The sequence below is a fragment of the Desulfospira joergensenii DSM 10085 genome (genome assembly GCF_000420085.1).
Taxonomy (GTDB): domain Bacteria; phylum Desulfobacterota; class Desulfobacteria; order Desulfobacterales; family Desulfobacteraceae; genus Desulfospira; species Desulfospira joergensenii.
The window spans coordinates 230,686-461,371 of the sequence record NZ_ATUG01000001.1 but is presented as its reverse complement, the minus strand read 5'-3'; the positions used below and the strand labels follow the sequence as shown (position 1 = coordinate 461,371).

Here is a 230,686-nt window from a genome sequence, read left to right as displayed (position 1 = left end):
CACCCCCTTTGTATCTTTGCACAGATGCCGCCGACCGGCCAGGCAGTTCCGGCATTGTCCGCAGATCAGGTGCCCTTCTCCGGAAACCAGATCTCCGGGCTGAAAATCCGTCACCTTCGACCCTATTTTTTCAATGGTTCCCACAAATTCATGGCCAATGTGCATGGGAATCGGAATGGTTTGCCGGGACCATTTATCCCAGTTATAAATATGGACATCGGTGCCGCAGATGGCGGTCTTTGAGATTTTGATCAATACCTCATTGTAACCAATGTCTGGAATGGGAACCTCCTGGAGCCAGAGTCCTTGTTCCGGTTTTGCTTTCACAAGCGCTTTCATTGTTTTCATCATTTTTTGATCCTTTTTGAATAGGCGTTTTATCCCAGAAAAAACGCCGGAAGAAACAGGGAGATCTGGGGAAATACCGTTGTCAGGATCAGGGTGGGGATCCAGGCAAATAAAATATATATCAGGGTTGGCTTCAACATTTCAGGCACCGGTGTTTTCCCGACCCTTGCCCCCAGGTAAAGCAAGGGGGCCGTGGGAGGCGTAATTGTCCCCATGCCCAGGTTGACGCCCTGGATCGCTGCAAAATGAATGGGGGAAATTCCCAATTCCATAACAACGGGAATAAGAATCGGTGTTGATATTAATATACCACTGGCATCATCCATGAGCATGCCGATGATGATCATTAAAATGTTGACCATAAACAACACCACCCACTTGTTGTCGGAGATGCTGTATAGAAAATCCAGAGTGATTTGGGAAAAATCTTCAAAAACAAAGAGACGACTCATGATCATCACCACAAAAAGCATGACCATGAACACCCCGGAGGTGACCGAACTTTCCAGGCTGGCTTCAATAAAGTTGTTTCGATCAATTCCTTTGTAAACAAATCGCCCCAATATCACAGCTACCAGGACAGACATTCCGGCCGCCTCGGTCGGGGTAACAAAACCGCCATATATGCCGCCAAGAACGATGATGGGCATGGTCATGGCGGGACTGGCAAATTTGACTCTTTTGGCAACAAAATCAAGGGTCAGGGGTTTTTCAAGCTCAGGGTCCGTGGCAACTTCTTTGTTTCTCAGCAAAAATAAGCTGACAAGAACCAGCAGGGTCATCAGAATGAAACCCGGAATTACGGTTGCCAGAAAACACGCCAGTACGGATTGCTGGGCAATCCAGGCAAAAAGAATCAGGTCCGCACTGGGAGGAATTAAAAGTCCCAGGGGAGAGGCATTGACGACAAGGGCGTTGGCAATCGCACGGGGATAACGGTCCTTATACATCTTGGGCAATAAAATAGAACCCATGCAGGAAAGGGTCGCAGCTGCCGAGCCTGAGATTGATCCGAATGCTGCCGAACCGACAACCGCGACGATGGCAAGGGATCCATGTACTTTTTTGAACATCATCTCAGCCATTCCGATAAGCGGTTCGGCAATCTTTCCTTTCTGAATTAAGGCACCGGAATAAATGAACAAGGGAACCGCCACAAGCACCATATTGTTCATGCGGTTATATCCTGCCGGCAACAGGGTGGCCATGTTATAATCTCCGACCAGGGCAATAAACAGGGTGGCCGCGCCAAAGGTGAAGACGATGGGTACACCGATCATCAACAAAACAATCAGCACACATACTGTTCCAAGAACAATCATTTTTTCTCCTGAATATTGTGTTGAAATAAAATTTTTAAGAGCAGGACATAGTGGGCCGTGTTATATACTGCCATCAGGATAAAGGACAGACATACGATGGATTCGGGAATCAGGAAAGGAATCCGCCAAACCGGTGTGACAGGCCAGGCTTTGATGCACCACTGGATCATTAAAAATCCCCAGTAAATGAAAACATAGCTCATCACAAGCTCAATGGTCTTCTGGATGAACAATAAGTGCCCCAACCCCCCCCGCTTGGCCATCAGTTTTTCCATAAAATCTGCTGAAATATGGGATTTTTCAAAACTGCCCTGGGCAGCCCCGATAAAATACAGAACACAGGCGGTGATGAGGACAAACTCTTCAAGCCCGAAAAAATCCAATTTGAAGAAATACCGCATGGCAGCGGCAATACAGATGGCAGTTGTGATCAGAAGAGAAGCGGTGACAAGGCAACACACATGAAATTTTTTAAATTTTTGCCAGAGGACAGAGGTGTCTAAAACAGTCTGGTATTTTGCCTGAATCTCTTGGGTGCTTAATTGAGGGGAACTCATTTTTCCTCCATTTAAGAGAATGTGCAGCCTTGGAAAACGTATGTTCTAAGAACTGCACATGGTATTAATCCGTTCATAAATAAAAAACGGTATTATTGGATATCTTTATCCAGGCGGTCCATGATATCTTTCCCCAGGGTCTGGGTGAGTTTGGGCCACACTTTATCATGGACTTCTTTGGCAATGGTTCGGGTTTCATCTTCTGTCAGTCGGATGATTTTTATGCCCTTGTCTTCCATCTGACTGATAAATCCCTCATCATCTTTTCTGGCATTTTCCCGGCTGCTTGCGGCGGCGGTTGTAAATGCAGCGGCAAAGATTTTTTGTTCTTCCGCACTTAAACTGTTCCATTTGTCCATGCCCATGATATAGGCTGTGGAATCAACGGTGGTGTTGTAGGGGATGTAATATTTAAGCAGGTCCTTGAATGCGATATAGTTCCAGGAAGGTGTTCCGGCGATCCATCCGTCGCATACCCCGGACTGCATGGCAGGGTAGAGATCTCCCCAGTTAATGGTAACCGTATTGTAATTGAGGGCTTCTGCTACAATTTTCCAGGTTTCAATGGGGGGAACGCGAATCATGGTATCTTTTGCAACATTGATGTCTTTGGGGCTTTTAGGCTCTTTCACCATTCCCACACCTGCAAATCCCTGGACATCAATACCCAGCAGTTTAATGTTGTGTTTGGCCAGGAGTTCTTCATAGATCTGGTAAAAATTTGACCCCTTGGCATACACGCGATCGATGTCATCGTAGGTGGCTGCAAGACTGGGTATGTATACGATGCCCAATTGTTTGTCCAGCTGGGGCGTGATGGAGATGTCAGCAAGTTCAATGGCGCCCTGGGCGACCTCATTGAGGACCAGGGTATAATCTCCCAACTGACTTGCCGGGTACACCTTTAGTTTGAATTTGTTGTCTGTGTTGCCGTTGATCTCTTTGGCCGCCGCCTTCAAAATCTTTGTGCTGGCATGGTCAACCGGTGCGATCCCCGCAATTCTCCAGCGTTTTGCCGCAATTGCGTTTCCAACTGCCAAGGTTACAATCAGTGCTGATACCATTAGAATTAGAATTCTTTTTTTCATGATTTTCTCCAATTTTTTCTAGGGTTATTGTTAACTGTATTTGTTCAGACAGCTGGAAGCGTTGCGGGATCCAGCCCCCTTTTTTTCATGAACCGATTCATCTCCTGTAAAATACTTTCTTCCATTTGAGGTTTTTCATAGGCTTCCAGCATTTTTCCCCGGGTTTCATCAATGTTGTTTAAGAGTTTTCCTTCCGGTGTCATACCGTTTAACCCGCCCCGAAGGGCCACATCCGGATTCCATGTCAAGGTTCGACATTTTTTCATCGTATCCATGGAGGTCAGGAAAAGTCCGCCCGGACCCACTTCTTTTATCAAATCAAAATTTAATGTTTCGTCGCTGACATCAAGGTCATCCAGATAAAATTGAATCATCTGAATCATTTCTAAATCCATGATGAATTTCTCAAAAGAAATGCCTGCAAAACTGTCTAAAATGCCTGCTCCATGGACAATGAGGCTGACGTTGTTCTGCATTGCTGTGAACATGGCGAGCATGCTCTCATACCCTGACTGTGCAGATAACGCCTTGGCATCATTGGTCGTACCTCCGGCCCGGGAGGGCAGACCATAAAAATTGGCCAGGGCTGCACAGTATTTTGCCTGGAGTGCGTAGGCCGGAGAACCAATGGAAATATTTCCGGTTTTCATATCTGCACCATAACATTGCAGCCCAAAAATGGCCGGGAGTCCTGGATTGAACAGTTGCGTCATCATGACAACCCCAAGCGCTTCTGCCGTGGCCATGGCCAGATTGCCGGCCAGATCGATGGGCCCTGTCGTTCCGGCTGCCACACCGGGAGACACCATGACCGGCTGATTGTAACGGGCCGCGACTTCAATGGAACCCAGTAGCATTTCATCTACCTGGAGGGGGCTGACCGGGCTGACCATGGTGACAACCCTGGGAGATTGCTTTAACTGATCCGTACCTCCCAGCCGTATGGCCGTCAGTCTCATGATATCTTCCACCTGTTCTTTTGTTCCGGGCATTCCCATAATGCATTTGTCAGAGTAGACCAGGGTTGCATAGTGCATGGCCAGATGACTCTTTTCAGCAGCGATATCCGTGGGCTGGGCCAGGATACCGCCATTGATACCCAACAAAGGAGTTTGCTGTACCAGTTTGATAAATTCCAGGTGATCCCGGTATCGGGCATCCCGGACATCTCCCTTTGCATTTATGATTGAAGAACACCCATATCCCGCGGCAATTTTAGATTTGCCTTTGCCAATTTCCATGGTATGGGCTGAATCGACACCCTCTAAGGCAAAAGATTCCGGCGCTTTTTCAAGCAGCTCCCGGACCTGGTCCCCGGAGAAAAAAATCCTTCTGCCCTTGATCCGACCTCCTTTTTCGGCCAGAATTTTTAGGTATCGATCACTTAAAATTCTGATCCCAATCTCATCAAGGATCTTAAGCGCCATCTGGTTCAGTCGTTCAATCTTTTCGTCGGGGGTCTGCCTGTTCATGGGTTTTTCCTGAATTTTACCATCGTAATTTGGGTTCATCACCATCAGCCGATAACCGAGTAGGTACTGTTGGGATTCAATTCCCGGTTTCTGGAAAATGTACTCATATCAAGCGAAATACCTGTTTTCGGAAGCATAAACTGCAGCGGTTGTGCATCGTGATCCAACCCATTTTTTTCACATTCTTCGATGAGCTCACTCATCATCATCCCGGCCACAGGTGCATTTTTGTATTGATTCCCGGAGGATCCCACCGCCATATAGAAACCGGCAAGATCGCTTTTGTCATAGATGGGAAGCCAGTCGCTGGAAACATCGTACAACTCGGCAAACCCCTTGTGCATGTTGGGAATACCCAGGTCAGGCAAGCGTCTTGCCGCCCGGTATACCTGGGCCGTCCACTGGCTGTCGGTGGTGTTTCTATTGAATTGGTCCGGGTCTTCCACCCATTGATGGGTATCGCATTTGGGGTCTTCACTGCCCACAAGGATAGAATTTCCCACCTCCGGACGCATATAGATCCCATTGTCGCCGTCGGAAATCTGAAATCCATTGGTTTCAAAATCAAAACCTGCCGGTGAAGGGACATAGGCAACTTCGTGACGTTCTGCCCGGGTTTTGATTGTGTTGTTTTCTTCAACGCCTGCCATTTGGTTAATGACACTGGAGTGGGGGCCGGCCACATTGATGACAACCTGGGTTTCAATGTGTGTACCATCCTTTAACATAACGCCGGTTACCCGGTTGTTCGCCCGGAGAATCTGTGTCACCTCGGCATTGAACATAAACCGGGCGCCTTTGGCTTCAGCTGCCATCTGAACATTGTGGGTGGACAGCTTTGGGTCGGACATATACCCTGCAGCGGGGCAATACAATGCACCCTCAATGGTCGTATCCCGTTCATCAAAAAAAGCCTCATCCTCTTCCGGTCGCGTTTGGGGCCAGAACTCACGATTGCTCATTATCGGTAAGCGTTCCGAAAGGGTTTTTATATCCCAGTCCTCATAGGGAACCCCTACCGTATCCCAGTGTTCAAGTATCTTTCTCCAGTTTCTGTCCTGTGATTTAATCATAACGGAACCGCACTCATTATACTTCGCCATTCCCCAGGAATCATCTACCTGACAATACTCTTTCCAGTTTTGCCAGATATCAAACCCTTCCCAGGCAAAGGCAACCCCTTCAAGTGTGGAGTAGTGAGCACGGACAATGGCACAGGATCCGGCGGTAGAACCGGCACCGGAATCGCCGTTCTTGTCAATACTCAATGTCTTGTATCCCTTCTTGGACAATTCAAAGGCGATGCAATTGCCAATGATCCCGCATCCGATAATAACCACCTCTATTTTTTTAGACATCTTTTCTTCCTGTAGTTGTTTTTTTAAAAAAATTTATATTAAGCTATTGTAATTTAGGAATAATTTTCCGAATCCATTTTGGGCAGAATGATTGCGCCGGATCCTAAATTCCCTAATAAAGGGTGTTGAAATCGATGACGCAATTTTAACGTTATCCGACAAATTTTCAGTATGTTAGTAATTGAAAAAGCCTCTGTTTAGTTGTATCTTTCAAGCGCCTAAACAAAAAGGAAACAACACCACAGAGGCTTTATGCATACAAAAAATATCAGGCGAATCATCACAAAGCAATTGAAAAAGAGTTTTCCGAACTGGAAAAAGATGACAAGGAAGTCCAAAAAAGAGCTGACAAAGCAAATCATGATGGAAGTTTTGGATAATTATGATTATTCTCAAACCTTGGACATCCCCATCGAAGAACTCATAGGAGTTGAAGATCAGGCCCCCTCAGCAGAGATTCGTAGCCTTCCTGAGATGGCGTCCTACATTGAAAATTTTCATTCCGACAACCTGTTTCATTTTGACACCCTGAAAAAGCCATACCCTGAAATTGTAGACCCGGAATTGCAGTTTGTTGACCAACTTATAGACAACCAGATTATCAACAGCTTGATTGCGCCTGACGGATATTCCGCTGTGCACAGGGATATTCAACCCTACCAGTTATTTCGGATGGAGCTTTTAAAAATAATCAAATACCCTGAAATCAGTTACAGGAAATTTTGCAGCGATGAATATTTTGGCAGGGAACGAAAGCAAAACAGGCGTTTTGTGAGACTGCCTTTAAATACCAAACACCAGGCAGATCATACTGAATTGTGTCACTTCCGGCGTGGCCTGAATTTCAAACAATTGATGAATGTCCTGGTATATTTCCTCCATCATTTTTATAAATCAGGCTGTCTGGAGAGTGCCGTTATCCATGGTGTTGATTCCAGTGAACTGCCGTCTGAAATCAATTACCCCCTTTGCACAATTCAGGTCAAAGGCAAAAAAATACGAATGTATTCCGATCCGGACTGTGATTGTGGAAAACGCCGGAATAAAAGGGATAAATCGTATTACGTCATTGGCTACCGGCTTCACACCCTAACAGCCATCAACCCATCGACAGGCCATAGTTTTCCATTGGTATCCCTAATCGGGGCGGCAAATCATCATGACAGCCTGTTTTTAAAACCGTTGATCAAGCTTGCTCAAACATTGGGTATTGATATCAAATTGATAACCGCCGACCAGGCTTATCACGATAGTGATGGTTCGGTTCTCAACGAAACCGGTGTCTATGTCGTCACCCCTGCATCGGAGAAAGCCAAACTTCCTGACAACGTTTTGGAATCGCCATTAAGGGTTGCCTGTAATGATTCTTGTGAGATTCCAATGCAGTTTTTGGGATCGACACCGGAAGGCCACGAATTTGGATGTGATGCCGTTCCGGGTGAGTGTGCGTTTGAATCAAATTGTTCAAAATCAAGGATCGTTGATTTTGACAGCGGCTATTTTCAACCAATGCCGATTTTTCATAGCGGATCTCAAGACGCAATCGAGATCCGGAAAAACTGTGAAAGGCCCTTTAATCTGATGAAAAAAAGAGAAGGCCTCGAACAAACACGGGTAAGAAGCCAGCATGGTGTGATTGTCCGATCAACTCTGACGACTATCGTAACATTGTTGATTGAAATGGCCGGAACAAGGCATAAACCAATGAAAAAAGAAGATGGGCAAAAGGAGTTGTTTGCTGCCACAGGATGAATTGAACGTTCAATGCGGGATTTTTTCTGAGCCGATTGATCGGTCGCTATTGGTATATCTGAATACAACAAAGGCCGCCGTCTGAAATAGATTTTATGCGGTAAAAAACAAAACCAGATATTGCTACGGTAAAAGCCGGACAATCTGACATTGGAAAAAAGAATTACAAACGCGTGGGGCACCTATAACGAAACAGAAATTTGAACGGTTTCAACACCCTTTAATAATTAAAAATTTTTTGTTTTATGAATTCGAAGTACGTTGTGGTAATTTTATTCTTTTGCCGTCAGCTCTTTAACACCCGCATCCCGTATTTTCCTGATTTTTGTCAGAACTTTTTCCGGCAAAGGCGGTACCTTGTGATTCTCAAGGATATCGGCCAGGCGTTCCTGAATTCTTTGTGCCATATCCTTTTCACCGTTTGCCTTCCAGCGTTCATAGGGTTCCCGGGTCAGCAGTTTTGAACCCCAGACAGCTTCTCGGCAATGGGTCAGGGTGTGTTTGTGGGCCAGAAAATGACCTCCGGGACCGATATCTTCAATCACCTGCCGGGCGATGCTTTCCGGGTCCACCCGGATGCCTTCCATGAATTTTCGGGCCATCCCGATGGCCTCATTCCCCAATATCAGTTGAGCTGTGGAACAGACCATGGCCTGATCAAGGTACCCCACATCATGGATCAGGTTGAGCCCGGCAAGGGCCTGGGTGATGATGGAAAATCCGCTTTCAAGACCTGCCTGGGCATCCAGTACTTTTGAATCGCTGCAGCCTGCATACCCCCAGGTTGGCAAATTAAAGGATTGGGCAACTTCTGCCTGGGCAGATATACCAAGACTCATTTCCGGATATCCGACACCAAAGACACCTGATGCCATATTTAAAATCTGGACATTCCCGCTGAGGCAAACCGGACATCCGGGTTGCCTTAGCTGGGCCAATACCAGGCACATCAATGATTCTGCGGTGATCATCGTAATAACACCCGCCATGGTAATCGGGCCTGTGGCGCCCATCTGGACGGCAGGTCCCGGCACCTGGGGAATAAAATGATCCGCAGCAGCAAATATACGATCAATGGTTTCATCCGGCTGAACAAGGGGACTGATGGGTTCAGGATAGACCGCAAGAAACGGCTTTTGCCTGAGTTTGTCCATTCCACCGGCAATTTCAGCTGCCATTTCAAATACCAGCTGGGTTCCTCTGCCGGAATACCCCAGAAAAACAATTGGTTTTGTCGTATTGGTGACAACCGCTTCAAAATCGTAAAGATCCGACGCAATAGAAGGAACATCCTGGGATGAGCCCATGGGCATGACCCAGTCAATGTTTTCACAGGCATCTGCAACTCGCGCACCGATACCAATATCTTTAACGGTTGTGGGATGAATTTCCCCGGTCAGTGCATCCTTTGTTCTGGGGCTTCCGGTGGAGGTGCCAAAATAACTTTTACGACCTTCTATTTCAAGGGCCCGGTTTCCCAAACGGTCATACAAGGTAAATCCATTTGGTGCCGTGACCAAACATTGTTTAACAATATATTCAGGAACCCTTACATGCTCACCTTCCACAACGGCGCCTGCCTTCTTGAGCATGTCCCTTGCGCCGGCATGCAACACCTTGAAACCGACACTGAACATAATATCAAAGGCAGCGCGTTTTATTTCAAAAATTTGGTCTTCGGTTAAAATTTTTAAATGGGGTCTCGATACTTGTGTCGATCCGGAGTTTATCATGTTGTCTCCTCTTGATAGATCCTGGGATTGTTTTTTACTATGTTCCAAATTGCTAAAAGTCCATCTTTTACAGATACCAGGGGATATTTTATGTGTCAAGTAAAATTATTTATTTTTTATGAATAATCCATATTTTTTGATAAAAAATATGGATTATTCATAAAAATGCATGTTCTTTTTTTAGGAAGATGTGCTTTGGTAGGAATAATACGTTCTAAATTCCATAATTTGAATTTTATAGCTATTAAATTTATGATGTATTTAGAAAAATTACTATATTTTATATAAAAAGGATATATACACATTCCTTAGAACCCTTAGACAAAACTATTTTTCTCATGGTTAAATAAATGGAAGGAAATAAAAATGGCATTAATAGATTACAATTTGGATGATATAGAGATAAATATCATAAAAGCCCTTCAGATTGATGCAAGGAGGCCTTATAAAAGCATTGCAAAAGATCTGGGTGTATCAGAGGGCATTATTGACAATAGGGTGAACCGATTGCTAAAAAAAATATCCTTAACCTGGAAGTCCGCATAAACCCATTTGTTTTCTCAAATAAGGTAAGTGCCTTGCTGGGTATAAATTTGATAACCAGATCCCATACTGAAACGATTGCTGAAATAGAGAAGCTACCCGAGGTAAATTCAGTTTGGGTTACAACAGGCAAATATGATCTCTTTCTGGAGGTATTGGTTGATTCTGTAAATGATCTGAATAATTTTATTTTTGGCGGTGGACTCAGTAAGATTGAAAATATTTCTTTTACCGAAACCCATATCATGCTTCATTCTGATACAAAGTATTTTAAAATTTCTTGAAATAGTTGGATCTGAGCGGTAGAGTGGGGATTTGATGCTGATGCCGAAAAACGGTCAGCAGCATCGGATTGGGTGGAACAGCCTATAAATTTAACTTACAATGGCGCCGGCCCGAACCCCTTTTCAGATAGTTCATGCAATAATCGTCATGGGAGAGCAGCATGTCAGCCGTTCGGATGGTGGCCATGATTTTGGCATCCAGCGGATCGATAATGGCCGAATCCATGCCCGAATCCATCATCAGGGAGTTCTTTTGTTACGGTGGAAAATGAATTAATAAATGTTCAGCAGGGACATGAACCGGATTTCTGTGACAGCAGCGCTTGCATCCATTCTCTTTCGTTCTTAAACTCTGAGCATGGATCGAGTTGGTCCTAAACATAAAATTCTTGTTGAGGAGAATAAGATGTGTGCAAAAAAAAGAACCGCGGCCCTGCTTCAGTCATTGGGATGGTTGCTTCTGGCAATGCTTTTGGCTGGCTGTGCCGGTAAGGCCTTTACTCATAAGGGGCTTTGGTTTGGGAAGGAAGATCGTATCCTTCTCCAGAAGACTGAATCCCAAAAAGGAAACTGGCAGACCCGTGACGTGGACATTGAGTATAGCTTCCAGCGGGATGCACAGGATCTTCAGATTTCCGGTGAAGTGAAATTGGGCGATTATCTGATCAATGGATTCACCACACTGGATAAATTCAGACTCAATCTGTATGCCCTTGATGCCGGTGGATTTGTCCTGGATTCCGGATCAATAGCTTTTTTCGGTCATGGCCTCTATCTTGGCGGTCCGGGAAAGATGACCTTTACCAGGCGTTTGCCAATGCCTGCAGATACGGCGGCCATTACATTCGGCTATACCGGCAGGGTCTCAGATGGCAGCAAAAATTCAGAGGGGAGAATTGATTGGAGTTTCTGGAAGCAGCCAGGCACCCCGCCCCCGGAGTGAAACGATAAAAAAGCCGGAGGATTGGGAATACAATAGCGGTCGGAGAACATTTTTACATGCAGGTTTTCACAAAAAATGAAACCTTTTAAGCCAGGAGGGGAAAAATAAATGGCAAAGAATGAAGGCAATCAAAAAACCAGAGGCCGATGTCTGTGCGGGCAGGTGGAATTTGAAATCCAGGGAGATCTGAGGGATGTTGTCAATTGCCATTGTTCAAAATGCAGAAAATTCCATGGCAATTATGGGGCATACACCAGCGTAAAATTCGAAAACCTGAAATTCATCAAGCAGACGGGGTTGAAGTGGTTTAAATCTACCACTGATGAAACGGACAATGTCCGCAGGGGGTTTTGCTCGGAATGCGGATCATCGCTTTTCTGGCATCCGGAAGACCAACCCAATATTGCAATAGCGGCAGGTTCCCTGGATTCTCCCACAGACCTCAAAACAATCGGCCATATCTGGTGCAGTCAGATAGGGGATTTTTATGCAATCAAGGATGATCTTCCGCAGTTTGGGAAGAGATGGTCTGACTAAATTGAAAACCAGGCAATTGAACCCCCACAAAATCTGCAGCTGGAATTCCCAGGCCGACTGCAGGGACGGTACAGATACAGATGATTTAAATTGCAGGTTCAGCTATAAAAGTCTGTTGCAGTTCTATTTGATTTTTTTCCCTTTTGCCATTCCTGCTGTGATCGGCATCCGCCAAAGCGGATATTCTCCCTATCTTTTCGGCTGGCTGATAATGGCTGTTGTTTTTTTCGGATTTTGGGAAATCTATATCCTTTGCAGCCACTGCCCGTATTACGCATTAAAAGGATTTATCATAAAATGCATTGCCAACTAAGGATGTCCGAAGTTCTGGCAATATCAACCCGGACCGATTACCAGATCCAAAAAGATCCAATTGGTCATGGGGTTGATCATTATGAGCGCATATCTATTTTTTTTTATGATCCTTGGGCGGCAGCCATTGTATGTTCTTTTGTCCCTTGGGGACCTGCTCCTGCTCTTCTTTTTCGGCGTATTGTTCAAATTCAAATGTACAAAGTGTATCAATTTCTCCTGTGTTTTCAATCGAGTGCCGAAAAGAAAGGTAGATGCATACTTAAAAAGAAATCCTGTCATGGCCGATGCATGGGAAAGAGCTGGATGGCAAATAGAGAACGACAAAATTTCATGACAGGCACATCAGAACCGGATGGCCATGCAGCCAGAAACTGCGTTGTCCCCGGCGAGTACAGAGACCATGGTGAAAGGGCAATATCATCGAATGGACTATTTTGAAGCAAGGATGATAAGATGATCGTGCATAAGGTGGTAGTGGGAAAGCCGCCAAAAGATCGGGCGGTGAAAAGAGAACATAAGAAGATCTATGTTGGTTGTGCTGGATCTGATATTCGATACCGGGATATGCTGGTCAATTTCAGGCATAGATGGGAATTTTATACGAATCCCACAATCGATTTTCTCACATTTGATCGGAGCAGGGCAGGGGAGAAAGATCAAAACCAGGCCCTTGAAAAGATCATCCGTGAATCAGATGGTGTGATGTTTATTGTTTCAGCAGATACCGCCAAGGATTCATGGGCCGTCTGGGAGATTGACTGTGCGGTATCCAACGATGTCCCCATTGTCGGCGTGGATATCGGTAAAAATCCTGAAGGCCGTATTCCAGAAAAACTTGTAGGAAAGATGACAAGATACGGATGGGAATGGTTTGCCGATTTTATCAACAGGCTGTAACCCGCGGGAAAGAAGGTAGGCTATGCTTTTTAAGTAGTACCCGGTCAAAGAAGGCGGACCGCGTCTTTGGTCCGTTCTCAGCGGCGGCATTCCCGTAAAACCCGGTACGGACTGAATCTGTTCCGGGTTCAGTATTCATGCAGGATTCCATAGGGCTTGAAATCCGCGGGTTCTTTTTCTATAACCTTTCCTGATGTCGACCCAATTTAGGATCAGACCATGAACGTCCTGCAATCAAAACTTCAGCCGCCCAAACGACCCGATATTTTACATCGCAAACGGCTGACCCGGATATTTGAAAAATTCGAGCACAGGAAATTGTTCACCGTACTGGCAGGGGCCGGTTTCGGAAAGACAACCCTTGTGATCGATGCGCTCTCCCAACTGGACATTATCCCTGCCTGGTATCGCTTGGATCAACAGGATACGGATTTTCATGTCTTTATTTCATACCTTTATTCAATGGTTGAACAGCGGTCCGGTTCAACGGACAAGGCCTCTGAGTCTGTCCGCCTGCCGAATCCGGGGATTAAAAATCGAACCGCGGTCCTCACGGAATGGCTGGCATTTCTTCAGGCCAGGATCAGACAGCCCGCCGCCATAATTCTGGATGATTACCATCTGGTTCAGGAAAATGCAGAGATCAATCAGGCCGTTGATTTTATTCTGCCGCGCCTGCCCGGGCACATCCATCTGGTCATCATCGGCCGGAAAAAACTGCCCCTGGCATTGTCCCGTCTCAGAGCCCAGGATCAGCTCGTTGAGATCAGCGAAGAAGACCTGGCTTTTTCCAATTCTGAAATCAAATCCTTTTTTCTTTGTCATTCAAGGATGAGCCGGAAGGATATTGACGGCATTTATAGCCTCACAAAGGGATGGGCCGCAAGCCTGGTCCTTTTGAGATATACCTTTGGAAAACAGGCTCAAAAAAGTATGTCTGATAGCCTTGATCACATCCGGAAAAAACCGGAATATATATTTTCCTACCTCAAGGAAACTGTTTTTGATACCCAGCCGGATCCTGTCAGACACTTCATGATGAAGGCGGCGCTGTTGCCTGAAATTAATGCCCGGCAGTGTGAACGCATCTTTAAGGTCAACAACGCCCGGCTCCTCCTGGAAAAGATGATTGAAGATCATCTCTTGATTTTCCCTGTGGATGATTCCGGGGAAGTCTTTTATCTTCATCATCTGTTCCGGGATTTTTTACGGGAACAATTGAAAAAAAATTATTCTGTTTCCCAGGTTTGTCATCTTCATTGCCGCATCGGTGAGGCGGCAGAGGACTACGATGTTTTTCAGGCCCTGCATCACTTTGTGGAAGGCCGGGATTTTGAAAGGGCCGTGCAGATTATTCAAACCCATGAAATGAAATTTCTGCTCGGGGGAAAGATCCATTTTCTGGGCCGGCAGATTGAAAAAATTCCCGAACAGATCCTGAAAAATAACCCCCAGCTTCTGCTCTCCCTGTCCAGGCTCCATTCCCATTACGGTGATCCTGAAAAGGCCATTCAACTGATCTCCCGGGCCCTTAAATTGTTTAAACAGCAGGAAGCAAAAGATCAGATGATCTCCTGTATTATTGAACTTGGCTCCCAATACTACTATTCGGGTCATCTGAAAGAGGCCAAGCTGTTGATGGAACAGGTATTGGAGGATATTCCCCCCCAATCCCAGACCTATATCATGGCCATGACCTTTTTGATCTTTTTTTCTTCTGTTCTGGGGGATTTTAAAGGATCGGAAAAACATGACCAAAATGCCCGGAAAGCCATCTCAGATTATCCTGTTTTTGAGAAAAAAATAGCCACGGCCCTGTTCGATACCTCCCTGAGCCATACCCTCTACTTTGCCGGGGAATTTAAGCCGTCCCAGCAGCTCTGCAAGATCCTCTTGAAAACAGTTCTGAAACTGAATATCGAACCCTGTCTGCCGCTGGTCTATTATCAGTTGAGTGCCAACAGCTATTATCTGGGAGAATACCAGAAAGGCTGTGATTATGCGCAAAAAGGTATTGAAGTCTGTGAGAGAATGTCCCTTGCCGACAGCAGAAAAGCCTGGGTTTACCTGGCCTGGGCACAAAACAGCCTGGGGCTGGGAAATTTCCATGATGTTTTCAATAAAATCAATGAATGCACACCCCTGTTTGAACAGCCGGGGAACCGGTGGGGACTAGCCTCCACTTTGGATTGCCTTGCCTCTGCCTATCTTGCACAACAGAAAATTACACCTGCGAAAAAAGCTCTGGAAAAAGGGCTGGACATGATCAAGGGATATGGGTTGAAAGTCACCCGGAGCATTCTTGAAAATTCATTATCAAAAGCTCTACTGGATGAAGGAGAATTTCAGGCCGGACTGGAAAGGCTTCTCGCTGCAAGACCAAATTTAAAAGGGGCGGCATATCATCTGTTTACCAATTACCTGCTCTCCGCCCGCGCCCTTGCCGGCTTGGGCAATCTGGAGGAGGCCTGCAAACAGATGGCCAAGGCCGTTGACCTGTCCAGGATTCATTCCTATGATCCCTTTCTTGTCAAGGAAAAGAACTGGATCATTCCCTTGCTGGAGAAGGGCCCTGATATCTCCGGTCGGTCTGGTTCCGGGGCAGGGGCGCACCTTGAAATGCTATTCGGAAACGAGCTAACCCCGGTCCCTGCCGTCTTGGAAATCTGCCTTTTGGGACCTTTTCAATTGAGTATCAACGGCATGGAGATCCCTTTATCCGACTGGAAAAGCGCCAAAGCTCTGATGATCCTGAAGTTTCTTGCGGCCAACCATGGCCGGGGATATATCCATCGCGAAGAGCTCATCGAATTCCTGTGGCCGGAACAGGATCCGGACAAGACGGCTGCCCGGTTCAATATGGCCATGAGCGCATTAAGAAAAACCCTTGAGCCGGATCTTTCTCCCAAGGCGGCTTCCGCATATATCGACCGGAAAAAAGATACCTACCGGCTCTTTGCCGATAAAAGGGTCAATATCGACAGTGAAGCGTTCTCTTCTCTGCTTTCAAAGGGAATGGCCACGGGAGACCGGGAAGGGAACTCAATTTCATGCTTTCTGGATGCCGTTGATCTGTACCGGGGGGACTTTCTTGAACAAGACCCCTATGAAGAGTGGTGCATGGAAAAGAGGGAGGCCTTTTCAAAGGATTACGAATCTGCCCTCCGGGCGGTCATCCGGATTTTTGAGCGGGAAAAAAATCTGGATCAGGCCGTTTTTTACGCTGAAAAATTGTTTGCAAAAAATCCTTTGGATGAACTGGCCGTTGAAAAACTCATGGTTTTTTATGCCGAAACCGGCCGGTTTTCCAGGGTAAAGCACACCTATGACACCTATGCCAGGGCCGCCCGTCACCTGGATCTTCCGGTGAGTGAAAAATTATCAGCCTGCCGGCGCGATTTAGTCAAAATTTAGTCCCATACCGTATACCCTCTTTTATTTGATGGTTTGGAAATATCATCTACTCATATTGGGGGGCTGACCATGCTTGAACTTGCTTTTAATGGAAACAAAAGATACTGGATCTGGCTGTCCGGACTTCTGGCCGTCATGGCCGTGGGCGGATACTATTACCTGGAACAGCTTAAATACGGACTGATGGTGACCGGGCAGAGCCGGGATGTGTCCTGGGGGTTTTATACGGCCCAGATGACCTATTTTGTCGGCGTGGCCGCCGGCGGTGTCATGCTGGTTCTGCCCTATTATCTGCACAATCACAAGGCCTTTGGAAAGATCACCGTACTGGGTGAATTTTTGGCTGTATCATCCCTGGTGATGTGCCTGTTATATCTTCTGGTCCACCTTGGACAGCCCATGCGGGCGCTGAATGTATTTTTGCATCCCACCCCCTGGTCCATGCTGTTCTGGGACGGAAATGTCTTGTTCGGCTATCTGGTATTGAATATCATTATTGGATGGAATGTCCTGGAGGCGGAGCGAAACGGCTGTCAGGCCCCTTCCTGGGTTAAACCCTTGATCTATATTTCCATTCCAATGGCCTTTTCCATCCACACGGTGACCGCTTTTATCTATTGCGGATTGCCAGGGAGGGGATTCTGGCTCACCGCGGTTCTGGCTCCCAGATTTCTGGCTTCGGCATTTGCGGCAGGTCCGGCCATTTTAATTTTATTGTGCCTGTTCATCGGAGAAACAACCCGGTTTGATCCGGGAATAAAGGCCGTCCAGACCCTTGCCCTGATCGTCGCCTATTCGCTTATTGCCAATCTCTTTTTTCTGATCTGTGAAGTCTTTGTGGTATTTTATTCCGGAATCCCGTCCCATATGGATCATATCAAATACCTCTATGTGGGGCTTCATGGCCACCACGCCCTGGTCCCCTGGATGTGGACCTCTGTGTGTTGCATGGGGCTGGCCGCCATTCTTCTGGTGATTCCTTTCATGAGAAAAAACAATACGATCCTGATTCTCTCCTGCATCCTCGTCGTTGCCGGGACCTGGATCGATAAGGGCCTGGGAATGATTGCCGGCGGATTTATCCCTTCGGCCCTGCATCATGTAACCGAATATATCCCCACGCTCCACGAACTGGCCATATCGGCAGGGGTCACAGCCCTGGGGCTTTTTATCCTGACCCTTCTTTTTAAAATTGCGATCAGCATCAAGGAGTATAATATCACGGGCACCCTTTGACGGGAAAAAGATCAATGAGCGGGAACAGGCAGATGGCGCCGGGTATAATACTCAAGATGATCTTTTTGATTTCTCCGGTTGCAATCATTTTCTGGATAAGGGATTCGACCCTGGAAATGTCGTCCATTAGAGGGGATTTTTTTGAAATGCCGATATAGGCTTTTTTTCATGGCTGAAGCGAAATTGGGCCATCTCTATTTTATCGGCCATCCCCATCTTGTGAATCTTCTCAATGCCGGGGCCTTCCGCATAAATTACGGTATCCAGACGTCCAAGCAACAATTTTTTGAAATTGAAGCTCACATTGGAAACCGGTTCTTTGTTTAATGTATTATCCCCGTCAAACCGGAGAAAATATTTTGATTCCAGGGTGGTTCCGATGGACAAGGGATAGAGATCATCGTATGTCTGGATAAGGGCGGACTTTCCCCCGGGAACAAAAAAGACCGTATCTGACCCAAGCCTGTAGGGTGGTTGGATAAAATAAATATATTCCTCCCGCTCCGGCCGCTTCAGCAGCCCTGTCATAAGGTCGATGGTTCCACTCTTCATCATGTAAAGACGCCTGGCAAAGGGGGCATATAGGAAGACAAGCCTTGTATCCAATTTTTTGGCAATCGCCTGCAAAATTTCTGCACTGAGCCCGTTGTTTTTTTCTTCGGCTACTGAGACACTTAATGCATCAATAGCCATTACAGGGGCAGGGGCATACCACAGAAAGAGACTCCACAGAAAAAAGCATACAAGAGAAAGAGATTTCATTTTTGAGGAATTCGTGTTTTTAAACTACAGATTAATTTGTCATCTGGCTGGCGGCCAGATATTATTTTTACCAGCAAATAAGCTGTGTGTAAAGGCAAATCCCGTTTCCGGCCAGGGCAACCCTTTTCGTGGCGCACACAATAAAACCGAGCCGATACAAAAAGCGCGAGGCGGATTGGCCGGGAACCCCGAAGTCCCGCGGACAGGGGTCTGCTGCCGGTTTAAACAAATCCGAAAACAATAGCGCCGGGCGTTAAAAAATGCGATCATGTGAGCGTAAAAAAAATAACTCAGATTATGGGGGAGGCAGATCCTGTGAATCTAAAGTCAATTATCGTTAACGGCTATGAAATGACCTATTTGGACCAAGGGGAGGGGATCCCTGTAATATGGATCCACGGCTCTCTCGGCGACTGCCGTTCCTGGGAAAATCAAACAGAGTTCTTCAGTAAAAAATACAGAACCCTTGTTTTGAATCTGCGGCCCGGTTCTTCAGAGTTTGGGAACGAAAGTCCGGTTTCCATTGGTCACCATGCCGAGGATTTATCCGGATTTATAAAAACGCTTGATATGGGCCCTGTGCATCTGGTGGGGCATTCCCGCGGGGGAGCGGTTGTTTTGAAAATGATGACGGTTCATCCGGACCTTTTTCATTCGGCTGTCCTTGCGGATCCGGCCCCGTTCGCTCAATTGTTTTCGGATGATTCAGAAGGCATGGAAGAGATAGAAAGACGGAATCGTATCGTTGGAAAAGCACTCGACCTGATTCAGAAAGGGGACCTGGATAAAGGGCTGGAGTTATTTACAGACTCGGTAAGCAGAATGGGTGCCTGGAAAAAATTCTCAGAAGCGGCCCGGCAAATTCGCAGAGAAAACGCCGGATCTTTAAAAAGCCTGATCAGGGACGTACAGGAGCCGCTCAACTGTGAAAACCTGAAAAAAATAAAGAATCCTGTTCTTCTCATCACAGGAGAAAACAGTCCTCGTATTTACGGGAGGATGCATGAAACACTCCGGGGCTGTTTAAGAAATTTCCAATGGGCAGTCATTGGCAATGCCTCCCATGGAATGCACCGGGACAATCCAGAAACGTTCAACGGATTTGTGATTGATTTTCTGAATAAAAACAGTCCCAAACAAGGCCGTTGACCCGGGGCTGCTCAGCTCTTCCGCTTGACTTCAGGTTCATGGAAATTCAAGATCCGGATTAAAAAGAGCTTTTTGATTGAGGGGACCCCCGGTCCCGCTGGGGACCGGGGGATCAGGCCGGTTTTTTAGATGATGTTTTTTTTAATGGCCACGGCCAGGCCGATCATGATGACGGTGAAAAATCCGCCAAGACCGAGTGCCACAAGAATAGCAGGTGATGTTGTCATTGTTCTGCTCCGTATTCGCTCCGTAAATTTCCAGTCCAAGTCCACATGACGCACAAACCGCCATGAAATACAATATTTTGCCATGGGAGTCAAAGGGAAAATTCCCGGACAAAAACAGCAATTTTTTACAATACTTTTTCTGGAAAAAGGGGTAATTTAAAAAACATGAAGGCCAAAGCAAATGTCAGTTATTTTCGGGATCCGGAACTGCCGGGGATTGACCTCTGCCTGGTTCAGAATTCCCATCACAGGTTTCCCGATCATTTCCATGAAAAAATTTACGGTGTCGGTCTCATGCAGTCGGGCGCCAGCTTCTGCTTCCGGGGGGATGCCCCGGACCCGGTTGTGGGGCCCGGCGAAGTGACCCTGCTCAATCCCGGCCAGATCCATTCAGGGGTGCCGGTGGATGAGGGACCGGTAACCTATTTCATGTGCTATATCACCCTGGAAGCCATGAAAAACCTGGCCGGTGAGTCGGATTCAGGCCCGGCTGCCTGGCCGGAATTTACCACCGGGATCGTCCATGAAAAACAGGTTTCCGCCTTATTCCGCCAGGTCTTCAGAACCCTGATGCACAGCAGGGATTGCCTTGAAAAAGAAGCCCTTCTGGTGGCCGCCTTTCATTTCCTCTTCTCCTGCCACGGCAGAGCCGGGCAATCTCAATACAAAAAATTGCTGCGCCATCCGGTATCCCGGGCCCGGGAGATCCTGTCTGCCGAGCTGGACAGGAAACTGACCCTGGAAGAGGTTGCCCAAAGCGTTGATTTGAGCCGGTATCATTTTTTAAGAATTTTCAAGCAGGATACGGGCCTCTCCCCCCATCTCTACAGAATCCAGAAGCGGATTGAAGCGGGCAGGGAACTCCTGCTCAAAGGGACTCCGGCTGCCCAGGCCGCCCTGGAGACCGGGTTTTCCGATCAGAGTCATTTCGCCAATACCTTTCGCAGGTATTTCGGTGCCACCCCCAGGCAGTATCTTTCCCTGGCCGCCTCCTGAAAGTGCAATCTCCTGAAGTTCTGTTTTTTTACTTCTATATCTGTTCTCAAAAATAGGGTTCTTTATTTTTATCTTCTATTTTGACTCTGCACAGGCTTAAGGGAGGAGCGAAGGTTTTCGCGGATTGGATTCCTTCGGGCGGCAGGACGCCGCAGGAGAAGGGATCCCCCCTCGGAGAAAATCATGGATGATTTTCTAGAATGAGCGCAAAATCTTTGCTCCTCCCGGCAGGAATCGGAATTTTATTTTGGGAACAGCTATAAATTGTAAACAAAATCGGGCGCATGGCAATATCCTGCAATACTTCAATCCGGTCCCAATATAGGATGATCTTCAGAACAACGGCAGGCCATGTCCCTGGAGCATGATTGACCCGGGGCAGGGCATTAAGATGGATGAGATTTCAGACCCTCTGGCAGGGCCTGTTCAGGAGAGGATTGTACAATGACAGCTTTGGATCAAGAAAAACAGACCCCGATTTCAATGTCCCTGGACACCCGGCATGACCTATTGCCGATTCTGGCCCTGCTGGCGGCGGTCCTGTTCTGGGGCGGTTCTTTTGTGGCCATGAGGGTAAGCGTCAAGGTCCTCCATCCCCAGGCGGTGATGTTCTGCCGCATGGCCATTGCCTGCCTGGCCATGCTTCCCTTTGCCGGGCGGCTGAAGCCGGACAAGTATCTCAGAGGGGACTTAAAACTTCTTTTGCCCATGGTCCTTCTTCAGCCCTGCCTCTACTTCCTATTTGAGTCCAATGCTCTGAAATTGACCACATCCTCCCAGGCCGGGGTAATCTCTGCATCGGTTCCCCTTCTGGTGGGTATCGGGGCCTGGCTTTTTTTGTCGGAATCCATTTCCCGGCGGACCATTGCAGGGCTGATCATTTCCGTGGCCGGGGTGGCCCTCCTGACCCTTTTAGGGGAGGGAAGTCATCCCGGGGACAACCCCTTCTGGGGAAATATTTTGGAATTTCTGGGCATGGGATGTGCGGCCGGAAGCATGGTGATCGTCAAACAATTGAGCAGCCGGTATAATCCCTGGACCCTCTCGGGCATGCAGTTTTTGGCCGGGGTTCTCTTCTTCTCTCCGGGGATCGGCCATCTCATGGCTTGCCCCCGGGCGGTCTTTACAGGGAACCTTCTGCTCTCCCTCGGGTTTCTGGGATTATTTGCCTCCCTGGGGGCATTCGGCCTTTACAACTGGGCCATGAGCCGGATTCCGGCGGCCCGGGCATCCGTGTTTATCAATCTGGTTCCGGTGGCGGCCGTGATCTTTGGCTGGACAATTCTGGGAGAGACCCTTTCCCTTGGACAGTCCGGGGCGGCCGTCATGGTTGCAGCAGGGGTGATCATCAGCCAGAGGACCCCGAAAACAAAGGCCCGAGATTCCCTGGGCAAGAAGACGGCATAATCCATCCGGGCTAGGACTCAATGAGTGTCATCTGCCGGCAATGGGTCTCTTTTGTGAAGAATAAAAGCAGGACAGACAAAAGGATCCACACGATCATGGGGATGAATCCGGTCTCATAGGCCTCAAGGGAATAACTTCTGACACCCTCTGCCATCTGACCGCTCCACCGGGCATCGAGTATCCGGCCCACCAGGGGCTGGAGCAGGGTCGGTCCCATCATGGATCCCATGTTGGTCAGTCCGGAAATGGTTCCGGACAGGGTCAGGGGAACACTCTCCTTGGCAAAGGCAAAGCTGATAATCATGGATCCTGAACAAAACCCGGTCATTGACAGGATCAGGATCAGCTGAAGCATGGACAGGTCTTCCCGGAACAGGATCAGGGACCATCCAACAGCGGTCAGCACACATCCGGCAATATAGAGGGGTTTTCTTTTTCCCAGGACATCGGACATCCATCCGAAAAAGGGGCTTCCCAGGGCCCATCCGATGAGCAGGACAGAGGTCAGGGAGGCGGCTCTTCCCGGGGTCAGGCCGTGGTGGGAGACCAGGTAGGGGACCCCCCACAGGCCGGAAAAGGTGAGAATATTTCCTACGATGCCTCCGGGGATGATAAAGAGCAGCCAGGTGTTCCTGAACCGGAGTGCTTTGATGAAATTGTTTCGGAAGCTGTCTGAAGGGGAGGATTGGGGGCCGGTCCCCACGGCAATAAAATCCGAATACCCTTTTTCCCGGGGATAGTCCCTGACCACAAACCAGATCAGGGCTCCCAGCAGGATCGTGATGATCCCCGAGGAAACGATGACCGGACGCCAGGAAAAAGTATCCATCAGAAACCTCAGGGGCGGGCCTGCCGTAACCGCACCGATAAGGCCTATGGAAATGGCATTCCCGGCCACAAATCCGTAAAAGTTTTTGGGAAACCATGAAGAGGACAATTTGAGAAGCCCTACAAAGGCAACGGCCACCGAGGCTCCGATGAGAAGGCGGCCAAGTCCTGCGGCAAAAAATCCCGAAGACATGGAGAATAAAAGGGTGCCCATGCCTGCAGCCAGGCATCCGGCAGATAAGAGCTTTCTGGGGCCCAGGGTATCTGCAAGGATCCCCGTGGGGATCTGCATGGACACATAGGAATAAAAATAAAGACCGGACAGATGGCCCAGCCCGGAGGCCGAGATCTGAAAATCGCGCATGAGTTCCTGGGTCATGACGGCCGGGGCCACCCTCTGGAAAAATCCCACCAGGTAGAACATCGCTCCCAGCCCCCAGATCAGCCAGGCCAGGGACATGGGCGGAGTATTGAGTCTGTTGTTTTCAAAGGATTCCAATTCTAGCATTCTCCCAAAATAAGTCAGCAGTTTACCCATTACCTTGGCCCGGCAATTGTTCCCCTCCCATGTTTTCCTTCCAGGCATCTATGTCATACCACCGGGGTTAGATCAAGGAAGAAACGCAGTTTGCGTCGGATTCGCCCGTGGTTTATCCTCCCCCCGGGGGAGGGCGGCAAGGCCCTTCATCTCTTGTCGTTTTGACAATCATGCTTATCTTTGGTTCTATTTAAGGGGAGTGCTCCGGCATCATTTTTCAGACAGAGGCCTATTCAAAAGGAGACCGTTATGGAGAAAGTACTCATCACAGGCGCATCCGGTTTTGTGGGGCAATATCTGTCCAGGATTTTTCTGGACAGGGGATATTCCGTGACTGGCCTGGGAACCTCGAAAACCCATTTTTTATCTGAAGAATCCCCCCAGTTCACCTGGGTCAGTGCAGACACCACCCTGGAAGGAGAATGGCAGGCCCATGCTGCCGGGGCAGACATCATCATCAACCTGGCCGGCAGGAGCATATTCAAGTACTGGACCCCAAAGTACAAGCAGGCCATCCATGACTCCCGGATAAAGACCACCCAAAATATCGTCAGCGCCCTTGAAAAGGGGCAAACCCGGAAACTTCTGACCACGTCGGCCGTGGGAATTTACGGGGACTGCGGGGATGATCTGCTCACCGAAGAGACTGCCCCGGGAACCGGTTTTCTGGCCGATGTCTGCCGGAACTGGGAAGGGGCGGGAATCCAGGCAAGGGAAAAGGGGGTGAAAACCGCGGTCATGAGGTTCGGGGTGGTTCTGGGGAAAAACGGCGGAGCCCTGGCCACCATGCTGCCGGCCTTCAAGTTCTTTGCAGGAGGTCCCCTGGGAGGCGGCCGGCAATGGTTCCCCTGGATTCATATGAAAGATCTTGCCGTGGCCGTGGCCTTTATCATTGAGGAAAAGGAGCTTGAAGGGGTGTTCAACTTTACCGGGCCCAGGCCTGTCCGTCAAAAAGAGTTTGCCCGCTCCCTGGGACGGGTTCTGAACCGGCCGGCATTCATGCCGGCCCCTGCCTTTGTGGTGAAAACCATCATGGGAGAGCTGGGCGCATCCCTCCTCCAGAGTCAGCGGGCCCGGCCCGGGAACCTGGAGGAAGCCGGGTATGAATTTTTGTTTCAGGATGTGGAATCGGCCCTTGCCGATATTTTAGATAAGCGCTTCCGGGAAAATGGTTTGTAAATCTCCATGAATATGGTATAAAATTTGCTGTTTAAATCGAAAAGTGTCTTATGAATCAGCCATGTTGAATGGCATAGGAATGCAGGCGTATTGAAAATAGTGAATACAGATAAAACACCAAGAAAAGGAGAGTAAGCATGGAATTTAAATCTATCGATGAAATATTGGAATTTGCCATTGACAAGGAAAAAGAGGCGGTTGAATTCTACACCTCCCTGGCCAAGGAAGCCACCCGGAACTCCCTTAAGGAGACCTTTCAAAGGTTTGCCCAGGAAGAACAAAAGCATGTGGTTCTTCTTTCCGATATTTCAGGCAATAAAGAAAAGATTGATTCCTATGAGTTTAAACCGGTAACCGATCTAAAGATCAGTGATTACATGGTGGAGACTGAATACAAAGAGGGCATGCCCATGCCTGAAATCCTCAAACTTGCCATGAAAAGGGAGGAAAAGGCGGTAAAGCTCTATTCCTCACTCGAAAACCAGACCGACGTGGAAGAGGCCAAAAAGGTTTTCCGGATTCTGGTCCAGGAAGAGTCCAAGCACAAGCTTGCCCTGGAGTCCATGTACGACGACTACCTGGCCGACCAGGACAACTAGTCTGATCTTTAATCTTCACCCGTCAACGGCGTTGCTGCAGAAATCTGGAACCGCAGAACACTCCGGTTCCAGATTTCTTTTCGCCTGTATGGGCAGATATGTGAGCAAAAACTCCCCTGTGAGCCATCCAAGCGCGGAGTTTCCATTAAAATTTTTCGATGGCCTGATATTCGATTTGCCGTCCCAGGGTTTTCTTTATAGGAATTCCTTTACTAAATTGCCGTATAGGAACGGCCGAATATAAATGAAGATGCGAGGGGCAGATGATGCTCCCGCTGATAGCTGTTCTCGCTTCCTTAAGAGGTATGAAAATGGATCTAAACTGCCTGTTCAGACCCTCCACCATGGCTGTGATCGGCGTGTCCACAACACAGGATGATCATCCTGCCAATGTCATTTACAGCAAAAATCACCTGAGGTATCCGGTGAAGACCTTTCCCGTGAATCCCAGGGGAGGGTTCATCCACCGGGAGCGGCTCTATGAAAGTGTGGAGCAGATCGGGGAAAAAATCGATATGGCCGTGATTGCGGTGCGGGCCGAGTTCGTTCCAAAGGTTGTGGAAGAGTGCATCCAAAGTGGTGTGGGCGGGGCCGTGATCATATCCGGAGGCTTTGCCGAATCCGGAAACCAGGAGATCCAGGACCGGGTGACCCGGATAGCCGGGGAAGCCGGATTCCCCTTTGTGGGGCCCAATTGCCTGGGGGTTTACTCCCCGGACTATGTGGACACCTTTTTCCTCCCCGGCGAAAGGCTGATCCGTCCGGAAAAGGGAAACATCGGATTTATCAGCCAGAGCGGCGGGGTCCTGGTGGATCAGATGGTGAAATTCGCAGGCCAGGGCATCGGGATTTCCCTGGCCGTGAGCATCGGGAACAAGGCCTGCATCCGGGAGAATGAGATGCTCCAATACCTGGATCAGGACCTGGGGACAAAGGTGATTGCCTTTTACATCGAAGGCTTTGGCAGGGGGGAGGGCCGGGAATTCGTCAAAATGGCCGAACAATGCTCCAAGCCGGTGGTGGTTCTCAAGGCCGGCAAAAGCACAAGGGGCATGGCAGCGGCCTCCTCCCATACCGCATCCCTGGCAGGGGATTACCGGGTTTTTTCGGAGATCATGAAGCAGCATTGCGTGGCCGAGGCAGACAACGAATATGAACTGACCTCATTCTGCGAGTCCCTAAGCTGCTATCCCAAGGGAATCAGCGGCAGGGCCGGGATTATCACCCTGAGCGGAGGACACGGTGTGGTGGCGGCCGATGCCTGTGAGCTTCACGGGGTGGATGTTCCTGAAATCAAAGAAGAGACCAAGAAGATCATCCGGGAAGAACTCTCCCCGGAGATCCAGGGAATCGTTTCCCTGGACAATCCCCTGGATCTCACCGGGAGCTGCCGGGACCGTGATATCCTGGTGGCGGCAACACACCTGTCCCGGGACGATAGTGTGGATTGTATCATTGCCCTGCTCCTTCCCTATTCTCCGCTGATATCGGCCGATATCGGCGCCAAACTGAGCCAGGTGGCCAGGAACGAGGGCAAGCCCCTGATCGCCTATGTGCCCAATGAGGATAAGTATAAGATCATCATCGAAGGCTTTGAACTGAACAATATCCCTGTGGCATCTTCCGTGGACGGTGCCGTGTTCATGGCCAAGGCCCTGAAACGGTGCCGGAGGATTTAATCCCCGTTGTGGGAGGGAAAAACCAATGACCATGTTGAAAAAACTGAGCAGACAGATCATCGAGAACTCCCGGGAAACCGGCTGGGTACTGGAGCCCGATGCCAAGGCATTGATGAGGCTTGCGGGGCTGGATATTCCGGATTTCATCCTGACCGATTCCATTGAGGCGGCCGGGCACTTCCTTGACCGGGCCGGCTGTCCGGTGGCGGCCAAGGCGGTTTCCAAAAAGATCCTTCACAAGACAGAACACCGGGCCGTGGTGACCGGGATTGCCTCCAAAGATCACCTGAAAAGGGAAATGGAGAGGCTCCTTGCCCTTGACGGGTGCGAAAAGGTTCTCATCGAGGAAATGGTCATGGGTATTGAATTGATTATCGGGGCAAAAAACGATTTTCAGTTCGGGCCGGTGGTGGTATTCGGCCTGGGCGGAACGGCCGTGGAAGTTTACAGGGACACGGCCGTAAGAATGGCCCCCTTAAAACCCGGAGATGTGGTTTCCATGGTGGAATCCCTAAAGGCCAGGGATCTTGTTCTGGGCCACCGGGGAGGGCAGGGGGTGAATATGGAGGCTCTGACCCGGATGATGGAGGCCTTTTCCTGTCTGATCATTGAGCTTGAACATGAGATTGAATCCGTGGACCTGAACCCGGTGATCTGCACCGGAGAAAAGTGCATCATTGCCGATGCCCGGATCATCTTGAAGTGAGATTTTAGATTTTTAAATTGTGGACTGGAATTTTACGGTATAGGAATTGTGATGAATGAAAAGAAACGATTGAAACTGGTATCCTGGAATGTGAACGGGTTAAGGGCGGTCATGAAAAAGGATTTCATTAAAAGTGTCCGGGCCCTGGATCCGGACATTCTCATGCTCCAGGAGACCAAGCTCCAGGAAGACCAGAGAACCGATGAGATGATCCATCTGGATTCCTACCAGTCCTTTTGGGCCTACTCCACCGTAAAAAAAGGATATTCAGGCGTGGCCTCCTATTCAAAACTCAGACCCGTTCAGGTGAAAACCTGTTTTTCAAGGCCTGAATTTGATCAGGAAGGCCGGATCATACAGATGGATTTTCAGGATTTCATCCTCTTCAATATCTATTTTCCCAATGGCCAGATGAGCGATGAACGGCTCAAGTACAAGCTCGATTTTTACGATTTTTTCCTCGATTATGCGGATCAGCTTCGAAGGGACGGAAAAAGCCTGGTCATCACCGGGGATTTTAATACGGCCCACAATGAGATCGACCTGAAGAATCCCGGGCCCAATTCCAAACGGTCCGGGTTTCTGAGGATAGAGAGGGATATTCTGGACCGGATGATCGATGAAGGCTATGTGGATACCTTCCGCCACCTCCATCCGGAGACCGTTAAATATTCCTGGTGGTCTTACCGGTTCAGTGCAAGGAAGAACAATGCCGGGTGGCGCATTGATTATTTTTTCGTGACCCGGGACATGGTGGATCAGGGCAGGATACGTTCCGCCTTCATCGACAACGATATTTTCGGCTCGGATCACTGCCCCGTGGGGATTGAGATTTCTCTTTGAGATCTAAAAACTTGGACCGGGTATATTGCACAATTAACGGGTTTGGAGTAACATTCAATCATGTTTAATGAAAATCAACTAAACGCAATAGACCAGGCGATTCAAACTCATCTGATCTCCGCAGGGATCGACCATGTCATTTATATGGATATGAGCGGGAATGCCATAGCCAAACATTCCAGCGGGAAGACCCGGCTGGATTCTACGGCTTTTGCGGCCCTTGCCGCGGGAAATTTCGCTGCCGTGGACGCCATGGCCAAGCTTGTGGGGGAGCCTGAATTTTCCCTGTTGTTTCACAAGGGGGAAAACTCGAGCATCCATTTCAGCAAAGTAAATGAGGACACCCTGCTGATCTCCATGTTTGGGAAAGAGACTTCCCTGGGAATGGTGAGACTGAAAGTCGCTGAGGTTATTAAAAAAATAAATCAAGCCCTTGCCAAGGGTTGATCTATTTTCCATATCAGGCCTTGGGAAAAAACGCGGCCAAAGGTCTGATCCTGTCCGTAAAGGGGGACGAAATTGGCGCTCATCAATGTAAAATCCAAAGAAGTTCAAGTTAAAATCGTCTACTATGGTCCGGGAAGGGGGGGCAAAACCACCAACCTGGAATATATCAACAGCAAATACCGCGATCAGATCAAGACAGAGATGGTCAGTCTTAAAACCCATGACGACAGGACCCTTTTTTTTGATTTTCTTCCCTTTGACGTGGGCCGGATCAAGGGCTTTGAGGTCACCATCCAATTGTATACAGTCCCGGGGCAGGTCAAATACAATGCCACGAGAAGGCTGGTCCTGCGGGGGGTGGATGGGATCGTTTTTGTGGCCGATGTCCAGAAAGATCAGAGGAAAAAGAATATCGAATCTTTAAACCAGCTCTATGAGAATTTGGAAACCTACAACCTTGATCTGTTTAAAATGCCCCTGGTCATGCAGTACAACAAGATCGATTTAAGAAAATCAAATATCCCCATCCTCTCTTCACAGATCCTGCAGAAGGATCTGAACGGGCTGTTAAAAGTGCCGGCTTTTGAGGCAAGTGCCTTAACCGGAGGGAATGTCATTCCCACTTTGAAAAAGATCATATCCACTACCCTGGGATCCATTCAGGATCAGATGTTCTAAGGAGGTTGTTTTGGACTCACTTGAGAAACTCAGGCAGATTATCGGTTCAATGGAATCCGGGATTCGGGACGACAAGGTCAATGAATTCCAGAAACAGGTCCGGGATCTGGAAACCCGGGTCATGGAAAATCCTCCGGCGGCCTCCATTTTGAAGATGATGCAGTCCATGGGAAAATATCTGGGATCCAGAATGGATCAGGCCCACCCAGATACCCTGGGGGTGCTGGAAGGTCTGGCCGGGCAATTGGAGAGCCTGGTCCGGAAGCCGGATCTTTCCCCGGACCAGGCCAGGGGGATACAGGAGCAGGCTGTCCGCTCGTTCAGGACTCTCAAAGCGGCCATCGCTTCCCCCCCCCAGGTCACGGAAGAGGAAATAGAGGAACTCAAGGCCGTGATCCTTTCCATTGACTGGGAAATTTCAGACATCACCCTGACAGGCTTTACCCGGGTGATCAACCGGCTGATTGGAAAGTTAAAATCCCAGAAAATCCATTTTTCTTTTTTAAAGATCATGCAGAGCCTGGTGGGGTATGTGGCCAAGAACAAGGCAGATTCCCACAGGGATTCCATTGGCCTGCTCCGCCGGGTTTTTACAGATTATGAACGCATGGTCCAGACACCGTCCATGTCCATGACCGAAAAAAAAGAGATGATAGAGGCCGATATCCGCGCCTTTGGTGATTTTAAGCGGGAAATCAGTCAAACAGGAAGGCCGGCCTCTGAAGAGGAATCTTTTGCCGAGGAACTTGCTCCGGCCCTGTCCCATGTGAAAGTCTCTTCCTCACCCGGGACCCTGGCCCCCCTGAATGAACTTTCAGACCAGGACATCGTTTTTTCAGAAGGGGAGGAGGATATGGAAGATCTGACTCCGGCCCTGTCCCATAAGAAAGAGACGGATCAAGAACCAAGGGATGTCATGGGAGAGCTTTTTACGGCCAAGGAATCCCCTGCGGACGAGCTTCTGGATGCCATCCATCTGGCGGACATTCACGGTCCCGGGCAGGAACACGCCAAAGGGATGTTCGGAACCGGTCCCGGCCGGGAAGAGCAGGAGGGGGTAAAGGTCTTTACGCCCCAGAGGGATGACCGGGAGCCCATATCGGAAATCGATAACCGGCTGGATGAATTCTTCAGCCAGGATGGGGCCCAGGATGTGCCAGAGGATGTGCCAGAGGATGTGCAAATGGTCAGGCCTGGAGAAGATATCCGGGAGCCGGAAAGCGCAGACATGGAACCGGGCCTGTTTCAGGATGAGACCCGGCCCGGACCCGGACCGGAGACAAAAGAGGTTCGGGAACCCGGCCCGGTCCCGGAGGAGGATCCTGAATCCATTGTTCCCTTTAAGCATGAGGATGAAATCTACAGGGAAAACGAGGAAACCGGGGATGTGAAACCAACGGGGTTGGATCGACTCAAGGCCGGCCTCTCCTTTCCGGCCGGGCTGGCCCGGGAGGATTCCCATGAGGCAGTGAAAGAGGATATTTCCCGTCTGGCCGATCTCTGGCAGGGGGATCCGGACAAGTGCGCTCTATTGGAGATCATCAGCGGTCTTGCCCGGCATATCCATGATTCCGGAAAAGAAGATATTCCAGAACCTGAATTGGAACTCCACCCCGTGGAAGAGGAAACAAGGGGCGCTGAACCAGAGGTTCCCAAGCCCAAGGGGTTCTGGGCCAGAATAAAATCAGGGTTCAGCAGATAAAATGATTCTCTTTTGTGAAGATTGCGGAGAAAAAAACCATGTGGACCTTTCCGGCCTGGAGGGAGGAAGGGCCCGGTTTACATGCCGGGAATGCAATTATTTAAATTCCTATCCTCTTCCCTGGCCGGAGCACGCCTTCCTGGAAAAATCCGAAAGCATATGTAAAGAAATGCTTTCTTTTCCTGAAGTTATCGGCCTCTTTTTATACCACAGTCAAAGGGGAATTCTTTTGTCCCGGATGCCGGCCATACTGAAGCAGGCAGATCTCAATACCCTGGGCAGGGAGTTCTCCCGGGCTTATTCCCAAAGCCTTTTGGCCTTTTCCGATGTCCACGGCATGCAGATCCGGATTGCAGAGAAATATTTCATTGTCCACCAGATTAGGGCCGGCTTTTTTCTGGTCATTGTCTCACGGACCCCGTCCCTGTCCCGGGAACTTTGCGGACTCATCCCGGGCCTTGCCGAGTCATCTCCGGTTCCCGGCCCGGATAGGGAAAATTCATGAGCGGGGGACAGGGAATTTCAGCCGTCGCCGAAGTCAGGGGCGTGGATCAATACATCTGGGTGGACCCAGAGGGAAATATCCTGGCCCAGGATACCCGGAATCCCGAACAATTTGCCCGGATGGTCGTTTCCTGTACCCGGCCCCTGTATGAGGTGGGAAAAACCAAGTTCAGGCAAGTTGTCTTTTTACGGGAAAATCAGGAAAATATTTTTATTTTTCCTGTTGGCAATGGGTATCTCGGGGTGATAAAACAAAGAGGTGTTGAGGATGATGAAATGGTACGCGCTCTAGCGGAATTTCTCAACGCAGTTTCGGGTCAAAGAGGTAAATAGGGAGGGACCATGACCGCACAAATGATTATATCTGTTTTCACCCTGGTAATATATCTGATTATTATCTTTGTTTTTAACAAGGCCCGTTCCAAGTATGCCGGGGGAAAAGTAGGAACAGTGGTCAATCTTATCCTGGTCACGGTCTGCCTGTTGTTTATCGCCGATTATGTCGTTATACTGCAGCCCTTCCTGGACAAGGAAATTCTGGATATTGCCCGGGCCCTTTTCCGCACGGCAGCCCTTTCCTTTCTGGCATATGGGGGGGCCAAGGTCGCCGATTCATAACGCCGATTTATAATTGGGCGATCAGGAGAACAGGGAAAATTTCCCCTTCCTGGATTTGTTCTGCCCCTTGCCCCGGTTGAACTGGGAGCGGATCCCTTCAATCAGGATCCTCATATCATTGACGATTCTGTCCTTGTCCTTTGATCCGGCCTGGTATTTCTGGACATACCCCAATACGTTTTCAATCTCTGCAAGAATTTTACCCAGGGGCTGGTTCCCCAGGATCTCTCCCACCCTTTTTAACACCTGTCCGCAGTACTCGATAAATCCGGCAATGATCAGTTCTTTGGGGTGTTTGATCTCGTCCATGGTTTTCAAAGCCGTCTCAACCGCCTGGAAATTGTCGTCTTTGGGCTTATCGATGTTGAAATGCTCAAATATCGTTTTCAGAGGTTCCCCAAGTTCTGATTTGCTTTCCTGGAAAAGGGAAAGGGTCCTCTCCCCCAATTCTTCGGCAATATTTTTCCTGACGGACTGGAGAACGTCGTTGAATACGGTGATGATGCCGGACAGGCTGCTGCCTTCCTCCCCGTTGCCGAGGCTGATCTCATCTTTCTGTTCAATAAGTCCGGAGGAGATCACCGAAAAGAATATCTTATAGACGGCAAATTCGTCATACCCGGATTCCGTGACCACCTGGCGTACCGAGCGGGACCCGTCAATCAGGGAGAGAACCCTCCATTCATTGGCGTTGAGTTTGATCTCATCCTTGCTCTGGACCTTTCCGGACATCCTGAAGACGACTTTGTCGCTGGGAATGACCTTTTTAAAGACCGACAGCTCGTCAATCCTTCTGGAAGCCTCAAGGATCAGCTTCATGGGGTTGAGCTGGGTAACGATCATGTTTTTCAGATTCAGGCGGGCATCCTTGTATTCAAATTTCCCCTTTTCCCAGAAAAGCAGATCGTAGAGGATGGTCTCCACCTGTTTGGTATTGTATTTTTTCAAGGTGTCCAGGGAGATATACCCCTTTTCGACCAGGACTTTTCCAAGGTGAACCTTTTCTCCTTTGGCAAAGGAGAGACACTTCTGGAGCTGCTGGGAAGAGAGAATTCCGTCGGTGCGCAGAAGAAATCCAAGCCTGGCATGCTTCATGGAAGAGGTTGCATATACAATTGTTCCCTGGTCAAAAAAGACCCGGCTCTCTTCATTTTCCCGGGTGACGGCCAGGATACCGGTTTTCTGATCATTGCATAAAAGCTGGAGAATGCTGGCAAGTGTTAACCCTTCAAAATCTCCCTGAAGATTCATGACATCCTTTTCCTTATCATGGTTTCCTGAACCGGATCCATTCGTAAAATCAAAATTCTTAATCTCCCATTATGCCATATTATTTACCCCAATACAATCGGGAAACCGGCAACCTCCACGCCATGATAAGATTCAGATTCCACCGGCCCGGGCTGCAGACAGGCAGGGGGGACTGTGGTTGCCGTCCCGGGCAGCCCGGTCAGAGTCTCTTGGGCAGAACTTTACAGATCCGGTCCGCATGTCTCCGGCCGGATGGCTTGCCGTTCCATTCCGGATAAAGGATTTTTTATAAACAAATCCTTTTCAAACCCGGATCTGTCCATTAGACTGCAAAGAGTAGCGGATGAACCTGAAAAGACTTCATGGGAAAATCAAATCAATGCACACGGTTTTAATCATAGATGATGACGAAGGTGTTGTAAAAACAATATCCGCCATTCTGGGAAGGATGGAGATTCCGGCTGAGGTTTCGTTTACCTTGGAGGATGGGCTTGGGAGACTGGCCCAAGGTGATTTTGATATTGTTTTACTTGACGTAAATCTGCCTGACGGGAACGGGATCGACAGCATTCCCCAAATCATCGACAGGGATTTTCCGCCCCTGGTCATCATCATGACTGCGTACACCGATGCGGACGGGGCCGGTCTGGCCATTGAAAGCGGGGCCTGGGATTATCTTCGAAAACCTTTATCTTTAAAGGATTTGAAACTTCATGTCATCCGGGCCTTGGAATATCAGGAACAAAAAAGGCAAACCATGGATCATGCGGTATTTGAAGTTCCCGATATTATCGGCACCAGCAAAGCCATTCAGCAATGCCTGGCACAATCCGCGCAAATCGTGACCAGTGATGCCAATGTATTGATCACCGGGGAGACCGGCACAGGCAAGGAATTGTTTGCCAAGGCCATCCATGACAGGAGTGCAAGACGAAACGGCCGTTTTATCGTGGTTGACTGCAGTATTTTGTCTGAAAATTTTATTGAAAGCGTTTTGTTCGGTCATGAAAAAGGTGCCTTCACCGGAGCCGACAAAATGAGAAAGGGATTGATCACCCTTGCCAACGGCGGAACTCTGTTTTTGGATGAAGTCGGTGAACTCCCGGAATCCATACAATCTTCTTTTCTGCGTGTTCTTCAGGAAAAAAAATTCCGGCCCGTTGGAAGTGAAGAAGAGGTTGAAAGTGATTTCAGAGTGATCTGTGCCACCAACAAGGATCTTGACCAAATGGTGTCAAAGAATCGATTCCGGAGGGATCTGCTCTATCGGTTAAAGACATTTGTCTTAAACCTGCCGCCGCTCAGGGAGCGGAAACAGGACATCCACCAGATCGCATTGTCCCAGATTCAGACCAGTTGTGATCACCATCATAAACCCGTAAAAGAGATGGCCTCTGATTTTCTCGATGCATTGGAAAAGTACGACTGGCCCGGAAATGTGCGGGAACTCATCAATGCAGTCGAAACCAGTGTAACCTCGGCCCAGCTTGGAGAAAAATTATTTGCAGTTCACCTTCCCCGGCAGATCAGGGCCCAGATCGCAAGGGCATCTGTTGAAAAACAAAATTCAGCCCCGCCGTTGAATGATAAAGATGACAGGGCTGGCCTGCACGCCATGGTATATAGGGACTTCATTGAAAAAACAGAACAAGAATACCTGAAATCATTATTTGCCGATACCGGCGGCGATATTCAAATGATGCTAGAACGTTCCGGCCTGTCCCGGACGGTTTTATACCGGAAACTGAAGAAACATCAGGTCGGCTGACCCCTTTCATTTCTGTTTCATTTTCGGGACAAATCCCGGAGTGGAAACAAGTATCATTTCATTTTAGAGATCCGATAAGATTCCCCCTTTCCTTTTTTTATTCATTTTTTCATTCTAACTGTTTGTTATTAATCACAAAAAAGCAAAGTTACAGCTTTGTGACGACTGTGGTACAGGACTTGTAGTACAAATGGCATGACTCCTTTTAAAGGCGATGCGCAAAGATGATCGATGAAAAAATCCCAATTCTCCTTTTCTCTTCAAGGGTGGACAGCCATTTGAAAAAAATTAAAGACTCCCTTATCCGGCTGACTTCAGGAGCGGAAATAGTTCACTGCAGCACCATCAAGGCTTTTTCCGATGGTATCCTGGGAATGCTTTTCGGCCTGGGGATTATTCTGATCCTGATCCGGGACAACAGAGAATTGGAAAAGATCCTTCAACTGCTTCAAATTCTGAAAGATCACGATATCATATTGATTCTTGATGAAAGTGGCGTGAAGGGCATGCAGAAGAGTCTGGATCTCTACCCCAGATACATCAGTTATATCAAAGATGACTACACAGACGTCTTTCAGGTCATGGAAAAAATGGCAATTAAAATAAAAAGAGGGAAAAAGAATGACGGATGAAATCAATGCAATAGATCAGGCTGTAAAAGCCACAAGGGTTAAAGCCGGCAAGTACCTGACATTCTCACTTGGCCGGGAAGAGTACGGGATCGGTATCCTGAAGGTAAAGGAGATTATCGGGATGATGCCGATTACTGCGGTGCCCAGAACTCCCGCCTTTGTAAAAGGTGTTATCAATCTCCGGGGAAAAGTCATCCCGGTGATCGATCTTAGATCCAAATTTGATATGGAATCCATTCCTTACAACGAGAGGACCTGCATCATCGTTGTTGAAATTGATGTGCAAGCGGCAACCGTTCTTATCGGAATAGTGGTGGACTCTGTTTCCGAGGTTTTAAACATCAAAGAAGATGATATCGAAGAGACCCCCACATTCGGAACCCGGCTGGACACCCACTATATTCTGGGCATGGCCAAGATGGAAGGGGGCGTTAAAATTTTACTCAACATAGACCGGGTGTTATCCGCAAAAGAAATTACAGCAATAGAAAAAGTTTCCTAGAAATATTAAATTTTTAAAGCAAAATAAAGGAGATTTAAAGATGAAAAGTTTGAGTTTGGGGGCTAAGATTGCCATGGGGTTTGCATTATTGATTATCATTGCCGGTGCCCTGGGGCTGATGGCGATCTGGCGGATGGGAGGGGTTGAAACCCAGAGTGCCATGCTTGCCCATGAGTATGTCCCGGAAGTGGATATCGCCAATGAACTCCGCGGTGCGGCCAACCGGGTCATGTATGAGATGAGGGGATACGGGCTTACGGAAGACAAGAAATTTTACGAAAAAGCCCTGGCAGAGGTGAAGGCGGTTGAAACGGCATTGCAGAAAGCCAGGGATCTTGAGGAAAAATCTCCAAACCTGAAAAAATTGAAAGCCAAGATTGGGATCGCTGCCCAGGCGGTTGGAGAATACAAAAACCTGATGCAGGAAACCATTGAAGTAAATGCAAAAATGGACGCCAATAGAAAAACATTGGACAGTTCCGCTGCAAAATATATGAAAAATTCCGCAGAATTTTTGAATGGGCAGAATGAAAAATTGAAAACAGACCTGGAAGAGCGCCAGCAGAAAATCAAGCTGGTATCCAACCTGGTAGAGATGGGTTCCTTTGTAAGGGTTAACAACTTCAAAGCCCAGGCTCTCAATGATCCCCTGCTTTTGGAAAAAGCAATTGAAAGACTCAACGACATTCATGAACCCCTGGAGGGACTCAGAGAGATCTCCCGGGCAAAGGAGGATATCCAGAGAATCAATGCCACACAAAAAGCAGCCAAAGAATACCAGAACGCCATGAAGGCGTTTGCAGTCCAATTTAAAAAAGGCAGTCTGGCCCAATCCGGTCTGCTGAACAAGTATAGAAAACAGATGGATGACAATGCTTCAATTTATGTGGCAAACTGTGACGAATTTTTGGAAGGCCAGCAGGAAAAGCTCACCAAAGATATGCTGGAAAGAAATGAAAAAATCACCCTGGTCAATGATATTATTGACCTTGGGAATGCAACACGGATAGGGGCATTCAAATCACAGGCCCTGAGAAGTCCTGGGGTGATGAACCATGCATTGGAGAATTTCCCGAAAATCGATGAGAAATTTGAAGAATTGAAAAAAATTACTCATCTGGAAGAGGATTTAAAGACCATTGAGGATGTCCATTCCGCCAGCAGCACTTACAAAGAGGCCATGATCGTCTTTCTTGAGAACTGGATGGCAAATGAAGCATTGGGCAAGAAACGTGAGGAAGCCGGGAAAACGGTTATCACCGCCTGCAAAACCACGGCGGATGCCGGTATGGAGGCAACCAACCGGATTGCCAGGGGGGCGGTTGATGCCCTTTCCACTGCGTCAACGATCATGATGATCGGACTGATCGGGGCATTGGCCGTCGGTATCCTGGCTGCCTTTTTCATCACCCGGAGCATTACCAGACCGGTCAACAGAATTATTGCAGGATTAAATGAAGGGGCCGGCCAGGTGGCCTCGGCTTCCGGACAGGTTTCATCTTCCAGCCAGTCCATGGCCGAGGGTGCCTCTGAACAGGCCGCATCCATTGAGGAAACCTCCTCTTCCATGGAAGAGATGTCTTCCATGACCAAAAAGAATGCGGAAAATGCAGGCAATGCCGACGGATTAATGCAGGAGGCCAATCGGGTCGTGAATGAGGCAAACACCTCAATGAGTCATCTGACCCAATCCATGGAAGATATTTCAAAGGCCAGTGAAGAAACATCAAAAATTATAAAAACCATTGATGAAATCGCATTCCAGACCAATCTTCTCGCACTCAACGCAGCCGTAGAAGCGGCCCGGGCCGGAGAAGCCGGCGCCGGATTTGCCGTTGTGGCGGATGAAGTTAGGAACCTTGCCATGAGGGCGGCTGCGGCGGCAAAGGATACGGCCGAACTCATCGAGGGAACCGTTAAAAAAGTGAATGACGGATCCGAGCTTGTCTCTTCTACAAATGAGGCTTTTTCAAAAGTAGCGGAAAGCACATCAAAAGTCGGGGGGCTTGTATCCGAGATTTCCGAAGCGTCAACCGAACAGTCCAATGGGATTGAACAGGTGAATAACGCGATCATAGAGATGGACCGGGTTGTCCAGCAGAATGCGGCCAATGCCGAGGAATCCGCCTCGGCCTCCGAAGAGATGAGCGCCCAGGCGGAACAGCTCAAAGAGTATGTGGACGACCTGGTCAAGCTGGTCACCGGAAGGGAAACCCAAACCGGACGTTTTAAATCCCATGGTCCGGTCAAGACCCTATCTGCAAAACAGAAACCAGGTTCCAAATCAAAGATGCTGGACCATAACCCAAAAGAGGTTCGCCCGGATCAGGTAATTCCCTTTGATGAGGATGAAGATTTCAAAGACTTTTAAGGATTTCAGGACCCAACCCAGGCCCGGGGATGTGAATATTATCCGATATTTACATCCCCGGATCCAAATCCGTTTTATCCGGAGCATAGAAAAATGACGGCAGATAAGGCAGAGAATATAAGGAGTGAATCGAAATTTTACACAAGGGAAGGTCTGTTGGAAATCATAAACGGGCTTCCCCTTGCCATTGCAGTACTGGATAAAAATCAGAGGCTGGTCCTGGTCAATAAAGCTGCCCGCCTTTTTGTGAACAAAGAGGATTCCCGATTGATCGGTGTCGTGGGCGGGGAAGCCCTGGGCTGTATCCATCATAAGAATGCCCCTGAAGGATGCGGGTATGGAAAGGCCTGTCTCAAGTGTAAACTGAGGGCAACCCTGCAAGATACCCTGGAAAAGAGGCAGGGCCATCATATGGTGGAAACCACCATGGTGTTTCAGCCCCATGAACAAAGGCATCTGAGGATTACAACCCAGCCTCTGGTACTCCGTGGAGATGATGTTGTTTTGTTGTCCATTGAAGATGTGACAGGTACCAAAAAACATGAGCAGGCCATACTGGAAAAAGAAAAATTGTCTGCGGTAATCCAGACCGCCGGCGCGGTCTGTCATGAAATGAACCAGCCCTTGATGGTGATACTCGGCTTTTCTGAACTGGTGATGGATGAACTTGCCGAGGGAAATGTCCGGAAATCAAGCATTCTCAAAATAAGGGACCAAGCAGAACGGATGGGGGGAATTACCCGGAAGCTGATGAAGGCTACCCAATATAAAACCAAAGAATACCTTAACTCTGAGATTTTGGATATTGGCGCTGCTTCCGATAAAATTGAACAATTAAATTAAGTTAGAGCCCCCTGGTTATAAACCGTCAATTATCTTATTCAGGATTTGGCTCGGCCGCATCCGGCTTTCTGTTTTTGCGGGATCGGGCTGAAAGTATCCTCCGATATCCACAGGCTCTCCCTGGGCCTCCAACAGCTCTTTGGCAATCCGGGTCTCATTTTCCCTGAGCTGTTGAGCCACCCCGGAAAATTTTCTTTTCATATCCTGGTCATCGGACTGGCCGGCCAGGGCCTCTGCCCAGAACAGGGCGATATAAAAGCTGGCCCCCCGGTTGTCCGGTTCATTGACTTTCCGAGAGGGGGTTTTCCCCTGTTCCAGGTAGTTCCCGATGGCCCGGTCCAGGGCCCGGGCCAGGATCCCGGCTTTTTCGTTTTTATCGGCATTGGCTGCCAGTTCCAGGGAGGGAACCAGGGCGCAGTATTCACCCAGGGAGTCCCATCTTAAGTGACCTTCTTTTAAAAACTGATCCACATGTTTGGGAGCTGAACCGCCGGCACCGGTTTCAAAGAGACCGCCGCCCTTGAGAAGGGGAACAATGGAGAGCATCCTGGAACTGGTTCCCAGCTCCAGGATGGGAAAAAGATCGGTCAGATAGTCCCTGAGCACATTGCCGGTAACGGAAATGGTGTCTTCGCCTCTCCGGACCCGCTCCAGGGTGAATGCCATGGCCTTGTCCGGCGGCAGGAGCCTTATATCCAGCCCTGTCTTGTCATGCTTAGGCAGAAATTCCAGCACCTTTTTCCTGATTTCCCGGTCATGGCCCCGTTCCGGGTCCAGCCAGAACACGGCCGGACTGTCCGTGGCCTTGGCCCTGGCAATCCCCAGTCTTACCCAGTCCTGGAGAGCGATATCCCGGGTCTGGCACATGCGGAAGATATCCCCCTGATCCACCTCCTGGGAAAGCAGGCATCTGCCTTGTTCATCCACGATTTGGATGGTGCCCTTGGCCTCTGCCTCAAAGGTCTTATCGTGGGATCCGTATTCCTCGGCCTTTTTGGCCATGAGCCCAACGTTGGACACGCTGCCCATGGAGGCCGGATCAAACTGGCCGTGGGCCTTGCAGTCTTCAATGACAGCCTGGTACATGGTTGCATAGCTCCGGTCCGGAATCATGGCTACGGTATCCTGGAGCTTTCCGTCCCGGTTCCACATCCGGCCGCCGTCCCGGATGATATTGGGCATGGAGGCATCCACGATGACGTTGTTGGGCAGATGGAGGTTGGTGATTCCCTTGTCTGAATCCACCATGGCAAGGTCCGGCCTCTGCTCATAAACGGCCTGGATCTCCCTTTGGATTTCCTCCCGGGTTTCCCGGGGAAGGGCCTTGAGCTTGTCGAGGATATCGGCCAGCCCGTTGTTGACATTGGCTCCCACCGATTCCAGGGCAGTGGCGTGCTTTTCCAGGACATCCCTGAAAAATACGGAAACGCAGTGGCCGAACATGATGGGGTCGGAAACCTTCATCATGGTGGCCTTTAAGTGAAGGGAAAGCAGTCCCCCCTCTTTTTTGGCATTGTCCATTTCCCGGGCATAAAAATCCCGCAGTGCCTTAATGTTCATGACCGCCGTGTCCACCACCTCTCCCTCTGTAAGGGAAAGATCCTTTTTTAGGAGGGTTGTTTCTCCGTCCAGGGCCTTGAATTCGATCCGGACCGTGCACGGCCGGTCCAGGGTGAGGGAGGTTTCGGTGCCGAAAAAATCCTTTTCCGTCATATGGGCCACCCGTGCCCCGGAGCCTGAGTCCGGCCAGGCTTTCATCATCTTATGGGGATTTTTTCTGGCAAAGGATTTTACGGAAACCGGGGCCCGCCGGTCTGAGTTGCCTTCCCGTAAAACCGGGTTGACCGCAGAGCCCAGGACCTTTGCATACCGGGTCTGAATCTCCTTTTGTTCTGAAGTCTCCGGGGCCGGGGGATAGTCGGGAATCTTGTATCCTTTTTCCTGGAGTTCCTTTATTGCCGCCTGGAGCTGGGGGATGGAGGCGCTGATATTGGGCAGTTTGATGATGTTGGTCCTGTCCAGTTTTACCCGCCGGCCCAGTTCTTCCAGATGATCCGGGACCTGCTGGTCCCGGGTCAGGCAATGGGGAAAAGCGGCAAGGATCCTGCCGGCAAGGGAGATATCAAAGAGATCGATTTCAATGCCGGCCTCCCGTAAAAAAGATCTAACGATGGGGAGAAGGGAATAACCTGCCAGGGCAGGGGCCTCGTCGGTTTTTGTCCAGATGATTTTCTGCATATATAAAGGTCCACTTCTTTAATTGTCAATTATCAATTGTCCTACAGGTCCTTGAACACCAGCTTCCCGCCGATGTGGCCGGCAATGCCGGCGGCGGCCAGCATGACCAGGTTGAGGAGAATAAATACCCATGCCTTGGGAGAATGGATCACTCCAGGATCTATGAGGTACCAGACCAGGCCGATGACCGCCGATGTCGTGGTCAGGACGGCTGCCGTGATTTTGATCTTAAAGATCAGGGTCATGGCTCCGTTGTATTTTTTCTGCCATTCAAATATTCCCGTGGCCAGAACAATGGGAAGGGATAGAACCACAAAGATCAGGTTGATAAAAGCGGCCTTGGACAGCAATTCGTTCCCAAAGATCCAGGCCCCGAACCACAGGAGAAAAACAACCGGCAGAAGTCCGTTGGGAGAGTGCACCGACACCGGGTGGGCATGGTGTTTGACCAGAATGGATTTCACCTTTTCCAGACCGGTTTCCTCGACCACGGGTTCCGGCTCAGGCGGGGGAGCGGTTTTTCCTTTTTCAGCTTGAGCCGGTTCGGCCGGACGGGGTTTTCTCGGTTTCGGCGTTTTTTCCGGGATATCAGCCTCGTCGATTTCCTTGAATTTACTTGCCGGGACACCACAGACCGGGCATTTTTCAGGGGGCTCGTCTCCCCGGTGGATATATCCGCAAACCGTACACTGCCAGATTTTCATAATCGTATTTTTATCCTTAATCTATAGTTTCGGTAAAAGCTCAAAGCCAAAAGTCTAAAGGCAAAAGCGGAAAATAGCAATTCAAAAAGCTTCTGCCCTTTGACTGGCTCATCGATTTTCCATATCCGTCCAGACACACTCATCCGGCCCGCAATACTCCCCCACATAATCGGCTCCCGGGCGGTAAAGGGAGGGCTTTGGCGCGGCCATGGCAAACTGCTCCTCTATGACATGGGCAGCCCAGCCGCTGGTTCTTGAGATGGCGAACAGGGGGGTGAACAGGTCCGTGGCAATGCCCATGGCATGGAAAAGGGATGCGGAATAAAAATCCACGTTGCAGTAAATCTGTCTCTGCTTTTTATCCATGAAAGCCTTCTTGGCTTTCACCTCAAGCTCCCGGGAGAGTTCGTACCACTGGGGCTGGCCGGCAATCTCCCCCATTCTTTTGCTCATGGGGGCAAGCACAATGGCCCTGGGGTCGTCGGTCTGGTAGACGGCATGGCCCAGCCCCATGATCAGTCCGCCGGATTCAAGGGTCTTTTGGATATAGTCGTCAATTTTATCCGGGGAATTGATTTCCTTGAGCATTTTCATGACCCGGACATTGGCACCTCCGTGGAGGGCGCCTGAAAGGGAGCCCAGGGCTGCGGACAGGGCCGCGTACATATGGGCCTTTGTGGAGGCCACCTGCCTTGCCGTAAATGTGGATGCATTGAATGAATGCTCGGCATGGAGAACCAGGCCGGCATCGAAAAACCTTGTTGTTTCCGGGTCAGGCTTTTCCCCCTTGAGCATGTATAGAAAATTAGCGGCATGACTCAGGTCATTGTCCGGATAGACCACATCCTTGTTGTTTCTGATCCTGTCCCAGGCCGCAACAATGGTGGCAATGCCGGCAATGAGATTTTCAGCGCTGTGCAGGGCGTTTTCAAGGTTGGGTTCCAGGTCCAGGGTCTTGTCATTGCTTCCCAGCAGAGGGACGGCGGCCTGGAGCACATCCATGGGATTCATGTCATGGGGAAGAATTTTTAAAAAGGAGTAGAGGCTTTCAGGAACTTCTCTTTTCTGCTTCAGGCTTTGCTGAAACTCTTCAAGTTCCTCTTTTTGGGGAAGTCTCTCGTAGAGCAGGAGAAAGCAGACCTCTTCAAAGGTGGCGTTTTTTGCCAGATCTTCCACCAGGAACCCCCGGTAGATCAGTTTCCCCTGTTTTCCCTGGACATCGCAGATCTTGGAACTGGCAATATCCACGCCTCTCAGTCCTGTATTTTTAAGGGGTAAACACTCATCCATAGTCACCTCCTGGATTTAAAAGTTGACGATTATCAATGAACGAAAAGAGTCATTTATATATTGCCGGGAAGACCCCGTTAAAATATCTTTTCAGGGGGCCTGCGCTCGGGCACGTACTCCGATTGAATCTTGTTGTCGTTCAGGGCCTGGGATATGTAAAGCCCGCAGAAGCAGGCCCCGAATTCTTCCAGGTCCGGGGCCCTGTAATCACAGGGACAGATAATGTCCTTATCTCTGTCTTTGTCCCCGCAGGCCAGGCGGCACGGGCAGGCCATGTATCCGTATCGCTCTTTGTTTAAAACCAGGGACTCCAGCAGCTCAAACACAAGGTCCCTGTCCTTGTTGAAATAGATCTGTTTGGCTTCATTGGTCTTTTTCAGCATCTCGTACAATTTGTTGATATCCATTATTTTATACCCAGGGCCTCCTTGATTTCTTTTTCCTTAAATCCGACAATTACCTTCTCGTTTATTTTAATGGTGGGGAAGGAACACCTGGGATTCAACTCTTTGATATCCTCCAGAATGGCTTTGCGTTCCTCTCCTTCCAGGTCGTCTACTTCGATGTACTCATATTCGACTTCGCATTCGGACAGGAGCTTCTTGGTTGATTTACAATGGCTGCAAGTGCTTAGGGCATATAGTATGTTTTGGTCCTTTGCCATGTCTTCTCCTCACTTTAAAGGATTGGGTGGATGTTTCATTTTCAAAGACACCGGATTTTGAAGATTCGGCTATTTTGATACTGCACATTCTATGCCAGATTTTAGAGGCAAAGTAAACCCCGGTTTGGAGACAGATCGGCGGATAATCGGCTTGGAAAGGGTGAAGGGGATTTGGTCTGGAATTTGCAAAGAGATTTATGATAGTCTGTGATAGATTTGGGACAGAGTCATGATAGATTTGGGACAGAGTCATGATAGAGTTAAAGCAAGTTTGGAGAGGATTCCTCAACGGTTTAAAATTTATATGGACAAACAAGGAAAATTTAGCGATTATCTGTTCTGGAAGGTTAAGGAAAAAGGCCTTCATCCATGAAAGATACCAAATCGTTCTTTAAAAAACCATAAAGGCATTTCCAGGGCTTTTATTCAGAACAAAAAACCAGATGCCTCGGTTCATACATCATAAAGCTGAAACGATTCTGTTACAGGAGACAAAAATGTACCAGGATTTGATCGGCCCGAAACATAAAAAGGAGTGGGTAAATGAGTGAGTGGGTTTGTTCCGTCTGCCATGAAATTTCTTCTGGGCAGGAGCCGCCGGAGTTTTGCAGCAGATGTGATTCTGACCAGAGAATGATCATCCCCAAGGAGGATGTCCCCCAGACCCTTGAGCAGGTCAGGGACCGGGCCCGGAAAAAGTTAAAGGGGATCTGTGCGGCATATCCCTCCTGTGACGGGAGTTATGAAAAAATCTGCCAGCGGGAAGCCTATGGAAAACCCATCGGCCTCGGCGGGGCAGGCCAGGGACGCTCCTTCAGGGCAAACTCCAAGGCCCTTGAGGACCTGGAGCTGAATATGTCCGTGGTAGGAGACCATTTTGAACCGGACATGTCCTGCTCATTCCTCGGCATGGATCTGGATTTCCCGGTCCTGGCCGCATCCACGGCAGGACCGGGAAAATACAACGACGCCATGGATGAGACCAGCTTTTGCATCTCCGTACTCAAAGGAGCCCAGGAGGCCGGAACCATCGGGCTTCGAGGGGATACCTGGTTCTATACCGAGGAGAAGCATCCTTCCCTGGATTCCATGGAGGCCTGCAAGGGATTTGGGATTCCCATTTTCAAGCCCAGGTCCCAGGATGTTCTCAAGCGGCTCATTGAAAGGGCGGAAAAATTGAACTGCAGGGCCGTGGGCGTTGATCTGGACGGCAGCGGCTCCACTATCATGGCCCGCCACGGCCAGCCCGTGTTCAAAAAAAGCGTCAAAGATATCCGGGAGCTTACCGAGTTTTCATCCCTTCCCTTTATCGCCAAGGGCATCATGCTGCCGGATGAGGCCCAGAAGTGCGCCGATGCAGGGGCTGCGGCCATCGGGGTATCCAATCACGGGGGCCGGGTGCTTGATTCGACTCCGGGTACGGCCGTTATGCTGCCCCTGATCCGGAAAAAACTGGGAGACTCAATGCCCATTACCGTGGACGGCGGGGTCAGAACCGGGTATGATGTACTCAAAATGCTGGCCCTGGGTGCAGACGCCGTACTCCTGGGAAGGGATATTATCCGGGCTGCCGCCGGCGCCGGCACCCTGGGAGTGGCCCTCCATCTTGAACATATTAAAAACACCCTGAAAAAGGCCATGTTTATGACCGGAACCCGGAATATCGGGACGGCAGATTCAAGAGTTCTTTTTAATCATAAAGCTTAGCTTAGCTTCCCGGGGGGCACATTTACCCGGGAATGATAGAGGAGGCAACATGGGAAAGGTTTTAATCGTCTACGCAACAAGATCTGAAGAGACCACCGGCATCGCCAATTTGATCGCTGAGGGCGTCCGGATTGCCGGACATGAGGCGGATGTGAAAAAGTCGGTGGAGATCAGGGATGAAGAGGATTTAAAGGGGTATGACGGCTACATGTTCGGGTCGGCCACCTATCACGGGGAGATGATCACCGGCATGAAGCAGCTTCTCTTTATCGCGGAGCGGGCCGATCTGGAAGGAAAACCCGGAGGCGCCTTCGGGGCCTACGGCTGGAGCGGGGAGGCCGCCGGAAGGATTTTCGACACCATGGAGCATATCTACAACATGAAGATGGTCTCCTCAGGCCCCCTGATGCTGAAGGCAAGCTGGGTCCAGGGAGGACTCCAGGCGGCCCAGCAGTACGGAAAAGACCTGGCCGCCATGCTCTAGCGGGTTGACAACGGAGGAGGACCCCGGGGCTGTTTCTCAAAATTTATACAACAAAATCTATACAATACAACGGGAAGTGTTGACAGGACTGAATGGAAAAAATCAGAATAACCAAAGGCTTTAAAAATAAGATTCCCGGGAGACCGGACCTGAGTGTCATCACCCGTCAGGATTCCGATACCCTTGCTTTGACGGCTGTGGATATCCCCCATATCCGGCCCAAACTCCTGGTAAAAGAGGGAGAAGAGGTAAAGACCGGAACCCCCCTGTTCCATGACAAGCGGGACCGGTCCATTCAATACGTGTCTCCGGGAACAGGGCGGGTGGAGAAGATCCTGTTCGGAGAGAGAAGACGGCTCCTGGAGGTGGTGATCCGTCGGGACCGGGAAGACGAGTTCGTTGAATTTGAGCCCGTGGGCCAGGCAGAGCTGAAAGATCTTTCAAAAGAGGCCCTTGTGGACCGGCTCAAACAGGGCGGGGTCTGGCAGGGAATGAGACAGCTCCCCTTCCGGGATACGGCCGATGCTTCCCAGGATCCTCCCATGATCATCGTATGCCTTGAGGGCAACGACATCTTTTCCCCCCATCCGGGCCTGGTCCTTGGGCAGAATGTCCGGGATTTTTTGTTCGGGCTTGAGCTGCTGGCCCTGTTTTCCGGGCGAATTCTGGTGGGAGCAAGAGCAGGCCGCATGGATATTCCGGAGCCGGTAAAAAACCGGATCACCCATGTCCTGCCCGATGTCTACCCGGCCTGGGATCCGGCGGTAATCCTTTTTCAGATCAAGACGGAACCGGCCCACAACAGCGCCTGGTATATCCGGGCGGACCATCTGGTCATGATGGCCCGGTTTCTTTCCTCGGGCAAATATCCCGTGGACAAGATGGTCACCGTGACCCATTCCCGGGATTCAAGACCCCATATTCTGACCCGGCAGGGGGCCCCGGTCCGCCTGATCGCAGGGACTGCAGGGGAAAAAAGTCTCATGACCACGGGCCGGTTCAACGGCAGGGTAATGTCCATGGACCATCATCTGGGCTTTTTTGATGACACGATAAACATCATCGACGCCAATGAACAGGAGGAGATGTTCGGTTTTATCCGCCCGGGCCTGAACAAGCCCACGGTATCCAGAACATTTTTGTCCAGCCTGGTGAACTGGCCCAGGGATATGGACTGTACCCTCCACGGCGAGGAACGGGCCTGCATCTCCTGTTCCTATTGCGAGAAGATCTGCCCCAGCGATCTCATGCCCAATTTCATTGTCAAGGCCCTGCTGGCCGATGATATCGAAGAGGCCCTGTCCCTGGGACTTCTGGACTGTTGCCGATGTGGACTCTGTTCCTATGCCTGTCCGTCCAAAATTGAGCTTGCCGACATCCTTTCCAGGGGAATGGATGCCTATTATAAGGATAAATCATGAACCCCATCAGAAAACTTCTTGACCGGATTGAGCCGGATTTTACCGGGAGCGGAAAGTATAAGAAACTGGAGCCCCTGTACGACGCCACCAAGACCTTTTTCTTCCTGCCTTCTCCCATCACCCGGGTCATGCCCTTTATCCGGGACTCCCTGGACCTGAAACGGTACATGAGTTTTGTGATCCTATCCCTTATGCCGGTGCTCTTTTTCGGAATCTGGAACACCGGATACCAGGCCGGAATCGCCCGGGGGGAGTATTGGGGAATGGGGACCTGCTTTTTCAGGGGCTCCCTTTATGTGGTGCCCATCATCCTGGTTTCCTACGGAGTGGGATTTTTCTGGGAGATCCTGTTTGCGGCCCTGCGCCGCCACAAGATCAGTGAAGGCTTCCTGGTGACCGGACTGCTCTTTCCCCTGACCCTTCCTCCCACCATCCCTTTGTGGCAGGCAGCCCTGGGGATTTCCTTTGGTGTGGTCCTGGGCAAGGAGGTGTTCGGAGGCACGGGCCGGAACATCCTCAACCCGGCCCTGACCGCCCGGGCTTTTGTCTTTTTTTCCTATCCCGTATCCATGTCCGGAGAGGTCTGGCGGGCGGGAGGCCGGATGGTGGACGGGATCTCCGGGGCAACGGCCCTGGCCGTAACCGGCGGTTCCGGGGAAAGCATATCCACGGCCCTTGTCCAGAAGGGGTTCAGTCTGTCCAGTCTGTTTTTCGGACAGGTGCCCGGGTCCATCGGAGAGACCTCTGCCCTGTGCTGCCTTATCGGTGCCCTGTTTCTGATCATCACCCGCATTGCCAATTACAGGATTATCCTGGGCGGGATCGCCGGCCTGGTCGTAACCTCCATCCTCATCTACCTGATTCCCGGCGGTTCCGATACCTGGGCCAATGCAGGGCCTTTGTACCATCTCTTTGCCGGGGGGTTTTTGTTCGGTATCGTGTTCATGGCCACGGACCCGGTGTCTGCCGCGGGAACCGATCCGGCCCGGTGGATATACGGGTTTTTGATCGGGTTTCTCACCGTGATCATCCGGGTGGCCAACCCGGCTTTTGCCGAAGGGGCCATGCTGTCCATCCTGTTCATGAACGTGTTTGCCCCGCTTTTGGACTACCTGGTCATCAGGTATAGAACATCAAAGAGGATTCCCAATGTCTGACCCAAACTCTGCATCCGGTGAAAACAAGAAAAACACCACTTTCAGGGTTATCCGGTTTGCCTTTTTTCTTTCCCTGGTCTGCAGCCTGCTCATCACTGCTGCGGCCTCCGGGTTGAAACGGTTCCAGGAAGAGAACATGATCCTGGACAAAAAGGTCAATATTCTCAAGGCGGCCAATATCCTGGAAGATAAGAAACCGCCCAAAGAAGAGATCAACCGGCTCTACAAGACCCGCATCCGGGAAGTCCTGGTGGATGATTCCGGCCGGATCCTTGACACTGTGTCCTTGGAGGAGGATCCCCAGGGTCTGCACGTCTATCTCTATTTGACCGGGGATAGCATTGACGGGTATATCATTCCCATCAACACCCGAGGCCTTTGGGGAAAAATCCAAGGGTATCTGGCCTTTGAGAACGACGGCGAGACCGTGTCCGGCTTTTCCGTGTTCAGCCATTCCGAGACTCCGGGTCTGGGCGGGGAGATCGAAAGCCGCTGGTTCAGCGACAATTTCAAGGGCAAGAAGATTTTGAACTCGGAAAATAAATTCGTTTCCGTAGGCATTGCCAAGGGAGAGGCAAAGAACCTTCCCCCGGATCTTCAGGAGCACTATGTGGACGGGATCAGCGGGGCCACCCTGACCGGGAAATTTCTGTCCCAGGGCATCCGATCCACCCTGGAACGATACGAGGCCCTGTCCGTTACCTTCCGGCAGAAGAAAATGAAAGCCATTAAGAAAAAAATAAGCAGGAATGGAGAATAGAGAATTGAGACTTTTAGATATCTCCCACTATAAAGAGATCATGGTAAAGGGAACCTGGACCGAGAATCCCGTGGCCTACCAGGTACTGGGGATATGTTCGGCCCTGGCCGTTACGGTAAAGATGTCCACGGCCATTGTCATGGCCCTTGCCCTGACCCTGGTCACGGCATTTTCTTCCATGATCATCTCTTCCATGAGAAAAATGATCCCCTCCAATATCCGGATCATCGCAGAGCTGGCCGTTATCGCCTCCCTGGTCATCGTCACCGATGAAATCCTCCAGGCCTTTCTCTATGACATATCCAAACAGCTTTCCATTTTTGTGGGACTGATCATCACCAACTGTATTGTCCTGGGACGGGCAGAGGCCTATGCTCTGGCCAACAATCCCCTGGATTCATTTGTGGACGGCCTGGCCAACGGCGCCGGATACGGCATGGTCCTGATCTGTGTGGCCTTTGTCCGGGAGCTTTTGGGGGCAGGTAAATTTTTCGGATTTTCCATCATCCCCCAGTTTGTCTACGACCTGGGATATCAGAACATGGGACTCATGGTGCTGGCGCCGGGGGCCTTTTTCATCATCGGACTCCTGGTCTGGCTCAAGAACAGCCTTCCGGGCATATCCCACACGGAAAAGTAAGGAGTATCCATGGGCGATCTATTCAGTCTGTTTATCAACTCCGTGTTCATCGGCAATATCCTGCTGGCCTATTTTTTGGGGATGTGTTCTTTTATCGCCGTATCCAAGAATGTGGAAACGGCCATAGGGCTCGGATCTGCCGTGATCTTCGTGCTCACCGTCACCAGTCCCGTGAACTGGATCATCTTTCACGGTTTCCTGGCCCCGGGAGCTTTGTCCTGGGCCGGGTTTCCGGATCTGGATTTAAGTTTTTTAAAGTACATCACCTTTATTGCGGTGATCGCCGCCATGGTCCAGGCTGTGGAGATGATCATCGACCGGTATTCCCCGGCGCTCTACGCCAACCTTGGCGTGTTTCTTCCCCTGATCGCCGTGAACTGCGCCATCCTGGGAACCTCTTTGTTCATGGTGGAGCGCAACTATACTTTTATCGAGTCCATTGTTTTCGGAGCCGGGTCCGGGACCGGCTGGATGCTGGCCATCGTGTCCATGGCCGCCATCCGGCTCAAGGCCAGGTATGCGGATGTGCCCAAGGGTCTCCAGGGATTCGGCATCACCATGATCATCGCCGGCCTCATGGCCATGACCTTTATGATGTTTTCAGGAATCACGCTGTAAAGGAGGGGTTTTGATTTATCTGATCAGCATACTGGTGTTTTCCGGGGTGATCGGTATCCTGGTGACCGTACTTCTCTTTGTGGAATCCAGGGTCACCGGTGAAGGCGAACATGTGGTCACCATCAACGGGAAGGAAGAAGAGGCCCTGAAGGTCCAGGGAACCCCCACACTTTTGTCCGCCCTTGCCAGGGAGGAGATCTTTCTGCCCTCGGCCTGCGGCGGATCCGGGTCCTGTGGCATGTGCAAGTGCGAGGTCAAGGAAGGGGGCGGAGCACTTCTGCCCACGGAGATTGCCCATATTTCCCGCCAGGAAAAGCTGGCCGGCCAGCGCCTCTCCTGCCAGCTCAAGGTCAAGCAGGACATGTCCATCCAGATCCCCGAATCTATCTTTGGAATCCAGAAGGTGGAGGCCGAGGTTGTCTCCAATCAGAACGTGGCCACCTTTATCAAGGAGCTGGTGGTCCGGCCGGATACCCCCATGGATTTTGAAGCCGGGGCCTATATGCAGATCGATGTACCGGAATATGATATCCGGTTCAAGGATTTCAATATTGAATCCAAATATGTGAGCGACTGGAAAAAATACAATCTCCTGGAACTGGCGGCCAAGGGCATCAAGCAGGGATTCAGGGCCTATTCCCTGGCCAATCCCCCCTATGAAAGGGAGATCCTGGCATTCAATGTAAGGATTGCCACGCCCCCGCCGGGCACCGAGGGCATTCCCCCGGGATTCGGGTCTTCCTACGTCTTCGGCCTCAAGCCCGGGGACCGGGTCATGGTGAGCGGTCCCTACGGCGATTTCATGGCCAGGGACACGGACAATGAGATGTGTTTCATCGGAGGAGGGGCCGGCATGGCGCCCTTGCGCAGCCATATCCTCCATCAGCTCAACGGGGTGCATACCTCCCGGAAAATCAGTTTCTGGTACGGGGCCCGGTCCAAGAAGGAGATGTTCTACGATGAGGATTTCAAGGCCCTGGAAGAAAAATACGAGAATTTTACCTATCATGTGGCCCTGTCCTCCCCGGATGAGGAAGACCATTGGACCGGCCTGACCGGATTCATTCACAATCACCTCTGCGATTCCTATCTCTGCACCCATGAAGACCCCACTGAAATTGAGTTTTATCTGTGCGGCCCGCCGCCCATGATTAACGCTATCATCGAAGCCCTGTACGACTATGGGGTGGAGGATGATATGATTTTTTACGACAAATTTTAATCAATTGTTTGAACGGCGACTCCCCCGTCTGCGGCGTTGCCGCACAAATTGAGACCCCCATGTGTCCTAAATAGACTTTGGTTTCAACTTTGCTTGCACCTCACATATGGGCGCCTTGGTTCAAAAATGGGAGTGAGGATTAAAGTTTTCAATTCAGAAAAAATTTTAAAGAGAGGGTAACCGAATGGACTCAGCCAGCTCTAAACAAGGGGTAATCTTTTCAACCGATGTCAGGGATTTCGGCCAGGTGGCAAAGAGCGTGCCCTGCCAGAATGCCTGCCCGGCCCGGACCAATATTCCCGGGTATATCCGGTGCATCAACGAAAAAAGATACGGCCGGGCCTATGAGATCAACCGGCAGGCCAATATCCTGCCCGGGGTCCTGGGAAGGATCTGTTCCCGTCCCTGCGAAGAGGCCTGCCGCCACGGCGAACCTGACAACGGCCAAAGCGTGGGCATCTGCCATCTGAAACGTTCCTGTGCCGATTTAAAATCTTCCATGCACCGCATCGTTGAGGCCCTGTACGCACCGTCCGGCAAGAGGGTGGCCGTGGTGGGGGCCGGTCCTGCCGGACTTGCCTGCGCCCATGATCTGGCTGTCCTGGGCCATGGGGTAACGATTTACGAGTCCCGGGAAAAACCCGGGGGCATGCTCATGTACGGGATCCCCGAGTTCAGGCTGCCCAGGGATCTGCTCATGACCGAGATCAACAATATCCTGAGGCTGGGCATCCAATTGAAAACCGGTCAGGCCGTGGGAAGGAATATAAATATCCATGACCTGAAAGAGGAGTATGAGGCCGTGGTCATCACCACGGGATGTGTGAGTCCCCGGAAACTTAGGGTTCAGGGGGAGGATCTGGACAATGTATATGACGGTCTCTCTTTTATGGAGCGGGTCAATGCGGGGGAAAAACCCTTTGTGGGGAAAAGAGTCGTGGTCATCGGGGCCGGATTCACGGCCGTGGACTGTGCCCGGTCTGCCCTGCGCCTGGGTGCCGCCGAGGTGAAGATGAACATCCGGAAGACAGAAGACCAGATGCGCATTGACGAGACGGAAAAGCATGAGGCCCTTTTTGAGGGCATAAGGATCCATTCCCTGGTTCAGCCCTCAAAGATTCTCGGGGAAAACGGGAAGGTCACCGGAATTGAGTTCCGGAGAACCCGGCTGGAAACCCAGGATCAACCGCCGTCCAAGAAGGCTGTTCCCATTGAGGGATCAGAGTTTTCCATCCCCTGCGACAGCGTGATCGCGGCCCTGGGCCAGTCCCCGGATGCAGGGGAGGTATCAAGGGACCTGACCGGTCGTAAAGCCGACGGCCATGTCACCGACATGGAAGGGGTGTTTGCGGCAGGGGATTTTGTTACGGGATCTTCCGATGTGATTTCAGCCATTGCCGGCGGAAAGAAGTGCGCCCTGGCCATGGATGAGTTTCTCACGGGGATGGTCAGAAAAAAGAAAAAGATCCGGCTGGCTCCCCATACTTCAACAGACCGGCCCCGGGCCTTTGATTTCATTCCCAGGAAGGAGATGAACACCATTGACATGGACAAGAGGCTGGAAGACTATACCCATGAAGTAGAGAAAGGGTTTCAACCGGACCAGGCCCATGAGGAGTCCAAACGGTGCTATCTGTGCAATCTGAGGTATGAGATCGATCCTTTAAGGTGTATCTATTGTTCGGCCTGCATTGACGTGGCGCCCAAGGACTGCATCAAGCTGGTGGAGGAGATCCCCCTGAAAGAAGATGGCTCCTACGACACGTATAAGGAAACCTCCCAGTGGGACCGGGTGGTTTCCATTACCATTGACAACGAGCTGTGCATCCGGTGCGGCCAGTGTTATCAGGTCTGTCCCATGGACTGCATCTCGGTGACAAAGACCGATTTGGTGGAAACCGATGCAGACGAGTGATTCTGTCAAAGAGAGTCCGAACAAAGGAGGACGCATGAATACCGATTATTCGCCCCATTATCTGATCCTGGGAAATGGTCCGGCCGGAAACAAGGCAGCCCTGACCCTGAGGGAAAACGATCCCCAAGCCTTGATCACCATTGTCTCCGATGAAAATATAGAATTTTACTACAAACCCAGGCTTACCGATTATATTGCCGGGAAGATCGGGTCTGACCGGCTCCGAGTCAATGATTTCAAGTTCTACGAGGACAGGAATATCCGGCTGAGACTGGGGCAAAAGGTGGAAAAGATCGACCCGGTTGGGCACAGGGTGATCCTCAAACATATGGAAGAGGTCGGTTATGACCGGCTTGTCATTGCCTCGGGATCCCGGGCCAGGCTTTTGCCCTCCATGGAGTCCTATGCAGAGCATCTCAATTTTGTCACCTCCTTTCGGGAGGTCATGGAGATAAAGGAGAAGGTTCAAGAGGCAAAGGATTTTTTTCTTCTGGGCGGAGACCTGGTGGGGTTCCGGTTTTTAAACATGCTCCGGTCCATGGATAAAAACGTGACCATGCTGATCTTCCCGGATGCGTTCTGGCCCTTTAATCTCACCGATGAAATGCTCTCTGCCATTGAGGCCGGAGTTACCGCCTCCGGGACCCGGGTCTATTCCCGGGATTCTGTCTCCCGTATCCGTCCCCGGGACAGGGGGTTTGAGATCACAACCAAGGGGGGGGTACAGGAAAATGCCGATCTGGTCTTTTCTTTTAACGGGTTGATTCCCAGGGTGGAGTTTGCCAGGGGGACCGGCCTGGACATTGACCGCGGCATCCTGGTCAACGAGTACATGGAAACCAGCCTGGATCATATTTACGCCTGCGGGTCCTGTGCCCAGATCTACAATGCCGGAATCAACTCCTATACCACCTCCATCGGCTGGCCCAATGCCGCCATCCAGGGAGAAACCGCAGCCCTCAATATCCTCGGGGATCATCAAAAGGTAGAGTCTGCCGGGCGCAAGTACTTTGACCTGGAAGGGGTTCAGATCAAGACCAGCTGGTGGGAAAATATTGAAGACCCACCTTCAGTTTAGCGGTTAACAATTGCTTTTTACCTGTTAACTCTTTGGGGAAATAGGAATATGAAAGATATCAACATCGTCATTGAAATCTGCGGAAGCGCCGGAGAAGGCACCATATCCGCCGGGGAGATCCTGAGCCGGTTCATGAGCGGCCAGGGCTTTGAGATCATGTCATTTGACTCCTATCCTGCCGAGATCCGGGGATTTGGAAAGTGTGTGGCCCATACAAGGATCTCCTCAAGGCCCATCTATTCACCCGGAAAACTGGCCGATGTGCTCATCGCCCTCAATGACGGCCATTCCATCTCCCAGCTCTTTGCGCTCAAGCCCGGGGGGATCCTCATTTACGACAGCCAGCCCCTCAAACCCCACGAGGAGGACAGGAGTGTTCTGGGGCAGAAGGCTCCCGGAACCACGGCCTACGGCATCCCTTTGACCCAGCTGGCCCAGAAGGCGGCCGGCAATACCCGGGGCCGGAACATGGTGGCCCTGGGTGCTGTGGCGGCCCTGTTCTCCATGGATCGGGACGGGTTTACCGGGGCCATCCAGAACCGGTACGCCAAGAAAAAGCAGATCGTCATCGACTCCAATGTAAACTCTTTTCTGGAGGGGTTTGACTGGACCCTGGAAAATATTGAAAAAGAGGATGGCTACACCTTTAAAGAGGTTGTGCCCGAGCCTGGCCGGGAAAAACTCATTATCAACGGAAACCAGCTCACGGCCCGGGCCGCCCTGGATGCCGGCCTCAAGTTCTATGCCGGGTATCCCATCACCCCGGCCACCAAGATCATGGAAATATTAAGCCGCGAGTTGCCCAAGGTCGGTGGAACCCTGCTCCAGACCGAAGACGAAATTTCGGCCATTGCTGCAGTCGTCGGGGCCGGGTACGGCGGAGTCCGTTCCATGACCGCAACCTCGGGACCCGGGTTTGCCCTCATGACCGAGTTCACGGGCCTCTCCGTGATGGCCGAAGTCCCGGCGGTCATTGTCAATTCCCAGAGGGGAGGGCCTTCCACCGGAATCCCCACCAAAACCGAACAGAGCGATTTTGAAGCCGCCGTCATGGGCGGAACCGGGGACTGCCCCCGGGTGGTTCTGGCTCCCACGGATACGGCCTCCTGCTATGATGCCACGGTGCTGGGCCTATACTTGGCTGAAAAATACCAGACCCTGGTGGTGATCCTTCTCGATTTTTTCCTGTCCAACTCCATTAAAAATATCGATGTACCGGCAAAGCCTCCAAAGGAGATGCTCGACGCCAATATCGCCCCGGATCCTGGAGAACTCAAGGATTACAAGCGGTACAGACTCACCCCGGAGGGTATCTCCCCCCGGGCCATCCCGGGAACCCCCGGGGGCATGTTCTTTGCCACGGGCCTGGAGCATGACGAGAGGGGACGTCCCAATTACAGCGACAAAGGACATCTGGCCATGACCGAAAAAAGGTATAGGAAACATCAAAGTCTGCTCAGGGAAGCACCCAAACCCGATATCCTTGAGTTCAAAGAGGGCAGGGCGGACATGGGAGTGATCTCCTGGGGATCCTCGGCCGGGGCTGCCCGGGAGGCTGTGATGGCGGCACAGGAACAGGGGATTGCAGCGGCCAGTTTCAGTTCCATGATCCTCTCCCCCTTCCCGGAAGAGGAATTAAAATCCTTTGCAGCCAAGTGCAAAAAGATCCTGGTGCCCGAGCTTAACTACAGCGGCCAGTTTGCCGGATTTGCATCCGGTGTCCTCCAGAGGCCTGTTGAGCGCCTCAATTTGATCACGGGCCGGCCCATGGCCTCGGAAGACATCCTTGAGAAGATAAGGGAGATGGAATAATGGAATATCTCAATGAAAAACTGGATCAGGTCCGGGAGAGGGATTTTCTGCAGTACAGATCCTCTGATCTTCCCACCTGGTGCCCGGGCTGCGGCTACTTCGGCATCATGGACGCCTTTTACAAGGCGGTCAGGGAACTGGATCTCAAATATGAAAATATCTGCATGGTCTCCGGGATCGGGTGCTCGGGCCGGACCCCCATTTTCAGTAACTCCTACGGGTTTCACACCCTCCACGGCCGGTCCATTCCCGTGGCCTCAGGTCTCAAGCTGGCCCGGGAAGACCTGACCGTCTTTGCCGTGGCCGGGGACGGGGATGCCCTGGGGATAGGCGGGGGCCATCTTCCCCATGTGGCCCGAAAAAACATCGACCTGACCTTTCTCCTCTTTGACAATTCCATTTACGGGCTGACCAAGGGCCAGTCTTCGGCCACCACCTCCCATGCCATGAAGACCAGCTCCCACCCGGCAGGCAACCCGGATACGCCCCTGAATCCCATCCGCCTGGCCCTGGCCTACGGGGCCTCGTTTGTGGCCCGGGCCTATGCCGGGAACCCGGAAGGGACCAAGGAGATCATCAAGCAGGGAACTGTACACAAAGGGTTCAGTTTTATCCAGGTGCTCACCCCCTGCGTCACCTTTGACAAGACCCACCGGACCTGGAAGAGCCTCAAGGAGAATGTCTATGACCTGAAATTTCCCTCCCAAGAAAAAAATATGGAAGCGGCAATGCGGGCCGCGGACTATGAACCCCATGCCACGGGGATATTTTTTCATGATCCGGACCGGCCCAGTTACCAGGAGATTCTTAAAAAGCTGAAGGATGAAAAATGAGTGAGAACAGTCTGATCATAAAATGTACGAGGTGCGGAGCCAAAAACCGGGTGCCCGAACAAAGGCTCAAAGAGTCTCCCAAGTGCGGGAAATGCAAGACCCTGCTGCCGGACAAGATCTTTGATCATCCCGTGAACGTGAGCGATGCCGATTTCAACCAGGAGGTTCTGGCATCGAACTTTCCGGTTCTGGTGGACTGCTGGGCCCCCTGGTGCGGTCCCTGCCGCTCCGTCGCCCCGGTCCTGGACGAGCTGGCCTACAAATACCGGGGACGGCTCAAGATCGCCAAGATCAACGTGGACGATAATCCCGGGACCGGATCCAGATACGCCATCCAGTCCATTCCCACCATGCTCCTGGTGAAAAACGGCCAGGTCATTGACCGGCTCGTGGGGGTTCAGCCCAAAGAGGCATTGGAAAGCCAGATTGCCCGAATTATCTGAACTGGAAAACCCGGAGTTTATAGGCTGGATCCGTTCCCAATGGGGAATTTCAATCCAAACCGTCCGGACGGATTTTCAGATCCAGGGCAGTCCCGAGCGGACCCTTTCCCGGGCCGTTATCCAGGATTCGGCCGGGGATCTGTATCTCCTGGAGAAGTTTCATCCCCGCAAATTCCGGGTCCGGCAGAATGTGGCCAGGGGCCTGGCTTTCCTGAACCAAAACGGGCTCGACCAGGCTTTGCCGTACCGGGAAACGGCCAAGGGGGAGTTTCTGCCTTTTTTCAGGGAAAACTGCTTCCAGATTTCCCAATTTGTCCGGGGTACAGAACTGGAAAGACCCCAATACCTTGAATCCTCCCGGATGGGAGAGAGTCTGGCCCGTTTCCTGATCCAAATGAAGAGGGCCTCAACCGGTATCAATGCCCTTATCCCGGTGGAGCCCTTTTCCATACAAAAGTATATCCATACCCTCATGGACCGGGTCAGGGTCCACAATCCTCGGATCCACGGAAGATACCTTCCCTTTCTTCAATTTCTTGAAACCCGGTTCATGGATGAAAGCCGGACCCTTTCTCCAGCCTTCTGCCACGGGGACCTCCACCCTTTGAACGTCATCTGGAACCGGGACCGGGTCAAGGCGGTCATTGACTGGGAGTTCTCAGGATTCAAGCCTGATATCTACGATGCGGCCAACCTGGTCGGCTGCGCCGGAATTGAAGACCCGGAAGGACTGGGCATGCCCATGGTCATGACCTTTATCCGCAGCCTGAAGGAATCGGCCATTATCAGTGCAAAGGGCTGGGACCTGTTTCCGGAGTATATTCTGGCCCTGCGCTTTGCCTGGCTATCCGAATGGCTCAGGAAAAATGATGGGGAGATGCTGGAACTTGAGGCCCGGTATATGGAGATCCTGACCGGCCATATGGATGAACTGAAACGGATCTGGAAGATCGGGTGAACCGTTCGATTCGTAAAAATTGAAACATAAAAGTATCACCGCGCCGTCGTGAATAGCATGCAAGTATTCAAATCCGGCTGTTGAGGACTTCGGCTCCGCAGAGGGAACGATTTCAACAGGCTCTAAACGGCCCTCCGCGAAAGGCTGAAAACTCGTTTCACTCAAACCGTTCAGCCTTTTTCGCGCTCCAGGCCGTTAAGAGTCTGTAATAAATCCCCCTCCATGTCTCCTCCGAAGCCCTCAACAGCCTCTGTACCGAATCGAAAAACCTTTCAAATTTTAAACCATGGTAGATCTGTCAGGACTCCCACCCACCGGCAAGATGCCAGATGCAGGCGCCGAGGAGTGATGACTGAAGTGTATAAGACATACTCTGCAGGGAGGAGTGATCGAAGGCAACAAAGAAGGTGGTGCCTTGATGGTGGGTCATGAACGCATTTTTTTAGTGGACAAATTTTTTTAAATTTGGTAAAAGATTCTGCTGTTGCGCCTGTAGCTCAGTTGGATAGAGCAACGGACTTCTAATCCGTAGGCCGCGTGTTCGAATCGCGCCAGGCGCGCCACTGATATCAAAGGCTTTTAGCAGTTTCAGCTAAAAGCCTTTTTTATATCTTCATTAGTCAGTCCCCATTTAGTCCCCACTTTTTACGGAGCGGTCGCTCACTGATTTGTTGTGAAAAAAATTCTATAAAATTTTAGAATTTTAAAAAATAGGCTTAACCTCAGGCGTACAATCTCTGGGGAGGATCATCTGATCCATTCCCCTGACGAGAAGTTTAAAAAGCAGACTTCGAGTTTTGTATCTTGCAGGGCACAACAGCAAGTAAGCTTCTATACATCCGGTCTGTTCGGCCAGCAGTTTCTTTCAGACAAATCGGAATTCGCATCCTTATATACGGCTGATATCTGTGTAACCAGCTCCAAATGGCATCTTACGGAGATACTTGCATAACGAATTTTAATCCAGCCAAAGGCAATTTTATTACTCAAAGTATTCCTCCAGCAAAACCATAGCTATCCTTAATTTATTTCATATAAAATGCTGATTGATTAATAAATACTAAATAAATTTTTAAAAATGCAAACATGTACAATACAAAACTGAACGGATTCTATATTCAACTTTAAGCTTGTGAGATTCACCTTAATACAAAAGAGGTGAAGCACATTAAATTCGTCAAACATATTCAATTGGGAGAAAAAAAAATGAAAACTTTCTGCAGCATGCTTGAAACCATTGGAAAGACACCTCTGGTAAGGCTGTCTCGTCTGGTGGATAAGAGTCAGGGGGCAATCTTTGCTAAGCTCGAATTTGCCTCCCCAGGCCTGAGTAAGAAAGATCGTGTGGCATTGCAGATGATCGAGGATGCAGAAAAAAATGGAAAACTCCAGAAGGACCAGCCGGTTGTGGAACTAACCAGCGGGAATATGGGGACAGGCCTGGCCATCGTCTGCCAGCTTAAAGGGTATAGATTTATTGCTGTGATGTCCAAAGGGAATTCCATAGAACGGGCAAAAATGATGAAAGCTTTCGGGGCTGAGGTTCGGTTGGTCGATCAGCTGCCCGATTCCATTCCAGGTCAGGTGTCCGGCGGTGATCTGGAACTCGTTGAGATCGAGGCTCAAAAACTGACTAAAGAACTGGGGGCTTTTCGTGCTAACCAGTTTTTTAATCCCAGCACAAAAGATGTCGGAACTTACAGAATCGCTCCTGAAATCTTGGAGCAGCTAGGAAATGAAAAATTAGATGCTTTTGTTGACTTTATGGGAACAGGCGGTTCCTGCATCGGAGTGGCAACGGCATTAAAAAAATCATTTCCTCGGATAAAGTGTTTTGGTGTCGAGCCGGAGAGAGCTTCTTTTTACTTTGATCGAACCGCTGCAAACCAGACCGGAAAGCATAAAATTCAGGGAGGAGGGTATAATATGATGCTTGAATTTGTTGAAACCGCTACCGGACTGCTGGACGGGTTTATCACAATAACTGATAAAGAGGCAATCTTTGGGGCTAAGGAGATGGCTCTTGGGGAATGTATCTTTGCCGGATTTTCAAGTGGTGCCAACTATGCCGCCGCCAAAAAATTATTACAAAGCGACTTTAAAGGAAAGAATATCCTCATCCTGACGCCGGATTCGGGCACAAAATATCTGAGCACGGATCTTTGGGATTAGGCATCAGGTTACTGGTCAAATGCAAACAAAGGAAGATTAAACAAAGGAAGATTAATAATGTCCCGGAAACAAATGCCTGCGTTGGTTAAAAAAAAGGCCCAGAGGGGATTATGGCTGGAGGAAGTCCCTATACCTGAAACCGGGCCCAATGATGTACTGATTAAAATCAAAAAGACTGCTATCTGCGGCACAGATGTCCATATCTACAATTGGGATGCCTGGGCTCAAAAGACCATTCCTGTTCCCATGATCATCGGCCATGAATTTGTCGGCGAGGTGGCCGATTTCGGGGAAAACGTAAAAAATCTTACCCTAGGTGAACAGGTCTCGGGGGAAGGGCACGTTGTCTGCGGCCGGTGTAGAAATTGTTTGGCGGGAAACCGGCATCTATGCAAATCCACCCTTGGCGTTGGGGTCAATCGGAGTGGTGTGTTCGCTCAATATTTGTCTCTTCCTGCTGAAAATGTCTGGCCATGCGACATTCAGGGTATCTGTGAGGATACGGCCTCGTTTTACGATGCTTTGGGCAATGCCGTGCACACGGCGCTGACGTTTGATATAGCCGGAGAGGATGTTTTGATCACAGGAGCAGGCCCCATAGGGAATATGGCAGCCGCAATATGCAGACATATCGGGGCCCGCCATGTGGTCGTCACTGATGTGAACCCTTACCGGCTAGACCTGGCCTCAAAAATGGGGGCAACCCGGACAGTCGATGCGAAAAATGAAGAACTAACCCAGGTGATAGCCGAACTGGGAATGAAAGAGGGATTTGATGTCGGCCTTGAAATGTCAGGCAGTGCACAGGCCTTTGGAGACATGGTCCAGGCAATGTGCCATGGCGGAAAAATTGCGGTTCTTGGGATTCAGGCCCCTGATACCCTGATCGATTGGGATAAGGTGGTGTTTGGCGGCCTGACAGTCAAAGGTGTCTATGGCCGGGAGATGTTTGAGACCTGGTACAAGATGTCAACCATGCTTCAAAGCGGCCTGGACGTTTCCGGGATTATCACCCATAGATTCGATTTCCAGGACTATGAAAAGGGCTTTGAGGCGATGAATTCCGGCATGTCCGGGAAAATCATTCTGGACTGGGCAAGAGTGTGAGCCGGGCCGGTATCCTTTCGGTCACATTCCTCCGGTCTTTTTATGGTTTTTAAAAAAGCTTATCCAGATCTGATCCGATTTATTCAAAAAAGGAGAAAAAAAATGAAGCCTATATTTAAATCTTTGGTAATGGTGTTGTTTGTCTCATCACTTTGTGCTGTCAATCCGGCGGCAGGTCAGTCCGTTAAGCTGGGTTTTGGCGGGGCTGTTTCAGGGGATCTTGCCCCATACGGGATCTCGTCCTTAAGAGGGGTTGAGCTTGCATTGGAGGATATCAATTCAAACGGCGGGATTCTCGGCAAACAGGTAGAATTGATTGTGGGAGACGATGCCTGCAAACCCGAAATCGCGGTTAATATCGCGACCAAGCTGATATCCTCCGGGGTGCAGATGGTGGTCGGCCACATCTGTTCGGGGAGCACCCTGGCAGCCAACAAGCTGTATAAAGATGCCCGTCTTTTGCTTATTTCTCCGTCGTCAACCAATGATGATTTAACATTAACGGGAAAGAACCCCAATTTTTTCAGAACCATCTCCTATGACCGTGCCCAGGCCGAGCTCATGACGTCTTATATTAAAAATGTCCTTAATTGTAAAAAGATTGCACTGATACATGATAAGGGCGATTACGGCAAGGGCCAGATGGAGCTTGCCCGGGAATGTTTCAAGACTCTCGGAGGCATCGATATCGTTCTTTTTGAAGGGGTGACAACAGGTGCGGTGGATTTCTCCTCCATTGTCCAGAAAATAAAGAAATCAAGGGCTCAGGTTACCCTCTGGGGAGGCTACCACTCAGATGCATCCAAAATTGCCAGCCTTTTAAAGCGAAAACGGGTTAAAACCATCTTTTTCGGCGGAGACGGAATCAACGGGGATAATTTCCTGAACCTGGCAGGCCAATACGCTGAAGGGGTCTACTCCACCGGCCCAAGGGATACCTCAAACAACACCCTTTATCAGGAATTGACTCAACGGCATGAGGAAAAATACAAAGAGCTGCCCGGCACCTTCTTTTATAATGCTTATGCCTGTGTACAGGCCCTGGCCGCTGCTGCTGAAAAAGCAGGCTCCTTTGATTTTGAAAAAATGCGGGCAGCCATGTTTGAAATCAAAATCGACTCTCCCTTAGGCCCCATCGGATTTGATAAAAACGGGGATGTTGTAGGCGCCGGCTTTTCCGTATACAAGGTTATTAACGGTAAATACAACCAGGTCAATTAATATGTGCAGGTTCAATATCATTATGGGCTTGGCCGTGGCCGGGATCATCTGTTTCTTCGCAGTCCAGGAATTCATGGCAGACCCGGTTTACTTTTCAGGGTTATTCTTGAGCGGCCTGACCCGGGGGAGCATCTACGCATTAATCGCACTGGGATACACCATGGTGTACGGCATCATAGAACTGATCAACTTTGCCCACGGCGAAATTTACATGATCGGTGCCATGACCTCCCTTATTGTGGCGAGCGTTCTGGGACTGTGGGGATGGAATGAGGCTGTTATTGCTATTCTCGCTGTTGTATTTGCCGTTGTCTATTCCTGCGCCTACGGGTTCACCGTTGAAAAAATTGCTTACAAACCTTTGAGAAACGCACCAAGGCTGTCCGCCCTGATCTCGGCCATCGGCATGAGCCTTTTTCTCCAGAATTATGTTATGCTGGCCCAGACCCCTGAGTTTCTCCCTTACAAAAGCTTAATTCCAGATTTCGCATTCTGGGAACCCTATGCGCATATCATTACTTCGGTGGAACTCACTATAATTGTCACCACGGTTATCATCATGGTTCAACTGGGGATGCTTATCAAGTTTACCCGTATGGGCAAGGCTATGCGGGCCACAGCCCAGGACAAAGTCATGTCGGCCTTGGTGGGTATCAACGTGAACAACGTTATCTCCACCACCTTTGTGATCGGTTCTGCAACAGCTGCCATCGGTGGCGTACTCATTGCCTGCCACGTGGGACAGATCAATTTTTACATTGGATTTCTGGCAGGTCTCAAGGCCTTTATTGCTGCCGTATTGGGCGGTATCGGCTCCGTGCCCGGAGCAGTGCTGGGCTCTTTGGTGCTGGGGATTTCCGAAAGCTATTTTACCGGGTATTTCAGGAGTGAATACGAGGACGTGTTTGCCTTTGCCATCCTGGTCATTATCCTGATTTTCAGGCCGTCCGGCATTTTGGGACGGCACGATACCCAGAAAGTCTAACTCAGGTAACTAATTATGGTAACTAAAAAATCAATAAAACAATCCATTATCATTGCCTTTTGGTTCGTGTTGCTGACCTTTCCCATCATGGTGGTCAAGGTAAACACTATCAAGTCTACTGTGGATTTCAGGTGGGCCAACCTCTTCTGGGTAGCGATGCTGAGTTTTTTCTTTTCCCTTGCCTGGAATTATGTTTTACAGCGTAAGGAGGAAAAGACCAAATCAGACGTTGATGACGATACACCTGTAGTGCACAAATGGCTTCAAAACCAAAAGTTCCGTCTCCCCTTTCTGGGAGTGGTGGTTGTGTTTTTTGCGGTTTACCCATTCGTTTTTCCCATGTACCATACCTCCATCATGATCTCTGCCCTTGTCTACGTCATTCTTGGACTGGGCCTTAACATTGTAGTTGGGCTGGCAGGGCTCCTGGACCTGGGGTATGTGGCTTTTTACGCGGTGGGTGCCTATGCCTATGCCCTGCTTAACCTCCACTTTGGAGTGAGTTTCTGGATGGTACTGCCCATTTCCGCTTTACTGGGCGCCGTCTTCGGTGTGGTGTTGGGCTATCCAGTGCTCCGGCTGCGCGGCGATTATCTTGCTATTGTGACCCTGGGTTTTGGAGAGATCATCAGGATTATCCTGGAAAACTGGAACGATTTTTCCAACGGTCCCAGAGGGATTCCTGACATCCCGGCCCCGGGGCTTTTGGGGCTGGAAATGAGCCAGCACGCTACTGTAGTCTACATCTATTTTATTGTAATCGCCCTGGTACTGCTTACCATTTTCTTTGTGAACAGGCTGGAAAATTCCAAAATAGGCCGGGCCTGGATCGCCTTACGCGACGATGAAATTGCCTGCCAGGCCATGGGTATCGACAAATTTAAGACCAAGCTTACCGCATTCGGCCTGGGCGCCACTTGGGCGGCCATGGGTGGGGTAGTGTTCGCGGCCAAAACCTCTTACATCAATCCCATGTCCTTTACCATCTGGGAATCCATTATCATTCTTTGTGTGGTGGTCATCGGCGGTATGGGATCGGCCTTGGGCGTCATTGCTGGCGCATTGGTCCTCATCCTGCTGCCCGAGTACCTGCGGGCCGTGGCCGAATACCGAATGCTGGTGTTCGGCGCACTTCAAGTCATCGTCATGGTGTTCAGGCCCCAAGGCCTGATCAGAGCGGTCCGTAAAACCTATCAATTTCAAGCACAGGAAGAATAAGACCATGGAACCCATCCTCAACGTACAAAACCTGACCATGCGGTTTGGGGGGCTCAAAGCTCTGGATAATGTGAATATTACCATTGAGAAGGGCCAGATAGCAGCGCTGATCGGTCCCAACGGTGCCGGAAAGACCACCTTTTTCAATTGTATCACCGGTATTTACGACCCCTGCCGAGGCCATGTAGAAATCAAGGTGCCAGGGGAATCTGCCATGAGGATAAAAGGGCTTAAGCCCAATCAGGTGACTGAACGGGGAATGGCCAGAACTTTCCAGAACATCCGCCTTTTCCAAGGAATGACAGTGCTTGAAAATGTCATGATCGGTCGCCACTGCCGGCTTCATGCCGGAATCCTGGGGGCCTTGCTCAGACCGGCCGGCCAGGTAAAAGAAGAAAAGCAGGCGGTCTTTGATTCATATGAAATCTTAGAAAAGATCGGCCTGGAACAATACGTAAACGAGATGGCCGTGAATCTTCCCTATGGCGCCCAGCGCCGCCTGGAGATTGCACGGGCCCTGGCTACAAATCCTTTTATTCTTCTTCTGGACGAGCCGGCAGCCGGCATGAATCCCCAGGAAACCCGGGAACTTGACGAACTCATCCTCTGGCTCAGGGATAGCGAGGACCTCACCATCCTTCTTATTGAGCATGACATGAAGCTGGTCATGAGTCTGTCGGATAGGATTCATGTGGTGGATTACGGCAAAAAAATCGCAGAAGGGACGCCTGCACAGATCAAGGCCAATCCCGATGTCATCAAAGCCTACCTGGGAGATGATTCAGAACATGCTTAGATTATCAAATATACACACCTATTACGGCAATATCCACGCCCTTAAGGGTATTGACATCCAGGTGGAACAAGGAGAGGTCATCTCTTTAATCGGGGCCAATGGTGCGGGTAAATCCACCACCTTGTTGACCACCTCCGGCATTGTTCCTGCAAAAAAGGGTGTTGTGGAGCTCGAAGGAGAGGATATCACCCACCTGCCGCCCGATGAAATCGTGAAAAAGGGCATCTGCCATGTACCCGAAGGCAGGCGCATCTTTCCATATCTGACAGTGGCGGAGAACTTGGATATGGGCGCCTTTCTCCGCAATGACAAAGAGGGCATCAAAGAGGACATTCACTATGTCTACAGCCTGTTTCCAATTCTTGCTGACCGGCGCAACCAGGCCGGCGGCACCCTGTCAGGAGGAGAACAGCAGATGCTGGCCATTTCCCGGGCTCTCATGTCCCGGCCCCGGATCCTGCTCCTGGATGAACCTTCTCTGGGTCTGGCCCCCATCATTGTGAAGCAGATTTTTGACATCATAAACAAAATCAACCAGGACAATAAAACCACCATATTTATCGTGGAGCAGAACGCCAACCTGGCCCTTAAGGCCGCCCATCGGGGCTATGTCATGGAAAATGGTGCCGTTACCATGAGCGACACCGGTGAAAATCTTCTGGCCAACGAGGATGTGAAAAAGGCTTATCTGGGCATGTAAGGAAGAGGCTGTCACAATCCCAGCCTGAAGACCGTTGTAAATTAAAATGAATGCAAAGGAGATAAAAATGAGCACAGATAAACTGGACCAGACCCTGGCAAGGGAATTGGAGGTGTTCAACCGGGAAGGCCGGGCAAAACCTGTTGAACGCGTCATTGAAAAATATATTCCGCCCAAACCGCCCTTTGGGCCCAGGTATTTAATCGCAGACCAGGCAAATGAATTCATCCGGTTAAATTCCAATTCCTACCTGTCTCTTTCCCACCACCCCGAAGTGATAGAGGCGGCTGATGCTGCCTCCCGGAAATTCGGCGTGGGGCCCGGTGCGGTCAGGTTTATTGACGGAACCTTTATTCATCATCACAGGCTTGAATCCAGGATTGCCCGGTTCGTGGATAAGCCTGCGGCAAAGATTTTTAACTCAGCCTATACCTCAAACTGCGGACTTGCCCTGGCCCTTTCAAACAAGAAAACCCATTGGATAGGGGACCAATTAAACCATAACAGTATCATCCGGGCCATGCGTATTTCTAATATTCCTCGGCAAAACAAGGGAATTTTCAAACATAACGATATGGCGGATTTAAGACGCTGCCTTGAGGAGGTGGGGCCGGAAATTGAGAGGGTAATTGTCATATTTGATGGAATTTTCAGCATGCGGGGGGATTTTGCCCCCATTAAAGAGATTAAAGCCGTGTGCTCGGAATATGACTCCAGGTTCAAAGACGGGGTGATCACAGTGACGGATGACTCCCACGGAATTGGTGCCTATGGACGCTCAGGAAGAGGGACTCCTGAGTTCTGCGGTGCTGTCCCGGATATTATAGTTGGTACCTTTGGGAAGGCCTTTGGAGTAAATGGCGGGTTTATTGCCGGGAGTCCGGATTTGATTGAGGCTGTCCGGCAAAAGGCAGATACCTATATCTATACCAACCCGCTAAGCGTTGCTGACTGTGCAGCCGCCATAAAGGCCATTGATATCTGCGATAGCCAGGAAGGACTGTCTATACTGGAAAGCCTGGAAACGGGGATTACCCAGTTCAGGAAGGGGCTAGAACGACTTGGAAAAGAATCCATTCCAGGCCCCCATCCTGTTATCCCCTTAATGGTCCGGAATACAGAAAAGACCCACCACATTGTTGACTATCTGTTCGACAACGGGGTTCTTGCAGTGGGATTGGCCTTTCCTGTGGTCCCCCGGGGGGATGAAACCATTAGATTTCAGATCAATGCCTGCCATACGCCTGCGGATATTGACTATGTTCTCAAGTTATTAGAGGCTGTTGATTAAAAGTGTTTATGGAATTAATATGCAAAAATATACAATACAAGTCTGATCGGATTATGGTACGGACGATAAATTCTGATCGGTTAGTCTAGGACTTTCTCCTGACTGGATTGGTACTGATAACTTTTTTTCTGGATTAAGATGGTTAAAAAAAGAGAGTGGCAGCATCATTCTGTTGTAAAACCCCTTGATAATCTTGAAGTCATGACAGCCAGGTTTTACGACCATACCTACACGAAACACTATCATGACGGGTATGCACTGGCGCTTATTCTGGAAGGAGCTGAAACCTATCTGTGGAATCATAAGAGACATACAGCTCCCAAGGGGAGCGTGATTGTCATCAACCCCGCTGAAATACATAATGGCCACGCCCTGGACCGGAAACAAGGTTGGAAGTATTTTGTCATGTACCCCCATTTGTCACTGGTCAAAAAAAGTCTGGCAGATATGGGAATGAATCCTGACCGGTTGCCATGGTTTCCGGAAACAGTGATCAAAAATGCGGGGATTGGAAAAAAGATATTGGAATTCATGAAGGCAAATGAAGATCAGGAACCCTCTCTGGCCATGGAAATTCTTTTTCTGGAACTTTTCAGTCTTCTCATTCAGGGCCATGCAGAGTTTTCAACCCGGGGCGGCCACCCCGATCACGGTGGATTTGGTAAAGTGAAACGGGTGACGGATAAAATATATTCCCTCTATGATACGCCGCTTACCCTGGAATCCCTGGCCAAGGAAGAAGGGGTTAGTTCTTTTTCGCTTTTGAGGCTTTTTAAGAAGCATAAAGGGGTGACACCCTATCTTATGCTGACCAGTCTGCGTATTAACAAGGCCAAATCCTGCCTAAGGTCGAATCATTCCTTTGCCGATACGGCCTTCATGTGCGGGTACTCCGACCAAAGCCATATGACCAAACAATTCAAAAAATGGATCGGCATCACCCCGGGTGAATACCAACGTTCCAATAGAAAGAATTATCCGAATACCAAAAAATAGATACTGAAATTTAAATCAAAACAGGATGGAAGCCAGATGAAAACAATCGGCCTGCTGGGAGGAATGAGCTGGGAAAGCACCCAGGAGTATTACCGGGCAATCAATGTTAAAGTCAAAGAGCGGTTGGGGGATCTACATTCGGCAAAGATTGCCATGGTCAGTGTGGATTTTGACCCTATTGAAAGGCTCCAACACCAGGGCGACTGGGAAGGAACGGCAAGAATATTATCTGAAGCTGCCCGGAATATCGAAGCGGCCGGTGCCGATTTTTTGCTGATCTGCACTAATACCATGCACAAAGTCGCCCCCGAAATCCAGGCATCAATCCACATCCCCTTGCTTCACATTGCAGACGCAACCGCTCAAGCGGTCTTGGGTAAAGGGATCAAAACCGTTGGCTTGCTGGGTACTGCATTTACCATGGAGCTGCCTTTTTACAAAAAACGGCTTCAGGAGAAATACAAACTCAAGGTGAAGATCCCGGAAAAATCGGACCGGCATATGGTTCACGAGGTGATCTACTCCGAACTTTGTCTCGGCAAGATAGATCCGGCCTCAAGAAAAGAGTATTTAAGGGTGATTGATGATCTTGCAGCCCAAGGTGCGGAGGCGGTAATATTCGGCTGCACGGAAATCGGGCTTCTTGTCAAACAGGTCGACACCTCCATCCCACTGTTGGATACCGTGGATATCCATGCGCAGGAAGCCGTGGAATGGGCATTGAATGAGACAGCACTTCCATCCGTTTAGTTGCCTGTAATGTCGTTTTAGACACTAAGGCATCCGGGGAAGAGATGGAGAATAATAACGCCATAATTGATTTGATGAAACAAATTGGATTGAGTGAATATGAATCCAAAGCCTATCTATCTTTACTCAAATCGAATCCAGCCAACGGTTACAAACTCAGTATATCTTCAAATATTCCTCGATCACGAATTTATGAAGTGTTAAACAGATTAATTTTAAAACAGATGGTATACATCCACCCGAATTGGGAAAAGAAATATTACGTGCCGGTCGAGCCTGAAATTGTTTTGAGACGGATTCAGAATCAATTTACAGTTGCCATAAAAAAAATTGAAACCTATGCTCAATCAATCCGAATTGTAAACCATAAATAAGATGTCAATAAATCAGATTTCGCGAAATTTCAAGGATGATTTTATCGTGGATGTCCCCGGATTTATAGGTTTCCAAAGGCAGCGTCATGGACGTGTAGGGGGGCCATAAATGCACCCTGTAAAGGTTTTTTATCTGATCCATGTTGTATTTTATTTTAGTCCATGTTATTCCGTTAACCAATTAAGGATTTTGTGGTTAACCAAAATTCAACAATAAGTCAACACGATTGACGGGAATTTAACCTAATGTCATTGAATACAGAAGATTGTCTCTCCATTGCCAGGGGAATCATAACCGGATCCCCGCCTGATCTGAAAACCCTGCACGATATCTGCGAAACACCGGACGACGACGTCTTCAATCTTTTGGCGGGTGCAGATCTGATTCGCAATTTCTATCAAGGGAAAAAGATTAATCTGTGTACCATCTGCAATGCAAAATCAGGAAAATGCTCAGAAAACTGCGGGTTTTGTCCGCAGTCCGCATTCCATCAGACTCAAATCGAAAATTACGGACTTCTCGGAAAGGAAGAGCTTACCCAGATCCCAAAACGCCTTTCCGGTAGCCATGTGAACCGGTATTCGGTTGTGACAAGCGGAAGGGGATTGAGTTCAGATGAAGTGGATCTGGTGGCCCAGGCATTTTTAAGCCTTGAAGGAAAAAGACTTTCCTATTGTGCTTCTTTAGGGATCATTCAAGATCAAGATTTTGATGTCCTGAAAAATGCCGGGGTCACTCGGTATCATCATAATCTTGAAACTGCGGAAAGCCATTTTAAAAAAATATGCACCACCCACACCTTCAAGGACCGGATTGACAACATTAAACGCGCCCAGAAAGCCGGATTCGAGATCTGTTCCGGCGGGATATTCGGAATCGGTGAAACCAATAGTCAAATACTGGAGCTGGCCCTTGAATTAAAGCGTCTGGATATTGATGCCGTGCCCCTAAATTTTTTATCTCCAATTCCAGGGACACCTATGGAAGGCCTTTCCAAGCTAACGCCGTTAAAATGCCTGAAAATAATCGCTTTGTTTCGGTATGTGCTGCCGGAAAAGGATATTATTATCTGTGGTGGGCGGCAATTGAATCTAAAGCAACTTGTGCCTTTCATGTTTCATGCAGGCGCCAACGGAATCATGACCGGAAATTATCTAACAACACAGGGGGCAAGTCTTGAAGATGACATAGAGATGATCATACAGCTTGGTTTTGAGGCACTTGTTTGATTTCTAGTAAAGCTAGCAAAAGGATCAAGCCTGCTCTTGATTTTTTTTCCAAAGACTATGCTTTCATTATGTCCGCGCAAAGTAAGCAAAAATGATTTGTTTTATGATTTCAGCGGGATGAGATGTTTATAAGAGATTGAGGAAACTCGGAGGTGGTCTCTTCTAATCCCTAGGCCGCAGGTTCGAATCCTGTCAGGCGCGTCATAGATATCCAGGCTCTTGGGGTTTTTCCCTAAGAGCTTTTTTATTTGGTTTTGTGTATGTCGTATCCGGGTGAAGATTTAATCGGAGTGAGGCGTTCTCTATAAGCTAGGCGCCGCGATAGGCCTTGGCAAGACCTCCTCCGGCGGTTTCCCGATAAAGGGAGGGCAGGGCCTGGCCGGTCTCTTTCATTACCGCCACCACATCATCGAAGCTGATTTTATGAACTCCGTCGGATAAGAGGGCAAAATGGCAGCAGCTCAATGCCCGGGTTGCCGCATGGGCGTTTCGTTCAATGCAGGGAATCTGAACCAGTCCCCCAACCGGATCGCAGGTCAGACCCAGGTGATGCTCCAATCCCATTTCAGCCGCATATTCGATCTGGCGGATGGAGCCGCCCATGAGCTGGGCCGCTGCAGCCGCTGCCATGGCGCAGCCCGTTCCCACTTCTCCCTGGCACCCGACTTCCGCCCCGGAGATGGAGGCGTTGAATTTGACCACGTTCCCCACCAGACCTGCCGTGGCAAGTGCCTTGACAATATCCTCCCGGGACGGTTTCAATGTATGGAAGAGATGGTACAGAACAGCCGGAAGAACCCCGCAGGCCCCGCAGGTCGGTGCGGTTACGATGGTCCCTTTGGTGGCATTCTCTTCTGCTACGGCATAGGCATAGGCCGCGATGAGGCCGTTGGTTCTAAAATCGCTTCTCAGCATTCTGGATTTGGCAAAGAGGGACTTTGCTTTCCGGGAGAGCCCCAGTCCGCCGGGAATGATTCCCTCCTGTTCCAACCCCCGTTCCAGGGAGCCTTTCATGGTATCCCAGACCTCTTCCAAAAAATCCCGGATCTCGGGACCTTCGCACTGGTCCACATACCCCCAGAAAGAGTTCCCGCTTTTTTGAAAGTGAAGGAGCAGTCCCTCCATGGTGGTAAGCGGATAACTGACACGGGATGAGTTAAGTTCCGTCTCATCCGACGACATGAGCGCTCCTCCGCCGATACTGTAGACCTCCCAGTGCCCGCACCGTTCTCCATGGGAATCAAAGGCGTCAAACTGCATCCCGTTGGGATGAAGGGGAAGGGTTTCATCCTCTTTCCAGACAATCTCCAGCGGCCGGGAACCCATGACCTCTTCAATGGCCTTGTCCGTCAAATGACCTTTACCCGTAGCCGCTAAACTTGAAAATAGAGTCACCCGATAGCGGGCAGCCCCGGGATATTTTTTTAAAAAGCGACGGGCGGCCCTGTTTGGCGCCATGGTATGGCTGCTTGAGGGACCGACTCCCATGCGATATATTTTTTTTATGGATTCCACGGATTTCCTTGCTCCATCTCCACAGATCCTGTCTTTGATCTGCATCTGGTGTTGGTTTACGGGTATTCCAGACACGAAACTGGATATGTTATTATGGCGACGTAAATTTCCTATAATTTAAAATTTACGACAATAAACTATGTATTTTATAAAAATATTATACAATTTTTTATTTAAACATCATTTTTAGAAAAGCACATTCTCAATAAACTGTCAAGTCTTCTTAAGAGACCGTCAAAGGGAATCTGATGAAGAAATAAGAAACTTCAGACTCATATCCGGCAGGAAATTATGAAGGCCTGCACCTGCCTCTGTCAACGCAGGTGAAATCATTATTTTTTTAACATCTTCTTTATATTCCTGGCGTTCAGCCATGGATCCGAGTCAGGTCCGGGAGGCCCGGGGATTTGAACTTTGAGAAATCAGCCCTATCTTAATTGGATATGGATATAATTTGGCGACTTTACTTATTCAGGGGAGGTGTGTGGTATGGGGAAAAAACTTCGTGCCTGCAAAACATGTGGGAAAAAACTTGAAGGAAAAGGCCATCTGTGCAATCCTTCTGAAGTCACAGAGGCATATGTCTGTCAGGATTGCGGCGCTTCGTCAACCGATGCCAGGCATATCTGCAAACCCAAACTTCAGAATTTGAAATATGTGTGCAAAAAATGCGGCCGCTTGTCTGTAAAATCAAACCGGCTGTGCAAACCCCGGGAAATTGAATAATTTGATTGTTTGCTAAGCTGTATGACCCGGGCTTCCGTTCTTTGAGCGAATCATTTTTTCCCGGAGATCAGGGAAAATTTTAAATCCACTTGTTGATAGACCAAAGATTTTTTTAAAAATCATTTGACTTGCTGTAAACGTTTGCAGTAAGTTCAAAAAAAAGGGGGATTGACATGGGAAATCCGGCACCGACAATTAAAGATATCGCCTTAAAGGCAGGAGTGTCCTACTCCACGGTCTCCCGTGCCATTAACGGCAAAAAAGGGGTCAAACCCGAAGTCCGGGAAACAGTATTGAAAATCGCAAATGAAATCAACTATTTCCCCCATTCTTCGGCCAAGGCCCTGGTGCAGAAGCGTGTAGGCGTTATCGGTGTCATTATCCCAAGGACCAGTGAATTTGCCTTTCAAAATCCCTTCTACTCCCGCATCCTTTTGGGGCTGAGTTCCGTGGCCAATGAGTACCAATATCAGTTGATGCTCTCCATCAACAACCAGGTGGATGTGGCCTCTCTCTATTACCGGCGCCAGGTGGACGGCATCGTCGTTATTGCCAACCGGATTCATGACAAAAAGCTTATCAAGACATACGAGGACGGCATTCCCGTAGTTGCCGTCCCCGGATTTCCGGCCGATTCAGGTGTCGGCATTCCAAGTGTGAATTCCGAGAATGCAAAGAGTATGTACCGTGCTGTCAGGTATCTTATGGGATTGGGACACCGGAGGATCGGTTTTATCATGGGGAAGATGGATTCCTGGTATTCCATAGAAAGACTCTCGGCCTTTAAACAGGCATTTGCTGACAAGGGAATTTTCTGCGATGAAAACCTGATAAGGGAAAGTGATTTTTCCAAAACCGCCGGATTCAGGATCATGGGTGAACTGCTCGACCTTGCCCAGCCGCCCACAAGTGTTATCTGCATGAACGACTCCATCACCCCAGGTGCCCTGCACCAGATCCACAGCAGAAAACTCAGCATCCCCGATGATATTTCCATCCTCGCCATCGGGTGTTCAGATATGTACGAATTGTTTCATCCGCCGCTGACCACCATAAAAACACCTGTAATTGATATCGGGAAAAAAGCGGCAGCCATGCTGATTAAGACCATTGAAAACGGAGATCCTGTTGAGAGGCACCATGTTCTTGATTCAGATCTCATCATCAGAGAATCAACCGGGGAACTGCCCCGGAAGGAGACGGTCTGAAGCCGGCCATTTCCTGAAGAATAACGGTTTTGTTATTGAATTAACCTGTATTATTTTTTTTGCATTTTTATTGCAAACGTTTGCAATATGATAACCGAACAAGGAGCAGCCTGAATGAATCAGAATCCCATACCAGACAACAAAGTCATCATCACGGTGGCCCAGACCGGAGCCATCACCAATAAAAAGTTGAACCCCAATGTCCCTGAACAGCCTGGAGAAATCGCCGAATCCGCACTAGACTGTTACAATGAAGGTGCGGCCATCTGTCATATCCACGCCCGGGATCCCCAGGGCGAAAACACTTCGGACATTGATATTTTCAACGAAATCCACGGCAGGATAAAAGAGGCCTGTCCCATCATTATCCAGGACAGTACCGGCGGAGGGCCCAATCTTACCCAGGAAGAGCGGATCCATTGTCTCCAGGCCGGTCCGGAAATGGCCTCTTTGAACATGGGAACCCTGATGCGGGTATCCGGGCCCTACAAGGGAATTGCCTGGTCCAATATGCCTGACGAGATTGACTATTACGTAGATGAAATGAACAAAGGGGGCATCAAGCCTGAAATGGAGATCTACAACCATGCCATGCTTCAGGACGTCCGCCGCCTCATCAAGGACGGACGCATCAAAAAGCCCTATTGCATCAATATCGTCCTCGGCATGCGGTACCAGGGCGCAGAGCCGGCCACGGCCGAGACCTTGACCTCCATTGTACGGCAGCTGCCGGAAAGCAGTATTTTCAACTGCACCAATGTGGGATCTGCCCAAACCCGGATGGGAACCCTGGGGATGATACTGGGGGGAGGGGTACGTGTGGGCCTGGAAGACAATATCTATTATAGAAAAGGGGAACTGGTCTCTTCCAATGCCCAATTGGTTGCCCGGATCGTTCGGATTGCAAGGGAACTGGGTAAAGAGCCTGCAACACCGGACGAGGCAAGGGAATACCTGGGACTTTCCCCACAGAATCGATAGAAACCAAAAGGAGTTTGTTTTCATGGGATCCAATGTCATAGAAAATATTGCAATTATCGGATTGGGAACAATGGGACCGGGAATGGCCCTGGAATTTGCCCGGGCCGGACATCATGTGATTGGTTTCGATGTAAACCCCGGGGCAGCTGAGGCAAGCCGGGCAGTCATTGATGCAACCCTTTCCACCCTGGTGGAGGCCGGACACATGCCCGAAAAGGAAACCGGTTCTGTGAAAGAGCGGATCCGCTATACGGATTCCATTGAATCCGCCGTTGAAAATGCCGGGGTCGTGGTGGAAGCGGTCAGTGAAAATTCCACTGTTAAACAATCCGTATTTGAAAAAATCGATGCCCATGCCCCTGAAGAATGCCTGGTGTGGAGCAATACCTCCACCTTGAATATCTTTGAGATGATGCCTGAAAAAAGGCTTGACCGAACCCTTATCGCACACTGGTTTGCCCCGCCCCACATCATTCCCCTTGTGGAGGTGGTAAAAGGGGGGCAGACCTCCCGGGAAACCCTTGATCTTACCCTTTCTCTGTTAAGGGGGATGAACAAGCGCCCCATTGTCATTGAAAAGTATGTTCCCGGTTTTATCATCAACCGCATTCTAAGAAACCTTGGCCGGGAGGCTTTTTTTCTTCTGGACAACGGTTACATCAGCAAAGAAGACCTGGATCTTGCGATAAAGGCCAGTATTGCCCCGAGGATGATGGTCCTGGGGTTGATCCAACGCTATGATTTTACCGGCCTGGATCTGAGTGCCAGAAACCTTCTGGATGAAAATTTCTTTGATCCCCCGGTGGATAACAGGCCGGCATCCCTTCAGAAGAATATCGATGCGGGGAATCTGGGAGTGAAATCCGGCCGCGGCTTTTACGATTACACCGGCCGAAATCTGGTCGATATTCTAAACGACCGGGATAAATATTTGCTCAAAGTGATGGATAATCTGCAGTTCTGTCTTGAAAAAGACCGGCTCGTATAACGTCAGTTTAACTCTAACAAGGAGGTACAAGTCATGAAGTCAAGAAGTGCACTATTGTCAATGGGGATCGTCTTGTTTGCGGCGGTATTGTTCAGCATTCAGGCCTGGGCCGGAGGTTATCCGGAAAAACCGATCAATCTCTACATCCCGTATTCCGGAGGCGGAACCACGGATGTCACTGCCCGGCTTTTGACCAATATCGCCCAAAAAGACTTTGCAACGCCTCTGGTCTGCATCAACAAGCCGGGGGGCGGCTCCGCCCTCATGCATGAGCTGATCGCCAAATCGGATCCTGACGGCTATACCCTGGGTGTCATGGTAACCGCTGCCCTGACCCGGATTCCGTTTCTGCGGGATGTCAATTACGATCCCATGAACGATTTTGAAGCCATCATGCTCTACGGCCTCTACCAGCACGGCCTTTGCGTCAAAGCAGACAGCCCCTGGAAAACCTTTGAAGAGTTCATTGCATATGCCAAGGAAAATCCCAACAAGGTAACCTATTCAACGGCCGGGACCGGTTCCGGCCAGCATCTGGTCATGGAGTATCTTGCTGCAAAGGAAGGCATCAAGTGGACCCATATCCCGTATAAGGGTGGAGTGAATGCCGTGACCGCCTGTCTTGGCGGCCATGTTACCGCCACATCCCAGGCAACCGAATGGAAATCCTATGTCCAGGCAGGTCAGCTGAGACTTCTTGCCGTATACGGTGTCAAACGGATTGCCAGTTTTCCCGATGTCAGAACCCTTAAGGAGATCGGATATGACTATGCATTGGTTTCCGGTATGGGGATTATTGGGCCGAAGAACCTGCCGGATGACGTGGTCAAAAAAGTCGGGGATGCCTTTGGATCCGCCTGCCAGGATAAGGGGTTTCTCAAACAATTCAAAAAAATGGACCTGCTTCCCTACTACCTGAATCAAAAGGAGCTTGCCGATTTCCTCAAGGAGGATTATGCATTTAAAAAGGACCTGATCCAACGGATCGGTTTGGGAAAAAAGTAAACACACCAACCCTCCTGCAGGAGTGCTATGCTCCTGCAGGATAAAAGGAAATTCAAGATTATGTCCAGATTGAGAAATGACGTCATCTCCGGTCTGATTCTATTGGTATTTGCCCTGGCCCTTCATCTCTTTATCATTCCGGCCCAGGTGGATTCCATGAATGAAGGCCCCATTGCCTTATCCCCCAGCCTTTTCTGCCATATTACGGCATTTCTGCTGCTTCTTCTTTCCGTCGGTCTGGTGGTTTCCGGTTTAAAGGATAAAAAGGCCCGCACGGCAAGGGACATGTCCCAAATAGCCTATACTGTCGGCAGAGGGGCAACGGCCATACTCTTTTCCGTTTTATATATCATGGCAATGGAGATCCTGGGGTATTTTACCAGTACGATTTTGTTCATGGGATTATTTCTCTGGTTCTCCGGGGTCCGGTCCTGGAAGGGAGGAGTACTGTTTCTATCGGCGATCATCCCCTTTATCTACCTGCTGTTTGTCAAGGCGCTGAATGTTATTCTTCCGTCAGGACTGATCATATGAGGGCTTGGGGTTTACTTTTAAATGAGGTGGTGTACAAACGCGGATTTAATCCGGGGCCGTCATCACAGGGAATTTAATCATGGATACGTTTATAACTTCATTTGGTCTTTTTTTCCAGCTGCCTGTATTTATGGCCACTTTTTTTGGTGTGGCCCTGGGCATCGTTCTGGGATCGATTCCCGGTCTGACGGCAACCATGGCCATTGCCCTGATTGTACCGATGACCTTTTCCCTTCCCCCCATTGTTTCCATCGGCATGCTGATGGGGGCCTATAAAGGAGGGTGTTTCGGCGGGTCGATCCCGGCCATTCTTCTCAATACCCCGGGAACCCCGGCAGCGGCGGCCACGAGCCTTGACGGACATCAGCTTGCCAAAAAGGGAAAGGGATTCAAAGCATTGAGAGTGGCCCTTTTTTCATCCGTACTTGCCGACAGTTTCAGTGATCTTGTTTTGATCCTGGTGGCGCCTCCCCTTGCGCTCATCGCTCTTAAAATGGGGCCCCCTGAAATGACGGGCCTGGTGATCTTTTCCCTGCTCATCATTACAGCTGTCGCCGGAGATTCCATGATCAAGGGATTGATTGCAGGTGTTCTGGGACTTCTGGTGGGAACCGTGGGCCTTGATCCCATCATGGCAACCCGGAGGTTCGGCTTTGATCTGACCCAGCTGGATGAGGGAATTTCCCTGATGCCCATGCTCATCGGCTTGTTTGCCCTTTCGGAATTTTTCATTGCCACGGAGTCCATACGCAAGAAAAAGGAAGTTCATCTTTATAAGATCTCCACCGACCCAAAGGAGGCCAGGCTGACAAAGGATGAAAAAGTTGCCTGCGGAAAAATCATCGGTATGGCATCCTGTATCGGAACCCTTCTCGGGGCAATTCCCGGCATCGGCCCTTCCATTGCAGCATTTGCAAGCTATGCCCAGGCACAGAAAATATCCAAAAAACCCGAAGAATTCGGCCATGGTTCAATAGAAGGGGTGGCAGCTGCCGAAGCCGGCAACAATGCCGTGGCCGGGGCAAACTTGATACCGCTTCTGACCCTTGGAATCCCCGGAGATGTAGGCGCTGCCCTATTGCTGGGGGCGTTTATGATACAGGGCCTGCACCCGGGGCCGTTGTTGTTCAAAGACAACCTGGATATTATCTATGCGATTTTCATGGCATTGCTTATGGCCAACCTGTTTAATTTTCTCATCGGCAGGCATTATATTAAGATCGCAAGCAAGGTTGCCAACGTACCCAAGCAGTATATCTTCCCGGCGGTACTTGCCTTTTGCCTGGTGGGATCCTACGGGTTCAACCAGAATATGTTTGACGTGTGGATGGCCCTGTTTTTCGGGGGACTTGGATATATCCTGAGAAAAAACGGTTTTCCGGTAGCCCCCCTGCTGATTGCATTTATACTGGAGCCCATTTTGGAAAGCTCATTCCGGCAGAGTCTGCTGATCTCCCAGGGATCTGTTTCCATTTTCTTTACCCATCCCATCTCCTGCGTTTTCCTGGTCATTTCAGTTATCGGCGTCTGGTTTACCGTCAGGAGCCGGAAGAAACAAAAAAAAATAATTCAGAAAGATTAAATAGGTGTGGACATGGCAGAGCGTGTTTTAATTACAGGAGCGGTTCGGACGCCCATTGGAAAATATATCGGCAGCCTGAAAGAGGTTGAGGCTTACAAACTAGGGGCAATTGTCCTCAATGAGGCGGTTGCCCGGTCCAAAATCACTCCCCAGAAAGTCGATGAGGTGATTTTCGGCCAGGCCTATCAGAATGGTGAAAGTGTGAATGTGGCCAGGATGTCTCTCCTGGCGGCCGGCTGGCCTGTGGAAATTCCCGGTATTACGCTGGACCGCCGCTGCCTTTCCGGCCTGGATTCCATTTTTACCGGCCTTGTAAAGATCCAGAGCGGGTATGCGGATGTGGTTGCCGCAGGCGGCGTGGAATCCATGAGCCGGACGGAATTCTATATTCCGGGGGAATTCATGAAGTGGGGGATGGGAGGCAAGAAAGATCCCAAATGGGGGCTGATGCCCCGGGGCCATGGTGCGCTTCCCATGTGGGGACTGCCCTTTTTTGACAGGATCCAGCGGGCAAGAGTGATGTCCCAGCCCATAGAGCGTTTCGGAGAATTAAACTCCATGATGAGCTGGGCGGAGGCTGCTGCCCGGCAGGAAAAAATTTCAAGGCAGGATGCCGATGAATGGGCCGTGAGAAGCCATAGGAGGGCCGTTGCGGCAATGGACCAGGGCCGGTTCGATGGGGAGATCATTGCCGTTCCCACGCCGGTCCGGAAAAACAAGGATCTGGTTTTTGAAAAAGATGAGACCCCCCGACCGGACATCTCTTTGGAAAAACTGGCCGGTCTTTCAACGGTTTATGAAGACGGGATCTGCACAGCCGGCAATTCATCCACAGAGAACGACGGTGCCGCGGCCGTTGTCATCATGTCGGAAAAAAACGCTGCAGACTTAAATGCAGAGCCCCTGGCCGAGCTCATCTCCTTTGGCCTGGCCGCATCAGATCCCAGACTGACCTATCCGGCAGTTCCGGCTGCAGTGGACAAGGCCCTGAAAAAGGCCGGCCTTACACTGGATGACATGGACCTTATAGAAATTCAGGAAGCCTTTGCCGCACAGGTCCTGGCGGATACGAAGATGATGAATCTGAAGGAATCTGATCTTGAGGCCAAGGTCAATGTGAACGGGTCGGGCATTTCACTGGGGCACCCCATTGCTGCCACCGGAACCATGCGCCTGGTAACCCTTGTTCATGAAATGAAAAGGCAACAGGCAGAATACGGCCTTGTTGCGATCTGCGGGGGCGGCGGCCAGGGGATTGCCGCCGTTGTTAAGGTGTAAGTCACCTTTTAACCGATTTTTCTCCCAAAAATTGAAGGGCATCTCCAATTAGAGATGGCTGGAGAAAAAGGGGTAGTAATTTTGCAAAATATTCGTAAAACTTGATGCCCTTTATTCAAGGAGGGGTTGGGATTTCGGCGTCAAAAATGAGCCCGGTTCCGATTCCAACCCGTGTGTTCGAATCTTACCGGACGGGTTGCCGATATAAAGGCCCTGGGCCTTATCTAAAGAGATCTTTTGATCTTGTACTCATTTTTATATAACCCAGATTATATAATTCTCAACTTGACAAATCCGCGTTTTCAAGCCAAATTAGAGGCACTTTTATATTTGACGACAGCCCTGACTTCCCTTTCAGATAATTGTATATTGGAAAAGACTGCGATTTTTGAGAATTTTTATGAAATTTTGGTTTATTATCAGTTTTATTATCACTGTTTTTTCCCTGTCTGCCGGTCAGGCCGGGGCCGATGAGATAAGCGTGCTCACAACCACCTGGCTCCCCTTTGCATATGAAGAAAAAGGGGAAGCCAGAGGCTTGAGTTCAGAGATCGTAAGAGCCGCCCTGGATAGAGCGGAAATAATTGCCGATATAGAATTCAACTCATGGAACCGGGCGATAATAACGGCCAAAGCCCGGAAAAATATTTTGATTTACCCCCTGATGCGCATCAAGGAAAGGGAAGGGGATTTCATCTGGGTTGCCCCGATCTTTAATGCCAAACTATCCCTGTTTAAATTGAAAACGCGCAAAGACATCACAGTCAAGACCCTGGAAGATGCAAAAAAATATAGTATCGGGGTTCTCAAGGGGGCGGCAATGCATCAATACCTTCTCTCCAAGGGATTTGAGGATGACAAACAGCTTCAGATTTTTTATTCCAACAGAAAAAGCATCGAACTGCTCTTCAGGGAGCGCCTTGATTTGACGGCGGAGAATCCCCTGGTTTTCAGCTATGAGGTAAAACAATTAAATCTGTCCAAAACCGATCCGGTCCCATTCTCCATGGACAAGGTGGAAGAATTGCTTCCCCTAATTGAAAGCAAGGCTTACATGGCCTTTGGCAAGGGAAGTTCCCAGGAATATGTCCTTCGTCTCCAGACCGCAATAAAGGATTTGGAAGCCGACGGAACCATCGGGACGATTTTTGCCAAGTACAGGTGATAAAAACCTCCTTATCACGATCCCCCATTTTTATCTCGTTTCCATTTAAGGCGTCAGACCCCGGTTTATGACTAAAGGCCACCTCTAATAATTGCCTTTTGGCCCGATTTCTGCGTTGCAGGAAAATTTTAATCCTCGAAATATTCAATATATTCCTCCGGCTAAAATTTTCCTGCGCCTTGAACTCAAACCAAAATTCTAATTATTCGAGATAACCTAAATTTAAAAAGGATTGGATTTCCCTCTTTTTAAGGGCCCTGGTCCTGAAATTTCGCAGTCAATCAGTTGACTATTGGCCGTTGACCTTCTAAAGTACCAGGACATGCCCGTAACCCGGCGATAAGGAGTCCGCCTGAATTCAACGAGGGAATCCGGAGAGGAGAACCCAATGCCCAAAGACTACAGAGTAAAAACAGCTGATTTGACCCGATCCTGCAGTAAAGATCCCTTTGATTTTGCGACCACTGCCGACCTGGAACCTTTGGACAGTGTCATCGGTCAGCGCCGGGGAGTGGAGGCCATTGATTTCGGGCTGAACATGAAAGATCCCGGATACCATATCTTCATTACCGGGGAAGAGGGAACGGGCAAGTCAACCATCATCAAAGAGATCCTGGCCGCCCATGCCAAAGACCGGGATACGCCCGGGGACCTTTGCCTGGTCAATAACTTTGATGACGAGTACTGCCCCATGCCCATGGAAATGCCCACGGGATCCGCTGTTTTTTTTTCCCGCCGCATGGCCCAGTTCATCGAGACCCTGAAGGTCAAACTTCCCCAGGTCTTTGATGATAAAGTCTTTCAGGAGAAACAGGACAAAATCAAACAAGAGGCTGCCCAAAATAACCAGGATTTTCTTTCCCCGGTGGAAGAGGCTGCGGCAAAGCTTGGCATCGGCATCGTGAAGACGGAACAGGGGGTTCAGGCGGTTCCCCTGAAGGATGGCCGGCCAATGAGCCAGGAGGAATTCCAGGAGGTTGAGCCGGACCGCAAAAAAATTCTGGAACAGGGCCTGGTCCGGGTGGGCCGGCAGGTGAATGAGACCCTCAAAAAGATTCAGTCCCGGGCCCAGGAGATGCAGGAACAATTGGAGGACTTGGCCGCAGCAATGGCCGGGGACCTGTTCTCAGAGGAGATGGACCTTACCTTTGTCGATTTTAAAAACTGGCCCCAGGTCCGTGATTTTCTCGGGAAGGTCAAAAAAGACATGGAGGAAAACATCACCCTGCTGCTCCACGCCGCACTGCCCCGGAAGAAAAAAGACCCCCGGGCAGCAGCCGGGGCAAAATTTCTGGAAACAAGATACCAGGTCAACGTGCTGGTGGACCGGCGCGGGGAAAAAGGGGCGCCCATCGTTTTTGAATCCAACCCCGGCTTTCAGAATCTCTTCGGCAAGATCGAAAAATTGCCGGCCCGGGGGGGAGAGGTTACGGATTTCTCCATGGTGCAGGCCGGTTCTATTCTCCAGGCGGACAAGGGCTACCTGGTCCTTGAAATCGAGCCCCTGCTGCGGAATCCAATGGTGTGGGAAACCCTGAAAAACACATTGCAGAACCGCAGGCTGTGCATCCAGGATCCGCCGGACCAGGCCGGATTCTACATGGCATCTTTGAAGCCCGGCCCCATCCCCCTTCAGGTCAAAGTGATCCTTTTGGGCGGGTACAACACCTTCCATGCTCTCCAGGGAGCAGACCCGAAATTCAACAAGATCTTCAAGGTCCGGGCGGATTTTGATCATGAGGTGGAGTTGAGCCGTGAAACCCTGAAGGAGTATGCGCGTTTCATTGCCAGGGTCTGTAAAAAAGAAAAGATGCTCCCCTTTTCCCCGGGAGGGGTAGGGGGAGTGGTGGAGCAGGGCGCCCGCATGACAGAGGATAAAAATAAATTGTCCCTGCGCTTCGGCAGGGTCCTGGACCTGCTCAAGGAGGCGGACTACTGGGCCCGAAGGGAACAGGCCGGCCAGGTGGATGAGAAGCATGTGGCCCGGGCCGTCAACGAGTACCGGTTCCGCCATAATCTTTACGAAGAAAAAGTCCAGGAACGGTATGACGATCAATCCATTCTTCTGGATGTCACAGGAGAGGTGGTGGGACAGGTCAATGCCCTGGCCGTTTATCAGATCGGGGAGATTGCATTTGGCCGGCCGACCCGGATCACGGCGGAATCCTATATGGGCAAACCCGGTATCGTCAATGTGGAACATGAGGCCGAGCTTTCCGGCCAGACCCATGACAAGGGGGTGATGATCATTGCCGGGTACCTGGGCAGGGTCTTTGCCCAGAACCATCCTTTGAGCGTATCCCTGAGCATCACCTTTGAGCAGAGCTACAGCGGCATAGACGGAGACAGCGCCTCCTCCACGGAATTGTATGCGGTATTGTCCAGCCTTTCCGGATATCCCATCCGTCAGTCCGTGGCTGTGACCGGCTCCGTGAACCAGAAAGGGGAGATCCAGGCCATCGGCGGGGTAAACGAGAAGATTGAGGGATTTTTTGACGTCTGCCTTAAAAAAGGACTATCCGGAGACCAGGGGGTGATGATCCCCCTGTCCAATGTGAAAAACCTCCTGCTCAGAAAGGAGGTGGTAAAGGCGGTTGAGTCCGGCATGTTCCATATCTACAGGGTATCCACCATCGAGCAGGGCATAGAGGTTCTGACCGGAATCCCGGCCGGAAAGGCGGACAAAAATTTTAATTTCCCTGAAAAGAGCCTGTTCGGGGCGGTGCAGGCCAAGTTGAAAAAATTTCATGACCGTTCGGTCTGCTGCACCGGTTGAGGTCTTAAAATGAAGGGAATGAAAACAGACGGGGAACAAGTCAAAAAACTGGGGACATTCTCCGGGGTATTTACCCCCAGTGTTCTGACCATACTGGGCATTATCCTTTTCCGGCGCCACGGATTCGTGGTGGGCAGTTCAGGGCTTGGAACCGCCCTGGGGATCATCTGCATCGCCAACCTTATCTCCGTGCTCACCAGTTTCTCCCTGGCCGCCATTGCCACCAACATGAAGGTCAAGGGCGGGGGGGACTACTATCTGATATCCAGGACCCTGGGAAAGGAATTCGGCGGCGCCATCGGCCTTGTTCTCTTCCTGGCCCAGTCGGTTTCCATCGGGTTTTACTGCATCGGTTTCGGCGAAGCTGCAGAGGGGATCCTCCATCCCATGGGATGGATGCTCTCTTCCAGGATAATCGCCTTTGCCGCCCTGGGATTCCTATTTGTTCTGGCCTGGGTGGGGGCGGACCTTGCCACCAAGTTTCAATATATTGTCATGGCCCTCCTGGTTCTTGCCTTGACCTCTTTTTACGTGGGGGGGCTTCAGCACTGGGATTCTTCTCTCCTGGCCGGAAACTGGACAAAAGATCATCCGTCCATGGGTTTCTGGGCCCTTTTTGCCATTTTTTTTCCGGCGGTTACGGGATTCACCCAGGGGGTCAGCATGTCCGGCGATCTTGAAGATTCGGGCAAGAGCCTTCCCCTGGGCACCTTTTCGGCCGTGGCCATCTCCATACTGGTCTATGCCTCCACCGCCGTAGTCCTGGCCGCATCCAATTCCCTTGACAGCCTGGTCAGCGATTACAATACCATGAACAAGACCGCAGTCCTGGGATTTCTCATCGACGCAGGGGTCATCGCCGCCACCCTGTCTTCGGCAATGGCCTCTTTCCTGGGTGCGCCCAGAATCCTTCAATCCCTTTCCGGTGATAAGATATTTAAAATCTTAAATCCTTTTTCCAAGGGGGCCGGACCCGGGAACAATCCCAGAAGGGGCGTGCTCTTTTCCCTGTTTCTGGCGGTCGCTGTCATCTCCCTGGGACAGCTGGACCTGATCGCCGGGATCGTTTCCATGTTTTTTCTCATCTCCTACGGGCTGCTCAACTATGCCACCTATTTTGAGGCCTCCACCCTGAGCCCCTCCTTCCGGCCGCGGTTCAAATGGTATCACCGGTACTTCAGCATGGCCGGGTTCCTGGCCTGCCTTTTCGTGATGATGGCCATTGACATGAAAACCGGCATCGCGTCCTCGGCCGTACTTTTCGCCGTCTATCAATACCTGCGCCGGGTCCACGGCCCGGTCCGGTGGGCAGACAGCCGAAGATCCCATTATCTCCAGCAGGTAAGGTCCGGCCTTTTGAATGCCTCGGAAGATGTGGAGCATCCCAGGGAGTGGCGGCCCTATGTGCTGATCTTTTCCAATGACACAGACACATTGTCCGGGCTTCTTCGGTTTTCAAGCCTGATCGAAGGCGGCTCCGGGATTACCACCGCGGTCAGGCTGGTCCGGGGAAAAGGATACCGGGCCATGAAACTGAAACAGATTGCCCAGGATCAAATGACCCGGGAGATCCAGGAGGGAGAGTTCCGGGCCTTTCCCCTGGTCGTGGCCGGGATGGACCTGGACTCTGCGGCAAACACCCTGTTCCAGTCCTATGGGCTGGGGCCGGTAAAGGCGAATACCGTTCTCTTTTCCTGGCAGGATTTCAATAAAATTCCGGATAAGGTTCTGCCCGACCTGAAAAAATATCTGAAACCGGCTGTCCGGGCCCGGTGCAATACCCTGATCCTCAACGCCAAACCATTGGTTCCAGCCCCGGAGAAACCCGGGGAGGAAAAAATCAGGAGAATCGATGTCTGGTGGAACGGGGATGATACCGGCCGTCTCATGCTCTTGCTGGCCTACCTGGCAACCCGTTCCCGGAAGGCAGACTCGGCTTCCATCCATCTCATGGCAATTAATTATGACCGGGATAACCAGGAGATCAGAGAAGAACTCCAGGAGATTCTGGAGGATTTCAGGATCGAGGCCGAACCCTCCATCATCCTGGGTCTGGACCGGGAGACCCTTTTGGCAAATTCAAAAGAGGCGGATCTGGTATTCCTGCCCTATACATTGGAAAAGGATCTTCCCATGATTTTTTCCAAATATGAGCCGGAAACCGTTCTGCCGGATCTTGCCACCACGGCAATGGTGATGGCGGCCATTCCAATGGATCTGGATGCCGCCCCTGAAGAGGGGAGAATCGGGGAACTTGCCGCTGTATACGATGAGCTTGAACATGCCGTGGCCCGGGCCTCTGCCGCAGAAAAAGAGGCTGTGAGGGCGGCAGAGGAGGCCCAGACCCGGTTGGAGGCCATGGAAAAAGAACAGGAGAGCGGCGGGGAAAGGGAGGAAAAACTCATTGAGGCCATAAAGCAGAGGGCCAGACAGGCAAGGCAAAAGGCCCAGAAGGAAAAGGCCAAGCTCGAAAAAGCCTCCCAAAAGGCCCTGGAAAAGGGGATTGAAAAGGATATCCGGGACAAATTGGTAATTGAGCCTTCCGGGAAAAAGGATGATCTTTAAGAGGGGGCGAAACAGCTCCGGTCCGGCAGGCCCCGACCACGGTGAATTCCCTGAATCCGGTCAGGGGAGCGGGATCTTTTCATTTTTCCAAAGGGAGAAAATCGCCGCTGTCCTGGCAGAGCAGGGCAGGGGAAGAACCTTTATTCTGGTTCTCGCCACCCTGGTCATGGCCGGATTTGCCTTTCAGACACGGCTGGATAATTCAGGGGTCTCCTTTGGCACCGGAGACGCCGAATCTGCCAGGGCCCACCAGGCTTTTGTCCGGACCTTTGGAATAGACGATTATCTTCTTCTGGCCGTTGCCCACGGAATGGAGATCCCAGACCCGGATCTCCGAAAAAGAATAAAAAAGATCCGGGAAAGCATTACCGGTCTGGACGGAATCCTTGAGGTGACAGACCTGGAAAAGGCCGCATCTACCGACCTGCCGGGTTTCCCTGAGCTGTCCGGCCCCTGGACGCCATCCGTCATTACCGGGCTGGGTCAGCTCCTTCCCGGGGTGAGCCAGCTGGTTTCCCAGGACATGAAGATCCTGGGGCTGGTGATCCGGATTGATAATGAGAGATTGAACGGATTCAGGCTGGAAAACCGAGTCTCCCGGATAAAGAAAATCATAAGAGAGGCCTTTCCGGGACATCCACCATCCTTTGCCGCAGGCCTCCCGGTCCTCCGGGCCGCTTTTGAACGGTACAATTTGATCAATGCCCTTATCTTCGGGGGGCTGGGCCTGGTATTCGGTACCCTTGTCGCCTTTTACCTTTTCAAGACCCTCTGGGCCTCGGTACTGGTACTCATTTCCTCTCTGATTTCCCTGGTCTGGGTGCTGGGGTTGATGGGCCTTTTGGGGATCCGCATCAATCTGGCCTCGGGCCTCAGCTTCGGCTTTGTTCTCATCGCATCCTGCACCACGGTTTTCCATATCCTTTCCGCGTATCAGGCCAATATAAAAGCCGGGCATGGAAAAAATGCTTTGGCCAGAACATACATCCAGATCCTCAGTCCCTGTTTCATGTGCGCCCTGACCACGGCGGCCGGTTTTTTCAGCCTGTGTATCAGCCCCGTGCCCATGGTCAGGCAGGCCGGCGTTGTCATCGGGCTGGGGGTGATCCTCTCCTTTTGTCTGGCCCTTCCCCTAACCTCCCTGGGCCTTCCCCGGCTGATAAAACAGACCCCGGGTTCCGGCGGGCTGCCGGACCGGCTGGACCGGGCGGCCCGGATACTCAAGCTTCCGGGATTTCATTTCCCCCGGGCAACCCTGGTCCTCGGCCTTGTCTTCTGCCTGGCCATGGCCCTTGGCATTCCCCATATCCGGACAAACCGGCATCTGGCCCTGCCCATGCTCAATCGCACCCCCGAGGCAAAGGAGATGGCCTTTATCCGGGAACACCTGTCCACGGGGTATTCTTTTTCCCTTGTCATGGCGCCAAGGTCCGGGTCCTTTGACTCAAGACAGTTCTGGTATGACCTTCTGGCCTTTGAAAAAAAGATCAGGGAAATGGAGGGGGTGGAGAGCCTCGATTCCGTAACCCCCCTTGTCTTTCGGACCGCCCTGCGGTTTTCCCATGCCGGCATCATGCCGGAACAGATCTATCAACAGATTCGGTCCGGCATGCCGGTCCACGGGATGATCACCCCGTTCCTGGACAAAGATTCCGGGGCCCTGCGTCTTGTGGTCCATATCCGGGACCAGAGTCCGGATCAGATCGAGGCCCTGCTTCAGGAAATCAAAGACCGGGCCGAAAAAAGCCTGGGCCGGCGGGCGGATATCACCCTGGCCGGACAGATGATCTATCTGCGATCCCAGACAACCGGCCTGGTTGCCTCCCAGCTGCGAACCCTTTTCCTGGCCCTGGGGGTGATCACCCTGTTCATGATGGTTCAGCTCCGGTCCCCTGTCCTGGGCCTTTTGAGCCTGGTTCCCAATGTCCTGCCCCTAATGACTGTTTTCGGAGTCATGGGCTGGATGGAGATCGGACTGGATCCCTTGACCATTTTTGCGGCGGTGATCTCCTTTGGATTGTCCGTGGATGATTCCATCCATTATCTCACAGCCTTCAGATATGAGCTGCTCAAAGGGGGGAGGCCTGTTTTGCTCTGCCTGGGCAGGGCCTATGACCGGACGGCCCGGGCCCTGATTTCCACCACTGCCGTGCTCTTTTTTTCATCGGCAGGCCTTGTTTTCTCTTCATTTTCCCATGTGTTTTCCCTGGGCGTCCTGGTGGCTGCTGCATCCCTGGCCGCCCTGGCCGGGGACCTCATGGTCCTGCCGGCCCTTGTACAGAAGACCGGACTGATGTATAAGCATAGGGCAATACCCACGAACTCTAAACAGACAGGATCTTATGATTAATTTTTTCAATTCCTATTTTATGGAAAAAAACAGATACTGCTTTGATCATGTCTGGGAAATCAATGCAGACCCGGACCGGGTATGGGATGAACTGGTTGCCTTTGAATTGTGGCCTGGCTGGTGGGAAGGGCTGGAAACCATAGAAGATAAGGATTCCGGAAGGCCCCTTGGGAGGGGAAGCCGGATACGATCCACCTGGAAAGGGGCCTTGCCTTACTCCCTGACTTTTGATGCCAGTATTCAAAATTTTATTCCGGGGGCCCGTCTTTCCTTTTTTGTGTCCGGTGATCTGACCGGATACGGGGATTGCCGTTTCAGGCCCTGCAAAGAGGGGACCCGGATCCGGTTCTCCTGGAATGTGGCTCCGAACAAATTATGGATCAAATTAAGCGCGCCCTTTGCCCATTCCATGTTCAGGGAGAACCATGACCAGGTTCTGGCCCAGGCCGTCAAGGGGATTGACAAAATATTCAAACGGACGGAAAAGGATGCTGAAATGCCCCAAGAGGGGTTCAGCCCGGGTTTTTAACTTCAGCCGGAGAGGGAATTGCATGTTACAGAAGATCATCAAAAGGGTTAATAATCTGACGGCAGAGCAACAAAAACAGGTACTGGACTTTCTTCAGAATCTGCCCAACGGAGGGGAAAGAGGGTATCCCCGCAAAAGGACCCGGCTGGGAATTGATATTGCAGGCGGCAACCGGGTGATCCAGTCCGACACCCGTGACATCAGCGCCACCGGAGTGTTCATCAACACCACCGGCCGGCTGGACCCGGCCGGCACGGTTCAGGTGGTATTCTCCCTCCCAAAATATGAAAAACCCTTTAAACTCCAGGGAGAGATCACCCGGATTGAGAAAAACGGAATTGCCATCCGGTTCAGGGAGGTAAGCCCCTATTTCAACCAGATCCTGGATGATGCCATCTGGGGATAATCCTGATCAGCGACCCATTTCCCGGTGGGAGCCGAGATATAAAAAATCGGAAAAAAGGCAGGGCCGGAAACCGGCCCTGCCGTATCAGGAGGGGACGGGTATCACTTATCCCTTCTGGCGGATGCGGGAGAACAGGAGCATCAGGCCCATGGAAAGAAGCACGGAACTTGACGGGATAGGGGTATTCAAAATGGTGCCAAAACCGTTCCATTTGACATGGACAGGGATTGGTACTGATTTCCTGACATGATATCGGCCATTCCCGATGAAAAATTGTAAATCACAAAATTGGTAAATCCGGTCAGGATTCTATCGGTAAAAAGCAGAATGGGGGCTGACCCGGGATACATAAACCCATCTTCCACTAGGATTTCCAGACTGCCGATCTATCCGGAAATGGTCAGGGATGCATCTGTAACCGGAGACAGGTACTCTGTTCCCGATCCAATGAGGTTTGATTCGTCATCGGTGATTGTCCACTCAAAGGTATCTCCCAGGGAGGCCCCTATGGGTCATCGGCGGAATCCAAGCCTGAAACATCGTCTATGGTCCGTGTGGCGGTTGCCTGGAAAGCCGATGACGGCTCTTAAAAATAATTGTGAAAAAAATGTAATGAATCAGTCCTTTTATTACCGATTTTTTGACGGAGATGTTGGAATATTTTGCATTGTGTAAATAATTTCCAGCATAGGGGCATCTGATTACAATTTTCCGGCACCCCAATTTTTATGGAAAGGCCTGCCCGATCTTTTTGGGATTTCAGGGGCGGTCATTGGGAAAATATTTGACAGGGAATGCTTCAAGAGGATAGTGCTAGGCGGATATTGAATACCCGGAGGAGGGCGAATGAATCGACAATTGACGACCTTTGATGATCTTGTTGTGGGGCAGAGGGCATTTGTAAGGAAAACAATCACCGAGGCGGATCTGTCCCATTTCATCGCCATCACAGGAGATGTGAATCCCCTTCACGTGGATGCCGGTTTTGCCGGGCAGACTTTTTTCGGGCAACGCATCGCCCACGGCATGCTGTCCGCCTCCCTGTTTTCCACCCTTGTGGGCATGCACCTGCCCGGAACCGGGGCCATCTACCGGTCCCAGACCCTGGAGTTTTTAAGGCCTGTCTTTATCGGGGATACCCTCTGCGCCTGGTTTGAAATAGAGGCCCTGGATCGAGAAGCCGAGCAAATTGAAATAAAAAGCTGGATTGAAAATCAAAACGGAGAAATCGTGATCCAGGGCCGGACCATGGCGAGTCTGCTTCGGGAGATGATTCCGGGGAAATAGGTTGGCCCGGGTTTAATATTCCAGGCCGGCCTGGGTCTGTGCCGCGCCTTTGAGCATGAATTTGAGATATTTGCGTTCAGCCCGCCTGAAGTCCTTGTACGCGTAATAGTTGATATTTTCCGCAGTTTCAAATTTCCGTCTGTACTTGTTTATGAGTTGCTTTAAACCGGTGTTTTCTTTTTCCATACCGCTGTCCTGCTCCCATAAGTTTTGTGCCGGGCTGCCCCGTCCGGGGCAGCCGGAACCTGTTTTGCTTTTCATAGATGTAAAAGCAAGAACAATGCCGTTTTTTCTATTATGGTAAAGATCCTTATCTGATAGGGGATTCCAGCGGCAGGCCGATTTGAGGATCAATGAACCGGATTGAAGATTGTTACATAAATTATACAAAATCTGACAATTTTTACCCAAAAATTTAAAGAATGCCGGGGCTGCCTGCCCGGTCCAGAGGATCCGGATCAACCCTTTTGGGGACCAATAAGATTATTTTCAAGCCCCTTGAATAATTGGTCCGACCGGTGTACAACATTAAAGACGGCCCGGCATTCAGGACTTTCCCGAATAAAAATGGCGGGGCGTTCACAGGCGATAAGCTTGAATCACTTGTTGAGATGCTGATGCCGGTTTCAGTCCTGCCTGCTTTAACTTCAGATACATGATCCCTGTCAGGTGGTTTGAGAGAAAGACCCATAATTGAACCAAAGGAGGAGGGATGGATCCCAATAAATTCAGAGAATCCCGGGAAGCCATAAACCGGTTGTGCGACAACATCAATCTGCTCATTGACCAGAAGGCCCTGGAGGCCTCAAAAGAGTGCTATGAAGAGGTGAATGAGTGCCTTGATGTTCTCAGACCCCAGGCCGAAGGCAAGATCCAGAAAAGATCCGTAAAAAATCTCGGATCAAAGCTGAGGGTTCTTTCCACCCGGATCAAAAAATTAAAACCCAAAAAAGCGTCTTCCAAACCTGGAAAAGCCAGCCGTATCCTATGGGATGAAAAACGGGTGGCCGGACTTTCAGATCCTTTCCTGAAAAAACTGCTTATCAATATGGGGGATGATCAAGAGGCCCAGGTCTGTTTTGGTACCAGCGGTAAAGGAATCCGGCCCAACTATCAGATCCAGTTTGCTTCAAAGGAAATCATTGCCTTTAACGGATCAAGCCATAAGCAGAATTCAAAGCTGATATCAGGAGATCCCGGAAAATTATCCCCTCCCTTTTCCATGGATGTGATTAAAAAGAGTCTTGGGGCAAAAGGGGATTAGTCCCTGATCACTCTAATGGTCTCCGGACGGATCAGGGACGGGGCTGCAGTTTTTTCACCATGGTGACCTGATTCTTCCGGGGGGAGGCACAGTCAAACTCAAGGGAGTCCATTACCTTTTTCATGATATAGATACCCAGCCCTCCGGGCTGGACCGGATCGATATCCCTGGATTTCATTTTTTCAATATCGCATTTCAGGCCTTCATCCATGATCCGGATGATCAGTTTATCTAATCTGATCTCAAAGATGAATTCAATCTTTCCGGTGGGATCGTTTTTATAGCTGTGCCTGATAATATTGGAGCAGGCCTCATCCACGGCCAGGACAATATTGCGGGAATCCTCCCTGGAGAACTTCATGATCCGGGTGATTTTTTCCGTGGCTCCCCTGACCAGCTTAAGGTACCTGGGATGGGAGAGAACACTCAGGCCTATTAAATCGGCTGCCATTTTAATCTACCCCCATGCTCAAAAGGGTCAGGTCGTCCTTCCTGGCCTCTCCAAGGGTATACCGGTCCACGGCCGCCGGGATGTTTTGAATCAAAAGGTCGGGTGAATCCGGAACCTTTAAAATCTCATTGATAAGACGGTCCATGCCGAACAAATTGCCCTGTCCGTTCCGGGCCTCGGTGATTCCGTCGGTGAACAGGGTGAGAACGGAACCCGGTTCCAGTTCAAGGCTTTCCCGGGTAAAATAGGTATGGGGCAGAATTCCCAGGGGAGGGCCTTTGGCAGCTTCCTTTCCCAGGAAAAGGGCGCTGCCCCGGTCTGAATAGACCGGGCTGGGATGGCCGGCATTGGAGAAGAAAATCTTTTTCCCCGGGATATCCAGCACCATGTATACCAGGGTGACAAACATGCCCCGGTTGCTCCTCTGGCAGAGCAGAGAGTTGATCTGCCCCAGCAGCCGTGCCGGATCATCAAACAACAGACTATTGTACTGGAGGTCACTGATCAGCCGTGCCATGTAAAGGGAGGCTGCGATCCCCTTGCCCGATACATCCCCGAGGACGATGCCCAGCCGGTTCCCGGGCAGATGGAAAAAATGATAAAAATCCCCTCCGATATCCAGGGCAGGCTGGTTCAGGACGGCAAAACGGTATCCCTCAATATGGGGCGGGGCCGCCGGTAGAAAACTCTGCTGGACTTCCCTGGCCAGTTTCAGGTCCCGCTCAAGGGTCTCCCTCTGGATGATGACCTGGTGCATCTGGGCCGTATCAATGGCCACGGCGGCACTCGATCCGATGGTCTCGAGCATTTCAAGCTCTTCATCCGAGAAAAAATAGGGTGGTTTGAGTTTGTTGATCACCTGGATGACGCCCAGGATCCTGCCCCTGATCTTCAGGGGCACGCAGATCATGGTCCGGGTCCGGTATCCTGTTTTCCTGTCATAGTCCGGGGAAAAATTCGGATGCTGGTAAACATCCTTCAGGTTGAGGGGCTGCCGGGTCTCGGCAACGTACCCGGCAATGCCCTGTCCCTTTTTCAGCCGATAGATCTCCCTGATCTCGTCCCCGACCTCGCCCAGGGCCACCTGAAAGACCAGATCCCCGGTTTTTTCGTCCTGGAGAAGCAAACTGGCCGAATCCGCTGAAAATGCCTTTTTGGCGGTTTCCATGACATGGGTCAGAAGCCTGCCGATGGAAAGCTCCGAGTTGATGACATTGGCAATCTCAATACAGGCGGACAGGCGTTCCACCTTTTGGGTGCAGGCATTCAGGTCTTGGGATTGATGGATGAGCATGGTTCTCCAATGATATTCTATCTTGGGTTTCAGGACCTTTAACCGAATTTTTATATGAAAAAGCAATAAAAGTCAAAACCGGCCGGCCGGCATCGGGGGAATCCCATGTAAATGTCCAAGGCAGGCCCCGGGGGCTTCAACTCCGCAGAGGAAGGGATTTGTACGGGCTCGAACCGTCTTTCCACGAAAGGATGGCAACTCGTTTCACTCAAACAGGCCGACCGTTAGCCGTTCCAAGCCGTCAAGAGCCCGTACAAAATTCCCTTTATGTCTCCGTTGAAGCCCCTGGGGCCTTTGCACTGATACGGCAGGAAATCGGTTGCCGGGGCTTTGATCTGCCAATGGCCGGCAATTTTACATGGGAGGACTGCCCTGGGGCCGACAGTCGACCAGCCAGGGATAATCGTTGACAGAGCCCTGCCCGCAGGGTATTTATGGGCGTATTTATTTTTTAGAGTGATATTCCATGATCCGAGTTGAAAATCTTGTAAAAAGGTATGGTCATCTGGCGGCTTCAGATCATCTGACCTGCTCCTTTGATGAAAATCAGATCACCGTTATTCTGGGAGGAAGCGGTTCCGGGAAAAGTACCCTTCTTCGGCAGATGACGGGGCTGGAACGGCCGGACTCGGGATCGGTCTGGTTTGACGGCATAGACCTGACCCGGGCCGGTAAAAAGACCCTGTACGAAAAGAGAAGAAAAATGGGCATGCTCTTCCAGGGATCTGCCCTGTTCAACGATTTGAATGTCTACGAGAATATCGCCTTTCCCCTGCGGGAACACACCCGGATCGTGGAGAACAACATCAGGACTATCGTGACCATGAAACTGGAGATGGTCGGGCTGCGGGGCAGTGAGTCCCTCATGCCCTCCCAGCTCTCCGGAGGGATGATGAAGCGGGTGGGCCTGGCCCGGGCCATTGTCATGGATCCCAGGATCATCTTTTACGACGAGCCCACCTCCGGGCTTGATCCCGTGTCCACAGGCGTCATCGACAAGCTCATCCGGGATTTGAACACCAAACTGGGCATCACCTCGGTGGTGGTTTCCCATGACATTGAATCCTGTTTCAGGATTGCCGACAAGATCATCATCCTCTACTTTGGCCGGATCATCGCCCAGGGCAGTGTGGATGAGATAAAAAACAGTTCCGATCCCAGGGTAAGGCAGTTTATCAACGGGGAGCCCGAAGGCCCCATTCCCTTTGCCCGTTCGGAAAGAGACTATCTGGACGAAATATTAATGACCTGACAGAAAAGGGTTTTCAGGAAGACAAATTGAAGCTAGAAATGACAGCACGGCTGGGCCGCATTACCCTGAACCGCATCCAGGTGCTTGGGAGGGGCGGGGTTTTCCTCTGGACCGCCTTGTCTCTGGCCTTTTCCCCGCCCTTCCGGGCGGGCAGGCTGATCAAGGAACTGGAGTTTATCGGATCAAAGTCCTTCTTGATTGTCTTTGTTACGGCCCTGTTCACCGGCATGGTTCTGGGTCTCCAGGGTCATCACACCCTGGTTCAGTTCGGGGCCGAGGCCCTTTTGGGATCGGCAGTGGCCCTTTCCATCATCCGGGAATTGGGGCCGGTGCTCTGCGCCCTCATGGTCACGGGAAGGGCAGGCTCAGCCATTACGGCTCAGATCGGTATCATGAAGATCACAGACCAGTTTCCAGCCCTTGAAATGATGTCCATTGATCCGGTCAAGTATGTGATCAGTCCCAAGATCCTGGCCGGCATCCTCTGTCTGCCCCTGTTGACCGCCTTTTTCGATGTGGTGGGGATCATGGGGGGATTCCTTGTGGGGGTCAAACTGCTGGGGGTGAACCAGGGGGCCTATTTTGGAAAAATGGTTGCCGCCGTCACCTTTGCCGATATTTACGGCGGTGTGATCAAATCCCTTTGCTTTGGCCTGCTGATTGCCTGGATATCTTCTTTTATGGGGTTCACGGCAGAACCCTCCACCCAGGGGGTGAGCCGGGCCACAACCGGTTCGGTGGTCCTCTCCTCCCTGTCCATTCTGGTAGTGGATTATATCTTGACATCATTATTACTATAGGATTAGATCAATGATCATGTACGGGAAAAAAACGGAAATCTCTGTGGGTATATTTATGCTGGTGGGAATGGCCTGCCTGGTCTACCTTTCCGTGAACCTTGGATCTGTTCCCCTGTTCGGCTCAAACACCTTTACCATTGACGCCTCATTCGGATCCGTTGAAGGGCTCGAACCCGGCGCCACGGTGGAGATTGCCGGCGTACCCGTGGGCAAGGTCAAGCGGATCACCCTGGAGGAGAACACGGCCCTGGTGCAGATGGAAATCAAAAAAGGGACCAAGATCTCAGACGACACCATTGCCTCGGTGCGGACCAAGGGGGTGATCGGCGACAAGTTCATCAAGTTGTCCCCGGGGGGATCCGAAGACTTTCTCGGGGATGAAGGATCGCTGATGGACACGGAATCGGCCATCAGCCTTGAAGAGTTAATCAGCAAGTATATTTTTGAAAAATAATCCCATGGAGTTTACAATCAGAACCAGCGAAAAAGAGAGTATCGCCCTTATCCATGTCCAGGGGGATGTGGATATGCTCACCTCCCCCAATCTCAGGGATGCTCTTGTCCCCTTTTTCAGGCCGGACATCAAGGGGGTTGTGGTGGACCTTTCCGGGGTGACCTTCATGGACAGTTCCGGCATTGCCACCCTTGTGGAGGGGCTTCAATGGAGCCGAAAACAAAATAGAGAATTCGTACTGGCCGGTCCCGGTCAGACCGTGATGAACGCCCTTTCCCTGACCAAGCTGGACAAGATCTTTACCATAAGACCGGACAGCCGGGACGCCTTTGAGGAGCTGAACCAGCCATGAATTTTATAAAAAAGTTTTTTCTGATTCTGATTTTTGCTGCTCTGCTTTTTCCCTGGGCTGTCCAGGCTTCCCCGGCCCGGGACCAGCTCAAACTCAGCATTGACGCCATTCTGGACATCTTAAGAAACGACCCGCTCAAGGAGGAGGGCAATTTCCAAAAGAGAAGGGATCTGCTGCGCCGGGCCATTCATGCCAGATTCGATTTTGAAAAAATTTCCCAGCTCAGCCTGGCAAGACATTGGAAAGGGTTGTCAGATCAGGAAAAGCAAAGGTTTGTCCAATTGTTCAGCCAGCTTCTGGAAACCACATATATTACAAAAATCGAATCCTATACCAATGAAAAAGTGGTCTATGGCAAAGACCGGGTCAAGAAGAAAAAAGCCCAGGTGAATACCAAAATCGTTACGGATACGGTTGAAATTCCCATAAATTACAGAATGTATACCCGGGATGACAGCCAGTGGATGATCTATGACATGGTCATTGAAGGGGTCAGCCTTGTGGCCAACTACCGGTCCCAGTTCGGTCAGATCCTGGAAAAAGGTTCCTTTGAAAACCTGGTAGAGTTGCTGGAAAAGAAAATTACGGACAAAGAATCCTGATTGTTTAAGAATTCACCCAAAAATCATCGTTGAATCTCATCAAAACCTAACCAAATCCTAGATTGTTTCTTGTTTTATCCTGATATTTTTAAGGACCTATTAAGGGGATAGGTTGTTATAGATTTTAGGAGAAAATAATGATTAAGTTTCGCAGGGCAGGCCGGCCTGGGCAAAACAGGGCGGCTTTTTCATTTCCATCCCATGGGGCGGGGTCAAAGGGCACCGCATCCCCCCGGCTTTCCGTCGGGATTAAGCTGGTTCTGGGCGTGGGCCTGATTTCCAATCTTTTCATCGGAATTCTGGTCGTCTATGGCTGGCACTCATCCAAGCTTGTCCGGAACAGCGCCGATTCCCTTCTCAGCCTGAATTCGGGCCTCAACCGGGAACTCAGATCCCGGATATCAGACCTCCAGGGAAAATACCTGGACATTCCCAGACAGCTCCGGGTGGATCCGGCCCAAAGCGTCCTTGCCTGGATCAACGAGAACTATGGGGTTGAAGATAGACAGATCCATGAGGGGCGTGAATCCTATGGAAAATTTTTCAATAGAAAAGAGAGACGGAACATCTTAAAAGGAGAGTTTGTCCTTGCCGTTGAAGGGGGCAGGCTCGTTCTTTCAAGGGGGATCCTGGATGACAAGGGCGGATTCACGGACCGGGTGGAAAGGCTTTATCTTAGGTCCGGTTTTCCGGAATCCGATGCCGGGGTGATCCGGGAAAAGACAGGACAGATCTTTGAAACCGCCGGAAAAGGGGAGGCCCTGGAGCAGAATATCGCCCGGCTCAGCGCAGAACTTGCCGATGCCGGAATCGAGGCTGAAAAAGCCCGTACCCGGATTTTATATCATATGGAGGATATTGACCGGAAAAAGGAATCCCTGGTCCGGCTTTTCCGGGACCGGGAAAGAAGCACCGCCGTCATTGCCGCTGTCTCGGTCCTTGCCAATCTTCTGGCTCTCTACCTGTTGACCTGGTTTAAACTGGAAAAACCGCTCAAGGTTCTGACCCAATGCATCCGGCGGATCAACCAGGGGGAAAACCTTGCCATCCCCTACAAAAAAAACAAGGATGAGATCGGAATGCTGGCAAAGGCCATGGAAGATTTCCAGGCCGCCCTGTTAAACATCAGCCGGGCGGACCGGAGAAAACTTGAAGAGAACCAGGTGGTCCAGGCCCTTGTACAGACCATGTCCGGCATGATTAAAGATCTCAAGGGGACGGCAGATGCCATGAAACTGACGGCCGGTGAACTGAACGATCTGGCGGAGTCCACCGGGGAGCAGGCCGATGAGGCCGGGCAGTCGGCCCAGAAAACTTTGGAAAGGACAGATTCGGTTTCCCGGGCTGCCCAGAATCTTGCGTCCGCGGTCGGGGAAATCAACGCCCTGGTAAAAACCCAGAACGGGTTGGTGGAGGATATCCATACGGCTGCCAAGGAGTCTGCAGACAATATCACCGATCTGACGGAAGCCGGCAGGGAAATCGGGGATATCATCAAGATCGTCAACAAAATTTCCGGCCAGATCAAGCTTTTGTCCCTAAATGCCAAAATTGAGGCTGCCCGGGCGGGTGAAGCCGGCAGGGGGTTTGCCGTTGTGGCCGATGAAGTCAGGGAACTCTCCCTTCAGACCGAGGCGGCCAGCCGGGAAATTGCCGGAAAGATTTCAGGTATGCAGTCGGTCAGCATCACCATTGTGGACAACAACCTTACCATTGAAAACCAGGTGGGAAATCTCCTGGATGTCAGTCAGAATATCCAGACCGCCGTGGGAAACCAGGAAACCATGACATCCCGGATTGCAGAAAACGCCCAAAAGACCAGTGCGGATATCCGGGATGTCACCGGCCGGATATCCAGGGTAAGGCAGGAAGCCGGACAGACCCGTTCCCTGTCCGAAGGGGTCAGGTTCCATTCTGCCGCCATTGCCAGTGATCTGACCCTGCTCCTGGAAGAAGCCAGGTCAAAACTCGGCCGGCTGAGCGCATTCCCGGAAAGCCCCGGCCAGGAAGAAAATGTTAGCCTGATTTTGCCGGAGCAAAAAAGCATTCCAAAGGCCAGGACAAAGGTATGTTAGGCGGTTTGGCCCTTCCGGCGGACAGCTTTTTTGCATTCGGCTTTCCATCTGCTAATCATTTACTAATACTTGCTTAAACATTTTCTAACAAAAAAAATATATTTTACCTCCAGGTTATCAAACATGGTTTTTACACGAGGTTTTTAATGTCACCATCCAATCTGCTTCTTGTGCTCCTGGTCCTTACGACAGCCGGGTATTACCTGGGCCGCAGGCAGGCCTTTGCCGTCTCCCGGGTTCAAGGGGGGCCCAGGTGCCTTCATTCAAGGCCTGTATACTACGGGTCCCTTACCGCTCTCTGGTGCGCCATTCCTGCCCTGGTGGTATTTTCCCTCTGGCTTGCCTTTGAATCCAGCCTGATCACGGACCTGGTGATTGCCGGCATGCCCGAGGAAATCCAAACCCTGCCGGCGGACCGGCTCAACCTGCTGGTCAATGATATCCGGAACCTGGTGTACGGGAATATCGTTTCCATGGACATCAGCCCCCAGATCAGAGCGGCTGCGGATCATTATACCCAACTCAAGGGTGTAAGTCATATGTCCCTGGCCGTAATCGTCATTGTCCTGGCCATGGGCGGAATCCTTTGGGTCCGGAAGAGGATCCGGCCGGAGTTCAGGGCCAGGAACCATGTGGAAACGGTTATCAAGTATATCCTCATTGCCTGTTCCTGTATCGCCATCCTGACCACGGTGGGAATCGTGCTCTCCGTATTGTACGAGGCCATCCGGTTTTTCAAGGTCATTCCCATCCACGAGTTCCTGTTCGGACTGGAGTGGAGTCCCCAGATGGCCATCCGGGCGGATCAGGTGGGATCCTCCGGCGCTTTCGGAGCCATTCCCGTTGTTCTGGGCACCATGCTGATCTCGGCCATTGCCATGGCCGTGGCCGTCCCCATCGGACTCATGTCGGCCATTTACCTGTCCGAATATGCGGACCGGCGCTTTCGGGCCGTGGCCAAACCCCTGCTGGAGATCCTTGCCGGGATTCCCACGGTGGTATACGGATTTTTTGCCGCCCTGATTGTGGCCCCCCTGATCCGGAATGCCGGGGCCGGCATCGGACTGGACATCTCATCGGAAAGCGCCCTGGCCGCCGGACTGGTCATGGGAATCATGATCATTCCCTTTGTTTCGTCCCTGTCCGACGATGTGATCAATGCCGTGCCCCAGTCCCTGAGGGACGGTGCTTTGGGGCTGGGATCCACAAAGTCGGAGACCATCCGCCACGTCGTGCTTCCGGCGGCTCTCCCCGGGATCGTTGGCGGGGTGCTTCTGGCCGTATCCCGTGCCATCGGCGAGACCATGATCGTGGTCATGGCGGCCGGGCTTTCAGCCAATCTGACCCTAAATCCTTTGAAAACGGTTACCACGGTAACGGTTCAGATCGTCACCCTCCTGGTGGGCGACCAGGAATTCGACAGTCCCAAGACCCTGGCTGCCTTTGCCCTGGGGCTCATGCTTTTCATCGTCACCCTGATCCTGAACGTAATTGCTCTGGTTGTGGTCCGAAAATACAGGGAGCAGTATGAATAATTTAAACTCAGGCAAAGGAAGATCATCCGTGAAAACCATGGATATTGTCAACCAGGGACTTGCCAGGCGGTATAAGGCGGAAAAGAGGTTCCGTCTATACGGACTCTCCGCCATTGTCCTGTCCCTGACATTTCTCGGCATCCTGTTCATCTCCATCTTTGCCAACGGGTATACGGCCTTTCAGCAGACCTTTATCCGTCTGGACATCCATCTGGAGGCTTCCGCCCTGGACAAGGAGAATCTGGACGCGGCCGATTACGGCGGAATGGTAAAGGCTTCCCTTCGCACCATGTTCCCGGAGGTGACCTCCCGGAAAGAAAAGCGCAAACTGTACGGGATGGTCAGTACGGGCGCCACCTATGACCTCAGGGACTTTGTCAGGAAGAACAGGCATGAGATCGGCAACACCATTCAGCTCTGGGTACCGGCCGATGACGATGTGGACATGCTCATCAAGGGGCATGTGGACCGGAACGTGGACGAATCCCAGCGCAGGATGAAAGACAACCAGATCGCCTGGATCGACCGTCTTATAGAAGAGGGCAGGGTGGAGAAGAGGTTCAACACCATCTTCTTCACCTCCGGAGATTCCCGGGACCCTGAACTGGCCGGTATCTGGGGGGCTGCCTGCGGATCCTTTTATACCCTGCTGGTCACCCTGGCCCTCTCCTTTCCCATTGGCGTGGCCGCCGCGGTCTACCTGGAAGAGTTTGCCCCCACCAACCGCTGGACCGATGTCATCGAGGTCAATATCAACAATCTGGCGGCCGTGCCCTCCATTGTGTTCGGGCTGCTGGGTCTGGCCGTGTTTTTGAATTTTTTCGGTCTGCCCCGGTCCGCCCCCCTGGTGGGGGGACTGGTTCTGACCCTGATGACCCTGCCCACGATCATCATCGCCAGCCGGGCCTCTCTGAAATCGGTTCCCCCGTCCATCCGGGAGGCGGCCCTGGGTGTGGGCGCGTCCAGGACCCAGATGGTGGCCCACCATGTCCTTCCCCTGGCCATGCCCGGGATGCTCACCGGGACCATTATCGGGATGGCCCAGGCCCTTGGAGAAACCGCACCCCTTCTTATGATCGGCATGGTGGCATTTATCGTGGACATCCCCGGCGGGTTCACGGACCCGTCAACAGTTTTGCCTGTCCAGATCTTTCTATGGGCGGACAGCCCGGAAAGAGGTTTTCTGGAACGGACTTCGGCCGCAATTATGGTCCTGCTGCTCTTTTTGGTGACCATGAATGCCGTGGCCGTTATCCTGAGAAAGAAGTTTGAAAGAAGATGGTAAATTTTTTTACCTCGAGTTTATTATTAATCCATTAAGGAGTAAAACAATGAAAAAAACGTTAATTGCAGGTTTGACGCTGATTCTCACCATGGGTTTCAGCAGTGTATGGGCCGGTTCTTCAAGGGATTATATCTCCATTGTAGGATCTTCAACCGTCTACCCCTTTGCAACGGTTGTTGCCGAGCAGTTCGGCAAAACCACCTCTTTTAAAACACCGAAGATCGAGTCTACCGGATCAGGCGGAGGGCACAAACTCTTTGGCGCCGGCGTGGGTGTTGAACATCCCGACATCACCAACTCCTCCAGGAGAATTAAAAAATCAGAGCTTGAAAAAGACATTGCCAACGGTGTCAGCGAGATCGTTGAAGTCAAAATCGGTTATGACGGAATCGTTGTGGCCAACTCCAAGAAAGCAAGCCCCTTCAGGCTGAGCAGAAAAGATCTGTTCCTGGCCCTAGCCAAGGACGTTCCCGCCGGAGAGGGCAAAACCCAGCCCAACCCCTACAAAACCTGGAAAGACGTGAACCCCTCTCTTCCGGCTATTAAGATTGAAGTCCTTGGACCTCCTCCCACATCCGGAACCCGGGACGCATTTGTTGAACTTGCCATGGAAGGTGGCGCAAAAAAATTCGGCTGGATCAAGGCTCTCAAGAAAAAAAATAAAAAAGCCTATAAGGGCCTTTGCCACACCATCCGTGAAGACGGCGCCTATATCGAAGCCGGTGAAAACGACAACCTCATCGTCCAGAAACTGGATGCCAACCCGGATGCAATGGGAATCTTCGGCTTTTCCTTCCTGGACCAGAATACGGATAAAATCCAGGGCTCTTATATTGACGGTGTGAAACCCACATTTGAAGCCATTGCCGACGGTTCCTATCCGGTTTCCCGTCCCCTGTTCTTCTACGTTAAAAAGGCCCATGTGGGCACCATCCCCGGCATGAAGGAATACCTTGCCGAATTCACCAGCGAAAAAGCCTGGGGGGATGAGGGATATCTTACCGACAGGGGGCTGATCCCCATGCCCGCCGCTGAAAGAAAACAGTACAGTGATGCGGTAAAGAACCTGATTCCGCTTAAGATCACGGATCTTTAAATCCTGAAAATGAATTGCGGGCAGCGGAGGTTTTCCCCGCTGCCCCGATTCATTTGTCAGGGCAAGGGTTTCGGTTTGACCGGGAGACATATATGTTGATAAAAGAGAAGATAATCGACTCAGAGGATAAGGAAGAATCTGGTTTGGATACTGTCCCGCCGTTAAAAAAGAACAAAAGAAAGCTCGTGGCCAGGGAGGATCGGGCAACAGTGGGGGAAAAAACTGTTGAGAATCCGAGAATGCGCTGCGAAAATGTTGATGTCTATTATAATTTCGGCGAAAAAAAGGCCATCAACGATGTTTCCCTGGATATCGGCAACAACGAAGTCATTGCCATGATCGGACCTTCAGGCTGCGGGAAGTCCACTTTCCTACGATGCCTCAACCGGATGAACGACACCATTGAAGGGTGCCGGGTTAAGGGCCGCATCACCATTGACGGCAAGAACATCTACGACAAAGATGTGGATGTGGTGCCTTTACGGGCCCAGGTGGGCATGGTGTTTCAGAAACCCAACCCCTTTCCCAAATCCATCTACGACAACATCGCCTACGGTCCCAAGATCCACGGTCTGGTCCAGTCCAGGGACGACATTGACGAACTGGTGGAAGGCTCCCTGAAACGGGCCGGGTTGTGGAACGAGGTAAAAGACCGTCTGGACCAGCCCGGAACCGGCCTGTCAGGAGGACAGCAGCAGAGACTCTGTATTGCAAGGACCATTGCGGTAAATCCGGAGGTCATTTTAATGGATGAACCCTGCTCCGCCCTGGACCCCATTGCCACGGCCATCATCGAAGATCTCATTGATGAACTGAAGCAGGAGTACTCCATTGCCATTGTCACCCATTCCATGCAGCAGGCATCCCGGGTCTCCCAGCGGACCGCCTTTTTCCACCTGGGCGACCTCATTGAGATCGGCCCCACGGATCAGATCTTTTTAAATCCCCTGCACCAGCTGACGGAAGACTATATCACCGGCAGGTTCGGTTAGCCCGTCCCTCCGAGTCGACAATAAGGAATTGTATGGATACCCAGCAACATATTGTAAAATCCTTTGACCAGGAAATCGTGGATCTGAACGCCCGGATCTCTGAAATGGGGAATACCTGCCGGGATCAGCTTGAAAAGGCGATTCACTCTTTGAACACATCAGACTTTGATCTGGCCCGGAGCGTGATCCGGGGGGATGCGGATCTGAACCTTCTCTACGCCGGGCTGGAGGACGCCGCTGTACGGCTTCTGGCCAGGCGTCAGCCCGTGGCCGTAGACCTTCGCTATCTCTTGTCGGCCCTCAGGGTGGGGGCGGAGCTGGAGAGAATCGGTGATTATGCCGCCAGCATTGCCAAACGGGTAATGGAACTGACCGGCAGTTCCCAGGAAGAGGCAATCGACCTGATTTCCCAGATCGCCCTGATCTGCAGGGAAATGCTCATTGATTCAGTGGAATCATTTGTCAAAATCGACGTTAAAAGGGGGATGGCGGTCTGGCACCGGGACAATGACGTGGACCGGAAATTTGCCAGGATGATGACCCTGCTGAGGCAAAAGATGCAGGAAAACACCGAAGAGATTGAAGACTGCACCCAGCTGATCTTCATGGGCAGGTGCCTGGAGCGCATCGGGGATCATATTACCAACATTGCAGAGGATATCTTTTACATCGAAACCGGGGAGAATTATATTACCACGGTTGACCGGCAATAAGTTCGAACCGGGGCGATTTTTCCCGGATCCCCGGGAGGGGAACCTAGGGCCTATCCCTTTATCTCATTTCTGAAAATTTCACAGATCATGTTGTTGAGTTCACGGCTCATGATGGGTTTTTGAACGTACTTTCTGATGCCCAGGGACATGGCCTGGGCCTCATTAAACCGGTCGCTGTATCCCGTGCAGAGAATGATGGGAATCTCTTTGTTGATCTCCAGGATCTTTGTTGACAGGGCTTCACCGGTCATTCCGGGCATGAACATATCGGTGATGATCAGGTCAAACCGTTCAGGATCCTTGTAAAAGGCTTCCAGGGCTTCCAGGCCGTCGGTGAAGGCGTGGACCTCATACCCGAATTTTTCCAGAAACCGGGAAAAGGGGTTGAGGATGTCGGGTTCATCGTCCACCAGAAGGATGGTTTTGGACATTCCCCTGGGGGCTTCCGCCGGGATATCCTCGGTTTGCCGGTCCCGGGTTTGTTCAGCTGCGGGAAAATAGACCCTGAAGGTGGAGCCCAGGCCCGGGATACTCTCGACTGTAATGGAACCCTTGTGCTTTTCCACGATGCCGGTTACCACGGCCAGACCCAGGCCTGTACCCTTGTCCGGCTTTTTGGTGGTAAAGTAGGGATCAAAGATCTTATCCAGGATTTCAGGTTCCATGCCCTGTCCGGTATCCTTGACCTCAAAACAGACGTATTCCCCCGGTGAAATGGTGGTTCCTGCGGTGGGAATCGGTTCTGAGATCCGGGTTTCCGTCAGGGTGACGGTCAGGGTGCCCCCGGATTCTATCATGGTGTGGTAGGCATTTGTACACAGGTTCATCACTACCTGGTGAATCTGGGTGGGGTCTGCAATTACCATTGCCCCGGAAAAGATATTTTCCTTGATAATGATGGTGGAGGGGATGGAAGAACGGAGGAATTTCAGGGCTTCCTTTACAATTGCCGAGATCTTCAGGGGGACCTTTTTTTGTTCCGCCTGCCTGGAGAAGGTCAGGATCTGGTGAACCAGATCCGTAGCCCTGTGGGCGCCTTTAATGATCTGGTCAAGATTCTGGCCGGCAGCCCCGGGATCCTCCAGGTTCATTCTCAGCAGGTCTGCATACCCGAAAATACCGGATAAAATATTGTTAAAGTCATGGGCGATCCCTCCGGCAAGGGTCCCCAGGGCCTCCATCTTCTGGGACTGACGGAGCTGGATTTCCACTTCCAGGTCATGGGTGATGTCCCTGGCAATCCGGATAATATTTTTTTCATCCAGGGGAACCGTACTGATCCTGGCCACCCGGAAGGAATCGTCGGGTCTGTGAAATACGACGGCACCCAGGCGTTCCAGACGGTCGGACTGTCCAAGAATAAATGCCCTCCGGTCCGGATGATCCGATATGATATCACCGGAGGTCAGGTTTTTCAGCTCCTCAAGGCTCCTTCCGGTGAGCTGTGCAGCCGCCTGGTTCGCATCCTGGTATCGTCCGCTGCCAATTTCTTCGATGAAAATGGCATCATTGGTTTTTTCAAACAGGGTTCTGTACTGCTTGTCACTTTTCTGCAGGGCCTCAAAGGCCTTTTCCAGTTCCAGGGTCCGCTCCCGGACCATCTCTTCAAGCTGTCTCTGGTAGGCTAGGTTTTCATTTAAAAGCCTTGCCTTTTCCAGGGCTTTTTCCACAATATGATCGAGTATGGACAGGTCTTTGACGGGCTTGACCAGATAATCCCAGGCTCCGTACCGTAAGGCCTGGACAACATCTCCGATGCGGTTGCCCCCCGAGATAACAACCTTGGGGATATCCGGGGCAATCTCCCTTCCCCTCTTGAGAACCTCCAGACCGTCCAGCTCGGGCATGCGCAGGTCCACCAGCACCATGTCCGGATGTTCCTGCTCCAGGAGTTCAAGGCCGATGCGTCCGTTTTCAGCGGTGATCACATGATAATCGCGGTCTGTCAGAAAATCGCAGAAACTTTCCCGGATAGCGGGTTCATCGTCTATGACAAGAACCTTTGCAGGCGAATTGCCCATTATTTGTTCTCCGGGGTGCCCGCGTTTTTCAACACCGCGATCTCACGGGCATTGAGAACCTGGTCAATGTCCAGGAGAATTTTGACCCGGTTTTCCATCTTGGCCATGCCGAGAATATAGTCCGTATTCAGTCGGGTCCCAAAGGCCGGCGTCTCTTCTATATCCTCCTTTTTGACGTTCAAAACCTCTGAAACCGAATCCACGACGATGCCGATCTGAACCGTGCCGGAAACCCCCTCCATTTCCACCACGATGATGCAGGTCCGTTCCGTGTAGTCCATGGCTTCCATGCCGAACCTGAGCCTCAGATCCATGACCGGGATCACCTTTCCCCTGAGGTTGATTACGCCCTTGACAAAGTCAGGGGTCCGGGGGACAGAGGTGATGGGCATCATTCCGATGATCTCCTTGATTTTCAGGATACCGATGCCATATTCTTCATCGGCCAGGGTAAAGGTCAGATATTTCCCCTCCCTTTCAAAGGCGGATGGAATGGTCTGGTTCATGACCTCGTTCTTGTCTGCCATTTGCCCTTTCCTCCTTTATTCTTTTTTTTGATGGTTTCTTATGAGGCAGGAAAGGGTTTTTTCCAGGGCGGCCATGTCTGCCACGGGTTTCCTGAAAAGGATCTCTGATACCCGGGGCAGGCCTTTAAGGTCCGGAGGAACGTCGTACTCGGGGGATCCGGTGCAGATAATGAAGTTCAAATCCGGGTTTTTTTCGTATGCCTCCCGGATAAAGGCATTCCCGTCCATCCCCCCCATGCGGATATCCACAATGGCACCCTGGGGCGACGCTGTCTTTAAAATTTCCAGGGCCTGTTCTCCGTTTTCCGCCTGGAGGGTCTCCCAGAGGTTGTCTTCAAAATAATCTGCAAAACTCTGGCGGATATTGATCTCGTCGTCCACGAGCAGGACCGTTTTTACGGGTTCATCCATTTTTTATCCTTCCTCTTGTCTGCAGATGCACAAGGGCCTTTTAAGGATTTTACAATTGTTCTGAATCTTCATGATCGTTCGGCGATTAAAATGGTAATCCATACCCCATGCAGGATCGGTTTGATTTTCAACGATTCGCAACTTGGATCAATGCTATTCAGGAAATCGCCTTTTGTCAAGATCATCGGCCAAATATTGTTCTTTGTTTGTCAGGGCTGGGAAAGGCCGGAAAAGCCCGTATGGCGGCTTTAAAAAAGGCCGGGACCGGATATCCGGTCCCGGCGCAGGTTTTGGCGCAGGATATGGGGTGGAATCAGCCCTTCTTGGTGGCCTGGGTTTCCCAGTCCTGGAGCTGTGTCGTATCGTAGATCTCTTCCCATCCCGTGAGCATGCCGGCAATATGGCTGAAGATGGAATGGCCCGTGGTGGTCATGTAGACGTGGATCACCAGGAAGTTGAGAAGAAGGAATGCCACCAGGGTGTGGATCATGGCCAGGATTCCCAACGGAAAGCCCCCGGGAAGGGTGTTATAAAGATAATACAAGAGGCCCGTGGTCATCTGGGCCGGCAGCAGCATGGCTGAAATTCCCAGATATGCCAGCCGCTGGAGGGGATTATGCTTGGCCCCCACAGATTTTTGAACCGGATGGTCAAGCCCCTTGAAAATTCCCCAGGCATAGTAGGCCATCACGTCAAAGAGTTTTCTGGTGGTGGGAATATACTGTTTCCATTCACCGGTGATGACCAGCCAGAAGGCAAAAAAGGCAAAGGATCCCAGCCAGAAAAGCCCCAGGAAATTATGAACATTCACGGCAGTCTCGAATCCCAGGAGTTTATAGGTGCCGTGGATTTCAAATCCCGTGATCAAAAGACAGATGATCATCAATGCCTGGAGCCAGTGCCACAGGCGCTCAAACCGGGTATACAGATAGACTTTAACGGTTTTGTTCTCCGCCATCTTAACTCTCCTTTCCGTTCCGGGTAAAAAACCGGCCGAGTCCGTGGAGGAGAACCCCGCCAAGGGCGCCCAGCACGGCAATCATTCCGATTCCGTCGATAAAATCCGATTTGTCCCGCCCGGGCATGTAGACACCGGTGATATTTGCCAGCCTTGATTTTTCACGGATGTGGCATTCCGTGCAGTTCAGGACTTCGGATACCGGAGCCACCATGTGGGTGGTGGGAAAGGCATAGCTGGTCTCCACGTAGTCGAATTCACCGGAATAGGGAATGCCCAGCGTCTTGTTTCCCCGGATGATGGCGTCGTTCATGTTGAAGGTGGTCCAGAATCCGTCGTGCCCGGAGAGCAGAGGGGCCACCAGCCGCTTGTTGATCTTGTCATAGGGCTGTTTGCCCCTGTGGATCTTAAAGGGGTGTATCCTGGAATTGGGGTCGTCGGCACTCCCCTTGGGCTGGCTGACCTTGACGATCTGTCCCGGGTCGATATTGTCCTTGACCCCGGTGTTGTCAAAGGAGCCGTTGTACCAGAAATATTCCGGGACCACGTTTTTCTCCCATCTGAATTCTCCTTTGATGGATTTATAAGTGTGTTTTCCGTAGGGCCCTTCTTCCATGTATGGCTTGCCGTCTTTGAGTTTCCCGGCCTTGGACCAGTCCCACCACATCTTGGTGGGGTTGACCCTGGCAAACTCGGGGATGTGGCAGCTCTGGCAGGCCACCTTGTCGGTATGATCGTTCATTTTTGCGTTAAAGGTGTGGGGGGTGGCGCTGTGGCAGGATTCACAGGTGATTTTGGTGGCCATGTCGTCCTGGATCAGGCTCTTTCTCTCCAAAGAGGCCGGCCGGGTATATACACGTCCGGCGATATTGTGTTTGACCGTGGTGTGGCACCGGGTGCAGGTAAAATTCGCTCCCTCGGCAGCCATGTGGACATCCAGCATCCTGTTGGGTTTGACCAGGGAGGTATCCAGGTCGCCGTGCTTGACACCGTCTCCCCCGCCCCCTTTGAAATGGCATTCCCCGCAGTTTTTCCGCTGGGGCATGTTGATCTTCTTGATCACCCGGTGCAGATCGGTCTGAAGCTCCTTGACGATCTCGAGGGTATCGGGATCATCATCGCCCTCAAAGGCGGCCAGGTCCTCAAAGGTCTCCTTAAAGGGGAACTTTTCCCCGCCGTGACATTTGAGACAATTGACCTCACCTTCGGTGCCGTTCCATCCGGCATGACAGTCTAAACAGCCCTTGTCCTCCATGTTGTTGCCGGAGATGCAGAAGTTGTTCACCGCGTGACCGGCCTTGCCGTTCATGATTCCCTCTTTTTCGCTGGGCACCTTCCAGGTCCAGTGGATGGTCTTGTGAAACTGCAGGGATGCATCTGTATGGCAGGAGAGGCAGGCCTTCGTGATTTCATCACCGGACTTGAAGTTTTTGTTCAGGGCCTCAAGCTTGGAGTGGTCCGTGGTGGTCCAACTCTTGCTCGACTTGACCGCCTGCCGGGCCAGAACCATTCCCAGCGCCTGGTCTTCGGCCGACTGGGGGGCTGCCAGGCCAAGGCCCGGACTGAGCAGGAAACTTCCCGTGCAGATCAAAGTCAGAACCGCTTTCATTAGATTCTTTCCCATAAGATCTCCTGAGGTTATTGGGGTTTTTTGATGGAATATGTATTGTCTTTTTTGAAATCGATCTCTGCCTCTACATAGTAAACCTCTTCCAGGGATTCCCTGAGATCCTTGACCATATAGTAGGCCTCGCCGCTCCTGGCACCGGTGGAGCAGACAAAAACCACGGGCTTGTCAGCGGGCAGGTCCTTGATTTTCGCTTCCAGCTTTTCAACGGGGATATTGACCGCAGTCTTGAAATGGCCCTTTGCAAATTCGTCGGCATCCCGGGCGTCAATGAGCAGGATGGATTCCGGGGAGTTTTCCAGGATGGAAACAAACCGGTCAAGATCAATGGAACCTTCCACTTCACCGGCTTTGACCGCCACGCTGTCTCCGGCCTGGCCGTATTGTTTTTTCCAGGCGGGATATCCCGTGGAGAAGACAGACACATCTTTATATCCCATGGCAATGGCCCTGGCAGCGGATTTGTGGCTCAGGCGGCATTTGAGTCCGCCGCAGTAATAGATGATGGGGGTGGAAAGGTCTCTAGGCAGCTTGCCTTTGAGCTCGTCAAACCGGGAAAAGGGAATGCTTATGGCCGTGGGGATATGCCCCTTGTTGAATTTTGTCTCCAGGGGCCTGGCATCCACGATTATGCTTTTGTTTTCGGCTATTTTCCCGGCCACATACTCGGCCGTCACCGAAGCATAGGCTCCCGGCTGTTTTTTCCACTCGGGAAACCCCTTGGCAAAAACCTTGACATTGGTATACCCCAGGGCCTGGGCCTTTTTGGCAGACTTATGGCTCAGCTTGCATTTGAGTCCGCCGCAATAGAAGATGACCAGGGCATTCTTATCCTTGGGCAGCAGGTCTTTTTTCCGGTCAAATTCTGAAAAAGGGATGCTTACGGCTCCGGGAATATGGCCCTTCACATATTTGACCTTATAGGGCCTGGCATCCACGATCATGACCTCATCCGGCATGGGAACCCGTACCTGGGAGATGACAAAATCAACTTCTACGATGTCGTCGTACATCCAGGGTTCTGATCCGGCGGCATGGGCTGTCACACTCACTGCCAGAAGAATCAGACAGGCGAAAACAGCCCCTAATAAAAGTTTGTAATCGTTTGCTCTCATCTTGTTTTCTCCCGTGTTGGCTAAGGTTTAGGGCGGTTTCCCTTTTTTGGGTCCGCCATATTTTTTTATCCAAATTAAGGTGAAGCAACAGGTCGCACCACCGTCAACAGAGGGATTCTGAACCTGAAACAATACCGGGTGATAAAGATAGCAATGAATGTGCCAAATTTGAGTCTGGATCGTATTTTATTGCAAATACCAGATTTTCTTGGGGTTTTCAAGTGGAAATCCTGACCCGTGCCCGAAGACGAGGGATGAGTGTTGCCAAATTGTTAATCATGTGTTAATGCTTTGTAAACAGGTGTTAACTTTTCATGAGGCAAAATCAGATTATGGATATCGGAAGCCATTGGCGTCCCATTATTGAATCGGTCCAGGATGGGATCATCATCGTGGACGGCCGGGGAAATTTTATCGCAGCCAACCATTCGGCCCAGCTCATGACCGGGTATTCGGAAGCAGAGCTTCGGGGCAAGTCCTGCCGGGTCTTAAACTGTACCGGGTGCAAGATAAAGGGCAGGGGCAGGGGAAAGGACTGGTGCGGACTGTTTTCAAGGGGATTGATGCGGGATAAAAAGTGCATGATAACGGCCAGCAACAAACAGACCATCCCCATTATCAAGAGTGCCACGGTTCTCTACGATGCAGGGGGGGATATCGTGGGGGCCGTGGAGACCCTCAAGGATATATCGGAAAACATCTCCTATCGGAACGAACTGGCATCCATCAAGAGGATCTATCATATCGACGACGGATTCCACGGAATCATCGGCCGGACCCCGGTCATGCAGAAACTCTACGAACATATTCAGAGCGTGGCTTCCCTGGACACCCCGGTCATGATCCTGGGGGAGAGCGGAACCGGAAAAGAGATGGTGGCAAAGGCCCTCCATGAAACCGGGGCAAGGTCGAAGCATCCTTTTATAAAGGTCAATTGTGCGGCCCTGAGTGAGAACCTTCTGGAAAGTGAACTCTTCGGACATGTAAAAGGGGCCTATACCGGTGCCCAGACAGACCGGGCAGGACGGTTCGAGGCGGCCCACAAAGGAACCATCTTCCTGGATGAAATCGGGGATATCCCCTTGTCCGTCCAGGTCAAGCTCCTCCGGGTGCTGGAGGAACGCATGATCCAGAGGGTGGGGGAGAACCGTTCCATTCCCGTGGATGTGAGGATTATCACGGCCACCAATAAAAATCTTGAAACCCTGATCCGTCGGGGAGAGTTCCGGGAGGACCTGTTTTTCAGGATCAACGTATTTCCCCTGACCTGCCCCCCTCTCAGTCAAAGAAAAGATGATATCACCCTGATTATCCAGCATTTCATCTCCGTCCAGGGGGAGAAGACCGGGAAAAACATCCTGGGCTTCACCCCGGAAGCCATGCGGGCCATGGTGGCCTATGCATGGCCCGGCAATATCCGGGAGCTGCGGAATGTGGTGGAATACGCCTTTGTCCTGGCCAGGGGAAAGAGTATCCGGCCCGAGCATCTTCCCGGGAAGGTCCTGGAAACGGCAGAACCAGAGTTTCCCTCTGCTGTCCCGGCCGAACCGGATCCGGAATCCCGGCCCTTTGTTCTCAACCTCGTCCCTTTGGAAAAGCAGGATCTGATAAACGCCCTCCAAAAAACCGGGGGCAATCAGACAAAGGCGGCTCAACTCCTGGGCATCTCCAGAATAACCGTGTGGAAACGGATGAAAAAATATAATATCAGCATCAAATAATTTAGTTTTGGCATTGAATTTGCTATACTAACCTCCGGAGTAAATCATAATAAGGCTGAAAAATGAAAAAAGAGAATATACTTGTTGTTGCCCTGATCCTCATGGCCGTTGCCGGCGTTTTAATATATAATTTTTCAAAAACACCGGAAGAGAATGTGTCTGCGGCCGTCACCCCGGAACCCAGCCAGGGGAAAGGGACGGGCATCGCATGGCACTCCTATGGGTCAGGGCTTGCCGCGGCAAAATCCAAAGGCAAAAATGTCTTTCTTTACTTCCATGCCCCCTGGTGTACCTATTGCACCAAGCTGAAGAAGTATACCTTCACGGATAAGAAAGTACAGGCACTCATGGATGAACATTTCGTCAGCATCTCCGTGGACACGGATCAGAACCAGGCCCTTGCCCAGGAGTGGAAGGTTAAGGGGCTTCCCACCATGTGGTTTTTGGAACCCGACGGTTCGAAAATCTCAAATATCCCGGGATATATCGAAGCAGACCAGATGGTGCGGATACTGGAGTATATCCGGACAAAAAGCTATGAAACCATGAGTTTCCACGATTTTGTCCGGAAGAGTTAACCGCGTCGCCTGTATCATTAAGGAAGAATTCCATGACATCTGAAATTTCCAGAAGGGCTTTTCTCAAAAGTTCCCTGGGGGCGGCGGGCTCGGTGGCCGCATCCTCAGGACTGGCCAGGGCTGCGGCAGCGGCCGAAACCCCGGAAGATCCCCTGGCAACCCTGATTGACGTCTCAAAATGCATTGGATGCGAGGAGTGTGTCCATGCCTGCCGGGAATCCAATGCCGGGAAATATCCGGCTCCTGAAAAACCTTTCCCCGGAATGATCCCCTCCCGGGTCCCTGTGGAGGACTGGTCGGACAGGCAGGATGTGTCGGACCGGCTCACCCCCTATAACTGGCTTTACATCCAGTATGCCCGGGCGAACAAGGACGGGGAAGAAATCGAACTGACCCTCCCCAGAAGATGCATGCATTGCGTGAATCCTCCCTGCGTCAAGCTCTGCCCCTGGGGGGCGGCCAAGCAGGAGGAAAACGGTCTTTCCCGGATCGATTCCGACATCTGCCTGGGGGGATCCAAATGCAGAAAGGTCTGCCCCTGGCACATCCCCCAGCGCCAGACCGGTGTGGGCCTCTACCTGGAACTCCTGCCTTCCATGGCCGGCAACGGGGTGATGTATAAATGCGACCGGTGCTTTCAGAAAATCGAAAAAGGGGAAATCCCCGCCTGTATTGAGGCCTGCCCGGAAGGTGTCCAGACCATGGGACCGAGATCCGAGATCCTCAGGACCGCCCATGACCTGGCCGGTAAAATGAACGGATATATCTACGGAGAAAAGGAAAACGGAGGAACAAACACCATATATGTCTCGCCGGTTCCCTTTGATGAACTGATTATCGAGACGGGCAAGGGCAGACCCCATCTGAGCCCGGTGAAGAATTTGATGGAAAACGGCACCCATATTGCCCTGGCCTTGCTCATTGCCCCCGTTGCCGGCGCAGCTGCGGCATTCAGTAAGTTCTATAGGCGTGTAAAGGAGGATGAACAATGACCCGGATAAGCGGAATAAGAACCCTGGGGTACAGAATCATCCTGGCCTTCATCGCCCTGACCGGATTTGCCCAGATGCCGATTTTCAAGAGGTACTATATCGCCGATATTCCGGGGCTGGGATGGCTGGCCCGGTTTTACGTTACCCACGCCCTTCACTATGGTCTGGCCGCCGTATTCATTGGCCTGTGTATCTATTCTGCCCTGGATTTTTTTCTTGATCGACAGAAAAGAGGCCGGCTTACGGCCTGGGCCTGGATGAAATCCGGAGCCATCCTCGGCCTGGTCCTTACCGGGGCCCTCATGGTGGTGAAGAACCTGCCGGGAATCTATTTTTCCCACGCCACCATCATCCTTCTGGATATTTTACACCTGTGCCTGTGCATGGCCTTGATAGGAGCCGGGGCATTTACCCTGGTTGCCGGGAAGAAATGGCTTAATTGAACTTTAATCCTCTTTGTTCCATTTGGAAAAGGGATGGCGGATCAGGTTTGAGTTGAAATACCTGGGGTCTTGGGTCACCTCCGGACCGGCCCAGGGCGGGAGGCTGAATGCCTGATCCGGGGACTCAAGTTCGATTTCAGCCACCACCAGTCCCTGGTTTTCCCCAAAGAATTGGTCGATCACCCATTCAAATCCTTTAAACCGGGTCCAGAGACGTTCTTTTTCGATCAAAGGCCTTTCACAGAGAAGATCCAGCATCTCCCGGGCATCCCCGGGGGGGATTCCATACTCATATTCGGACCGGACGCTTCCCTTGGTTTTTCCCTTGATGGTGAGAAAGCCCTGATCGTTTCCCCGGGCTTCTTCAATCATCCGTACCCGGACCACCCGGTCGGCCCGGCCCGTGATATATCCCTGGCAGATGGCCTTTGTCCGGAGGATGTCCCGGGGAATCTTTTTTACCAGGAACTTGCGTTCGATCTCAATGCCCATAGGATTCCACTCTTTTCTGATTTTTAATAAAAGACAAACCCACCCCCATGAGAACGGCCGCACCGGCAAGCACCAGACGGGGGGTGAGGACCTCTGACAGGAACAGGATTCCCCCGGCTGCGGCCAGAACCGGGACGGTGAGCTGGACCACCCCGGCCTGGGTCTGGCCCAGCCCCTTCAGGGCCCGGTACCAGATCACATATCCTCCGCCCGAGGTAAATGCCCCGGACAGGACGGCAATCCCCGCGCCGGACCAGGTCAGGAACAAGGGGTCGGATCCCGGAATCACCATCCAGAGCAGAAGGGCCGGGCCAAGACCTGCAATGAAGTTGAATCCCGTGGCTTCGGCCGGGTCAGATGCATACTTTCCCAGAAGGGAATAGATTCCCCAGGCGGTTCCCGCTCCTGTCATGGCCAGGGCGCCCGTGAAAGAGGGGGCGGACAGGCCGGGCAGGAAAAGCCAGGCCAGGCCTGCCATGGCCAGAAGGATCCCGGCGGCCTGTGTCCTGGTGGGCCGGTTTCCGGCCAGGATTCCCCCCAAAATCATGGAGACCTGAACCGCTCCGCAGAGGATCAGGGCTCCGGTGCCGGCATCCAGCCGGACATAGGCCAGGGAAAAAAACAGGGCGTACAGGGTCAGCATCAGGGGCATGGCCAAGGATGCCGAGCCGTTTCCCGGTATGGGGCGTTTCAGGGCCTTTCTGCCCAGGACAAGTCCCAGGAAAAGAGCCCCGGAGGCCAGGCGGATCATGGTGAAACTGCCGGGATCAATAAGCCCGTCCCGGAGGGCAAACCGGCAGAGGATGGAGTTCAGGGCAAATGCCGTCATGGCCAGGCCGGTCAGGATAAAGGTTTTAAAAGTCAAAATTCAAACACCTAAAGGGGTTGGGCAGCCTCCTTGGAGGACACTTGCCGTTTCAATAAAACTCATGTTAAATTGCCATAGAGCATGGTTGGGACATGATTGTCAACTCTTAACTCCCCTAGGGGAAGGAAAACTAAAATTGAAAGATAAAAACCGCAGCCCCATTGTCCTGCTCACGGATTTCGGGATCCGGGACGCCTTTGCAGGGATAGTAAAGGGGGTGATCCTTTCCATAAATCCCGGGGCCCGGATTCTGGATCTTTCCCACGGGATCCGGCCCCAGGACATCCTCCACGGTTCCTTTGTCCTCTCGTCTTCGGCCCGGTTTTTCCCCGGGGGAACCATCTTCTGCGTGGTAGTGGACCCGGGCGTGGGAAGCGGCCGCAGGCCCATCCTGGTGAAAACCCGGGACTACTCTTTTATCGGGCCGGATAACGGGGTGATGTTTCCGGCGGCACAGGAAAACGATATCCGATCCATTACTCATCTCACCCGGGAAGAGTACTTTCTGCAGCCGGTCTCTTCCACCTTCCACGGCCGGGACATCTTTGCCCCGGTGGCGGCCCATCTATCCCTGGGCAGACCCAAAGAAAATTTCGGACCCTGCCTGGACTCCATGATCCCCTTTGAAATCCCCTCTCCAAAAAGCCGGGGGGATGAACTAATTCTCACCATCATCCACATCGACACCTTCGGCAACCTGACCCTCAACCTGTCCGGGGAGCGGTTTAAGGAATTTTCCCAGGGGGGCTTTGTCCTGGAAGCCTCTGGTGCCGGGGACAAAAAGATCTCCATTAATGAAAGCTGCAACACGTATGCAGAAGCCCGGGAGGGCATCCCCTTTGTTCTGGAATCCTCCACAGGCCACATGGAGATTGCCGTGAAAAACGGGAACGCCGCCCGAACTCTGGGTCTGGAGCGGCTGGATACAATGCTCCTCCGGAGCAATGAATAATTTTTAATTGTGAATTGGGAATCAAGGTTCAGAGGACTTGATTCCCACCCTGATATCCTTTATCGTAGCCCTTTGAAATGAAGCACCACATGAATTGAATTATTGAGGAGAAGAACATGACTTTGGTCGGCATCATCGGCGGATCCGGACTGGATGATCCGGATATCCTGGAAGATCCCAGGGAGATTCAGACAGATACTCCCTACGGCAGCCCCTCATCCCCCATCACCTCCGGGCGGATCAACGGGAGGCAGACCCTGATCCTGGCCCGCCACGGCAGGAATCACCAGCTCAGCCCCACCCAGGTCAACAACCGGGCCAACATCGATGCTTTGAAGCGGGCCGGGGCCACCCATATCATCGCCACCACGGCCTGCGGCAGTCTGCGGTCCCGCATCGACCGGGGCCATTTTGTCATCCTGGACCAGTTCATTGATTTTACCCGGTTCCGGAAAACCACTTTTCACGATTCTTTTGAGGGCGGGATCAACCATACGGTCATGGCCCATCCCTTTGATCAGTCCCTGAGGCGTCATCTGTCTGCATCTGCCCGGGAGCTTGATTTCCATGCCCATGAAAAGGGCTGCGTGGTCACCATTGAGGGCCCCAGATTCTCCACCGTGGCCGAATCCAAGATGTTCCGGGCCTGGGGCGCCGATGTGATCAATATGTCCACGGCACCCGAGGCCATGCTGGCCAACGAGGTCGGCATTCCATACGCTGCCGTTGCCATGTCTACGGATTATGACTGCTGGAAAGAGGATGAGGCCCCTGTGAGCTGGCAGGAGATCATGGCCGTGTTTGAAAAAAATGCCGAGAATGTAAAAGAACTATTGATAAAGACCATTGGAAAAATAGAGGAGTAAGGAGAAAGAATGAAGATCAAAGAATCCATCAGAAGCATTCCGGGCTGGCCCATTGAAGGGGTCATCTTCCGGGACCTGACCACCCTGATGCAGTCCCCTGACGCCTTCAGGGAGTCCTGCGATTTGCTCATCCAACGGTACAAGGACATGAACATCGACAAGATCGTGGGCATTGACGCCAGGGGCTTTGTATTCGGTGCGGTCCTGGCCTATGAGCTGAACATCGGATTCGTCCCGGTGAGGAAAAAGGGCAAGCTTCCCTGCGAGACCATTGAGGAATCCTACAGCCTGGAATACGGGGAAGCCACCCTGGAAATGCACCTGGATTCCGTAGCTCCGGGAGAGCGGGTGGTGATCGTGGATGATCTTATCGCCACGGGGGGCACGGTGGGGGCCACGGTCAAGATGGTTAAAAAACTGGGCGCCGATCTGGTGGAATGCGCCTTTATCGTGGAACTGCCCGATCTCAAGGGAAGGGACCAGATCCCGGGGTGCAAGGTCTTTTCCCTTTGTGAGTTTGAAGGAGAGTAGATTCAGGGATATAGACTGAAGGCCGAAAGAATCGAAAAAGAACTCCAGGGATAAAAAACCGAGATTCTTTTTATAAAAATAGGAGCACAGCCACCACAATTGTCAATTGTCCATTATCAATTGCAATATGAGCTTTCTTCTTTCCGTTGACCTGGGGCTTAAAACCGGCCTTGCCCTGTACGGCAGGGACGGCCGCCTGATCTGGTACAGATCCCAGAACTATTCTTCCATCAAGCGCCTGAAAGCGGCTGTGTTCGGCATCTTCAAGGAAACCCCGGATATTTCAAGGCTGGTCATTGAGGGGGGAGGTACCCTGGCCGATATCTGGATCAGGGAGGCCCGCCGCCGCAACATTGCCCTGGTCCGGATCAGCGCGGAAACCTGGCGGGCAAAATTTCTCTATCCCAGGCAGCAGAGAACCGGGGTCCTGGCCAAGAAAAATGCCGGAGCCCTGGCCAGAAGCGTGATTGAATGGTCCGGGGCCAGACGGCCAGCATCCCTGCGCCACGATGCGGCCGAGGCCATCCTGGTAGGCCTCTGGGGCGTAATGGAAGCCGGATGGCTTGCAGATCTTCCCGGAGAAATCAAATAGTTATCCGCTGATAAACCGCCTTTTTTGCCTCCTTTGGTGCACGGGAATTTAAATTATTGGAGATATCTTGATTTTGGAAAATTATCATGATAATAAAATTGTCAGACAATAGTACATTCCGACAATATAAGAGAAGAGGGGGCTTGCCCTTTGTTTTTCTTCTTAAATCAGGTGACGGAACATATAATTTCAGGCAGTGGAAAAAGGAGGCTTGATGGGAAAGGAAAATGAGGAGATAATCCCGCTCCCGCACTATGGAAGATGGATCTCCGGAACCCTGGTCATTCTGCTGCTTGTATCGATCATACGGGCATTTGCACACGGGCAGATCGACTGGCCTGTGGTCGGTAAATTTTTTATGGCACCGACCCTGATCAAAGGGCTTGGCAACACCATCGTGATAACGGTTCTTGCCATGGTCACAGGATTGATCCTCGGCATTGTCTTTGCCGTAATGAGGCTGTCAAAGAATCCGGTTACCCGCTGGTTTGCCGGTTTCTATATCTGGATTTTCAGGGGCACCCCAATCTACCTTCAGCTTCTGATCTGGTTTAATCTGGCCCTTGTCTTCCCCGTTATCAATCTCGGGTTCTGGGAGGGAAGAATGGTCGATGTGATGACCCCTTTTTTCGCAGCTCTTCTGGGCCTCGGCATTAACGAAGGCGCCTATATGACGGAAATCGTCCGGGGCGGCATCCTTTCCGTTGACCAGGGGCAGCTGGATGCTGCATCCACCCTGGGCATGACCCGGCTGAAGGCCATGCGCAGGATCGTTCTTCCCCAGGCCATGCGGGTCATTATCCCGCCCCTTGGCAATGAATTCATCGGCCTTTTAAAAACCTCTTCCATGGCCAGCGCCATTGCTTACACAGAGCTGCTTCACCGGGCGCAATTGATCTATTTTGTGAACGCCAAGGTCATGGAGCTCTTGATCGTCGCCACGGGATGGTACCTGATTGTTGTAACCATTCTTTCCCTGATTCAAACCGTGATCGAAGATTATTTTTCCCGGGGTCAGGATCATCCGTCCAAAAGGTCCCTGGTACAGAATTTTTTTCATTTCATGACCCTGCGGCGCGGAAAAGCAGGAGGTGCCAGATGAGGATATCATCCGGACCCATGTTAAAGGCTGAAAACGTTCATAAATCCTATGGAAAAACGAAGGTTCTCAAAGGGATCAGCCTGGAAGTTCAAAAAGGAGAAGTGATGTGTCTTCTCGGCCCTTCCGGATCCGGCAAGAGCACTTTTCTGCGGTGTATCAATCACCTGGAAACGATCAACCAGGGCAGAATTTACGTGGATGGCAATCTGGTCGGCGCACGGCTGCATAAGGGCCGGCTTTATGAGCAGAAAGAAAAGGAGATCTGCCTCCTTAGAAGGGAGATCGGAATGGTGTTTCAGCATTTTAATCTCTTTCCCCACATGACCGTGCTGCAGAATCTCATTGAAGGCCCTGTTTTTGTAAAAAAGGAAGATAAGGATTCGGCCATCGACCGGGCAAGAAAATTATTGGATAAGGTTGGCCTTGGAAAATGGGAGTCCAGTTATCCAAAGCAATTGTCCGGCGGCCAGCAGCAGCGGGTCGCCATTGCGAGATCCCTGGCAATGGATCCGAAACTCATGCTTTTTGATGAGCCGACCAGCGCCCTGGATCCCGAGCTGGTCGGGGAGGTGCTGGCCGTCATGAAAGACCTGGCCGGCAGCGGAATGACCATGGTGGTTGTCACCCATGAAATTGGTTTTGCCAAGGGGGTTGCCCATAAGGTCGTACTTATGGATAAAGGAGTTGTCGTTGAAACGGGCACGCCCGGGGATATTTTCGATAATCCGGAGAACGAAAGAACCCGGTCCTTTCTTGCAAATGTGGGAAGTTGAACGCCTGGAATGAAACAAGGGAGGCCTATTCTGAAAAAATTATTTTTAACTGCCGGACTAATATTTCCGGCCAAAAAGGAGAAAAACTCAATGTATTGTAAACGTATCCATGCAGGAATCCGAAACGGTCTTGTTGTTTGTCTGGCATTTTTCTGTCTGGCCTCAACAGGGTTCAGCGCCACTCCCCATGACATGCTTCCGGAGGATATCAAAGCCAAAGGAAAAATCACCATCGGTATCAACGGAATATTTCCGCCCATGGAATATAAGGAACCGGGGCAGGATGAACTCATCGGATTTGACGTAGATCTTGCCAAAGCCCTCGGGAAGATCTTAAAGATCACAATCGTTTTTGACGACCAGAAATTCGACCAGCTGATCAATTCCATCAATACCAGCCGGGTGGATATGGTTATTTCGGGCATCTCAGATACGGCTGTCCGGCGAAAAACCCTTGATTTTATAGATTATTTTAATTCAGGAACCCAGTGCTTTACCTTGAAAAAATATGCCGGTACCATTAAAGAGATCGCCGACTTAAGCGGGAAAACATTTGCCGTTTCCGCCGCCACCGACTATCTGACCACCATGAAAAAATGGAGTGAAGACAACCTTGAATCAAAAGGCCTGGCCGCCGTGAAAATCCTGGCGGTCGATTCCGAAGCAACTGCCCGCCTTCAGATGATACAGGGCCGGGCCCAGGCTTCAGCGATCAGTCCTGAAGTCCTGGGCTGGCTTGCCAAGGAAAATCCGGGCATGTTTGTTCCAGTGGGGGCCGTTCTTAACCCCGATCCCTACGGCATCTGCTTTTCAAAGGAGAATGCCCGGTTAAGGGATGCTGTTTATGCGGCCATTACGGAGTTGTTCAATAACGGCACCTACAAAGAAATCCTGGATAAGTGGGAAATCTCAACAGGGGCACTCCCTGAACCGCTGATCAACGGGAAAAGGCCCTAAACTGAATCTTTCGGCCCGCCGGCACATTCCGGCGGGCTGAATATTGCCCAATGAAAAAAAAACAAATCAAGCCGGGCCCGCATCTGGGACTTCTTACCCTGGGGCAGTCTCCCAGGAGGGATGTCATTCCGTCATTTGAGGGGATCCTTGGTAAAAGGCTGACTCTTATAGAGGCCGGGGCCCTTGACGGGCTCGGGAATGAACAGATAAACGCCCTATTGCCGGGCCCCCTTGAAACCGGAATCCAGACGCGGCTTGCCGGCGGGTCTGAGATCTTCCTGTCCAAAGAGCGGCTTCTTCCGTATCTTATTGAAAAGGCGGTTTTTCTTGGGAACCGCTGCCGGTATGTCGTCCTCTTGTGTTCCGGTGATTTTCCCGCCCTGAGGTCTGCCTGCTCCGGTCTTCTGGAACCGGTGATCATACTCCGGGGGATCATAAAGACCCTGGCCGGGCAGAAAACCCTGGGGGTCATCGGACCTGCCTCAGACCTGAAAAGTGCGCCGGAACAATGGCAGCCCTATGCCGGAAAAGTGGTCTGTGCCGCCGCATCACCTTACGCCCCTGTGGAACAGGCGGCCATTGCTTCAAAAAGCGCCGTGAATCAAGGCGCCCAGGTCCTTTTGCTGGATGATATGGGATTTAACCAAGAACATCGGGCCCAGGCCCGGAAAGCGGTGGATGTCCCGGTAATCTGTGCAACAACCGTGACGGCAAGGGTATTAACCGAATTAATTTAACCAAGTGACGATAAAACCATGAGCTTTGATCTGAACGTTATCCACTCCGACACCTTGGCCCGGATTCATGACAAGGGCAGACCCAGATCGGGGAAATCCCAGGGAGAACTTGATCTCATTGAGGACGGGGCCGTTGCCATACGCGGGGGGAGAATCGTCTGTGTTGGTCCCACATCCGTGGTTTTAAAGGAGGCCGGCAGCGATGTCCCCACCCTTGATGTGAAAGGGTGTTCGGTGCTGCCGGGCCTGGTTGAATCCCATTGTCATCCTGTATTTGCAGGAAACCGACATTGGGAATATGTCCGAAGGCTTCAAGGGGATTCAGGCAGAGATATCCGGCGTCAGGGCGGCGGCATCTGGTCAACGGTTGTCAATACCCGGGCGGCAAAAGACGCGCAGCTGATCAACAATACGATCCATGCCTTCAATTCGATCCTGGCCGGCGGTACCGCCACCCTGGAGGCAAAATCCGGATATGGCCTGTCAACGGACCAGGAGCTGCGCCTCCTGAGGATCCTGGAGACGGCATCCAAAAAAACCGACCTGGATATTGTCTTTACATTTCTCGGCGCACACATCGCCCCACAGGACGGGCCGACTCCAGGGGAATATACTGCCATGGTCAGGGATGAGATGCTGCCCAGGGTAATGGAACAGGGCATTGCCCAGTTCCATGATATCACCTGTGAAATCGGTGATTTTACAGCAGACCTTGCCGCAGACCTTTTAAAAAAGAGCATGCAGACGGGCATGCCGGCAAGGGTGCACGCAGATGCATCCAGCCATTCCCATGGATGGCGCACTGCAGTTGAGGGAGGGGCCGTTGCTGCCGATCATTTAACCTATACCCCGGATTCGGAAATCCGGGATATGGGTGCGGCGGAAACCATAGCCGTTTTACTGCCCATCGCAGAACAATTCTACCTGGACAACCAAAAGGCCAACGGCAGATTGTTCGTTGAAACCGATGTGCCCGTAGCCATAGCCACCGATTACTGCTCATCGTTTCAGGCCACTTCATTGGTTTTGACCATTGCCCTGGCATGTTCCTGGTTCGGCTTTACCCCGGCAGAGGCGATCGTGGGAGCCACCCTCAACGCCGCCTATGTCCTCGGCCGGGGAAACGACCGGGGCTCCCTGGATATTGGAAAACGGGGGGATCTGACGATTTTAAATTGTTCCCACCCCAATGAAATCGGCACCCGGATCGGATCTCCCCTGGTGCACCATGTGATTTCATGCGGACGGATTATCCTTTAGTGTAAGGAAACCTTTTTTCTAAGGGTTTAAAATAAAATTCACTATGATAAGGTTATTGGACGGCAATATGGATGTAAAGGAAAAGAGAGGCATCTGGTGGAACTGGAAGGGATAAAAATTGAACGTTCAACAACGGTGGACAGGGTTGTTGAAGCACTGAAAAGGGCGTTGTTCGACGGAAAAATCAGCCCCGGCGAACAATTAAAGGAAATGGATTTATCCCGGGTTTTTTCAGTTTCCAGGAGCACGGTCCGGGAGGCATTGCGGGTTCTGACCTCGGACGGGCTGGTCGTCTACGCTCCGAACAAAGGGGTTATGGCCCGGAAATTGACCAAAGAGGAAGTGGAAGATATTTTCCTGACCCGGAACGTATTGGAAACCGCTGCAGTAAAGGCCGCCGCCCAATGTCCGCCCGAATCCCTTGATCTGCTGCGGAAAGCCATGGATGAATATGCCGTAACGGCCCTTACCGGGGATACACTCAGATCGGCGGATGCCCATGTTGAATTTCATTCCGTCATGGTCGGACTCATCGGCAGCAACCGCCTCATGGAAACCGAACGCTCCCTGATGAGGGATCTGCAGCTCGTCATCGCCTCCATAGACCAGAATCGAAATGATCTGGACCGCGAGGTTGAAAAGCACGAAAACCTCACCCAACTCCTGCTGAACCGGAAAACAGCCGATGCCATTCAATGGGTTGACAAGGATCTTGCCCTTGCCAAGGGCTTTGCCGTAAAGCAGGTAAGCCTTCCGTAAAAACATCACTGCCCTCCGGGAGTTGACCTCTCTATAAAATATTTTAGCCTGGAAAAATCAAACCTTTAAATCAAAAATTTGAGAATGAATTTCATGGCCGGGAAAAAAGGAAAGATGATGTCAGACCAGGGCTACATGGATTTGTCTTCCAACAACTTTAGCAAATTTTTCAAGTGTAGATAAACGAATATCCTTGGCATGATTTTCCATCCTTGAAATAACAGATTTTGTTGTGTTTAATTCCTTGGCAATTTGCTCTTGAGTCATTCCGGCATCAATTCGGGCCTGTTTTAAAAGAATGCCAAGTTTAAATGTCTCAAATTTTTCTTCATAGGTTTTCCAGAACTCAGGGTCTTTGGCCATTCTTTTATTTTTATATTGTTGAAGATCGCTCATCTTTGCCTCCTTTGCAAAAAATACTCATTTTTTCTCTTTTCAGCTTTTTTAATTTCTTTTTTAGGCGTTTTCTGGGATTTTTTCGTGAAAGCATGAGTCAATATAACGAGTTCATTGCCATCAAAAAACCAAGCAATCTAAAAATATTATTTCCATGCTGAACTCTTGCTTCCCATATGTTATCCGTGGCCTCCAGTTTTTTAAAAAATTTGCGAGGTACCATATTAAGCTGTTCGATCAAATCAAGAACTAAAAAAATCTTTTCAACCTGTTTTTGAGAAAGCGAATCAAGATAGTCCTCAATAGGGCACTTTCCATTATTCAAACGATAGAAAATTATTTTTCTCATGCACCAAAGTTAGTATATATGCGAACATACGGCAAGGTGAAATTGTTCTTCAAAACAAAAATCACAGTCATTCTCCTGGGTTGTCCTGTCGCCTGATTTCCACCCGGATTATTCAGGTGAAGATGGAATTGAGAATTATTCAAGAATCATTCACTTTTAAATTTGACTTGAGTTAAGCAAGATGTTTCACGATCTCGACGAATCATGGTGGGTTTTTCACTGAATCGGCTTTACTGATTTTTCAAATCCTGGTAAAGGTTCGGTTTTGATTCATTATAAATTCCGGATTTGGTTTCAGTTGCCGTAGAAGGATAGAGATGATGAAGTTTGCACAAAGAACCGCCTCCTTAAAACCCGAGGGGGCTTATAAAGTCCTGGAGAGAGCCCGTGACCTGGAAGCACAAGGCAAAGACATTATCCACCTTGAGATAGGCCAGCCCGGATTTAATACGTTTTCACATATTTCACAGGCCGGGATACAAGCGATCCGGGACGGCCACACCCGGTACAACCCGCCTTCGGGGATTCAGGAACTGCGCCGGGCAATTGCCGAAGATGCCGGCTTCAGAAGGGGAATGAGGATTCTGCCTGAACAGGTGGTGATCGGACCGGGCGCCAAACCCGGATTGTTTTTCCCCACCCTTGCCGTTGTGGACCCCGGGGATGAGGTCCTGTATCCGGATCCGGGATTTCCCACATATCCAGCCATGATCCAGGCAGCCGGCGGGGTCCCTGTACCGATTCCCCTGGATGAAAAAAACGGGTTTTCCTTTGACATAGATGCTTTTAATGCACGGGTTTCCGGCAAAACAAAGATGATTATCCTCAATTCACCGGCCAATCCCACAGGAGGTGTAATGCCTCTTAAAGATCTTAAGTCTGTTGCCGAGACCGCAGAGCGCTGCGACTGCTGGGTGATGTCCGATGAAATCTATTCCCGCCTCATCTTTGATCGAAATACACCGATCAGTATTGCGGCCTTAAAGGGAATGGAAAAGCGCACCATCATCGTGGACGGATTTTCAAAAACATATGCCATGACCGGATGGCGGCTTGGATACATGATCGCCCCTGAACCCCTGGCCCGCCGTCTGGACCTTTTGATGACACATGCCGTGGGCTGCACAGCCTCATTTACCCAGGTGGCCGGGATTGAAGCGATCAATGGAAATCAGGTCCAGGTGGAGGAAGCATTGAAAGAGTATCGAATGAAAAGGGATTTGATGGTTCAAGGGTTAAATACCATCCCCGGGATTTCCTGCCAGTCCCCCGGGGGAGCTTTTTATGCATTCCCCAATATACGCAAAACAGGTTTCACATCCACTGATCTTGCAATGAAACTGCTCGACAGGGCAGGGGTGGCGTGTCTGTCAGGAACGGATTTTGGTGAAAATGGCGAAGGGTACCTTAGGATGTGTTATGCGTGCTCTTCGCAGGATATCACCATGGCAATAGAGCGGATTTCAGATTGGGTGAAAAGACAAAACTAGGGCCTCTTGCCATAAATTCGAGCATTTGTTGCTTTAAAGAGTTTAACCGCTGTCCGTGAATTAAAATGATCACCATGCCCATATGTTTCCTGCTCCTTAAAGGGAATGATTGAGCTTTAATTCCATTGGAATAAAACGAATGCCATTAACTGTTTTTAATGCTTTTTCACCTTCGAACCCGAATTTTTGATATGCGGTATATGCATTTGGTGAAGAATTAACAGTTATTTTTTGAACAGTCGGGTTTCTTTGCCTAACTACTTTTACAGCCTCACAAAGCAATCTCTTGGCAATACCCTTTTTTTGAAATGATCTTTCAACAAAAAACAAGGCGATATGACTATTATCTCGCATTTCAATAACACCGATAATTTTATTTTTGAATACTGCAACAATGATTGGATTTCCGGATTGAAATCGCTCAGATATTGATGAATTATTAACGAATTTTTTGAATTCCAAAACACCGTCATTGGAAAAATGCGGGGCAACAAATTCAGAAAAGACATTTAAAATCAAATTCACAACATCATTTTCTTCTCCCTGTTTCATAAGACGGAGAGAAATATTAGAATTTAAATTATCCATGTAATCTCTGATTTTTCAGCAATATAGTGCGGTTCTGTATATCTGTTTTCCTTTTTTTATAGAGTGACATCAGCGACAAAGTCAAGGTATCAATCATCCAAGCGAATAATACCGTAATTTTAATATTATCAGAATTCAACACCATGCAGAAATTCCCACCGGCATTCGCAGCAAAACATGACCGGGTGTTGATCCGAGGTGATATTCGGCTGTGTCATGTTTTGAATAATTTTAAATATAGTGGAGACTGACAGGGATAGTCTTGGGTGCTCAATTGCCTAAAAAATGAAATTTTGCTTGCAGGTAGTCCACGCTTGAAAAAAAGTATCTGGAAAAAATCAAAAAACGTGGTTTAATCTCGACTTTTTAAATTTATTATTTGTTGTTAATTAACAATAAATAATAATAATTGACAACAAATAACAGAATCCTTATATTGATATTGAACTCAAATAAGGAGATATATTCCATGGCCGAATGGCTCAACGCAGATGAAGCAGCAAATTATCTTGGAATTAGTTCAAGCAGCTTATATTCAATGGCGCAGCAAGGACGAGTCCCAGGGCACAAGCTCGGGAAAATGTGGCGTTTCAACAAATCTGACCTTGATGCATGGGTCAGGGCCAACAGGCCTATCAACGAATTTTTCATGTCAGCAGAATCATTTATCGAGGGAAATGATCTGTTGCGTGATCCTCAGAAAGAGGGGCATGCTGCAGCTCTTGATTTTTTTGAATCAGACGGCGGTAAAGCAATCATGCAGTTGCCGGTTGGATGTGGAAAATCCGGGCTAATATCGTTGCTCCCGTTTGGCATATCCGAAGGCCGTGTCCTTGTGATCGCTCCGAATGTCACAATCCGCAATGAGCTACAGAAGGCCCTGGACATCACCAATAAAAGGACTTGTTTTTGGCACAAATGCAAGGTTCTTGCGCCGGAGGTCATGTCCGCTGGCCCTTACATTGCGGTACTTGATGGCAAGGATGCAAACGTCCACGACTGCGATCGATCCCACATCGTTGTCACCAACATCCAGCAGCTCGCAAGCAGCGCAGATCGGTGGCTTCCACAATTCCCAGACGATTATTTTGACATGATCCTGGTGGATGAAGGTCATCACAGCGCGGCCCCGAGTTGGATGAAGGTATTTGATAAGTTCCCGAAAGCGAAGGTCGTAAACCTAACCGCCACACCATTTCGGAGCGACAAAAAGAACATCGAGGGCACTTTCATTTACCGTTACTCTTTCAAAAGAGCTATGATCAAGGGGTACATCAAGAAGCTGCAGGCTATCTACGTTGCCCCTGAGGAATTGTATTTCACTTGGGAAGGCGATGACTATCATCACACGCTCGAAGAGGTCATGGAACTCAAAGAAGAAACATGGTTCAGCCGAGGCGTTGCCATGTCGCCTGAATGCAACTATCACATCGTTGACGCCAGCCTCGACAAGCTCGAAAAACTCCGTCAATCAGGGACAAACCATCAGTTAATTGCGGTCGCAATGTCGGTCAATCATGCAAAGGCCATTCGCTCTTTGTATTCTGAAAGAGGTTACGAAGCCGCTGAGATCTACAGTGACATGCCACCTGATAAGCAGGCAGAAGTCATGCAGAAGCTCAGATCCGGCATGCTTGATTGTCTGGTGCAGGTCCAGATGCTCGGGGAAGGTTTCGATCATCCGCATCTCAGCGTCGCGGCAATCTTTCGTCCATTCCGGTCGTTGCCGCCATATGTTCAGTTCATCGGCAGGACAATGAGGGTTGTCGTACAGAATGATCCCAGGCACCCAGACAATTACGGATACGTCGTTACCCATATTGGAATGAATCTCGATCAGCAGCTCGAAGATTTCAGGGACATGGAGCGTGAGGACAGGGATTATTTCGAAGAACTCATCTCTGGGGAAGAGCCGGAGCCTCCAGCTGAAGCAACCGAGGGTCGTGCCAGAATGAAGCTGCGTAACGACATGGTTGTCGACAAGGAGATTGTATCGGAATTTTTCGAGGAGGATTTTCTCGACACTGACGACGCTGCTCTTCTGGATGAACTGAAGGCTCACGCGGAATCTCTCGGGTTTGATGCTGCCGATATTCTCAAAGCAATTAAATCGAAAAAGAAGTCTAAGCGTAGGGTAACAGAAGCATCAGCTCCATTCCCCGTGCTGCCTCAGAAGCAACGCCAGGAGGCCCGGAAACGCCTCAATGAGGAGGTGAATAGAACAGCAAAACTTCTGCTCAACAGATGTGATCTGCAGATTAATGGTAGAGATATCGCATTCAAATTGTACCCTGGTGTTACTGGAAATAATTTTGTTGCAGCAGTCCAGCTCGTGAACAAGAAACTCAAGAAAAGGTTAGAGGTAGAAGGCGTATCAGGCAAGCGTGAGAAAATGAAGACTGAGAATTTTATCAGGGCACAGGAGCTTCTGGAGGACGTGCTCAATTCATTAACAAGGCTATTTAAAAAGAGGATGGCTGACGATGGCTAAAAGAGGCAGAACTCCATCTTTGATTGGTGGAGGTGCGGGTGGATGCAAGTTCGCGATCGCTTTGAAAAAGCGGACGTGCAAGAGGTGTGGTGGTGCAATTCCTGGAGGCACTGATTGCGTTGAAGTAAGCATACCAGGAACCTTAGGTCATAAGTGTTATTGCACCGAGTGTTTCAATGAAGTTCTTGCGCAGACGCAGCAGGATCTTAACAAGCTTGTTGAACAGGTTTCAGCGATATAATCTAAAAATCCAGGTTTAGACCAGGAGGCCTGAAGGTGTCTGATCGTGAACTCGGCAAAAAGATGATCGAGGAAGGGGATCTGCTTTCTTTTCTTGAAGCCTACAGAGAGAACATTGAGGAACACCTCTCCTATAATCACGGAAGATGTGAGCGACCTGATTTCATTTGCTATCGTCCCGACGGCACGCCTGTAGGTGTTGAATTGGTCCGGGTAATGAGAAATCCAGTGCTTGCGCAGGCTCAGTACATTCTCGAACGGATTGATTTTATGGATAGCGAAAGTGCCGTTGAGATGCTCTATCAAATGATCGAGAAAAAGGAAAAGAAGCGCCTTGAGCCTGACTGGGCCTTGCCGGATAACACAATACTCGTGATTCAATTTGTAGATTGCCCTGTCACGAACCTCTATCAGTTGGATGAAAGCCTCAAGGACGATTTCCGATCATACGGATTCGACGAAATTTGGATTGCTGATTATAACGGACTGGAGGCCTACGGTGACATAGAACTGTTCTGCCTCTATCCTCCTGAATGGTGGGGGTTCTATGAGCGAAAGAGCCCCGGGAGAAAGCCCTATGGATAAATAGGTACAACAACGGAGGTGGTTTTGATTGTATGTGGGATAGAGCTGTCTTCATCGACAGCAATATGTGTTATTCTCGACGGGACATCAGATGATTTTGAGGTTGTCGATGCCGGTGCCTCGAAGTTCGAGCTTGATGACTCTGACTCAGCTAAGAGCGTGGTCGCATTCCATAAATCATTCAATGAGTTCGTGAGCGGGCAGGAGATCGACAGGATAGCGATCAAAAAACGCAGCGCCAAAGCCAAAGGGAAATATGCCAGTGGCCCGATCACGTTCAAACTTGAAGGCCTGATACAGCTTTGTGAAAATGTAGAGGTCCGACTGGTATCCCCGAACACGATTGCCGCAAAGCTCAGAAAAAAAAAATTACCTGAGCCCGAGGTTAAGCTGTTCAAGTATCAAATCCCTGCCTACGAGACGGCATTTGCGGCACTGTCATTAAAATAAAGTCAGAAAGAAAACTTTAAAAGACTGCTTTGCTATAACAAGATTCGGAAAAGGGGTCGAGGGCATAACACCATTTTGATACCCCCTATGCCTTCTAAGGGTAGGGGAATTATAGCACCGTAGAATGTTTAATAGGACTGAAGAGTTTGGTTAGCCCCTTGTTGTTCGTAGGCGGTTGGCATCTCATCCCAAATTTGTCCATCAAGTAATCTGCCAGCTTTCTTTTTATTTACTCCACCCCACTGTTTAAAAAAGAAGGGAACGCTCTTATTAATGCATTGCTCTTTAATATCCATAACCCACTCCTTTTGCATCTTGCGGGCTCCAGGGCCTGACTCACCTCCGACAATCACCCAATCAATCCCATTAAGATCAATATCGGGTATTGGTCCCAACAATGGTTCGAAAGATAAAAATTTTACTGCTGCTGACGTAGATCTCAAATTATCAATTCGGTAGGTGTAATTCGAATTTTCGACACTAACTCCCATCCATATATTGGGGGGCCAAGTTAGTCTGTCCGCAATTTTATTCAGCATTGTTGATCTTTTGGTGAGGACTTGAAAATAGTGCTGATCAGACCTCACCATTATATCGAACACTTTTATTATGAATTCAAGAGGAACATCCTCATGAAAAAGATCACTCATAGAATTAACAAAAATCATTCTGGGTTTTTTCCACCTTAGCGGCACTTCAAGCTGGTTCTCATGAAGCGTAAGTTGGAAGCTATTTTTGTAGTTCGGATTACCCATAGCTTTTAGTCTTACTGCTAACCTTTCAGCATAGCAGTTGGCACATCCTGGACTTACTTTTGAACATCCTGTAAGCGGATTCCATGTGGACTCGGTCCATTCGATTTTAGAGCTTTCTGACATGTTGAACCTTAATCATAAGAATTGTTCATACCTTTTTTCGTACATATCAGACTGGGGTGGTTTAAAAAAGGTTTTTGAAATTTAGGTCCAAGAGCATTTGGGGTTCCCGCTTTATGAGATCATCTTTGTTAATGAGCGAGTGGGGCCGTTTGAGATTGCCGTTTTTGGTGAAAATCCTTAGCTCACCATTGGCGTATAGCTCACCTATAGCTTTATTAAGCATTTCTGAAGTTGATGGTGTAAAATTACACTGAGCCGACACAAAATGTTCAAAGAGAATCCCACCCTTTGGAATTTCCGGTGGGATCTCCGCCAGAAGTGTTTTATGATTTAATTTTTCATCTATATCGGTGAAAAGAAAATCTTGTTGTTGATCGAAACCATCTACCCCTGAATTGTAGCCAAGCATCCATAACCCTGCTTTTCCTTCGTGGGAAAAATGGTTCTTTAATTTCCAATGAAGTTTTTGCATCTCATTTCTCGCGGTTGGATGCATGGATAAATGTATTAACCAATATGACTTATGGCTATCATTGGATTTTATAAAAAAATTCGTTAAGTACCTTGCACCACTTTTGCTTATTATATTTTGATACAAGTGTTTTTGGATAACACTTTTCCATTTTTTCTGTTTTTTTATATCGTCCAATTGATCAAGATCAAATGTCAGCCCAGCTTTCTTAAGAACCTGATGACACTGTGGTGTGTTGGATAAGTAATCAATCAAGTAGTCAACATAAAACGTTAAAATTACCTCAGCTTTATTAAACGTTAAGAATATTTTCTGGATGGAAGAAAGAGGGACATCAGAGTATCCGTACTGATCAAGAAAAAAGATGCATCTATTTGCGGTGCCTTTCCTTTTTTTGATATGTTTTATGATATTATTGATGTGTAACTCGAACACTCCATTATAGAAATAAATGCTTCTGTTGAATTGATTATGATAGCCTTTTTTTTCAAGTAAATTTTTCAGGAAGTTGATACATTGTGCTTGTTTATCAAGAAAAATAAAATGTGCATCTAACTTGAAACCTTTATGTTTAGATATGTTTAATTCTGCCTCAGCTTCTCTGGATGCCTCCAAAAAAATCAACGGAGAACCATGGCAGACATTCCCATCCGGCTTTTGATAGATTCCGCCTCCAGAAAAACCATCTATAAATGTGATTTTCATTTTCTCACTTCGAGGGTTAGCCCCAACAACTAATATATATTGCTTTAGATATTCTCTGAGAACATTATGTTTTTTAATGCTGTGGACGTCAATTACGGGAATATTATCTTCGCTCCAGGAGTATTTATCTCCCATCTGAATTCCTCTTGAAAATAAGATATTCTAAAACTTCATTGAACGAATCACAAGATAGATAATCTTAAAACAGTCTTGACGAGAATAGTAAAGATTTCAATAGAATGCAATATTATAAATATTTTTCTGAGATACAAAACTACTTATATTATCTTAGCTCCAGAATTTATGGGGAGCCGGTTCTGATTTGTCACAGTATTTTTGAGATCATCACTGAGGACTATATTAAAATCGAAACCCTTGAGATGATGATTTCGGAGGCACAGACTATTATTAATAGCCTATGACCATCCTAAGCCCCTAAAAAGTAAAAACGGGTACTCTATCCTATTCAAAACTGTAAGAGATGATCGTAGATCTGAGTGCCCCAACTGAAAAATAAGAGCATGCGCTAATTCGGGAGATATGATACTTAATTCAAACAGGTAAAATGCTGACGGGCAAGCCGCATATTTCAATTTTTACAATTCAACGTTCGGGATCCGCCCAGGATTAATTTGCGGCCGGTTTTTGATCAATCAATTTAGCCCGATGGGTACGATGGCGTTGAAAATGTTGGCAGTTGTTCTGTCACCGGTGAATCATAACGGTTCTCAAAAGTATGTTACTTTATTTTCACCTTACATTTGGACTGAGCCCGGACTCAGGGAGGAGCAAAGGGTTTCGCGGATTGGATTCCTTCGGGCGGCAGGAAGCCGCTGGAGAAGGGATCCCTCCCCGGAGAAAATCATGGATGATTTTCGAGAATGAGCGCAAAATCTTTGCTCCTCCCGGCATGAATCGAAATCTTATTTTGAGAACAGCGATAAAAAAGGCAAGCTGATATGAAAACTCCTTCTGTTTTGTTGTTCGATTTGGATGGAACCCTGATTGATTCCCTGCCTGATCTGGCCCTGGCATTGAATCTGCTGCGTGCTGAACTGGATGTTCCGGCCCTGTCCCAGGAGCAGGCAGGCGCAATGGTCGGAGACGGAGTCTCCCTTCTGGTGCAAAGAGCCCTGGGAGATGATCTGTTTAAGCCGGAACATGTCCTGCGCTTTCTGGAACTTTACGACCTTCATCTGTTGGACAATACCCGCTGTTATGAGGGTATTAAAGACCTGCTGCAAAGTCATCCTGCCCGGCGTATGGGCGTTGTCACCAATAAACCCCATGGGCAGACCATTGAAATTCTTTCCGGATTGGGGCTGCAGGGGCACTTCGGTGTTATTATCGGCGGTGACAGCCTGGAGAGGAAAAAACCAGATCCTCTGCCGGTTCAAAAAGCCCTTGAAACCCTGGGTGCCGATGCCCGACAGGCCGTGATGATCGGCGATCATCATACGGATATCAAGGCCGGCCGGGCCGCCGGGACAGCGACCTGTTTCTGCACCTATGGTTTTGGCAGCAACGGCGGTCTGGCTTCAAATTTTCAAGCCCATGCGGCAGGCGATCTTCTGGACCTGTTTCCCGGGGCGTAACAATAATTGCCCATTGTAACAAACGCTACTGAATGTTTGCCCCCCGGGTCATATAGTGAGTACAACCCCGACGGTCATATGGACGGGAAAAAGCTAATTTTTAAAAAGGAGATTTTATCATGAAAGTGCTGGTAACCTTTTTCAGTCAGAGCGGAAACACAAAAAAGATTGCCAAAGCGATCTATGAGCAAGCATCCGAATCTGAGGAAGCGGAACTGAAAAAACTGGAAGATGTCAGCCCCGGGGATACAGCGGGATACGACTTTATCTTTATCGGCTCCCCCCTGCATTCCGGCAGTCTGGCGGCACCGGTAAAAGAATGTTTAAATCAAATCCAGTCCGGGCCGGGGCAAAAAATGGCCGGTTTTATCACCCATTTCGCCCCGGCCTATCCGGAACAGGACATGGATCGATTTGCAGAACCCATAAAAACAGTATGCAGGGAAAAAGAGATCGAGTATCTCGGCTGTTTTGACTGCCAGGGTTTTCTGACGGAATCCCTGCATGAAATGGTACAAAAGAAAATGAATCTGACAGATGAGCAGTGGGCCGACATGGTCAAGCAGATGACCGGCCGCCCCAATGAAGAGGACGAGGGTAACGCCAGGGCGTTTGCAAAAAAGATCCTGGCATAGGTTTGGGCCCTTCACGGATCGTGAAGGGCTGAACCAAATATTTCACAAAGTGTTGTTGCTTAAGCAGCATTTTATACCATGCGTAAAATGTCATGAACCGGGGCAGAAGAGCGGAAAGGATTTTCATTCAAAAAAACAAAGATCGAAAGGGACGGCTTCAGCCTTCAGCCTGTCCACCTAAAACCATCCTCCAGAAGAACAAGGATTGAAACCGGCACAATTCAAAGGACACCTTACTCAATTAAAGTCAAATATATCCTATTCAAAACCATGAGGAGTGGCGATAGAAGTGTCCGCCTTTATGGCTTTGAAAAAGGGTAGCTGAAATCAAAGCAGGGCGTCCGTTTTGACGGCCATGGAAAAATCATTTTTATGGAGCCCTTTAATTTTGTGGGTTGTCCAGACAACCTCCACCCGGCCCCAGTCCAGGACAAGGCTAGGATGGTGATATTCGGCTTCGGCCAGTTCCCCCACCTGGTTGACAAAGGCCAGGGCCTTTTTGAAATTTTTAAAACGAAACACACGCTTTAAGGCCTGACTTCCACCGATATCAACTATATCCCAATCGGGAACCTGGGGCTTATAGGCTTCTATTTCATCCTTTGTTGCAACAGGGCTGCCTTTTTCGCAGGGAACACATTTATGGGTGATCAAATTATTCATAAAAACCTCCGTTGGATCAGATTTCGTTTGTGCGAATAATATAATCACCCCTTCTGTACTGTCATCCTGCCACAAAAAATTTGATTTTATTCAATGAATGGGTCGGACTATTGAAACCCAGACTTGTGCCTCCTCAACATTGCTCACCTCATTTGTCTTGAAACCTCGAGCGAAAAATAGAACCCTGCAAGTACTTGTTTAAACTTTGGAATGGTGATATGGGTTGAACGGAAACAGAAAGTGATTTTACAGGAATTTGCCCGGGTTATGCTGGATGCAGAGTGACGGTATCGGCCTGGGGCATCCGCCTTTGTCGGGTTGGATTTTATGCCGGCTCTTGACTCTCTTCGGATTTATCCCTTTTTTCTCTCCTGAACTCTAAAATGCTCATCCGGCAGGATTCTATCCCCTGGCACTATTTTAACGAGGTACTTTCATTTAGTTCATTTTTAGTTCTGATTTAGTTGGGAGGAGATATGAAAAAAATATCACTCACTATAAGCCTATAAGGAGGGACTGTTCTATGAAACAATTCACGAGAGTACTGGGTTGGATGATTTCGATATTTGTAATTTTTTATTTTGCGCATCCCTGTTTTGCACAAGAAGGGGCGACCCAAGAGGAATGCGTGGCCAAAGTCGAGGAGGCGGCTCAACTGGTCACAAACATTGGGTTCAAGCCTGCTCTGGAAAAAATTATGGATCAGAACAGCCCTTATAAATGGAAGGATTCCTGTGTTTTTTGCATGGAAGAGGGGATGGGAAAATTGTTGGCGCACCCCATCGCCCCCAGATTCATCGGCTTTCCCATGAAAAATTATAAGGATGCAGACGGGAAACAGCCTTTTGTAAAGGTTCTTGAAGAGATTAATACCCGGAACAAGGGGTGGGTGGAATACTATTATCGGCCCCAGGGAGTGGAGGTACCCAAATTGAAAAAGACCTATTTTCTTAAAATACCCGGAGAAAATGCTATCTTTTGTGCAGGTTACTATGAATAAACCAGACAGCAGGGAGAGACGTGAGTTTCTGAAAAAGAGTCTGTCCGCAGGGGTTGTCGCAGGTGCCTCATGGCTCCGGGGTTCGCCGGACATATTGTTTGCCGGAACTGAGAGGATCAAGGCACCGGATCTTGTGGCTGTGAAAAATGGTGAGCCCGATGCCATGTTCCACCAGGCCATCACCATGATGGGCGGCATGGAAAAATTTGTAAAAAAAGGCCAGACCGTGCTTGTCAAACCCAATATCAGCTTTCCCAGAAAGCCTGAAATCGGTGCCACCACCAATCCGTTGCTGGTTAAATCCATTGTGGAGCACTGTTTTGGGGCGGGGGCGAAAAAGGTCTATGTTTTTGATAATGTGGGGTTCAGCTCATACGGCATCGCAAAAAAATGCTATAAGACCAGCGGCATTGAAGAGGCTGCCAGATCAGCGGGTGCGATTGTGGCGCCCGGCGACAATGAAAGATACTATCAAAAAGTAAATATATCCGGTGCCAGAACCCTGGTTTCAACCAAGGTACATGAACTGGTTCTGGAGGCCGATGTATTTATTAATGTTCCCATATTGAAAAATCATACCTACACCTATCAGACCATTGCCATGAAAAACCTGATGGGCGTTGTCTGGGATAGAATGAAGTATCATGAATTGGATCTGGAACAATCCATTGCCGACTTCTGCCTGTTCAGGACGCCTGACCTGAATGTTGTGGATGCCTACCGGGTTATGAAACGCTTCGGTCCCGGGGGCAGCACGACGGAGCATGTGGCCCTTGAAAAAACTTTGCTGATATCCCAAGATATTGTTGCTGTGGATGCGGCGGCTTCCAAGGTGTACGGTATGGAACCGGATAAGGTCAGATACATCCGGTTGGGACATGAATTAAATATCGGCAATATGAATCTGAATGAGTTGAGCATCCAAAGACATGTAATGGGTGGTTAGAAGCATTGAACCTCAAAAAGATCCGTATTGCGATTTCCTTTGCTGTTTTTATCTTGTTTTTACTGGGATTTCTCGGGGATGAAACGATATCAACCCCATTGTCAGATACCCTGGTCTCTTTTCAATTCATACCGTCCCTGCTGCAGTTTATACACAGCCCCGGCAGTCTGGCAGGACTCTGTTTTTTATTTCTCCTGGTGGCCGGTCTTATCTTCGGCCGGTTCTATTGTTCCTTTCTTTGTCCTTTGGGAATCCTTCAGGATATATGTATCCGGATCTTCCGAAGCCGTGGAAAAAAGCACACCTATCAACGGCCGTATCGCACAGTTTCCTACGGTTTGCTTTTTCTTACAATTATCCTTGCTGTTCTCGGATCGCTTGCCCTGGTCAATCTGCTGGATCCCTACACTCTTTTTGGGAGAATCGCAGTCCATCCGTTCAAAACAATGGTTCTCTGGATCAACAACATGATTGTCATAGTCGCTGAACAATTTGATGTCTATGCCCTGGCAATTAAAAAGCAGCATCATATCCCCCTTTCCATTCTCACAATAGCAATGGGATCCTTTGGCCTGGTTCTGGCGTTTTCAATTATCTCCGGACGGGGATACTGCAATACCATCTGTCCGGTGGGGGCTTTTCTGGGCATGATTTCCCGGTTTTCTTTGTTTAGATTTGTCATTGACAGGGAAAACTGCCGATCCTGTGGATTGTGCGAAGAGGTCTGCAAAGCCGGGTGTATCGATATGGATAAATTGGAGATAGACCACAGCCGTTGTGTGACCTGTTTTAATTGCACGGATGCCTGCCGAAAAAATGCTCTGGATTATAAAGTGCAATTTCCCATCCCATCCCGCCGGTGGACGCCTTCCAGAAGAAATTTTTTAGCTGTCACAGCCGTGGCCGGAGGAACGGTTTTGTCGGCGGCGCTTCCGGTTCGATTATTCTCCCTTGAATCAATGACGCCCGGACAGACCCCGGTTATGCCGCCCGGGGCAAAGAATCTTTCCAATTTTGTTCAACGCTGCACGGCCTGTCATCTTTGCGTGAGCGTTTGCCCCACCAATGTTATGATACCCGCCTATTTTGAATATGGCAGTTGCGGCATCATGCAGCCCAAACTCGACTATCGGCAAGGCCACTGTGATTTCGACTGCAACGCCTGCGGCCAGGTCTGCCCAACCGGGGCCATTGCCCCCCTTTTGTTGAAAGAAAAAAAACTGACCCGGATCGGCACGGTATCCTTAAATAAAACCAGATGTATCGTGCATGTGAAAAAGAAGCATTGCGGCGCCTGTGGTGAAGTCTGTCCCACCCATGCGATTTTCCCAGTGGAAAAGGGGCTTGTCTTATTCCCGGAAATCAACATTGATTTCTGCATCGGCTGCGGTGCCTGTGAGCGCGCTTGCCCCACCCAGCCCAAGGCGATCACAATAAGACCTGAGATTGTTCATTCGAAAGCAAAAAAATATGTGCCGCCTGCCTCTTCCACGAGACAAGTAGAGGAGCACAGCAATGATTTTCCTTTTTAAAAGAGCAAAAGAATCAAAGAGAAAAACAATAATCTATCTTTTAATCTAAGAAACAGCCCATATGGCGGTGCGGGTCCGGATATGATATGATTGCCCGGTACAGATAATATAAGGAACGCAGATGCCAGAGATAACAGACCCGTGGAAATCAGCAGGGGAATCCCCCAAAAAAGGTCAGAAACGATCCTCATCCAGGCAGTCCCATCCCTTTCTGGCCCAGGATCATGAGGCGGTGGTGGGGCAGTTCCAGGAACTGCCCGTGGAGAATCTTTCCGATTACGGGGTCTATTTGAGTTTTGGCCGGGACCGGGTGCTTCTGCCCAATAAATATGTGCCGGAAGGCATAACCGTGGGGGAGAAGATCCGGGTCTTTGTCCACACCGATTCCGAGGACCGGCCCGTGGCCACCACCCTGGAACCGGCCGGTGTGGTGGGGGATATCGTGGCCCTGGAGGTCAAGGATACGGCTCCCTTCGGCATTTTCATGGACTGGGGCCTGGAAAAGGATCTCCTGGTTCCCCGCTCCGAGCAGCAGGGCCGGATGGAGCCGGGGGAGACCCATCTGGTGAAGATCTGTCTGGATAAAGCCACCCAGCGGATCTACGGAACCACCCTGATGAGGGAGTTCTGCTCCGGGGAGGCCAAAGACCTTGCCCCGGGGGAGGCCGTGGATCTGATCATTCACAGCATCACCCCCATCGGCTATACCGCCCTGATCAACCGGATCTGCCCGGGGATGCTCTATAAGAACGAGACCTTTGAAGATCTGTCCGTCGGGGATCAATGCAGGGGATACATCCTTAAGGTCCGGGAGGACAAAAAGGTGGACCTGACCCTGAAACAGCCGGGATATGCCTCGGTGGAGGACTCGGCCCAAAAGATCCTGGAGGTCCTCAGGGCCTGCGGCGGTTTCAGCCCCTGCCATGACAAGAGCCGACCGGAGGAGATCCAGGCCTCATTTTCCATGAGCAAAAAGGAGTTCAAGAGGGCAGTGGGCAGCCTCTACAAGCAGGGCCGCATCACCCTGGACAAGGCCATGGGGATCCGTCTGAAATAAGGGACGGCAAATACATCCCCCTGAGTTTTTGATTTCTTTTTTGATCGGACCGGGGTATGATATTCAACAAAGACAAATCCATTTCGTCAATTCAAAAAATATAAGCAGAGGTGAAAACCATGGTCAGGAAAACTGCTTTTATCGGTCTTATGGGATTTTTTTTTATTGCGGGTTGTTTCGGGCCCAAGGGGAATACCCTCGAAGAAAAAAAAGCGGCTGTGCAGAGGATGAGAAGAGACACGTTAAATGAATTGTATCGAATTCATCCCGTCTCCAGGCAGGAATTGAAAAAATCCAAAGGATATGCCGTATTCAGCAATACAGGGTTTAATCTATTCTTGTTATCCACCGGAAGCGGGTGGGGAATCGCCCATAATAATGCAACCGGTAAAGATGTTTATATGAAAATGTATTCGGCCGGCGTCGGCCTGGGGCTCGGGGTGAAAGATTTCCGGGGAATATTTATCTTTACGACCCATGAGGCCCTCAATGAGTTTGTCGAAAAGGGCTGGCAGGCCGGCGGACAGGCCGATGCCGTTGCCAAATCCGGGGCAAAAGGCGGGGGTGCCGGGTCTGCCATTGATATCGCGCCGGGCATCCGGTTATACCAGATCACCAAAAACGGTCTGGCTCTCCAGGCAACCGTCCAGGGGACAAAATACTGGAAAGATAAAGAGATGAATCATGAATAGGATTGTTATAATGAATTTTAAAAAGATATGGGTTTTAATGGCAATGGGGTGTTTCCTTTTTTCGCCGCAATTCACAGCAGCGGCAGGCGATTTTAGCTGGATGGAAAACTTTAATATCCGTGCTGACGCAGATCCATCGGGATTCAGGGCAAGACTTGCGAATAGATTTAAAATCGGCGATGAAAAGATAGATGCGGTTTTGAGTGTGGCCAAAAGTGCGGCAGATGCCTATATGGTTTTGCGTTGCGGGGAGATATCAGGCAAATCCTCCGAAAATGCCATTGAAAAGTATAAATCCCAAAAAAACAAAGGCTGGGGAAGTTATGGCCGCAGTCTGGGGATTAAACCGGGCTCAAAAGAATTTCAGGATCTGAAATCAGGGGATGATCTATACGCCGGTAAAGGAAAAGCCCGGGACAAGAATAAGGGAAAAACCAAAACCAAAGGCAAAGGGAAAGGCAAAAAATAAAACATAAATTCCAATAAGGAATCGAATAAAAGAAGCAGGACAGTCCCTGCTTTTTTTATTGGGAAAAGCGTCAATGGCAAAAGGAGGATCTTCAAAATCGTTAAAACGGGAATCGTTCAGTATGAATCCGACCTTTTGGGATTCCTGAGTTCAGGGATTTTTACAATTTGATTTTTCCCAATATAACAGCGCAGGATTGTGAGAGATTTGTTTTTAAATCGGTCAGATTTCCTGATGGTTTTTCCCGGTTGCCCTTATTCAGAATATGGGATAATAAACGACAGGCGGGCCGGGTTTTTCCGGATGAATGGCCAGCGGCCTGCCAGGAGATCCACAGGATATTTTAAATTGAGGAAAATAGAGATGCCGCATATCATCGTTAAGCTCTATCCGGGACGGTCGGAATCCGAAAAGCAGGAGCTGACCCGGAAAATCGTGGAAAATGTCATTGAAGTCACAGGATGCAAGGAAAGATCCGTATCCCTGGCCATCCAGGAGATTGAACCCGGGGACTGGACCCAGAAGGTATATGAACCCGATATCATGAACGGGCAGGCCACCCTCTACAAGGAACCCGGATACGATCCTTTTGCCTCACAAGAGGAAGATAAAAAAGAAGAGAAGAAAAGTTTGATGGACCATGTCAGAGCGGCGGCAAGGATTGCGGAAAAAGAGGATACTTCCGGATTTTTTAATCCCATGTCATGGCTGGATCTTCAATTGGAAGATCATCCGGAAAGTTTTGACGCCTTTTTTGAATCTCCCTGGAAGGAACTTTCCGATAAAGAGAGGCAGAAAAGAGCCGTTGAAATCCGGAGGGTCCTGTAAAACCTTCAAAATATAGTCCTTTGGCAAACCGGCTTGTAAAGAGGACCTTAATCCTTTACACCGCAGGTCTGGTCTGATACTGGATGAAGTATGGTCCTGGAGAGGGTGGATATCCATGAAACCCGGGACCGGTCATGCGATAAGATCTTTGGAATCGGATAACTCCTGTTCAGGGAAATGATCTCTTAGAAAGGAAAAAAGAACATGAAAAAATCAATGGTATGGTTGGCAGCCCCTTTATTTTGTCTGGTGTTTCTGGTTTCCGGCGTTCAGGCCAATGTTTTGAATTTTACCGATTACCGGATCCATAACCTGGATTCCGAATCCGGGAGAGGGATGCACCGGGGTATTAAAAATCACAGGGGGAGGCACAAATCAAAGAAAAAAAACCGGGGGAAAAGGATCTGCATCGTCAAGCTGATGGGCAAAACCAATCATTTCGGCCTGGACATTTCCCAGAATCCCCCTGAGTACATTGATTACCATGCAACGGTTCCCGGCGTCAGGGTCTGGATTTCCGAATATCCCTTTACCCGGAATCTGGACATCCAGACGGATGAAACCGGCTGGTGGACAATGTATATCATCAAATACAAAGACATGGATCTTGAGTTTTCCTTTATCTATGAAAAAGAAGGCTGGGTAACGACCAAAACCAATGTCATCACCGTGACAGACGAAGACAATCTTGATCTGGCCATTCAGTATATCGATCCCCAGTATTACTATTATGTAATGAAGCCTGCCGTTGAAGACATGATGAAAGCCCTGGGGTATCCTGATTTTGTATTTGAGAACGCCCTGGTGGTGACCGTGGGCAAATCATGGGCCTCCATGCATGACGACCGTCTTCCCCACGGGGATCCGGGGGCCATTGCCGTTTTAACCCCGGAACTCCAGGGGGGCATCGGGCCCATTTATTTTAATGAGGCGGTTCAGCCGGATCCCTCCTATGATGCGACATCCGTGGATGGCGGCGTGACATGGCTCAATCTTCCCCTGGATCAGACCTGCGAGGTAACCGCTGAAAAACCCGGGGTTGAATATGAAAGCGTAAGATTTAACCTGGAAGAGTCTGATGTGGAAAACGGAGTTGAACTCTATATCTCCTCCACACCCGATTCGGTCCAGGGGGATAATGATTCCCCGCCCGGGGAATACTAAAGGAAGCTGTCTCTACTCCGCTTCTCAAAAAGTCTTCCTTTAGAAAATCAAAGGCATGCTCCTGGATCATGCCGGAGATCCCCGGATGGGAGGGGGATCGGAAATCTAGTGAAATTTTAAGGGGAAATATGGTATGTCAGGGGGCAGGATCAGATTCTCGGTTCAGCCGGGGAATCCTTGGGAGAGCTGTCAGAACCGGCGGGAAGCCGGAGTTTTAATAAAAGAAGAACCGGATTGACCATGTTTATCATATCGGAACGACTGAGCATACCGGACAAGGAGATCCGGATAGAGGCGGTCCGGGCTGCCGGGCCCGGGGGGCAGAACGTGAACAAGGTGTCCACGGCCGTACACCTGCGGTTCGACATCAGGGGCTCCAGCCTGCCCGAAAAGGTCAAGGAAGGGCTCCTGGCCATGAGGGATCATAGGATATCCGGGGAGGGCACGGTTGTGATCAAGGCCCGCCGCTTCCGCAGTCTGGAAAAGAACAGGGAAGACGCCCTGGAGCGCCTCAGAACCCTGATTGTAAAATCAGGAAGCAAAAAAAAGAAAAGAAAGCCCACCCGCCCCAGCCGGGCGGCAAAAAAGAAGCGGATGGATTCCAAGACAAAACACAGCCGGGTCAAAAAACTTCGGGGCAGGGTGGATCGAGAGCAATGAACAATTGATAATGAAGAATTAACAATTGAGGATGCTTCGCGCTATTTTAAAATACTAGATATCCTCGGGTATTCTTATCTTATGCTTCTTAATCCTCTTCCACAGGGTCACCCGGCTGATGCCCATGATCCGGGCAGCCTGGGACTGGTTCCCCCGGGTCTTTCTGAGCAGGCGCAGGAGATCCTCCCGTTCGGTGCCGTTCATGCCGGCCAGGGAGATAGACTCCCCACCGTCATCCGGATGGTTTTCCGCGATTTTCTGGGGGATATGTCCGGCTTCGATCCTGCCGCCCGGGCAGAGGACAAAGGCGTATTCAATGGTGTTTCTCAATTCGCGGACATTTCCGGGCCAGTCATAGTTCACGAGGCATTCCATGGCCTCCGAGGAAAGTCCTGAAATATCCTTCTGGCTGGTGGTGCAGTTCTGTTGAATAAAATTTTTAATGATCAGGGGGATGTCATCCTTCCGCCTGGCCAGGGAAGGGCAGTGAAGGGGAAATACGCTGATCCTGAAGAAAAGATCCTTGCGGAACTCCCCTTTCTGGATCAGGGTTTCCAGGTCTCTGTTGGTGGCGGACACGATCCGCACATCCACGGGAAAGGGTCTGTGATCCCCCACCCTTTCGATCTCTTTTTCCTCCAGGACCCGGAGAAGCTTCACCTGGGTGGACAAGGGGATGTCCCCGATCTCATCCAAAAAAATGGTGCCGCCGCTGGCCGCCTCAAACCGGCCGATGCGGTCCCGGTCCGCACCGGTAAAAGAGCCTTTGACATGGCCGAACAGCTCGCTTTCCAGCAGGCTTTCATTGAGGGCTGCGCAGTTGACCTTGATAAAGGGGCCGTCCTTGCGGGGGCTGTTTTTATGAATGGCCATGGCCACCAGTTCCTTGCCGGTTCCGCTTTCCCCCTGGATCAGAACCGGGACATCGGATTGGGACACATCCTGGATCAATTGAAAGAGGCGTTCCATGGCCGGGGTTTTTCCCAGGATTCCGCTGAATCCCTCATCCAGGTGGTAGATTTTTTTCAGGGCCTCGATCTCCTGCTGTTTCCTGACCACGGCGGTCATATCGGTCAGGATTTCAACGGCACCGATAACCTCTCCCTCTTTATTCTCCAGGACCCTGGCACTCTTCAGAATATGAACCGAGTGGTTGTCCTTGTTTGTGATCATGCATTTCTTGATCTTTGACCGGCCCACGGAAAAGAGTTTGCAATAGTCTTTTCCTTTTCCCTTTCCGATGATCTTGCAGCCGGTGCAGTTGAGGATGCGGCAGGAATTCCCTTCCAGCTCTTCTTTTGAATAGCCGGTGAGTCTTTCTGCGGAAGGATTCGTGGACAGGATGGTTCCCCCTGTATCTACGACAAGGATTCCGTCCAGCAGGGTATCAACGATTCTTTTCCAATGTTTTGAAATATCCATCTTACGCTATATCCGCCCTTGGGTTGAAATTGGTTTTTAACACCTGTTAACTTAACACATGTTAAGTATTTATCAAAATTTTTTCTATAAAATAATGAAAAAACAGGAGCAGCTGCCGGATTTCATTGGAATTTCAACCGATTATGACGCCTTTTTTTCCGGGCATACATCTTGCTCAAACAGAGGAGAAGACTCTGTTTACTCGGTTTTGAAAGGGGATGTTTGTTGATTCGGCTTCAATTTGGCATGAAAAATATGGGAATTTTATCGGATGGGATGGAATCGATTCAGAAAATTATTGAAAAAACAGCTAAAAGACTGGTATACTTCGCTTCAATCAAAAGAAACCTGAGTGAAGAGCTGTTTTATCGTCATATTTTTCTTTCTGCGAAAATTCCATATCCTGAGTTGTCAAGGCGCTGTACTCTTTATTCTTTTCCAGCCCTGGACGTCCCGGACCTGAATCCTTCCAGATTTTTGCCAGAACGTGGTCGGCCGTAGGGCTTTTCTAAGTCCCTTTGTTCTACGGTGTAAAGGCAGACACCCGGATCAATCCGGAAAAGGAAAATCAGATGAAAAAAAGGAGAGGTGGATGAAAAAAGACAGAAAGGATTTTAAAAGGCTTTTCATTCTTATGGTGGGCAGCCTGTTCTTATGGGGGATGATTTCCCCGGGAGCGCTCTGGGCGGATGCAGAAGTGGATGCCCTGAAAGAGCAGCTGCGCCAGCTGACCGAGATGGTTCAGACGGTTCAGAAAAAGCTGGCGGACATGGAGGAAGCGCGGGCGGAAAAAGATGAGGAGATCAAGGAGATGGACGACCGCCTCAACCAGGCGGAACTCCACACGGCCACTGACAAGCTTACCCTGGGCGTGGAACTCAGAAGCCGGGGGGATTCCATCCATTACGGGGACCTGCTGACCGCGCCGGATTCCATGATGAACGGTTTCTTTACAGACTATAATGCCGGTAATCCAGCCCTGGGAGGTTTTAACAATGCAACCGCAGCCCAGATTCAGGCCCTGATTGCAATGATGGCCCAGAACAACATGGTACCGGATCCGGAAGAGAACGATATTGACAACGATATCATCTACACCAACCGGTTCCGCATCAACATGAAGGCCAAGCTCAACAATCAGCTGGCCTTTGCCGGCCGCATCGCCGCTTACAAGGTCTGGGGCGACAGTGCTGAAGTGCAGTTCAACCAGGGCAGCATGTCCGACATCGGCCTGGACGGGACCACCTCCAGTCTTCCCAGCGGGGACGGCCTCAACCTGGAGCGGGCCTATTTCAACTACAGGAACAGCATCGGGGAGATTCCCTATAATTTTTCCCTGGGGCGCAGACCTTCCACGGAAGGGCCTCCCCTGGAGTACAGCCAGTACAGTCTGGTGGGCGGCTCTCCCCTGGCCCATATCATCAACTGGCAGTTTGACGGGGCTTCTTTAAGCTTTGGCCTGGAAGAGATGACCGGCATCCCCGGGGCGGCGTTCAAGCTCTGCTACGGAGTCGGGTTCGAGGGGGGATGGGGCAACTCCAGCTCATTCAACAACAACTCCCAGGTGGATGATGTTCACATGTTCGGCTTTATCGCCGATCTGTACGATGATGATATCACCAGCGCGGTTCTGAACTTTGCCTATGCCGTTGACGTCACAGACGGGTTTACCGGGCAGACCGTGATGCCGTTTACCATCTCAGTGGATAATGATCCTCTCTCTGCAACTTATGGGAACTACACATTTGAGCGGAACTCAGGTGCCTTTGTCAGCCGCCTCGAGCCGGTCACCAACCTGGGAGACTGGAGTGCGGCCACCTTCCTGGTCAAGCACAATTTCATGGAGCAGTTTGACAAGGATATCGACGTATTCTTCTCCCTGGCATGGAGTCATACCGATCCGGACAGGGTCTCTTCCCATCCATTCTACGGCCTGCTGGGACAGGGCCTTTTGAGTTCCAACGGGGATCTCCAGAGCCGCGACGGGTACAGTATCTACACAGGCGCTGTCTTCCCCATGCCCTTTGACGCCAGGCTGGGCATTGAATACAACTGGGGATCCAAGTACTGGTTCAACTTCACCGGTGCGGAAGATTCCCTTGTGGACAGCAAACTGGCGGCCCGGGGCCAGGTCTGGGAAGCCTATTATATTCAACCGGTGTTTGACGACAACTTCTTCGTAACCCTGGGCGGCCGGTACTATGATTATAAGTATACGGGAAGCGGGAATCCTCTGGGAGCCCCGGTGGAGATCTCCGATGCCTCGGCCATGGATACCCTGTTCCCGGTTGTGGATAAGGTATGGAACCTCTACCTGTCCGTAAACTTCAGGATGTAGCCCTGATCCGCCAGCAAGGCGCCACCTGCTTCGTTGCCTTCGGTCGTTCCTCCCTGGGGAGTATGACGGAGACGCCTCAGTCGTCACTTCTTGGCGCCTTGCATCTGGCACCTTGCTGACGGCCGGGAGATAGAGTGAAAGATAGTGGATGTAAAGTTAAAAAAAGAATGACAATTTTGCCGGCCGGCTGACCGCCCTGCATTAATTTTAAAATGAGAAAGGAATTCATGATGGTAAAAAAAATGATTGTTCTGTTCGTATCCCTTGGCCTGATCCTGGGGCTTTCCGCCTCTGCCTTTTCCAAGGGCAAGGGAAATCACCGCAAGGGAAAATACACCTATAGAAAGACCTGCCGTTCCTGTCACAACGACAGCGGTACTGCCGTGTCCCTGAGCCCGGACTCCAAGACCCAGGCCCAGTGGGAAAAGACCTTTACACCCAAGACCTACGAGAAATTCGAATGCAAGGATGAATGGGCAAAATTGTCGGAAGATGATCTCAACAATATCTTTGCCTATCTTCACAAGTATGCATTTGATTCACCCACACCGGCCAAGTGTAAATAAACAGGGTTCCAAGTCCCTGGCCGCCTCCGGAACAAGGGGCCGGCCAGGGTTCATATCTTAAGGGGAGGAGGCAAGCCTTCCCGTCACGATGTTCCGGACCCTGTACTCCAGGTCCAGGCTCTTTTTCTCCCTGGGGTTGAGCGGGATTTCAAAGACCAGGGTCTGAGAGTCTTCTTTTATATAATCCAGATCCATTTTCACGGGCTCCCACTCTCCCGGGAGATGTTCTTTCAGGGTCAGGGTAACGGCCCGGTCCTTGGTGTTTTCCAATGAGTACCTGTCTTTTATGATCTCGTCGTAGATCTGGATCTTTCCCTTTTTGTTCCGCCGGATACGGGTCCTCTGGGTATCCATCCGAAGCTTGGTCACCAGGATGTCCCGGCTTTTTCCGGTTTCAACAAGGACCTCATCTCCCCTGGGGATGAACCGGACCCGGTCCTCTCCGGAAAAGATGAAGGTATCCTGGCGGTCTTCAGTGAAGATCCTGGTCTTTCCCCGGGAAAGATCGGCAAAGCCCAGGCCTTTCCCGGAGGTGTTCCTGATCCGGTAGCCCGTGGGGATTCCCACGGCAGTCTCTTCTTTTTCCGGGTCATGGGGCATGATGGCGGAATCCCAGGTATACACCTTGGTGACGGGGATCTTCTTTTTGTCAAACCAGAGGATTTTCCGGGTTTCAAGATTCCTGGATTGGACGGAAAAAGAGCTTGCCGGGTTCAGCCAGACCGCGGCCGGGTCAAAATCCTCTCCGGAAAAATTTCTCAAAATCAGGTAGGACTGGAGGCGCAGGAATTTTTCCCCGGGATCTGCCAGGGCCTGGTAGGTGACCAGGCTGTCAATGCCCGAGAGCAGATAGGAGATGACCACGGGCTGGGCTCTGTCCTCTTTGCTGTGAATCTCCCAGACCAGGGCGGACTCATTGGGGGGAAAGGAGACGGACATCAGAGTGCATGCCGGTTTCCCGTCTTTTTCCACCCGGGGATCAAGAAGGATGGAAAAAGGGTCAATGGATACATTCTGCCAGGAAAAGTCCACTTTATTGAGTCCCTTTTTAAGGCTTAATACCCGTTTTTCCTGGACCAGGGCCGGGTTCAGCCCGTCCAGGCGGATGGAAACCCCGGTCCTGGCCGGCAGGGAAACCAGACTGGTTCTGGCATAAAGGTCCGGGGCCAGGAGGGTCAGGGCCAGGCCCAGGGCCCAGGCCAGGCGTCCAAATCCTGCCTTGGGGGATACGATCAGACTTACTGCTGCCATCTTCTTTCTCCTGTAAAGGTGGTTAATCTGTATTGAATGGTTTCCTTTGCGCCCGGTGCCAGTTCGGCCCGGAATCTGAACCGGTTCTGGTCGATTTTTTCAAATTTTCCTGAACCCTGAACCCGGTCCACTTTAAAATGGGGGCTTGGCTGGTTCCGGACAATTTCCACCCGGGCCGGTCCATGGGAAAAATTGGCCATCCGGATCTCCATCTCCCTGACTTCATCCAGCCCGGATATATTTGCCTTGGAATCGAATATGATGTTCTTTCGGGCAAATCCCATGACCACAGGCTTGACGGTCACCCGGGCAGAGGGCCCCAGCAGGAGTTCCGAGGTCCTGCCCATGGGGGTATACTTGGTACGGGTGGAACCAAGGAAAGTCAAATCCCCCTGTTTTCCCATGGTTTTAAAGACCTTCACCTCTCCGGCGGGAAGGGGTGCGGTTCCCAGGCCGGCTTTGGATTCGTTTGCAAAGAAGAGCTTCCGGATAACCCGGTCCCCGTATCTTTTTTTGTCGTAGAGAAAGATATTTTCCACAGGAACCTGATCCGCCTTAAAGGAGAGCAGGCGCTTGGCCCAGCCGTGGGAAATGGTTTCCCTTCCCTCAATGGTGTAGACAAAGTACTCGGACACCCCCTGTTTCAGGATCTCCTTGGGCCGGGCATCGGCCATGAGCGCCGGTACAGGCGATGATTCCAGGACTTTTACTCCCTTGGCATAGGCTTTTCTGATTGCAAGGTCGGAACCGATCCTTTCCGGGCGTCCGTAGGGATAGGGCCTTTGGGCCAGGTCGGCGATCCGGTCCAGGAGGTTGATTTTTCCCACAACCACCCGGGTCTGGGCGTCGGGGTAATCCTCCCCGGATTGATTCTCCACCCGGATATAGCCGGCCAGCTTCATTCTGGTTTCATCTCCGGATAAAAAGGCCGTGTAAGAGGCCTGCCATGTAATTCCCGAGGTGAAATAGGTGATGTCCACCCCGGCCCGGCAGGCTTTATCCGCCTGGATATGCCAGATGCCCAGATCCCTGGCATCCGGGGGAAAGCTCATTTCCCTTACCCGGACCGGCAGAGCCGGATCCCGGATCTCCAGGGCCAGGGAGGTGGGATCGATGCGGGTGTTGGCCCAGGAAAACCGGATCAGGTTCAGTCCCCGGGTGAAGTTCAGGGTCCGGCTGTCCCTGACCAGGGTCAGGTCGGCATCGTTGTAGATTGTGGTCTGGATCTGATCCTGATCGGTCAGGGTGGTCAGATCGATTCTGGCCCGGGCACAAGGAAGAAACAGGACAAGGGCCAGGGCCGGAACCAGGAGGAATTTTAATGTCTTCATACAAGAATCTCCGGATAATGGATTGGGTTCAGGGTTAAAATATCATACTGGACAAAAAAGCCAAGGCTTGGGCAATAGATAATGGAGAATTACTAGTTTAGGAGGGCAGCGCCGGTTTGAAATGCGGTTTCCCCGGGGTGGTTTATTTCAGGTTTGATAGAAACCCCGGGCTCTGATAAAGTAGCGGGGTTCAATTGTTTAACAAGAAGAGAGGCAGATCGTTTGCTCAACCTCATCAAAAGCAATAAAATGGAAAATCTGGCCCAGGCCCTGTGCCGGGTTCTGGCCCATGTGCCGGAAGATCCCATGGCAGAGGAGTGGATCGGGATCCAGTCCAGGGGAATGCGCCAGTGGATCTCCCAGCAGATCGCCTCAACCCTGGGAATCTGCGCCAATGTTTCCTTCCGGTTTCCCAGGCAAATTATGGAGGCGCTTCTGGACCCGGGCGGGACAGACGCGGAGATCCGGGTCAGTGAAGAGAGCCTCATCTGGTCTGTCATGGATCTTCTATGGGATGATCCGGGCCACGGGAGCCTGGCAACCCTGAAAAATTATACCCGGGATGATCCCGGGGGCAGGAAACTGCTCCAATTGTCCGGGAGGATCGCCAGGATCCTGGACGACTACCAGGTCTACCGGCCGGACATGCTCATGGACTGGCAGAAGACGGGAAAACCCAGGCCTGCCAAAGACCGGGCCACCCGTGAACTGGAGACCTGGCAGGTATTCCTGTGGAACAGCATCACCCGGAACCGGCCCCATTTTGCCGCCCGGATGGATGATTTCATGAACTCGGCCGGTCCCGTAAATACAGGAGATATACCGCCCAGGATCTGCCTGTTCGGCATATCCGCCCTGCCTGTATCCTTTCTCTCCCTGCTGTCCAAGGCGGCCCTTCACATGGAGATCTATCTTTTTCTGCTCACCCCCAGTTCCCAGTTCTTCTTTGACATCCCCACCCCCAGACAGGCCGGGCGGAGGATCCTTGAGGAGGATGATCCGGATCCGGTCTATGCCGATGCCGGCAATCCCCTTCTGGCCTCCCTGGGCCGGACCGGCAGGGATTTTCATGCCTGCCTGGAGGAACTGGACTATCATGAGCCCTTTGGGGATCTGTTTGAAGATCCCGGACCGGATCCGGACCCGGCCATGTTATCCGTTCTCCAGTCGGACATTTTACACCTGGAGGCCCGGAAACCCGGGGGGCCGGTCCTGCCTGTGAAAATCCGGGGGGAAGATCTTTCCGTATCCGTCCATGCCTGCCATTCTCCCATGAGGGAGGCCCAGGTGCTCAAGGATCTTCTTCTGGACGCCTTTGACCGGGATCCGGATCTTTCTCCCCATGAGGTGATCGTGATGATGCCGGACGTGGAGGCCTATGCCCCCTATATCGAGTCGGTCTTCCTGAGTCTGCCGGACCGGGAAGGGGCAAGGATCCCCTTTTCCCTGTCAGACCGGAGAAAGAGGATTGAATCCCCGGTCATCGAAGGGTTTTTAAAGATTCTGGCCATGAACAGGACCCGGCTGGAAAAGAGCCGGGTCCTGGAACTGCTCCGGTCGGACCTTATTTCGGCAAAGTTCAGTTTAAGCGTTCAGGAGGTCATGGTGATCGAGGCGGCAGCCGGGGAAGCCGGGATCCTCTGGGGACTGGACAGGGAGCATAGAAAGTCCCTGACCGGGGCCGGGTTTGCCGAAAACACATGGATGTTCGGATTTGACCGTCTCTTCCTGGGATATGCCGCGGCCGGGGAAGTTCCCATGGGCAAAGCGGTTCCCGCCCGATTTTTTGAAGGACTGGAGGCGGATGTCCTGGGGCGGTTTGCCCATTTTGCACAGACCCTCTTTGATTTTTTAAGGGACCTGGACCGGAAAAGATCCGTATCCGGATGGGCTTCCTGCTTCAGGGGCGCGGCCCTGTCCATGATGGAGCCTGCCCCGGAGGATGAGCCGGACATGGATTTTCTGCTTCGGTCCATTGATGAGTTTGCCCGGGAAGCCCAAGAGGCAGGGTTCGAAAGAAAGATCGGGTTTGATTCGGCCAGGGAGATCCTGGAGGGAAAGCTGGACCGGCAGACGGCCCAGGGCGGTTTTCTGGCCGGGAGCATGACCTTTTGCAATCTCATGCCCATGAGGAGCATTCCCTTTAAGGTGGTGGCCCTCATGGGCATGGGGGAATCGGCCTTTCCCAGATCCGGTTTTGAACCCGGGTTCGACCTGATCCCAAGGTCTCCCAGAAAAGGGGACAAGCAGGCCCGGGATGAAGACCGGTATCTTTTCCTGGAGTCGGTCCTGTCGGCCCGGCAGAGGCTGATCATCACCTATACGGGCATGGACATCAAGGACAACTCGCCCATTCCATGTTCCGGGGTGGTCAGCGAACTCATGGATGTCATGGACCAGAGTTTTGAGTTCCCCAATGGGTTTCAATACCGGTTTGATCATCCCCTCCACGGGTTCAGCCCGGTTTATTTTAACTCGGATCCCGGATACTTCTCCTTTTCCCGGGAACTCTGCGCCATTGCCAGGTCCCAGGCCGGCCGCCAGGCGGATAAAGGTCCTGTCCCCTTCCTGGACAGGGGAGGGGAGGGGGAGCCGGATCTTCCGGCCGGCCGGAAGATCCAATCCCTTTCCCTGGAGGATCTGGTCCGTTTTTTCCGGAACCCGGCCCAGATCTTTGTCCGGCAGAGCCTGGGCCTTGAACTTCCCATTCCCGGGGAAGCGGATCTGGACCGGGAGAGCTTCCAAATATCGGGTCTGGAGCGTTTCTCTCTGGGGTCCCGTATCCTGGAAACCGGGATTTTTGAGGAAACGTATGACCCGGCCGATCCCGGGATAAAAGAGCTGTATTCTTTTTTCAGGGCCCGGGGCGACCTTCCCCTGGGCCGGAAGGGAAAAACCGAGTTTATGGATGTCCTGGGCCAGGTCAGGCCCCTGGCCGAAGCGGCCGCTTCCCTGGGCCCGAAAGTTCGGATGGATCCGGTTTCCGTGGATTTGAATCTTCTGGGAATCCGGGTGACCGGTCGGATTCCGGATCTTTATTCGGACGGGGAAAAGACCGTTCGCTTTGTGACCGGATTCGGCCGCCTGAATCCGGCCAGGCTGCTCTCTTTCTGGATTCATCACCTGGCCCTCAATCTGGCCCTGGAACCCGGGCAGAACCCTGCCGAGACCCGGGCCGTGGGCCGGGATCCCCAGGGGAAAAAAGAAGTCATTGTATGTACAATCAAACCCATGGGAGAGACGGCCGGACCTCTCCTTGAAAACCTGGTCCGATTTTATCTGACCGGCCGGGAATCATTTTTTCCCTTTTTCTGCAATACCTGTTTTTCCCTGGTCAAGGCTCTGGAGGAAAAAAAATATGCCAATGACCCCGAGAGTCTGGAACATGCCCTTTACCGGTCCCGGTCGGCATGGTTTAACGCCTATCATCAGACCGGTGACGGGACCGATCCCTATGTCCGCCTCTGCCTGGGGGATCATGATCCCTTTGATAGTGTCCAGACCCTTGTGGCGTCCCAGATCCCTGAAACGGCGACAGCCTTGTTTCAGCCCCTGCTGGAGAACCTGAACCTTGGTTGAAATCATGACGAGACCATTTCAAAGAAAAAAAAATTTTGGGTATGGAAACCCGGGGGAGGATCCGAGATGAAGCCCTTGGACCCCTATGGCCTGGACCTTGAAAAGGCCACCCTTATCGAGGCCAGCGCCGGCACCGGCAAGACCTATACCATTACCACCCTCATGGTAAGGCTCATTGCCCTGGGCTTTCCCGTTGAGTCGATTCTGGTGGTGACCTTTACGGAGGCTGCGGCGGCCGAGCTCAAGCTGAGAATCCGCCAGCGCCTTGCCCAGGGGCTCCGGTTTCTGGAAGACCTGGAATCCGGAAAAGAAAAGGCCGCGCCCGGGGATGAACTGGCAGAGCACCTGGGCCGCATGCCCGATCCCGGGCTGGTGCGCCGCCGCATCTCCCACAGCCTGATCTGTTTTGACCAGGCCCCCATCATGACCATCCATTCCTTCTGCTTCAAGACTTTACGGGAGCACGCCTTTGAAAGCGGGGCTTATTTTGATGCAGAGCTGGCACCGGATTCTTCTTCCTTTCTGAACCAGGTCTGCATGGATTTTTTCATGACCCGGATCAATGATATGGACCCCCTGGATCTTGCCTTCCTGGACCGGCAGGGGGCCACTCCCGATGGCTTTATCAGGGATTTCAGGCCTGTGGTCTCCCAGGGGGTCCGGGACATTATTCCCAAAACCGCTTCCTTCCGGGAAATAGGGGATGAATACCGGGCGCTAACCGGGAAAATTCATGATCTGCTGAAAATGGAAAAACAGGGAATTATAGACTTTATCCAGGGAGACAAGGGCCTGGACAAGAGAAGCTATACCAAAAAGAATGTACCGGCCTGGCTGGGAGCCAGCCTTGAAAAACTCCAAACCCAGGGCCGGGATGCCTTTTTTGTCATGGAGGAGAAAGGGGATCCCCTGTTCCGGTTCACGGCCTCCTCCATCGCCGCTAAAACCAAGTCCGGATTTTCTCCCCCCTGCCATGAATTTTTTGACCTGTGCCAAGACCTGGCCGGCCTCTACCGGATCATGGAGCAGAATCTGATCAGTCTGAGGCTCTCGTTTCTGACCTTTTTTGACAGGGAACTTGAAAAGATCAAGGCAAACCAGGGAATCTGTTTTTTTGATGACCTGGTCAGCGACCTTGCCCGGGCCCTGGAAGGCCCGGAGGAAAAAAGACTGAGAACGGCTGTCCGTGAAAAATACCGGGCCTGCCTCATCGATGAATTCCAGGATACAGATCCCCGGCAGTACAGCATCTTTTCCAGCCTGTTCTCAACGCCTTTTTCCACGGAGACGGAATCAACCCCTTTTTTCATGATAGGAGATCCCAAACAGGCCATCTACGCCTTCAGGGGCGGAGATATCTTTGCCTATCTGTCCGCCGCAAAAGAGAGCGGCCAGAGATTTACCCTGGAAAAAAATTACAGGTCATCCCCCCTGCTGGTCCGTGGGATCAACCATGTTTTCAGTCTGGATCCCCGGCCTTTTTTATTCGAGGGGATTGAATTCACACCGGTGGGAACCCCGGAAACCGCTGTCAACCTGCTTTTGGAACAGGGAAAATCTGTCCCTCCCCTGCGCTTCACTTTTCTTGCCCGGGAGGAGAACTCCCTGGACCGCCGGGGATTTATCAAGCGGGAACACGGGATGAAGGTCATTCCCCGGATTCTTGCCCGGCAGATTGCTGCAGATCTCAGATCCGGGTTCCGGCTCAAGGATAAAAACGGGGAGGAACGCGTCCCGGTTCCGGGGGACGCGGCCGTGCTGGTCCGGACCAATGTCCAGGCCGAAGAGGTCCTTGAAGCCCTGTCCTTTCTAAATATTCCGGCCTATGTTTCCAAGACCGGATCTGTGTTTGACGCCGGGGAAGCCATGGAATTCTACACCATCCTGATCGGGGCGGCCCGGTCGGGCCACCAGGGATTTTTAAAGGCGGCCCTGGCCACATCGGTGTTCGGGTTCCGGGCCCGGGACCTGGTCGGGCTGGACCGGGATGAATCTTCTCTGGAAAAATGGCAGGACCGGTTCAGGGCATTCAGGGATCTCTGGGAGACCCGGGGGGTGGCCGCCATGTTCATGGCCCTGTTCCATTCGGCAGAAGGGGTGCTGAGTCCGGATTCCCGGATCAGTGAACGGGGGCTGACCAACTTCTACCATCTGATTGAGCTTGCATCCCAGGCGGAACAGCAGAACCATCTGTCCATGTTTTATCTCCTAGGGTGGATGGAGACCCAGCTCAATCCCGAAACCCGGGGGGAAACAGCGGATGAACTGAGGCTTGAAAGCGATAAAAAAGCCGTGGCCATTGTGACCATCCATAAGAGCAAAGGGCTGGAATATCCCCTTGTCTACCTTCCCTATCTGTGGACAGGCCAGGGAGGGGGACCGGGAAAGGGGGTCGTTCTTTTCCATGACCCGGATCTGGACAACCGGCTGAGACTCGACTTGAGATCCGGATCTTCTTCTGGTTCGGATGAATCCGGCGGTCCGGACCGGTCCAGGCAGCTTAAAGCGGCAGAGGACCAGGCCGAGCAAAGGCGTCTTCTATACGTGGCCCTGACCCGGGCATCGGCCATGTGCCGGATCTTCTGGGGAGGATTTTCCGGGGTGGAAACCTCGGCTTTGGGTGCTCTTCTCCATCCCAAGGGATGCGGTCCGGATGAGGATATGATCCGGGACCTTGAAGGCCTTTCCGCCCTGGGGAAGGAGAGCATAGCCATTGATCCGGCCCTGGATCTTCCAGCATCCGCCTGGATTTCCGAAGCTGTTCCGGATTCTGAGCTGGTCCCCAGACTTTTGAAAAGGAGGATTGAAGCGGACTGGCGGATCTCCTCCTTTTCCGGCATGATCTCTTCGGCCAAGTCCGGACCCGGGAACCGGATACCGGACAGGGATCCGGCACAGATTCATCCGCCGGTTCCAGGACCGGATCTGCCCATTTTGCTCAAGGATTTTCCCAAGGGGGCCAAAGCGGGAGATTTTTTCCACGCCGTACTGGAGAAACTCGATTTCGGGGAAACCCGACAGGGGATCAAGTCCAGCGTGACTCAGAACCTGGACAGGTTCGGGTTCTCTGATCCCGGTCTTCTGGAACCTTCCGTGCAGGCCGTTCAGGATATCCTCGGCTCCCGGCTGGGATCAAAGGGTTTTTGCCTGAAAGATATCCCGGTCAGGGACCGGTTTACCGAGCTGGAATTTGCCTTTGATGTAAAAGATTTCAGGCTGTCTGAACTGGCCGGTCTGTTTGAGGGAGATCCGGGCTTTCAAGATTACCCGGACATGCTGGGCCGCCTGGGAACCGAGTCATTTACCGGTTTTGTCAAGGGATTTATCGATCTTGTGGTCCGGTTCAAGGACAAATGGTATATCATTGACTATAAATCCAATTTCCTGGGGGAGCACTACGGCTGCTACGACAGGTCTGCCATGGAATCGGCCATGGCAGATCACCATTATATCCTGCAATACCATATCTACCTTGCCGCCCTTGACCGCTACCTTGAACTTCGTCTGGGGAAATACGAGTATGAAAGGGATTTCGGAGGCATCTTTTATCTTTTCATCCGGGGCATGCACCCGGATCAGGAGGGCCGGGGCGTATTTTTTGACAGGCCCCCGGAAAACCGGCTGAGAAAATTGAAGGCCTGTCTGGCCGGTTCAAAACCTGAAATTCCTTGACATGGGCTTCCGACTTACCTAAAACGGGCGTATCATGAGTGTTTAAGTAATTAAACCCGGGGGTTAAGGGGGGATGAAAAAAGATCATGATCCATGGAATAAACCGTCTGGCCGTATTGATTCTGTTTTTTGTTCTTCTCCTTCCCATACCCGACGCCCGGTCCGGTTCGGATCCTTTTTCCGATACCCGCCCCCATAAACGGGTGGTTCTGCTCAATTCCTATCACAAAGGCTACCAATGGTCGGACGAGATCACCCGGGGGGTGGAGGACACCCTGGCCCGGGGCGGGGTCGATCTCTATGTTGAGTACATGGATACCAAGCGCCACTGGGACGGCGCCTATCAGAATCTGCTCTCCCTTCTTTTGACCGTGAAGTACGGGAAAGGCCGGTATGATGCCGTGATCACATCCGACAACAATGCCTTTGATTTTTTTTCCAACCAGGGACACCAGATCTTCGGCAATGTCCCCCTTGTGTTCTGCGGGGTCAATTTTTTGTCTGAACAGGACCTGAAAGGAGTGGCGAATAAGACCGGGGTAAACGAGCAGATCGAACTTGCCGGTAACTTTGACCTGATCAGACGCCTCCATCCGGCCTGTCAGAAAATTATCGTGATCACGGACAACACCACCACGGGAAAACGGATTCAGAATCAGGTCAGAAAACTCATGGCCGCCCCCAAACCCCTCTGGCCCAGGCTCGTCCTGGTCTATGACGTCAGCGAAGATGAACTGGTCTCATTCCTTGAAGCCCTGAAGCCCGGTACGGTGGTCTTTTTTACCCTGTTCTTCCTGGACAATGAGGACCGGTTTTTCGAGTATGACCAGGCCACCCGGCTGGTGACCGATCACTCTGCCGTACCGGTTTACGGAGCCTGGAATTTCAGCCTGGGCCACGGCATTGTGGGCGGCCATCTGGTGGGAGGATATGAACACGGGGCCGCAGCGGCAAGAAAGGCCCTGGCCGTTCTGTCGGGTCAAAGGGCAAAGAACATCCCCATACAGCAGGAAACCCCAACGAATCTGCGGTTTGACAACAGGCAGCTCCAGCAGCATGGCATCCAATCCGGGCTGCTGCCTCCGGGAAGCGAAATCCTGTTCCGTCCCGTCTCTTTCTACGGGGAATATAAGAAATTAATCTGGGGCACTGCCGCTCTTTTCGGTCTTCTTGTCCTGGCGTTCCTAGGCGTCACCTACGGCCTGGTCCGTTCCCGGAGGGCAGAGGAAAACGTAAAGGAAAGTGAGAAAAAGTACAGAAGCCTGTTTGAATCCTCAATGGATGCCATCTGGCTCATCGAAGCAAGGCAGGGACTGCTGGACTGCAATCCGGCAGGGCTTCACATGTTCGGCGCCAGCTCCAAGGAGGATATGATTGGAAAAAGTCCTTTGGATTTCTCTCCAAAATACCAGCCCGGCAGGATTCTGTCCCGGGAAAAGGCCCGGCAGATGTCGTCGAGGATCATGGCCGGCGAGGTCTGCCTGTTTGAATGGCTGCACAATAAACTTGACGGAGAGGCTTTTTATACCAGCGTCCTTGGCACCTGTGTAACCATCAACGGGAAAGATATCATCCAGGTAACCATCCGGGATATAACCGAATACAAGCGGGCCCAGGAGCTCTTGGTCCAGTCGGAAAAGATGATGTCCGTCGGCGGCCTTGCCGCAGGCATGGCCCATGAGATCAACAATCCCCTGGCCGGAATGATGCAGAGTGCCGATGTGATTGCAAGGAGGCTTACCAGAGCCCATATGCCCGCCAACAGGGATGCCGCCGAAAAAATCGGAATCCCCATGGACAAGATCAAGGCCTATATGGAAGAAAGGGGTATCTTAGACCTGCTTACCACCGTTCTGGAATCCGGACAGAGAATGTCCCATATCGTTACCAATATGCTCCGCTTTGCCAGGAAAAGCGAGGATACGCTCTCCCTGAATTCCATTGAGAACCTCATGGATAAGACCCTGGACCTGGCAGCCACGGATTTTAATCTTAAAAAACACCATGACTTTAAAAAGGTTCGGATCGTAAAAAAATATGAACCCGGCCTGCCTCTGGTGCTTTGCGAGGGAAATAAAATCCAGCAGGTTTTCCTGAACATCCTGTCCAACGGAACCCAGGCCATGCTCGCTTCGGCCGCCCGGGATCCCGAGTTTGTCCTGGAGATCAAATCAGAGCGGGAAAGGGAAATGGTGTGCATCAGGATCCGGGACAATGGCCCGGGCATGGACGAACCCACCCGCAAGCGGATCTTCGAGCCTTTTTTTACCACCAAGCCCGTGGGGGAGGGCACAGGCCTGGGGCTCAGCGTATCCTATTTCATTGTCACAGAAAATCACGGGGGTGAAATGGGGGTGGAATCCGCTCCCGGATCAGGGTCTGAATTCTTCATCCGGCTGCCCTTCAGGCAGAACATCGGCTGAGTCTTTTCCATGCACCAGATACGGCATACACCTTTCCGGGAAAGATGCTTCAAAATCCGGAATCGAAAAATATCTGCAAAAACCTGTGCCCGGAGACCATCTGCTCCGGAATATCCGTGAGACTCTGGATCGTACGGGTGCCTGAAATTCCTTGACACCCGCCTTTTTTTTACTTTACACTTCATAATTCTCACAATGGAGTCAGGAGTATGGAAAAGGGACCGGACATGTTCATGCCAAGGACCCGGGAAAACAAGGGGCGAAAAAAAATCTTCCTTTGCCTGGTCTGCTTTCTTTTCATCCATTCGGCTTTTGCCCATTCTGAAATAAAAAATTCCCATGCCGGATATGCCGGTAAAAGAGTGCTCCTGCTCAACTCCTACCATAAAGGGTATCTCTGGTCCGATGAAATCACCCGGGGGGTTGAAGAAACCCTGGTACAAACCGGCATTGATCTCCATGTGGAGTACATGGATACCAAACGGCAGTTTGATGAGAAATACCAGGATCTGCTAGCTAAACTTCTGGCCGTAAAGCATACCCGCCATCCCTATGATGCGGTCATCTGCTCGGATAACAATGCCTTTGAATTTTTTAACCGGATGGGCAGGGAGATTTTCGGTCCCATTCCACTGGTGTTCTGCGGTCTGAACTCCCTTGACAAGAAGGATTTCCAAAACAGGGAAAATATGACCGGTATTATTGAAAAGGCCAATCTCAAGGGCAACTTGGCACTGATCCGGAAAGTTCATCCCCGGTGCCGGAAAATCCTGGTGATCACCGACGATACCACCACGGGCAGACAGGTACAGGGAGAAGTGAAAGAACTGGCGAAAACGGCAAAACTCGGCGATATGAACCTGGAATTGCTTTATGATGCGGATAAAGGCGAATTGATCCACCTCCTTGAAGATCTCGATCCAGGGGCCATTGTCCTTTTTACTTTTTTTTCCAGGGACAGGTCCGGGGATTTTTTTGAATACGATGAAGGGGCAGAACTGGTTTCCCGGCGTTCTCCGGTTCCCGTATACGGGGCCTGGAATTTCAGCCTGGGTCACGGCATTGTGGGGGGACATCTGGTTTCCGGATATGGGCAGGGAGCCGTGGCCGCCCAAAAGACCTTATCCGTACTATCGGGACAAAAGGCCGAATCAATACCGATCCAGTATGAAACCCCCACGGTTCTTCGTTTTGATTTTAGGCAGCTGAAACGGCATTCCATCGGGATGGGACAATTGCCTCCAGGAAGCGAAGTCCTTTTCAGACCCGCATCCTTTTATGAAAAACATAAAGAGCTGATCTGGCCCGCATCCATCGTTTTTTTGATGCTGGCCCTTGGATTGGCCGGTGTGACCTACGGGCTGATCCTTTCCGGAAAGGCCAAGAAAAACCTGAGCCGGAGTGAAAGGAATCTTCGGACAACCCTGAACTCCATCGGAGATGCCGTCATTGCAACGGACAGGGAAGGTGGCGTCGTCCAGATGAACCCCGTGGCTGAAAGGTTGACGGGCTGGCCCATTGAAGAGGCCCTGGGCCGTCCCCTTGAAAAGGTGTTTCATATCATTCACGGCCATACCCGGAAGCCTGTGAAAAATCCGGTTCAGCAGGTATTGGAAACCGGGAAAAAAATGGAACTGGCCGATCACACCACATTGATTTCAAGGGACGGCACTTCATACCATGTGGCGGACAGTGCCTCTCCCATCCAAAGCCGGGCCGGGGAGACCCTGGGGGGGGTGATGGTCTTCAGGGATGTTACCCGGGAGCATGACCGGCTGGATGAGCAGAACGCACGGCTGGAAAGGATCCAGGCCCAGCATGAGGCCCTGATCAAGTTGACCGGGAACCCGGCCGTGGTATCGGCCGATGTGGAGGGCTCCATTCATTTCATCACCCGTCTTGTGGCAGAGACCCTGAAAGCTGAGCGGGTCGGGGTCTGGCTTTTTAATAAAGACCAATCCAAGATCCTGCTCAAGGAAAACTATACCCTGGGTTCCGGAGAACATTCCAGCGGTGCGGTCTTAAAAGAAACGGATTATCCCCTTTACTTTAAAAACCAGATCCAGGAATGGATCATCGCTGCCCATGACGCATTAAATGACCCCCGAACCCACGAGTTCAAAGAGAGCTATCTTCTGCCCCTGGGCATCACATCCATGCTGGATGTGGCCCTGAGGGTCGAAGGCCGGACCCTGGGGATCCTCTGCATTGAGCATGTGGGAGAGGCGAGAACCTGGGCCGATGACGAGATCGCATTTGCCCGGGCCGTATCCGACCAGATCGACCAGGTCTTCTTATCCCGGGACCGGAAAAAAGCCCGGCAGGCAGTAGAGGAAAATGAGAAAAAATACAAGCAGCTTTTTGAATCTTCCATGGACGCCATCCTTCTTCTGGATCCGGATAAGGGGCTTACAGACTGCAACCCGGCTGCAGTGAAGATGTTCGGGGCCGGGTCCAAGGAGCAGATGCTCGGATTGAATCCGGCAGACCGGTCCTCCCGTTACCAGGCCGACGGCCGGCTTTCCCCGAAAAAGGCCGGGATTTTAATAAAAAAGATCATGGAGACCGGCAAGCACTCCTTTGAGTGGACCCACAAACCAATGGATGGAGAAAAATTCTACGGCAGCGTAATTGCCACGCGCATGGACATCGGCGGACAAACCATGATCCAGGCAACGGTCAGGGATATCACCGATGCCAGGCGGGCCCGGGAGATGATGATTCAGACGGAAAAGATGATGTCTGTGGGCGGACTTGCCGCAGGAATGGCCCATGAGATCAACAATCCCCTGGCCGGGATGATGCAGACGGCCGATGTCCTGGCCCAGCGGCTTTCCAATAAAGATATGCCGGCCAACAGGAAGGCGGCCCGGGAAATAGGCATCTCCATGGATCAGATCCGAACATTCATGGAAAAAAGGGAAATCCTCCGCATGACCCGGTCCATTGTCTCCTCCGGACAGCGGATGGCCGATATTGTGGATAACATGCTCAGTTTTGCCCGAAAAAGCGAAAAGATGATCTCTTCCCATTCCCTGGAAAATCTCATGGATAAAACCCTGGAACTGGCCGGGACCGACTTTGATTTGAAAAAAAAATATGATTTTAAACTCATCCGGATCAGGAAAGAGGTGGAAGAAAACCTTCCTCCGGTGCTCTGTGAGAGGAACCAGATCCAGCAGGTCCTTTTCAACATCCTTCGCAACGGAGCCCAGGCCATGCAGATCTCTGGAACCCGGGAGCCGGAATTTTTCATCCGGATCACCCGGGAGCCGGACCGGGAAATGGTCTGCATTGAAATCCGGGACAATGGTCCGGGCATGGATGAAAAGATCAGGAAACGGATATTTGAGCCCTTTTTTACCACCAAACCCGTGGGAGAGGGAACAGGTCTGGGATTGAGCGTGTCCTATTTTATCATCACCAAGAGCCATGGGGGAGAAATGGAGGTGGAGTCCTCTCCCGGGACCGGGACCTGTTTTTTTGTCCGTCTGCCCATTAAAAGGGATCCTTTCTAAACATTTCACCGGTTTTTCAATGATCTCCCCCCAAAAGAGGTTCTCTTTCCCATCCTTTGCTTGAGTCAGCATACCTTTTGGTGTATCCTTTACATGACCCGGTTCCTCTAACTTAACCAGATGAAAGGGAAAAGCGACAATCTTTAAACTTCCATTCCAGGCGGCCATGAAAAAAGACAAACACATCCTGGTGAAAATTCTGGGTATTGTTTTCCCCATCTGGCTGATCTTCTTTTTCTTTGTTCTGAGCATCTTTTTTATATTTGTCCCCTCTTTAAAAGAGAATATGATGGCCCAGAAAAAAGAAACCATCAAAAGCCTTGTGGACAGCGCTTACAGCATTTTTGTCGAATATGACAATAAGGTCCGGGAAGGGGAACTGCCCCTGGAGGAAGCCCAGTCCAGAGCGGTTCAGCAGATCCGTCACCTGCGGTACGGAGCCGAGGGCAAGGATTATTTCTGGATAAATGACTTTCACCCCTTCATGGTCATGCATCCCTTCCGCCCGGATCTTGAAGGCCGTGATTTGACCCTTTTCAGGGATTCCAGGGGGAAGTATCCCTTTATCGCCATGGTGAAAACCGTGATGGAGACCGGAAGCGGGTATGTGAACTACTATTGGCAGTGGAAGGACAGCCCCTTACGGGACGTTCCCAAGATTTCCTATGTAAAAGGATTCAAGCCCTGGGGCTGGATCCTGGGAACCGGATTGTACACGGATGACGTGAGAACCGAGATTGAATTCATCTTAAAGGATCTGTCCCAGATTTCCATCGTCATCCTGATTGTGATGATGGGAATCTCATTTTACCTGACGGCCCAGACCATCCGCATTGAACAGGAACGGCTGGTCTCGGTGGACAAATTGCGCAGAAGCGAAGAGATGCACCGCAGCTTCATTGACCAGGCTCCCGTCGGCATGTTCACCATGAACCTGAAGGGAGAGTTTACCTATATCAATCAAAAACTCGAGTCGATTACCGGATACAAGACCGGGGATTGGATCGGTAAATCCTTTCGATCCCTTGTCCATCCCGATGACATGAAAATGGTCGAGCATCGCCTGATGCTCAGACTGGAAGGCCGGGGCAATCCAGAACCCATTGAAATCAGGATCTTTGACAGGGCCGGGAAGATCCTCTGGGTAAAGATCAACTCGGAGTCCATTTTTCTGGAAAAGGACGGGGAAAAGGAATTGACGGGTATCCAGTCTTTTATCGAAGATATTACTCTCCAGAAAAAGGCCCAGATGGACCTTCTTTCCAGTGAAAGCAGGCTCAAAGCCATTTTTGAGGCCAACCCGGATCCCATGGTGGTCTATGACCTGGCCGGCCATCCCCTTTACCTGAACCCCGCCTTTACCAAGGTATTCGGCTGGTCCCTGGATGAACTCAAGGGACGGACCATTCCATTTGTTCCCGAAGACCAGAAAAAGATCTCCTGGGAAAAGATCCAGGAGATCATGGAACACGGGCGTCCCCTTTCCTTTGAAACCAGACGGTATACAAAGGAGAATCAATGCCTTGATATTTTCTTAAGCGCCGCGGTGAACAAGAATGAAAAGGGGGAAAATATCGGAATGGTGGTTAACCTGACCGATGTCACCGAGAAAAAGGCCCTGGAAAGGCAGTACAAACAGGCCCAGAAAATGGAATCCCTGGGGACCCTGACCGGGGGGATCGCCCATGATTTCAACAATATTCTCAATGTGGTTCTCGGGAATGCGGAACTGGCCCTGGAAGGCCTTCCTGAATCCGATCCCTCCCATGACCACCTGGTGAAGATCCGAACAGCCGGATTCAGGGCCGCGGATATCGTCAGGCAGCTTTTGAGTTTCAGCCGCCAGTCCGACCAGGCGTTTAAGCCGGTAAAATTGTCAGTGATGATTGAGGATTCCCTCAGGCTCCTGGGCTCCTTGATCCCCTCGAATATTGACATCCAGAAATCCTACGGGGCAGAGGATGAGATTATCCTGGCCGATCCTGTACAGATCAACCAGATCATGATGAACCTCTGCATCAACGCCTCCCATGAAATGGAAAAAATGGGCGGTGTTCTGACCGTTTTTACGGATAACCCTGACCCGGTTCAATTTCCTGTAAAGGGAAACGAGGAACTGGCCCGGGGTAAAATCATCAGACTGGGGGTCAGGGACACCGGACCCGGGATAGATTCAATCATTATCGACCGGATATTTGACCCCTATTTCACCACCAAAAAGACCGGGAAAGGCTCGGGAATGGGACTTTCCGTTGTTCACGGTATCGTCATCAATCACAAGGGCTCAATTTCCGTCACCAGCCGGCCCGGGCAGGGCACGACCTTTGAGATCCTCTTTCCCGTGGTCCGGATGAAACCCGGGCCTGAACCGGATCCGGATGTGAACATCCCCCGTGGAAGCGGCAGGATCCTTTTTGTGGACGATGAAAAAGCCATCGTGGATATGACCCAGGAAACCCTGGAGCGGATGGGATATCAGGTTGAGGCATGCCTGGATCCCATGGACGCGGTAAGACGCTTTGAGTCCAGGCCGGGTTTTTTTGACCTGGTGATCAGCGATATGACCATGCCCGGGATGACCGGAGATAGGCTGGCGGAGAAGGTAAGCAGGATCCGGCCGGACATCCCGGTGATCATCTGTACGGGGTACAGTTCTCTCATTGATGAGGAAAAAGCGGAACAGATGGGGATCGCAGGCTTTGTGATGAAGCCGGTTTCCGCTTCTGTACTGGCGAAAACAGTCCGGGATGTCCTGGATCCCAAATCCCCTGCCTGATTCACAGCCATGGTCCGTGGGAACAACGAATATTGAAAGACTTTTGATTTGCGGATGGCCTTTCAGGCCGCCATTTTTAGATTGGTGCCCGGCAGGGCGTCCTTAAATCTAAAATCACAAATCAAAAATGAAGACTCCGTAGCTTCCGGTTTTCCGTCAGGAGCGGTTCCGTCTGTAGAAGTATATCACCACCAGGAGTTTTGCCTTTTGATCTCCCAGGCTCTTTCCGGAGTGGGGGACACAGGAGTCAAAGTAGATATTGTCCCCGGGATTGAGAATCAGTTTCTCCTCTCCGTAGACAAACTCCAGGGTCCCGTCCAGGACGTGGATCATCTCCTCGCCTTCGTGGGTGTACATCTTCCGGATTTTCCAGGGGGCGTGGATGATAAAGGGTTCCATGTTCTTGCCGGGTTTGGACTGGGCCAGGACTTCATAATCATACCCGGAAAACTGGTCGGTTTCCCGGATGATCTTCCGGCCTTTCGCCCTGGACAGGCAGAATCTGGACTCTTCCAGGGGCTGGATATCCTGGGACAGAATCGTGGTGACCTCGATTTCCAGGGCTCCGGCTATCTTGGTCAGGGTGGAGTAGGGCGGGGCTTTCTCAGATCTTTCCACCTTGGACAGATACCCCTTGGTCAGTCCGGTCCGGGCGGCCAGGTCCTTGAGGGTCAGTTTTTTCTGGGTTCTCAGTTTTTTAATATTCCGGGTGATGCGCTGTTCGTCCATAGGGTTTCTCCTGGGAGTCATTCCCCCATTGCGGATCTTATTTATCTGAAAAACAACAGGGCCTTTTCATTCCTTTTTTTCGTGATCTTCGACCCTGAAGGAGCTGAAGACCATAAGGGCCTCCACAGTGTCTGATTGCCTTCTTCAAAAACTTGCTCCAGGCCGGTTGTCCCGGGAAACGGGCAGGATGTTTTCCCCATAGGGGATGATGTATCCCCGGCCGGTCAGATCCTGGATATACCCGTCAATATTCCGGGTAAAGCCGAATCCAAGTTCCCGGGTTTGGGCTTCATCCAGATCCGACACCAGAGTGACCTTGTACTGGCCCAGGATTTCCATCACCCTGAATGCCACATAGGCCGGCATGTCAAAGCGGGATGCCAGTTTTTTTCCCAGGCTTTTGGGTGAAGCCCTGAACTCTTTGAGGGCCCGGGCAAAAACCGGATTGCCTGTTCCTTCAGCACATCCGGCCACGAAGAGAATCCGTCCCCCGGGTTTTACGGCGTTGACGGCGTTGAACAGGGCCTTGGTGGCCTGGTAGAGCTGAGTATCGGTTCTAAAGCCCCCGGCGGAGATCAGGGCAAAGTCCCCTTTTCCCGGTATCAAGGCGCAGCAGGCATGGTTGAGCCGGGCGCAGCCCTCCCTGAAGGTGTCATGGATATCTCCCACGGCTGCATGGAAGATCTGTCCCTCACCATTGGCAGCCACGGCCGCATAGCAGGAGGTCTTGTCTTTTAAAAAAAGAGCGGCTCCCTCTTCCATGTCCCGGTTGACCGGATTGCCTTGGAGAACGGCCTGGGCCACCCCGGGGCGGGAAAGACCCTCCCGGGTAAGGGCCAGGGAATGGTTCTGCTGGACGGCATCATATCCTGCGATCCCGGGCAAAATGTACTTGCGTCCCCCCCCGAACCCGGCAATGAGGTGGTGGAGGATTCCCCCGAATATGATGATATGATGGGCCTCCCATGCCTCTTTTGTTACGGTGAGTTCCGTGCCTGAGGCGGTTTTCCCGATGTGAACCAGGCGGTCTTTATCCCGGTTGGCCGAGTTGAGGATCTCTACATTTTTACGGCAGAACTCTCCGGCAAGTTCGGTAAATCTGTCCGGGGAGATCTCCCCATGGGTGCCCAGGGCAATGATGATCTTAATCTGGTCAAGGCAGACGCCTAAATCGGCCAGGCTTTCCACGATGCAGGGGACAAAGAGGTCGCCCCGGGCCCAGAGACGGGTGTCGTCCGGGATGATGACGGCGGTCTTCCGGGTGCGGATATCCGGGGGCGACCCTGACCGGATCCCTTTCCGGATGATGCTTCTGATTGAGTCATGGCCCAGGGGCTTTACGTCCCGGCCCCGGATGACCTCAATGATCCGGTGGTCGGGAAGAGTGACACGGACTTGGCCGTGATCTTTTTTTAATTTGATGTCCATTCCCTGTTCCTCCCGACTCCCTATTCTTCAATGATCAATTGATCATAAATGGGGACAACCGGGTGGATCACTTTTGGCCCATCCCTATTTTCCCCCAGGCTGCCGGCCAGATTGATCCGGCACACCGGGCAGTCCGTAAGCCAGTACGGCACTTCCAGGGATTTTACGGTATTGATTTTTTTCTCTGCCATCTGTCTTGAAATGTCCGGGAATTCATAGAAAAAAGTCCCTCCTCCGCCGCAGCATTCGTCCTGGTCCGGGGCGGGAACAAAGTCAAAGCAGGGAAACTCCCGGAACAGGCGGTCCGTGATGCTGCCGGTTTTAAAACTGTTCCTGGAGTGGCAGGGGGCGTGGTATGTCGCCCTGACAGGGGAAAACCCGGGGTCAAAGGAACATTCCACCCGGTGCTCATGGACAAAAGAGAGGATGTCCCGGGTTTTTGAGGCTATATTATTCAGGCTCCGGCCCAGGGTTTGAGGATCAAAGCCCTTCCACGCTTTGGGTGCGGGGATTTCTCCTGAATCGATTTTCCGGGCCAGACCCAGATACTCATCCCTGAGGGCTGTCCCGCAGGTGGTGCAGTCCACAATCACCCCGGTGCAGTTGTGGATATCCATGGCCCCCTGGATGGCCTTTATATTGGCGGCCATGTTGGCGGCAGCCTCTTCCGGCGCCCCATGGAACATAAGGGGAATGCCGCAGCAGGTCTGGGTCTTGGGGATGATGACCCTGTACCCCAGGTGGGTGAGGATTCCGATGACGGCCCGGCCCGTGTCCTCAAAGAGGTAGTTGGTGGCGCATCCGGTAAAATAGATCAGGCTTTCCCTTACCTTTCCCCTGGGTTCAATCTTCTCCGGGAGTCCTTTTCTGAAAGGAACCGGGTTGAGTCCGGGAAAAGAATGGACCGGGATGGAGCCCAGTTTCAGGGACCGGGCGATCTGGTCCGGGGTGATTTTCCGGCCGATCCGGGCCATTTTTGCACCCAGTTGAATCCGGTATTCCCTGGCCAGCATGAAGATCATGCTCCTGATGGCTGGAATTTCCCCGACTTCATCCATCATCTTTCTGCGCATCTCCATGAACTGTCCATAGTGATCCACACCCGAGGGGCAGGCGGCCGTGCATGATCCGCACATGAGGCATTTTGAGACCAACTCCTTGAGCAGGGGAGAAACATGGATATCCCTTCCCTCAAATTTTTTAATGAGCTGGAGCTTGGCCCTGGGGGAGAGATGTTCTTCCTTCAGGGTCTTGTAAACCGGGCAGGCGCTCAGACAGAGGCCGCATTTGCCGCAGTTTTGGATCTGATTTTTATCACTCATGGAATTTCCTTACACAAATTTGCCCGGGTTGAGGATCCCGTCCGGGTCCACGGCAGCCTTTACGGTTTTCATGAAATCCATTGAATCCTGGTTCATGACCAGGGGCAGGTACTCGGTCTTGGCCAGGCCGATGCCGTGCTCCCCGGAAAGGGTTCCCCCCAGTTCCACGGCTGCCGCAAAGATCTCATCATAGGCCTGGATCACATTTGCCCACTCTTCCTTATTGTTCCGGTCCGCCGGGATCAGGGGATGCATGTTGCCGTCTCCGGCATGGGCCAGGACCCCGACCCTGAGTCCGTAATGATCTGTAATTGTGACGATGCGCCGGATCATCTCCGGGACCTGGCTCACCGGCACCGTGATATCTTCGGATACGATATCCGGAGCCAGCTTTGCAAATACGCCGTAGGCAGACCGCCGGGCCGTCCAGAGTTCTGCCCGGTCTTCCGGTGAATCCGCTTCCCGGATGGACACGGCATGGTTGGCCCTGGCCTTTTCGATGATCTTTATGGCTTCTTTTTCACAGGCCTCTTTGATTCCGTCGATTTCGATGAGCAGGGTGCCCCGGGCCTCCCGGTCAAGGCCTAAGCCGGCACTATCCTCAATGGCGTTCAGGGTGAACTGATCCATGAGTTCCATGGCCGCGGGCAGGATTCCCGAGCCGATGATGTCGGAAACCGATTTTGCCGTATAATCCAGGTCCTTGAAGGTGATCATGAGGGTCTTGACGGCCTCGGGCTGGGGAACCACCTTGAGGATGGCTTCGGTCACAAGGCCCAAGGTACCTTCCGAGCCGCAGATCAGGGAGGAGAGCCGGTATCCGGTGACATCCTTGACGTTTTTTGATCCGAACCGGACGATTTTTCCCGAGGCAAGAACAATCTCCAGTCCCAGGATATAATCCACGGTCACCCCGTATTTCAGGCATCTGGGGCCCCCGGCGTTCTGGGCGATATTGCCGCCAATGGTGGAGATGGTCATGGAACCCGGATCCGGGGGATAGAAAAATCCGGACGGGGCCAGGGCCTTCTGGAGGTCGGCATTGATTACCCCGGGCTGGACAACGGCGTACCGGTCCCGGGTGTTGATCTCAAGGATCTTGTCCATTTTGGAAAAGCAGAGCACAATACCTCCCCGGACAGGCACGGGGGCCCCGCATACGGAAGTGCCCGCCCCCCGGGCCGTTACCGGAATTTGCTGGGCCGAGGCGATCTTCATCACCCCTGAAACTTCCCGGGTGGTTTTGGGGAAGACCACGGCCTCGGGCAGGGCCTCCTCCAGGAACGCGTCATAGGCGTAGCAGACCAGATGTTCGGGCCGGTCCAGCCAGCAGGCTTCTCCCACGATGTTTATGATCTCGTTTTTTATTTTATCTGATATCATTTTCTCTCCTTATTAAAGGATCCATTCCGGCAGGGCCAGGGAAATCCAGGGGATATAGGTGACCAGCATCAGGCAGATCAGCATGATGCCCAGGAAGGGCAGAACCCCCCGGGCGATTTTGACCAGGGGCTCGCCTGTGATGCCGGAAGCCACAAAAAGGTTGAGCCCAAAGGGCGGGGTCAGCATTCCCATCTGGATGTTGAGCACCATGACCACCCCGAAATGGACCAGGTCGATCTGGTACCGGTTCAGGGTTTCCAGGAAGATGGGGGCCAGGATGAGCATGGCAGAGACATCGTCCATGAAGCAGCCCAGGATGAGAAAGAGGAGGTTCACGGCCAGGAGAAAAACCCAGGGGCTGTGGATATGCTCCATGATCATATCGGCCAGCTGAAGGGGGATCTGTTCGGCAGTGAGCAGCCAGATAAAGGTCATGGCGCATGAGAGGATGAAGAGCAGGCAGGCGGACAGGATTGCGGCGTCCTGGCAGATCCCTGTAATATCCCTGAACTTGAATTCTTTGTAGATGAACATTTCCACAAACAGGGCATAGACCACGGATACGGCGGCCGCCTCCGTGGGGGTGAAGATCCCCGAGTATATCCCGCCCAGGACGATAAAGGGCAGGGCCAGGGCCCAGATTCCTTCTCTTGCGGTCCGGGCAATCCTTGCCAGGGATGGCCTGGATTCGATGCGCCAATTGTTTTTTCTGGCAATGAAAAAGGTATAGACCATGAGGCTGAACCCGATGAGAAGTCCGGGCAGGACCCCCGCCATGAAGATCTTTGCCACGGACACGTTCATGACCATGCAGTAGAGGATCATGGGGATGGAGGGGGGGATCACGATACCCAGGGAGCCGGAAACCGTTATCAGTCCAAGGGAAAACCGGTTCCCGTACCCCGCATCCACCAGGGCCGGGATCATGATGGATCCGATGGCCACCACCGTGGCCGGAGAGGAGCCGGAAATGGCGGCAAAGAAGATACAGGCCAGTATCCCGGCCATGGCAAGGCCCCCCGGGAACCAGCCCACCAGTCCGTTGACAAAGGCAATGAGTCTTCTGGCAATGCCGCCCCGGGTCATGATGGCCCCGGCCAGGATAAAAAAGGGAATGGCCAGTAAAACAAATTTGTCCAGGGCATTGAAGAGCTGCTGGGTGATGATGTGCAGGGGAGTGGATGAGAAGAACATGAGGGAGATCAGGGTGGAAACCCCCAGGATCACGGCAATGGGCACCCCCAGGAACAGAAGGACTGCGAAACTAATACAGATGGTCAGGATCATGGGGCGGCCTCCCCGGGACTCTTAGTTCTTAGATGTGTAAGCCCCAGATTGAGAAATCTTGCCCCCATGAGGGTGGAAAAGGCCGGGATGGGCAGATATGCGATATACATGGGAATCTGCATGGTCGGGGAGGTGGTTTCAAATCCGTACATGCGCAAAACGATTTTCCATGAAACCCAGGCCACCACCAGGAAAAAGACGGCGGACAGACAGGCGGTAAAGACCTTGATGATCTTCTGCCAGGGCTGGCTCAGGTTGGATACCATCAGGTCCATGGTGAAATGGCTTCCGGTTTTTACCCCGGTCGCGGCCCCGGCAAAGGCGATAAAAACCCCCAGGTATCGGCCCAGCTCTTCAAACCAGGTAAAAGAGTAGTTGAATATGTACCGGGTGATGACCTGAATAAATCCGATAAAGGCAAGCCCCAGAATGGTCCAGACCAGGGTGAATTTTTCCATCCGGTCCAGAATATCGAACAGACGCTGCAATTTAAAAATCTCCTAAACAGACAAATGGCCGGAATGTATGTCCCCGGCCGGAATAGTATCAAGGGTCAGCCCGGTCTGTGACCGACCCCTGATCTCCTGTACTCCATGGCAATACAATTCATTCTTTTCCCGCTGATCCCGCTGTTCGAGCTTTTTTCGCTTCACAGGGTGTGGGCTTCGATTTTTTTCAGTATGAAATCAAAAAGATCGTCACCGATTTTTTTCCGGTACTTGTTCCAGACCGGGGTCATGGCCGTCCTGAAAGCCTGTCTTTCCTCCCGGGTCAGTTCAATGATCTCGATATCGTTCTTCCTGGCATAGTCGGCAATGGAGATATTGGATTTGGGCAGGGACTGGTGAAGGCCTGCGTTGACGCTCCTGTTGGTCTCAATGGCCAGTTTGGCGGCTTCCCTGAAGATCCGGCGGTCTGCCTTGGACAGGGTGGCCCAGTAATCGGGGCTCACCACGATGATGCATTCGGTGAGGCAGTGCTGGGTTTTGGTGACGTACTGGGTCACCTCGGTGAACTTCATGAGAATGGAGGTCAGGAGTGGATTTTCCTGGGCGTCGATCACTCCGGTCTGGAGGGCATTGTAGGTCTCGGGAAAGGGGATGGCTACCGGGGATGCCCCAAGTTGTTTAAAGGTATCCAGGTAGGCCGGGGAATTCATGACCCTCACCTTGAGGCCCTTTATATCTTCCGGTGTTCTTACCGGCCGCTGGTTGTTGGTGAAATCCCGGATCTCGTTTTCGGTCCATCCAATGGCCGTGAATCCTTTTTTAGGGAAATAGGCAAAGATCTTTTCCTGGACCTCGGGGTCGTCCAGGGTGGCATAGGCGGTCTTCCGGTCCGGGAAGATAAAGGGCATGTCCAGAACGGAGCACTGGGGCACAAAGTTCTGGAGAACCGCCGTGGTCAGGGTGGCGATCTGAAGGGTTCCGGACTGGACCTGTTCGGCCATGGATCGTTCCCCTCCGAGCTGTCCCGAGGGAAAGGCGGCAATGTCGATTCTGCCCTTGGTTTTTTCCTTTACATATGCGGCAAAGGCATCCACTCCCTTGGCCTGTCCGTGGAAAGGGGGAGCCACATGGCCGAATTTAACCTTCCCGGCAAATACGGGAAACAGGGATCCGGAGCCCAAGGTCAGCAAGACAATCAGCCCGGTCAGCACACCCAGTTTTTTTACGTTTTTTTTCATCCGATTCTCCTTTATCTTCAGCGTATTGATACATCAGTACAAAAATGGCCATGAATTACGCCAAAGTTTGCTTTTTGTCAACTTTATTCCAGGTTCGGCAGGAGGAAGGATTCAGCGAATGCTTTATAATATTATTCAATTTCCCTTTATTTTAAATGTTTTGAAGACAGAATGACGCAAATTAAATGATTTATTACCCAGAAGGAGCGGTTTGCCTATTTTTTAGTTTTTTCATTATAGGAAACCCGGTCTTGTGCTGCCAAAGCCCCCCGGCATGACCGGAGGCTTTGGCAGCATTCATATATCCGAGGGGCTGGGTTCTTTAAAACGTGATGATCTGAAATCCGTCTGCCTCGTACCCGGCCATGGCGGGGTGGCCGGCCATGTCGTCCAGGAGTGTCAGTCCCTGGCTTTTTGCATCCTCCAGGGTTCCCAGTTTGGCGGAACAGGCCTTGCAAACCCCTTCCACGATATCCTGGGCCAGGGCTTTGGCCCAGAGCTTGTTCAGGGGATGATCCGGCTTTACCAGTTCCGGGATCAGCTTGACGCTGGCCCCCTCCAGGATGATTTTGGGGGCATGGCCTTTCTCTTTCATATCGAGCCCATTCAAGAGCACGTGGATAAAACACATGGGATCGCCGTTGAACACAAACAGGGCAAATTTTTTCATCATATCCTCCTTCGCGGGTTGCAGGTTTCATAAATACGCGGTAGTATGTGGCGTGAAATTATTTCACAGATTCCAAACCAAAGATCTTTTAAAATTCCGTTTCTTAGATCTTGTAGTCTATGGGAATCACAATGTCAATCAGCCGGAGGGCAGCTATTCTGATACAAAATTGTGTCGGACGGTATTGTTTCAAGGCTGTTTTTGAATCTGAACGGGGCAGACAAAGATCCGGAAGTTTCCCCTTCCCGGATCAAGAAAGCCGGTATCCGCAGGGCAATCATTTTTTTACCTGAAAAAGAGAGTCAGGCACGATGCTTGCTGATAACTGAAAATGATCAGGACATGTTGTTCAGAGCAGATTGTCCCGGAAGATCAGTACAAGAATCAAATTATCAATTCAATCCAAAAGAAAGGAGGATAAATGGCAGAACTACAAGGAAGTCAGACTGAACAGAACCTGCTCAAAGGATTTGCAGGGGAATCCCAGGCCAGAAACCGGTACACATATTTTGCTTCCCAGGCCAAAAAAGAAGGATACGTCCAGATTCAGTCTATTTTTGAGGAAACCGCAAATCACGAAAAAGAGCATGCCAAAAGACTGTTCAAGTATCTGAAATCCGGAGCTGAACTGGAAATCACGGCGGCTTTTCCCGCGGGAACCATCGGAACCACCATGGAAAACCTCAAAGAGGCCGCAGGTGGAGAAAATTATGAGTACACCACCATGTATCCTGAATTTGCCGCAACCGCCAGGGAGGAAGGATTCGAGGATATCGCCAAGACCTTTGAATCCATTGCCGTGGCTGAGCTTTACCATGAGCAAAGATACCTTGCCCTCATGGAAAATATTAAAGAGGGGAGAGTATTCAAACGGGACATGAATGTGAAATGGCGGTGCCGGAACTGCGGATACAACCATGAAGGACCGGAGGCTCCCGAGGTCTGTCCGGCCTGTGCCCATGCCCGGGCCCATTTTGAATTAAAGCCTGAAAACTACTAATTTTTTTAACCAAATGTGAATTACATCAATTTAGGAGGAAAAAAGAATGGCAGAAAAATACGGCGTCTATAAATGTGAAAAATGCGGCAACATCGTTCAGGTTCTTCACGGGGAAAAACCCCCGGTCATGTGCTGTGGCCAGGCCATGGACAGACTGGTGGCCAATACCGTGGATGCAGCCCAGGAAAAGCATGTCCCGGTGGTGGAAAAAATCGACGGCGGCTACCTGGTCAAGGTCGGTTCCGTGGCCCATCCCATGACCCCGGAACATTATATCCAGTGGATTGAGCTGGTCACTGAAAACGGCACCCTGATCCAGAGGAAATTCCTGGAACCCACCGATGCGCCGGAGGCGACATTCAAGACCGACGCCGATAAGGTTACGGCCAGGGAGTATTGTAATCTGCACGGGCTTTGGGAGTATTAGCCGCTTAAACAAAAATTCACCCATATCGGGCGTTGCTTCAGTCTTCTGAAATCCTCATGTACTGCAGTACACTCCGGTTTCAGAAGACATTGCGCCTTGTATCTGGGCAAATTTTTGTCCAAGTTTAGATAAGCTAGAAGGCAAAAACCGTAATAATCCCCGGTTTTTGCCTTTTTCTTTGCACCGGAAATTTCCCGGTCGGTTGAGTTCAGCAAAAAACCGATAGTAATTCTGACTTTGAAAGGATAACTTGGGTTATCATCACTTGTTGATGTATTTCTCGACTATTCCATCTTTTCTCAGTGTTTCCAATCCCTTGTTCAACATTGTCACAAGTCCAAAAGAGCCCAATCAGCAAGGATGTACAGAAACGAATCCCAACTCTCCCTGTAATCTTTGTTGCTTAAAAAGAGTGCTTTGCCTGGCAAATTTGCCAGGCATGAGGAAACGATCTTTGGGCAAACCCGAATGCGAACCCTATACTTTAAACTGTGTCACGGTTTTTTTCAGTTTTGCGGATAGGTCGCTCAGGCTGGCAGCACTGGTGTCGATTTCAGTGCTGTTTTCCGACAAAAGGGAAACCGACTGGTTCACTTCGTTTATATCCTCTGCAATATCATTCGCCACCGTTGAGGTTTGGGTGAGGTTCTCCGTGACCTCCTGGATGCCCTGAGCAGCCTGGCTGACATTCGTGGCAATTTCCTTTGTCGTGACCGACTGTTCTTCCACGGCGGCGGCCACTGTATCAATCATTTCATTGACGCTCGAGATATCTGTTGTGACCCCTTCGATTTCCGCAACGGTTTCCCGGGTGGCCTCTTGGACGCCCTGGATCTGATTTTTTATTTCCAGTGTAGCTTCAGCCGTCTGTGTGGCCAGTTCCTTTATTTCACCGGCGACAACAGCAAAGCCCTTGCCGGCATCACCAGCCCTTGCCGCTTCAATGGTCGCATTTAATGCAAGCAGGTTGGTTTGTTCGGAAATATCATTGATGGTTTCAACCACATCGCCGATTTGCCTGGCGGATCGGTTCAGCGTATCGATTTTTTTAGAGGCCTTGCGGGTCCGGTCCACTGCTTCGTTACTGGTGAGCCTCGTTTTTTCAGTGTTGCCGGCAATTTCATTTATGGTGGCGTTCATCTCTTCAGCTGCTGCCGAAACCATGCCGATATTGGTGGACGACTGCTCAACTGCAGAGGCCACCGAAGCCATATTGGCACTCATTTCCTCTGCTGCGGCTGCCACGGAATTGGATTTCTCTGCCATTTTGTCCGCCCCTTGGGAAACTTGGCCGGCAATGGTCAATAAGGCGGAAGAAGAAGTGTTCAGTTCATCTGAATTTCCTGCAACACCGGCTATGATACCCTGGAGTTTTTCAACAAAGGTATTGAACCATTTGGCCATCTCCCCGATTTCGTCACTGGATTTAGCAGTCAGCCGCATGGTCAGGTCTCCTTCTCCCTGGGCAATGTCTTTCAGCCCGTCCACCATCTGATTGATGGGGCGGACAACCCTGCCGGAGATGAAGAAGGTTGCGGCTCCGATCACCACAAGAACCAGGGCCGTGATTCCCAGAATAACTTTTTGGATGGAGGCGGATACTTCAGACAATTCTGCTTTTTCGATGAGAATAACGACAACCCAGTCGGTTTTGTCCGACTGGAATGAATTGACGTGATAGACCGTGCCGCTGATCCGGGTGTCAAAATCTGCTTTTTTCTTTTCCAGAACGGTTTCCAGTTTGTCAATACCGGCGTCTTTCACAAATTTCTGGTTATTATCGGCATTTTTGGGGTCTGCCAGGATCAATCCTTTTTTATGCAGCATCATGGCGTAACCGGTTTTTCCGATCTTGACGCCTTTCATGATTTCAGCCAGTTTATCCGAGGTGACGTCCAGTCCGATTGTTCCGTAAACCCTGCCGCTTTTGTCTTTAAATGACCTCACATTGCTGACGATGGTGGATCCGCTGATGCTGTCGGTGTACGGATCGGTCCGTAGGATTTTACCGTTTTCGGACAGTGCAATGGTATACCAACCTTTTTTCTTGGGGTCATATCCCTTGTGTACGCTGGTCTCCGGCCACTGAATGTAGCCGCCGTCTTCAGTCCCCATATACACGTACATGGTGCCGGGGTGGTTTTTTTTAGTAATTGTCAAATTCCTCATAAATCTGTTGTTCGATACCGCCGTTCTCAGAGGGTGTCATGGCGGTTTTCTCAGTGGTTTTTGCGTAACTCGTAACGCTGCTGTCCGCCTGCATGATTTTTGAATGAGTAGCAAAAGTATCGAGGTTCCGGTCAAGATCATCGTAAAAGACTTCAAGCATTTCTTCGATACCCTTGACCTGCTGGGCCACGTTGTCAAGATAGGTTTCCCGGAAGGACTTGTTGATCTGCACGTTCACGGCCATGACAACGGGAACCACTGCAACCAGTATGAGTGAAAAGGAAAAGATGAGCAGTTTTGCCCGGATGGATTTAAGCATCGTAGTCTCCTAAATTATTAAAGCAGGATTTCGTAATAAGGGGTTTCGTTAAAAAATACAGAGTCAAAACGATCAATGCTTCAGACTATATCTTAGCTGTAACCAAATGAAAAGGTTTAATAATAGGCGAGACGGCGCAGTCTTTTTTCCTTTGTATAATTTGAAAATCTGAAAATCAGAGCCCAGCGAAAATCCGGTATCAATCCTGTTTGTTGATATGGTTTTAAAAATTGGCCTGGATTCCATTATCGGCCAATGGGTTATTGGGGACCGTGCAATACATACCAAGGTTCTTGGATAAAAGTAATGTAAAGGGGCATCGATTCCGTGTCATACCGTATCCCGGTTACGACAAGGCCCCGACAGGAGGCTGGATCGCAATATCACCGGCCGAATTTATCCATGCCTCATACCCGGCCTTTGAAAGGACATCTATAGTCCCTTTTGTATAGCCTTTTTCCTCCATCTCCCGCCACACCAGACCATTCTTTTCCAGGAAGTCATTGGGCAGCATCTCCTGGTTTGGAAAATGTAAAAATCCGTCGGGTTTGCGCTTGCAGAATCCGTGGGATTCCATCAATTGATCCAGATGTCTGCTGAATTGTGCCCAGAAGCAGGCGTGGGAACGGATTGTGTGGGACAGTTTTGCCAGCAGAATTGCTTCAGGGTCATTTCCATGGACGGTAAACCAGGGCATCAGGGATATATGCCCCAGATTATCCAGGCTGAAAGCAAATTCACGAAGGAATAAACCGTTACTTTCCTTTTTATAGACCGCATATCTGGACTGTATACCAAAACTGTTGGTTCCGATGATCGCAAGACCCTTATTCTTTAAATGATTTTTGATCTGCCCCAGCACTTTTTTTTTGATATCGCGGGTGAAATAGACAAAAACATTCATACATCGAAAAACCTTGGCTGCCATGGGCTTGAGATCCATTATATCCGATTTTATGAACCTGAGGTTGCGGGTTTCGAAATCTAAGATATGATGATGAATCAGCTTGTTTCCATCCTTTTCCACGGTTTCGGAGGTTCGGATATTGATGTTTCGGAGCAGAGGAAGAAGATCCGTAAAAAGTTGGTTGAATCGGTTTTTTGTGCCCCTGGGGTCCGAGTATCGGGCCCGCACGGCAAGGTCCATTGATGGTTGAAAATAAAGGAACTCACCCTCCCGGCTAAAACATGCGTAATTCCCCCTGGTATCGTATACAACATAATCGGCAAAGGACCGGTCCACACCATAGATTTTCCACCCCGGGAACCTGCCCGCCGTATCGGCCGTTGTCAAAGGCGGAAAACCGCACCCCATATCCACGAAAATGTTTTGTCCCTTATTGGGGCCAAAGTCTTGTCCGGCAAGATAATCGTCGAGTTTTCTGTGGCGGGCCGACGCGGTAATAGGGGGAATACGTCCCCCCCATGCTCCGGGCAGTATGCCCGGGATCGTTACGGACAACCAGCGGAGGAGAACGGGGTTGAACTCTGTCAGACAATATTTGGATCGTTTCATAAGATCCAGGACGCGAAGGACAAACCCCTGGGTATCCGGTGGCAGTTCAGCCAGAGAAACGGCTCCGGATAAATGAGGGGGAAAACCTGTTCCCAGGAACTTTTCCGCCAGGGTTTCAAAAGAGGGAATGGTTTCCATTCATTTTTTCCTATACGCTATTGGGGTCACAGGATTGGGAAATGGCATGCCACCCGGTGTCCCGGTTCTATTTCATGGAATTCCGGTTCCTTTTGAGCACAATGCTTCTCAGCCCTGGGACACCGGGTGCGAAACCTACACCCGGATGGCGGATCCACGGGTGACGGTGTTTCGCCTGCTCTTATCTTCACCCTGGATGGCAAAAGGCCCGGATCCGGATTTGGAATGGCACTTAGCAAAGCTCTTGTATAGGGGTGATGATGGGTTTTGTAGAGCTTTTCAGAAGGGGCTTCTTCGCAAAGTTTTCCAAGATACATCACCGCCACCCTGTCACAGACATTTTTCACCACGGCTAGATCATGGGATATGAACAGCATGGTAAGTCCATGGCTTTTTCTCAAGGCCTCCAATAGGTTTATGATCTGTGCCTGAACAGAGACGTCAAGGGAGGAGACCGGTTCGTCGCAGATGAGTAGTTCCGGTTCTGGCATCAGCGCCCTGGCAATCTGGATGCGCTGGCACTGGCCCCCGGAAAACTGGAAGGGCCGAAGATGACAGGTCCCGGGATCAATGCCCACAGAAACCATCATTTCCAGGGCACGACGTTTTTTTTCTTCCCGGCTCATCTTTCCGATGGCGTCAAGGGGGGCTGTCAGGATGTCAATGATTTTTCGCCGGGGATTCAGTGATGAAATCGAGTCCTGGAATATCATCTGAAACCGGGGCCTTAGCCGCTTTAACCTTTTTTTGCTGACCTGGGTCAGATCTTCACCGGTAAAAAGAATCCGGCCTGAAGCCGGCCCGGGCAGCTGCATGATGGCCCGGGCAAGGGTGGATTTACCGCATCCGGATTCGCCGACCAGGCCCAGGGTCTCTCCTCTGGTAAGGGTAAAACCGACATCTGAAATCGCCTCAGTATTTTGTCTGCCCCCGGTATTGTACCTGATGGTCAGCCCCTCTACCTGAAGCAGATATTTTTTCATCAATTTCTTCCCCGTACAGGATACCAGCAGGCAAACAGATGATCCTGCCTGTCGTCGGATGATAAAGGCGGCGTTTGTCTGGTGCATCGTTGCTGCGCCTGGGGGCAGCGGGGCGCAAAGCTGCATCCCCTGGGCAGGTTTGTCAGGTCCGGGGATCGGCCTTGAATGGAATTCAGCCTTGTGTGAGGCCGGTTTTCAAGGCGGGGAATCGAATTCATCAGGGCTTGTGTGTATGGCATGCGCATGAATGAAAACAATTGGTCTGCCGGAGCCTGTTCAACGATTCTGCCGGCATAGATGACGATAATATCATCGGCTCTTCCGGCAGCCACGCCCAGATCATGGGTGATCAGGATCATTGCCATGTTTTTTTGGGTCTGCCTTTGGGCCAGCAGATCGAGTATCTCTGCCTGAACCGTTACATCAAGGGCGGTTGTGGGTTCGTCCGCGATTAATAGATCCGGTTCACAGGCCAGGGCAATGGCCATGGCAACCCTCTGGCGCATTCCTCCGGAAAGCTGATGGGGGTATTGACGGATCCGCTGCCCGGGATTGGAAATCCCCGCGGACTTGAGCAACTCGACAGAACGGTTCCGGGCCCTCTTTTTTCTCATCCCCAAATGACGGATCAGGGATTCGGCAATCTGATTGCCGATGGTCATCACCGGATTCAGGGATGACATGGGGTCCTGGAAAATAATGGCAATCCTTTGTCCCCTGACACCATTGATCGCCTTTGGGCTCATTTTATTTAATTCCAGGCCGTCAAACCAAATCCCGGAGTTTCGGGATATGTCTGCATTCTTGGGCAAAAGATTTAAAATACTTTTGGCCAGGATGCTCTTTCCGCTTCCGGATTCGCCTACTATCCCCAAAGTCCTGCCCGGCTGCAGATCAAAGGAAATATGGTTCACCGCCCGTACAATCCCGTAATCGGTTGCAATGGTTGTGACCAGGTCCTGTATGGACAAAAGCGGCGCAGGCTGACCTTCAGTCCGGCGAATCACAATTGCGTCTCCTTTGAATCGGCTACACCCCTTAAGGCATCTCCCATAAGATTAAAAGACAGCACGGTTAAAAACAATGCCAGGGCCGGAATAAAACTGACATGGCCGGCCTGGTCAAGCACCTCCTTACCCTCTGCAATCATTCCGCCCCAGCTGGGGACAGGGGAGGGCACGCTTAAGCCCAGAAAGCTTAGGGTGCCTTCGGCTACAATCATGTATGAGACCAGGAAAAGCGCATAAACAGTCAAGGGCAGAATGATGTTGGGCAGGATGTCATAGATGAGGATATAAAGATCATTCTGCCCGATCATCCGTGATGCCCGGATAAATTCCCGCCTTGAAACCGTGAGGGTGTTTGCCCGGGCAACCCTTGAAAAGGAAGGGATGGTCAAGAAACCCAGGGAAATGATGATGTTGGTCAGGTTCTGGCCCAGGTAAAAGGTAATGGCAAGGAGCAGTACAAGCCCCGGAAAAGCCAGGATGATGTCCATGGCTGCCATGATAAACGCGTCCAAACGTCCCCGGTAAAATCCTGCCAGCATTCCCAGGCTTCCGCCGGCCAAAAGGCCGATGACCGGGGGGATCAAACCCACAAGAAGGGATACCCGGGCACCGAATATCAGGCGGGTGAGAATATCCCTGCCCATGGTATCGGTTCCGAAAACATAGACAAAGGGCTCAGGTTCTGCCGGGGAACCATCCAATGACGGATGGCCTCCTTGAGAACCCGGGGGAGCCGCCGGGTTCATCCAGTCCATGGAATCGTATTCCGGCAATGGCATCAGATCCGCAAAGACGGCACAGAAGACCACAAGGGCGATCCACATTACGGAAAATCGGAAGGGGAGCCCGAGTTTTTTCGAAACCGGCCTGGGTTCAGCTGTAATCGATTCTCTTTTTTGCGTCGGTTTCAACAGGATGCCCATAATCAACCCATCCCTGATATTCGAATGCGGGGATCGACCAGGCCATAAAAATAGTCGACCAGAAAATTAACCCCGACATAGGCAATGGTAATAAAGAGAATACAGCCCTGGACCATGGCAAAATCACGGCTGAAAATGGATCCGATTAATAGACGGCCTATCCCGGGCAGGGCAAAGATGATTTCAACGATCACCGCTCCCCCGATCAGGTGGCCCATGTGGATCCCCAGAATCGTTATCAGGGTCAGGGAGGAGGGCCGAAGAGCGTGTCTGAAAAGGATATGGGATGCGGGCAGACCCTTGGATTTTGCCATGAGGATAAAGTTTTCCTGGAGAGTGGCGATCATATCGCTCCGAAGCACCCGCATGAACGGGACCCATTCCACCATGGCAATGCAGAGGGCCGGCAGGAGAAAGGATCGAAGATTGTTTTGGATGCCGTCTGACAACGGCATGTATCCGGTGGCCGGAAGCCATTGCAGCTTGATGGCAAAAATATAGATCAGGACAAGGCCCATGACAAAAACCGGAATTGACATCATGGCAAAGGCAATGGAACTTAAGGTATTGTCAATAATCGTCCTTGGTTTATAGGCACTAAGAATCCCCAATGGGACGGCAAGGGCAAGGGCAAACAATTGGGAAAGCACCATGAGTTCTATGGTGACGGGCAGTCTGGAGAGTATGGCTTCAAGGACCGGTTCCTGGGTGCGGAAAGATTTTCCCAAATCCCCTTTGGCGATATCCGCCAGCCAGTTCCCATACCGGATGATGACGGGCCTGTCCAGACCGAGTTCTTTCTGGAGGGCTTCAATATCTTCCATTGTGGCCTCTTCACCGGCAATATCATAGGCTATATTCCCGGGCAAGAAATCCACCAGGACAAAGGTGATTGCCGTAACCGCAAGAACGACCCCAAAAAGACGGATTAATCTTTTACCGGTTGTTCTTATTCTATCTTTCAATAGCCTATCCCAAAACTTTGAATTTGATGATGTCCGGGTCTGGTTCCTTTCCTATTCCTTTTCAATCCAGGCATCTGATATTTCAATCACACCGTTGCGGATTTCGGGTATGCCCATGATTTTTTGTTTTGTAATGATATGTATCCGGCGTCCCCCGCGGTATAGCATGGGCACATCCCTGTTGAGCAGCTCTGCAATGTCACATAAGATTTTTCCCCGTTTTTCAGGATCAATTTCCATCTGCTGGGCAACCAGGAGTTCATCCATTTTTGGATTTTTATACCCCGAGGCATTGATGCGGCTTTTCGAATAAAAGTACTTGTAGAGATAGGGGCCATGGTCCGTCATGGGCGGAATGCGCCAGGAGGACACATGATAATCTTTTGAAAACACCCTTTTAACGATGGGAGAGATATCCAGTCCTTTTGTTGTGACGGTGACGCCGATTTTTTTGCAAAACTGCTGAAGCATCAGGCCAAACTCCCGGCCGCGTTTGGTATTGGTATGTATGCATTCAATCTCAACCGGTTTACCGTATTCTTTAATTAATAATTTTGCTTTTTTAAGGTCATGGCTTCTATAGCCGGCATCATTGCATGGCAGACCGTTTCCAAAGGGATGAAATGCCAGGGGGATGGAATTTTTATAACTCATGGCCACATAAACTTCCTGGTTCCATGCATGGGCGATGGCCCGGCGGACACGGGGATCATCCAGGGGCGGTTTTGTCGTGTTGAGCAAGGCGGTTTCCGCTCCGTTGCTTTCTCCCTGGTGGTGGACCAATGAAGTATCTTCCTCGGCCCGTTTAATGATATGCCCCCGGTCCATGAAGATGACATCCATCTGTCCGGAACTAAGACTTGCAAACCGGGTTTGATGGTCAGGCACAGGTTTGAAAATGATTTTATCAAGATATGGTTTTTCTTTCTGCCAGTAGTTCGGATTTCTCACCACGACAAAGTGATCATTGGATTTCCATTCCTTGAACATGAAGGGTCCTGTCCCAACAGGTGTCCTGGCTTGGATATCCTCCTTCAGGGCCTTGGGAGACATCATATAGCTTGCCAATGCCCGTGTGTCCGTTAAAATTTTCGGAAATGGAAGCCAGATATGGGACAGATTGAATTGGACGGTAAACTCGTCCAGTTTTTCCACTGACTGGATCGGGGCAATTGAGGAGCGGCCCCTGAATTTGTTTTCCGGATGTAAAAGCCGGGACCAATTGTACACAACCGCATCGGCGTTAAATGGACTGCCGTCGTGAAACGAGACCCCTTGCCGAAGCGCGATTTTCCATTTTTTTCCGTCTTTTGAGGGGATAGCAGAAAGTCCGAGTACAGGGATCAGATCCCCTTTTGAATCCGTATCAAACAACCGTTCATGTATTGTGCTGTTGGCAATGGCGCCGCAGATGCTGAGGGCATTGATCTTCAAAGGGTCAAACCCGTGGAAATCATTTTCCGATCCAAATGTCAGTGTTCCGCCGTATTTCGGTCTGGCCGCCCTTGCCGGATCCAGGGGAAGGCAATACAGCATGCTGATCCCAAAAAATACAAGGATAAAGATTCTGAAAGATTTTCGTACGCGATTGATCTGGGTGGCGTTGTTTTCCATGCAAACCTCTCCTTTGGGGAAATCATAAGTTTCGCTAAAGGCCCGAAAGCCTTCGAAAACCTGTTCCCTGTTCACTTTAATGGTAAAGCAGGCGCGCCCGACAATGGTTGTACGGATTACCGGTAAAACCGGGTAATTATTTTTTTGAACCCTTTCTTTTGTTTACAGGTGAACCAGTTCATGAGTTTAAATTATAAATCTTTTACGGGTTGAAAATGTTCACCGAGGAATTCCACCACACCGCTATTCTGGTTGTAGACCTTTCTATACCCCTCTAATATGGCCTGGCTGCTGATGGTCATATATTTTTCAATCGCTTCATTGTCAGTTCGAAGCTTACCCAGCCCTTTGCTTACCGTTGTGGCCACTCCCTGGGTGAATATGGCCCTTGAGTAACGTATCATCCTTCGCTGTTCCGGGCTGAGGCCGTCGAACCCCTGGTAACCTTTGAGAAGATCGGTCAGATAGTCCCAATGTTTTTGCAGCATCCGGCGTTCCAGTTCCAGGTTTCGCCCGTCGAGCATGCAGGCAAACAACTGGCTGTTCTCTCTTGCAAAAAAAACGTATCCGATTGCCTGATCAATCCAGGCATCACCGGTATACGGTTTTAACTCATACTCTCTGATCAGGTCCCATCCTTTTTTGGCCACCTCATCTTTGAGGGCTTCCAGATTCTCAAAATGGGAATAGACGGGCATGGTGGAGCACCCCATATGTTTAGCCACAGCTGTTATGGACAGTTTTCCCCAGCCATTTTTTTTAACTATATCAAAGGCGGTTTCAAGAAAATCATTTACGGTTAAATGGGTCTTTTTGGGCATGACGGATCCTGGGTAAATTTAAATAGACTCTCTATAATAGATGGTCTATATAAACCTTTTTTCAGTATGTCAAGAAGTTTTTTTGCCTGATATAAGGCAATGCCGGACAAAGTTAAGTGTTTGTATTTTTAGCAAAAGAATCCCAAAGATAGTGCCTATATCGCTTTGGTTATTGTTCTTGGACATGCAAACATCGCTATTAAAAGCAGGCCCCTCTTGGAAAAAATGTTTTTTTGCTATGGGTTCTGGATTCTTTTATTGGAACTTAACCGGCCGGTTGAGGCAAGGAAAGGCGGCATCAGGATGGCCGCTTTTGGGCGGGTGGAAAGGGCAATTAAATAAAAAAGCCCCTGGATAGGTTCTATCCAGGGGCTTTCATATGCTTAAATAAAAATGATTTGTTAGATCACAGACACATTTGCAGCGGCAGGACCTTTCTGGCCCTCTTCAACATCAAATGTCACACGATCCCCTTCATTGAGGGACTTAAATCCTGCTGAATTGATGCCTGAGTGATGAACGAAAACGTCTTTTCCGCCGTCTTCTACTTCAATAAAACCAAAACCTTTTGTGTCGTTAAACCATTTTACGATACCATTTGCCATGTCGGCATTCTCCTAAATAAAAAAATAAAAAATAAATCGCTTCTAACTTTGGGGAGCAATCACAGATTTTTGGGATATACACCTTAAGGAGGAAACTTTAGCACTTTGATTAGTGCAATGAACAAGATTATACAGGAAAAAGAAGGGGTGTCAAGTAAAATCATCTTTTTGTTTAATGTTGGCATTTTTTTTGCTAAGGTTATTTCAAGTTTTATATTCTTGGTTTTTGTCCGGCGGGTTATGGTGAATTTTGCTTTGAATTCAGATGGTTAGTCTCAAAGATAGCAATGATTTTTTTGTCCATCAAGACCTGATGAATGCATGGATTCGTCAGGATAACCAGACACTTTTATTTTATTGGGTTGCAATTTTCATCCAGTCCTGTATGCTGTAATTCAGATAAGCAAGAGGACATTCCCTGTCAGGACCTGTAGTCCACCCACGATAGTCGCTTTGTTTTAAGAACATTGGATATTATCGTTCAATTTAGACTGATTGTTGATACATGTGAATCAGTATTTGAATTCTGTTGATAAAATCTCTGAAAAGATAAGCTTCTGAAATCTTAGATTTAATCAACCCGCTTTGACTATCAAAATCATCAACCAGCGACACGGTCTATTATTTTTAAATAATAGACCGGATAAAAACAGAGAAAGGATTTGAAATGCCCCATCGACCTGTCCACCAGAATGGCTATACCAAAAAAGAACTCATTGAGATAATAGAGAAAATTGATGCCGATCAGAGTCAAATGAAAAATCACCGCAAAGAACAAAATACAAAGATAAAAAACAATGGTTCCTATTTTACAGGGAAATATGGCGAGACCAGATAGATGCTCCGGAATATACCTGGATGGGATAAGGGGATGTGCAGGTGATTATCCCCTGATATTCCATACTCAACCCATTATAATTGGAACAATATCAATCAATAACAATTGGAGTGTATGATTATGAATTCAAAATCCGGCCGATCAAAGCCTTCTGCCGATGGAAGCTCCCATGAACATCCCATGGATAGTTGTACTCATCTAATCTCGACATCGCTCAAGGATCTGAGTGCGGAATATCAGAATTTAAGTTATAGGCAAGCAGATGCTGCTGATTCGAATAAAAAAGATTTAGACGGGACTGTTCAAGGGGAAAAAAAATCAGACCTAAAGTGAAAACGTAATATCTTCCCGAACAGGTTAAAATTTCCAAGGCACTGGCCGCTCTCCTCTCAATGGGGTCTTTAAAAATTTCTATTGAGACCTGGCGGGTAAAGGCTTAAAATCATACTTTTAATTTGGCCCTCTTCTGTTTATCCCTTTCCCTTAAAAGATCTATATATCACTTTCCAGTCTGATGCAGTTCCGGCCGCTGTTTTTCGCCAGATAAAGCGCCTTGTCGGAACGGGTTAGAATGGACCGAATTTCCTCTTTGGGCCGGAACCGGGCAATGCCGGCAGACACGGTCACGGAAAGGCCGGTTGCAACATCACTGAAGTCAATATCGGCAACCGTGCTGCGGATTCGCTCTGTGACGACCGCCGCTCCTTCCAGGTCGCTGTCTGCGGCAAGAAGTAAAAACTCCTCCCCGCCAAAGCGTGCAAAAAGGTCTGCATCCCTTATTACTTTCATGGTTTCCGAGGCAAAACGTTTCAGAACCACATCACCGATATGGTGCCCAAAAGTATCATTTACGGTTTTGAAATGGTCGATGTCAAAAAAGCAGACACTGAAGCCGTTTTTCCCACGATCGGACCGGGCCTTCTGCCGTTTGAGAAGGAGCATCATCTCCCGCCGGTTGATCAATCCGGTCAGTTCATCCGTGCTTGCCATCTGTTCCACCTGCTGCATGGTCTCGGCCAGCTTGGCATTGCGTCGGCGAAGCTTTGAACGCAGCCGGCTGATCTCGTTTCCAACCAGAGAAAAAGCAAGAATGGTCAGCATGAAAACCAGGGCGCCTATAATTTCATCCTTGGGTCGAATGGTTTCAGGATGGCTGGAATATACCAGCCCCATGACTGCGAAGTAACCGACTACGATCAATACGGCTATGGTTATATACTGGCGCGTCGTCATTTTGAAAGCACCAAAGATTAATATGAGAAGGAGAAAAGGCAGTATGAGAAGACGGAAGTCCGCCATAAAATAGAGAATGATCAGGGTGCAGAAGATTCCCCAGATCACCTGGGCCTGGGTCAGACTGGGGTCTGAAAAACGGCGGTTAAATCCGGTGCGGATCAAAAGATAAAAAACGATATGCCCGACCCACAGGCTGGCCAATAAAGCCAGGAAATCAATACCGGAAAGCCGGAATCCCCCGGCAAAGAACAGAATCACGGCAACAATGGACTGGAGGAGCGCACTGCCGATGGCCTGTAGTATCCGGTTGACCCTCAACTGCTGTTTTTTATCGCCATCAGGTATTAATTTTAGAAACATATACGCCCTAGGGACGATCACCTGTATTCGTTAATTGGCTCCCACAGCTTAATTTGCTGTTGCCTACACCCGATATTCTTCAAATTTTACGCACTTATTTTCTTTAGTTTCATAGGATAGGCGATTGGTTTTTGTCAAGCAGAGGAATTCATTTTTACCCTCCCGGAAAAGGCACAAAGGCTCCATCTTCTTCGTTATCAGGGGTTTGCGGTAGATGACTACAGCTTCAGCCCTGAGTGCCTCGGATATGAAACCCTTCTGATTTTTGCAATCTTGGGGTTACAAAAATGGTAAGTTCAGCCTATGGAATACAAAGGGATCAACAGAGATCTGAAGAAAGGAAAAATTCATCTGCCCAAAAGAGAGATGCAGGGATTCAATCGCCGGGAGAGAAACGCCAAAAGCCGGGGGATGATCCGGCTTTTGGCTTTAAACTTTAGCCTTTCGACTTAATCCATCTTCGGCCGGGGCAGGACCCCGGCCCTCTCGGCAATTTCCGGGACCATATGCTCCCATTCAATGGCCATCATGTGAACCCCGGCCACCCCTTCCATTTCCCTGAACTCCTCCACCTGCTCCAGGGCAAATTTGATCCCCTCTTCGGCCTGGTCTTTCTTTTCCACGCCCTTGAGGCGTTTGATCAGGTCCTGGGGGATGTCCATGCCCGGTACGAACTTGGACATGAAATTGGCCATGCCGGCGTTCTTCATGGGGGTAACCCCGGCCAGGATATAGCATTTCTCATGGAGTCCCATGTCCACGGCTTTTTTCATGAAATCCCGGAATTTTTCCATGTTGAATATGCACTGGGTCTGGATAAAGTCGGCCCCGGCTTCAATTTTTGTAGCCAAGCGAAAGACTCTATACTCATAGGGATCGGCAAAGGGGTTGCAGGCCGCTCCGATGAACATCTTCGGGGCCACATCGATCTCTTCGTCATTGAGGAATTTTTCCTCGTCCCGCATCTTTTTGACCATGGCGATGAGCTGCATGGAATCCAGATCATGGACGTTTTTGGCCTCGGGAAAGTTGCCGAAGCTCTGGTGGTCCCCGGAAAGGCAGAGCATGTTCCGGATCCCGAGAGCCCAGGCGCCCAGGATATCGCTGGTCATGGCCAGGCGGTTCCGGTCCCGGCAGACCATCTGGAAATTGGGCTCCAGCCCCTCTTCGATCATGAGGGCAGATCCCACCAGGGAGGACATCCTGACCACGGCGGTCTGGTTGTCCGTCATATTGACCGCATCCACATTCCCTTTGAGGTGGGCCAGCTTCTCTTTGAGATGGGCCACGTTGGCCCCCTTGGGAGGGCCGCATTCCCCTGTGAATGCGAAATGTCCGGCCTTGAGAACCTTTTCAAGGTTGCTGCCTGATTTGAGCTCACTCATATAAACCCCCTTTTTTTGATTCATGGATGAACAAAAAACCGCGTTTGGATGAAAACTAGATATTCCCTTCCACAAGCTCCTCTCTTATGCTTCTTCTGGGACCTCCGTCCCGGGCGGTTTTCCAGTTTTTGGGCGGTTTGATCCGGCTAAGATCTTCCAGCTTTCCCAGTTCCATTTTCTTTCTCACAATGGCGTCCCAGATGCATTCCGTGTCCTTGTTGATCTCGCAGACTCCCTTGGAGGATCCTCCGCAGGGCCCGTGAAGCAGGCTCTTGGCGCATCGGGCCACGGGGCAGAGTCCGCCGAAAAGATGGATGGCGCAGGTGCCGCAGCCGGCACAGCGCTCCTCCCAGATCCCGTGTTCCACGGCTCCCCCGAAAAAGGTGGTGTTCACGGCCGGATAAAACACCTGGTCCGGATACATTTCCGAAAGAAATTGGGGTCCCACGCCGCAGGCCATGGAAAGGACAGCCTCGTAGTCCCCGACCGTCTCACTGATCTGGGAGACATATTCATTGTCGCATTGCCGCTCCAGCACGAGGGTGTCAATGTCGATTTTTCTGCCGGCCTTTTTCCGGGCGATTTTCATGGATGAGGCCAGGATTTCCACCTCTTTGAGTCCCCCGACATTACAGACGGTTACACACCCCTTGCATCCGGTAATGAGGATTTTATGGTTCTCTTCCACCATCGCCAGTATCTCATCAAGAGACTTACGATCTGCAACTATCATTGGTCACCTCTATCTGTTTAAAGTCAAAAGCGTAAAGCCAAAAGTCGAAAGCTGGCTTTCCAATAACCCAATTGGCCTTGGGGCCACAAAAAATGTTGAAAGTATAAAGGCTTTCGATTTTAGAAGTTGGATTTTTGATTGGTGCCCGATGGGGCCTCCTCAAATTTAAAATCCGACTTCATAAATCAAAAATCCCCCTTCAGCCTTTTATATAAAAATCTTCTCATGCCGCATGGCTGCCGGTGACGGGTGTCGGGCCCAGTTCCCTGATCTTTTCCACCATTTCAGTGGCGATTTCCGCAAACCGGGCGCCCTGGGCCGATGAGAGGTTGTACATCTGGATCCGCTCCGGTTCCACACCGATTTCGTCCAGAATACGTCTCACGTAATTCACCTTTCTTCTGGCCTTGAGGTTTCCGGATATATAGTGGCATTCTCCTTCCAGGCAGCCGGCCACGTATACACCGTCTGCCCCGTCCTCAAAGGCGTTCATCAGGTGGATGATGTCCACACGTCCCGTGCAGGGCAGTTGAATGATCTTTATCTCGGAAGGATAGGACAATCTCATGGAACCTGCCAGGTCCCCTGCTGCATAGGCTCAATACTGGCAGCAGAACGCGATGATCCTGGGTTCGAAGTCTTTACTCATGGCTCTCTCCTTAATTATCCGTTCTCCATTATCAATTCTTCATCATGAAACAGGGCATCGGTTTTTGCGATGATCTGCTCGTCCGTGAAGTGGTTCAGCCGAATGGCCTTGCCCGGGCACTCGCCTACACAGGCCCCGCAGCCGTGGCATTCCGAGGGATCGATCTTGGCGTATCCGTCCTCGTGGATATAGGGGATGTCATAGGGGCAGGTCCTCACGCAGGTCAGGCAGACCGCACATTTTTCCGGGGTGACCTCGGCCACCACCCCGCCCACCATAAGGGAATCCCGGGACAGGATGGTCATGGCTCTGGCCACGGCGGCCCGGGCCTGGGCAATGCTTTCCTCCAGGGGTTTGGGATAGTGGGCAAGTCCGGCCACGAACAGGCCGTCAGAGGCAAAATCCACGGGTCTCAGCTTGGCATGGGCCTCCACCAGGAAGCCTTCGGCGTTCACCGGGACCTTGAACTTCTCAAACAGGCTGTGGTTGTCGCCGGGGGATATGCCCGAGGCCAGGACCACCAGGTCCGGATTGATGATCACCGGTACCTGGAGCACATGGTCCAGAACCGTGAACTCCAGTTCCTGGTTGGCGTTTTTTTTCAGCTCAGGCATCTTTTCCAGATCGTAGCGGATAAAGAGGATCCCGGCTTCCCTTGCCTCCTTGTACAGGTCCTCCCTGAACCCGTAGGAACGGATATCCCGGTAGACGATATAGACCCGTTTGCGGGGATCCATTTTTTTCAGGGCCAGGGCGCTTTTCAGGCTGTGGGTGCAGCAGATCTTGGAACAATAGGGATTTTCCTCGTTCCGGGATCCCACGCATTGGATGAAGATGATCTTTTTAGCGGTTTTAATGCGCGGGTCCTCCTCCCTCAGGGCCGCATCCATATCCAGATGGGTCAGGACGTTGGGCTCCTGCCCGTAGAGATACTCATCGGGCTTGAACTCCAGTCCCCCCGTTGCCAGGATGGCGGCGCCGTGTTCCACTGTCGACTCCCGGTCCCCCCCGTTTACGGATATGCAGGTGACGAAATTTCCCATGGACCCGGTGGTCGAGGTGACCTGGGAATCCAGGTAAAGGGAGATGGAGTTGTTGGCCCGGACCAGCTCCTCCAGGGAGTTTACGTACTCCTGGATGGGCTCTCCCTGCCAGGTGGCATTGAGCTGTTTTGCAATCCCCCCCAGGGTCCCGGTTTTTTCCACCAGGTGGACTTCTATCCCCTGGGAGGCTGCAGAAATAGCCGCCTCCATGCCCGAGACCCCCCCGCCGATGATCAGAACAGCCTTTTTAATGGGCAGGCTGACCTGGTGCAGGGGCTCGATGAACGCGGCCTTGGCCACGGCCATGCGGACCAGGTCCTTGGCCTTTTGGGTGGCCTTTTCCGGGTGGTTCATATGGACCCAGGTGTTCTGGTCCCGGATATTGGCCATTTCAAAAAGATACTTGTTCAGGCCTGCATCCCGGATGGTCTCCTGGAACAGGGGTTCGTGGGTTCTGGGGGAGCAGGCCGCCACAACCACCCTATTGAGGCCGTGTTCGGCAATCACCTCCTTCATGTGATCCTGGGAATCCTGGGAACAGGTAAAGAGTTTGTCCTCCACATGGACCACGTAGGGCAGGGTGGCGGCATAATCCCTCACCGCAGGAACATCGGCCACACCGCCGATGTTGATGCCGCAGTTGCAGACCCAGACCCCGATCCTGGGGGCCTGTCCTGAAAAATCGTTTTCAGGGGGCAGTTCCCGGGTCCGGGTCAGGCTCCACCTCTCCCCCGGCATGGCCATGGTGGCTGTGGCTGCCGCAGCAGAGGCTTCCATGACCGATGAGGGGATGTCCTTGGGCTCCTGGAAGGCCCCGCAGACATAGATCCCCTGCCTGGAGGTGTGGACCGGCAGCAGGTTGCGGGTTTCGGCAAATCCGTGTTCGTTGATCTCAACCCCGATCCGTTTGGCAAGTCCAATGGCATCTTTATTGGGGGCCAGTCCCACGGACAGGACCACCATGTCGAAGATCTCCTCCATGGTGTTGCCCGCCTCGCTGGCATAGACGATCCGGTATTTGTCTCCGGGCTCGGGAAATACGGAATGGATCCTGGACCGGATAAACCTCACCCCGGAGTTGTCCTGGGCCCGTATATTGTACTTGTCAAACTCCTTGCCATGGGTTCTCATGTCCATGAAGAAAATGGCCGTATCCAGGCTGCTCCCGGCATGCTCCTTGGCAATGACCGCCTGCTTGTTGGCGTACATGCAGCAGACCCCGGAGCAGTAGGAGTTATCCCCCTGGTTCATGTCCCTGGATCCCACGCACTGGATCCAGGCAATCTTTGAGGGCGGGGTATTGTCCGAGGGCCTGACCAGGTGGCCGGCATAGGGACCGGAAGCGGAGAGGATCCGTTCAAATTCCACGCTGGTCACCACATTGGGGCTGTGGCCGTAGCAGTAAGTGGTCATCTGGGTGGGCTCGAAGGGGGTGAATCCAGGCGACAGGATCACGGCCCCCACCGTAAGGGTATGGGTTTTTCCGGTCATGGAATGATCCACGGCATGGGCCAGGCAGGCATCCACACATTGGAGGCACTCGGAGCAGTACCCGCAGTTGAGGCACCGGGCCGCCTCCTTTTGCCCGTCTTCCCGGGCGTAACCCAGTTCCACCTCCTGGAAGTTGCCCTCCCGTTCAACCACGGCCAGTTCGGGCATCCTGCGGCGGTGTTCAACAGCCATGTCTTCGTGGACAGGGATGTACTCGGGATTCTCCTCCACGGCCCTTTGCCGGCCTTTTTCCATGTCAGCCCCGGTGAGATACCGGAACATGGACTCGGCCGCCTCCATGCCTGCGGCAATGGCGGCTATGGCCACGCCGGGACCGGTCTGGACATCTCCTCCGGCAAAGACGCCTTCCCTGTCCGTTGCCAGGGTCAGGGGGTTGACCTCGGTGGTGTCCCATTTGCTGATGTTCACACCGGCCAGTTTTTCCAGGGCTGAAACGTCGGGCCGCTGGCCGATGGCCGGGATGATCTGGTCGGTTTCGATTTCGTATTCGCTTCCCGGAACGGGCACGGGCCGCCTTCTTCCGGATGTATCGGGTTCTCCCAGCTCCATTTTGATCACCCGGACTGCCCTGACCCTGCCGTCCTCACCAAGGATCTCCTGGGGGGCGGCAAGATAGGTGATCTTCACGCCTTCATCTTCGGCTGCCCGGATCTCCTCTTCCCAGGCCGGCATCTCCTTCCGGGTTCTGCGGTAGAGAATGGTCACCTCGCCGGCTCCCAGGCGGATTGCGGAACGGGCCACGTCAATGGCCACGTTACCCCCGCCGATGATGCCGACTTTTTTACCCGTCTTTGTGGTGCCGGTAAGATTGAGTTCCCTTAGGAAATCCACACCCTGGCGGACGCCTTCAAGCTCTTCTCCGGGGATGCCGAGCTCAATTCCCTTGTGGGCGCCAAGGGCCAGGAACACGGAATCATAGCCGTTAGCCAGGAGTCCGTCCACGGTGATGTCCTTTCCCAGGCTCGTGTTCAGCTTTATCTCCACGCCCAGGTTGGTGACCACATCAATGTCTTTGTCCAGAACGTCCCTGGGCAGCCGGTGATCGGGAATGCCCACCCTCAGCATCCCCCCGGCCCGGGGAAGGGCCTCGAAGATGGTGGCGTCCACCCCTTTTCTGGCCAGATGGTATCCGGCAGACAGCCCGGCAGGGCCTGAGCCGATGATGGCCACCTTTTTATTGATCTTGGGGGCGCATGGGATTTCAATCTCCCGGGGATCAAAGCTGTCCGCTGCCAGCCGTTTCAGGTCCCGGATGGCCACGGGTTCGTCAACCTGGCACCTGCGGCAGGCATCCTCGCACTCATGGGGGCAGATCCGGCCCAGGACGCCCGGGAGGGGCAGCTGCTCCATGATGATTTCCAGGGATTCCTTGAATTTCCCCTCTTTGACCATCTGGACATAGCCCTGGACGTTCAGCCCGGCCGGGCAGGTCAGGCGGCAGGGGGCCCGGTCCTTTTTTTCAATGGCAAAGGCGCTGGGCATGGCCTGGGGGTAGAGCTTGAATGCGGCTTTACGGTTCTGCAGGTTTTCGTCAAACTCGCTGGGAAGCTCCACCGGGCAGATCTTGGTGCACTCCCCGCAGGCCGTGCATTTTTCAAGATCGATGAACCGGGGCGCCTGTTTCAGGGTGACGGTAAAATTTCCCTCCTCGCCGGAGACATCCTCTACCTCGGTCATGGTCAAAAGTTCGATATTGAGATGACGCCCCGCCTCCACCAGTTTGGGGGAGATAATGCACATGGAGCAGTCATTTGTCGGGAAAGTCTTGTCCAGTTGGGCCATGGTTCCTCCGATGGCCGTATCTTTGTCCACCAGGTATACCAGGAATCCTGAGTCTGCCAGATCAAGGGAGGCCTGAATGCCTGCAATACCGGCGCCGACAACCATGACGGATCCGTTTTGTTTGTTCGTCATTTGGCACCCTCCTTTTTTATAGTCCCACTTCGGCCAGGTCCGGCCCAAGATAGGTTCGTTCGGTTTCAGCCAGCATGCCCATGGCCAGGGCAATGATGGTCCACAGATGGACCACGTGGTATTCGGCCCCGTAATGATGTCCGATATCTTCGATCTGGCCGTGGCAATTGTGGCAGGGCGCGATCACATAAGATGCCTTGGTGGCCATGATCTGATTGTACTTTGTCCTGCCGAAGGCCTTTCTCTGGTCCGGGAATCCGGCCTGGAGGGCCCCGCCGCCTCCGCCGCAGCAGAAGTTGTTGTCCCGGTTGGGAACCGTGTCGATGAAGTTTTCTTCCCCCACCACGGTCTTGATCACAAAGCGCAGATCATCCACGATCTTATTGGATCCGCTTTTCCGGCCGATATTGCAGGGATCCTGTACCGTGAATTTAACACCCAGGTCCTTATTCCAGTCGGAGTTGACTTCTAGCTTTCCCTCCCGGATCCACTGGGCATAGAGCTCAATAATGGTGATGAGCTGAAATTTATGGGGAATCTTATACTTGCGCAATCCTTCCTGGATCGCAAAATAGGAGTGGCCTCATTCGGTATTGACCACCAGGGGACTTTTTAAATTATTGTCCACATGGAGGGCAAACTCCTCGATGATATACTTCCACCCCTCGTCGTCGGCCAGGAACATGCAGTAGTTTTCACCGGCCCACATGACCGAAGGGTAGGTCCAGTCGGCCCCCACCTTGTGAAGGATCTTCCATAGAGGGCCCATCTCCTCGGGCTCGGTCACGGGTTCCCGGGAGTTCTGGTTGAGCACCATGTTCGCACCCACCCGGTCCACAGTGACCTCAAGGTCTTCAAACCCCTCCTGTTCTTCCCGGATCTCTTCGGCCACGTCGAGTACGGTGAATTCAAAGTCCTCCTTGGCCGCTCCCATGGCGCTTCCGGTCCGGATGTGCTGGTCACAGGAGCCCAGGATTCCCCGGGGACGCTTTTCCCGGGGCACGGCCCGGCGGATATTATAGATCAGTTTGGGGATATTCACGTTCATGGGGCAGGCAAACAGGCACCGGGCGCACATGGAGCAGACCCAGATCCAGTGGGATTTTTTCACCTGTTCATCCATCCCCAGGTTGAGCATCCGGATCAGTTTTCTGGGATCCATGTCAAACTGCTCCGAAGCCGGGCATCCGCCCGTGCATGTCCCGCAGGTCAGGCACAGATCAAAGTTCCCGTCCGGCACCTTGTCCAGGACCTCTTCCTTGAACTCAATGTCGAGTTCGTCGATTTTAATCGCCTCTGCCATAACTTCCCCCTTATCGTAACTTTGCGGCGTTCAGGTAATCCACCAGATGGTCGGCACTGCCCATGGTGATGATATGAACTCCCTGGCAGACATCCCTGAGGTTTTTGATGGTATCGGCAAACAGATCCATGCTGGCCTTTTTCTTGTCCGGGGCCTGGGCAAGTTTCTGGATGACCCATTCCGGCACCAGTCCTGATTTGAAGTGGCGGTTCAGGAATTTTCCCATGCCGGCGGTTCTCAGGATCATGACCTCTGCAATCACCGGGACCTTGAATGGGTCCACCTGTTTCATGAATTTGGCAAACTGCTCAACGTCAAAGATGGGTGTGGTTAAAAAATAACCGGTTCCCACGTTGATCATGTCCTCCATCTCCTCCATGCCTTTTTTGGGCATGTTTTTCCCCCAGGGCGTTTCCACGCCCGAGCCCAGGAGGAACTCAGCCCTGGCTTCCAGCTCCTTGCCTTCAATGGTCATCCCTTTTTTCAGGTGGTCCAGGACAGAGCCCAGTTTTCCCGAGTCCACGTGGAAGAACATGGTCTCCTGGAGGGAATCTCCGGTGATCCTGTAGTCTTCGGTAAATACCAGCAGGTTGTCCACACCGGTTTCATGGGCCTGGGTCAGGTCCTTCTGGAGCTGGTACCGGTTTTTATCCCGGGTGGTGGTCTGGTAAATGGCGTTGAAATTGTTTGCCTTCAGAAGGGAACAGGACTTAATGGTATCTGAAACCACCCCTTCCAGTTCCATTTCCTGGATGGACACCCCGTCCACCCGGCCCTTGACGCGGCCCAGGCTCTCAACCAGGTGCTCGGGCTCTTCATCGCCCATGGGAACCTGGATTTCCGAGGTGACAACAAATCTTTTCTTCTCGAGGGATTCTTTTAAATTCATGATCTGCCTCCTTTTTTATTTAAGTTCCAGCAGTTCGGCCACTTGATCCTTTAGCTGCGTCAGGGGCAAGGGTTTTGACAGACAGAGATCTGCGCCATACTCTTTCATCCGGGCAAATTTGTCATCATCCAGGTAGGCGGATAACACCACTATTTTAATGTGGTTGGTCTTGGGGTTTTCCTTGATTTTTTTGCAGACATCATACCCTTTGATATCCGGCATCATGATATCAAGGATCAAAAGATCCGGAAGGAAATGGTTGACCTGGAGGCCGGCTTCAAAACCGTCCGATGCGGAAAGGACCTCGTAGTCAAATTCGTCCTCTTCCAGGGCCTGGACAATGGATTCCACGATGATCATGTCGTCGTCTACCACCAGGATCTTTTTATGGGTTCCCTGGCTTTCCTGGTCGGGAATGGGGATGCCCTGATCCAGCATAAAGGCCTCAAGATCGGATTTTTTAATCCTGCGGTGGCCGCCCACAGTCTTGTAGGCCTTGATGTGGCCGGCCTCCACCCAGTTGATGATGGTTTTAGACGAGACATTACAATACTTGCTTGCGGTGAATACGGTTAACGTATCTTTCATGACTCCTCCTTATTGAATATGGAAGAGGCCAAAGCAGAAGTCAAAAATGTCCAGGATCGGAATCAGGCCTCTTGCATGGTTATTATTTTTCCCATGGCAGGACCGCAATTCAAAAAATCCGGATCAATTGGAATGGAGAATAGATGAACAATCGATAGGGTGAGGGTGAACTTGAATTCTCAATAGAGATTTACCTTTAGTTATTTTAGATATTTTAAAAAATATAGTTTGTCAATAAAAAAATATAAATAAAATAGATATAATAAATAAAATAACTATACAGATAGAATCGAGATCCCTGCGGGACAGCGGATTGGCGCCTGGAAAAAGATTCTGTTGTAAATTTTGCAGGAGAGAGTTATTTAAAGAAAACTCGATGATATTTCGTTAAAGTTCCGCCATTTCATGGAAGAACCCATGTGATTTGTCACCATCTCAAAAGTTTTAGAAGCATCTGTCCTTTGAAAGTCTTTAATTTGAATGTATTCGGGCACTGGCACATAATCTGCTTTTATCCGCTTCAGCCAAAATCGTTAAATCAAAATCAGGAGAGGGGAGAATGAACGATATTCAGTTTAAAAAATGGATGGGGGTGTGCTGGGCAACGATGGTGTTGATCTGGTTGACCGGCGGGACCGCAATGGGGCAGGATCCGCAGATGACAGGGCTGCCCGAACTGACCCGGGAAGAGCTCCAGTGGCAGAACAGACACATGCTCAAGGTTAAAAAGGTAAAGTTGAACCGTATAGGCCTGGAACGGATTAATCGGTGGCGGGCGAAAAAGGGGAAAAATCGTCTGGACGAGAGACAGCATCCGGTTTCCGGAACAGGCAAGGAACTTGAGGTCACCCTGGGCGTCGCCACCACTTCAGACACCTTGTCCGACCTGCCCGAGGCCGACATCCCGGCCGGAGTTGACAATAGTCGGCTCAAGTACTTTCCGCCCATCCGGTCCCAGGGATCCTTGAATTCCTGCGGGGTTTTCAGCGGAACCTACTATGCCATGACCCACATGTATGCCATGGCAAACGACGTGGATGTAAAAACCGGGGGAGACGGAACACAACTCAGCCCCAAGTGGACCTACAATATGGTCAACGGCGGAACCAATTCCGGCACCTGGTATTACTGGGCTTACGAAATCGGCCAGAAGCACGGTGTCGCCACTTGGGAGGAGTTTCCCTATGATTCCAATTACAGGGCATGGAACCTGAATCCGGAGACCTGGGAGGATGCGCTGTACCGCAGGTTCGACCAGTACGGATACGTGGCCAACACCCATCTGGAACCAGGGCTGGAACAGGTTAAGCAGATGCTTTTAAACGGGTATGTCCTCAACATCGCCACCTATATTTATTCCTGGAACTGGCAGACCATCTCCGATGATCCCTCCACAACTGAGGATGACGGATTCGTTGGGAAACGCTGCGTATCATGGGTCAACGGGACCTCGGGCTATCATGCCATGGCCGTGGTGGGATATAATGACGATATCTGGGTGGATATCAACAACGATCAGGTGGTGGACCCCGGCGAAAAAGGTGCGTTCAGGATCGCCAACTCCTGGGGAACCGGATGGGGAGAGGCCGGCTACGCCTGGATGTCCTATGATGCATTGAGAACCTTGTCCGCAGTTTCCGGAGGACCCTCCACAGGCCGGATATCCGGCTGGTATCCGACACGGGCCCACTGGGTAACGGCCAGGTCCGGATATGAGCCCCGGCTCATGGCGGAATTTACCCTGAATCATGCCAAGCGGGACCAGCTCAGAATGACCCTGGGGGTTTCAGACATTGACCAGTCCATTCCTTCCGTGACCTGGATCCCGGAGATGATCTATAACCAGGGCGGGGCCTATGGGTTCAGCGGCACAACCACAGCCGTGGACGGTACCTTTGTCTTTGATCTGACCGATCTTGTGCCGTCCGACGGGGGGCTGAAAACCTATTACCTGGGATTTCAGGATGATACGGCCGGAGATGAGGCGGTATTAAAGTCATTCGCCCTCATTGACCCGGTCAGCGGATATGTCCGGACCGAGAGCCTGGATTCACCCCAGACCATAGACGGGACAAAGGTCTACGGGACGGTGGCCTACGATTATTCGGACGGGAATCAAAGCCCCACAGCAATAGCCCAGGCGTCTGCTCTGTCCGGTCAGGTGCCCTTCAAGGTTTCATTTGACGGATCAGATTCGTCTGATCCGGACGGCAGCATTGTCCAATATCACTGGGGTTTCGGTGACGGGACCTCCCAGGAAGGCGCCGTGGTAGATCACCTTTACGAAACCCCGGGAGCCTATGTTGCGGTCCTCACCGTTACCGATGACCAGGGGGCAATGGACCAGGCTCAGATAAATATAGAAGTGGTTCCGGATCCCTTAAAAATTGTCTTTGTATCCCAGATCCAGGCGTCTCTGGAAACAGTGTTGTCCGGCAAATTTGTCCGGGTCAGGGTACAGATTCTAGATTCGGACATGAATCCCGTGGCCGGAGCCCTGGTCCAGGGGGAGTGGTCCGGCCTGGTTTTCGGTGAATCATCCGGTACAACTCTGGAAGACGGAATTGTTGAGTTTCTATCCCAGGAAACAGAAGAATCCGGGGATATCGTCTTTCGGGTCACCTTGGTAACAGCATCTGGCTATACCTATGATTCTTCATTGAACACCATGTCAAACATCACCCAGTCCATTGAAGAAACTGTCAATCAGGCACCCGTAGTCGTTATAACGGCGACTCCGCTGGACGGAACGGCTCCTCTGGAAGTCATTTTTGACGGAAGCGGATCCTGGGACTATGACGGCACCATTGTTTCCTATGAGTGGGATTTTGGCGATGGAACCTTTGGTTCAGGGCCTTCCCTGACATATGAATATGAGACTGCCGGAACTTACAAGGTAATTCTGACTGTGACCGATGATCTGGGGGCATCCCGGTCAGATTCTGTCAACATCACGGTGACGTCCGGCCTGGAATCATCCATACATGTCTCTGACATTTCCATGGAGATCATCTGGGTCAGGAAAAAATTTTCTGCTGCTGCAACCGTTATAGTCATGGATGAAAGCGGTATTCCACTTGAAAACGTCACGGTATCGGGAGAGTGGGGCGGCCTGGTTTCCGGAGATCAGTCCGGGACGACCGATGCCAGCGGCACAGTCAGATTTATCTCCAGGAAAGCCAGAAGATCCGGTACCTTTATTTTCACCGTGACCGGCCTCAGTCTTCCGGGGTACATCTATGCTCCGGATGAGAATATCCTGACCAGTGGGGCTGTGGATACCCCGTAAGCCTTTATCTCCCTGCCCGGGAAAATCCCGGGCAGGAATTTTTTATCAGGAACTGCAGGAGAGCATGGAGCACCCGGGCTTGTTCCGGGCCCATTCCGGCCGCTTTTCGGCGAATTCCTCCCGGCCCGGCGGGTCGTCGTAGGGCCTGCGCACCACATCCAGCAGTTCGTGGATCCGGGAATAATCCCCGGCTTCCGCCTTTTCAATGGCGATCTGGGCCAGGTAGTTTCTCAGGACATATGCGGGGTTGACCCGGTTCATCCGATTTTTTTTCTCTTCATGGGAAACCCCGTCTTCTGCCAGCCTTTTCTGATATCTGGCCAGCTAGGCATGGAGCCGGGCCGTGTAATCGGGGGGGATCTGTTCCGGCCGGTAGTAGACATCCGCCAGGAATTCTGGAATCTGATCCCTGTCCGGAGCCGGGCCCGTATCCAGCCGGGCCAGGTTCCTGAAAAACAGGGTGTAGTCGGTTTCCACAAGGGCCAGAAGATCGAGAAGACCGGAAATCAGGTCCGGATCTCTTTCAGAGTCAAGCTGTTTCAGGCCGAGCTTTTTTGCCATCATCTTCTTATGTTGACGGCCGTAGTATTCAATGGTGTCATCCAGTGCCTCCTGGAGGGGTTCAGCCTGTTTGATCACAGGGAAAAGGGCGTTGGCCAGCTGTCCCAGGTTCCAGAGGGCGATCTGGGGCTGGTTTTTAAAGCAGTATCTCCGGCCGGCGGCATCCGTGGTGTTGGGCGTCCAGGAAGGAGTATAGTCCTCCAGCCAGCCGTAGGGTCCGTAATCAATGGTCAGCCCCAGGATGGACATGTTGTCCGTGTTCATGACCCCGTGGACAAACCCCACCCGGATCCAGTCCACGATCATATCCATGGTCCGGGCGCAGATCTCCCGGAACCAGGTTTCATAAATGTCCCGGGAATCCCGGTTCAAATGGGGGAAATCCGTTTCAATGGTGTAATCCATGAGTTGCTTGAGAAGATCGGTCTCTTCCTGGGCCGCCAGGATCTGGAAATTCCCGAACCGGGTAAAGGAGGGGGAAATCCGGCAGACCACGGCCCCGGGCTCCATCCGGGGATGGCCGTCATAGAACATGTCCCGTTCTACTTCTTCCCCGGTCAGGGTCAGGCTCAGGGCCCGGGTGGTGGCGACTCCCAGGTGGAACATGGCCTCGCTGCATAAAAATTCCCGGATGGACGATCTTAAGACCGTCAGGCCGTCGGCCCTCCTCGAGTAGGGCGTGGGGCCGGCCCCTTTGAGCTGGATCATCCAGCGTTCATCTTTGTTATTGATGATCTCACCCAGGTTGATGGCCCGGCCGTCCCCCAGCTGACCCGCCCAGGTCCCGAACTGATGCCCTCCGTAGCACATGGCAAAGGGGTCCATGCCCGGCAGAATCCGGTTTCCCGTGAATACCTCCGTGAAAAGTTCGGATCGGCAGGTCTCTTCATCCAGGTCCAGGGATCGGGCTGCTTCCCGGGAAAAGGCCACTAATTGGGGATCAGAAACCGGTGTGGGAGCTACCCTGGAATAGCAGGCGCCCAAAACCTGGCGCCGGAAATTGTCCGGTTCCAAATCGCCGGGCAGTTCCCGGACAAACCGGTTGTCATATGGGAGAAGATTCAGCAGGGAAGATTCTCTGTTGGGTGTCATGGCTCTCCTTTCGATGAAGGTCTGTGTGTTTGTCCCGGCTAACAATATAAGCATGGTTTTGGATTCTACCAGGCAAAAGATGAGGAGGTGCCTTGCTGTATGAATTATTTTCAAGAGGTGTTATGAAAATAATGAGTTTTGTTCATGTTTGTTTTTTTGGTACTAGGAGAATTGGTAAAGATCTTTTCAATCAACAGGATTACAGGAGGGAAACCATGTCCAATGGAATGTATAAAATTACAAAGCCTGAAAATGAACAGGTATTGTCCTATCTGCCGGGCAGTCCGGAAAAAATGGAACTCAAGAAATGCTTGGAGAGGATGATTTCCGATCCCGTTGAGATTCCCCTGATCATCAACGGCAGGGAGATCCGGACCGGAATTACAGGTACCTGCATTGTTCCCCATGAGAAATCCAGGATTCTGGCCACCTTTCACAAGGCAGGTCCCCGGGAGATTGAGATGGCCATTCAGGCTTCCCTGGATGCCAAGAAGAAATGGATGGCCATGGACTGGGATCATCGCCTGGCCGTGTTCCTGAAGGCTGCCGAATTGATATCCGGAAAGTGGCGCCAAATTTTGAATGCCGCCACCATGCTGGGACAGAGCAAGACGGTTTATGAAGCCGATGCCGACTCTGCCTGTGAGCTCATGGATTTTTTCCGGTTTAATGCCTATTATGTCCGGCAGTTGCTGGAAGAGCAGCCCCGGTGCAGCAAGGGCATGTTCAACCGGATTGAGTACCGTCCCCTGGAAGGCTTTGTCTTTGCCGTGACTCCTTTTAATTTTACGGCCATTGGAGGAAATTTGCCCACATCCCCTGCCATGAGCGGCAATACAATTGTCTGGAAGCCGGCCTCCACCGCAGTTCTCTCCAACTATTACGTGATGAAGCTGCTCCAGGAAGCCGGACTCCCGGATGGGGTGATTAATTTTATCCCGGGGGATGGAAGTATTGTCGGCCCTGCAGTCACGGCCCATCCCATGCTGGCCGGTATCCATTTTACCGGCTCCACCGCCACCTTCAACTCCCTGTGGAAAAGCGTTGCCAAAAACCTGGAGACCTATCGCAGTTATCCAAGGATTGTCGGGGAAACCGGGGGAAAAGATTTCCTGTTTGCCCATGCTTCTGCCGATTCTGTCAGCCTTGTCCATGCAATTATCGGCGGGGGATTTTCCTACCAGGGGCAAAAATGTTCGGCCACCTCCCGGGTCTATATCCCCCAAAGCCTCTGGAACCAGGTCAGGCAGGGGCTGGAAAAGGAGATGGCAGATCTCAAAACCGGGGATGTGGAGGATTTCACCCATTACATGGGGGCGGTAATTGATCAAAAGGCCTTTGACACGATTTCTTCCTATATTGACAGGGCCAGATCCTCTGAAAAAGCAGAGATCCTTATGGGCGGCAATTGTGATGATTCCCAGGGCTTTTTTGTATCTCCTACAATCATTGAGACATCTGATCCCCATTTTATCACCATGGAAGAGGAAATTTTCGGACCTGTGGTTACGGTCTTTGTTTATGAGGATGGGGATTTTGAAAAAACCCTTGATCTGTGCGAATCCACGTCTCCCTATGCCCTGACCGGAGCCGTGTTTGCCCGGGACCGGGAGGTCATCCAGGAGGTTGAAAAACGCCTGGCCTATTCTGCCGGGAATCTTTATATCAACGACAAAACCACGGGTGCCTTTGTCGGCCTCCAGCCCTTTGGCGGGGCAAGGGCCTCGGGCACCAACGAAAAGGTAGGTTCCAAACAGAATATTTCCCGGTGGATGAGTCCCCGGACCATCAAAGAGAATTTTAATCCGGCCAAGGATTATCGGCTGCCTCTCATGGAGGAAGCCTGATCGGAAATTCAGCGGCAGGAAACCACCTGGGGCCCTGCCGCAAACCCTTTTATACAGGGCAGGGGAGGCTCTGAAAATCTTTTCCAGCCTGTTCCGGCGGCAATTATTTTTATTGAATTGCCGGAAACATCATATTAAGGATTGAAGCCCCGGGGAATTATCGATAGAATGCCCGCCATGAACGATCCGCTGCCACAACGATATGCCGGAAGGGCCAGTGTCAACACCATCCGGGAGGTGTTTGACTATATCCGAAGGTACAGAGGAAAGACCTTTGTCCTGAAACTGGATGATGGTCTGATTGGCCATCCTCTTTTTCCCCTGCTGATGAAGGATATTGTCCAGCTCCATGATATCGGAATCTCTCTGATCCTCGTGATGGGTACTAGGACCGCCATCGAGAAGCATCTGGCCAAGGCCGGCCTCCATACAAAAATGGTCAATGGAATCCGGATTACTCCCCGGGCGGCCATGGACCATATAAAGCTGGCAGCCATGGAAGTGGTCCAGACCATCATCTCCCACTTGTCTGCCGGCCAGGCCAACGGAATAATGGGAAACTGGATCCGGGCAAGATCCCTGGGAGTCTGCCGGGGCGTGGATTTTGAATACACGGGCCATGTAGAAAAAATCCAGTCCGATATTATCCATAAGCTTATGGGCCAGGACTTCATCCCCATCCTTTACAATATCGGAATGAACGCCCTGGGAGACGGATATAACCTCAATTCAGACCAGATTGCCCGGCAGGTCTGCATGGATTTATCCGTTGAAAAGCTCTTTTTTATCCGGGCCCAGGATGCCATTCCAGGGGCCGGCCTGTTGCTCCCGCCGGGAAGCCAGGTCCACCCGGACGGAGAAATCGTCTCCAATATGGATATTGACCAGGTCGGATTCATGCTGGACCGGAATAAAAAGAGCCTGAATCCGGAAAACCAGACCCTGCTGGGGTACGCAAAAGAGGTGATTGACCGGCCGGGCGGAGTCAAACGGGTCCATATCATTGACGGGAGAAAAGAGGGGCGGCTGCTGCAGGAGGTCTTCTCCAGCATCGGCGGCGGCACATTGATCTATGGCAATCAATATGCCCATATCCGCCGGGCCACACTTGAGGATATCCCCGAGATCCTTCGTCTGTTGGACGGGTACGTACAAAAAGGCAATCTGATCATGCGCACCGCCTTGGATATCCGGCACCGGATCCATGCCTACCACATTTACGCGGTGGACCACGCCGTATATGGTTGCGGCGCTCTCTATGAGTATGGAAACGGCTGGGGAGAAATCGGTGCCGTTGCCGTAAACGAGGATTATAAATCCAAAGGAATCGGAAGGGGACTGGTCCAATTTCTCATCCAAAAGGCCAGGGAAAAGAAAATTAAGACCCTTTTCCTTCTCACAACCCAGGCGGCAGACTGGTTTTTTGAGTTCGGCTTTGTCTGGGCGGATCCCGCAGATCTACCCGAATCCCATCGGCAGAGATACAACCTGGAGCGGAACTCAAGGGTGCTCTTTCTTACACTTCAGGGTATCTCCAATAATTAGGATTTTGGTTTGAGTTCAAGGCGCATGAAAATTTTAACCGGAGGAATATACTTAATATTTCGAGGATTAAAATTTTCATGCAACGAAGAAATCGGGCCAAAAGACCATTATTAGAGGTGGCCTTCAATATTAACCCTGGATTTTTTTCGCATTTACCGTCTGTTTTATACTATTGCATATTACCGGTTCCCGTATTAGCATAGCTTAGGGAACAAAGGCATTGGATATCATTCAAGAACAATTTTAAAGAAAATGAATGGAATGGCGCTATGCTGAAACAGGTAAACAACATCATCAACTCGATGGATGTGAAACTGGACAGGGAAGATGCAGAATCAAAGGCCCTTTCCATTTATAAACTGGGACTGGAAGCCCTGGATATCCTCGTGGATCTGGGCCGGCAAACCCTTGACAGGGAAATGGATGCCCAGAAAAAGAAAAAGAGGCTCAGGGCGGTCATATTTTCCATTTCAATTTTTGCAGCAAATGAAAAGTCTTTGCCTGCCAAAGCATTCCGTCATATAGACTTGTCCGGCCTGCTTTATGAGCTTTCCATCGGCGGATATCCGTCTGCGGCCAAGGTGCTTCACAGCATGAATATTGCCGAGGCAGAAGTACAAAAAGAGATCCTGTTATCTTTGCCCATCGTTGATAAACATACCCATGACAAGGAAGTATCCTTATACGAGGCCATTGAAGAGATTAAACTGGGCAGATCCCTTTCCGGGCGGGAAAGACTTACCCCGGAGTTTTATTATATCGGCAGGGATGGGAAATATGATTATGAACTGCATAGAATCGGGAAAAAATTGTTTGCCTTGAGGCAGCGTAAACTGTCAATCTAAATCCGTCCAAGACCTCTCTAAACCCTACAGGCAAATATAAGTCGCATACACGGTCCATAGGATTCCAGCGGCGATTTATCTTTTGCATTTTACGAGAAACTTGGTTATCTTGGGGAAAGTTTTCAAAAGCCTAATTTGTGAGTAGAGTCATTAGATGAAAAATTCGCCTTGCCAATCAATTCAATGGTTGTATTCTCTTGTCCTTCTCATGCTTTTTCCCTTTGCCTCCCTGGCTGCCGACGGAGCCGAGATCAAGAATGTTTTAATTATCCACAGCTATCACAGGGGACTTGGATGGACAGACAGTGTTGCACGGGGAATCGACGAAATTTTGTTCCAAAGCGATGTTCAGATCGAAACGTTCACCGAGTATATGGATACCAAGAGAATTTTTCATCAAAAATATCTTGATGATTTGACATTGTTTTTAAAAGACAAATACGCCAAAAGGAAATTGGATGTAATCATCTCCTCGGATGACCATGCATTCCAATTTCTTCTAAACCATCATGAGGACATCTTTTCCGGCATCCCGGTGGTTTTTTGCGGTGTGAATTATTTCAAAGATGAATTTATCAGTTCAACCCCATATTTTACAGGCGTTGTGGAATCTTTCAGTATTCAGGGTACCATCGAGGCGGCCCTGGCAATACACCCTGAATTGAAAAAGATCTATTCGGTTGTGGATCAAACCGTATCCGGAAAGGCTACTTTGAAATCCATGAAATCGATCATCCCCAAATATGGGAATAAAATCAAGTTCATTACCATCACCGACATGGACATGACGGGAGTGATGAATGAAGTCGGTCATCTGCCGACTGACAGCATGGTTTTCCTCTGTGCGTTCACCTCGGATAAGTCCGGAAACACTTTTTCCCTGGAGCGGTCCGCCGATTTGATCACAATGGCAAGCAATCGTCCTGTCTACAGCTCCTGGGATTTTTTTCTTAACCATGGCATCGTCGGAGGGATGATGACCACCGGGTTCTCACAGGGAACTACTGCGGCGGAATTGGCTCTGCAAATCATTCATGGAGAAAATCCCAGGGACATTCCCGTCGTTAAAAAAAGCCCCAATCATTATATTTTCGATTACACAGTCCTTGAGAAATTTGATATTCCAATGGAGAATCTGCCGGCCGGCAGCACGATTATCAATCGCCCCCATTCCTTTTATGAGGACCATAAGCCGGCTATGTGGAGTATTCTGGCCTCCTTTGCCGTTCTATTGGGTTTTATCGTCCTCCTTTCGGTAAATATCCTTCGCCGCCGCCGGATAGAAAAGGAGCTGGTAAAACATCGGGATCATCTGGAAGAACTTGTTCAAGAACGGACTTGTGAACTGACGGATTCGAACAAAGCACTGAAAGACAGTGAAGAAAGGTATCGATGCCTGTCCGACGCCTCCCTTGAAGGAATCGTCATATCAGCCCAGGGCTCTGTTATTGAAGTAAACAATGCGGCAGCTGAGATGTTCGGATATCCGGACCAGGAAGCCCTTGGTATGGAGTCAACCAGGTTTATCGCCCAAGACAGACGGGAAGAGGTTCAGAACAAGATCTTATCCGGTTTTGACAAGGCCTATGAAACCGTCGGGCTAAAGAAAGATGGAAGCCAATTCCCTATTGAAGTACAGTCCAGAGTGTTTTCATACAAGGGAATACCGGTCCGTGGAACGGCCATTCGGGATCTGACCCGGCAGAAAAAGGCCGAGGAAGAGATAAAGGAACTGCGGGGGCTATTGCCCATATGTTCCAATTGTAAAAAAATCCGGGATGAAAAAGGATATTGGAATCAATTGGAAACCTATATCGAAAAACGTTCCGATGCTGCATTCAGCCATGGCTTGTGCCCGGAATGTTCCGATAAATTTTATGGGAATGAAGCCTGGTATAAAAAAGCGAAAAAAAAGCAGGAAAACCAAAGATAAAACGGCCTTATCCACCTTCCTGTAAAATTCAGAAAAATTCAGATATAAAAGCCCGGCTTCTTCCCCGGAGCCCTTGCCAAACCCGTAAAATCCGGTCATCTGGAATATCCCAAGGCCTTGTATGTCAAGCCGGAGGCCTTCCACCCTGATTTATATAACCGAAAAGCACTTGTTTCTCATGGGCCTTGAACTCAAACCCAAATTCTGATTATCAGAGATACCTTAAAGACAGCAAATTAATCCGGGTTTTTAGCAAATAAGTCCAAGCAATAAAAAATAGATCATGATATCGATGCCTGAAACCGAAAAGGCTGCATCTGAGGTAAAACAGGATGGAAAGCCTCGGTTCTTTTGCCTTCCAGGCCGAACAACCGGGTTGCCGATTGAGTCAAACCGTATTCTATGGGGAGGTGGTGCATGTATCACACGATTTTTTAATATATGAGTCTTTGGTTAGCAAAGCAGGTCCTGATTTAGTGAAACTGCCGGAAATCATTAAAAGGATTTGCCGCTGTCCGGTGTTTTTCGACCATCTGCTCTTCTTTACTTGCCAGATAAATAGTGGTAAGACATTTTAGATGATCAATTTAAAGATTCGGAGTAATTTGTCATGATTGACAAGGGTTTTAAACCAAAGAAAGTCAAACTCTTTCCAGGCTGCGCAGATGAGAAGGGGTTCTCTTTTCTTGAACTCATGGTGGTCGTGGTTATCCTGGGAATTCTGGCCACCTATATCGCCCCCAGGTTCATGGGGCGGACAGACGATGCAAAAATTGTCAAGGCCAAGGTGGACATCGCCTCCCTGGACACCGCACTTAAGCTTTATAAGCTGGACAGCGGTTCCTATCCCACCACGGAGCAGGGACTTCTGGCACTGATTGAGAAGCCCTCCACCGAGCCCATTCCTTCCAATTGGAATGAAAAGGGGTACCTGGAAAAGAAAAGGGTCCCCAAAGACCCCTGGGGAAAGGAGTATCTCTATCTGTCCCCGGGTGTCCATGACGACTATGACTTGATCAGCTACGGAGCGGACGGTGCACCGGGCGGCGAGGGAAAAAACAAGGATATAAACAGCTGGGAACTTGAATAGACTTGTGTGTGGAAGAACAGCCACCCGCCTGCGGCGGTGCTGCAAAACCTTCAGACCTGCCTGGTTAGACTCCGGTCGTAAAATCTCCTGTACCCTGTTTCCGGGCTCACCTTTTTCCAGGCAGGGGATTGCCTTAAAACGATCAGAAAAAATCGAACATGGGTTTACCCTGGTGGAGCTGATCGTGGTGATCAGCATTGTTTCGGGCCTGCTCCTGTTTTCCCTGCCCGTGTTCAGGAATATGGATTTGTTTTCCGGTTCCAATACCCAGGTCGGGCAGGTGGCCAGGCTTGTGAATGATTTGAAGAACAGGGCGGTTGAACAGAACAGGGATCTTATCCTCCACGTGGAAACCGGAGGGAACAGGGTCTGGGTCAGTGACGATTCCATGGATGAACAGGCTCTGGATGCGGCCCGGGAAAACGCATTTATCTTTTCCGGGGATCTTGACATCCTTGACGTTGAATTTCCGGGGATCAGAAGATCCCGGGCCGATGAATACAGGATCAGATTCAGAAGGCAGGGGTATTCTGATTTTGCCCTGATTCATATCATTAACAAGGGGAAAAAATTAACCCTGGAAATAGAGCCTTTTCTTTCCAGGGTTGAGCTTCTGGATGACCATGTTTTTCTTGAAGACTGCATCTAAACCCATTTCTCCGGGCAGACATGCCAGGGAAAACACCGGAGGCTTCACCCTTTTGGAAGTCATGATTGCCGTATCCATTATTGCCCTGGTATTTGTTTCCCTTTTCAGGATGCAGTCAGGCACCATCCGCCTGGCCGGAACCGGCAGTTTCAACGTCCTGGCCCCGGCCCTGGCAGGGCAGGTCCTGGCGGAAATGGAGCAGGACCTGGCAGATTGGAACAAGACCTCCGGGGACTTTGGAGAGTTGTATCCCGGGTACAAGTGGACCTGTGAGATATCCGAATCTGTACTCAATGACCTGGATTTTATTGACGAGGACAAAAATAAGGCGTTTAAGAAGATCCGGCTGAAGATCATGGACAGGCAGGAGCAGCAAACATATGAAATCACCACCTGGAGACTGGCCCTTGAAGAATAGAGCTGTCAGGGAGCGAAACCGGGGGTTCACGCTTTTGGAGGTCATGATTGCCATCTTGATCTTTTTCGTAATTATCTCCGCCCTTTTTTCCTCTTTCAAGGCCTTTGTAACCACGAGTGATGAGGTCAGGGCCAACCTGACCTACAATGAGAAAGTCAGGAATGTGCTGAGGCGGATTCATTGGGATCTCAGGTCCTTGTTTGTCCTCCAGGAGCCCAGATACCAAAAACCCGGGTTTGACTCCGACCCGGACCCCTTCCGTTTCCTAGGCAAAGAAGAGAGGGTTGGAGAGCTTACGGTCTCGTCCCTGGTGTTTGCCTCCCTGGCCCATGCCGGCGTGGGAAGCGATCTAAGATCCGGGGCGGCAAGAATCGGATATTATGTCAAGGAAAACAAGGACAGGGGATATGACCTTTTCCGGGCCGATGCCCTTTATCCCTTTCCCGGGCAGGTGGAATCCTGCAGGGATCCTCTTCTCTGCCGGGGCATCTCAGGGTTTGAAGTCCTGTACATTGATGCAGAGGGAGATGAGCACCGGGACTGGGATTCCGATACCAAAGAGTTTGATTATGCCTTTCCTTCGGATATCCGTTTGAAAATTATCTTTGCCTCGGACCGGGGAGATCAGGTCTTTCAGACCCTTATCCATCTTGATTCGGGGAGATTGCCCATTGAATAGGCAGAAGTATTCAGGAGTATTGAACAATGAAAGGGGCGTGGCCCTGGTGGTGACCCTGGGCATTGTGGCCATACTCATGGCCGGGGCCCTTCAGCTGGGTAAGCTCACCGGTGACTCTGTCATGGGAGGGCTTAAGGAAAAAGAGTTGTTCCAGGCAGAGCAGTTTGCCCTGTCAGGCGTCAGCCTGGCAAAGCTGCTGCTGATTGCAGACGCAGAAGAAAATGAAATCGACTCTATTCAGGAGGTCTGGGCAAACCCGGACAAACTGGCTTTGGCTGCCGCTCAAATCACTGGCAGCCAGGGAAACCTTACCATCAAGATCACGGATGAACTCTCAAAAATTCAGGTCAATGCCCTGGTCCGGGAATACCCCGGGAGCGAATTGAATGTCGATCTGAGACGGATTCTGGAGAATTTTTTCCGGCTCCGGTTTTCCAGCGACAAGACAAAGGATGAAAGGGATCCGGTTGAAATTATCAATTCCATGAAAGACTGGCTAGATTCAAATGATGATGATGCGATCACAGGGCTGTCCGGTGCGGAATCCGAATACTACCAGGATCTTGATCCTCCCTATGAATGCTTCAATTCGCCCTTTAACCATGTGGATGAGCTCTTCAGCGTCAAAGGGGTGACAAGGGATATCCTTACAACCACTGGAGCCGGACAGGGCATGGAAGAGGAAGAAAACCCGGATCAGGCCCAGACCCTGGACGATGTCTTTACCGTGTACGGGCTGGACAGTGAGAAAGGGGAGCAGGGGGGATACCGGTTTTCCGGAACGGTGAACATCAATACGGCAGGCCGGGATGTTCTGGCCGCCATCCTTCCCGAGGGCATGGAAGACATGGCCCTGGATTTAATAGATTTCAGGGAAGAACGGTCCGAACAGGGAAATGTTTTTGTGAACGCCCTTGACACGGGGTGGTATAAGACGGTTATAACCTTGTCAGATAAAGAGCAGGATCGGCTGGACAGCATAGCTGTATATTCCAGCCATATTTTCCGGGTAGAGTGCACGGCCAGGGAAAAGGAAGCCCAGCTGACCCTTGCGGCTGTTCTAAAACGGGAAAAGATCGAAGAATCCGGAAAATGGACATGCCGGACCCTGCAGATGGAAAGGATACAATAAATGGACAGGTCTTTTTTACGTCTCGAGCTGGATGATCTGGGGGTTCATGCCGCTGTCGCCGGAAAAGGACCCCGGCAGATCCAGGCCCCGGATGAATGCCGGATCCGGTTTGAGGATCTGCCTCCATCCGAGGAGGCATCTGCCTTTGACACGGCCATGGACCTGATCGCCGCCCGCCTGGATCTTAGCTCCTGTTCCCAGGCCACCATTTTGGTCTCTTCCCTCTGGATCAGTTTCAGGAGTGTGGATCTTCCTTTTTCTTCCCCAAAAAAGGTCCGGCAGGTTCTGGGATTTGAGCTGGAATCCCTTTTGCCTCTGAGCAATGAAGATTATATTTCCGATTTTTTCATTCTGAAATCCGGTGAAAAAAAGGGGCAAGGGAGCAACCGGGTCCAGACCGCCTCTATTTTTGAATCCCGGGTAAGAGGATACGCTGAAAAACTGAAGGCCATGGGCATTCAGCCGAGGCTGATCACCCCCAGGGGCTATGCCGCGGCCCTGGCCTATCTGGGAATTCACAGGGAAAAGGAAAATTCGGTTTTTCTCAGCCTCACAGACACCGAGGTAAGCCTGGTAATCATCCTCCAGGGCCGGCCCTGCAGCCTACGCTCTTTCCCGGCCGCCGGCATGGATGCCCAGGAGATCTCGATCAAGGTCAAACAGGCGGTCATCGGGTTTAATCAAAGGACAGGAAACCGGCGTTTTTTTGAGATTTCCGTTTGCTCGGACAGGGATCCTGAAAAGACCCGGACCATTGTCATTGGTTTGGAAAAGGTTTTTGATCCGGACGGGGTGACCGTTGCGGAACTGAGTTCAAAGGAGCTGCTGGCCACTGTTCTTCCCCAGAAAAAAGGAAAATACCTGTTCAATTTCTGCCAGGGAGAATACGGGTCGAGTTCCTTTGTCAAAAAACACCTGGGCTCCATGGTTGCCGCAGCCATCCTTTTTGCAGCAGTCTTCGGCCTGTTCATGACCGGGACAGCCATGGACAATGCCAGGCTGGCCGCAAGAATCGCCGTTATTGACAGCCGGGCCCTTGATATTTTCACCCAAACCTTTCCACAAATCAAAAAGGTTCAGGACCCCTATCTCCAGATGAAGGCCAACCTGAAGAATGCCGCTAAGAAGGCAGGGTCAGGTGGCAAAAAGGCTTCGGATCAAAGGACATTCAAGCTGGTTCAAATTATGAATGAGCTTTCAGACAGGATTGATGCCTCCATTGATATGGATATATCAAGATTTTTATTCAACAACGGCAGGATTGTCCTGTCCGGTTCAACGGACAATTTCAATAATGTGGACAAGATAAAAGGCCGGATAGAATCTTCCGACCTGTTTAAGACAGTGGAGATCAGCAGTGCGGCTGCGGACAAAAAGGGAAACCGGGTCAATTTTAAATTCATAATCGAGATGTGACATCATATGCCGGATCTATCCAGACGCGAAATAGTGATTGTAAGCTTTGGGATTGCATTTGCCGTACTCTTTTTCGGGTTCCAGCTGGGCGTAGCCCCGGTTCTGGAGAACCGGGAAAACCTCGGGCGGATACTGGCCCAGAAGAGAATCGCCCTGGAGGAGATGGTTCAACTCCGCAGACAGTTCCAGAGCCTGTCCGGAACTCTGGATCACCGGGCCGATGATCTGGCCCGGCGGAAAAAAGGGTTTTCCCTGTTTTCCTTTCTGGATGCCCAGGCAGAACAGAGCGGGGTAAAAACAAATGTCGTCAATATGAAACCCTTTACCAGAAAGCTGGAAAAGTCTTCCCACTCCCTTGCAACGGTGAAAATCAAACTCAAAGAGGTCTTTCTCAAAGATCTGGTGGATTTTCTGCTCCGCATCGAATCCTCCGGGAACAGCGTAGACATTACTTCCCTGTCATTGACAAAGGCCGGAAAAGAAGAAAGAAAACTGGACGCTGTTATCGAAACCCAAACCCTGATGCTTGAGGACAAAAGCTAAAATGAATCGGAAAACCGTGCTGATCTATCTGCTGATCTTCATCCTGGCCTTTATCGGGTTTGCCTTTGTCTGTTTTCCGGGCAGGGAAGCCGGTATCCGGCTGACAGAAATGCTCAAGAGCAGGAGGACGGATTTACAGTTTGCCGTTGGTAGCGTCAAACCTGCGCTGCCCTTGGGCTTGAGTTTTCAGGACACGATAATTTCATTAAACAAAGAACTGAAAATTGTCCCGGATGGGGTTAAGATCGGTTTCAGCCCCATGTCCCTGTTCCGCAGTGAAAAAAAATTGACTGTCAGGGCTGAATTGAACCGAGGTCTGGTAAAAGGGAATCTAAAGGTAAAGAGTCTCGATCCTCTTAAAATTTCAGAATCAGAGTTTTTTCTGGAAAAAATCAATATCAACGGATTTAAGTATCACTCTCCCCTGGCAGAGGTGACTTTAAGCTGCGACCTCAGCGGCGAATACCATGAGGACCTAGTCGACGACCCCCCGGGTTCCCCTGCAAAACCCTTAAAGGGTAAGGCCGGAAGAAAGAATCCGGGCCATGGCACCCTGGTCATGGAGAATTTTTCAGCACATATGGAAAATTCCTGGCTCAATATGATCAATTTCCCGGAGATTGATTTTTCCAGTCTTACCATTGAGTTTGTCCGGTATCCCCAAAGGCTCGTTATTACCCGGTGCGCCGGAAGGGGATCAATGCTCAACCTCAGATTGAAAGGGGATATCCGTCTGGCGTCCTCTGCCCAAAAAACCCGGTTGAACCTGACCGGAAAGATTCTTCCGGATTCCCCTTATTTGGCAAGGTTTGCAAATCAGGCCGCCATCCGGTCCAGGGCGGGAAATATTTCCAGGAACGGAATTGAATTTTATATCAAAGGAACATTGGAGAATCCGAGAATAGGGATATGAAAATTTCATTTGCCATCATACATGCACTCCTGGTCATGGGCGCGGCATATTTCAGCGTCGATATCATGTACAAGAAGATGCTTCCGGACAGGTTTGAGCTCCCTGCCCGCGAGGCGGACAGCCAAGAGACCGGCAAAGAGAACAGGAATGAGAAGGGTGGCCGGATGATCCGGAGCCGGTATAATGCCATCATTAAAAGAAATCTATTTAAGGTCGATCTGGAAGCGGAAAAACAGAATCCGGCCGATTCGGATCCGGAAGAAATTTCAACTGAAAACCTGGAGCCCACGGAACTGAAACTGGTTCTGTGGGGAACCGTCACCGGAGGGGAAACCGTCTTTGCCGTGATCGAGGACAAGAAGAAGCGGGAACAGTCCCTGTATGAGATCGGAGACAATGTTCAGGAGGCAACTCTAAAGAAGATCATGCGCCATGCGGTTGTGCTCCGTTACAAAGGCAAGGATCAGATTCTTGAGATGGAAGAAACCCAGAGAAAGGGGATCTCCCGGACGTTTAAGGGATCTTCTTCCAAATCCGTTCCTGTGCCGCCGGCCTTGAGCCGGGTGTTCCAGGAGGGTCCCGGCTCGGATGAACTTTCCACCCTGATGAGGCAGGTGAAGATAAGACCCCATTTTTCCGATGGGGAAGCAGACGGGCTCATGGTCTACGGGATCCGGCCCAATTCCGTTTTCAGGCAGGTGGGGCTGAGAAACGGCGATATCATCAAGGAGATCAACGGGACAACCATTGTCACGGCAGAGGATGCCTTGAATCTGTATACGGAGATCAAGGAAGCCGACAATGCCAAGATAAGTCTGTTGAGACGGGGAAAAGAAAAAGAAATCCTTTACCATGTGGAAGACGGCCAATATGTGATTTCATCTCTTCCGGAGCAGGATGGGAACAATGGAGATGATCAGGATACGGACAATAAAGGAGATGAATGATAATGTGTGTTAACAGAAGATTGGTTCTCCCAATTTTTCTTTTACTTGTGCTTTGTGCGGGGTTTTCCGGCCCGGGCAGTTATGCTGCCGATCCGCCGGAACAGGAATCCGGACAGGAAGCGGATCCGGTAATCCCGGAACAGGGGAATTCAAAATATGTATCCATAGACTTTAACAATGTGGATATCAACGTGTTCATCAAGTTCATGAGCAAACTGACCGGGAAAAATTTCGTGGTGGATTCCCGGGTAAAGGGGAATGTGACCATTATCTCTCCAACCAAGATATCCGTAGCAGATGCCTATAAAGTTTTTCAGTCTGTCCTCGATATCAACGGGTTTTCCACGGTGGAGTCGGGTAAGGTGATCAAGATTATCCCGACCCCCAAGGCCAAGGCCGACAACCTGGACACCCGCATCGTGACCGGTCCGGGCAGATCCGGGAGCCTGGATGACAGGATCGTCACCCGGCTGGTGCCCCTGGAATATGCCAGCTCCGATCAGATCAAGAATCTGTTCACCCCCCTGGTTCCAAAAGGCAGTGTTGTCCTCTCCTACGCAGATACCAATATGCTGATTATTACGGCCACCCTTTCGAGCATTGACCGGCTCCTGAAGATTGTGGAAGCCATTGATGTCCAGTCCATCGGGCAGAAGATATCCGTGATTCCCGTTCAATATGCCGATGCCTCAAAAATGGTCCAGAATCTTTCATCCATCTTCACGGCCCGGACCAAGAGAACAAAAACCAAGCAGAGTACGGACATGGCTGTTAAGTTCGTGGCCGACGAGAGGACCAATTCCGTTATCCTGCTGGCCAGCAAGGTTGAAACGGAGAAGATCAAAAGTTTGATTGCCCTGCTGGACCAGGAAGTGCCCCGGGGAGAGGAAAAGATCCGTGTCTACTATCTGGAACATGCCATTGCCGAGGATCTGGTCAAGGTGCTTACGGAAATTCCTTCGGACAAAAGCAGTCAGAAAACGACAACGGGCCAGAAAAAAGCCCCGATCCTGTCCACCAGTATAAAAATCCTGGCCGACAAGGCCACCAACAGCCTGATCATCATGGCGGATAAGGAGGATTACCCGGTGCTGGAGGAAGTCATCTCCAAGCTGGATATCCCGAGGGCCATGGTCTATATCGAATGCCTGATCATGGAGGTCAATGTGACCCGGGGCCTGAACATCGGGACGGAATGGCAGGCCGGGAATGATTTCGACGGGGGAAACAGGGCCGTTGTCGGCGGCTTCGGGGGAACCGGAGACAGTGGTTTCTCCAATCTCAACTCACTCTCGGACGGCAAACTGGCCAAGGGATTTTCCGTGGGGGTTCTGGGTAAGGAATTCAGCATCGGGGGAGTGACTTTTCCGGATATATCCGCAGTGGTTAATGCCTACCAGAGCGACGAGGACGTGAACATCATTTCCACTCCCCAGATTCTGACCATGGAAAACGAAGAAGCATCCATTACCGTGGGAAAGAATGTTCCCTACCAGACCCGTTCGGCAGCCGAGTCGGGCACGGACACCTACAGCTCCTATGAGTACAAGGATGTGGGCATCACTCTTAAGATCACTCCCCAGATCAGCAAGGACAGGCTGGTCCGGCTCAATGTCTACCAGGAACTGACCAAGCTGACCTCGGCCAGCGGAGAAACCTCCAATGACCGGCCCACAACCCTGAAGCGCCAGATTGAGACCACCATTATCGTGGAGGATGCCAATAGTGTCGTCATTGGCGGGCTCATCGACGAAAGCGTGAGCGTGACAGAGGCGAAAACTCCCTGTTTGGGAAGCGTTCCTGTTATAGGCTGGGCCTTCAAGAACGTGAACGAGGGCAAGGAAAAAACAAACCTCTACGTGTTTTTGACTCCAAAAGTGGTGAAAAATCCCCTGGAAGCCGGTAAAATCTACCAGGAAAAAAGAAAAGACATCAATTCCCTAAAAAAGGGTGAAATCATCCTCTACGACAAGCTCAACCGTTTGGGGAAAGATAAAAAGGAGTGAGGCCTCGGGCGGGGTAAGACAACTCCCACCCCAAGGTGAAAATATGATTGACGATCTGCTGGATATCATCCATGAAAAAACCCCTCTGTCAAAGGAGGTCCGGGAAAAGGTCAGGGCTGCCTATGAACGGGATCCTTCAAATCTGATGGAATCGGTCATCGAGACCAAGCTGTTCCTGGAGAACGAGGTCCTGGAAGCCGTGGCACAGGTGTATTCCATTGAGTTCATTCCGGTTCTTTCCATGGATCATGTCAGAGATGACTGGACAGGAGATATCCCGCGCAGCTTTCTTAAAAAATACTGCATGGCCCCCCTGGCAAAGGACGGGGAAGAACCCCTTATCGCGGTGAACGATCCTTCCGATCTTAGCGGAGTCGATGATATCGCCGCCCTGCTCAACTTAAGCGGGTACTCTCTTGTGCTGGCCCCGAGAAACCAGATTTTGACGGCCATCAACGCCCTGTACGACCGGTCCGGGGAAAGCGCCCAGCAATTGGTGGAAGATATGGAGGGAGGCGGGTTCACCATCATTGATGATTTTGAGGAGACCGCAGATCTTCTGGACGACACCAGTGACGCTCCGGTGATCCGGCTGGTGAACCATATGATTTCCCAGGGGGTTAAGGCCGGGGCCAGTGACATCCACATTGAGCCTTTCCAGGATGTACTAAAGGTCAGGTACAGGATCGACGGAATTCTCTATGAAATGCTCACCCCGCCCAAGGGGGTCCAGGCCTCCCTGATTTCCCGGATCAAGGTCATGGCCAAGATGAACATCGCAGAAAAAAGAGTGCCCCAGGACGGCAGGGCCCAGGTGAGAATCGGGGATCAGGAAATCGACATCCGGATTTCCACTGTTCCCACGGCCTATGGGGAACGCCTGGTCATGAGGCTGCTCAACAAGTCCGGGTATTTCCTGGAATTTTCCGAATTCGGGATCTCCGATAAAAATTATCAGCTCATTCATAAGATCATTCGCCAGCACAACGGGATCGTCCTGGTCACCGGCCCCACAGGCTCGGGCAAGACCACCAGTCTTTATGCCGCCCTGACTGAGATCAACTCACCGGATAAGAACATCATCACCATTGAGGACCCTGTGGAATACAACCTCAAGGGGATCGGCCAGATCCAGGTGAACGCCAAGACCGGAGTTACCTTTGCCAAGGGACTGCGGTCCATCGTCCGCCAGGACCCGGATATTATCCTGATCGGGGAGATCCGGGACCTTGAAACCGCTGAGATCGCCATTCAATCCGCCCTGACCGGTCACCTTGTCTTTTCAACCCTCCATACCAACGATTCAGCCGGGGCCGTAACCCGTCTGGTGGACCTGGGGGTGGAGCCCTATCTGATTTCCTCTTCGGTTAACGCGGTCATTGCCCAGCGCCTGGTCCGTCTTCTCTGCAAGGAGTGCAGGGAGGAGTATGAGATCGAGCCCTCCCATATACAAACCCTGAACGGGGTGGGCCAGGAGTATATCGGCCGCCGGGCGTTCAAGCCCAGGGGATGTTCAAAATGCTTTAACACAGGATATTCCGGCAGGGAAGCCATCTTTGAAATCATGGTCATGGACGATAATCTCAAGAGCCTGGTCCTGCAGACTTCCGACTCCAACCAGATCAAGCACGCTGCCCTGAAAGCCGGTATGGTCACCCTGAGGCAGGACGGCATGTCAAAGGTACTCAAGGGGCTGACATCCATCGGTGAGGTGTTGCGGGTTACCCAGGAGTGATGGGTTTGCTTACCCAGGAAGCGTATGAACAAAAAAACAAAAAATACTCGGATAAGGATAAACATTCTCCTGATGGGTCTTCTGATGTCTGCAGCCCCGGCCTCAGCCGATAATCTTTTCATTCGATTTTACCAGGAACATATATCCCCCATTGACGGGGCAAGGTGTCCCATGCATCCCACCTGTTCCGAATATGCCGGAAAGGCAATACAAAAGCATGGACCTGTCCTGGGCTGGATCATGGCCTGTGACCGTCTGGTCCGGTGCGGAAGGGATGAGGTCCGGCTCTCAAGGCATGTCTGGGTCAGGGGGGAGACAAAGGTCTTTGATCCGGTGGAGAACAATGACTTCTGGTGGTTTAAAGAGAAAAAAAGCCCATGATCTCTTTTCTTTACAGGTCTCTACCGATCAGAAGCCTCTTTTTTCTTCTCATTCTGCTGCTGCCGGATCAGCCCGGTCATGCATCGGAAAAGGAACTGGTCATCACCCCGGCCATGCAGTATGAATATGCGGTCAAACTTTTAAATGAGAAAGATTATTCAGCCGCCAGGGTGGAATTCAGGCGGTTTCTTCATTTTTTCCCGGACAGCAAAGACGCGGACCGGGCCCGGTTCAATATGGCCCTGTGCATGTTCGAAATGAAAGAGTACTATGAAGCGGCAAAGATCTTTAACACCATCATCCTGGCGGACAGCCCGGACCCGGTCACAGGGGAGGCTTATTTTTACCAGAGCCGGGCATTTGAAAAAATGGGCAACATGGGATACGCCCAGATCGTGCTTCAGAATTTTCTCAAGCTGGCCGAAGATACCCCAACCAGGGACAGAATTCATCTTTCCCTGGGCCGGATATTTCTGGCAGAGGCCGCAGACTCGGTCCCGGGTTCCCTTGGAAAGGCAAAGCAGGCCATCATGAGCATATCCGATTCCGGAGCCGCAGCATACGGAATCGAACAATACCTGGACCTCATTGACCAGGCCGAACGCGCACCCAAAAAGGATCCTGTCCTTGCCGGCACTCTATCCATCATTCCGGGAGGAGGCTTTGCCTATTGCGGACGATACAAGGATGCCCTTACCACCTTGCTGATCAATGCCGGCCTCATGGCTGCAACCTTTAAAGCCTGGGAGGACGGCAATAAACCCCTGGCCGGTGTGATCGGCTTTGTTGAAACCGGCTTTTACACGGGGAACATCTACGGTTCTATCTCTTCAGCCCATAAGCACAACCGGGCCCAGACCGTTAAGATCCTTAGCCAAACCCTTTCCATCAAGCCGGCCCTTGGCCATGATGAGTATGGTTTGCTGTTCGATTTTGAGTTTTAATCGGTGAAGTCTTTAGCAGGCTTTACTCGCTGCTCCCGCTTTTATTGGATGAGCTGATTGATCTCGAAGATGGGCAGGCAGATTGCCATGATAATCCCCCCCACCACGATCCCCATGGCAAGAATGATAAAGGGCTCAATCAGGGAGGTGGCGGCTGTAATGGCCGTCTGGACTTCTTTTTCAAAAAGATCGGCTGTCTTTTCCAGCATTTTCTCCATTTCACCGCTGGTTTCTCCGATTTTGATCATCTGGGAAGCCAGGTAGGGAAATTCCTTGCTCCGGCCAAGGACCTCACCCAGTTCCCCTCCCTGTTCAACCTTGTCCGAGGCCTTGAGAATCAGTTCGTAAACCACCCGGTTGCCGGCAATGCTCTTGGTGATGTCCAGGGCCGTGAGCATGGGAACCCCGTTGTCCAGTAACGACCCCAGGGTCCGTGTAAACCGGGCTGCGATCAGTTTTTTCAGAAGATTGCCGGTAATGGGAAGGGAGATCAATATCTTGTCGATGACAAATGCTCCTTTTTCATTTTTCCGGATCAGGACGATCATCAGGAAAAATAGAAAGGGCATGAGAACGATGAGCCACCACCAGGATCTGAAAAAGGAACTCACAGTAATGAGGATGAGCGTGGGCAGGGGAAGGGTCTGGTTCATGTCCGAGAAAATATTGACGATTCCGGGCACCACATAGGTCAGAAGAACGAGCAGAACCCCGAAGCCGATCAGGGACATGAGCACGGGATAGGCCAGGGAGGCCTGGATTTTTTTCTTTGAATCCTCCCGGTTTTCCGTAAAATCGGCCAGCCGCTCCAGAACGATCTCCAGGGTTCCCGAGGATTCTCCGGCATTGACCATGTTAATGTAGATGGGGGAAAAAACGCCGGGATAAAGGGCAAGGGCCTTTGCAAAGCTGGATCCCTCTTCAATGGCATCCTTGACCCGGGACAACACCTTGTACATGGTCTTGGATTTTGCCTGGGGCACCAGGGTGGCCACGGCCTTGACCAGGGGAAACCCTGCGGATAAAAGGGTAGACATCTGCCTAGTGATCATGGAAAGTTCGGAAGAACTCACCTTGGAGAATACGGCAAAACCGGAGAATTCAGGTTTTGGTTTTGCCCTGGCCCCTGAAGAATCAGAATCCATTTTATCCAGGGAGGTGGGGAAGATGGACTGGCTCCGAAGCTTGGCCTTTGCGGCTGAACCGCTTTCGGCATCGATGATGCCGGATACTTTCTTTCCCTTCCGATTCAGTGCCTTATATTCAAAAACTGCCACAGATAAAATTCCCCTATGGATTAGCCAAACCTCTTTTTTGTCAAGCCTTGCCGTCTGACCGCAGGCGTTCCCTTGACTGCAGGTAGTTATACCGGATTTAACTTTGTTGTCCAAATAAAAAAAAGCACTGCCGGCTATTGCAGTGCTTTTTTAATAAAAAAGTAATATAAGGCTGGGCCAGGCGGTTTTTCTCCTGAAACCGACCAGACAGACAATCCCGGCACCCATCATGAGAAAACCAGAGCGAAGCGGCGTGGACAGAACTTTTATCGCATAATCTGCCAAAAACCAATGGCCCCGGGTGGTGGGGTGGACATTGTCCCGGAATAGATAAGTGCTGGGATCGGCTCCGGTGCCTTTCCAGGGCTCGGTTAGGTTGGCGAATTCATCTGCATCAATGATATCGTTGAAAAGGCCAAGTACATCCATTTCAAATAGGGTCAGATCTGGAATTGTGTAAGCGTCAAGCAGGTCTGAAAGTGCGGTATTAAATCCAATTGAACCTGAGGTAGCCAGGCCTGAGAGTGTTGTACCGTTGAATTCGGGGATAAGTCCCAGGTCCGGTTTTTTAATTCATTCCGTTCAATGGGTATATGGGAAATCTGCCATCTTGAATGAATACGGGACTCTTCGTTCCGGGAGGGCATACCTGCGATTGCCGATGTTATCTTTTAGATTTTGATAGCAAATAAATGCTTGGATTTGGCAAACAAGTCCAAGCATTTTATGGAGATTTCAAGTATGGTTCCCAATTCGGTAATCCTAAAATGAAAATGTTACTAGGGTAACCAAAAACGAATATATATTTTATGTAATAATCACTTGCCTTTTCAAGGGGTAGATGGTTTAAGTCATGAGGTAGAGCCGGTCGGTCATGTAGCCGACAGGGCGGAGCTATAGGCTTTTTCGAGTTTTCTTTCAACTTACCCTATCAACCGTTTTAAAAAGGACCGTGGACCATGAAGATTTTTTTGATTGCGGGTGCAAGACCCAATTTTATGAAAATTGCCCCCATTGCAAGGGCATTTGAGCAAAATTCTGAGATCGAATACAAAATTATTCACACGGGCCAGCATTATGACC

At 50.9% G+C, this 230,686-nt stretch carries 204 protein-coding genes, 1 tRNA gene and 1 pseudogene (2 of these 206 running past the window's edge); 138 read left to right on the top strand and 68 right to left on the bottom strand.

All coding sequences use genetic code 11. The features are described from left to right. The 6 genes from tdh (F608_RS0102240) to F608_RS0102215 form a co-directional block, all read right to left on the bottom strand. Nucleotides 1-351, bottom strand: partial view of an L-threonine 3-dehydrogenase gene (tdh, locus tag F608_RS0102240; RefSeq protein ID WP_022663984.1) — the beginning only. Its footprint begins 696 nt before the window's first position; the window shows 351 of its 1,047 coding nt (coding positions 1-351); the start codon lies at nt 349-351; its stop codon lies beyond the left edge, outside the window. Nucleotides 352-377: 26 nt separating this feature from the next. Continuing rightward, nucleotides 378-1,670 (bottom strand): TRAP transporter large permease, encoded by a 1,293-nt coding sequence (locus F608_RS0102235; protein ID WP_022663983.1) that lies wholly within the window; start codon nt 1,668-1,670, stop codon nt 378-380. Continuing rightward, a complete protein-coding gene (locus F608_RS34320; protein WP_022663982.1) occupies nt 1,667-2,227 on the bottom strand; it encodes a TRAP transporter small permease in 561 nt (186 codons plus the stop codon). The genes F608_RS0102235 and F608_RS34320 overlap by 4 nt, the downstream gene beginning before the upstream one ends. 92 nt (nt 2,228-2,319) lie before the next feature. Further along, complete coding sequence (gene dctP / locus F608_RS0102225; RefSeq protein WP_022663981.1) at nt 2,320-3,315, bottom strand: TRAP transporter substrate-binding protein DctP; 996 nt, start codon at nt 3,313-3,315, stop codon at nt 2,320-2,322. Between the two features lie 44 nt (nt 3,316-3,359). Next, on the bottom strand, nt 3,360-4,787 hold the full coding sequence (locus F608_RS30410; RefSeq protein ID WP_022663980.1) for a trimethylamine methyltransferase family protein: 1,428 nt from the start codon (nt 4,785-4,787) through the stop codon (nt 3,360-3,362). Between the two features lie 44 nt (nt 4,788-4,831). Further along, nucleotides 4,832-6,145, bottom strand: coding sequence for an NAD(P)/FAD-dependent oxidoreductase (locus F608_RS0102215; protein WP_022663979.1), 1,314 nt, complete (start codon nt 6,143-6,145; stop codon nt 4,832-4,834). Between the two features lie 252 nt (nt 6,146-6,397). Here F608_RS0102215 and F608_RS0102210 point away from each other — a divergent pair, with 252 nt between their 5' ends. After that, nucleotides 6,398-7,897: a hypothetical protein gene (locus F608_RS0102210; RefSeq protein ID WP_022663626.1), complete on the top strand. Its 1,500-nt coding sequence runs from the start codon at nt 6,398-6,400 to the stop codon at nt 7,895-7,897. Between the two features lie 272 nt (nt 7,898-8,169). Here F608_RS0102210 and F608_RS0102205 read toward each other — a convergent pair whose 3' ends face one another. Further along, the gene (locus F608_RS0102205; protein ID WP_425248189.1) at nt 8,170-9,678 is read right to left on the bottom strand and encodes a trimethylamine methyltransferase family protein; all 1,509 of its coding nucleotides are present in this window, start codon (nt 9,676-9,678) and stop codon (nt 8,170-8,172) included. Nucleotides 9,679-9,996: 318 nt separating this feature from the next. On the opposite strand from F608_RS0102205, the gene F608_RS36780 reads away from it, so the two are divergent. Next, entirely contained in the window at nt 9,997-10,176 is a 180-nt protein-coding gene (locus F608_RS36780; protein WP_022663977.1) for an AsnC family protein, read from the top strand. Between the two features lie 32 nt (nt 10,177-10,208). Further along, nucleotides 10,209-10,457: an Lrp/AsnC family transcriptional regulator gene (locus tag F608_RS36775; RefSeq protein WP_022663976.1), complete on the top strand. Its 249-nt coding sequence runs from the start codon at nt 10,209-10,211 to the stop codon at nt 10,455-10,457. Nucleotides 10,458-10,539: 82 nt separating this feature from the next. Here the strand turns inward: F608_RS36775 and F608_RS36065 are convergent, their stop codons facing one another. Further along, nucleotides 10,540-10,698 (bottom strand): hypothetical protein, encoded by a 159-nt coding sequence (locus tag F608_RS36065; protein WP_022663975.1) that lies wholly within the window; start codon nt 10,696-10,698, stop codon nt 10,540-10,542. Between the two features lie 165 nt (nt 10,699-10,863). Between F608_RS36065 and F608_RS0102190 the strand changes: the two genes are divergently transcribed. The 5 genes from F608_RS0102190 (at nt 10,864) to dsrP (ending at nt 17,799) form a co-directional block, all read left to right on the top strand. Then, the gene (locus F608_RS0102190) at nt 10,864-11,400 is read left to right on the top strand and encodes a hypothetical protein (RefSeq protein WP_022663974.1); all 537 of its coding nucleotides are present in this window, start codon (nt 10,864-10,866) and stop codon (nt 11,398-11,400) included. A 108-nt stretch (nt 11,401-11,508) separates the two neighbouring features. Further along, nucleotides 11,509-11,937: a GFA family protein gene (locus F608_RS37290; protein ID WP_022663973.1), complete on the top strand. Its 429-nt coding sequence runs from the start codon at nt 11,509-11,511 to the stop codon at nt 11,935-11,937. A 768-nt stretch (nt 11,938-12,705) separates the two neighbouring features. Continuing rightward, the gene (locus tag F608_RS0102170) at nt 12,706-13,149 is read left to right on the top strand and encodes a TIR domain-containing protein (protein WP_022663970.1); all 444 of its coding nucleotides are present in this window, start codon (nt 12,706-12,708) and stop codon (nt 13,147-13,149) included. 219 nt (nt 13,150-13,368) lie between these two features. After that, nucleotides 13,369-16,563: an AfsR/SARP family transcriptional regulator gene (locus tag F608_RS0102165; RefSeq protein WP_022663969.1), complete on the top strand. Its 3,195-nt coding sequence runs from the start codon at nt 13,369-13,371 to the stop codon at nt 16,561-16,563. 69 nt (nt 16,564-16,632) lie between these two features. Further along, nucleotides 16,633-17,799 (top strand): sulfate reduction electron transfer complex DsrMKJOP subunit DsrP, encoded by a 1,167-nt coding sequence (gene dsrP / locus F608_RS0102160; RefSeq protein WP_022663968.1) that lies wholly within the window; start codon nt 16,633-16,635, stop codon nt 17,797-17,799. A gap of 126 nt (nt 17,800-17,925) precedes the next feature. Here dsrP and F608_RS0102150 read toward each other — a convergent pair whose 3' ends face one another. Then, nucleotides 17,926-18,492 carry a substrate-binding periplasmic protein gene (locus F608_RS0102150; protein ID WP_022663966.1) on the bottom strand — a complete coding sequence of 189 codons (567 nt, stop codon included), beginning with the start codon at nt 18,490-18,492 and terminating at the stop codon, nt 17,926-17,928. Between the two features lie 384 nt (nt 18,493-18,876). On the opposite strand from F608_RS0102150, the gene F608_RS0102145 reads away from it, so the two are divergent. The 3 genes from F608_RS0102145 to F608_RS0102130 all read left to right on the top strand — a co-directional run bounded on the left by F608_RS0102145 (nt 18,877) and on the right by F608_RS0102130 (nt 22,340). After that, on the top strand, nt 18,877-19,710 hold the full coding sequence (locus F608_RS0102145; protein WP_161626806.1) for an alpha/beta fold hydrolase: 834 nt from the start codon (nt 18,877-18,879) through the stop codon (nt 19,708-19,710). A 392-nt stretch (nt 19,711-20,102) separates the two neighbouring features. Next, a complete protein-coding gene (locus F608_RS0102135; protein WP_022663962.1) occupies nt 20,103-20,933 on the top strand; it encodes a helix-turn-helix domain-containing protein in 831 nt (276 codons plus the stop codon). 444 nt (nt 20,934-21,377) lie between these two features. Next, the gene (locus F608_RS0102130) at nt 21,378-22,340 is read left to right on the top strand and encodes a DMT family transporter (RefSeq protein WP_022663961.1); all 963 of its coding nucleotides are present in this window, start codon (nt 21,378-21,380) and stop codon (nt 22,338-22,340) included. Nucleotides 22,341-22,350: 10 nt separating this feature from the next. Here F608_RS0102130 and F608_RS0102125 read toward each other — a convergent pair whose 3' ends face one another. Next, the gene (locus F608_RS0102125; RefSeq protein WP_051148536.1) at nt 22,351-23,676 is read right to left on the bottom strand and encodes an MFS transporter; all 1,326 of its coding nucleotides are present in this window, start codon (nt 23,674-23,676) and stop codon (nt 22,351-22,353) included. Nucleotides 23,677-23,955: 279 nt separating this feature from the next. Between F608_RS0102125 and F608_RS0102120 the strand changes: the two genes are divergently transcribed. The 11 genes from F608_RS0102120 (at nt 23,956) to F608_RS0102070 (ending at nt 32,661) form a co-directional block, all read left to right on the top strand. After that, complete coding sequence (locus tag F608_RS0102120) at nt 23,956-24,885, top strand: TIGR01777 family oxidoreductase (RefSeq protein WP_022663959.1); 930 nt, start codon at nt 23,956-23,958, stop codon at nt 24,883-24,885. 137 nt (nt 24,886-25,022) lie between these two features. Continuing rightward, complete coding sequence (locus tag F608_RS0102115) at nt 25,023-25,484, top strand: ferritin family protein (protein WP_022663958.1); 462 nt, start codon at nt 25,023-25,025, stop codon at nt 25,482-25,484. Nucleotides 25,485-25,795: 311 nt separating this feature from the next. Beyond that, complete coding sequence (locus F608_RS0102110) at nt 25,796-27,163, top strand: CoA-binding protein (RefSeq protein ID WP_027362381.1); 1,368 nt, start codon at nt 25,796-25,798, stop codon at nt 27,161-27,163. Nucleotides 27,164-27,188: 25 nt separating this feature from the next. After that, on the top strand, nt 27,189-27,869 hold the full coding sequence (locus F608_RS0102105) for an acetate--CoA ligase family protein (protein ID WP_022663956.1): 681 nt from the start codon (nt 27,189-27,191) through the stop codon (nt 27,867-27,869). A gap of 51 nt (nt 27,870-27,920) precedes the next feature. Continuing rightward, on the top strand, nt 27,921-28,712 hold the full coding sequence (locus F608_RS0102100; RefSeq protein WP_022663955.1) for an exodeoxyribonuclease III: 792 nt from the start codon (nt 27,921-27,923) through the stop codon (nt 28,710-28,712). A 60-nt stretch (nt 28,713-28,772) separates the two neighbouring features. Then, complete coding sequence (locus F608_RS0102095; RefSeq protein ID WP_022663954.1) at nt 28,773-29,159, top strand: roadblock/LC7 domain-containing protein; 387 nt, start codon at nt 28,773-28,775, stop codon at nt 29,157-29,159. A 72-nt stretch (nt 29,160-29,231) separates the two neighbouring features. Further along, the gene (locus F608_RS0102090) at nt 29,232-29,837 is read left to right on the top strand and encodes a GTP-binding protein (RefSeq protein ID WP_022663953.1); all 606 of its coding nucleotides are present in this window, start codon (nt 29,232-29,234) and stop codon (nt 29,835-29,837) included. A gap of 10 nt (nt 29,838-29,847) precedes the next feature. Beyond that, nucleotides 29,848-31,539, top strand: a complete 1,692-nt coding sequence (locus F608_RS0102085; RefSeq protein WP_022663952.1) for a hypothetical protein — start codon at nt 29,848-29,850, stop codon at nt 31,537-31,539. Between the two features lies 1 nt (nt 31,540). Then, complete coding sequence (locus F608_RS0102080; RefSeq protein ID WP_022663951.1) at nt 31,541-32,044, top strand: hypothetical protein; 504 nt, start codon at nt 31,541-31,543, stop codon at nt 32,042-32,044. Further along, a complete protein-coding gene (locus tag F608_RS0102075) occupies nt 32,041-32,376 on the top strand; it encodes a roadblock/LC7 domain-containing protein (protein ID WP_022663950.1) in 336 nt (111 codons plus the stop codon). The genes F608_RS0102080 and F608_RS0102075 overlap by 4 nt, the downstream gene beginning before the upstream one ends. A gap of 9 nt (nt 32,377-32,385) precedes the next feature. Beyond that, the gene (locus F608_RS0102070; RefSeq protein ID WP_022663949.1) at nt 32,386-32,661 is read left to right on the top strand and encodes a hypothetical protein; all 276 of its coding nucleotides are present in this window, start codon (nt 32,386-32,388) and stop codon (nt 32,659-32,661) included. 21 nt (nt 32,662-32,682) lie between these two features. On the opposite strand, the gene F608_RS0102065 is transcribed toward F608_RS0102070, so the two are convergent. Beyond that, complete coding sequence (locus tag F608_RS0102065; protein WP_022663948.1) at nt 32,683-33,912, bottom strand: DUF4388 domain-containing protein; 1,230 nt, start codon at nt 33,910-33,912, stop codon at nt 32,683-32,685. Nucleotides 33,913-34,255: 343 nt separating this feature from the next. Here F608_RS0102065 and F608_RS0102050 point away from each other — a divergent pair, with 343 nt between their 5' ends. The 5 genes from F608_RS0102050 to F608_RS0102025 all read left to right on the top strand — a co-directional run bounded on the left by F608_RS0102050 (nt 34,256) and on the right by F608_RS0102025 (nt 40,028). Further along, complete coding sequence (locus F608_RS0102050) at nt 34,256-35,680, top strand: sigma-54-dependent transcriptional regulator (RefSeq protein WP_022663945.1); 1,425 nt, start codon at nt 34,256-34,258, stop codon at nt 35,678-35,680. A gap of 224 nt (nt 35,681-35,904) precedes the next feature. Continuing rightward, the gene (locus tag F608_RS0102045; protein WP_022663944.1) at nt 35,905-36,312 is read left to right on the top strand and encodes a hypothetical protein; all 408 of its coding nucleotides are present in this window, start codon (nt 35,905-35,907) and stop codon (nt 36,310-36,312) included. Next, nucleotides 36,302-36,814, top strand: coding sequence for a chemotaxis protein CheW (locus tag F608_RS0102040; RefSeq protein ID WP_022663943.1), 513 nt, complete (start codon nt 36,302-36,304; stop codon nt 36,812-36,814). Before F608_RS0102045 ends, F608_RS0102040 begins: the two co-directional genes overlap by 11 nt. A 40-nt stretch (nt 36,815-36,854) precedes the next feature. Next, nucleotides 36,855-39,185: a methyl-accepting chemotaxis protein gene (locus tag F608_RS0102035; RefSeq protein WP_022663942.1), complete on the top strand. Its 2,331-nt coding sequence runs from the start codon at nt 36,855-36,857 to the stop codon at nt 39,183-39,185. Between the two features lie 156 nt (nt 39,186-39,341). Next, the gene (locus F608_RS0102025; RefSeq protein ID WP_244154228.1) at nt 39,342-40,028 is read left to right on the top strand and encodes a histidine kinase dimerization/phospho-acceptor domain-containing protein; all 687 of its coding nucleotides are present in this window, start codon (nt 39,342-39,344) and stop codon (nt 40,026-40,028) included. A gap of 15 nt (nt 40,029-40,043) precedes the next feature. On the opposite strand, the gene F608_RS0102020 is transcribed toward F608_RS0102025, so the two are convergent. The 5 genes from F608_RS0102020 to F608_RS0102000 form a co-directional block, all read right to left on the bottom strand. Then, nucleotides 40,044-42,266 (bottom strand): NADP-dependent isocitrate dehydrogenase, encoded by a 2,223-nt coding sequence (locus F608_RS0102020; protein ID WP_022663939.1) that lies wholly within the window; start codon nt 42,264-42,266, stop codon nt 40,044-40,046. Between the two features lie 41 nt (nt 42,267-42,307). Next, nucleotides 42,308-42,970 (bottom strand): rubredoxin-like domain-containing protein, encoded by a 663-nt coding sequence (locus F608_RS0102015; protein ID WP_022663938.1) that lies wholly within the window; start codon nt 42,968-42,970, stop codon nt 42,308-42,310. A 108-nt stretch (nt 42,971-43,078) separates the two neighbouring features. Next, nucleotides 43,079-44,260: a citrate/2-methylcitrate synthase gene (locus F608_RS0102010; protein ID WP_022663937.1), complete on the bottom strand. Its 1,182-nt coding sequence runs from the start codon at nt 44,258-44,260 to the stop codon at nt 43,079-43,081. Nucleotides 44,261-44,337: 77 nt separating this feature from the next. Then, nucleotides 44,338-44,667 carry a ferredoxin-thioredoxin reductase catalytic domain-containing protein gene (locus tag F608_RS0102005; protein ID WP_022663936.1) on the bottom strand — a complete coding sequence of 110 codons (330 nt, stop codon included), beginning with the start codon at nt 44,665-44,667 and terminating at the stop codon, nt 44,338-44,340. Further along, nucleotides 44,667-44,924 (bottom strand): glutaredoxin family protein, encoded by a 258-nt coding sequence (locus F608_RS0102000; RefSeq protein WP_022663935.1) that lies wholly within the window; start codon nt 44,922-44,924, stop codon nt 44,667-44,669. The genes F608_RS0102005 and F608_RS0102000 overlap by 1 nt, the downstream gene beginning before the upstream one ends. Nucleotides 44,925-45,467: 543 nt before the next feature. Between F608_RS0102000 and F608_RS0101990 the strand changes: the two genes are divergently transcribed. The 27 genes from F608_RS0101990 to bioB all read left to right on the top strand — a co-directional run bounded on the left by F608_RS0101990 (nt 45,468) and on the right by bioB (nt 72,812). Further along, the gene (locus F608_RS0101990) at nt 45,468-46,631 is read left to right on the top strand and encodes an alpha-hydroxy-acid oxidizing protein (RefSeq protein ID WP_022663933.1); all 1,164 of its coding nucleotides are present in this window, start codon (nt 45,468-45,470) and stop codon (nt 46,629-46,631) included. A gap of 49 nt (nt 46,632-46,680) precedes the next feature. Further along, on the top strand, nt 46,681-47,115 hold the full coding sequence (locus tag F608_RS0101985) for a flavodoxin domain-containing protein (RefSeq protein ID WP_022663932.1): 435 nt from the start codon (nt 46,681-46,683) through the stop codon (nt 47,113-47,115). A gap of 92 nt (nt 47,116-47,207) precedes the next feature. Continuing rightward, a complete protein-coding gene (locus F608_RS0101980) occupies nt 47,208-48,536 on the top strand; it encodes a 4Fe-4S dicluster domain-containing protein (RefSeq protein WP_022663931.1) in 1,329 nt (442 codons plus the stop codon). Next, nucleotides 48,533-49,693, top strand: coding sequence for an NADH:ubiquinone reductase (Na(+)-transporting) subunit B (locus F608_RS0101975; RefSeq protein WP_022663930.1), 1,161 nt, complete (start codon nt 48,533-48,535; stop codon nt 49,691-49,693). The genes F608_RS0101980 and F608_RS0101975 overlap by 4 nt, the downstream gene beginning before the upstream one ends. Next, on the top strand, nt 49,686-50,453 hold the full coding sequence (locus F608_RS0101970; protein WP_022663929.1) for an FMN-binding protein: 768 nt from the start codon (nt 49,686-49,688) through the stop codon (nt 50,451-50,453). The genes F608_RS0101975 and F608_RS0101970 overlap by 8 nt, the downstream gene beginning before the upstream one ends. Before the next feature lie 4 nt (nt 50,454-50,457). Further along, complete coding sequence (locus tag F608_RS0101965) at nt 50,458-51,093, top strand: NADH:ubiquinone reductase (Na(+)-transporting) subunit D (protein ID WP_022663928.1); 636 nt, start codon at nt 50,458-50,460, stop codon at nt 51,091-51,093. A gap of 9 nt (nt 51,094-51,102) precedes the next feature. Next, nucleotides 51,103-51,711: an NADH:ubiquinone reductase (Na(+)-transporting) subunit E gene (gene nqrE / locus F608_RS0101960; protein WP_022663927.1), complete on the top strand. Its 609-nt coding sequence runs from the start codon at nt 51,103-51,105 to the stop codon at nt 51,709-51,711. Nucleotides 51,712-51,721: 10 nt separating this feature from the next. Then, nucleotides 51,722-52,933 (top strand): NADH:ubiquinone reductase (Na(+)-transporting) subunit F, encoded by a 1,212-nt coding sequence (nqrF, locus tag F608_RS0101955; protein WP_022663926.1) that lies wholly within the window; start codon nt 51,722-51,724, stop codon nt 52,931-52,933. A gap of 184 nt (nt 52,934-53,117) precedes the next feature. After that, a complete protein-coding gene (locus F608_RS0101950; protein ID WP_022663925.1) occupies nt 53,118-54,848 on the top strand; it encodes an FAD-dependent oxidoreductase in 1,731 nt (576 codons plus the stop codon). A gap of 34 nt (nt 54,849-54,882) precedes the next feature. Next, a complete protein-coding gene (locus F608_RS0101945) occupies nt 54,883-55,926 on the top strand; it encodes an NAD(P)/FAD-dependent oxidoreductase (RefSeq protein ID WP_022663924.1) in 1,044 nt (347 codons plus the stop codon). 48 nt (nt 55,927-55,974) lie between these two features. After that, complete coding sequence (locus F608_RS0101940; protein ID WP_022663923.1) at nt 55,975-57,738, top strand: 2-oxoacid:acceptor oxidoreductase subunit alpha; 1,764 nt, start codon at nt 55,975-55,977, stop codon at nt 57,736-57,738. Beyond that, a complete protein-coding gene (locus tag F608_RS30400) occupies nt 57,738-58,571 on the top strand; it encodes a thiamine pyrophosphate-dependent enzyme (RefSeq protein ID WP_022663922.1) in 834 nt (277 codons plus the stop codon). Before F608_RS0101940 ends, F608_RS30400 begins: the two co-directional genes overlap by 1 nt. Beyond that, on the top strand, nt 58,568-59,014 hold the full coding sequence (gene trxC, locus F608_RS0101930) for a thioredoxin TrxC (protein WP_022663921.1): 447 nt from the start codon (nt 58,568-58,570) through the stop codon (nt 59,012-59,014). The genes F608_RS30400 and trxC overlap by 4 nt, the downstream gene beginning before the upstream one ends. Next, entirely contained in the window at nt 58,998-59,972 is a 975-nt protein-coding gene (locus tag F608_RS0101925) for a phosphotransferase (protein ID WP_022663920.1), read from the top strand. The genes trxC and F608_RS0101925 overlap by 17 nt, the downstream gene beginning before the upstream one ends. 486 nt (nt 59,973-60,458) lie before the next feature. Further along, nucleotides 60,459-60,535, top strand: a tRNA-Arg gene (locus F608_RS0101920). 643 nt (nt 60,536-61,178) lie between these two features. Next, nucleotides 61,179-62,144 (top strand): PLP-dependent cysteine synthase family protein, encoded by a 966-nt coding sequence (locus F608_RS0101915; protein WP_027362375.1) that lies wholly within the window; start codon nt 61,179-61,181, stop codon nt 62,142-62,144. 57 nt (nt 62,145-62,201) lie between these two features. After that, entirely contained in the window at nt 62,202-63,251 is a 1,050-nt protein-coding gene (gene tdh, locus F608_RS0101910; protein ID WP_022663918.1) for an L-threonine 3-dehydrogenase, read from the top strand. A 102-nt stretch (nt 63,252-63,353) separates the two neighbouring features. Then, on the top strand, nt 63,354-64,472 hold the full coding sequence (locus F608_RS0101905) for a branched-chain amino acid ABC transporter substrate-binding protein (RefSeq protein ID WP_027362373.1): 1,119 nt from the start codon (nt 63,354-63,356) through the stop codon (nt 64,470-64,472). A gap of 73 nt (nt 64,473-64,545) precedes the next feature. Further along, nucleotides 64,546-65,457: a branched-chain amino acid ABC transporter permease gene (locus F608_RS0101900; protein ID WP_027362372.1), complete on the top strand. Its 912-nt coding sequence runs from the start codon at nt 64,546-64,548 to the stop codon at nt 65,455-65,457. A gap of 15 nt (nt 65,458-65,472) precedes the next feature. Next, the gene (locus tag F608_RS0101895) at nt 65,473-66,675 is read left to right on the top strand and encodes an ABC transporter permease subunit (protein ID WP_022663915.1); all 1,203 of its coding nucleotides are present in this window, start codon (nt 65,473-65,475) and stop codon (nt 66,673-66,675) included. Nucleotides 66,676-66,679: 4 nt separating this feature from the next. Further along, entirely contained in the window at nt 66,680-67,471 is a 792-nt protein-coding gene (locus F608_RS0101890; RefSeq protein ID WP_022663914.1) for an ABC transporter ATP-binding protein, read from the top strand. Next, nucleotides 67,464-68,171 carry an ABC transporter ATP-binding protein gene (locus tag F608_RS0101885; RefSeq protein ID WP_022663913.1) on the top strand — a complete coding sequence of 236 codons (708 nt, stop codon included), beginning with the start codon at nt 67,464-67,466 and terminating at the stop codon, nt 68,169-68,171. Before F608_RS0101890 ends, F608_RS0101885 begins: the two co-directional genes overlap by 8 nt. A 67-nt stretch (nt 68,172-68,238) precedes the next feature. Next, nucleotides 68,239-69,462 (top strand): aminotransferase class I/II-fold pyridoxal phosphate-dependent enzyme, encoded by a 1,224-nt coding sequence (locus F608_RS0101880; protein ID WP_022663912.1) that lies wholly within the window; start codon nt 68,239-68,241, stop codon nt 69,460-69,462. A gap of 138 nt (nt 69,463-69,600) precedes the next feature. Next, entirely contained in the window at nt 69,601-70,458 is an 858-nt protein-coding gene (locus tag F608_RS0101875) for an AraC family transcriptional regulator (protein ID WP_022663911.1), read from the top strand. A 36-nt stretch (nt 70,459-70,494) separates the two neighbouring features. Continuing rightward, nucleotides 70,495-71,208, top strand: coding sequence for an aspartate/glutamate racemase family protein (locus F608_RS0101870; protein ID WP_022663910.1), 714 nt, complete (start codon nt 70,495-70,497; stop codon nt 71,206-71,208). 44 nt (nt 71,209-71,252) lie between these two features. Continuing rightward, complete coding sequence (locus F608_RS37285) at nt 71,253-71,582, top strand: TrmB family transcriptional regulator (protein ID WP_022663909.1); 330 nt, start codon at nt 71,253-71,255, stop codon at nt 71,580-71,582. Between the two features lie 246 nt (nt 71,583-71,828). Beyond that, complete coding sequence (bioB, locus tag F608_RS0101855) at nt 71,829-72,812, top strand: biotin synthase BioB (RefSeq protein ID WP_022663907.1); 984 nt, start codon at nt 71,829-71,831, stop codon at nt 72,810-72,812. 309 nt (nt 72,813-73,121) lie between these two features. Here the strand turns inward: bioB and F608_RS0101850 are convergent, their stop codons facing one another. Beyond that, nucleotides 73,122-74,327: an L-serine ammonia-lyase, iron-sulfur-dependent, subunit alpha gene (locus F608_RS0101850; RefSeq protein WP_027362371.1), complete on the bottom strand. Its 1,206-nt coding sequence runs from the start codon at nt 74,325-74,327 to the stop codon at nt 73,122-73,124. Between the two features lie 234 nt (nt 74,328-74,561). Next, entirely contained in the window at nt 74,562-74,702 is a 141-nt protein-coding gene (locus tag F608_RS36660; protein ID WP_022663905.1) for a hypothetical protein, read from the bottom strand. A gap of 524 nt (nt 74,703-75,226) precedes the next feature. On the opposite strand from F608_RS36660, the gene F608_RS0101835 reads away from it, so the two are divergent. From F608_RS0101835 to F608_RS0101760, 14 genes are all read left to right on the top strand, one after another. Next, complete coding sequence (locus F608_RS0101835; protein ID WP_022663903.1) at nt 75,227-76,261, top strand: LacI family DNA-binding transcriptional regulator; 1,035 nt, start codon at nt 75,227-75,229, stop codon at nt 76,259-76,261. A 114-nt stretch (nt 76,262-76,375) separates the two neighbouring features. Then, complete coding sequence (locus F608_RS0101830) at nt 76,376-77,242, top strand: beta-keto acid cleavage family enzyme (protein WP_022663902.1); 867 nt, start codon at nt 76,376-76,378, stop codon at nt 77,240-77,242. A gap of 22 nt (nt 77,243-77,264) precedes the next feature. Continuing rightward, nucleotides 77,265-78,230, top strand: a complete 966-nt coding sequence (locus tag F608_RS0101825) for a 3-hydroxyacyl-CoA dehydrogenase family protein (RefSeq protein ID WP_022663901.1) — start codon at nt 77,265-77,267, stop codon at nt 78,228-78,230. A gap of 33 nt (nt 78,231-78,263) precedes the next feature. After that, nucleotides 78,264-79,235: a tripartite tricarboxylate transporter substrate binding protein gene (locus F608_RS30395; protein ID WP_084680951.1), complete on the top strand. Its 972-nt coding sequence runs from the start codon at nt 78,264-78,266 to the stop codon at nt 79,233-79,235. 60 nt (nt 79,236-79,295) lie between these two features. Beyond that, complete coding sequence (locus F608_RS0101815) at nt 79,296-79,769, top strand: tripartite tricarboxylate transporter TctB family protein (RefSeq protein WP_161626805.1); 474 nt, start codon at nt 79,296-79,298, stop codon at nt 79,767-79,769. Between the two features lie 79 nt (nt 79,770-79,848). After that, on the top strand, nt 79,849-81,351 hold the full coding sequence (locus F608_RS0101810; protein WP_022663898.1) for a tripartite tricarboxylate transporter permease: 1,503 nt from the start codon (nt 79,849-79,851) through the stop codon (nt 81,349-81,351). 12 nt (nt 81,352-81,363) lie between these two features. Then, complete coding sequence (locus tag F608_RS0101805) at nt 81,364-82,629, top strand: thiolase family protein (RefSeq protein ID WP_022663897.1); 1,266 nt, start codon at nt 81,364-81,366, stop codon at nt 82,627-82,629. 400 nt (nt 82,630-83,029) lie between these two features. Further along, nucleotides 83,030-83,794 carry a substrate-binding periplasmic protein gene (locus F608_RS0101800; RefSeq protein ID WP_022663896.1) on the top strand — a complete coding sequence of 255 codons (765 nt, stop codon included), beginning with the start codon at nt 83,030-83,032 and terminating at the stop codon, nt 83,792-83,794. Between the two features lie 388 nt (nt 83,795-84,182). Beyond that, nucleotides 84,183-86,570 (top strand): Lon protease family protein, encoded by a 2,388-nt coding sequence (locus F608_RS0101795; protein WP_022663895.1) that lies wholly within the window; start codon nt 84,183-84,185, stop codon nt 86,568-86,570. Between the two features lie 18 nt (nt 86,571-86,588). Further along, a complete protein-coding gene (locus F608_RS0101790) occupies nt 86,589-89,135 on the top strand; it encodes an APC family permease (protein WP_022663894.1) in 2,547 nt (848 codons plus the stop codon). After that, nucleotides 89,125-91,485: an efflux RND transporter permease subunit gene (locus tag F608_RS0101785; protein ID WP_153307432.1), complete on the top strand. Its 2,361-nt coding sequence runs from the start codon at nt 89,125-89,127 to the stop codon at nt 91,483-91,485. The genes F608_RS0101790 and F608_RS0101785 overlap by 11 nt, the downstream gene beginning before the upstream one ends. Continuing rightward, complete coding sequence (locus F608_RS30390) at nt 91,478-92,014, top strand: SRPBCC family protein (protein ID WP_022663892.1); 537 nt, start codon at nt 91,478-91,480, stop codon at nt 92,012-92,014. The genes F608_RS0101785 and F608_RS30390 overlap by 8 nt, the downstream gene beginning before the upstream one ends. 22 nt (nt 92,015-92,036) lie before the next feature. Further along, a complete protein-coding gene (locus F608_RS0101775; protein ID WP_022663891.1) occupies nt 92,037-92,420 on the top strand; it encodes a PilZ domain-containing protein in 384 nt (127 codons plus the stop codon). 846 nt (nt 92,421-93,266) lie between these two features. Beyond that, nucleotides 93,267-93,707: a MaoC family dehydratase gene (locus F608_RS0101760; protein WP_033398053.1), complete on the top strand. Its 441-nt coding sequence runs from the start codon at nt 93,267-93,269 to the stop codon at nt 93,705-93,707. A 12-nt stretch (nt 93,708-93,719) separates the two neighbouring features. Here the strand turns inward: F608_RS0101760 and F608_RS36055 are convergent, their stop codons facing one another. Next, nucleotides 93,720-93,893 (bottom strand): hypothetical protein, encoded by a 174-nt coding sequence (locus F608_RS36055; RefSeq protein ID WP_153307431.1) that lies wholly within the window; start codon nt 93,891-93,893, stop codon nt 93,720-93,722. Between the two features lie 526 nt (nt 93,894-94,419). Here F608_RS36055 and F608_RS0101750 point away from each other — a divergent pair. Next, complete coding sequence (locus F608_RS0101750; protein ID WP_022663887.1) at nt 94,420-94,971, top strand: hypothetical protein; 552 nt, start codon at nt 94,420-94,422, stop codon at nt 94,969-94,971. Between the two features lie 31 nt (nt 94,972-95,002). Here F608_RS0101750 and F608_RS30385 read toward each other — a convergent pair whose 3' ends face one another. Together F608_RS30385 and F608_RS0101740 are read right to left on the bottom strand one after the other, a co-directional pair. Then, nucleotides 95,003-95,422 (bottom strand): ATP-binding protein, encoded by a 420-nt coding sequence (locus F608_RS30385; RefSeq protein ID WP_022663886.1) that lies wholly within the window; start codon nt 95,420-95,422, stop codon nt 95,003-95,005. A 1-nt stretch (nt 95,423) separates the two neighbouring features. Continuing rightward, a complete protein-coding gene (locus tag F608_RS0101740) occupies nt 95,424-96,716 on the bottom strand; it encodes a PP2C family protein-serine/threonine phosphatase (RefSeq protein ID WP_022663885.1) in 1,293 nt (430 codons plus the stop codon). A 466-nt stretch (nt 96,717-97,182) separates the two neighbouring features. Between F608_RS0101740 and F608_RS0101735 the strand changes: the two genes are divergently transcribed. From F608_RS0101735 to phoU, 11 genes are all read left to right on the top strand, one after another. Further along, nucleotides 97,183-97,968: an ABC transporter ATP-binding protein gene (locus F608_RS0101735; RefSeq protein WP_022663884.1), complete on the top strand. Its 786-nt coding sequence runs from the start codon at nt 97,183-97,185 to the stop codon at nt 97,966-97,968. Nucleotides 97,969-97,994: 26 nt separating this feature from the next. Beyond that, nucleotides 97,995-98,768, top strand: a complete 774-nt coding sequence (locus tag F608_RS0101730) for an MlaE family lipid ABC transporter permease subunit (protein ID WP_244154226.1) — start codon at nt 97,995-97,997, stop codon at nt 98,766-98,768. Nucleotides 98,769-98,778: 10 nt separating this feature from the next. Then, complete coding sequence (mlaD, locus tag F608_RS0101725; RefSeq protein WP_022663882.1) at nt 98,779-99,222, top strand: outer membrane lipid asymmetry maintenance protein MlaD; 444 nt, start codon at nt 98,779-98,781, stop codon at nt 99,220-99,222. A 4-nt stretch (nt 99,223-99,226) separates the two neighbouring features. After that, on the top strand, nt 99,227-99,574 hold the full coding sequence (locus tag F608_RS0101720) for an STAS domain-containing protein (protein WP_153307430.1): 348 nt from the start codon (nt 99,227-99,229) through the stop codon (nt 99,572-99,574). Then, nucleotides 99,571-100,176, top strand: a complete 606-nt coding sequence (locus tag F608_RS0101715; RefSeq protein ID WP_022663880.1) for an MlaC/ttg2D family ABC transporter substrate-binding protein — start codon at nt 99,571-99,573, stop codon at nt 100,174-100,176. The genes F608_RS0101720 and F608_RS0101715 overlap by 4 nt, the downstream gene beginning before the upstream one ends. A 137-nt stretch (nt 100,177-100,313) precedes the next feature. Further along, a complete protein-coding gene (locus F608_RS0101710; protein ID WP_022663879.1) occupies nt 100,314-102,251 on the top strand; it encodes a methyl-accepting chemotaxis protein in 1,938 nt (645 codons plus the stop codon). A 146-nt stretch (nt 102,252-102,397) separates the two neighbouring features. Then, the gene (pstC, locus tag F608_RS0101705; RefSeq protein ID WP_022663878.1) at nt 102,398-103,786 is read left to right on the top strand and encodes a phosphate ABC transporter permease subunit PstC; all 1,389 of its coding nucleotides are present in this window, start codon (nt 102,398-102,400) and stop codon (nt 103,784-103,786) included. Beyond that, the gene (gene pstA / locus F608_RS0101700) at nt 103,779-105,071 is read left to right on the top strand and encodes a phosphate ABC transporter permease PstA (RefSeq protein WP_022663877.1); all 1,293 of its coding nucleotides are present in this window, start codon (nt 103,779-103,781) and stop codon (nt 105,069-105,071) included. Before pstC ends, pstA begins: the two co-directional genes overlap by 8 nt. Nucleotides 105,072-105,117: 46 nt before the next feature. After that, entirely contained in the window at nt 105,118-106,167 is a 1,050-nt protein-coding gene (locus F608_RS0101695; RefSeq protein WP_022663876.1) for a PstS family phosphate ABC transporter substrate-binding protein, read from the top strand. Nucleotides 106,168-106,259: 92 nt separating this feature from the next. Next, complete coding sequence (gene pstB / locus F608_RS0101690) at nt 106,260-107,159, top strand: phosphate ABC transporter ATP-binding protein PstB (protein WP_022663875.1); 900 nt, start codon at nt 106,260-106,262, stop codon at nt 107,157-107,159. Between the two features lie 32 nt (nt 107,160-107,191). Continuing rightward, nucleotides 107,192-107,872 carry a phosphate signaling complex protein PhoU gene (gene phoU / locus F608_RS0101685; RefSeq protein WP_022663874.1) on the top strand — a complete coding sequence of 227 codons (681 nt, stop codon included), beginning with the start codon at nt 107,192-107,194 and terminating at the stop codon, nt 107,870-107,872. 50 nt (nt 107,873-107,922) lie between these two features. On the opposite strand, the gene F608_RS34315 is transcribed toward phoU, so the two are convergent. The 6 genes from F608_RS34315 to F608_RS0101655 form a co-directional block, all read right to left on the bottom strand. Next, entirely contained in the window at nt 107,923-109,893 is a 1,971-nt protein-coding gene (locus F608_RS34315) for an ATP-binding response regulator (RefSeq protein ID WP_022663873.1), read from the bottom strand. After that, nucleotides 109,893-110,420 (bottom strand): chemotaxis protein CheW, encoded by a 528-nt coding sequence (locus tag F608_RS0101675; protein ID WP_022663872.1) that lies wholly within the window; start codon nt 110,418-110,420, stop codon nt 109,893-109,895. The genes F608_RS34315 and F608_RS0101675 overlap by 1 nt, the downstream gene beginning before the upstream one ends. Before the next feature lie 15 nt (nt 110,421-110,435). Then, nucleotides 110,436-110,831 (bottom strand): response regulator, encoded by a 396-nt coding sequence (locus tag F608_RS0101670; protein WP_022663871.1) that lies wholly within the window; start codon nt 110,829-110,831, stop codon nt 110,436-110,438. 313 nt (nt 110,832-111,144) lie between these two features. Continuing rightward, a complete protein-coding gene (locus tag F608_RS0101665; RefSeq protein ID WP_022663870.1) occupies nt 111,145-111,789 on the bottom strand; it encodes a cytochrome b/b6 domain-containing protein in 645 nt (214 codons plus the stop codon). A gap of 1 nt (nt 111,790) precedes the next feature. Further along, entirely contained in the window at nt 111,791-113,413 is a 1,623-nt protein-coding gene (locus F608_RS0101660; protein ID WP_022663869.1) for a tetrathionate reductase family octaheme c-type cytochrome, read from the bottom strand. A gap of 14 nt (nt 113,414-113,427) precedes the next feature. Continuing rightward, on the bottom strand, nt 113,428-114,531 hold the full coding sequence (locus F608_RS0101655) for a rhodanese-like domain-containing protein (protein ID WP_022663868.1): 1,104 nt from the start codon (nt 114,529-114,531) through the stop codon (nt 113,428-113,430). Nucleotides 114,532-114,863: 332 nt separating this feature from the next. Here F608_RS0101655 and F608_RS0101650 point away from each other — a divergent pair, with 332 nt between their 5' ends. From F608_RS0101650 to F608_RS0101635, 4 genes are all read left to right on the top strand, one after another. Beyond that, nucleotides 114,864-116,252, top strand: coding sequence for a sigma-54 interaction domain-containing protein (locus F608_RS0101650; protein WP_033398158.1), 1,389 nt, complete (start codon nt 114,864-114,866; stop codon nt 116,250-116,252). 62 nt (nt 116,253-116,314) lie between these two features. Further along, the gene (locus F608_RS0101645) at nt 116,315-116,830 is read left to right on the top strand and encodes a thioredoxin family protein (RefSeq protein ID WP_022663866.1); all 516 of its coding nucleotides are present in this window, start codon (nt 116,315-116,317) and stop codon (nt 116,828-116,830) included. A gap of 32 nt (nt 116,831-116,862) precedes the next feature. Then, on the top strand, nt 116,863-117,822 hold the full coding sequence (locus tag F608_RS0101640; RefSeq protein WP_022663865.1) for a 4Fe-4S dicluster domain-containing protein: 960 nt from the start codon (nt 116,863-116,865) through the stop codon (nt 117,820-117,822). After that, nucleotides 117,819-118,265: a hypothetical protein gene (locus tag F608_RS0101635; RefSeq protein ID WP_022663864.1), complete on the top strand. Its 447-nt coding sequence runs from the start codon at nt 117,819-117,821 to the stop codon at nt 118,263-118,265. The genes F608_RS0101640 and F608_RS0101635 overlap by 4 nt, the downstream gene beginning before the upstream one ends. Nucleotides 118,266-118,268: 3 nt before the next feature. Here F608_RS0101635 and F608_RS0101630 read toward each other — a convergent pair whose 3' ends face one another. Then, nucleotides 118,269-118,757 carry a CYTH domain-containing protein gene (locus F608_RS0101630; RefSeq protein ID WP_022663863.1) on the bottom strand — a complete coding sequence of 163 codons (489 nt, stop codon included), beginning with the start codon at nt 118,755-118,757 and terminating at the stop codon, nt 118,269-118,271. Further along, on the bottom strand, nt 118,747-119,622 hold the full coding sequence (locus tag F608_RS0101625; protein ID WP_022663862.1) for a DMT family transporter: 876 nt from the start codon (nt 119,620-119,622) through the stop codon (nt 118,747-118,749). Before F608_RS0101625 ends, F608_RS0101630 begins: the two co-directional genes overlap by 11 nt. Before the next feature lie 139 nt (nt 119,623-119,761). Here F608_RS0101625 and F608_RS0101620 point away from each other — a divergent pair, with 139 nt between their 5' ends. The 10 genes from F608_RS0101620 to F608_RS0101565 all read left to right on the top strand — a co-directional run bounded on the left by F608_RS0101620 (nt 119,762) and on the right by F608_RS0101565 (nt 128,154). Continuing rightward, nucleotides 119,762-120,577 (top strand): SAM hydrolase/SAM-dependent halogenase family protein, encoded by an 816-nt coding sequence (locus tag F608_RS0101620; protein ID WP_022663861.1) that lies wholly within the window; start codon nt 119,762-119,764, stop codon nt 120,575-120,577. A gap of 116 nt (nt 120,578-120,693) precedes the next feature. Further along, on the top strand, nt 120,694-121,443 hold the full coding sequence (mtnP, locus tag F608_RS0101615; protein ID WP_022663860.1) for an S-methyl-5'-thioadenosine phosphorylase: 750 nt from the start codon (nt 120,694-120,696) through the stop codon (nt 121,441-121,443). Nucleotides 121,444-121,452: 9 nt separating this feature from the next. Next, a complete protein-coding gene (locus tag F608_RS0101610; RefSeq protein ID WP_022663859.1) occupies nt 121,453-121,974 on the top strand; it encodes an adenine phosphoribosyltransferase in 522 nt (173 codons plus the stop codon). A gap of 127 nt (nt 121,975-122,101) precedes the next feature. After that, complete coding sequence (locus tag F608_RS0101605) at nt 122,102-122,566, top strand: hypothetical protein (RefSeq protein WP_027362363.1); 465 nt, start codon at nt 122,102-122,104, stop codon at nt 122,564-122,566. Nucleotides 122,567-122,780: 214 nt separating this feature from the next. Then, the gene (locus F608_RS0101595; protein ID WP_022663857.1) at nt 122,781-123,668 is read left to right on the top strand and encodes an amino acid ABC transporter permease; all 888 of its coding nucleotides are present in this window, start codon (nt 122,781-122,783) and stop codon (nt 123,666-123,668) included. After that, on the top strand, nt 123,665-124,441 hold the full coding sequence (locus F608_RS0101590) for an amino acid ABC transporter ATP-binding protein (RefSeq protein WP_022663856.1): 777 nt from the start codon (nt 123,665-123,667) through the stop codon (nt 124,439-124,441). Before F608_RS0101595 ends, F608_RS0101590 begins: the two co-directional genes overlap by 4 nt. 90 nt (nt 124,442-124,531) lie before the next feature. After that, nucleotides 124,532-125,398: an ABC transporter substrate-binding protein gene (locus tag F608_RS0101580; protein ID WP_022663854.1), complete on the top strand. Its 867-nt coding sequence runs from the start codon at nt 124,532-124,534 to the stop codon at nt 125,396-125,398. A gap of 50 nt (nt 125,399-125,448) precedes the next feature. Next, on the top strand, nt 125,449-126,135 hold the full coding sequence (locus F608_RS0101575) for an AroM family protein (RefSeq protein ID WP_022663853.1): 687 nt from the start codon (nt 125,449-125,451) through the stop codon (nt 126,133-126,135). 18 nt (nt 126,136-126,153) lie between these two features. Then, nucleotides 126,154-127,395: an imidazolonepropionase gene (gene hutI / locus F608_RS0101570; protein ID WP_022663852.1), complete on the top strand. Its 1,242-nt coding sequence runs from the start codon at nt 126,154-126,156 to the stop codon at nt 127,393-127,395. Nucleotides 127,396-127,491: 96 nt separating this feature from the next. Next, complete coding sequence (locus F608_RS0101565) at nt 127,492-128,154, top strand: GntR family transcriptional regulator (RefSeq protein WP_022663850.1); 663 nt, start codon at nt 127,492-127,494, stop codon at nt 128,152-128,154. A 120-nt stretch (nt 128,155-128,274) separates the two neighbouring features. Here the strand turns inward: F608_RS0101565 and F608_RS0101560 are convergent, their stop codons facing one another. After that, on the bottom strand, nt 128,275-128,550 hold the full coding sequence (locus tag F608_RS0101560) for a helix-turn-helix domain-containing protein (protein WP_022663849.1): 276 nt from the start codon (nt 128,548-128,550) through the stop codon (nt 128,275-128,277). Continuing rightward, nucleotides 128,547-128,899 (bottom strand): annotated as a pseudogene (locus tag F608_RS34080) (type II toxin-antitoxin system RelE/ParE family toxin). Before F608_RS34080 ends, F608_RS0101560 begins: the two are co-directional and overlap by 4 nt. A 320-nt stretch (nt 128,900-129,219) precedes the next feature. Between F608_RS34080 and F608_RS0101550 the strand changes: the two are divergent. Continuing rightward, on the top strand, nt 129,220-130,389 hold the full coding sequence (locus tag F608_RS0101550; RefSeq protein ID WP_022663848.1) for a pyridoxal phosphate-dependent aminotransferase: 1,170 nt from the start codon (nt 129,220-129,222) through the stop codon (nt 130,387-130,389). 96 nt (nt 130,390-130,485) lie between these two features. On the opposite strand, the gene F608_RS0101545 is transcribed toward F608_RS0101550, so the two are convergent. After that, nucleotides 130,486-130,977 carry a GNAT family N-acetyltransferase gene (locus F608_RS0101545; protein ID WP_027362361.1) on the bottom strand — a complete coding sequence of 164 codons (492 nt, stop codon included), beginning with the start codon at nt 130,975-130,977 and terminating at the stop codon, nt 130,486-130,488. A 469-nt stretch (nt 130,978-131,446) separates the two neighbouring features. Between F608_RS0101545 and F608_RS0101535 the strand changes: the two genes are divergently transcribed. The 3 genes from F608_RS0101535 (at nt 131,447) to F608_RS0101520 (ending at nt 134,743) form a co-directional block, all read left to right on the top strand. Continuing rightward, nucleotides 131,447-133,468: a DEAD/DEAH box helicase family protein gene (locus F608_RS0101535; protein WP_022663846.1), complete on the top strand. Its 2,022-nt coding sequence runs from the start codon at nt 131,447-131,449 to the stop codon at nt 133,466-133,468. Between the two features lie 276 nt (nt 133,469-133,744). Further along, nucleotides 133,745-134,293, top strand: coding sequence for a hypothetical protein (locus F608_RS0101525; RefSeq protein ID WP_022663844.1), 549 nt, complete (start codon nt 133,745-133,747; stop codon nt 134,291-134,293). A gap of 24 nt (nt 134,294-134,317) precedes the next feature. Further along, nucleotides 134,318-134,743, top strand: coding sequence for a DUF3010 family protein (locus F608_RS0101520; protein ID WP_022663843.1), 426 nt, complete (start codon nt 134,318-134,320; stop codon nt 134,741-134,743). Nucleotides 134,744-134,871: 128 nt separating this feature from the next. Here F608_RS0101520 and F608_RS0101515 read toward each other — a convergent pair whose 3' ends face one another. Both F608_RS0101515 and F608_RS0101510 read right to left on the bottom strand, forming a co-directional pair. Next, the gene (locus F608_RS0101515; protein ID WP_022663842.1) at nt 134,872-135,621 is read right to left on the bottom strand and encodes a DUF5131 family protein; all 750 of its coding nucleotides are present in this window, start codon (nt 135,619-135,621) and stop codon (nt 134,872-134,874) included. A gap of 61 nt (nt 135,622-135,682) precedes the next feature. After that, a complete protein-coding gene (locus tag F608_RS0101510; RefSeq protein ID WP_022663841.1) occupies nt 135,683-136,933 on the bottom strand; it encodes a three-Cys-motif partner protein TcmP in 1,251 nt (416 codons plus the stop codon). A gap of 824 nt (nt 136,934-137,757) precedes the next feature. Between F608_RS0101510 and F608_RS30370 the strand changes: the two genes are divergently transcribed. Together F608_RS30370 and F608_RS0101490 are read left to right on the top strand one after the other, a co-directional pair. Next, nucleotides 137,758-138,393 (top strand): HAD family hydrolase, encoded by a 636-nt coding sequence (locus F608_RS30370; protein ID WP_022663838.1) that lies wholly within the window; start codon nt 137,758-137,760, stop codon nt 138,391-138,393. Nucleotides 138,394-138,512: 119 nt separating this feature from the next. Further along, complete coding sequence (locus F608_RS0101490) at nt 138,513-139,028, top strand: flavodoxin family protein (protein WP_022663837.1); 516 nt, start codon at nt 138,513-138,515, stop codon at nt 139,026-139,028. Nucleotides 139,029-139,355: 327 nt separating this feature from the next. Here the strand turns inward: F608_RS0101490 and F608_RS0101485 are convergent, their stop codons facing one another. Then, on the bottom strand, nt 139,356-139,691 hold the full coding sequence (locus tag F608_RS0101485) for a 4a-hydroxytetrahydrobiopterin dehydratase (protein ID WP_022663836.1): 336 nt from the start codon (nt 139,689-139,691) through the stop codon (nt 139,356-139,358). A gap of 628 nt (nt 139,692-140,319) precedes the next feature. On the opposite strand from F608_RS0101485, the gene F608_RS0101480 reads away from it, so the two are divergent. The 9 genes from F608_RS0101480 (at nt 140,320) to arfB (ending at nt 148,039) form a co-directional block, all read left to right on the top strand. Further along, nucleotides 140,320-140,691 (top strand): cache domain-containing protein, encoded by a 372-nt coding sequence (locus F608_RS0101480; protein ID WP_161626804.1) that lies wholly within the window; start codon nt 140,320-140,322, stop codon nt 140,689-140,691. Next, nucleotides 140,684-141,637, top strand: a complete 954-nt coding sequence (locus tag F608_RS0101475) for a DUF362 domain-containing protein (RefSeq protein WP_022663834.1) — start codon at nt 140,684-140,686, stop codon at nt 141,635-141,637. Before F608_RS0101480 ends, F608_RS0101475 begins: the two co-directional genes overlap by 8 nt. Nucleotides 141,638-141,642: 5 nt before the next feature. Further along, a complete protein-coding gene (locus F608_RS0101470) occupies nt 141,643-143,169 on the top strand; it encodes a 4Fe-4S binding protein (protein WP_022663833.1) in 1,527 nt (508 codons plus the stop codon). A gap of 121 nt (nt 143,170-143,290) precedes the next feature. Continuing rightward, a complete protein-coding gene (locus tag F608_RS0101465) occupies nt 143,291-144,226 on the top strand; it encodes a CvfB family protein (RefSeq protein WP_022663832.1) in 936 nt (311 codons plus the stop codon). Between the two features lie 401 nt (nt 144,227-144,627). After that, nucleotides 144,628-144,918 (top strand): YSC84-related protein, encoded by a 291-nt coding sequence (locus tag F608_RS36450; RefSeq protein WP_161626803.1) that lies wholly within the window; start codon nt 144,628-144,630, stop codon nt 144,916-144,918. Between the two features lie 100 nt (nt 144,919-145,018). Beyond that, nucleotides 145,019-145,387, top strand: coding sequence for a hypothetical protein (locus F608_RS0101455; protein WP_208599509.1), 369 nt, complete (start codon nt 145,019-145,021; stop codon nt 145,385-145,387). Nucleotides 145,388-145,750: 363 nt separating this feature from the next. Next, nucleotides 145,751-146,215, top strand: a complete 465-nt coding sequence (locus F608_RS0101450; RefSeq protein ID WP_027362358.1) for a tautomerase family protein — start codon at nt 145,751-145,753, stop codon at nt 146,213-146,215. 204 nt (nt 146,216-146,419) lie between these two features. Beyond that, nucleotides 146,420-147,379, top strand: a complete 960-nt coding sequence (locus F608_RS0101445) for a type 2 periplasmic-binding domain-containing protein (RefSeq protein ID WP_022663828.1) — start codon at nt 146,420-146,422, stop codon at nt 147,377-147,379. A gap of 240 nt (nt 147,380-147,619) precedes the next feature. After that, complete coding sequence (arfB, locus tag F608_RS0101440; RefSeq protein WP_027362357.1) at nt 147,620-148,039, top strand: alternative ribosome rescue aminoacyl-tRNA hydrolase ArfB; 420 nt, start codon at nt 147,620-147,622, stop codon at nt 148,037-148,039. Between the two features lie 54 nt (nt 148,040-148,093). Here arfB and F608_RS0101435 read toward each other — a convergent pair whose 3' ends face one another. After that, on the bottom strand, nt 148,094-149,461 hold the full coding sequence (locus F608_RS0101435) for a sigma-54 interaction domain-containing protein (RefSeq protein WP_022663826.1): 1,368 nt from the start codon (nt 149,459-149,461) through the stop codon (nt 148,094-148,096). A 592-nt stretch (nt 149,462-150,053) separates the two neighbouring features. On the opposite strand from F608_RS0101435, the gene F608_RS30365 reads away from it, so the two are divergent. Together F608_RS30365 and F608_RS0101420 are read left to right on the top strand one after the other, a co-directional pair. Then, on the top strand, nt 150,054-151,799 hold the full coding sequence (locus F608_RS30365) for a DUF3373 family protein (protein ID WP_022663824.1): 1,746 nt from the start codon (nt 150,054-150,056) through the stop codon (nt 151,797-151,799). 227 nt (nt 151,800-152,026) lie between these two features. Continuing rightward, the gene (locus F608_RS0101420; protein ID WP_244154224.1) at nt 152,027-152,365 is read left to right on the top strand and encodes a c-type cytochrome; all 339 of its coding nucleotides are present in this window, start codon (nt 152,027-152,029) and stop codon (nt 152,363-152,365) included. Nucleotides 152,366-152,422: 57 nt separating this feature from the next. On the opposite strand, the gene F608_RS0101415 is transcribed toward F608_RS0101420, so the two are convergent. Beyond that, on the bottom strand, nt 152,423-153,616 hold the full coding sequence (locus tag F608_RS0101415; RefSeq protein ID WP_022663822.1) for a hypothetical protein: 1,194 nt from the start codon (nt 153,614-153,616) through the stop codon (nt 152,423-152,425). Next, nucleotides 153,604-154,947, bottom strand: a complete 1,344-nt coding sequence (locus tag F608_RS0101410; RefSeq protein ID WP_022663821.1) for a DUF4139 domain-containing protein — start codon at nt 154,945-154,947, stop codon at nt 153,604-153,606. The genes F608_RS0101415 and F608_RS0101410 overlap by 13 nt, the downstream gene beginning before the upstream one ends. A 222-nt stretch (nt 154,948-155,169) precedes the next feature. On the opposite strand from F608_RS0101410, the gene recC reads away from it, so the two are divergent. The 5 genes from recC to F608_RS34300 all read left to right on the top strand — a co-directional run bounded on the left by recC (nt 155,170) and on the right by F608_RS34300 (nt 170,915). After that, nucleotides 155,170-158,526, top strand: a complete 3,357-nt coding sequence (gene recC, locus F608_RS0101405) for an exodeoxyribonuclease V subunit gamma (RefSeq protein WP_022663820.1) — start codon at nt 155,170-155,172, stop codon at nt 158,524-158,526. 66 nt (nt 158,527-158,592) lie between these two features. Beyond that, nucleotides 158,593-162,198, top strand: a complete 3,606-nt coding sequence (recB, locus tag F608_RS0101400; RefSeq protein ID WP_022663819.1) for an exodeoxyribonuclease V subunit beta — start codon at nt 158,593-158,595, stop codon at nt 162,196-162,198. Between the two features lie 86 nt (nt 162,199-162,284). Then, the gene (locus tag F608_RS34310) at nt 162,285-164,621 is read left to right on the top strand and encodes an ABC transporter substrate binding protein (RefSeq protein WP_022663818.1); all 2,337 of its coding nucleotides are present in this window, start codon (nt 162,285-162,287) and stop codon (nt 164,619-164,621) included. A gap of 209 nt (nt 164,622-164,830) precedes the next feature. After that, complete coding sequence (locus F608_RS34305; protein WP_022663816.1) at nt 164,831-168,139, top strand: PAS domain S-box protein; 3,309 nt, start codon at nt 164,831-164,833, stop codon at nt 168,137-168,139. A 166-nt stretch (nt 168,140-168,305) separates the two neighbouring features. Beyond that, the gene (locus F608_RS34300) at nt 168,306-170,915 is read left to right on the top strand and encodes a PAS domain S-box protein (RefSeq protein WP_022663815.1); all 2,610 of its coding nucleotides are present in this window, start codon (nt 168,306-168,308) and stop codon (nt 170,913-170,915) included. 156 nt (nt 170,916-171,071) lie between these two features. On the opposite strand, the gene F608_RS0101375 is transcribed toward F608_RS34300, so the two are convergent. From F608_RS0101375 to F608_RS0101340, 8 genes are all read right to left on the bottom strand, one after another. Continuing rightward, on the bottom strand, nt 171,072-171,644 hold the full coding sequence (locus tag F608_RS0101375; protein ID WP_022663814.1) for a helix-turn-helix domain-containing protein: 573 nt from the start codon (nt 171,642-171,644) through the stop codon (nt 171,072-171,074). Between the two features lie 144 nt (nt 171,645-171,788). Next, entirely contained in the window at nt 171,789-173,072 is a 1,284-nt protein-coding gene (locus F608_RS0101370) for a lactate racemase domain-containing protein (RefSeq protein WP_022663813.1), read from the bottom strand. 20 nt (nt 173,073-173,092) lie between these two features. Next, on the bottom strand, nt 173,093-174,394 hold the full coding sequence (locus tag F608_RS0101365; RefSeq protein ID WP_027362355.1) for a (Fe-S)-binding protein: 1,302 nt from the start codon (nt 174,392-174,394) through the stop codon (nt 173,093-173,095). 9 nt (nt 174,395-174,403) lie between these two features. After that, the gene (locus F608_RS0101360) at nt 174,404-175,777 is read right to left on the bottom strand and encodes an FAD-binding oxidoreductase (protein ID WP_027362354.1); all 1,374 of its coding nucleotides are present in this window, start codon (nt 175,775-175,777) and stop codon (nt 174,404-174,406) included. 12 nt (nt 175,778-175,789) lie between these two features. Then, nucleotides 175,790-177,064, bottom strand: a complete 1,275-nt coding sequence (locus F608_RS0101355; protein WP_022663812.1) for a TRAP transporter large permease — start codon at nt 177,062-177,064, stop codon at nt 175,790-175,792. Further along, entirely contained in the window at nt 177,061-177,552 is a 492-nt protein-coding gene (locus tag F608_RS0101350) for a TRAP transporter small permease (RefSeq protein ID WP_022663811.1), read from the bottom strand. The genes F608_RS0101355 and F608_RS0101350 overlap by 4 nt, the downstream gene beginning before the upstream one ends. A 161-nt stretch (nt 177,553-177,713) precedes the next feature. After that, nucleotides 177,714-178,751 (bottom strand): TRAP transporter substrate-binding protein, encoded by a 1,038-nt coding sequence (locus F608_RS0101345; RefSeq protein WP_022663810.1) that lies wholly within the window; start codon nt 178,749-178,751, stop codon nt 177,714-177,716. A gap of 322 nt (nt 178,752-179,073) precedes the next feature. Beyond that, nucleotides 179,074-179,424, bottom strand: a complete 351-nt coding sequence (locus F608_RS0101340; protein WP_244154223.1) for a cytoplasmic protein — start codon at nt 179,422-179,424, stop codon at nt 179,074-179,076. 418 nt (nt 179,425-179,842) lie between these two features. Between F608_RS0101340 and rbr the strand changes: the two genes are divergently transcribed. Continuing rightward, complete coding sequence (gene rbr / locus F608_RS0101330; RefSeq protein ID WP_022663807.1) at nt 179,843-180,421, top strand: rubrerythrin; 579 nt, start codon at nt 179,843-179,845, stop codon at nt 180,419-180,421. Nucleotides 180,422-180,467: 46 nt separating this feature from the next. Continuing rightward, complete coding sequence (locus F608_RS0101325; protein WP_022663806.1) at nt 180,468-180,848, top strand: desulfoferrodoxin; 381 nt, start codon at nt 180,468-180,470, stop codon at nt 180,846-180,848. A gap of 477 nt (nt 180,849-181,325) precedes the next feature. On the opposite strand, the gene F608_RS30345 is transcribed toward F608_RS0101325, so the two are convergent. The 10 genes from F608_RS30345 to F608_RS0101270 form a co-directional block, all read right to left on the bottom strand. Then, nucleotides 181,326-183,008, bottom strand: a complete 1,683-nt coding sequence (locus F608_RS30345) for a methyl-accepting chemotaxis protein (RefSeq protein WP_161626802.1) — start codon at nt 183,006-183,008, stop codon at nt 181,326-181,328. After that, the gene (locus F608_RS0101315) at nt 182,995-183,336 is read right to left on the bottom strand and encodes a hypothetical protein (protein ID WP_022663804.1); all 342 of its coding nucleotides are present in this window, start codon (nt 183,334-183,336) and stop codon (nt 182,995-182,997) included. The genes F608_RS30345 and F608_RS0101315 overlap by 14 nt, the downstream gene beginning before the upstream one ends. 346 nt (nt 183,337-183,682) lie before the next feature. After that, complete coding sequence (locus F608_RS0101310; protein WP_022663803.1) at nt 183,683-184,990, bottom strand: class I SAM-dependent methyltransferase; 1,308 nt, start codon at nt 184,988-184,990, stop codon at nt 183,683-183,685. Nucleotides 184,991-185,016: 26 nt separating this feature from the next. Beyond that, on the bottom strand, nt 185,017-185,973 hold the full coding sequence (locus F608_RS0101305; RefSeq protein ID WP_022663802.1) for an ABC transporter ATP-binding protein: 957 nt from the start codon (nt 185,971-185,973) through the stop codon (nt 185,017-185,019). Continuing rightward, nucleotides 185,973-186,980, bottom strand: coding sequence for an ABC transporter ATP-binding protein (locus tag F608_RS0101300; RefSeq protein ID WP_022663801.1), 1,008 nt, complete (start codon nt 186,978-186,980; stop codon nt 185,973-185,975). The genes F608_RS0101305 and F608_RS0101300 overlap by 1 nt, the downstream gene beginning before the upstream one ends. Continuing rightward, complete coding sequence (locus tag F608_RS0101295) at nt 186,977-187,906, bottom strand: ABC transporter permease (protein WP_022663800.1); 930 nt, start codon at nt 187,904-187,906, stop codon at nt 186,977-186,979. The genes F608_RS0101300 and F608_RS0101295 overlap by 4 nt, the downstream gene beginning before the upstream one ends. A gap of 2 nt (nt 187,907-187,908) precedes the next feature. Continuing rightward, entirely contained in the window at nt 187,909-188,871 is a 963-nt protein-coding gene (locus F608_RS0101290; RefSeq protein WP_022663799.1) for an ABC transporter permease, read from the bottom strand. A gap of 51 nt (nt 188,872-188,922) precedes the next feature. Continuing rightward, nucleotides 188,923-190,485, bottom strand: coding sequence for an ABC transporter substrate-binding protein (locus tag F608_RS0101285; RefSeq protein WP_022663798.1), 1,563 nt, complete (start codon nt 190,483-190,485; stop codon nt 188,923-188,925). A gap of 191 nt (nt 190,486-190,676) precedes the next feature. Then, a complete protein-coding gene (locus F608_RS34295; protein WP_022663797.1) occupies nt 190,677-191,306 on the bottom strand; it encodes a TetR/AcrR family transcriptional regulator in 630 nt (209 codons plus the stop codon). 401 nt (nt 191,307-191,707) lie between these two features. After that, entirely contained in the window at nt 191,708-191,911 is a 204-nt protein-coding gene (locus F608_RS0101270; RefSeq protein WP_027362352.1) for a cold-shock protein, read from the bottom strand. A 958-nt stretch (nt 191,912-192,869) separates the two neighbouring features. Here F608_RS0101270 and F608_RS36050 point away from each other — a divergent pair. After that, nucleotides 192,870-193,082, top strand: a complete 213-nt coding sequence (locus tag F608_RS36050) for a hypothetical protein (RefSeq protein WP_153307429.1) — start codon at nt 192,870-192,872, stop codon at nt 193,080-193,082. Between the two features lie 159 nt (nt 193,083-193,241). On the opposite strand, the gene F608_RS0101255 is transcribed toward F608_RS36050, so the two are convergent. The 8 genes from F608_RS0101255 to F608_RS0101210 all read right to left on the bottom strand — a co-directional run bounded on the left by F608_RS0101255 (nt 193,242) and on the right by F608_RS0101210 (nt 204,361). Continuing rightward, a complete protein-coding gene (locus tag F608_RS0101255; protein ID WP_022663795.1) occupies nt 193,242-194,345 on the bottom strand; it encodes a GGDEF domain-containing protein in 1,104 nt (367 codons plus the stop codon). Between the two features lie 449 nt (nt 194,346-194,794). After that, nucleotides 194,795-195,730 (bottom strand): methylenetetrahydrofolate reductase, encoded by a 936-nt coding sequence (locus tag F608_RS0101245; RefSeq protein ID WP_022663793.1) that lies wholly within the window; start codon nt 195,728-195,730, stop codon nt 194,795-194,797. Between the two features lie 55 nt (nt 195,731-195,785). Further along, nucleotides 195,786-196,463, bottom strand: a complete 678-nt coding sequence (locus tag F608_RS0101240) for a methylenetetrahydrofolate reductase C-terminal domain-containing protein (protein ID WP_027362351.1) — start codon at nt 196,461-196,463, stop codon at nt 195,786-195,788. 223 nt (nt 196,464-196,686) lie between these two features. After that, nucleotides 196,687-197,112 (bottom strand): hydrogenase iron-sulfur subunit, encoded by a 426-nt coding sequence (locus F608_RS0101235; RefSeq protein ID WP_167332200.1) that lies wholly within the window; start codon nt 197,110-197,112, stop codon nt 196,687-196,689. 14 nt (nt 197,113-197,126) lie between these two features. After that, the gene (locus F608_RS0101230; protein ID WP_022663791.1) at nt 197,127-201,581 is read right to left on the bottom strand and encodes an FAD-dependent oxidoreductase; all 4,455 of its coding nucleotides are present in this window, start codon (nt 201,579-201,581) and stop codon (nt 197,127-197,129) included. A 16-nt stretch (nt 201,582-201,597) separates the two neighbouring features. After that, nucleotides 201,598-202,884 (bottom strand): (Fe-S)-binding protein, encoded by a 1,287-nt coding sequence (locus tag F608_RS35545; RefSeq protein ID WP_084680946.1) that lies wholly within the window; start codon nt 202,882-202,884, stop codon nt 201,598-201,600. 10 nt (nt 202,885-202,894) lie between these two features. Next, on the bottom strand, nt 202,895-203,773 hold the full coding sequence (locus F608_RS0101215; protein WP_022663790.1) for a methylenetetrahydrofolate reductase: 879 nt from the start codon (nt 203,771-203,773) through the stop codon (nt 202,895-202,897). A gap of 15 nt (nt 203,774-203,788) precedes the next feature. After that, on the bottom strand, nt 203,789-204,361 hold the full coding sequence (locus tag F608_RS0101210; RefSeq protein WP_022663789.1) for a response regulator: 573 nt from the start codon (nt 204,359-204,361) through the stop codon (nt 203,789-203,791). A 559-nt stretch (nt 204,362-204,920) separates the two neighbouring features. Here F608_RS0101210 and F608_RS0101200 point away from each other — a divergent pair. Continuing rightward, nucleotides 204,921-207,650 carry a PKD domain-containing protein gene (locus F608_RS0101200; RefSeq protein WP_022663787.1) on the top strand — a complete coding sequence of 910 codons (2,730 nt, stop codon included), beginning with the start codon at nt 204,921-204,923 and terminating at the stop codon, nt 207,648-207,650. Between the two features lie 45 nt (nt 207,651-207,695). Here the strand turns inward: F608_RS0101200 and F608_RS37440 are convergent, their stop codons facing one another. Both F608_RS37440 and F608_RS34075 read right to left on the bottom strand, forming a co-directional pair. Next, nucleotides 207,696-207,911 carry a hypothetical protein gene (locus F608_RS37440; protein ID WP_244154222.1) on the bottom strand — a complete coding sequence of 72 codons (216 nt, stop codon included), beginning with the start codon at nt 207,909-207,911 and terminating at the stop codon, nt 207,696-207,698. Nucleotides 207,912-207,974: 63 nt separating this feature from the next. Continuing rightward, nucleotides 207,975-209,303, bottom strand: coding sequence for a protein adenylyltransferase SelO (locus F608_RS34075; RefSeq protein WP_244154221.1), 1,329 nt, complete (start codon nt 209,301-209,303; stop codon nt 207,975-207,977). Between the two features lie 215 nt (nt 209,304-209,518). Here F608_RS34075 and pruA point away from each other — a divergent pair, with 215 nt between their 5' ends. The 17 genes from pruA (at nt 209,519) to F608_RS30315 (ending at nt 228,326) form a co-directional block, all read left to right on the top strand. Further along, on the top strand, nt 209,519-211,150 hold the full coding sequence (pruA, locus tag F608_RS0101190) for an L-glutamate gamma-semialdehyde dehydrogenase (protein WP_022663786.1): 1,632 nt from the start codon (nt 209,519-209,521) through the stop codon (nt 211,148-211,150). Nucleotides 211,151-211,327: 177 nt separating this feature from the next. Then, the gene (gene argA, locus F608_RS30330; protein ID WP_161626801.1) at nt 211,328-212,695 is read left to right on the top strand and encodes an amino-acid N-acetyltransferase; all 1,368 of its coding nucleotides are present in this window, start codon (nt 211,328-211,330) and stop codon (nt 212,693-212,695) included. 269 nt (nt 212,696-212,964) lie between these two features. Further along, on the top strand, nt 212,965-213,540 hold the full coding sequence (locus F608_RS0101180; protein WP_022663784.1) for a hypothetical protein: 576 nt from the start codon (nt 212,965-212,967) through the stop codon (nt 213,538-213,540). Nucleotides 213,541-213,694: 154 nt separating this feature from the next. After that, the gene (locus F608_RS0101175; protein WP_084680945.1) at nt 213,695-215,473 is read left to right on the top strand and encodes an ABC transporter substrate binding protein; all 1,779 of its coding nucleotides are present in this window, start codon (nt 213,695-213,697) and stop codon (nt 215,471-215,473) included. Between the two features lie 610 nt (nt 215,474-216,083). Then, nucleotides 216,084-216,563, top strand: coding sequence for a type II secretion system major pseudopilin GspG (gene gspG / locus F608_RS0101165; RefSeq protein ID WP_022663782.1), 480 nt, complete (start codon nt 216,084-216,086; stop codon nt 216,561-216,563). Between the two features lie 4 nt (nt 216,564-216,567). Beyond that, nucleotides 216,568-217,212 carry a pilus assembly FimT family protein gene (locus F608_RS0101160; protein WP_022663781.1) on the top strand — a complete coding sequence of 215 codons (645 nt, stop codon included), beginning with the start codon at nt 216,568-216,570 and terminating at the stop codon, nt 217,210-217,212. Continuing rightward, entirely contained in the window at nt 217,196-217,630 is a 435-nt protein-coding gene (locus F608_RS0101155; RefSeq protein ID WP_161626800.1) for a type IV pilus modification PilV family protein, read from the top strand. The genes F608_RS0101160 and F608_RS0101155 overlap by 17 nt, the downstream gene beginning before the upstream one ends. Then, nucleotides 217,620-218,309, top strand: a complete 690-nt coding sequence (locus F608_RS0101150; protein WP_161626799.1) for a PulJ/GspJ family protein — start codon at nt 217,620-217,622, stop codon at nt 218,307-218,309. The genes F608_RS0101155 and F608_RS0101150 overlap by 11 nt, the downstream gene beginning before the upstream one ends. Further along, on the top strand, nt 218,302-219,441 hold the full coding sequence (locus F608_RS0101145) for a type II secretion system minor pseudopilin (protein WP_027362344.1): 1,140 nt from the start codon (nt 218,302-218,304) through the stop codon (nt 219,439-219,441). Before F608_RS0101150 ends, F608_RS0101145 begins: the two co-directional genes overlap by 8 nt. Next, complete coding sequence (locus tag F608_RS0101140) at nt 219,442-220,857, top strand: type II secretion system protein L (protein WP_022663777.1); 1,416 nt, start codon at nt 219,442-219,444, stop codon at nt 220,855-220,857. It begins immediately after the preceding gene. A gap of 6 nt (nt 220,858-220,863) precedes the next feature. Next, on the top strand, nt 220,864-221,400 hold the full coding sequence (locus tag F608_RS0101135; protein WP_027362343.1) for a type II secretion system protein M: 537 nt from the start codon (nt 220,864-220,866) through the stop codon (nt 221,398-221,400). Between the two features lies 1 nt (nt 221,401). Continuing rightward, on the top strand, nt 221,402-222,313 hold the full coding sequence (gene gspN, locus F608_RS0101130; protein ID WP_022663775.1) for a type II secretion system protein GspN: 912 nt from the start codon (nt 221,402-221,404) through the stop codon (nt 222,311-222,313). Then, on the top strand, nt 222,310-223,260 hold the full coding sequence (locus F608_RS0101125; protein ID WP_022663774.1) for a type II secretion system protein N: 951 nt from the start codon (nt 222,310-222,312) through the stop codon (nt 223,258-223,260). Before gspN ends, F608_RS0101125 begins: the two co-directional genes overlap by 4 nt. A 2-nt stretch (nt 223,261-223,262) precedes the next feature. After that, nucleotides 223,263-225,266 (top strand): type II secretion system secretin GspD, encoded by a 2,004-nt coding sequence (gene gspD, locus F608_RS30325; RefSeq protein WP_051148483.1) that lies wholly within the window; start codon nt 223,263-223,265, stop codon nt 225,264-225,266. 43 nt (nt 225,267-225,309) lie between these two features. Next, nucleotides 225,310-227,001 (top strand): type II secretion system ATPase GspE, encoded by a 1,692-nt coding sequence (gene gspE / locus F608_RS0101115; protein ID WP_022663772.1) that lies wholly within the window; start codon nt 225,310-225,312, stop codon nt 226,999-227,001. 24 nt (nt 227,002-227,025) lie between these two features. After that, nucleotides 227,026-227,382 carry a membrane protein insertion efficiency factor YidD gene (gene yidD, locus F608_RS35540; protein ID WP_022663771.1) on the top strand — a complete coding sequence of 119 codons (357 nt, stop codon included), beginning with the start codon at nt 227,026-227,028 and terminating at the stop codon, nt 227,380-227,382. Beyond that, nucleotides 227,379-228,326, top strand: coding sequence for a tetratricopeptide repeat protein (locus F608_RS30315; RefSeq protein WP_022663770.1), 948 nt, complete (start codon nt 227,379-227,381; stop codon nt 228,324-228,326). The genes yidD and F608_RS30315 overlap by 4 nt, the downstream gene beginning before the upstream one ends. Before the next feature lie 41 nt (nt 228,327-228,367). Here F608_RS30315 and gspF read toward each other — a convergent pair whose 3' ends face one another. Both gspF and F608_RS0101095 read right to left on the bottom strand, forming a co-directional pair. Beyond that, nucleotides 228,368-229,603, bottom strand: a complete 1,236-nt coding sequence (gene gspF, locus F608_RS0101100) for a type II secretion system inner membrane protein GspF (protein ID WP_022663769.1) — start codon at nt 229,601-229,603, stop codon at nt 228,368-228,370. A 150-nt stretch (nt 229,604-229,753) separates the two neighbouring features. Continuing rightward, nucleotides 229,754-230,032 (bottom strand): hypothetical protein, encoded by a 279-nt coding sequence (locus F608_RS0101095; RefSeq protein WP_022663768.1) that lies wholly within the window; start codon nt 230,030-230,032, stop codon nt 229,754-229,756. Nucleotides 230,033-230,562: 530 nt separating this feature from the next. On the opposite strand from F608_RS0101095, the gene wecB reads away from it, so the two are divergent. Next, nucleotides 230,563-230,686, top strand: partial view of a non-hydrolyzing UDP-N-acetylglucosamine 2-epimerase gene (wecB, locus tag F608_RS0101090; RefSeq protein ID WP_022663767.1) — the 5' end (the start) only. It continues 962 nt past the right edge of the window; 124 of the gene's 1,086 nt are visible here — the first part of the coding sequence; the start codon lies at nt 230,563-230,565; its stop codon lies off the right edge, out of view.

What these genes read in the sequence shown, in the direction of transcription:
- F608_RS0102045 (WP_022663944.1), top strand. Translation starts at nt 35,905, where the DNA reads ATGATCGATGAAAAAATCCCAATTCTCCTTTTCTCTTCAAGGGTGGAC.
- arfB (WP_027362357.1), top strand. Translation starts at nt 147,620, where the DNA reads ATGTTTATCATATCGGAACGACTGAGCATACCGGACAAGGAGATCCGG.
- F608_RS0102135 (WP_022663962.1), top strand. Translation starts at nt 20,103, where the DNA reads ATGAAGGCCAAAGCAAATGTCAGTTATTTTCGGGATCCGGAACTGCCG.
- F608_RS0102165 (WP_022663969.1), top strand. Translation starts at nt 13,369, where the DNA reads ATGAACGTCCTGCAATCAAAACTTCAGCCGCCCAAACGACCCGATATT.
- F608_RS0101490 (WP_022663837.1), top strand. Translation starts at nt 138,513, where the DNA reads ATGAAAGTGCTGGTAACCTTTTTCAGTCAGAGCGGAAACACAAAAAAG.
- F608_RS0101695 (WP_022663876.1), top strand. Translation starts at nt 105,118, where the DNA reads ATGAAAAAAACGTTAATTGCAGGTTTGACGCTGATTCTCACCATGGGT.
- F608_RS0101900 (WP_027362372.1), top strand. Translation starts at nt 64,546, where the DNA reads ATGGCAGACCCGGTTTACTTTTCAGGGTTATTCTTGAGCGGCCTGACC.
- dctP (WP_022663981.1), bottom strand. Translation starts at nt 3,315, where the DNA reads ATGAAAAAAAGAATTCTAATTCTAATGGTATCAGCACTGATTGTAACC.
- F608_RS37440 (WP_244154222.1), bottom strand. Translation starts at nt 207,911, where the DNA reads ATGAACCGGGTCAACCCCGCATATGTCCTGAGAAACTACCTGGCCCAG.
- F608_RS0101775 (WP_022663891.1), top strand. Translation starts at nt 92,037, where the DNA reads ATGTTACAGAAGATCATCAAAAGGGTTAATAATCTGACGGCAGAGCAA.
- trxC (WP_022663921.1), top strand. Translation starts at nt 58,568, where the DNA reads ATGAGTGAGAACAGTCTGATCATAAAATGTACGAGGTGCGGAGCCAAA.
- F608_RS0101980 (WP_022663931.1), top strand. Translation starts at nt 47,208, where the DNA reads ATGGAAAAAATCAGAATAACCAAAGGCTTTAAAAATAAGATTCCCGGG.
- F608_RS0101095 (WP_022663768.1), bottom strand. Translation starts at nt 230,032, where the DNA reads ATGGATGTACTTGGCCTTTTCAACGATATCATTGATGCAGATGAATTC.
- tdh (WP_022663918.1), top strand. Translation starts at nt 62,202, where the DNA reads ATGTCCCGGAAACAAATGCCTGCGTTGGTTAAAAAAAAGGCCCAGAGG.
- F608_RS0101875 (WP_022663911.1), top strand. Translation starts at nt 69,601, where the DNA reads ATGGTTAAAAAAAGAGAGTGGCAGCATCATTCTGTTGTAAAACCCCTT.
- pstA (WP_022663877.1), top strand. Translation starts at nt 103,779, where the DNA reads ATGAATAATTTAAACTCAGGCAAAGGAAGATCATCCGTGAAAACCATG.
- F608_RS0101740 (WP_022663885.1), bottom strand. Translation starts at nt 96,716, where the DNA reads ATGCTCATCCATCAATCCCAAGACCTGAATGCCTGCACCCAAAAGGTG.
- F608_RS0101720 (WP_153307430.1), top strand. Translation starts at nt 99,227, where the DNA reads ATGGAGTTTACAATCAGAACCAGCGAAAAAGAGAGTATCGCCCTTATC.
- F608_RS0101970 (WP_022663929.1), top strand. Translation starts at nt 49,686, where the DNA reads ATGTCTGACCCAAACTCTGCATCCGGTGAAAACAAGAAAAACACCACT.
- F608_RS34295 (WP_022663797.1), bottom strand. Translation starts at nt 191,306, where the DNA reads ATGCCCAAAAAGACCCATTTAACCGTAAATGATTTTCTTGAAACCGCC.
- F608_RS0101650 (WP_033398158.1), top strand. Translation starts at nt 114,864, where the DNA reads ATGGATATCGGAAGCCATTGGCGTCCCATTATTGAATCGGTCCAGGAT.
- F608_RS0101535 (WP_022663846.1), top strand. Translation starts at nt 131,447, where the DNA reads ATGGCCGAATGGCTCAACGCAGATGAAGCAGCAAATTATCTTGGAATT.
- F608_RS0101580 (WP_022663854.1), top strand. Translation starts at nt 124,532, where the DNA reads ATGTATTGTAAACGTATCCATGCAGGAATCCGAAACGGTCTTGTTGTT.
- F608_RS0102080 (WP_022663951.1), top strand. Translation starts at nt 31,541, where the DNA reads ATGATTCTCTTTTGTGAAGATTGCGGAGAAAAAAACCATGTGGACCTT.
- F608_RS0101410 (WP_022663821.1), bottom strand. Translation starts at nt 154,947, where the DNA reads ATGAAGACATTAAAATTCCTCCTGGTTCCGGCCCTGGCCCTTGTCCTG.
- F608_RS0101355 (WP_022663812.1), bottom strand. Translation starts at nt 177,064, where the DNA reads ATGATCCTGACCATCTGTATTAGTTTCGCAGTCCTTCTGTTCCTGGGG.
- F608_RS30395 (WP_084680951.1), top strand. Translation starts at nt 78,264, where the DNA reads ATGAAGTCAAGAAGTGCACTATTGTCAATGGGGATCGTCTTGTTTGCG.
- F608_RS0101825 (WP_022663901.1), top strand. Translation starts at nt 77,265, where the DNA reads ATGGGATCCAATGTCATAGAAAATATTGCAATTATCGGATTGGGAACA.
- F608_RS0102190 (WP_022663974.1), top strand. Translation starts at nt 10,864, where the DNA reads ATGTGTGCAAAAAAAAGAACCGCGGCCCTGCTTCAGTCATTGGGATGG.
- dsrP (WP_022663968.1), top strand. Translation starts at nt 16,633, where the DNA reads ATGCTTGAACTTGCTTTTAATGGAAACAAAAGATACTGGATCTGGCTG.
- F608_RS0102100 (WP_022663955.1), top strand. Translation starts at nt 27,921, where the DNA reads ATGAATGAAAAGAAACGATTGAAACTGGTATCCTGGAATGTGAACGGG.
- F608_RS0101375 (WP_022663814.1), bottom strand. Translation starts at nt 171,644, where the DNA reads ATGGACGAACAGCGCATCACCCGGAATATTAAAAAACTGAGAACCCAG.
- F608_RS0101885 (WP_022663913.1), top strand. Translation starts at nt 67,464, where the DNA reads ATGCTTAGATTATCAAATATACACACCTATTACGGCAATATCCACGCC.
- F608_RS0101135 (WP_027362343.1), top strand. Translation starts at nt 220,864, where the DNA reads ATGCCGGATCTATCCAGACGCGAAATAGTGATTGTAAGCTTTGGGATT.
- F608_RS0101420 (WP_244154224.1), top strand. Translation starts at nt 152,027, where the DNA reads ATGATGGTAAAAAAAATGATTGTTCTGTTCGTATCCCTTGGCCTGATC.
- F608_RS30410 (WP_022663980.1), bottom strand. Translation starts at nt 4,787, where the DNA reads ATGAACAGGCAGACCCCCGACGAAAAGATTGAACGACTGAACCAGATG.
- F608_RS30390 (WP_022663892.1), top strand. Translation starts at nt 91,478, where the DNA reads ATGATTAATTTTTTCAATTCCTATTTTATGGAAAAAAACAGATACTGC.
- F608_RS0101455 (WP_208599509.1), top strand. Translation starts at nt 145,019, where the DNA reads ATGGAAAACTTTAATATCCGTGCTGACGCAGATCCATCGGGATTCAGG.
- F608_RS34305 (WP_022663816.1), top strand. Translation starts at nt 164,831, where the DNA reads ATGGAAAAGGGACCGGACATGTTCATGCCAAGGACCCGGGAAAACAAG.
- F608_RS0101450 (WP_027362358.1), top strand. Translation starts at nt 145,751, where the DNA reads ATGCCGCATATCATCGTTAAGCTCTATCCGGGACGGTCGGAATCCGAA.
- F608_RS0101990 (WP_022663933.1), top strand. Translation starts at nt 45,468, where the DNA reads ATGAGTGAGTGGGTTTGTTCCGTCTGCCATGAAATTTCTTCTGGGCAG.
- F608_RS0101465 (WP_022663832.1), top strand. Translation starts at nt 143,291, where the DNA reads ATGCCAGAGATAACAGACCCGTGGAAATCAGCAGGGGAATCCCCCAAA.
- F608_RS0101560 (WP_022663849.1), bottom strand. Translation starts at nt 128,550, where the DNA reads ATGAGCGATCTTCAACAATATAAAAATAAAAGAATGGCCAAAGACCCT.
- F608_RS30385 (WP_022663886.1), bottom strand. Translation starts at nt 95,422, where the DNA reads ATGGCAGCCGATTTAATAGGCCTGAGTGTTCTCTCCCATCCCAGGTAC.
- F608_RS0101510 (WP_022663841.1), bottom strand. Translation starts at nt 136,933, where the DNA reads ATGGGAGATAAATACTCCTGGAGCGAAGATAATATTCCCGTAATTGAC.
- F608_RS0101835 (WP_022663903.1), top strand. Translation starts at nt 75,227, where the DNA reads ATGGGAAATCCGGCACCGACAATTAAAGATATCGCCTTAAAGGCAGGA.
- F608_RS37285 (WP_022663909.1), top strand. Translation starts at nt 71,253, where the DNA reads ATGGAGAATAATAACGCCATAATTGATTTGATGAAACAAATTGGATTG.
- gspD (WP_051148483.1), top strand. Translation starts at nt 223,263, where the DNA reads ATGTGTGTTAACAGAAGATTGGTTCTCCCAATTTTTCTTTTACTTGTG.
- F608_RS0101660 (WP_022663869.1), bottom strand. Translation starts at nt 113,413, where the DNA reads ATGGGAAAGAATCTAATGAAAGCGGTTCTGACTTTGATCTGCACGGGA.
- F608_RS0101285 (WP_022663798.1), bottom strand. Translation starts at nt 190,485, where the DNA reads ATGGAAAACAACGCCACCCAGATCAATCGCGTACGAAAATCTTTCAGA.
- F608_RS0101915 (WP_027362375.1), top strand. Translation starts at nt 61,179, where the DNA reads ATGAAAACTTTCTGCAGCATGCTTGAAACCATTGGAAAGACACCTCTG.
- F608_RS0101800 (WP_022663896.1), top strand. Translation starts at nt 83,030, where the DNA reads ATGAAATTTTGGTTTATTATCAGTTTTATTATCACTGTTTTTTCCCTG.
- F608_RS0101890 (WP_022663914.1), top strand. Translation starts at nt 66,680, where the DNA reads ATGGAACCCATCCTCAACGTACAAAACCTGACCATGCGGTTTGGGGGG.
- F608_RS0101485 (WP_022663836.1), bottom strand. Translation starts at nt 139,691, where the DNA reads ATGAATAATTTGATCACCCATAAATGTGTTCCCTGCGAAAAAGGCAGC.
- F608_RS0101665 (WP_022663870.1), bottom strand. Translation starts at nt 111,789, where the DNA reads ATGGCGGAGAACAAAACCGTTAAAGTCTATCTGTATACCCGGTTTGAG.
- F608_RS0102125 (WP_051148536.1), bottom strand. Translation starts at nt 23,676, where the DNA reads ATGCTAGAATTGGAATCCTTTGAAAACAACAGACTCAATACTCCGCCC.
- F608_RS0101795 (WP_022663895.1), top strand. Translation starts at nt 84,183, where the DNA reads ATGCCCAAAGACTACAGAGTAAAAACAGCTGATTTGACCCGATCCTGC.
- F608_RS0101675 (WP_022663872.1), bottom strand. Translation starts at nt 110,420, where the DNA reads ATGGCAGACAAGAACGAGGTCATGAACCAGACCATTCCATCCGCCTTT.
- F608_RS34075 (WP_244154221.1), bottom strand. Translation starts at nt 209,303, where the DNA reads ATGACACCCAACAGAGAATCTTCCCTGCTGAATCTTCTCCCATATGAC.
- F608_RS0101435 (WP_022663826.1), bottom strand. Translation starts at nt 149,461, where the DNA reads ATGGATATTTCAAAACATTGGAAAAGAATCGTTGATACCCTGCTGGAC.
- mlaD (WP_022663882.1), top strand. Translation starts at nt 98,779, where the DNA reads ATGATCATGTACGGGAAAAAAACGGAAATCTCTGTGGGTATATTTATG.
- F608_RS0101815 (WP_161626805.1), top strand. Translation starts at nt 79,296, where the DNA reads ATGTCCAGATTGAGAAATGACGTCATCTCCGGTCTGATTCTATTGGTA.
- pruA (WP_022663786.1), top strand. Translation starts at nt 209,519, where the DNA reads ATGTCCAATGGAATGTATAAAATTACAAAGCCTGAAAATGAACAGGTA.
- F608_RS34300 (WP_022663815.1), top strand. Translation starts at nt 168,306, where the DNA reads ATGAAAAAAGACAAACACATCCTGGTGAAAATTCTGGGTATTGTTTTC.
- F608_RS0101270 (WP_027362352.1), bottom strand. Translation starts at nt 191,911, where the DNA reads ATGGCAAATGGTATCGTAAAATGGTTTAACGACACAAAAGGTTTTGGT.
- F608_RS0102010 (WP_022663937.1), bottom strand. Translation starts at nt 44,260, where the DNA reads ATGGATGAGTGTTTACCCCTTAAAAATACAGGACTGAGAGGCGTGGAT.
- F608_RS0101635 (WP_022663864.1), top strand. Translation starts at nt 117,819, where the DNA reads ATGACCCGGATAAGCGGAATAAGAACCCTGGGGTACAGAATCATCCTG.
- F608_RS36065 (WP_022663975.1), bottom strand. Translation starts at nt 10,698, where the DNA reads ATGATGGATTCGGGCATGGATTCGGCCATTATCGATCCGCTGGATGCC.
- F608_RS0101905 (WP_027362373.1), top strand. Translation starts at nt 63,354, where the DNA reads ATGAAGCCTATATTTAAATCTTTGGTAATGGTGTTGTTTGTCTCATCA.
- F608_RS30365 (WP_022663824.1), top strand. Translation starts at nt 150,054, where the DNA reads ATGAAAAAAGACAGAAAGGATTTTAAAAGGCTTTTCATTCTTATGGTG.
- F608_RS0101370 (WP_022663813.1), bottom strand. Translation starts at nt 173,072, where the DNA reads ATGGACATCAAATTAAAAAAAGATCACGGCCAAGTCCGTGTCACTCTT.
- F608_RS0101975 (WP_022663930.1), top strand. Translation starts at nt 48,533, where the DNA reads ATGAACCCCATCAGAAAACTTCTTGACCGGATTGAGCCGGATTTTACC.
- F608_RS0101810 (WP_022663898.1), top strand. Translation starts at nt 79,849, where the DNA reads ATGGATACGTTTATAACTTCATTTGGTCTTTTTTTCCAGCTGCCTGTA.
- F608_RS30370 (WP_022663838.1), top strand. Translation starts at nt 137,758, where the DNA reads ATGAAAACTCCTTCTGTTTTGTTGTTCGATTTGGATGGAACCCTGATT.
- F608_RS0102015 (WP_022663938.1), bottom strand. Translation starts at nt 42,970, where the DNA reads ATGAAAATCTGGCAGTGTACGGTTTGCGGATATATCCACCGGGGAGAC.
- F608_RS0101515 (WP_022663842.1), bottom strand. Translation starts at nt 135,621, where the DNA reads ATGTCAGAAAGCTCTAAAATCGAATGGACCGAGTCCACATGGAATCCG.
- F608_RS0101830 (WP_022663902.1), top strand. Translation starts at nt 76,376, where the DNA reads ATGAATCAGAATCCCATACCAGACAACAAAGTCATCATCACGGTGGCC.
- F608_RS0101950 (WP_022663925.1), top strand. Translation starts at nt 53,118, where the DNA reads ATGGACTCAGCCAGCTCTAAACAAGGGGTAATCTTTTCAACCGATGTC.
- F608_RS0102040 (WP_022663943.1), top strand. Translation starts at nt 36,302, where the DNA reads ATGACGGATGAAATCAATGCAATAGATCAGGCTGTAAAAGCCACAAGG.
- F608_RS0102215 (WP_022663979.1), bottom strand. Translation starts at nt 6,145, where the DNA reads ATGTCTAAAAAAATAGAGGTGGTTATTATCGGATGCGGGATCATTGGC.
- F608_RS0101735 (WP_022663884.1), top strand. Translation starts at nt 97,183, where the DNA reads ATGATCCGAGTTGAAAATCTTGTAAAAAGGTATGGTCATCTGGCGGCT.
- F608_RS0101880 (WP_022663912.1), top strand. Translation starts at nt 68,239, where the DNA reads ATGAGCACAGATAAACTGGACCAGACCCTGGCAAGGGAATTGGAGGTG.
- F608_RS0102115 (WP_022663958.1), top strand. Translation starts at nt 25,023, where the DNA reads ATGGAATTTAAATCTATCGATGAAATATTGGAATTTGCCATTGACAAG.
- F608_RS0102105 (WP_022663956.1), top strand. Translation starts at nt 27,189, where the DNA reads ATGACCATGTTGAAAAAACTGAGCAGACAGATCATCGAGAACTCCCGG.
- F608_RS36050 (WP_153307429.1), top strand. Translation starts at nt 192,870, where the DNA reads ATGAATTCAAAATCCGGCCGATCAAAGCCTTCTGCCGATGGAAGCTCC.
- phoU (WP_022663874.1), top strand. Translation starts at nt 107,192, where the DNA reads ATGGATACCCAGCAACATATTGTAAAATCCTTTGACCAGGAAATCGTG.
- F608_RS0101315 (WP_022663804.1), bottom strand. Translation starts at nt 183,336, where the DNA reads ATGCTTAAATCCATCCGGGCAAAACTGCTCATCTTTTCCTTTTCACTC.
- F608_RS34320 (WP_022663982.1), bottom strand. Translation starts at nt 2,227, where the DNA reads ATGAGTTCCCCTCAATTAAGCACCCAAGAGATTCAGGCAAAATACCAG.
- F608_RS0101475 (WP_022663834.1), top strand. Translation starts at nt 140,684, where the DNA reads ATGAATAAACCAGACAGCAGGGAGAGACGTGAGTTTCTGAAAAAGAGT.
- F608_RS0101595 (WP_022663857.1), top strand. Translation starts at nt 122,781, where the DNA reads ATGGGAAAGGAAAATGAGGAGATAATCCCGCTCCCGCACTATGGAAGA.
- F608_RS0101445 (WP_022663828.1), top strand. Translation starts at nt 146,420, where the DNA reads ATGAAAAAATCAATGGTATGGTTGGCAGCCCCTTTATTTTGTCTGGTG.
- F608_RS0102120 (WP_022663959.1), top strand. Translation starts at nt 23,956, where the DNA reads ATGGAGAAAGTACTCATCACAGGCGCATCCGGTTTTGTGGGGCAATAT.
- F608_RS0101985 (WP_022663932.1), top strand. Translation starts at nt 46,681, where the DNA reads ATGGGAAAGGTTTTAATCGTCTACGCAACAAGATCTGAAGAGACCACC.
- F608_RS0102070 (WP_022663949.1), top strand. Translation starts at nt 32,386, where the DNA reads ATGACCGCACAAATGATTATATCTGTTTTCACCCTGGTAATATATCTG.
- F608_RS0101750 (WP_022663887.1), top strand. Translation starts at nt 94,420, where the DNA reads ATGGATCCCAATAAATTCAGAGAATCCCGGGAAGCCATAAACCGGTTG.
- F608_RS0101655 (WP_022663868.1), bottom strand. Translation starts at nt 114,531, where the DNA reads ATGAGAGCAAACGATTACAAACTTTTATTAGGGGCTGTTTTCGCCTGT.
- rbr (WP_022663807.1), top strand. Translation starts at nt 179,843, where the DNA reads ATGGCAGAACTACAAGGAAGTCAGACTGAACAGAACCTGCTCAAAGGA.
- F608_RS0102150 (WP_022663966.1), bottom strand. Translation starts at nt 18,492, where the DNA reads ATGGCTATTGATGCATTAAGTGTCTCAGTAGCCGAAGAAAAAAACAAC.
- F608_RS0101245 (WP_022663793.1), bottom strand. Translation starts at nt 195,730, where the DNA reads ATGAGTGAGCTCAAATCAGGCAGCAACCTTGAAAAGGTTCTCAAGGCC.
- nqrE (WP_022663927.1), top strand. Translation starts at nt 51,103, where the DNA reads ATGGGCGATCTATTCAGTCTGTTTATCAACTCCGTGTTCATCGGCAAT.
- gspE (WP_022663772.1), top strand. Translation starts at nt 225,310, where the DNA reads ATGATTGACGATCTGCTGGATATCATCCATGAAAAAACCCCTCTGTCA.
- F608_RS30400 (WP_022663922.1), top strand. Translation starts at nt 57,738, where the DNA reads ATGGAATATCTCAATGAAAAACTGGATCAGGTCCGGGAGAGGGATTTT.
- yidD (WP_022663771.1), top strand. Translation starts at nt 227,026, where the DNA reads ATGAACAAAAAAACAAAAAATACTCGGATAAGGATAAACATTCTCCTG.
- bioB (WP_022663907.1), top strand. Translation starts at nt 71,829, where the DNA reads ATGTCATTGAATACAGAAGATTGTCTCTCCATTGCCAGGGGAATCATA.
- F608_RS0101545 (WP_027362361.1), bottom strand. Translation starts at nt 130,977, where the DNA reads ATGGATAATTTAAATTCTAATATTTCTCTCCGTCTTATGAAACAGGGA.
- F608_RS0102170 (WP_022663970.1), top strand. Translation starts at nt 12,706, where the DNA reads ATGATCGTGCATAAGGTGGTAGTGGGAAAGCCGCCAAAAGATCGGGCG.
- F608_RS34315 (WP_022663873.1), bottom strand. Translation starts at nt 109,893, where the DNA reads ATGGGCAATTCGCCTGCAAAGGTTCTTGTCATAGACGATGAACCCGCT.
- F608_RS0101175 (WP_084680945.1), top strand. Translation starts at nt 213,695, where the DNA reads ATGAAAAATTCGCCTTGCCAATCAATTCAATGGTTGTATTCTCTTGTC.
- F608_RS0101125 (WP_022663774.1), top strand. Translation starts at nt 222,310, where the DNA reads ATGAAAATTTCATTTGCCATCATACATGCACTCCTGGTCATGGGCGCG.
- F608_RS0101710 (WP_022663879.1), top strand. Translation starts at nt 100,314, where the DNA reads ATGATTAAGTTTCGCAGGGCAGGCCGGCCTGGGCAAAACAGGGCGGCT.
- F608_RS0101940 (WP_022663923.1), top strand. Translation starts at nt 55,975, where the DNA reads ATGAAAGATATCAACATCGTCATTGAAATCTGCGGAAGCGCCGGAGAA.
- F608_RS0101640 (WP_022663865.1), top strand. Translation starts at nt 116,863, where the DNA reads ATGACATCTGAAATTTCCAGAAGGGCTTTTCTCAAAAGTTCCCTGGGG.
- F608_RS0101240 (WP_027362351.1), bottom strand. Translation starts at nt 196,463, where the DNA reads ATGATAGTTGCAGATCGTAAGTCTCTTGATGAGATACTGGCGATGGTG.
- F608_RS0102005 (WP_022663936.1), bottom strand. Translation starts at nt 44,667, where the DNA reads ATGGATATCAACAAATTGTACGAGATGCTGAAAAAGACCAATGAAGCC.
- F608_RS0101345 (WP_022663810.1), bottom strand. Translation starts at nt 178,751, where the DNA reads ATGAAAAAAAACGTAAAAAAACTGGGTGTGCTGACCGGGCTGATTGTC.
- F608_RS36780 (WP_022663977.1), top strand. Translation starts at nt 9,997, where the DNA reads ATGGCATTAATAGATTACAATTTGGATGATATAGAGATAAATATCATA.
- F608_RS0101180 (WP_022663784.1), top strand. Translation starts at nt 212,965, where the DNA reads ATGCTGAAACAGGTAAACAACATCATCAACTCGATGGATGTGAAACTG.
- F608_RS0101325 (WP_022663806.1), top strand. Translation starts at nt 180,468, where the DNA reads ATGGCAGAAAAATACGGCGTCTATAAATGTGAAAAATGCGGCAACATC.
- F608_RS0102065 (WP_022663948.1), bottom strand. Translation starts at nt 33,912, where the DNA reads ATGAATCTTCAGGGAGATTTTGAAGGGTTAACACTTGCCAGCATTCTC.
- F608_RS0101575 (WP_022663853.1), top strand. Translation starts at nt 125,449, where the DNA reads ATGAAAAAAAAACAAATCAAGCCGGGCCCGCATCTGGGACTTCTTACC.
- F608_RS0102000 (WP_022663935.1), bottom strand. Translation starts at nt 44,924, where the DNA reads ATGGCAAAGGACCAAAACATACTATATGCCCTAAGCACTTGCAGCCAT.
- pstB (WP_022663875.1), top strand. Translation starts at nt 106,260, where the DNA reads ATGTTGATAAAAGAGAAGATAATCGACTCAGAGGATAAGGAAGAATCT.
- F608_RS36450 (WP_161626803.1), top strand. Translation starts at nt 144,628, where the DNA reads ATGAAAATGTATTCGGCCGGCGTCGGCCTGGGGCTCGGGGTGAAAGAT.
- F608_RS0101605 (WP_027362363.1), top strand. Translation starts at nt 122,102, where the DNA reads ATGAGCTTTCTTCTTTCCGTTGACCTGGGGCTTAAAACCGGCCTTGCC.
- F608_RS0101945 (WP_022663924.1), top strand. Translation starts at nt 54,883, where the DNA reads ATGAATACCGATTATTCGCCCCATTATCTGATCCTGGGAAATGGTCCG.
- F608_RS34310 (WP_022663818.1), top strand. Translation starts at nt 162,285, where the DNA reads ATGATCCATGGAATAAACCGTCTGGCCGTATTGATTCTGTTTTTTGTT.
- F608_RS0101310 (WP_022663803.1), bottom strand. Translation starts at nt 184,990, where the DNA reads ATGGAAACCATTCCCTCTTTTGAAACCCTGGCGGAAAAGTTCCTGGGA.
- F608_RS0101305 (WP_022663802.1), bottom strand. Translation starts at nt 185,973, where the DNA reads ATGAAAAAATATCTGCTTCAGGTAGAGGGGCTGACCATCAGGTACAAT.
- F608_RS0102110 (WP_027362381.1), top strand. Translation starts at nt 25,796, where the DNA reads ATGGATCTAAACTGCCTGTTCAGACCCTCCACCATGGCTGTGATCGGC.
- pstC (WP_022663878.1), top strand. Translation starts at nt 102,398, where the DNA reads ATGTCACCATCCAATCTGCTTCTTGTGCTCCTGGTCCTTACGACAGCC.
- F608_RS0102095 (WP_022663954.1), top strand. Translation starts at nt 28,773, where the DNA reads ATGTTTAATGAAAATCAACTAAACGCAATAGACCAGGCGATTCAAACT.
- F608_RS0101215 (WP_022663790.1), bottom strand. Translation starts at nt 203,773, where the DNA reads ATGAATTTAAAAGAATCCCTCGAGAAGAAAAGATTTGTTGTCACCTCG.
- F608_RS0101630 (WP_022663863.1), bottom strand. Translation starts at nt 118,757, where the DNA reads ATGGGCATTGAGATCGAACGCAAGTTCCTGGTAAAAAAGATTCCCCGG.
- F608_RS0101790 (WP_022663894.1), top strand. Translation starts at nt 86,589, where the DNA reads ATGAAAACAGACGGGGAACAAGTCAAAAAACTGGGGACATTCTCCGGG.
- F608_RS30315 (WP_022663770.1), top strand. Translation starts at nt 227,379, where the DNA reads ATGATCTCTTTTCTTTACAGGTCTCTACCGATCAGAAGCCTCTTTTTT.
- F608_RS0101645 (WP_022663866.1), top strand. Translation starts at nt 116,315, where the DNA reads ATGAAAAAAGAGAATATACTTGTTGTTGCCCTGATCCTCATGGCCGTT.
- F608_RS0101255 (WP_022663795.1), bottom strand. Translation starts at nt 194,345, where the DNA reads ATGTTTCTAAAATTAATACCTGATGGCGATAAAAAACAGCAGTTGAGG.
- F608_RS0101870 (WP_022663910.1), top strand. Translation starts at nt 70,495, where the DNA reads ATGAAAACAATCGGCCTGCTGGGAGGAATGAGCTGGGAAAGCACCCAG.
- F608_RS0102130 (WP_022663961.1), top strand. Translation starts at nt 21,378, where the DNA reads ATGACAGCTTTGGATCAAGAAAAACAGACCCCGATTTCAATGTCCCTG.
- F608_RS0101415 (WP_022663822.1), bottom strand. Translation starts at nt 153,616, where the DNA reads ATGGCAGCAGTAAGTCTGATCGTATCCCCCAAGGCAGGATTTGGACGC.
- F608_RS0101140 (WP_022663777.1), top strand. Translation starts at nt 219,442, where the DNA reads ATGGACAGGTCTTTTTTACGTCTCGAGCTGGATGATCTGGGGGTTCAT.
- F608_RS0101295 (WP_022663800.1), bottom strand. Translation starts at nt 187,906, where the DNA reads ATGGGCATCCTGTTGAAACCGACGCAAAAAAGAGAATCGATTACAGCT.
- F608_RS0101805 (WP_022663897.1), top strand. Translation starts at nt 81,364, where the DNA reads ATGGCAGAGCGTGTTTTAATTACAGGAGCGGTTCGGACGCCCATTGGA.
- F608_RS0101895 (WP_022663915.1), top strand. Translation starts at nt 65,473, where the DNA reads ATGGTAACTAAAAAATCAATAAAACAATCCATTATCATTGCCTTTTGG.
- F608_RS0101360 (WP_027362354.1), bottom strand. Translation starts at nt 175,777, where the DNA reads ATGATATCAGATAAAATAAAAAACGAGATCATAAACATCGTGGGAGAA.
- F608_RS0102050 (WP_022663945.1), top strand. Translation starts at nt 34,256, where the DNA reads ATGAACCTGAAAAGACTTCATGGGAAAATCAAATCAATGCACACGGTT.
- F608_RS36660 (WP_022663905.1), bottom strand. Translation starts at nt 74,702, where the DNA reads ATGGCTGAACGCCAGGAATATAAAGAAGATGTTAAAAAAATAATGATT.
- F608_RS0101210 (WP_022663789.1), bottom strand. Translation starts at nt 204,361, where the DNA reads ATGAAAGATACGTTAACCGTATTCACCGCAAGCAAGTATTGTAATGTC.
- F608_RS0102235 (WP_022663983.1), bottom strand. Translation starts at nt 1,670, where the DNA reads ATGATTGTTCTTGGAACAGTATGTGTGCTGATTGTTTTGTTGATGATC.
- F608_RS0101230 (WP_022663791.1), bottom strand. Translation starts at nt 201,581, where the DNA reads ATGACGAACAAACAAAACGGATCCGTCATGGTTGTCGGCGCCGGTATT.
- F608_RS0102035 (WP_022663942.1), top strand. Translation starts at nt 36,855, where the DNA reads ATGAAAAGTTTGAGTTTGGGGGCTAAGATTGCCATGGGGTTTGCATTA.
- recB (WP_022663819.1), top strand. Translation starts at nt 158,593, where the DNA reads ATGAAGCCCTTGGACCCCTATGGCCTGGACCTTGAAAAGGCCACCCTT.
- F608_RS0101785 (WP_153307432.1), top strand. Translation starts at nt 89,125, where the DNA reads ATGATCTTTAAGAGGGGGCGAAACAGCTCCGGTCCGGCAGGCCCCGAC.
- F608_RS0101610 (WP_022663859.1), top strand. Translation starts at nt 121,453, where the DNA reads ATGAAGATCAAAGAATCCATCAGAAGCATTCCGGGCTGGCCCATTGAA.
- F608_RS37290 (WP_022663973.1), top strand. Translation starts at nt 11,509, where the DNA reads ATGGCAAAGAATGAAGGCAATCAAAAAACCAGAGGCCGATGTCTGTGC.
- F608_RS0101550 (WP_022663848.1), top strand. Translation starts at nt 129,220, where the DNA reads ATGAAGTTTGCACAAAGAACCGCCTCCTTAAAACCCGAGGGGGCTTAT.
- F608_RS0101590 (WP_022663856.1), top strand. Translation starts at nt 123,665, where the DNA reads ATGAGGATATCATCCGGACCCATGTTAAAGGCTGAAAACGTTCATAAA.
- F608_RS0102020 (WP_022663939.1), bottom strand. Translation starts at nt 42,266, where the DNA reads ATGCAGAAAATCATCTGGACAAAAACCGACGAGGCCCCTGCCCTGGCA.
- F608_RS0101365 (WP_027362355.1), bottom strand. Translation starts at nt 174,394, where the DNA reads ATGAGTGATAAAAATCAGATCCAAAACTGCGGCAAATGCGGCCTCTGT.
- F608_RS0101670 (WP_022663871.1), bottom strand. Translation starts at nt 110,831, where the DNA reads ATGGATGAACCCGTAAAAACGGTCCTGCTCGTGGACGACGAGATCAAT.
- F608_RS0101200 (WP_022663787.1), top strand. Translation starts at nt 204,921, where the DNA reads ATGAACGATATTCAGTTTAAAAAATGGATGGGGGTGTGCTGGGCAACG.
- F608_RS0101340 (WP_244154223.1), bottom strand. Translation starts at nt 179,424, where the DNA reads ATGATGAAAAAATTTGCCCTGTTTGTGTTCAACGGCGATCCCATGTGT.
- argA (WP_161626801.1), top strand. Translation starts at nt 211,328, where the DNA reads ATGAACGATCCGCTGCCACAACGATATGCCGGAAGGGCCAGTGTCAAC.
- gspG (WP_022663782.1), top strand. Translation starts at nt 216,084, where the DNA reads ATGATTGACAAGGGTTTTAAACCAAAGAAAGTCAAACTCTTTCCAGGC.
- F608_RS0101715 (WP_022663880.1), top strand. Translation starts at nt 99,571, where the DNA reads ATGAATTTTATAAAAAAGTTTTTTCTGATTCTGATTTTTGCTGCTCTG.
- F608_RS0101760 (WP_033398053.1), top strand. Translation starts at nt 93,267, where the DNA reads ATGAATCGACAATTGACGACCTTTGATGATCTTGTTGTGGGGCAGAGG.
- F608_RS36055 (WP_153307431.1), bottom strand. Translation starts at nt 93,893, where the DNA reads ATGGAAAAAGAAAACACCGGTTTAAAGCAACTCATAAACAAGTACAGA.
- F608_RS0102075 (WP_022663950.1), top strand. Translation starts at nt 32,041, where the DNA reads ATGAGCGGGGGACAGGGAATTTCAGCCGTCGCCGAAGTCAGGGGCGTG.
- gspN (WP_022663775.1), top strand. Translation starts at nt 221,402, where the DNA reads ATGAATCGGAAAACCGTGCTGATCTATCTGCTGATCTTCATCCTGGCC.
- mtnP (WP_022663860.1), top strand. Translation starts at nt 120,694, where the DNA reads ATGACTTTGGTCGGCATCATCGGCGGATCCGGACTGGATGATCCGGAT.
- hutI (WP_022663852.1), top strand. Translation starts at nt 126,154, where the DNA reads ATGAGCTTTGATCTGAACGTTATCCACTCCGACACCTTGGCCCGGATT.
- F608_RS0102210 (WP_022663626.1), top strand. Translation starts at nt 6,398, where the DNA reads ATGCATACAAAAAATATCAGGCGAATCATCACAAAGCAATTGAAAAAG.